The organism is Paenibacillus sp. 22594 (assembly GCF_052044425.1).
In the GTDB taxonomy this organism is placed as follows: Bacteria; Bacillota; Bacilli; order Paenibacillales; family Paenibacillaceae; genus Paenibacillus_AQ.
Genome location: NZ_JBQENA010000003.1, coordinates 488,468 through 719,153, shown reverse-complemented (window position 1 = coordinate 719,153; position 230,686 = coordinate 488,468). Strand labels below are relative to the sequence as shown.

The 230,686-nt window shown below is 48.5% G+C and carries 203 protein-coding genes, 1 rRNA gene and 2 pseudogenes (2 of these 206 cut by a window edge); 131 read left to right on the top strand and 75 right to left on the bottom strand.

What is annotated here, in order from left to right; genetic code table 11:
* The 12 genes from ACTJKB_RS13915 to ACTJKB_RS13860 all read left to right on the top strand — a co-directional run.
* On the top strand, window positions 1-632 hold the 3' portion of the coding sequence (locus ACTJKB_RS13915) for a DUF2232 domain-containing protein (protein ID WP_440834701.1). 286 nt of this gene lie to the left of the window's left edge; the window shows 632 of its 918 coding nt (coding positions 287-918); its start codon lies off the left edge, out of view; the stop codon is at window positions 630-632.
* A gap of 11 nt (window positions 633-643) precedes the next feature.
* The gene (locus ACTJKB_RS13910) at window positions 644-2,650 is read left to right on the top strand and encodes a DHH family phosphoesterase (RefSeq protein WP_440834700.1); all 2,007 of its coding nucleotides are present in this window, start codon (window positions 644-646) and stop codon (window positions 2,648-2,650) included.
* Window positions 2,647-3,093: a 50S ribosomal protein L9 gene (gene rplI, locus ACTJKB_RS13905; protein ID WP_074086465.1), complete on the top strand. Its 447-nt coding sequence runs from the start codon at window positions 2,647-2,649 to the stop codon at window positions 3,091-3,093. Before ACTJKB_RS13910 ends, rplI begins: the two co-directional genes overlap by 4 nt.
* Window position 3,094: 1 nt before the next feature.
* A complete protein-coding gene (gene dnaB, locus ACTJKB_RS13900; RefSeq protein WP_074086464.1) occupies window positions 3,095-4,456 on the top strand; it encodes a replicative DNA helicase in 1,362 nt (453 codons plus the stop codon).
* Between the two features lie 307 nt (window positions 4,457-4,763).
* A complete protein-coding gene (locus ACTJKB_RS13895; RefSeq protein WP_074100724.1) occupies window positions 4,764-6,050 on the top strand; it encodes an adenylosuccinate synthase in 1,287 nt (428 codons plus the stop codon).
* Window positions 6,051-6,217: 167 nt separating this feature from the next.
* On the top strand, window positions 6,218-6,865 hold the full coding sequence (locus tag ACTJKB_RS13890) for a hypothetical protein (protein WP_440834698.1): 648 nt from the start codon (window positions 6,218-6,220) through the stop codon (window positions 6,863-6,865).
* A gap of 298 nt (window positions 6,866-7,163) precedes the next feature.
* Window positions 7,164-8,744, top strand: coding sequence for a peptidoglycan DD-metalloendopeptidase family protein (locus ACTJKB_RS13885; protein ID WP_440834696.1), 1,581 nt, complete (start codon window positions 7,164-7,166; stop codon window positions 8,742-8,744).
* A 143-nt stretch (window positions 8,745-8,887) separates the two neighbouring features.
* Window positions 8,888-9,619 (top strand): response regulator YycF, encoded by a 732-nt coding sequence (gene yycF / locus ACTJKB_RS13880; RefSeq protein ID WP_440834694.1) that lies wholly within the window; start codon window positions 8,888-8,890, stop codon window positions 9,617-9,619.
* Window positions 9,619-11,451: a cell wall metabolism sensor histidine kinase WalK gene (walK, locus tag ACTJKB_RS13875; protein WP_440834693.1), complete on the top strand. Its 1,833-nt coding sequence runs from the start codon at window positions 9,619-9,621 to the stop codon at window positions 11,449-11,451. Before yycF ends, walK begins: the two co-directional genes overlap by 1 nt.
* Window positions 11,448-12,740 (top strand): YycH family regulatory protein, encoded by a 1,293-nt coding sequence (locus tag ACTJKB_RS13870; RefSeq protein ID WP_440834691.1) that lies wholly within the window; start codon window positions 11,448-11,450, stop codon window positions 12,738-12,740. Before walK ends, ACTJKB_RS13870 begins: the two co-directional genes overlap by 4 nt.
* A 109-nt stretch (window positions 12,741-12,849) precedes the next feature.
* Window positions 12,850-13,590 carry a two-component system regulatory protein YycI gene (gene yycI, locus ACTJKB_RS13865; protein WP_440834690.1) on the top strand — a complete coding sequence of 247 codons (741 nt, stop codon included), beginning with the start codon at window positions 12,850-12,852 and terminating at the stop codon, window positions 13,588-13,590.
* A gap of 17 nt (window positions 13,591-13,607) precedes the next feature.
* Window positions 13,608-14,414 (top strand): MBL fold metallo-hydrolase, encoded by an 807-nt coding sequence (locus ACTJKB_RS13860; RefSeq protein WP_440834689.1) that lies wholly within the window; start codon window positions 13,608-13,610, stop codon window positions 14,412-14,414.
* Here the strand turns inward: ACTJKB_RS13860 and ACTJKB_RS13855 are convergent.
* Window positions 14,383-14,589, bottom strand: coding sequence for a hypothetical protein (locus tag ACTJKB_RS13855; protein ID WP_074086455.1), 207 nt, complete (start codon window positions 14,587-14,589; stop codon window positions 14,383-14,385). The two genes, ACTJKB_RS13860 and ACTJKB_RS13855, sit on opposite strands and share 32 nt — an antisense overlap.
* Window positions 14,590-14,944: 355 nt before the next feature.
* Here ACTJKB_RS13855 and ACTJKB_RS13850 point away from each other — a divergent pair, with 355 nt between their 5' ends.
* The 9 genes from ACTJKB_RS13850 (at window position 14,945) to ACTJKB_RS13810 (ending at window position 25,651) form a co-directional block, all read left to right on the top strand.
* Complete coding sequence (locus ACTJKB_RS13850) at window positions 14,945-16,189, top strand: S1C family serine protease (RefSeq protein WP_440834687.1); 1,245 nt, start codon at window positions 14,945-14,947, stop codon at window positions 16,187-16,189.
* Window positions 16,190-16,581: 392 nt separating this feature from the next.
* A complete protein-coding gene (locus ACTJKB_RS13845; RefSeq protein ID WP_019914582.1) occupies window positions 16,582-16,782 on the top strand; it encodes a cold-shock protein in 201 nt (66 codons plus the stop codon).
* Between the two features lie 195 nt (window positions 16,783-16,977).
* Window positions 16,978-17,208 (top strand): cold-shock protein, encoded by a 231-nt coding sequence (locus ACTJKB_RS13840; RefSeq protein WP_020425962.1) that lies wholly within the window; start codon window positions 16,978-16,980, stop codon window positions 17,206-17,208.
* A 222-nt stretch (window positions 17,209-17,430) separates the two neighbouring features.
* Window positions 17,431-18,834, top strand: coding sequence for a cytochrome ubiquinol oxidase subunit I (locus ACTJKB_RS13835; RefSeq protein WP_440834686.1), 1,404 nt, complete (start codon window positions 17,431-17,433; stop codon window positions 18,832-18,834).
* Window positions 18,821-19,837 carry a cytochrome d ubiquinol oxidase subunit II gene (cydB, locus tag ACTJKB_RS13830; protein ID WP_440834684.1) on the top strand — a complete coding sequence of 339 codons (1,017 nt, stop codon included), beginning with the start codon at window positions 18,821-18,823 and terminating at the stop codon, window positions 19,835-19,837. The genes ACTJKB_RS13835 and cydB overlap by 14 nt, the downstream gene beginning before the upstream one ends.
* On the top strand, window positions 19,837-21,657 hold the full coding sequence (gene cydD / locus ACTJKB_RS13825; RefSeq protein WP_440834682.1) for a thiol reductant ABC exporter subunit CydD: 1,821 nt from the start codon (window positions 19,837-19,839) through the stop codon (window positions 21,655-21,657). The genes cydB and cydD overlap by 1 nt, the downstream gene beginning before the upstream one ends.
* Window positions 21,654-23,450 carry a thiol reductant ABC exporter subunit CydC gene (gene cydC / locus ACTJKB_RS13820; RefSeq protein WP_440834680.1) on the top strand — a complete coding sequence of 599 codons (1,797 nt, stop codon included), beginning with the start codon at window positions 21,654-21,656 and terminating at the stop codon, window positions 23,448-23,450. Before cydD ends, cydC begins: the two co-directional genes overlap by 4 nt.
* A gap of 155 nt (window positions 23,451-23,605) precedes the next feature.
* The gene (locus ACTJKB_RS13815; protein WP_440834678.1) at window positions 23,606-25,390 is read left to right on the top strand and encodes a M3 family oligoendopeptidase; all 1,785 of its coding nucleotides are present in this window, start codon (window positions 23,606-23,608) and stop codon (window positions 25,388-25,390) included.
* A 93-nt stretch (window positions 25,391-25,483) separates the two neighbouring features.
* The gene (locus ACTJKB_RS13810) at window positions 25,484-25,651 is read left to right on the top strand and encodes a CxxH/CxxC protein (protein WP_074086447.1); all 168 of its coding nucleotides are present in this window, start codon (window positions 25,484-25,486) and stop codon (window positions 25,649-25,651) included.
* Between the two features lie 161 nt (window positions 25,652-25,812).
* On the opposite strand, the gene ACTJKB_RS13805 is transcribed toward ACTJKB_RS13810, so the two are convergent.
* Window positions 25,813-27,213, bottom strand: a complete 1,401-nt coding sequence (locus tag ACTJKB_RS13805; RefSeq protein ID WP_440834676.1) for an MFS transporter — start codon at window positions 27,211-27,213, stop codon at window positions 25,813-25,815.
* A 137-nt stretch (window positions 27,214-27,350) separates the two neighbouring features.
* Between ACTJKB_RS13805 and ACTJKB_RS13800 the strand changes: the two genes are divergently transcribed.
* A complete protein-coding gene (locus ACTJKB_RS13800) occupies window positions 27,351-27,701 on the top strand; it encodes an ArsR/SmtB family transcription factor (protein WP_440834674.1) in 351 nt (116 codons plus the stop codon).
* Between the two features lie 398 nt (window positions 27,702-28,099).
* Here the strand turns inward: ACTJKB_RS13800 and ACTJKB_RS13795 are convergent, their stop codons facing one another.
* Window positions 28,100-28,765: a phosphatase PAP2 family protein gene (locus tag ACTJKB_RS13795; protein WP_440834673.1), complete on the bottom strand. Its 666-nt coding sequence runs from the start codon at window positions 28,763-28,765 to the stop codon at window positions 28,100-28,102.
* Window positions 28,766-28,854: 89 nt separating this feature from the next.
* On the opposite strand from ACTJKB_RS13795, the pseudogene ACTJKB_RS13790 reads away from it, so the two are divergent.
* Window positions 28,855-29,163, top strand: a pseudogene (locus ACTJKB_RS13790) (group II intron maturase-specific domain-containing protein); the annotation flags it as partial.
* A gap of 102 nt (window positions 29,164-29,265) precedes the next feature.
* On the opposite strand, the gene infC reads toward ACTJKB_RS13790, so the two are convergent.
* Window positions 29,266-29,784, bottom strand: a complete 519-nt coding sequence (gene infC / locus ACTJKB_RS13785) for a translation initiation factor IF-3 (protein WP_440834672.1) — start codon at window positions 29,782-29,784, stop codon at window positions 29,266-29,268.
* Between the two features lie 172 nt (window positions 29,785-29,956).
* Here infC and ACTJKB_RS13780 point away from each other — a divergent pair, with 172 nt between their 5' ends.
* The 5 genes from ACTJKB_RS13780 (at window position 29,957) to ACTJKB_RS13760 (ending at window position 35,585) form a co-directional block, all read left to right on the top strand.
* Window positions 29,957-30,841, top strand: a complete 885-nt coding sequence (locus ACTJKB_RS13780) for an ABC transporter ATP-binding protein (protein WP_440834671.1) — start codon at window positions 29,957-29,959, stop codon at window positions 30,839-30,841.
* Window positions 30,838-32,436 carry a hypothetical protein gene (locus ACTJKB_RS13775; protein WP_440834669.1) on the top strand — a complete coding sequence of 533 codons (1,599 nt, stop codon included), beginning with the start codon at window positions 30,838-30,840 and terminating at the stop codon, window positions 32,434-32,436. The genes ACTJKB_RS13780 and ACTJKB_RS13775 overlap by 4 nt, the downstream gene beginning before the upstream one ends.
* Window positions 32,437-32,649: 213 nt before the next feature.
* Window positions 32,650-33,129: a 23S rRNA (pseudouridine(1915)-N(3))-methyltransferase RlmH gene (rlmH, locus tag ACTJKB_RS13770; RefSeq protein ID WP_440834667.1), complete on the top strand. Its 480-nt coding sequence runs from the start codon at window positions 32,650-32,652 to the stop codon at window positions 33,127-33,129.
* 208 nt (window positions 33,130-33,337) lie between these two features.
* Window positions 33,338-33,571 (top strand): hypothetical protein, encoded by a 234-nt coding sequence (locus ACTJKB_RS13765; RefSeq protein WP_440834666.1) that lies wholly within the window; start codon window positions 33,338-33,340, stop codon window positions 33,569-33,571.
* A gap of 511 nt (window positions 33,572-34,082) precedes the next feature.
* Complete coding sequence (locus tag ACTJKB_RS13760; protein ID WP_440834664.1) at window positions 34,083-35,585, top strand: hypothetical protein; 1,503 nt, start codon at window positions 34,083-34,085, stop codon at window positions 35,583-35,585.
* Window positions 35,586-35,986: 401 nt separating this feature from the next.
* On the opposite strand, the gene ACTJKB_RS13755 is transcribed toward ACTJKB_RS13760, so the two are convergent.
* Genes ACTJKB_RS13755 through ACTJKB_RS13745 form a run of 3 tightly spaced genes read right to left on the bottom strand, consistent with a single transcriptional unit; the run spans window position 35,987 to window position 36,551 of the window.
* Window positions 35,987-36,226 carry a hypothetical protein gene (locus ACTJKB_RS13755; protein ID WP_440834663.1) on the bottom strand — a complete coding sequence of 80 codons (240 nt, stop codon included), beginning with the start codon at window positions 36,224-36,226 and terminating at the stop codon, window positions 35,987-35,989.
* Window positions 36,227-36,427 carry a hypothetical protein gene (locus ACTJKB_RS13750; RefSeq protein WP_440834661.1) on the bottom strand — a complete coding sequence of 67 codons (201 nt, stop codon included), beginning with the start codon at window positions 36,425-36,427 and terminating at the stop codon, window positions 36,227-36,229.
* Window positions 36,384-36,551 (bottom strand): hypothetical protein, encoded by a 168-nt coding sequence (locus ACTJKB_RS13745; protein ID WP_440834659.1) that lies wholly within the window; start codon window positions 36,549-36,551, stop codon window positions 36,384-36,386. Before ACTJKB_RS13745 ends, ACTJKB_RS13750 begins: the two co-directional genes overlap by 44 nt.
* A gap of 66 nt (window positions 36,552-36,617) precedes the next feature.
* Between ACTJKB_RS13745 and ACTJKB_RS13740 the strand changes: the two genes are divergently transcribed.
* The 8 genes from ACTJKB_RS13740 to ACTJKB_RS13705 all read left to right on the top strand — a co-directional run bounded on the left by ACTJKB_RS13740 (window position 36,618) and on the right by ACTJKB_RS13705 (window position 46,466).
* On the top strand, window positions 36,618-38,861 hold the full coding sequence (locus ACTJKB_RS13740) for a DUF3656 domain-containing U32 family peptidase (protein WP_440834657.1): 2,244 nt from the start codon (window positions 36,618-36,620) through the stop codon (window positions 38,859-38,861).
* Between the two features lie 50 nt (window positions 38,862-38,911).
* Window positions 38,912-39,595 (top strand): response regulator transcription factor, encoded by a 684-nt coding sequence (locus tag ACTJKB_RS13735; protein WP_440834656.1) that lies wholly within the window; start codon window positions 38,912-38,914, stop codon window positions 39,593-39,595.
* On the top strand, window positions 39,596-40,597 hold the full coding sequence (locus ACTJKB_RS13730) for a sensor histidine kinase (RefSeq protein WP_440834655.1): 1,002 nt from the start codon (window positions 39,596-39,598) through the stop codon (window positions 40,595-40,597). It begins immediately after the preceding gene.
* Between the two features lie 101 nt (window positions 40,598-40,698).
* Entirely contained in the window at window positions 40,699-41,637 is a 939-nt protein-coding gene (locus ACTJKB_RS13725) for a VanZ family protein (RefSeq protein ID WP_440834653.1), read from the top strand.
* Between the two features lie 24 nt (window positions 41,638-41,661).
* Window positions 41,662-42,345, top strand: coding sequence for an ABC transporter ATP-binding protein (locus ACTJKB_RS13720; protein WP_440834651.1), 684 nt, complete (start codon window positions 41,662-41,664; stop codon window positions 42,343-42,345).
* Window positions 42,342-44,933 carry an ABC transporter permease gene (locus ACTJKB_RS13715; RefSeq protein WP_440834649.1) on the top strand — a complete coding sequence of 864 codons (2,592 nt, stop codon included), beginning with the start codon at window positions 42,342-42,344 and terminating at the stop codon, window positions 44,931-44,933. The genes ACTJKB_RS13720 and ACTJKB_RS13715 overlap by 4 nt, the downstream gene beginning before the upstream one ends.
* Window positions 44,934-44,984: 51 nt before the next feature.
* On the top strand, window positions 44,985-45,980 hold the full coding sequence (locus ACTJKB_RS13710; RefSeq protein ID WP_440834647.1) for a helix-turn-helix transcriptional regulator: 996 nt from the start codon (window positions 44,985-44,987) through the stop codon (window positions 45,978-45,980).
* 249 nt (window positions 45,981-46,229) lie between these two features.
* Window positions 46,230-46,466, top strand: a complete 237-nt coding sequence (locus ACTJKB_RS13705) for a hypothetical protein (RefSeq protein WP_440834646.1) — start codon at window positions 46,230-46,232, stop codon at window positions 46,464-46,466.
* On the opposite strand, the gene ACTJKB_RS13700 is transcribed toward ACTJKB_RS13705, so the two are convergent.
* From ACTJKB_RS13700 to ACTJKB_RS13680, 5 genes are all read right to left on the bottom strand, one after another.
* On the bottom strand, window positions 46,463-47,485 hold the full coding sequence (locus tag ACTJKB_RS13700) for a protein-glutamate methylesterase/protein-glutamine glutaminase (protein ID WP_440834644.1): 1,023 nt from the start codon (window positions 47,483-47,485) through the stop codon (window positions 46,463-46,465). The two genes, ACTJKB_RS13705 and ACTJKB_RS13700, sit on opposite strands and share 4 nt — an antisense overlap.
* Before the next feature lie 7 nt (window positions 47,486-47,492).
* Window positions 47,493-48,308, bottom strand: a complete 816-nt coding sequence (locus ACTJKB_RS13695) for a CheR family methyltransferase (protein WP_440834643.1) — start codon at window positions 48,306-48,308, stop codon at window positions 47,493-47,495.
* Window positions 48,309-48,372: 64 nt separating this feature from the next.
* On the bottom strand, window positions 48,373-51,282 hold the full coding sequence (locus tag ACTJKB_RS13690; protein ID WP_440834642.1) for a methyl-accepting chemotaxis protein: 2,910 nt from the start codon (window positions 51,280-51,282) through the stop codon (window positions 48,373-48,375).
* Window positions 51,283-51,309: 27 nt separating this feature from the next.
* Window positions 51,310-51,846 (bottom strand): chemotaxis protein CheW, encoded by a 537-nt coding sequence (locus ACTJKB_RS13685; protein ID WP_440834640.1) that lies wholly within the window; start codon window positions 51,844-51,846, stop codon window positions 51,310-51,312.
* The gene (locus ACTJKB_RS13680) at window positions 51,843-53,891 is read right to left on the bottom strand and encodes a chemotaxis protein CheW (protein WP_440834638.1); all 2,049 of its coding nucleotides are present in this window, start codon (window positions 53,889-53,891) and stop codon (window positions 51,843-51,845) included. Before ACTJKB_RS13680 ends, ACTJKB_RS13685 begins: the two co-directional genes overlap by 4 nt.
* 184 nt (window positions 53,892-54,075) lie before the next feature.
* On the opposite strand from ACTJKB_RS13680, the gene ACTJKB_RS13675 reads away from it, so the two are divergent.
* From ACTJKB_RS13675 to ACTJKB_RS13660, 4 genes and pseudogenes are all read left to right on the top strand, one after another.
* Window positions 54,076-54,348: a hypothetical protein gene (locus ACTJKB_RS13675; RefSeq protein ID WP_440834636.1), complete on the top strand. Its 273-nt coding sequence runs from the start codon at window positions 54,076-54,078 to the stop codon at window positions 54,346-54,348.
* Window positions 54,349-54,409: 61 nt separating this feature from the next.
* The gene (locus tag ACTJKB_RS13670; protein WP_440834635.1) at window positions 54,410-55,438 is read left to right on the top strand and encodes a polysaccharide pyruvyl transferase family protein; all 1,029 of its coding nucleotides are present in this window, start codon (window positions 54,410-54,412) and stop codon (window positions 55,436-55,438) included.
* A gap of 545 nt (window positions 55,439-55,983) precedes the next feature.
* A pseudogene (locus ACTJKB_RS13665) lies at window positions 55,984-56,175 on the top strand (GyrI-like domain-containing protein); the annotation flags it as partial.
* 321 nt (window positions 56,176-56,496) lie between these two features.
* Window positions 56,497-57,684 carry an MGDG synthase family glycosyltransferase gene (locus ACTJKB_RS13660; protein WP_440834767.1) on the top strand — a complete coding sequence of 396 codons (1,188 nt, stop codon included), beginning with the start codon at window positions 56,497-56,499 and terminating at the stop codon, window positions 57,682-57,684.
* A gap of 765 nt (window positions 57,685-58,449) precedes the next feature.
* Here the strand turns inward: ACTJKB_RS13660 and ACTJKB_RS13655 are convergent.
* Window positions 58,450-58,863, bottom strand: a complete 414-nt coding sequence (locus tag ACTJKB_RS13655) for a MerR family transcriptional regulator (protein ID WP_039310460.1) — start codon at window positions 58,861-58,863, stop codon at window positions 58,450-58,452.
* A 171-nt stretch (window positions 58,864-59,034) separates the two neighbouring features.
* Here ACTJKB_RS13655 and ACTJKB_RS13650 point away from each other — a divergent pair, with 171 nt between their 5' ends.
* The 3 genes from ACTJKB_RS13650 to ACTJKB_RS13640 all read left to right on the top strand — a co-directional run bounded on the left by ACTJKB_RS13650 (window position 59,035) and on the right by ACTJKB_RS13640 (window position 61,018).
* A complete protein-coding gene (locus tag ACTJKB_RS13650) occupies window positions 59,035-59,979 on the top strand; it encodes an MBL fold metallo-hydrolase (RefSeq protein WP_440834633.1) in 945 nt (314 codons plus the stop codon).
* 43 nt (window positions 59,980-60,022) lie between these two features.
* Entirely contained in the window at window positions 60,023-60,604 is a 582-nt protein-coding gene (locus tag ACTJKB_RS13645; RefSeq protein WP_440834631.1) for a Crp/Fnr family transcriptional regulator, read from the top strand.
* Between the two features lie 72 nt (window positions 60,605-60,676).
* Window positions 60,677-61,018 (top strand): darcynin family protein, encoded by a 342-nt coding sequence (locus ACTJKB_RS13640; RefSeq protein ID WP_440834629.1) that lies wholly within the window; start codon window positions 60,677-60,679, stop codon window positions 61,016-61,018.
* 61 nt (window positions 61,019-61,079) lie between these two features.
* On the opposite strand, the gene ACTJKB_RS13635 is transcribed toward ACTJKB_RS13640, so the two are convergent.
* A complete protein-coding gene (locus ACTJKB_RS13635; protein ID WP_440834627.1) occupies window positions 61,080-61,496 on the bottom strand; it encodes a hypothetical protein in 417 nt (138 codons plus the stop codon).
* Window positions 61,497-61,581: 85 nt separating this feature from the next.
* Window positions 61,582-61,698: ribosomal RNA gene (gene rrf, locus ACTJKB_RS13630) — 5S ribosomal RNA — on the bottom strand.
* A gap of 116 nt (window positions 61,699-61,814) precedes the next feature.
* Here rrf and ACTJKB_RS13625 point away from each other — a divergent pair.
* From ACTJKB_RS13625 to ACTJKB_RS13590, 8 genes are all read left to right on the top strand, one after another.
* Window positions 61,815-62,444 (top strand): TetR/AcrR family transcriptional regulator, encoded by a 630-nt coding sequence (locus ACTJKB_RS13625; protein WP_440834625.1) that lies wholly within the window; start codon window positions 61,815-61,817, stop codon window positions 62,442-62,444.
* A 252-nt stretch (window positions 62,445-62,696) separates the two neighbouring features.
* On the top strand, window positions 62,697-63,101 hold the full coding sequence (locus ACTJKB_RS13620; protein WP_440834623.1) for a VOC family protein: 405 nt from the start codon (window positions 62,697-62,699) through the stop codon (window positions 63,099-63,101).
* A 231-nt stretch (window positions 63,102-63,332) separates the two neighbouring features.
* On the top strand, window positions 63,333-64,055 hold the full coding sequence (locus ACTJKB_RS13615) for a response regulator transcription factor (protein ID WP_440834621.1): 723 nt from the start codon (window positions 63,333-63,335) through the stop codon (window positions 64,053-64,055).
* On the top strand, window positions 64,045-64,965 hold the full coding sequence (locus tag ACTJKB_RS13610) for a sensor histidine kinase (RefSeq protein WP_440834619.1): 921 nt from the start codon (window positions 64,045-64,047) through the stop codon (window positions 64,963-64,965). The genes ACTJKB_RS13615 and ACTJKB_RS13610 overlap by 11 nt, the downstream gene beginning before the upstream one ends.
* A 132-nt stretch (window positions 64,966-65,097) precedes the next feature.
* The gene (locus ACTJKB_RS13605; RefSeq protein WP_440834617.1) at window positions 65,098-67,575 is read left to right on the top strand and encodes an ABC transporter permease; all 2,478 of its coding nucleotides are present in this window, start codon (window positions 65,098-65,100) and stop codon (window positions 67,573-67,575) included.
* Between the two features lie 17 nt (window positions 67,576-67,592).
* Entirely contained in the window at window positions 67,593-68,312 is a 720-nt protein-coding gene (locus tag ACTJKB_RS13600) for an ABC transporter ATP-binding protein (RefSeq protein ID WP_440834615.1), read from the top strand.
* A complete protein-coding gene (locus ACTJKB_RS13595) occupies window positions 68,312-69,214 on the top strand; it encodes an ABC transporter ATP-binding protein (RefSeq protein WP_440834766.1) in 903 nt (300 codons plus the stop codon). Before ACTJKB_RS13600 ends, ACTJKB_RS13595 begins: the two co-directional genes overlap by 1 nt.
* A 6-nt stretch (window positions 69,215-69,220) precedes the next feature.
* Window positions 69,221-69,946: an ABC transporter permease gene (locus ACTJKB_RS13590; RefSeq protein WP_440834613.1), complete on the top strand. Its 726-nt coding sequence runs from the start codon at window positions 69,221-69,223 to the stop codon at window positions 69,944-69,946.
* Window positions 69,947-70,031: 85 nt separating this feature from the next.
* Here ACTJKB_RS13590 and ACTJKB_RS13585 read toward each other — a convergent pair whose 3' ends face one another.
* The 3 genes from ACTJKB_RS13585 to ACTJKB_RS13575 form a co-directional block, all read right to left on the bottom strand.
* The gene (locus ACTJKB_RS13585; RefSeq protein ID WP_440834612.1) at window positions 70,032-70,502 is read right to left on the bottom strand and encodes a pyridoxamine 5'-phosphate oxidase family protein; all 471 of its coding nucleotides are present in this window, start codon (window positions 70,500-70,502) and stop codon (window positions 70,032-70,034) included.
* A gap of 143 nt (window positions 70,503-70,645) precedes the next feature.
* Window positions 70,646-71,464 carry an SDR family oxidoreductase gene (locus ACTJKB_RS13580; protein WP_440834610.1) on the bottom strand — a complete coding sequence of 273 codons (819 nt, stop codon included), beginning with the start codon at window positions 71,462-71,464 and terminating at the stop codon, window positions 70,646-70,648.
* A gap of 41 nt (window positions 71,465-71,505) precedes the next feature.
* A complete protein-coding gene (locus ACTJKB_RS13575; protein ID WP_440834609.1) occupies window positions 71,506-72,036 on the bottom strand; it encodes a PadR family transcriptional regulator in 531 nt (176 codons plus the stop codon).
* 311 nt (window positions 72,037-72,347) lie between these two features.
* Between ACTJKB_RS13575 and ACTJKB_RS13570 the strand changes: the two genes are divergently transcribed.
* Both ACTJKB_RS13570 and ACTJKB_RS13565 read left to right on the top strand, forming a co-directional pair.
* Entirely contained in the window at window positions 72,348-73,613 is a 1,266-nt protein-coding gene (locus ACTJKB_RS13570; RefSeq protein WP_440834607.1) for an acyltransferase family protein, read from the top strand.
* Window positions 73,614-73,778: 165 nt separating this feature from the next.
* On the top strand, window positions 73,779-74,903 hold the full coding sequence (locus tag ACTJKB_RS13565) for a phosphotransferase enzyme family protein (protein WP_440834606.1): 1,125 nt from the start codon (window positions 73,779-73,781) through the stop codon (window positions 74,901-74,903).
* A 146-nt stretch (window positions 74,904-75,049) separates the two neighbouring features.
* Here the strand turns inward: ACTJKB_RS13565 and ACTJKB_RS13560 are convergent, their stop codons facing one another.
* Window positions 75,050-76,981 carry an ATP-binding protein gene (locus ACTJKB_RS13560; protein ID WP_440834605.1) on the bottom strand — a complete coding sequence of 644 codons (1,932 nt, stop codon included), beginning with the start codon at window positions 76,979-76,981 and terminating at the stop codon, window positions 75,050-75,052.
* Complete coding sequence (locus tag ACTJKB_RS13555; RefSeq protein ID WP_440834604.1) at window positions 76,974-77,687, bottom strand: response regulator transcription factor; 714 nt, start codon at window positions 77,685-77,687, stop codon at window positions 76,974-76,976. Before ACTJKB_RS13555 ends, ACTJKB_RS13560 begins: the two co-directional genes overlap by 8 nt.
* 205 nt (window positions 77,688-77,892) lie before the next feature.
* Here ACTJKB_RS13555 and ACTJKB_RS13550 point away from each other — a divergent pair, with 205 nt between their 5' ends.
* Window positions 77,893-79,251 (top strand): ABC transporter substrate-binding protein, encoded by a 1,359-nt coding sequence (locus tag ACTJKB_RS13550; protein WP_440834603.1) that lies wholly within the window; start codon window positions 77,893-77,895, stop codon window positions 79,249-79,251.
* A gap of 129 nt (window positions 79,252-79,380) precedes the next feature.
* Here the strand turns inward: ACTJKB_RS13550 and ACTJKB_RS13545 are convergent, their stop codons facing one another.
* Window positions 79,381-81,045: a DUF6138 family protein gene (locus ACTJKB_RS13545; RefSeq protein ID WP_440834602.1), complete on the bottom strand. Its 1,665-nt coding sequence runs from the start codon at window positions 81,043-81,045 to the stop codon at window positions 79,381-79,383.
* 387 nt (window positions 81,046-81,432) lie between these two features.
* Here ACTJKB_RS13545 and ACTJKB_RS13540 point away from each other — a divergent pair, with 387 nt between their 5' ends.
* Window positions 81,433-81,813: a hypothetical protein gene (locus tag ACTJKB_RS13540; protein ID WP_440834601.1), complete on the top strand. Its 381-nt coding sequence runs from the start codon at window positions 81,433-81,435 to the stop codon at window positions 81,811-81,813.
* Window positions 81,814-81,927: 114 nt separating this feature from the next.
* Here ACTJKB_RS13540 and ACTJKB_RS13535 read toward each other — a convergent pair whose 3' ends face one another.
* Window positions 81,928-83,280 carry an MATE family efflux transporter gene (locus tag ACTJKB_RS13535; protein WP_440834600.1) on the bottom strand — a complete coding sequence of 451 codons (1,353 nt, stop codon included), beginning with the start codon at window positions 83,278-83,280 and terminating at the stop codon, window positions 81,928-81,930.
* Window positions 83,281-83,412: 132 nt separating this feature from the next.
* Here ACTJKB_RS13535 and ACTJKB_RS13530 point away from each other — a divergent pair, with 132 nt between their 5' ends.
* Window positions 83,413-84,093 (top strand): TetR/AcrR family transcriptional regulator, encoded by a 681-nt coding sequence (locus tag ACTJKB_RS13530; RefSeq protein ID WP_440834598.1) that lies wholly within the window; start codon window positions 83,413-83,415, stop codon window positions 84,091-84,093.
* A gap of 126 nt (window positions 84,094-84,219) precedes the next feature.
* Window positions 84,220-85,362, top strand: coding sequence for a phosphotransferase (locus ACTJKB_RS13525; RefSeq protein ID WP_440834597.1), 1,143 nt, complete (start codon window positions 84,220-84,222; stop codon window positions 85,360-85,362).
* Here ACTJKB_RS13525 and ACTJKB_RS13520 read toward each other — a convergent pair.
* Window positions 85,316-86,119 carry a hypothetical protein gene (locus ACTJKB_RS13520; protein WP_440834596.1) on the bottom strand — a complete coding sequence of 268 codons (804 nt, stop codon included), beginning with the start codon at window positions 86,117-86,119 and terminating at the stop codon, window positions 85,316-85,318. The genes ACTJKB_RS13525 and ACTJKB_RS13520 overlap by 47 nt on opposite strands.
* Before the next feature lie 234 nt (window positions 86,120-86,353).
* Here ACTJKB_RS13520 and ACTJKB_RS13515 point away from each other — a divergent pair, with 234 nt between their 5' ends.
* Both ACTJKB_RS13515 and ACTJKB_RS13510 read left to right on the top strand, forming a co-directional pair.
* Complete coding sequence (locus ACTJKB_RS13515) at window positions 86,354-87,001, top strand: response regulator transcription factor (RefSeq protein ID WP_440834594.1); 648 nt, start codon at window positions 86,354-86,356, stop codon at window positions 86,999-87,001.
* Between the two features lies 1 nt (window position 87,002).
* Entirely contained in the window at window positions 87,003-88,394 is a 1,392-nt protein-coding gene (locus ACTJKB_RS13510) for an ATP-binding protein (RefSeq protein WP_440834593.1), read from the top strand.
* 119 nt (window positions 88,395-88,513) lie between these two features.
* Here ACTJKB_RS13510 and ACTJKB_RS13505 read toward each other — a convergent pair whose 3' ends face one another.
* A complete protein-coding gene (locus ACTJKB_RS13505) occupies window positions 88,514-90,007 on the bottom strand; it encodes a peptide MFS transporter (RefSeq protein WP_440834591.1) in 1,494 nt (497 codons plus the stop codon).
* 246 nt (window positions 90,008-90,253) lie between these two features.
* Here ACTJKB_RS13505 and ACTJKB_RS13500 point away from each other — a divergent pair, with 246 nt between their 5' ends.
* The 5 genes from ACTJKB_RS13500 (at window position 90,254) to ACTJKB_RS13480 (ending at window position 95,659) form a co-directional block, all read left to right on the top strand.
* A complete protein-coding gene (locus ACTJKB_RS13500) occupies window positions 90,254-91,225 on the top strand; it encodes a helix-turn-helix transcriptional regulator (protein WP_440834590.1) in 972 nt (323 codons plus the stop codon).
* Window positions 91,226-91,586: 361 nt separating this feature from the next.
* Complete coding sequence (gene pnuC / locus ACTJKB_RS13495) at window positions 91,587-92,264, top strand: nicotinamide riboside transporter PnuC (protein ID WP_440834588.1); 678 nt, start codon at window positions 91,587-91,589, stop codon at window positions 92,262-92,264.
* Window positions 92,261-93,271: an AAA family ATPase gene (locus ACTJKB_RS13490; RefSeq protein ID WP_440834586.1), complete on the top strand. Its 1,011-nt coding sequence runs from the start codon at window positions 92,261-92,263 to the stop codon at window positions 93,269-93,271. Before pnuC ends, ACTJKB_RS13490 begins: the two co-directional genes overlap by 4 nt.
* A gap of 27 nt (window positions 93,272-93,298) precedes the next feature.
* Window positions 93,299-94,189: an NUDIX hydrolase gene (locus ACTJKB_RS13485; protein ID WP_440834585.1), complete on the top strand. Its 891-nt coding sequence runs from the start codon at window positions 93,299-93,301 to the stop codon at window positions 94,187-94,189.
* Between the two features lie 201 nt (window positions 94,190-94,390).
* Window positions 94,391-95,659 (top strand): amidohydrolase family protein, encoded by a 1,269-nt coding sequence (locus ACTJKB_RS13480; RefSeq protein WP_440834584.1) that lies wholly within the window; start codon window positions 94,391-94,393, stop codon window positions 95,657-95,659.
* 57 nt (window positions 95,660-95,716) lie between these two features.
* Here the strand turns inward: ACTJKB_RS13480 and ACTJKB_RS13475 are convergent, their stop codons facing one another.
* Window positions 95,717-96,799 carry a GntR family transcriptional regulator gene (locus tag ACTJKB_RS13475; RefSeq protein WP_440834583.1) on the bottom strand — a complete coding sequence of 361 codons (1,083 nt, stop codon included), beginning with the start codon at window positions 96,797-96,799 and terminating at the stop codon, window positions 95,717-95,719.
* A gap of 291 nt (window positions 96,800-97,090) precedes the next feature.
* On the opposite strand from ACTJKB_RS13475, the gene ACTJKB_RS13470 reads away from it, so the two are divergent.
* From ACTJKB_RS13470 to helD, 4 genes are all read left to right on the top strand, one after another.
* The gene (locus ACTJKB_RS13470) at window positions 97,091-98,704 is read left to right on the top strand and encodes a xylulokinase (RefSeq protein ID WP_440834582.1); all 1,614 of its coding nucleotides are present in this window, start codon (window positions 97,091-97,093) and stop codon (window positions 98,702-98,704) included.
* A 1-nt stretch (window position 98,705) separates the two neighbouring features.
* A complete protein-coding gene (locus ACTJKB_RS13465) occupies window positions 98,706-99,401 on the top strand; it encodes an L-ribulose-5-phosphate 4-epimerase (protein ID WP_440834581.1) in 696 nt (231 codons plus the stop codon).
* Window positions 99,402-99,435: 34 nt separating this feature from the next.
* Entirely contained in the window at window positions 99,436-100,860 is a 1,425-nt protein-coding gene (gene araA, locus ACTJKB_RS13460; RefSeq protein ID WP_074088267.1) for an L-arabinose isomerase, read from the top strand.
* A gap of 432 nt (window positions 100,861-101,292) precedes the next feature.
* A complete protein-coding gene (gene helD, locus ACTJKB_RS13455) occupies window positions 101,293-103,704 on the top strand; it encodes an RNA polymerase recycling motor HelD (protein WP_440834764.1) in 2,412 nt (803 codons plus the stop codon).
* A 9-nt stretch (window positions 103,705-103,713) separates the two neighbouring features.
* On the opposite strand, the gene ACTJKB_RS13450 is transcribed toward helD, so the two are convergent.
* A complete protein-coding gene (locus ACTJKB_RS13450; RefSeq protein ID WP_440834579.1) occupies window positions 103,714-104,640 on the bottom strand; it encodes a helix-turn-helix transcriptional regulator in 927 nt (308 codons plus the stop codon).
* A 78-nt stretch (window positions 104,641-104,718) separates the two neighbouring features.
* Between ACTJKB_RS13450 and ACTJKB_RS13445 the strand changes: the two genes are divergently transcribed.
* The 5 genes from ACTJKB_RS13445 (at window position 104,719) to ACTJKB_RS13425 (ending at window position 111,291) form a co-directional block, all read left to right on the top strand.
* A complete protein-coding gene (locus tag ACTJKB_RS13445; RefSeq protein WP_440834577.1) occupies window positions 104,719-105,249 on the top strand; it encodes a dihydrofolate reductase family protein in 531 nt (176 codons plus the stop codon).
* Between the two features lie 141 nt (window positions 105,250-105,390).
* Window positions 105,391-105,930, top strand: a complete 540-nt coding sequence (locus ACTJKB_RS13440) for a DinB family protein (RefSeq protein ID WP_440834575.1) — start codon at window positions 105,391-105,393, stop codon at window positions 105,928-105,930.
* Window positions 105,918-106,358 carry an EVE domain-containing protein gene (locus tag ACTJKB_RS13435; RefSeq protein WP_440834573.1) on the top strand — a complete coding sequence of 147 codons (441 nt, stop codon included), beginning with the start codon at window positions 105,918-105,920 and terminating at the stop codon, window positions 106,356-106,358. Before ACTJKB_RS13440 ends, ACTJKB_RS13435 begins: the two co-directional genes overlap by 13 nt.
* Window positions 106,359-106,496: 138 nt before the next feature.
* Window positions 106,497-109,373, top strand: a complete 2,877-nt coding sequence (locus tag ACTJKB_RS13430) for an S-layer homology domain-containing protein (protein WP_440834571.1) — start codon at window positions 106,497-106,499, stop codon at window positions 109,371-109,373.
* 394 nt (window positions 109,374-109,767) lie between these two features.
* Window positions 109,768-111,291, top strand: a complete 1,524-nt coding sequence (locus ACTJKB_RS13425; RefSeq protein ID WP_440834569.1) for a malate:quinone oxidoreductase — start codon at window positions 109,768-109,770, stop codon at window positions 111,289-111,291.
* Between the two features lie 33 nt (window positions 111,292-111,324).
* Here the strand turns inward: ACTJKB_RS13425 and ACTJKB_RS13420 are convergent, their stop codons facing one another.
* The 5 genes from ACTJKB_RS13420 to ACTJKB_RS13400 all read right to left on the bottom strand — a co-directional run bounded on the left by ACTJKB_RS13420 (window position 111,325) and on the right by ACTJKB_RS13400 (window position 118,395).
* Window positions 111,325-112,878 carry a glycoside hydrolase family 32 protein gene (locus ACTJKB_RS13420; protein ID WP_440834762.1) on the bottom strand — a complete coding sequence of 518 codons (1,554 nt, stop codon included), beginning with the start codon at window positions 112,876-112,878 and terminating at the stop codon, window positions 111,325-111,327.
* A gap of 67 nt (window positions 112,879-112,945) precedes the next feature.
* On the bottom strand, window positions 112,946-114,403 hold the full coding sequence (locus ACTJKB_RS13415) for a glycoside hydrolase family 68 protein (protein WP_440834567.1): 1,458 nt from the start codon (window positions 114,401-114,403) through the stop codon (window positions 112,946-112,948).
* Between the two features lie 260 nt (window positions 114,404-114,663).
* Window positions 114,664-115,536, bottom strand: a complete 873-nt coding sequence (locus ACTJKB_RS13410; RefSeq protein WP_440834566.1) for a PRD domain-containing protein — start codon at window positions 115,534-115,536, stop codon at window positions 114,664-114,666.
* Between the two features lie 9 nt (window positions 115,537-115,545).
* On the bottom strand, window positions 115,546-117,057 hold the full coding sequence (locus ACTJKB_RS13405; RefSeq protein WP_440834565.1) for a PTS transporter subunit EIIC: 1,512 nt from the start codon (window positions 117,055-117,057) through the stop codon (window positions 115,546-115,548).
* A 432-nt stretch (window positions 117,058-117,489) separates the two neighbouring features.
* Window positions 117,490-118,395 (bottom strand): peptidoglycan DD-metalloendopeptidase family protein, encoded by a 906-nt coding sequence (locus ACTJKB_RS13400; protein WP_440834563.1) that lies wholly within the window; start codon window positions 118,393-118,395, stop codon window positions 117,490-117,492.
* A 173-nt stretch (window positions 118,396-118,568) separates the two neighbouring features.
* Here ACTJKB_RS13400 and hprK point away from each other — a divergent pair, with 173 nt between their 5' ends.
* Both hprK and ACTJKB_RS13390 read left to right on the top strand, forming a co-directional pair.
* A complete protein-coding gene (gene hprK, locus ACTJKB_RS13395; RefSeq protein WP_440834562.1) occupies window positions 118,569-119,486 on the top strand; it encodes an HPr(Ser) kinase/phosphatase in 918 nt (305 codons plus the stop codon).
* Window positions 119,487-119,760: 274 nt separating this feature from the next.
* The gene (locus ACTJKB_RS13390; protein ID WP_440834560.1) at window positions 119,761-123,783 is read left to right on the top strand and encodes a glycosyl hydrolase 53 family protein; all 4,023 of its coding nucleotides are present in this window, start codon (window positions 119,761-119,763) and stop codon (window positions 123,781-123,783) included.
* 531 nt (window positions 123,784-124,314) lie between these two features.
* Here the strand turns inward: ACTJKB_RS13390 and ACTJKB_RS13385 are convergent.
* Entirely contained in the window at window positions 124,315-125,682 is a 1,368-nt protein-coding gene (locus tag ACTJKB_RS13385; RefSeq protein ID WP_440834559.1) for an erythromycin esterase family protein, read from the bottom strand.
* A gap of 252 nt (window positions 125,683-125,934) precedes the next feature.
* On the opposite strand from ACTJKB_RS13385, the gene ACTJKB_RS13380 reads away from it, so the two are divergent.
* The 3 genes from ACTJKB_RS13380 (at window position 125,935) to ACTJKB_RS13370 (ending at window position 128,088) form a co-directional block, all read left to right on the top strand.
* Window positions 125,935-126,192, top strand: coding sequence for a hypothetical protein (locus ACTJKB_RS13380; RefSeq protein ID WP_440834557.1), 258 nt, complete (start codon window positions 125,935-125,937; stop codon window positions 126,190-126,192).
* A gap of 62 nt (window positions 126,193-126,254) precedes the next feature.
* A complete protein-coding gene (locus ACTJKB_RS13375) occupies window positions 126,255-126,947 on the top strand; it encodes a response regulator transcription factor (protein ID WP_440834555.1) in 693 nt (230 codons plus the stop codon).
* A complete protein-coding gene (locus tag ACTJKB_RS13370) occupies window positions 126,931-128,088 on the top strand; it encodes a sensor histidine kinase (RefSeq protein ID WP_440834554.1) in 1,158 nt (385 codons plus the stop codon). Before ACTJKB_RS13375 ends, ACTJKB_RS13370 begins: the two co-directional genes overlap by 17 nt.
* A 102-nt stretch (window positions 128,089-128,190) precedes the next feature.
* On the opposite strand, the gene ACTJKB_RS13365 is transcribed toward ACTJKB_RS13370, so the two are convergent.
* The 11 genes from ACTJKB_RS13365 to ACTJKB_RS13315 all read right to left on the bottom strand — a co-directional run bounded on the left by ACTJKB_RS13365 (window position 128,191) and on the right by ACTJKB_RS13315 (window position 142,879).
* Window positions 128,191-129,036 carry a carbohydrate ABC transporter permease gene (locus tag ACTJKB_RS13365; RefSeq protein WP_083607032.1) on the bottom strand — a complete coding sequence of 282 codons (846 nt, stop codon included), beginning with the start codon at window positions 129,034-129,036 and terminating at the stop codon, window positions 128,191-128,193.
* A 15-nt stretch (window positions 129,037-129,051) separates the two neighbouring features.
* Entirely contained in the window at window positions 129,052-129,933 is an 882-nt protein-coding gene (locus ACTJKB_RS13360; RefSeq protein ID WP_440834551.1) for a carbohydrate ABC transporter permease, read from the bottom strand.
* Window positions 129,934-130,036: 103 nt separating this feature from the next.
* Window positions 130,037-131,383 (bottom strand): ABC transporter substrate-binding protein, encoded by a 1,347-nt coding sequence (locus ACTJKB_RS13355; protein ID WP_440834550.1) that lies wholly within the window; start codon window positions 131,381-131,383, stop codon window positions 130,037-130,039.
* Window positions 131,384-131,492: 109 nt separating this feature from the next.
* A complete protein-coding gene (locus tag ACTJKB_RS13350; protein WP_440834548.1) occupies window positions 131,493-133,082 on the bottom strand; it encodes a response regulator in 1,590 nt (529 codons plus the stop codon).
* A 5-nt stretch (window positions 133,083-133,087) separates the two neighbouring features.
* Complete coding sequence (locus ACTJKB_RS13345) at window positions 133,088-134,890, bottom strand: sensor histidine kinase (RefSeq protein ID WP_440834547.1); 1,803 nt, start codon at window positions 134,888-134,890, stop codon at window positions 133,088-133,090.
* 177 nt (window positions 134,891-135,067) lie between these two features.
* The gene (locus tag ACTJKB_RS13340) at window positions 135,068-135,763 is read right to left on the bottom strand and encodes a response regulator transcription factor (protein WP_440834546.1); all 696 of its coding nucleotides are present in this window, start codon (window positions 135,761-135,763) and stop codon (window positions 135,068-135,070) included.
* Window positions 135,760-137,256: an ATP-binding protein gene (locus ACTJKB_RS13335; protein ID WP_440834545.1), complete on the bottom strand. Its 1,497-nt coding sequence runs from the start codon at window positions 137,254-137,256 to the stop codon at window positions 135,760-135,762. The genes ACTJKB_RS13340 and ACTJKB_RS13335 overlap by 4 nt, the downstream gene beginning before the upstream one ends.
* A 19-nt stretch (window positions 137,257-137,275) precedes the next feature.
* A complete protein-coding gene (locus tag ACTJKB_RS13330; RefSeq protein ID WP_440834544.1) occupies window positions 137,276-138,448 on the bottom strand; it encodes an ABC transporter permease in 1,173 nt (390 codons plus the stop codon).
* Window positions 138,445-139,140 (bottom strand): ABC transporter ATP-binding protein, encoded by a 696-nt coding sequence (locus ACTJKB_RS13325; protein WP_440834543.1) that lies wholly within the window; start codon window positions 139,138-139,140, stop codon window positions 138,445-138,447. Before ACTJKB_RS13325 ends, ACTJKB_RS13330 begins: the two co-directional genes overlap by 4 nt.
* A complete protein-coding gene (locus ACTJKB_RS13320; RefSeq protein ID WP_440834542.1) occupies window positions 139,137-140,318 on the bottom strand; it encodes an efflux RND transporter periplasmic adaptor subunit in 1,182 nt (393 codons plus the stop codon). Before ACTJKB_RS13320 ends, ACTJKB_RS13325 begins: the two co-directional genes overlap by 4 nt.
* Window positions 140,315-142,879, bottom strand: coding sequence for a hypothetical protein (locus ACTJKB_RS13315; RefSeq protein ID WP_440834541.1), 2,565 nt, complete (start codon window positions 142,877-142,879; stop codon window positions 140,315-140,317). Before ACTJKB_RS13315 ends, ACTJKB_RS13320 begins: the two co-directional genes overlap by 4 nt.
* A gap of 207 nt (window positions 142,880-143,086) precedes the next feature.
* Between ACTJKB_RS13315 and ACTJKB_RS13310 the strand changes: the two genes are divergently transcribed.
* Together ACTJKB_RS13310 and ACTJKB_RS13305 are read left to right on the top strand one after the other, a co-directional pair.
* Entirely contained in the window at window positions 143,087-143,665 is a 579-nt protein-coding gene (locus tag ACTJKB_RS13310) for a sigma-70 family RNA polymerase sigma factor (RefSeq protein ID WP_440834540.1), read from the top strand.
* Between the two features lie 115 nt (window positions 143,666-143,780).
* Window positions 143,781-144,626: a hypothetical protein gene (locus ACTJKB_RS13305; protein WP_440834538.1), complete on the top strand. Its 846-nt coding sequence runs from the start codon at window positions 143,781-143,783 to the stop codon at window positions 144,624-144,626.
* Between the two features lie 79 nt (window positions 144,627-144,705).
* On the opposite strand, the gene ACTJKB_RS13300 is transcribed toward ACTJKB_RS13305, so the two are convergent.
* The 3 genes from ACTJKB_RS13300 to ACTJKB_RS13290 form a co-directional block, all read right to left on the bottom strand.
* Window positions 144,706-145,245 carry a MerR family transcriptional regulator gene (locus tag ACTJKB_RS13300; protein WP_440834537.1) on the bottom strand — a complete coding sequence of 180 codons (540 nt, stop codon included), beginning with the start codon at window positions 145,243-145,245 and terminating at the stop codon, window positions 144,706-144,708.
* A 120-nt stretch (window positions 145,246-145,365) separates the two neighbouring features.
* Entirely contained in the window at window positions 145,366-146,160 is a 795-nt protein-coding gene (locus ACTJKB_RS13295) for an AIM24 family protein (RefSeq protein WP_440834535.1), read from the bottom strand.
* Window positions 146,161-146,257: 97 nt separating this feature from the next.
* A complete protein-coding gene (locus ACTJKB_RS13290) occupies window positions 146,258-147,127 on the bottom strand; it encodes a helix-turn-helix domain-containing protein (protein ID WP_440834534.1) in 870 nt (289 codons plus the stop codon).
* A gap of 127 nt (window positions 147,128-147,254) precedes the next feature.
* On the opposite strand from ACTJKB_RS13290, the gene ACTJKB_RS13285 reads away from it, so the two are divergent.
* The 4 genes from ACTJKB_RS13285 (at window position 147,255) to ACTJKB_RS13270 (ending at window position 151,401) form a co-directional block, all read left to right on the top strand.
* The gene (locus tag ACTJKB_RS13285; protein WP_440834533.1) at window positions 147,255-148,307 is read left to right on the top strand and encodes a Gfo/Idh/MocA family protein; all 1,053 of its coding nucleotides are present in this window, start codon (window positions 147,255-147,257) and stop codon (window positions 148,305-148,307) included.
* A complete protein-coding gene (locus tag ACTJKB_RS13280) occupies window positions 148,304-149,161 on the top strand; it encodes a sugar phosphate isomerase/epimerase family protein (protein WP_440834532.1) in 858 nt (285 codons plus the stop codon). Before ACTJKB_RS13285 ends, ACTJKB_RS13280 begins: the two co-directional genes overlap by 4 nt.
* 33 nt (window positions 149,162-149,194) lie before the next feature.
* On the top strand, window positions 149,195-150,088 hold the full coding sequence (locus ACTJKB_RS13275) for a sugar phosphate isomerase/epimerase family protein (RefSeq protein WP_440834531.1): 894 nt from the start codon (window positions 149,195-149,197) through the stop codon (window positions 150,086-150,088).
* Between the two features lie 185 nt (window positions 150,089-150,273).
* The gene (locus ACTJKB_RS13270) at window positions 150,274-151,401 is read left to right on the top strand and encodes a GDSL-type esterase/lipase family protein (protein WP_440834529.1); all 1,128 of its coding nucleotides are present in this window, start codon (window positions 150,274-150,276) and stop codon (window positions 151,399-151,401) included.
* A gap of 26 nt (window positions 151,402-151,427) precedes the next feature.
* Here the strand turns inward: ACTJKB_RS13270 and ACTJKB_RS13265 are convergent, their stop codons facing one another.
* From ACTJKB_RS13265 to ACTJKB_RS13255, 3 genes are all read right to left on the bottom strand, one after another.
* The gene (locus tag ACTJKB_RS13265) at window positions 151,428-151,907 is read right to left on the bottom strand and encodes a hypothetical protein (protein WP_440834528.1); all 480 of its coding nucleotides are present in this window, start codon (window positions 151,905-151,907) and stop codon (window positions 151,428-151,430) included.
* 104 nt (window positions 151,908-152,011) lie between these two features.
* Window positions 152,012-154,387 carry a putative bifunctional diguanylate cyclase/phosphodiesterase gene (locus tag ACTJKB_RS13260; protein ID WP_440834527.1) on the bottom strand — a complete coding sequence of 792 codons (2,376 nt, stop codon included), beginning with the start codon at window positions 154,385-154,387 and terminating at the stop codon, window positions 152,012-152,014.
* A gap of 257 nt (window positions 154,388-154,644) precedes the next feature.
* Complete coding sequence (locus ACTJKB_RS13255; protein ID WP_440834526.1) at window positions 154,645-155,412, bottom strand: DODA-type extradiol aromatic ring-opening family dioxygenase; 768 nt, start codon at window positions 155,410-155,412, stop codon at window positions 154,645-154,647.
* A gap of 313 nt (window positions 155,413-155,725) precedes the next feature.
* On the opposite strand from ACTJKB_RS13255, the gene ACTJKB_RS13250 reads away from it, so the two are divergent.
* On the top strand, window positions 155,726-156,937 hold the full coding sequence (locus ACTJKB_RS13250; protein ID WP_440834524.1) for an ATP-binding protein: 1,212 nt from the start codon (window positions 155,726-155,728) through the stop codon (window positions 156,935-156,937).
* Window positions 156,938-157,026: 89 nt separating this feature from the next.
* The gene (locus ACTJKB_RS13245; protein WP_440834523.1) at window positions 157,027-157,419 is read left to right on the top strand and encodes a tetratricopeptide repeat protein; all 393 of its coding nucleotides are present in this window, start codon (window positions 157,027-157,029) and stop codon (window positions 157,417-157,419) included.
* A 227-nt stretch (window positions 157,420-157,646) separates the two neighbouring features.
* Here the strand turns inward: ACTJKB_RS13245 and ACTJKB_RS13240 are convergent, their stop codons facing one another.
* Together ACTJKB_RS13240 and ACTJKB_RS13235 are read right to left on the bottom strand one after the other, a co-directional pair.
* Window positions 157,647-158,852, bottom strand: a complete 1,206-nt coding sequence (locus ACTJKB_RS13240) for an MFS transporter (RefSeq protein WP_440834521.1) — start codon at window positions 158,850-158,852, stop codon at window positions 157,647-157,649.
* Window positions 158,853-158,867: 15 nt separating this feature from the next.
* Window positions 158,868-160,043, bottom strand: coding sequence for a serine hydrolase domain-containing protein (locus tag ACTJKB_RS13235; protein WP_440834520.1), 1,176 nt, complete (start codon window positions 160,041-160,043; stop codon window positions 158,868-158,870).
* 172 nt (window positions 160,044-160,215) lie between these two features.
* Here ACTJKB_RS13235 and ACTJKB_RS13230 point away from each other — a divergent pair, with 172 nt between their 5' ends.
* Together ACTJKB_RS13230 and ACTJKB_RS13225 are read left to right on the top strand one after the other, a co-directional pair.
* A complete protein-coding gene (locus ACTJKB_RS13230; RefSeq protein ID WP_440834518.1) occupies window positions 160,216-160,659 on the top strand; it encodes an Lrp/AsnC family transcriptional regulator in 444 nt (147 codons plus the stop codon).
* A gap of 53 nt (window positions 160,660-160,712) precedes the next feature.
* A complete protein-coding gene (locus ACTJKB_RS13225) occupies window positions 160,713-162,428 on the top strand; it encodes an Imm51 family immunity protein (RefSeq protein WP_440834517.1) in 1,716 nt (571 codons plus the stop codon).
* Here the strand turns inward: ACTJKB_RS13225 and ACTJKB_RS13220 are convergent, their stop codons facing one another.
* Together ACTJKB_RS13220 and ACTJKB_RS13215 are read right to left on the bottom strand one after the other, a co-directional pair.
* Window positions 162,429-163,778, bottom strand: coding sequence for a DUF2252 domain-containing protein (locus ACTJKB_RS13220; RefSeq protein ID WP_440834515.1), 1,350 nt, complete (start codon window positions 163,776-163,778; stop codon window positions 162,429-162,431).
* 23 nt (window positions 163,779-163,801) lie between these two features.
* The gene (locus tag ACTJKB_RS13215; RefSeq protein ID WP_440834513.1) at window positions 163,802-164,380 is read right to left on the bottom strand and encodes a class I SAM-dependent methyltransferase; all 579 of its coding nucleotides are present in this window, start codon (window positions 164,378-164,380) and stop codon (window positions 163,802-163,804) included.
* Between the two features lie 174 nt (window positions 164,381-164,554).
* On the opposite strand from ACTJKB_RS13215, the gene ACTJKB_RS13210 reads away from it, so the two are divergent.
* The 9 genes from ACTJKB_RS13210 to ltrA all read left to right on the top strand — a co-directional run bounded on the left by ACTJKB_RS13210 (window position 164,555) and on the right by ltrA (window position 173,807).
* On the top strand, window positions 164,555-165,733 hold the full coding sequence (locus ACTJKB_RS13210; protein ID WP_440834511.1) for a DUF4097 family beta strand repeat-containing protein: 1,179 nt from the start codon (window positions 164,555-164,557) through the stop codon (window positions 165,731-165,733).
* A 23-nt stretch (window positions 165,734-165,756) separates the two neighbouring features.
* Window positions 165,757-166,434: a response regulator gene (locus ACTJKB_RS13205; protein ID WP_083607039.1), complete on the top strand. Its 678-nt coding sequence runs from the start codon at window positions 165,757-165,759 to the stop codon at window positions 166,432-166,434.
* Window positions 166,435-166,443: 9 nt separating this feature from the next.
* A complete protein-coding gene (locus ACTJKB_RS13200) occupies window positions 166,444-167,817 on the top strand; it encodes a HAMP domain-containing sensor histidine kinase (RefSeq protein WP_440834509.1) in 1,374 nt (457 codons plus the stop codon).
* A 72-nt stretch (window positions 167,818-167,889) separates the two neighbouring features.
* Window positions 167,890-168,480 carry a hypothetical protein gene (locus ACTJKB_RS13195; protein WP_440834507.1) on the top strand — a complete coding sequence of 197 codons (591 nt, stop codon included), beginning with the start codon at window positions 167,890-167,892 and terminating at the stop codon, window positions 168,478-168,480.
* A gap of 85 nt (window positions 168,481-168,565) precedes the next feature.
* Complete coding sequence (locus ACTJKB_RS13190; RefSeq protein ID WP_440834505.1) at window positions 168,566-168,895, top strand: ArsR/SmtB family transcription factor; 330 nt, start codon at window positions 168,566-168,568, stop codon at window positions 168,893-168,895.
* A gap of 25 nt (window positions 168,896-168,920) precedes the next feature.
* Complete coding sequence (locus tag ACTJKB_RS13185) at window positions 168,921-169,430, top strand: SRPBCC domain-containing protein (RefSeq protein ID WP_074088311.1); 510 nt, start codon at window positions 168,921-168,923, stop codon at window positions 169,428-169,430.
* Between the two features lie 202 nt (window positions 169,431-169,632).
* Window positions 169,633-170,343 (top strand): DUF421 domain-containing protein, encoded by a 711-nt coding sequence (locus ACTJKB_RS13180; protein ID WP_440834502.1) that lies wholly within the window; start codon window positions 169,633-169,635, stop codon window positions 170,341-170,343.
* Between the two features lie 174 nt (window positions 170,344-170,517).
* Complete coding sequence (locus ACTJKB_RS13175; protein ID WP_440834500.1) at window positions 170,518-171,927, top strand: alanine/glycine:cation symporter family protein; 1,410 nt, start codon at window positions 170,518-170,520, stop codon at window positions 171,925-171,927.
* A gap of 587 nt (window positions 171,928-172,514) precedes the next feature.
* Entirely contained in the window at window positions 172,515-173,807 is a 1,293-nt protein-coding gene (gene ltrA / locus ACTJKB_RS13170) for a group II intron reverse transcriptase/maturase (protein WP_440834499.1), read from the top strand.
* A 156-nt stretch (window positions 173,808-173,963) separates the two neighbouring features.
* Here ltrA and ACTJKB_RS13165 read toward each other — a convergent pair whose 3' ends face one another.
* Window positions 173,964-174,518, bottom strand: coding sequence for an RNA polymerase sigma factor (locus ACTJKB_RS13165; RefSeq protein WP_440834498.1), 555 nt, complete (start codon window positions 174,516-174,518; stop codon window positions 173,964-173,966).
* A 457-nt stretch (window positions 174,519-174,975) separates the two neighbouring features.
* On the opposite strand from ACTJKB_RS13165, the gene ACTJKB_RS13160 reads away from it, so the two are divergent.
* The gene (locus ACTJKB_RS13160; protein ID WP_440834496.1) at window positions 174,976-175,740 is read left to right on the top strand and encodes a hypothetical protein; all 765 of its coding nucleotides are present in this window, start codon (window positions 174,976-174,978) and stop codon (window positions 175,738-175,740) included.
* Window positions 175,741-175,903: 163 nt separating this feature from the next.
* Window positions 175,904-176,350 carry a hypothetical protein gene (locus ACTJKB_RS13155; RefSeq protein WP_440834495.1) on the top strand — a complete coding sequence of 149 codons (447 nt, stop codon included), beginning with the start codon at window positions 175,904-175,906 and terminating at the stop codon, window positions 176,348-176,350.
* 105 nt (window positions 176,351-176,455) lie between these two features.
* On the opposite strand, the gene ACTJKB_RS13150 is transcribed toward ACTJKB_RS13155, so the two are convergent.
* Window positions 176,456-177,166, bottom strand: coding sequence for an SDR family NAD(P)-dependent oxidoreductase (locus tag ACTJKB_RS13150; RefSeq protein ID WP_440834494.1), 711 nt, complete (start codon window positions 177,164-177,166; stop codon window positions 176,456-176,458).
* Window positions 177,167-177,256: 90 nt separating this feature from the next.
* Between ACTJKB_RS13150 and ACTJKB_RS13145 the strand changes: the two genes are divergently transcribed.
* Both ACTJKB_RS13145 and ACTJKB_RS13140 read left to right on the top strand, forming a co-directional pair.
* Window positions 177,257-177,625, top strand: coding sequence for a MerR family transcriptional regulator (locus ACTJKB_RS13145; protein ID WP_440834493.1), 369 nt, complete (start codon window positions 177,257-177,259; stop codon window positions 177,623-177,625).
* A 304-nt stretch (window positions 177,626-177,929) separates the two neighbouring features.
* Entirely contained in the window at window positions 177,930-178,853 is a 924-nt protein-coding gene (locus ACTJKB_RS13140) for a hypothetical protein (RefSeq protein ID WP_440834492.1), read from the top strand.
* A 188-nt stretch (window positions 178,854-179,041) separates the two neighbouring features.
* Here ACTJKB_RS13140 and ACTJKB_RS13135 read toward each other — a convergent pair whose 3' ends face one another.
* Window positions 179,042-179,428, bottom strand: coding sequence for a histidine phosphatase family protein (locus ACTJKB_RS13135; protein WP_440834760.1), 387 nt, complete (start codon window positions 179,426-179,428; stop codon window positions 179,042-179,044).
* Window positions 179,429-179,727: 299 nt separating this feature from the next.
* Between ACTJKB_RS13135 and ACTJKB_RS13130 the strand changes: the two genes are divergently transcribed.
* Complete coding sequence (locus tag ACTJKB_RS13130) at window positions 179,728-180,123, top strand: RidA family protein (protein ID WP_440834491.1); 396 nt, start codon at window positions 179,728-179,730, stop codon at window positions 180,121-180,123.
* A 123-nt stretch (window positions 180,124-180,246) separates the two neighbouring features.
* Here the strand turns inward: ACTJKB_RS13130 and ACTJKB_RS13125 are convergent, their stop codons facing one another.
* Together ACTJKB_RS13125 and ACTJKB_RS13120 are read right to left on the bottom strand one after the other, a co-directional pair.
* A complete protein-coding gene (locus ACTJKB_RS13125; RefSeq protein WP_440834490.1) occupies window positions 180,247-181,380 on the bottom strand; it encodes an SMP-30/gluconolactonase/LRE family protein in 1,134 nt (377 codons plus the stop codon).
* 12 nt (window positions 181,381-181,392) lie between these two features.
* Entirely contained in the window at window positions 181,393-182,178 is a 786-nt protein-coding gene (locus ACTJKB_RS13120) for an SDR family NAD(P)-dependent oxidoreductase (protein ID WP_440834489.1), read from the bottom strand.
* A gap of 204 nt (window positions 182,179-182,382) precedes the next feature.
* Between ACTJKB_RS13120 and ACTJKB_RS13115 the strand changes: the two genes are divergently transcribed.
* A complete protein-coding gene (locus tag ACTJKB_RS13115; protein ID WP_440834759.1) occupies window positions 182,383-183,063 on the top strand; it encodes a TetR/AcrR family transcriptional regulator in 681 nt (226 codons plus the stop codon).
* Window positions 183,060-183,806 (top strand): nucleotidyltransferase family protein, encoded by a 747-nt coding sequence (locus tag ACTJKB_RS13110; protein ID WP_440834488.1) that lies wholly within the window; start codon window positions 183,060-183,062, stop codon window positions 183,804-183,806. The genes ACTJKB_RS13115 and ACTJKB_RS13110 overlap by 4 nt, the downstream gene beginning before the upstream one ends.
* Window positions 183,807-183,958: 152 nt before the next feature.
* On the opposite strand, the gene ACTJKB_RS13105 is transcribed toward ACTJKB_RS13110, so the two are convergent.
* Complete coding sequence (locus ACTJKB_RS13105) at window positions 183,959-184,858, bottom strand: SDR family oxidoreductase (RefSeq protein ID WP_440834487.1); 900 nt, start codon at window positions 184,856-184,858, stop codon at window positions 183,959-183,961.
* Between the two features lie 102 nt (window positions 184,859-184,960).
* On the opposite strand from ACTJKB_RS13105, the gene ACTJKB_RS13100 reads away from it, so the two are divergent.
* The 3 genes from ACTJKB_RS13100 to ACTJKB_RS13090 all read left to right on the top strand — a co-directional run bounded on the left by ACTJKB_RS13100 (window position 184,961) and on the right by ACTJKB_RS13090 (window position 187,679).
* Entirely contained in the window at window positions 184,961-185,347 is a 387-nt protein-coding gene (locus ACTJKB_RS13100; RefSeq protein WP_440834486.1) for a MerR family transcriptional regulator, read from the top strand.
* Between the two features lie 476 nt (window positions 185,348-185,823).
* The gene (locus ACTJKB_RS13095) at window positions 185,824-186,423 is read left to right on the top strand and encodes a hypothetical protein (RefSeq protein ID WP_440834485.1); all 600 of its coding nucleotides are present in this window, start codon (window positions 185,824-185,826) and stop codon (window positions 186,421-186,423) included.
* Between the two features lie 224 nt (window positions 186,424-186,647).
* Window positions 186,648-187,679, top strand: coding sequence for a zinc-binding alcohol dehydrogenase family protein (locus tag ACTJKB_RS13090; protein ID WP_440834484.1), 1,032 nt, complete (start codon window positions 186,648-186,650; stop codon window positions 187,677-187,679).
* 215 nt (window positions 187,680-187,894) lie between these two features.
* Here ACTJKB_RS13090 and ACTJKB_RS13085 read toward each other — a convergent pair whose 3' ends face one another.
* The gene (locus ACTJKB_RS13085; RefSeq protein WP_440834482.1) at window positions 187,895-188,542 is read right to left on the bottom strand and encodes a Vat family streptogramin A O-acetyltransferase; all 648 of its coding nucleotides are present in this window, start codon (window positions 188,540-188,542) and stop codon (window positions 187,895-187,897) included.
* Between the two features lie 139 nt (window positions 188,543-188,681).
* Between ACTJKB_RS13085 and ACTJKB_RS13080 the strand changes: the two genes are divergently transcribed.
* Together ACTJKB_RS13080 and ACTJKB_RS13075 are read left to right on the top strand one after the other, a co-directional pair.
* Window positions 188,682-189,947, top strand: a complete 1,266-nt coding sequence (locus tag ACTJKB_RS13080) for a YVTN family beta-propeller repeat-containing protein (protein ID WP_440834481.1) — start codon at window positions 188,682-188,684, stop codon at window positions 189,945-189,947.
* A gap of 95 nt (window positions 189,948-190,042) precedes the next feature.
* Window positions 190,043-190,231, top strand: a complete 189-nt coding sequence (locus ACTJKB_RS13075; RefSeq protein WP_440834480.1) for a hypothetical protein — start codon at window positions 190,043-190,045, stop codon at window positions 190,229-190,231.
* A gap of 79 nt (window positions 190,232-190,310) precedes the next feature.
* Here ACTJKB_RS13075 and tlp read toward each other — a convergent pair whose 3' ends face one another.
* From tlp to ACTJKB_RS13050, 5 genes are all read right to left on the bottom strand, one after another.
* Window positions 190,311-190,535 (bottom strand): small acid-soluble spore protein Tlp, encoded by a 225-nt coding sequence (gene tlp / locus ACTJKB_RS13070; RefSeq protein WP_074088328.1) that lies wholly within the window; start codon window positions 190,533-190,535, stop codon window positions 190,311-190,313.
* A gap of 135 nt (window positions 190,536-190,670) precedes the next feature.
* Entirely contained in the window at window positions 190,671-194,906 is a 4,236-nt protein-coding gene (locus tag ACTJKB_RS13065; RefSeq protein ID WP_440834479.1) for a sulfite reductase subunit alpha, read from the bottom strand.
* 37 nt (window positions 194,907-194,943) lie between these two features.
* Window positions 194,944-196,176, bottom strand: a complete 1,233-nt coding sequence (locus ACTJKB_RS13060; RefSeq protein WP_440834478.1) for an MFS transporter — start codon at window positions 196,174-196,176, stop codon at window positions 194,944-194,946.
* Between the two features lie 386 nt (window positions 196,177-196,562).
* Window positions 196,563-197,828: a sensor histidine kinase gene (locus tag ACTJKB_RS13055; protein WP_440834476.1), complete on the bottom strand. Its 1,266-nt coding sequence runs from the start codon at window positions 197,826-197,828 to the stop codon at window positions 196,563-196,565.
* Window positions 197,828-198,505: a response regulator transcription factor gene (locus tag ACTJKB_RS13050; protein ID WP_074110201.1), complete on the bottom strand. Its 678-nt coding sequence runs from the start codon at window positions 198,503-198,505 to the stop codon at window positions 197,828-197,830. The genes ACTJKB_RS13055 and ACTJKB_RS13050 overlap by 1 nt, the downstream gene beginning before the upstream one ends.
* Before the next feature lie 300 nt (window positions 198,506-198,805).
* On the opposite strand from ACTJKB_RS13050, the gene ACTJKB_RS13045 reads away from it, so the two are divergent.
* The 4 genes from ACTJKB_RS13045 (at window position 198,806) to ACTJKB_RS13030 (ending at window position 204,534) form a co-directional block, all read left to right on the top strand.
* Window positions 198,806-199,549, top strand: a complete 744-nt coding sequence (locus ACTJKB_RS13045) for a polyphosphate polymerase domain-containing protein (protein ID WP_440834474.1) — start codon at window positions 198,806-198,808, stop codon at window positions 199,547-199,549.
* Window positions 199,542-200,225 (top strand): DUF4956 domain-containing protein, encoded by a 684-nt coding sequence (locus tag ACTJKB_RS13040; RefSeq protein ID WP_440834473.1) that lies wholly within the window; start codon window positions 199,542-199,544, stop codon window positions 200,223-200,225. The genes ACTJKB_RS13045 and ACTJKB_RS13040 overlap by 8 nt, the downstream gene beginning before the upstream one ends.
* A gap of 20 nt (window positions 200,226-200,245) precedes the next feature.
* Window positions 200,246-202,438, top strand: coding sequence for a carbohydrate-binding domain-containing protein (locus tag ACTJKB_RS13035; RefSeq protein WP_440834471.1), 2,193 nt, complete (start codon window positions 200,246-200,248; stop codon window positions 202,436-202,438).
* 1,394 nt (window positions 202,439-203,832) lie between these two features.
* A complete protein-coding gene (locus ACTJKB_RS13030) occupies window positions 203,833-204,534 on the top strand; it encodes a hypothetical protein (protein ID WP_440834469.1) in 702 nt (233 codons plus the stop codon).
* 108 nt (window positions 204,535-204,642) lie between these two features.
* On the opposite strand, the gene ACTJKB_RS13025 is transcribed toward ACTJKB_RS13030, so the two are convergent.
* Window positions 204,643-205,569, bottom strand: a complete 927-nt coding sequence (locus ACTJKB_RS13025) for a copper amine oxidase N-terminal domain-containing protein (RefSeq protein WP_440834467.1) — start codon at window positions 205,567-205,569, stop codon at window positions 204,643-204,645.
* A gap of 156 nt (window positions 205,570-205,725) precedes the next feature.
* The gene (locus ACTJKB_RS13020; protein WP_440834466.1) at window positions 205,726-205,902 is read right to left on the bottom strand and encodes a hypothetical protein; all 177 of its coding nucleotides are present in this window, start codon (window positions 205,900-205,902) and stop codon (window positions 205,726-205,728) included.
* Window positions 205,903-206,455: 553 nt separating this feature from the next.
* Between ACTJKB_RS13020 and ACTJKB_RS13015 the strand changes: the two genes are divergently transcribed.
* The 3 genes from ACTJKB_RS13015 to ACTJKB_RS13005 all read left to right on the top strand — a co-directional run bounded on the left by ACTJKB_RS13015 (window position 206,456) and on the right by ACTJKB_RS13005 (window position 207,296).
* Window positions 206,456-206,797, top strand: a complete 342-nt coding sequence (locus tag ACTJKB_RS13015) for a sigma-70 family RNA polymerase sigma factor (protein WP_440834465.1) — start codon at window positions 206,456-206,458, stop codon at window positions 206,795-206,797.
* Window positions 206,740-206,958 (top strand): helix-turn-helix domain-containing protein, encoded by a 219-nt coding sequence (locus tag ACTJKB_RS13010; protein ID WP_440834463.1) that lies wholly within the window; start codon window positions 206,740-206,742, stop codon window positions 206,956-206,958. The genes ACTJKB_RS13015 and ACTJKB_RS13010 overlap by 58 nt, the downstream gene beginning before the upstream one ends.
* 155 nt (window positions 206,959-207,113) lie before the next feature.
* On the top strand, window positions 207,114-207,296 hold the full coding sequence (locus ACTJKB_RS13005) for a hypothetical protein (protein WP_440834462.1): 183 nt from the start codon (window positions 207,114-207,116) through the stop codon (window positions 207,294-207,296).
* Between the two features lie 260 nt (window positions 207,297-207,556).
* Here the strand turns inward: ACTJKB_RS13005 and ACTJKB_RS13000 are convergent, their stop codons facing one another.
* On the bottom strand, window positions 207,557-208,471 hold the full coding sequence (locus ACTJKB_RS13000; RefSeq protein ID WP_440834460.1) for a phosphatidate cytidylyltransferase: 915 nt from the start codon (window positions 208,469-208,471) through the stop codon (window positions 207,557-207,559).
* A 113-nt stretch (window positions 208,472-208,584) separates the two neighbouring features.
* Between ACTJKB_RS13000 and ACTJKB_RS12995 the strand changes: the two genes are divergently transcribed.
* Window positions 208,585-209,133 (top strand): hypothetical protein, encoded by a 549-nt coding sequence (locus ACTJKB_RS12995; protein WP_440834459.1) that lies wholly within the window; start codon window positions 208,585-208,587, stop codon window positions 209,131-209,133.
* A 4-nt stretch (window positions 209,134-209,137) separates the two neighbouring features.
* Here ACTJKB_RS12995 and ACTJKB_RS12990 read toward each other — a convergent pair whose 3' ends face one another.
* Window positions 209,138-209,941, bottom strand: a complete 804-nt coding sequence (locus ACTJKB_RS12990) for an aminoglycoside N(3)-acetyltransferase (RefSeq protein WP_440834458.1) — start codon at window positions 209,939-209,941, stop codon at window positions 209,138-209,140.
* Window positions 209,942-210,195: 254 nt separating this feature from the next.
* Here ACTJKB_RS12990 and ACTJKB_RS12985 point away from each other — a divergent pair, with 254 nt between their 5' ends.
* Window positions 210,196-211,170: a glycosyl hydrolase gene (locus ACTJKB_RS12985; RefSeq protein ID WP_440834457.1), complete on the top strand. Its 975-nt coding sequence runs from the start codon at window positions 210,196-210,198 to the stop codon at window positions 211,168-211,170.
* 84 nt (window positions 211,171-211,254) lie between these two features.
* On the opposite strand, the gene ACTJKB_RS12980 is transcribed toward ACTJKB_RS12985, so the two are convergent.
* Together ACTJKB_RS12980 and ACTJKB_RS12975 are read right to left on the bottom strand one after the other, a co-directional pair.
* Window positions 211,255-212,145: a diacylglycerol/lipid kinase family protein gene (locus ACTJKB_RS12980; protein WP_440834455.1), complete on the bottom strand. Its 891-nt coding sequence runs from the start codon at window positions 212,143-212,145 to the stop codon at window positions 211,255-211,257.
* An 83-nt stretch (window positions 212,146-212,228) separates the two neighbouring features.
* Window positions 212,229-213,851, bottom strand: a complete 1,623-nt coding sequence (locus tag ACTJKB_RS12975; RefSeq protein ID WP_440834758.1) for a histidine kinase N-terminal 7TM domain-containing diguanylate cyclase — start codon at window positions 213,849-213,851, stop codon at window positions 212,229-212,231.
* A 262-nt stretch (window positions 213,852-214,113) separates the two neighbouring features.
* On the opposite strand from ACTJKB_RS12975, the gene ACTJKB_RS12970 reads away from it, so the two are divergent.
* Window positions 214,114-215,328, top strand: a complete 1,215-nt coding sequence (locus tag ACTJKB_RS12970; RefSeq protein WP_440834453.1) for a chromate transporter — start codon at window positions 214,114-214,116, stop codon at window positions 215,326-215,328.
* 6 nt (window positions 215,329-215,334) lie between these two features.
* Here the strand turns inward: ACTJKB_RS12970 and ACTJKB_RS12965 are convergent, their stop codons facing one another.
* Window positions 215,335-215,820 (bottom strand): GNAT family N-acetyltransferase, encoded by a 486-nt coding sequence (locus ACTJKB_RS12965; RefSeq protein ID WP_440834452.1) that lies wholly within the window; start codon window positions 215,818-215,820, stop codon window positions 215,335-215,337.
* Between the two features lie 133 nt (window positions 215,821-215,953).
* On the opposite strand from ACTJKB_RS12965, the gene ACTJKB_RS12960 reads away from it, so the two are divergent.
* From ACTJKB_RS12960 to ACTJKB_RS12940, 5 genes are all read left to right on the top strand, one after another.
* Entirely contained in the window at window positions 215,954-216,295 is a 342-nt protein-coding gene (locus ACTJKB_RS12960; RefSeq protein ID WP_440834450.1) for a zinc ribbon domain-containing protein YjdM, read from the top strand.
* 218 nt (window positions 216,296-216,513) lie between these two features.
* Entirely contained in the window at window positions 216,514-217,200 is a 687-nt protein-coding gene (locus ACTJKB_RS12955; RefSeq protein ID WP_440834448.1) for a TetR/AcrR family transcriptional regulator, read from the top strand.
* Window positions 217,201-217,270: 70 nt separating this feature from the next.
* Window positions 217,271-218,197 (top strand): ABC transporter ATP-binding protein, encoded by a 927-nt coding sequence (locus ACTJKB_RS12950; RefSeq protein WP_440834446.1) that lies wholly within the window; start codon window positions 217,271-217,273, stop codon window positions 218,195-218,197.
* Window positions 218,194-218,943: an ABC transporter permease gene (locus tag ACTJKB_RS12945; protein WP_440834445.1), complete on the top strand. Its 750-nt coding sequence runs from the start codon at window positions 218,194-218,196 to the stop codon at window positions 218,941-218,943. Before ACTJKB_RS12950 ends, ACTJKB_RS12945 begins: the two co-directional genes overlap by 4 nt.
* A 41-nt stretch (window positions 218,944-218,984) precedes the next feature.
* On the top strand, window positions 218,985-220,403 hold the full coding sequence (locus ACTJKB_RS12940; protein ID WP_440834444.1) for a DHA2 family efflux MFS transporter permease subunit: 1,419 nt from the start codon (window positions 218,985-218,987) through the stop codon (window positions 220,401-220,403).
* Between the two features lie 24 nt (window positions 220,404-220,427).
* On the opposite strand, the gene ACTJKB_RS12935 is transcribed toward ACTJKB_RS12940, so the two are convergent.
* Window positions 220,428-220,856 carry a MarR family winged helix-turn-helix transcriptional regulator gene (locus tag ACTJKB_RS12935; RefSeq protein WP_440834442.1) on the bottom strand — a complete coding sequence of 143 codons (429 nt, stop codon included), beginning with the start codon at window positions 220,854-220,856 and terminating at the stop codon, window positions 220,428-220,430.
* A gap of 120 nt (window positions 220,857-220,976) precedes the next feature.
* Here ACTJKB_RS12935 and ACTJKB_RS12930 point away from each other — a divergent pair, with 120 nt between their 5' ends.
* Window positions 220,977-221,561 carry an NAD(P)H-dependent oxidoreductase gene (locus ACTJKB_RS12930; RefSeq protein WP_440834440.1) on the top strand — a complete coding sequence of 195 codons (585 nt, stop codon included), beginning with the start codon at window positions 220,977-220,979 and terminating at the stop codon, window positions 221,559-221,561.
* Window positions 221,562-221,623: 62 nt separating this feature from the next.
* Here the strand turns inward: ACTJKB_RS12930 and nudC are convergent, their stop codons facing one another.
* A complete protein-coding gene (nudC, locus tag ACTJKB_RS12925) occupies window positions 221,624-222,466 on the bottom strand; it encodes an NAD(+) diphosphatase (protein ID WP_440834439.1) in 843 nt (280 codons plus the stop codon).
* Between the two features lie 266 nt (window positions 222,467-222,732).
* Between nudC and ACTJKB_RS12920 the strand changes: the two genes are divergently transcribed.
* Window positions 222,733-223,596 (top strand): SDR family oxidoreductase, encoded by an 864-nt coding sequence (locus ACTJKB_RS12920; protein ID WP_440834437.1) that lies wholly within the window; start codon window positions 222,733-222,735, stop codon window positions 223,594-223,596.
* A gap of 144 nt (window positions 223,597-223,740) precedes the next feature.
* On the opposite strand, the gene ACTJKB_RS12915 is transcribed toward ACTJKB_RS12920, so the two are convergent.
* Window positions 223,741-224,838, bottom strand: coding sequence for a UvrB/UvrC motif-containing protein (locus tag ACTJKB_RS12915; RefSeq protein ID WP_440834435.1), 1,098 nt, complete (start codon window positions 224,836-224,838; stop codon window positions 223,741-223,743).
* A 138-nt stretch (window positions 224,839-224,976) separates the two neighbouring features.
* Between ACTJKB_RS12915 and ACTJKB_RS12910 the strand changes: the two genes are divergently transcribed.
* The 5 genes from ACTJKB_RS12910 to ACTJKB_RS12890 form a co-directional block, all read left to right on the top strand.
* Window positions 224,977-225,426, top strand: a complete 450-nt coding sequence (locus ACTJKB_RS12910) for a YdeI/OmpD-associated family protein (protein WP_440834434.1) — start codon at window positions 224,977-224,979, stop codon at window positions 225,424-225,426.
* Between the two features lie 127 nt (window positions 225,427-225,553).
* The gene (locus tag ACTJKB_RS12905; RefSeq protein WP_440834432.1) at window positions 225,554-226,375 is read left to right on the top strand and encodes a MerR family transcriptional regulator; all 822 of its coding nucleotides are present in this window, start codon (window positions 225,554-225,556) and stop codon (window positions 226,373-226,375) included.
* 104 nt (window positions 226,376-226,479) lie between these two features.
* Window positions 226,480-228,471, top strand: a complete 1,992-nt coding sequence (locus ACTJKB_RS12900) for an FAD-binding protein (RefSeq protein WP_440834431.1) — start codon at window positions 226,480-226,482, stop codon at window positions 228,469-228,471.
* 130 nt (window positions 228,472-228,601) lie between these two features.
* Window positions 228,602-229,306: a DUF6033 family protein gene (locus ACTJKB_RS12895; protein ID WP_440834430.1), complete on the top strand. Its 705-nt coding sequence runs from the start codon at window positions 228,602-228,604 to the stop codon at window positions 229,304-229,306.
* A gap of 82 nt (window positions 229,307-229,388) precedes the next feature.
* A protein-coding gene (locus ACTJKB_RS12890; protein ID WP_440834428.1) for a hypothetical protein crosses the window boundary here: on the top strand, window positions 229,389-230,686 show its 5' portion. The gene runs 124 nt beyond the window's last position; the window shows 1,298 of its 1,422 coding nt (coding positions 1-1,298); its start codon is at window positions 229,389-229,391; its stop codon lies beyond the right edge, outside the window.

The following is a 230,686-nucleotide window of genomic DNA, read 5'->3' as shown; positions in this document are numbered from 1 at the left end:
TCGCCGGAATGATCACCATACTTGGTGAATTTCTGTTGCTGCTGCTGTTAGGAACCGCATTATTCAATTTCGACCTTACCACCTATGTGAATGATGTGCTGCAGATGGTGAATTCACCGCTGTCGGAGCTGGGGGCCAGCAATCCTCTGATTTCGGAATTGAAGCTCTCTTCCGAGGATGTTAGTACGATTAGCCATATGACCGTCCAGATTATCCCAATGACATTGATCATCAGCTCGTTCATGATAGCCGTGATCACACATTCCATTGTCCGTCCGATTCTGAATAGCATGGAATATGCAGTTCCGCGAATGAAGCCAGCCCGTGACTGGAGACTGCCAAGATCGTTCATCTGGTATTATCTGCTGGGTGTAGTGCTTAGCCTTATGTTTGGGGGATCAGACAGCGGATTCATGCCGATGATTTCGGACAATCTGCTGCCGCTATTGCGGATAGGTTTTATCATTCAGACCATCGGCTTCCTTTTCTTCCTGGTCTATGAGCGGAAATGGAGCAAGGTTGTGGCACTCCTGCTGGCGATTCCCGTTATTTTTATGCCGGGGCTGTGGATCATCGGTATAGTCGACCTGGCGTTCCCGCTGCGCGAGCTTGTGACGAAATCGAAACGATAGGGTGAGAGCTCATGCCAAAATTTCTGCAAAGACGCTGGCACGGCTATCATACCGTATGGGCGTTTATGCTGCTGCTGCTGCTGATTATAGTAGTCAGTGTCTATAATTGGGTTATTGGTGTCGCCAGTCTGTTTCTGGCAGGGACCCTCTGCTTCTCTATGCTGCAGGCAGAACTCTCGTTCCGCCGGAATCTGGTGGAATATATCAATGGGCTATCCTTTCGCATCAAGCGCGTGGAGGGGGAAGCGGTCGGTATGCTTCCGCTCGGCATTATTCTGTACAGTGAGGACCGGAAGGTAGAGTGGAACAACCGCAGTGCCGGTGATATTTTCTCCCGCAAGTCTTTGGTTGGGGATGAAATGGAGGAATTGCTGCCCGACATCATACCTTCCCTTGCCAGCCATGTGCCGGTTAAGAGGGAAGTCTCCAAAGATAACAGTCTGAAGGATATCCGTCAGGAGATTGCCGTCGATGAACATTATTATCAGGTAGTCGTGATCCCTAGTGAGCGAATGCTGTATTTGTATGACATCACTGAGCTTGTGGTGCTGCGCGAACGTTACGAAGAAGAGAAGCTCGCGATCGGCATCGTGATGATGGATAATCTGGATGAAGCAGCCCAGGGCATGGACGATCAGCAGCGTACCTCGCTTATCGCCAAGGTAGCGAGTGAGATTACGGAGTGGAGCAAGCAGTTTGAAGTATACCTGCGCCGGTTGTCATCGGAGCGGTACCTCATGTTGCTTAATCACCGCAGCTTGCAGGCGCTCGAAGAGAGCCGGTTCGTGATTCTGGACGAGGTGCGGGAAATGACCGCTGATCTCAAGGTGCCGATGACGCTTAGTATCGGACTTGCCTACGGTTCCGAATCGGCCAGCGAGCTGGGAGCACTGGCGCAATCCAGTCTTGATATGGCGCTTGGCCGGGGCGGCGATCAGGCGGCCGTGAAGGCGGGCCAGCGGCTGTCTTTCTATGGCGGCAAGAGTAATGCAGCAGAGAAGCGTACGAGAGTGCGGGCCCGTGTTATTGCCCACGCCCTGCGTGATCTGATGCAGGAAAGCGACCGGGTGCTGATCATGGGCCACCGGACCCCCGACATCGATGCGGTAGGGGCTGCGATTGGTCTGCTCAAAGCAGCGCAAATGTACAATGTAGAAGCAAATATTGTGATGGAGACGCCGAATCCTTCGATTACCCGGATGATGGAGCAAATCCGCCGGGATGAGGATTTGAACAAATCCTTTATCTCTACAGAACAAGCGCTGCAGATCATGACAGAGCATACACTGCTGATCGTGGTGGATACCCATAAGGCCTCGATGACCATGGAACCCCGCCTGGTGCAGTATGCCAGCCGGATAGTGGTCGTTGACCATCACCGCAGAGGTGAAGAGTTCATCAATGATGCTGTGCTGGTCTATCTGGAGCCGTATGCCTCATCTACGTGCGAGCTGGTTACAGAACTTCTGCAGTATATTCATGATAAGATCAAGCTCAGCCCGCTGGAAGCTACAATGCTCCTGGCCGGAATTACGGTGGACACCAAGCATTTTGCGCTGCACACCGGCTCTCGTACCTTTGAAGCGGCAGGATTTCTGCGGCGGGTCGGCGCAGACACGATTCTGATTCAGCGTATGCTGAAGGAGGATCTGCAGGAGTACATTTCAAAAGCGGAAATTATCAAACATGCCCGGATGGTGTATGATCATATAGCACTGGTTGTTACGGCTCCGGGAATGAAGATTCCGCAGCTGCTGATTGCCCAGACGGCGGATACGCTGCTGGGCATGACGAACGTGGTGGCTTCATTCGTCATCAGCGAACGGCCTGACGGCCTCATTGGCATCAGCGCGCGGTCACTCGGGCGGATGAACGTGCAGGTCGTTATGGAAAAGCTGGGGGGTGGCGGACACTTGTCCAATGCTGCCGTTCAGCTAGAAGGAACAAGCAAGGAAGCAGAAGCCAGGCTGCTTGCAGTACTGGCTGAAATTGAAGCGAAAGAGGGGCTGTTCGAATGAAGGTCATTTTCATAAAAGATGTTAAGGGTCAGGGCAAGAAGGGGCAAGTCAAAGAGGTATCAGAGGGTTATGCAGCCAACTTCCTGCTGCCGCGTGGACTGGTTCGCCCGGCTACTGAAGGCAATGTGAAAACTCTGGAGAATCAGGCGGCTGCTGAGCAGCGCCGCAAGGATCAGGAGAAAGAGGAAGCAGTTCAGCTGGGCAAGAAGCTGGACGAGCTGACATTGACCCTTAAAGCCAAAGCTGGCGAAGGTGGCCGGCTGTTCGGTGCCATTACAAGTAAGCAAATTGGTGAAACCCTCGCAGCTACCCAGGGGATTTCAATTGATAAGCGCAAAATTGAACTGAATGATCCGATCCGCCATGTGGGTACATTTCAGGTGACGGTGAAGCTGCATACTGAAGTAAAGGCTAACCTCACGGTTCAGGTAACGGAGGAGTAAGATGGGTGGAGATCTCTTTTTCGATCGGATTCCCCCGCAGAACCTGGAGGCAGAGCAGGCTGTAATCGGTGCTGTGCTCCTGCAGGATGAAGCGCTGATTACCGCGATGGAGCGGGTGAATACCGAAGACTTCTACGATAAACCGCATCAGATGATATTTGAAGCGATGGTGCAGCTCGGAGAAGAGAGCCAGCCGATTGACCTGGTTACACTGACGTCCAGACTGCAGGACAAGGGACAGCTTGAGGATATCGGCGGTGTCAGCTATCTGGCGAAGCTGGCGCATGCGGTGCCGACTGCAGCCAACGTCGAATACTATGCCCAAATTATTGAAGAGAAGGCGATGCTGCGGCGCTTGATCCGTACCGCGACGCAGATTGTCAGTGAAGGGTACACTGGCGGAGAAGATGTAGGTGGTATGCTCAGTGATGCCGAGCGGCGGATTCTTGAAATCTCTAACCGACGTAGCGGCAGCGGATTTATTGCCATTCGTGATGTACTCATGCAGGTATTCGACCGGGTAGAGCTGCTTCATCAGAACAAGGGGGGTACATCTGGGATTCCTACCGGCTTCGTGGACCTCGACCATATGACCAACGGCTTTCAGCGCAATGACCTGATCATTGTGGCCGCCCGTCCTTCTGTAGGGAAAACAGCGTTCGCCCTGAACATTGCCCAGAATGTGGCGGTTCGGGCCAAAGAGACCGTCGCTATTTTCAGTCTGGAAATGTCGGCGCCGCAGCTGGTTCAACGTATGATTTGTGCTGAAGCGAATCTGGACGCCAATATTATGCGTACCGGTGACTTCAAAAGTGATGATGACTGGTCTAAGCTGACGATGGGGATTCAATCTTTGTCCGAAGCGGAAATCTATATTGATGATACTCCCGGCATTACGGTTACGGATATCCGTGCAAAATGCCGAAGACTGAAGAAGGAAAAGGGTCTGGGCATGATTGTCATTGACTATTTGCAGCTCATTCAGGGGCGGGGCAAGGGTGGCGAGAACCGTCAGCAGGAAGTCTCGGAGATCTCACGTACTTTGAAGCAGATTGCCCGTGAGCTGGATGTACCGGTGATTGCTTTGTCCCAGCTCAGCCGTGGTGTTGAGCAGCGCCAGGATAAACGTCCGATGATGAGTGACCTTCGTGAATCGGGTTCGATTGAGCAGGATGCCGATATCGTGGCCTTCCTGTATCGTGATGATTACTATAATCAGGATACTGAAAAGAAGAATATCATCGAAATTATTATTGCCAAACAGCGTAATGGTCCTGTAGGTACCGTAGAGCTGGTGTTCCTGAAAAATTTCAACAAATTCGTCAACTACGAGCGTGCCCATAACGAACCGTTTGCGGGTTAGGCATTTTTCGTACAATATCCGAACGATCACACATTTCTTTGTGTGATCGTTCGTTTTTGTTTGACTTTAAAAAGTACCGCTGTTACACTGGTTATTGTGCTTTAGCGGGTTAAACCGCCGGGCGTCCGGAGGGCTGCGTACATAAGAAGCGCGTACAGAGCCCATATTACAAGTGGAAACGGCTTCGCTGTCCTAAAGGGACGGCGGGTTTCAGCGGGAAATAGAAGGATAATTTATAGCTTAATCATATAGATTCTTCTATTTTGAAAAATAATGGTGCTAAGCGAGCACCTACGGAGGAATGAACATGTCAACGGTAGTCGTCGTGGGAACACAATGGGGAGACGAAGGCAAAGGCAAGATCACGGATTTTCTGGCAGAGAGCGCAGATGTGGTCGCCCGGTATCAAGGGGGTAACAATGCCGGTCACACGATTCTGATTGACGGGAAGAAGTTCAAGCTGAGCTTGATTCCATCAGGAGTATTTTATAAAGAGAAAACTTGTGTCATCGGTAACGGAATGGTTATCAACCCTGAAGCGCTGATTCAAGAGATTAATTATATTCATGAGAACGGCTTCGACACCAAGAATCTGGTGATCAGTGACCGCGCCCATGTCATCATGCCATATCATATGCTGCTGGATGCGCTGGAAGAGGACCGTAAAGGCCCGAACAAAATCGGCACTACCCGCAAAGGGATTGGCCCGGCTTACATGGATAAGGCTGCCCGCAACGGTATCCGCATTGCTGATCTAATGGATGCAGAAGAGTTCGAGCTGAGACTGCGCCACCTAATGGAAGAAAAGAACCAGGTAATCACTCAGGTCTACGGAGCAGAAGCGCTGGATGTAGAAGAAATTCTGACCCAATATCTGGAGTATGCAGAAGTGCTCCGAGGCTATGTAACGGATACCTCTGTAGTGCTGAACGAGGCCATTGATGCCGATTCCCGTGTGCTGTTCGAAGGCGCGCAGGGTGTTATGCTTGATATTGACCAAGGCACGTATCCATTCGTTACTTCTTCCAATCCGTCGGCGGGCGGGGTCTGCATCGGTTCAGGTGTAGGTCCGTCCAAGATTAAGCAGGTTATCGGTGTAGCCAAGTCTTATACTACCCGTGTAGGCGATGGACCGTTCCCAACCGAGTTGAACGATTCGATTGGCGACTACATCCGTGAAACTGGTCATGAGTATGGTACGGTAACGGGACGTGCACGCCGCGTAGGCTGGTTCGACAGTGTAGTGGTGCGTCATGCCCGACGCGTCAGCGGAATAACCGGTCTGTCCTTGAACTCGCTTGACGTTCTTAGTGGTCTGGAAACCGTAAAGATCTGCACAGGTTATAAATACCGTGGAGAAGTGATTACCCACTATCCGGCTTCACTGAAAATGCTGGCAGAATGCGAAGCCGTCTATGAGGAGCTACCAGGCTGGAGCGAGGATATCACTTCGGCGAAGACGCTGGAAGACCTGCCGGTAAATACACGGAAATATGTTGAACGGGTGTCGGAACTTACAGGCATTCCGATCTCGATCTTCTCCGTAGGCCGTAACCGCGAGCAGACCAATCAAGTACTTCCAATCTATATCTAATCGAATATAAACTTTATCCTTTGAGGGGTCTCTATTGAGGCTCCTTTTTATTTGTTACTGGCGATAATCTAGGAGTCTCCGTATCTGTTCAGACGTTTCTCTTGCAGCGTTCTAGTCAATACTGAAAGGATAGAAGGACCCGAGGCCTGATATTCCTGAGTTTGGCCATGAACAGAAGCAAGGGAGAGATGAAGATGAAAATGGTAAAGCGTACACTAGCTGTCTGCCTGATTGTGGTGCTGGCCAGTGCACTGTCTATTCTGACTACAGCCTATGTGGTGAATACGTATATCCAGTCAGTGCTCGCAAGCTTCGACATTAAGCTGGATGGGCCAGAGCCGGGGATCGGCGGATTTATGAAGAGTCTGACCGGTATAGACACAAAACCTGCGGCATCAGATACAGCTGAAGATAAAGAAACTGGAACGTCAAACAGTAATAAAACGGAAGAAGGTAAACCGAATACGACTGGCGGTAAAAGTGGAGAGAAAACGGTGGAGGAAGATGCCCCTAAGGATGCCCTGCCTGTGATGGGCGAAGCTTCCAGTGAACAGGAATTGGTAATGACACCGGAAGCCATGCTGAATTTGAAGGAAAATCTGCCTGCTGATGAAAAAACCAATATTTTCAATATTTTAATGGCTAAGCTGCCTCAGGAGGAAATGCAAAAAATATCCAAGGCCATGGAAGATGGGCTAACAGAGAGTGAAGTCCAGGAACTGCAGCAGGTCATAGCGAAATATGTAGATCAAGAGGAATATGAGACCTTAATGAAAATGCTTACACCAAGCAGCAAGGACAGTCCGCAAAATTAAAAAATGTCACTTTTTGGACACTGGATGGCTGTTTATGCGTCATAATTCTGGAATAAACCCGCGATTTTCGCGGGTTTTGTTGTGTACGGAAAGTTGAAATTTTTCTCCCGGCTGTGGTACAGTAAAAAAGGACTATAAGGGGTTAATTTTTTGTAACCTTTTTCAGGTACCTCACAACATGATCATTCGTACTCATGCAAATAGATAAATAGATGCTGCAGCATATATAAAAGGGGACGTATAACAAAGCTTGGCCGCTCTGTGCGGTAGGAATGGGCGGACTGAAAGGGAGAGTTTCATGAAGGGATTTAAGTTCATGCGCCAGGCGGGGAAGCTGCGGAACGATGACGGGTATTCCGCAGAGCTCGGTGCAGCAAGTCAACAGGGCAGTGATGCCGATAGCGATAATGTCTTTCATCAGGAGACCAAACCCCGTAGATTACGGCGCTCCTGGATCGCGGCTTCGGCCGGTCTGGTGCTGCTTGGTGCGTTTCTGGTGGGAGCCGAGAAAAGGTATGTGACCGCTAATACGGTAACTTACTATAAGGTTCTGGTGAAGGGCAAAGAAATCGGAAAGCTCAGCCAAAAGGCTGAACTGGAGCAGCTGTTCGAACAGAAAAGTCAGGAGTATCAGCTGAAGTATCCTGAGTCCGTGATGGTGCTGCAGACAGAGGGTATTTCGACCGAGGCCGAAAAGGCCTTTAAGCCTGAGGTTGACAGCGGTGCGACATTGGACAAATTGGATGGCATGCTGAAGGCCTACGCGGTAGGTGTGCAATTAACGGTAGACGGCGAGGTGCTTGGCATCGTCAAGGATCAGGCGACGGCAGCAGCCGTGCTGAAAGGTGTCAAGGAGCATTACATGCCGCAGACCGAAGTGTCTACAGGAGCCCAGCTCAAGAAGACGGCTGCTTTAAGTTCAGCCAAAGGGTCAACCGGCGCCAAGGATACCGTAGAGTCGGCTGATATCCGTGAGCAGGTGTCTATTGTACCGGTCAAAGCTGATCCGAACAAAGTCTTAAGTGTGGATGAAGCCGTAAGTGCACTTACCGAAGGCAAAGAGGAGCCGCTGACGTATACGGTACAGGAAGGTGATACGATTTCTGGAATCGCCAAACTGTACGAGACTACGCAGGCTGAGATCTTCAAGAACAATCCTACGGTCAAAGAATTGACGCTGCAAATTGGTGACACTCTGCAATTGACGGTTCCCCAGCCCGCGCTTACGGTGGTTACCGTAGAACAGGTGGCGGAACAGGTCGTTACCGAGCCTGATGTGATTGTGCGTACGAGCGATCTGCTCCCGGCAGGCAAGAGCAAAGTGGTCCGTCCGGGACAGACGGGCCTCAAAACGATGCAGTACCGCTTAACCAAAGAAAATGGTCTGGTCGTTAAGGAAGAATGGCTAGGGCAGACGGTGGTGCATGCTTCGCTGCCGGAAGTAGTGTACCGGGGAACCAAGGTGGCCGGAGCAGGAACGTACAAGGAAACCAATTCTGCCGGAGAAGGAACGGGGATGTTTGCCTGGCCGGTGATGGGTGCATCGATTTCCAGCAGCTACGGCGAGCGTTGGGGCCGGGTACATAAAGGTGTTGACCTGGTATCCGGTAACCGTACGATCAAAGCAGCCGATGCCGGAACAGTCAGCTTTGCAGGTGTACAGAACGGATATGGCAACGTAGTGATTGTGGATCATCATAACGGGTATGTTACGTACTACGGTCATTTGAGCAGAATTTCAGTCTCTCTGGGACAAAGACTTGAACAAGGTACGCAAATCGGAGTCATGGGCAACACTGGACGTTCAACCGGCACACATCTGCATTTTGAAATCCGCAAAAACGGGATCGCGATCAACCCCATGAAGTATTTGCAATAATTCATATCTTAAGCCAGCCGTCCGAGTGATTCCGGGCGGCTTTTAAATTACAAGAAAGCGTATCGTAGGATGTGACGCCAGGACAGGTATGCTAAAATAAGAGAATCAATGATAAGTATGGTTAGAAAGGTGAAGCGGAGCATATGCAGATGGGGACGATTCTGGTAGTAGACGATGAACAGCCTATTGCTGATATATTGAAATTCAATTTGGAAAAAGAGGGCTATGAGGTGATCTGCGCCTTTGACGGAAACAGTGCAGTAGAGCTTGCCTTGTCCAAACGGCCCGACCTGATGCTGCTCGACCTCATGCTTCCCGGCAAAGATGGTATGGATGTCTGTCGTGAGGTGCGTTCAGCTCATCTGGATATCCCGATTATTATGCTTACCGCCAAAGACGGGGAGATCGACAAGGTGTTGGGTCTGGAGCTTGGCGCAGACGATTATGTAACCAAGCCGTTCAGTACGCGGGAACTGCTGGCGAGAGTCAAGGCACAAATGCGGCGCCAGCATAAGCCGGCACCTTCGGAAGCTCAGAATGAACAATTGGACAGCAAGCAGGGGGTACAGCATTTTGGCCTGTTTGTGGATACGGACATGTACATGGTCTATAAGGAAGGCGAACCGCTTGATCTGACGCACCGTGAGTACGAACTGCTATATTATATGATTCGACACGCCGGCAAGGTGATGACCCGGGAGCATTTGCTGCAGGCCGTATGGGGCTTCGAGTATTTCGGGGATGTGCGGACCGTTGATGTAACGATTCGCCGTCTGAGAGAGAAAATTGAGGAGAATCCCAGCAAACCGGAATATATTTTTACCCGGCGCGGACTTGGTTATTTGATGCATAGCCCCAAAAGCGGAGGGTTGTGATGAAGGGACTGTCCTTTTTCCGGACGATACAGGCCAGGCTTATAATAATCTATGTACTGCTGATTCTGATCGCGATGCAACTGATTGGCGTATATTTTGTCAGCTCGATGAAGAATTCACTGACTGATAATTTCACCAAGGACCTGAAGGCACGCGCGGAGATGCTCTCGATTCTGACCGCCGATAAATTCGGCAGTGAGGCCGGAACAGCAGATGAAGAGACTGCAGTAGAAAGTCTGCGCGGTATGGTTAACAATCTGTATATCAATGGTGCCGAAATTCAGGTGCTGGATGCAAGCGGTAAGATCATCACCACTTCGGTCCCTTCGCAGAATGACTATGTCGGCCAGCGCAACACCCAGACAGTGGTCAGCCGCGCTCTTCAGGGAATCAGCGACAACGAGGAGTATATTATAGCGGATGATAATGTGCGCAAGAAGGTAGTTGCCAAGCCCGTGCTTTCCGGGGACAAAGTGGTAGGGGCGATCTATATTGCTGCTGATATGAAGGATCTGTATGCCACCATGAGCCGGATCAACAGCGTATTCCTCTCTGGACTGCTGCTGGCACTGGCGCTGACGGCCGTTCTGGGCGTCATTCTGGCGCATACGATCACACATCCGATTAAGGAAATGACCCGGCACGCCACAGCGGTGGCAGAAGGGCGCTTCAACCGCAAGATGCCGGTTTTCGGCAACGATGAGATAGGCCAGCTAAGCCAGGCTTTTAATTATATGACTGGAAGATTACGGGAAGCTCTATCTCAGAATGAAGAGGAGAAAGAGAAGCTGGCTTCCATTTTGGCGAATATGAGTGACGGTGTTGTCGCCACCGATGAGAGTGGCGGGGTTATTCTGATGAATACCCGGGCCGCAGATATGCTGGGTTCAGAAGGTCCGCTCCCGGAGTGCGCTCCCTTGGACGAGCTGCTCGGCCTGGATCATGAGCAGTCAGGCTCCCTTGCCCAGGGCAATGCCCAGTCTGCAATGCTCCATCTGTCGCCAATGGGCGGAGGAGATCCCAACATTGTGCGTGTTACCTTCACGCCTATACATCGGCGGGAGGGCAGAGGGATCGCGGGTACGATAGCGGTCCTGCAGGATGTTACCGAGCAGGAGAATCTGGAAGAATCACGCCGTGAATTTGTAGCGAATGTGTCGCATGAGCTGCGGACGCCGCTAACAACCATCAAAAGCTATGTCGAGGCACTGGATGACGGCGCACTTGAAGATCCTCAGCTTGCCGTGCGGTTCGTTGGGGTCATCCGCAATGAGACTGAGCGGATGATCCGCCTGGTTACGGATCTGCTGCATCTCTCACGTCTGGATTCGAAGGAATCCAGCCTGCGCATTCAGCAGACCGACATTTCCGAGATGCTGGAGGATGTGGCGGACCGATTCTCTTTTCAAATCCGCCAGAAAAGGATTCATATCAGCACCAGAGTCCGCAAAGAGGTCGAGAGTGCTTGGCTTGACCGTGATCAAATCGATCAGGTGCTGGGCAATCTGGTCTCCAATGCGCTGAAATATACGCCGGAAGGCGGGACAATTCAGCTGGAGGCCCTGAAGAATGAAGAGGGGATGCTGGCTGTTTCTGTCCGGGATTCCGGAATCGGCATCCCGAAGAAGGATATTGAGCGCATCTTTGAGCGTTTCTATAGAGTGGATAAGGCCCGTTCCCGTAACATGGGAGGCACAGGCCTGGGACTGTCCATTGCCCGGGAAATTGTCAAAGCACATGGCGGCTCGATTTCCCTTCAATCGGAGCTGAATGAGGGCTCACTGGTCACCTTTACACTGCCATTGAAGCAGGAGAGGGGGAGTGAGTCATGAAGGAAAAGGTGAAATCCTGGGTTCTAGCGCTGCTTGTATTTGGGAGTCTTGTAGAGAGCTATTATCTGATTTACCGGTTGCCAGGCAGCGATTCAGCGGTCATGTCGGAGAATTTATATGTGAAGACAGACAATATGGGACCGGAGGAGAAGGTGGAGAACCTGCTCTATCCCGATAAAATGATTATTCATATGGGGGAGAGCAAGCATACGCTTTTTTATCCCAATACGACTTTCTATAATCTCATCCTTAACCGACTAAAGGGCCGGAGCTTTGAGAGCTTTCAGCGGCGGTCCGTGCAAGACTTCGACTGGGATAAGATCCGGAATGAAAATCCGGGGATTGAGCTGTCCTTTGGTGCAGGCATTCCCGTAACCCTGCTGCAGCGGGTCATGCAGTTGTCACCCGATTCCCTGTTTGAAGGGGAGAGTATTGACAGGATTTGGATTTATAATATGAAGAATGATTCCAAAGCACATGCGGTCTTCTTCAGTACCCGGGGCGACATTGTCTATGAAGCGGCCAAGGCCGATCTCACCGTACAGGATGTGCAGCAGCATGTCGACTTTGGTAACAACCTCACCAATTACAAGGCAGTGAACGGCGATTATTATGTGCCGGTTGCCAAAGTATCGATGGTTGAAGTCGAAATGCCCTCCGGCATGTATACGATTCAGCAGATGCAGAGCAATCTCTTTTTTGATGCAGGCAGTACCAGATATATTCCGGAAAAAGACGGCTCCGAAATTTATACAGACAGCAAACGCAGTCTTCAGGTCGATCAGGAACAGAACTGGATGAGCTATAGTGATCCGGCTGCGCTTCCCGCTGGAGACAGCACTCCGGCTAAGGATGCCCTGGAGGCCGTTGATTTTGTGAATGAGCACGGGGGCTGGAATGGAACTTACCGGCTGGCGGCAACAGAAGAAGGCAGGCAGGAACGTAAGGTGTCTTTTCAACAGTTCTATGGTTCTTCTCCCTATGGCTCCTATCCGATTATCAGCCAGCCGAAGCTGCAATACGGAGTGATTAATCTGGAGCTTCAGCAAGGAACCGTATCTTCCTATGAACGTTCCCTGTTGTTTGTGGAGGAGGACAAGGCGGTCAAGCGGATTGTAGATTTATCGTTCGGGGAAAGGCTGGAGGGCCAGTTGGCACAAATTAGCCAGGCTTCTGCGGTGAAGGATTTGACTCCGGTGTATGTACCTGCTGTCAAAGGGGAGAAGCTTCAGCTGATTCCGGTATGGCGGGTTACGCTTATGGACGGTACCGTGCTTACGCTGAATTAGGAATTCGGAACTGGAGGAGCGAACACGTTTCCCTGTAGTTACGACCGGACCTACTATGAGAATCTATAGTTCAACCAATATAGTTATAAAAACATTTAGGAGGAAAGGTATGGACTGGGGAAGAGCAAAAAATGTGCTGATATACGCCTTTCTGGTATTGAATCTGTTGCTGTGCTATCAGCTTTGGATGGATCTGCGTGATCAGGCCAGCGCCAACCTTGATTTCACCTCCTTGTCGAAGGCAACGCAGGCTGTCATGGAAGAGAAGAACATTCGTATTCTATGTCCAATTCCGGCTGCAACCCCCCAGTTGCCGGATCTTACGTATCACTATTCCGGTGAGGAGCAGAACGAACCTCCTGTAGAGCTTAAGGAGCCGATAGACAGCAAGCTGATCTATTCCTCGTTTACTGAGCTTAGTACGGCGCTGGAGGGACAGATCCCGGATATTTCCAATTACCGTTTTGATGCCCAGGAAAGTGAGGTAGGCAAGTTCGTGCTGCACCCGCTGGTAGATAAGAAATGGTCGCTGTTCAGGGTTAGACTGGAGCTGATTAACAGTGATCAGAAAATAGTAGCTTTCCGGTGGCCGAAGATTGAGATGGTAACTACAAGTAGTGATACTGATCAGAAGGTGCTTCCGGCATCGCAAGCCCTCAGCAGCCTGATCGAGAAGTATTTTCCGGCGAATTCGGTGGTTAAAGAGATTGAGCTGGGATATTACGGCGAGCTATTCAACTCCGAAAGCCAGGTGGCTTCGCCAATGTGGCGGTTCATGCTGGAGAATGGCAATGCCTATTATGTAGATGCCATTAGTGCGGACATAATCAGTCCTAAGACAACAGAGTAGAAGGAGCAGGAGAGAGAATGGGAATATCATTTACAGTGCTGTCCAGCGGTTCTACCGGTAATGTGACGGTGGTGCGCAACGGGGAAACGACACTGATGATTGACGCCGGCCTTAGCGCGAAGCGGATTGATGAGCTGCTGGCTATGCGCGAGCTGACTGGACAGGATATCGATGGAATTCTAGTTACGCATGAGCATTCCGATCACATTAAAGGACTCGGGGCGATGGCGCGCAAATATGATCTTCCGATCTATGCCAACATGAGTACCTGGGGAGCGATTGAGAAGGGCATCGGCACGATTACCGAGCAGAACCGGGTCGTTCTGGAGACGGGGCAGCATAGGGATTTCGGCAGTCTGCGGGTGGAGTCATTTGCGATCTCGCATGATGCGGCTGAGCCGGTGGGGTATAACTTTTACGATGGCAAAGAGAAGCTGTGTGTGGCGACAGATCTGGGTTATGTGAGTGATAAAGTGCGCACGGCGATCTCGGATGCCGATGTGCTTGTGCTGGAAGCCAATCATGATATTGAAATGCTGAGAATGGGACGTTACCCCTGGAACACGAAGCGGCGGATACTAGGTGACCTGGGCCATTTATCTAATGAGGCGGCAGGCGCGGCGCTGAGTGAAATTCTTACCGGGCGTACCAAACGCACGTATCTGGCGCATCTGAGCCGGGATCACAATATGATGGACTTGGCTAAAATGTCTGTGCGTGTTGCAATGGAGGACCGGGGCTGTTTTTTCAAGGACAGTGAATTCAGACTCTGTGACACCTACTATGACCGGCCTACGCCATGGGATAAGGTGAGCCAGTCATAAGCTGGTCCATTTCCGTAATCTTGCGCTCCAGCTCTTGGCGTGAGAAGAAGCCCTTATCAATTAGAAGTTCGATCAAGGCGCTCTGAACCAGAACCAAATGATAGTGCTCATCCTTAAGATCACCCAATTTACCGATAAATTGCACGAGATCCATACTGGCCGAAAAAGATTCCAAGATATACCCCTCCTTACATGTAATAATTTTACATGGTTTTTACGGCAGAAAAAACACGGTGTAACATCTGCGTGTGATACAATCAAATAGTAAGAGCAAGACAGACTTCGGCTCTATGGTTTCTATTATTGTAGTCTTTTAAGCTGCAAAATATTCCTGAAAAATGACAGATAACGCTAGCTTTCAAGAATTCTAGACGTCCTATGTGCTTTGCCCCCGTACTTATAGGGTGAAATAATTAAATGAAACCTTTTAGTGCTTCCTGGAGTCTAAGAGAAGATAAGGTAAACTCGGGCGTGGTTGCTTGGCGTTCAGGTATTGAATGCAGTAGCAATAGAGGGGAGAGGATGTAACGGTGGGACTGTTTGACGATGATTTCTATTCAACGAAAGTGTCACGGCGCAGAAGCAGAAAGATTGACGCCTCAAGCGGATCAGGCGGGCACAAATGGCCCCGCAGATCGCGGAGGAACCTGGCTACATGGCAGGTAGCCATGATCTGCTCCGTAGTCAGTGCTGTGACGGCGGTGCTTCTGTTCAGTCTGGTGACCGGACAACTGACCCATGAGAGAGCCGAATCGCCGGCAGCAATTGACAAGGTTGCTGCAAGCAGTCGTGATCCCTATGACCGTATTGTTCAGGCTGCCGCCCTTGTACGCCCGGCAGTAGTGAGCATCATTAATCATAAGGAAGATAACAAGGAGCTTAATATTCTCGACGAGTCGGCACTTGGATCGGGAGTTATTTATAAGAAAGACGACGGCAAGGCATTTATCATTACGAACAATCATGTGATCGAAGGTGCAGGCAAGCTGGAGGTTGTTACGGTTGATGGGGAGACCCGCAAAGCAACACTTGTTGGCGCGGATAAAGTAAGCGATATAGCAGTGCTCTCCATTGATGGGGCGGGGATTAATACGATCGCCCAGATCGGCGATTCCTCCAAGCTCCGGCTGGGAGAAACCGTCATTGCTATCGGCAATCCCCTGGGACTTGGAGATACGCTAACCTCTGGGATTGTCAGCTATACGGAGCGGACCATTCCTGTATCGCTAAATCAGGATGGTGTGTATGACTGGGAGCAGGAAGTCATTCAGACGGACGCTGCTATCAACGAGGGCAACAGCGGTGGGGCCCTGGTGGATTTGGATGGCAAGGTGATCGGCATTAATACGATGAAGATCTCCGACACAGGCGTGGAAGGACTCGGTTTTGCGATTCCGGCCAATCATGTAATGGAAACGGCGGATGAACTGGCAGCCAAGGGTAAAATCGCCCGTGCATACTTAGGTGTATATTCAGTGGATCTTAATAATCCTTATGTGCCACTGGCGGAGGACCAGCGTAAGGAGCTGAACCTGCCTACCAGTGTGAAGGATGGGGTTGTTGTTCTGGATGCAGTTGGACCTGCTAAGGATGCGGGCCTGCAGTTCAATGATGTGATTACGAAGTTCGATGATCAATCCATTACGTCTACACTGGCACTGCGCAAGTATCTGTACGATCATACCAAGATCGGTGATGACCTTAAAATCACCTTTTACCGCAATGGAGCCGTGAAGCAGGTTACAGTAAAACTTCTGGAGAAGCCAGAGGAATAAAAGCCTGTGAGGCAGTATATAATATAGAGGCAGTCACATGAGGGAGCGGTGCCGCCCCATAAATGATGTATAATTTATGGGCGGCAGCCGTTTCTAAGCTGTGAAAATGGGGTAAAAGATAATGTCGGGAGTGATAATTGTACAATTTAGGCCGACTGGCAGCCCTTACATTGGAAAGTTACCCTTAATAGTGAAAAAACGGAGAAATTCGGATGGGACAGCTTGCCTTTGTTATTGAGGTGTGGTAACATGAAATTATTCATACAATTGATACCTAATTCTCGCATTGAAAAGGGCTGTCAAATGGATTACAACCTTTCTCAATGTGTGAATTTTTTCTTTGTTTGAAGATAAAAAGAACATATTAATTTAAATTTGTGGAGGTAACACACATGCAAACAGGTACAGTTAAATGGTTCAACGCAGAAAAAGGATTCGGTTTCATCGAAGTTGAAGGCGGAAGCGACGTATTCGTTCACTTCAGCGCAATTACTGGCGACGGCTTCAAAACTTTGGACGAAGGCCAACGCGTTGAATTCAACGTTGTTCAAGGCAACCGCGGACCACAAGCCGAAAACGTTGTAAAACTGTAATAATAGAAGGTACCGTCCCCGCTTGTGAAAGTTGGGACGGTCTTTTTTTCAAATATAAGGAATTATATGCTTCATGCAATATCGGTCCCTTATATTACTCGTGAAACGGTTGCCGTCCTTAACATCAAGGACGGCAATGTCGTTTCTACTTGTCTGGATTCTCAACTTGTGACATAAAGGAAGGGAGGAACGGCAATGAACTACCGGAAGAAGCCTTTGGAGGAAGTACCGGAAGAAAATACCGCAATTTGGGCCTGTACCAACGATGGATGTAATGGATGGATGAGGGATAATTTCGCATTTGAACATGCGCCTTCGTGCCGTCTCTGTCACTCCCCTATGGAGCGCAGTATGAAGATGCTGCCGCAGCTGCTCAATTCCAATGGCGATTTGAAATCGCTGAAGAAGGGTATTTCCATTACCTAACCAATGCCTTTATGAGTCAAGCTTCTATATAATAATGAACACATTCAAGACGGTGAAACCGTCTTATTTTTTTTGTTTTCAGGACGTAATATTGTGATATTTGTCACAAATTTATTGAATTTTAAGCCTGAATAGGGTGTATAATGTGATAAATATCACACTTAACCCTTTGAATTTTTGACAAAATAGACATATCGAATGGGGAGAAGGAAGGGGAGAAATATGGATACAGTGATGCTGTCGCGATTACAATTTGCGTCGACGACAATTTTTCATTATTTCTTTGTACCGGTATCAATTGGACTCGCGCTCTTGATTGCAATCATGGAGACGATGTATGTCAGAAAAGGCAATGATGAGTACAAAAGAATGGCGCAGTTCTGGGGAAAGCTTTTCCTGATTAACTTCGCTGTGGGCGTAGTAACAGGGATTCTACAGGAATTTCAGTTCGGTATGAACTGGTCTGACTACTCGCGTTTTGTCGGCGATGTATTTGGAGCTCCACTAGCGATTGAAGCGCTGCTTGCTTTCTTTCTGGAATCTACGTTTATTGGAATTTGGATTTTCGGCTGGGATAAGGTATCCAAACGTGTTCACCTGCTCTCGATCTGGCTGGTAGCGCTTGGAACCATGCTGTCGGCTTTCTGGATTCTGCTGGCCAACTCGTTCATGCAGCATCCGGTAGGTTTTGCTATCAATAATGGACGGGCTGAAATGAATGATATATGGGCATTGATTACCAATGGACAATTGCTGGTCGAATTCCCGCATACGGTTCTTGCCGCGTACGCTACAGGCGCCTTCCTGGTCACGGGAATTAGTGCATATAAATTGCTGAAGAAGCAGGATATTTCCTTTTTCCGCAAATCATTTGAGATAGCTGCGATTGTCGGCATTATTTCATCGTTCGGTGTAGCCATTGCGGGTCATGCCCAGGCGCAGTATCTGGTTGGGACTCAACCGATGAAGATGGCCGCTTCCGAAGGACTGTGGGAGGACAGTGAAGACCCTGCTGGGTGGACGGTTTTTGCGACGATTGATCCAGATAATAAAATTAGCACCCATGAAGTGAAAATTCCATATATGCTGAGCTTTCTCTCCTATAGTAAGTTCTCGGGATCTGTCAAAGGGATGAATACGCTGCAGGCTGAATATGAACAGGCTTATGGTCCTGGTGATTATATTCCACCGGTGCGCACGACCTTCTGGAGCTTCCGGATCATGGTTGCTGCAGGCTCGCTTATGATTCTGCTGGGAGTGTACGCCATCTACCTGATGTGGCGTAAGAAAATGGAACGCCCGAACACCTGGTTCATGCGTTTTATGTTCTGGGGACTGTTGCTTCCGCCGATTGCCAATACATCGGGCTGGATTATGACCGAGATGGGGCGTCAGCCATGGACGGTATTCGGGTTAATGACTACAGAGGATAGTGTATCGCCTAATATTACGAGCGGACAGGTGTTGTTCTCGGTCATTTCTTTTACAGCAATCTACGCCATTCTTGGTCTGGTGCTGGTTGGTTTGTTCATCAAGGTTATCAAAAAAGGTCCTTACGCTATGGATAACGATCACGGCGAATCCCATGATCCATATAACAAGGAGGGATCTCATGCTTTCTCTTAATGAATTGTGGTTTGTGCTAATTGCTGTGCTGTTTGTCGGCTTCTTCTTCCTGGAGGGCTTTGACTTCGGCGTAGGGATGGAAACTCAGATTCTGGCAAAGAATGATACGGAGCGCCGGGTGCTGATCAACTCGATCGGGCCATTCTGGGATGCGAATGAAGTATGGCTGATTACAGGCGCAGGTGCAATGTTCGCCGCCTTCCCGCACTGGTATGCAACGCTTTTCAGCGGATTCTACATTCCTTTCGTGTTTGCGCTGCTGGCGCTGATTGCCCGTGGTGTCGCCTTCGAATTCAGAGGCAAACGGGACTCGCTGGCTTGGAAAAGAACCTGGGATGTCTGCATCTTTTTCGGAAGCTTCCTGCCGCCGTTCCTGCTTGCCGTAGTGTTCGCCAGCTTCATCAAGGGGCTGCCGATCGACGGGGATATGCAGATGTATGCCGGATTCTTCGATATTGTAAATGGTTATACTGTAGTGGCTGGAATTACTGTAGTGCTGCTCTGCCTGGTGCACGGATTGATGTTCACTACGCTTCGTACGGTAGGGGATCTGCAGGAACGTGCCCGCAAGATGGCACAGAAGCTGCTGTTCCCGCTAGCCGCGCTGCTGCTCGCTTTTGTGGTAATGACCTATTACATGACAGATGTATTTGAGAAACGCGGAGCACTGCTGCTCGTAATTGTAATCCTGGGTATTGCTGCTTATGTGCTGTCCGGCTATTTCATGAGTAAGAAGAAGGACGGGCTCGCCTTCGGGATGACGGGTGCGGTGATGGCTTTGTCGGTAATCTCTATCTTTGTCGGACTCTTCCCGCGGGTGATGATCAGTTCGCTGGATCAAGCCTTCAATCTGACGATTACGAATGCAGCTTCCGGCCATTATTCCCTGAAGGTCATGACGATTGTGGCGCTGTCGCTGCTGCCGTTCGTGCTGGGCTATCAGATCTGGAGCTACTTCGTCTTCCATAAACGGGTTCACGAGAAGGAGCATCTTGAATACTAATGGATAAAAATTTGCTTGGGTATAAAGGAGTTAGGCCGGTCTTTCTGATCGTGGGCTTCCTTACCCTGGTGCAAAGCCTGTCCATTCTTCTGCTGGCGAAGTCGCTGGCAGAAGTTGTCTCTGCGCTGTTTGCGGGAGAACCGCTGAAGGAACAAGGGGCGAAATCGCTCTTGTTCCTTCTTGCGTTTCTGGTGCGCCATGCCAGTGCCCTGCTGATGAGCCGTGTGTCTTACCGCTTCGCGGAAGCTACCGGGAGCAGCATGCGGAGACAGATGATGGACAAGCTGTTCCAGCTGGGACCAAGGCTGGCAGGCGACCGGGGGACCGGAGATCTGGTTACACTTGTGCTTGAAGGAGTCACGAAGTTCCGGACGTACCTGGAACTTATTATTCCGCGGATGGTGGGGATGGCGGTGACACCGGCCCTGCTGCTGGTGTACGTCTACACTCAGGACACCTCAAGCGGTGTTATTCTTACGTTGACGATGCCGATCATTATTGTCTTTATGATTCTGATCGGGATGACGGCCCGCAAGCAGATGGACCGTCAATTGAAATCGTACCGCACCCTATCCAATCATTTCGTAGATTCGCTGCGTGGACTGGAAACGCTGAAGTTTCTCGGGCGCAGCCGCAGTCATAGCGAGAGTATAACGGCGGTTAGTGACCGCTACCGTTCGGCAACCATGCGTACGCTTCGCGTAGCTTTTCTGTCTTCGTTCGCCATGGACTTCTTCACAATGCTGTCTGTAGCTTCAGTAGCGGTAAGCCTCGGCCTCCGTCTGGTGAATGAACAGATGACGCTGGTCACTGGACTAACCATTCTGATCCTGGCACCGGAATATTTCCTGCCGGTCCGGCTGGTTGGAGCGGACTTCCATGCTACTCTTGACGGTAAGGAAGCGGGAGAAGCGATGAAGAGTATTATAGACCGGGAGGCAGTGAAGGCCAAACTGCTGAATTCGGCTGGTGTCATAGCTAAAGCTGGAACTGGAGACAAAGCAGCAACAGTAACAGGTGGCTTTGCAGGTACTTCGGCTTCCGGAGCTGTACCATTCAGGGATGTATTCGCTTGGCAGAAGGACAGTGTTCTTGCACTACATCAGGTGGGCGTGAAATATGAAGCCGATGGTATTGCTTCGCTCTCCAGTGTGGATCTGGCGTTCAGAGGGAATGCCAAAATCGGCATTATTGGCGAAAGTGGTGCAGGTAAATCCACCCTGGTGGATATCCTGGGTGGCTTCCTGCATCCTACATCCGGCACGATTGAAGTGAATGGTAACCAAGTGAGTGCGTTAACCGATGAGGAATGGCGCAAGCAGACCGCCTACATTCCGCAGCGGCCGTATATTTTCAGCGGAACACTCTCGGATAATGTACGGTTTTATTACCCTGAAGCTACGAATGAAGCGGTGGCCGGAGTAATTGCCGCTGCTGGATTATCGAAGCTGGCTGCGTCACTCCCGAATGGACTGGATGAAATGATTGGCGGCGGAGGGCGTTCACTAAGCGGCGGCCAGGAGCAGCGTGTAGCATTGGCCCGCGCACTGCTAAGCAGCCGGCCGGTCATGCTGCTGGATGAGCCGACCGCTCATTTGGATATTGAGACGGAGTATGAGCTGAAGGAAACGATGCTCCCGCTTTTTGAGGGGAAGCTGGTGTTCCTGGCCACCCACCGGCTGCACTGGATGATTGATATGGATCTCATTGTCGTTATGCAGCAGGGACAAGTGGCCGAGGTTGGCACACACCAAGAGCTTGTAGCCCGCAGGGGTGCCTATTACGAGCTTATTCAAAGTCAATTGGAGGGAATCCATTGAAACGTGAAGGATGGTTTGCTCCCTATTTCAATTCCTATTTCTGGCGGTTTCTGCTGATTATCATCCTGGGTGCGCTGACTATTTTCTCAGCTTCCTCCCTGATGTATACCTCCGGGTTCCTGATCTCCAAGGCATCTATTCCACCGGAAAATATTCTGATGATCTACGTGCCGATTGTCGGCGTGCGTACCTTCGGGACAAGCCGGGCGGTAATTCACTATGTGGAGCGCCTGGTCTCGCATGATACGATATTGCGGATTCTCTCTAAGATGCGTATCCGGCTGTACAACATTCTGGAGCCGCAGGCTCTGTTCCTGTCTTCGCGCTTCCGTACCGGAGATATTCTCGGTATGCTCGCTGATGATATTGAATATTTGCAAAATGTGTACTTGCGTACCGTATTTCCAAGTATTATCGCACTCTTGATCTATGCGGCTGCGATTATCTCGCTGGGTACATTTGATGTAGCCTTTGCACTGCTGATGGGGCTATATATGCTGGTGATTGTCATTGTCCTCCCGCTGATCTCGCTGCTGCTCACGCAGTCGCGGCAACGGATGGTGAAGCAGGAACGCAACCGGCTCTATCAGAAGCTGACCGATGCCGTGCTGGGAATGGGGGATTGGGTGATCAGCGGACGGCAGAGCCAGTTCGTTGCCACTTATGAGGCAGACGAGAAACGGGTTGCCCATACCGACGGAGCACTCCGCAGATGGGCGCGTATCCGGATGTTCCTCGGACAGGCCGTTGTCGGGATCGCCGTCGTATCCGTAATCTACTGGGCTGCCGGAGAGTATCAGAGCGGCGCCATCGCCGGAACACTGATTGCGGCGTTCGTACTGGTAGTGTTCCCGGTGGCTGATGCTTTCCTGCCGGTCTCCGATGCAGTAGAGAAGATTCCGCAGTACCGTAATTCTCTGGAACGTCTGAATCAAGTAGAGTCAGCAGGTGGGAATCCCTCCGTGGCTGATGAAGCAAGCAGCGCGGAGGCAGGAGCACTTGCAGAAGCTGCCACTAAGGCGATCAAGGAAACCCGGCAGGCACATATTCAGTTGAAGAATGCAGGATACCGTTATGCTTCAGGAGACGACTGGTCGATTCAGGATCTGACTCTCGCCATTCCGCAGGGACGCAAGGTTGCTATTATCGGCCGCAGCGGCGCGGGCAAATCCACGCTGCTGAAAGTGATTCAAGGTGTGATCAGACCTTCTATCGGGTCTGCCGTAATCAATGGCATCGATGCTTCCGCCTACGGGGAGAACATCCCGAAGCTGATAGCTGTCCTTAATCAGAGCCCGCATTTGTTCGACACAACGGTGGCGAACAACATCCGGCTGGGCAACCCGGAGGCTTCAGACGCAGAGGTCAAGCGTGCCGGGGAACTGGCCCAACTGGACAACCTGATCTCTTCACTACCAGAGGGTTATGATACTCCGGTGCGGGAAGCCGGCCAGCGTTTCTCCGGCGGGGAACGTCAGCGGATTGCCCTCGCCCGTATTCTGCTGCAGAATACTCCGGTTGTCGTGCTTGATGAGCCGACGGTCGGGCTTGATCCGCGTACGGAGCGTGAACTGCTGGCAACGATGTTTGGTGCGATGGCGGATAAGACGCTGGTCTGGGTAACCCACCATCTGGTGGGTGCAGAGCAGATGGATGAAGTGATTTTCATGGAGAATGGGGTTGTGGAGATACGCGGCACCCATGCAGAGCTGATGGCCCGTGAAGCCCGTTACCGCAGACTGTACGAGCTGGACCGTCCGGCTGAGTTTCTTGCGAAGCTGGCAGGGGATTAAGTCATATAGATCTTACAAGGCTTCTTTCGCCCGGTTTTGGGCGGAGGGAGCTTTTTTTTGAAAATATATGGTAGCATGATACTATTGGATGGATTAACCGAATTATCGATATCAAAATATATTTTCGCGCTTCTCAAATAAGGAGAGATTAAATGATGGATTTATCGTGGGAGCTGGAAAGCCTATACCCTTCTTTTGAGTCGGAGAAGTTCAATCAGGACCGTGAGCTTTTGGCAGAGTCTGCTGAGAGATTGAAGAAATGGTCTGCTGAACATCTGCATAACCGTATACATAACGATAGAGAAACAGCGCAAGCCATCGAGCAATTTCTGAAGGAATATAATGCTTACAAAAGTGTCTACCTCTGTCTATTCAGCTATGCGGAGTTAAGATTCAGCGTAGACAGCAGCAATATGGATGCAGTGAACCGAATGGATGAGCTTGAGGACACGGCACTGGCTGCGGGGGAGATTCATGCAGACTTCAGCAAATGGCTAAGCACAATCACAGATCTGAGTTCCATCATAGCATCGTCCGCTTTTCTTGCCGAGCATGAGTTCTATCTGTACGGGCTGCAGCAGCAATCTGCTCATTTGCTCGGTGAAGAGGCGGAAGCGGTCATTGCGAGGATGCAGCGTACCGGTTCCAAAGCCTGGGAGCGGCTGTATATGCAGACCTTATCCACGCTGCGTACGGACATCAGGATTGGTGGAGAAGCTCAGAGCTTGTCCCTTGCGGAATTGCGGAATCTGGTCTATGACAGAGACGCATGGGTGAGAAAAGCAGCTTATGAAGCTGAGCACAAAGCGTGCCGGAGTGTGGCGGAACAGAGTGCGGCTTGTCTGAATTCGGTTAGCGGAGAAGCGGCTGCAGTCTATAAGCTGAGAGGGTATGACTCACCGCTGCATAAAGTACTGACCGCATCGAGAATGGACCAGAAGACACTAACCGTGATGCTGAATGCCATTAAGGAGAGTCTTCCAGTCTTCCATCAGTACTATTTGAAAAAAGCAGAGATGCTCGGCCATTCTGGTCAGCTGCCGTTTTATGACGTTTTTGCTCCGGTAGCCGGGGAGAGTTCAGCCAAAGTAACCTACCGGGAAGCGAGAGATGTGATCGTCTCCGGCTTCAGTGCATTCAGCGCAGAACTGGGCGAATTCGCCGGCAAGGTGTTTCGGCAGCGCTGGATTGATGCTGAGCCGAGAACGGGCAAGGGCAATTTTGGCTTGTGCGTCGATATTTTTCCGATCGGAGAGAGCCGGATCATTACCAGCTTTACGGGGAATTATATCGATATCAGTATACTGGCGCACGAAATCGGGCATGCCTACCATAGCAGCTGTCTTACCGGTGAAACTATGGTGAATACAGACTATCCGGTGCCGATTGCCGAGACAGCGTCGATTTTTTGCGAAAGTCTCATTCACCAGGAGCTCCGGAAGGTGGCACCTGAAAGCGAGACCCTCTCCATTCTGGAACGGAGCTTGTCCGATGCCGGATATTACATTGTGGATTTCTATGCCCGCTACTTATTCGAGAGCCGGCTGTATGAACGAAGACGGTCCGGTGTTCTGTCCGTCCAAGAACTGAATGACCTGATGCATGAATCGATGGTAGCTGCATATGGGGATAGTGTGGATCCTGACACGATTCATCCTTACCAATGGATCAGCAAAGCCGGATATTATATGGCAGGCAACGAATTTTTGAATTTCCCTTATTCCTTCGGACTGCTGTTCTCCAAGGGACTGTACGCGCAGTATAAGAAGCAGGGCGAAGCATTCGTAGAGCGGTACCGCTCTTTCCTGGCAGCAACGGGTAAAAATACCATCACAGATGCCGCGAGACTGATGGATATTGATGTGAATTCACCAGAGTTCTGGCGGGATGCATTGACACTGATCGCGGATGATATTCAGAAGTTTGTGGAGAGTGTGTAAACTCTGCGGAGGGAGTTCCTTTTTGCGGAGAAGTGTGGTAGAACAGTAGAAGGAGTATATGCCGCAGCGGCACAGAAAGGGATGCTTGATCGAATGTATGTAGTGTGTAAGGAACATGTAGAGCTGGCCATCGACAAATTTGTGGACGAGTTCGAGGATGCACCGGATATTGTGGATCTGAAGGAAACCGAGTTCTCTGACTGGGATCCCCCGGCGAAATGTGCGGAGTGCGATAAGAATGCAGAGGTTCTGGTAGTTTAGAGCTGGAGTGCTTCAGGACAATTCAATCAACTATTCAAAAGAGGGCCATGAGCCGGATGTTCACTCATCCGGGGTATCCGGTCACTCTTAATCAGGCTTGCCCTGCAGCTGTGAATGTGAGCTGCAGGGTATTTTTGCATATATATTGTATGATGATCCGCTTACGCCTCCATCATTCCCTCCATCCCGTTACCGCTGTTCCGGCGGTACGCAAAGGCAGAGGCAATGGCGATAAGTGCGGCAATGGATAGTCCCCAGTAAATATTGGAGTAAGCCGTAGACAGGGAGAGTCCACGCTGCCATTCCAGCGCACTGGCGGCCATCGCTACACCGAAGGCGCCACTGAAGAACTGCAGTAGCTGGAACAATCCCATCCCGGAGCCAATCTGGGAGGAAGGCAAAATACGGGAGATTTCATTGGACACACTGCTGGATAGCGTTGTGAAGGCCAGACTCATAATCATATATACGAGCATCACCGCCACCCATGATTGTCCGGCGAACAGGGCAAATAGAATGGTTGCCGTCAGTACAAGCAGCGGCACAAAGCGCAGAATACCCCCGTTGCCGAAACGGTCAATGATCCGGCCTACCGCTCGGGATACAACAATGGCCAGCAGGGAGCCGGGGAAAATCACAAATCCGGCATGGCTTGCGCTGAAGCCAAATCGGTGAACCAGAATCTGTGGCAGCAGGAATAGTGTTGCAAAGCTGCACAGGTATGAGGCAATCCCGACCAGAGAGAGCACCAGGTAGGAACGGTTCTTGAAAAGAGCTGGCATGACAAACGGATCAGGAGTGGTGCGGATCCGGCTGACGAATAAGAAAATGGCGGCAATGCCGGCAACCAGAGCCATCCACAGCCCACTGGTCAGGAACAGCAGAAGCCCGGTGGTGCCGATTCCGAGGAAGATCCCTCCGACGGCGTCAAAAGAGCCGCGGCTCGGCAGTTCCTTCGGCAGCAGTACCAGAAACAGCGGTACAAGCAGCAGAATAAATGCGGTAACGGTAAACAGCCAGTTCCAGCCGAAGTACTGGGTAATGGCTCCGCCCGCAACGGGACCGAGTCCCAGACCAAGCGAAACTGCAGACATTATGGTAGCCATCGCCTTACCGCGGCGGTCCAGCGGAACATACCGGGTGAACAGCACCAGAGACAACGACATGACGGCCCCGGCCCCGGAAGCCTGCACGATCCGGACAATCAAGAGGAAGATGAAGTTCGTGCTGAGGAATCCGGCAACCGCCGCGAAACCTAGTGTCAGCAGGCCAATCGTCAGCAGCCTGCGGATCGGCAGGAAGTCGGAGAGTCTGCTGTAGGTAATTGAAGCAATGGAGAACATAATGGAATATCCGGTCACGATCCAGGAGGCGGCGGAGGCTGAGATGCCAAATGACTCCGTCACATCAGGCAGTGCCAGATTGAACATCGCCGTATTCATAATGACGAGAACAACCGCAACACTGAACAGAAGCGTCAACAGCCCTTCTCTGGGAAGAGTGGCTTCCACTGATGAATCCTTCTCTTCCGCTGTAGCGGAGGTATTAGTTAATGAGTCCATGTGATGGCCACTCCTTTTTGTGTTTTGTATTTCGATTATCATCGAACATTTGAAATATAGCATGGGTTGATATAAAATGCAATTAGGAGCACAATTATTTGTGGCATCTATCTGTACTCTAAAGGGGATATTGATCCATGAAGATACTTTTTCATCCGGACCGCAAAGACATTCAGCTTGCCTCCGTACTGTATGCGCTCAGTGACCCCATTCGCTTATCCATCATTTCAGATATCCATCACCATGGCGAACAGGCCTGCAACTGCTTCAACGTGCCTGTCGCCAAATCGACGCTGTCCCACCATGCCCGGACGCTGCGCGAGGCAGGGGTTGTCCATACCCGTGTTCAAGGTACTCAGCGCATGTTGTCTTTGCGCACCGAGGACTTGAATGCACGTTTTCCGGGACTATTGGATTCTGTGCTCAGTGCCTACGAGGCTGCAGAACAACCTGTGCCGGTCATGAAGGCAGAGGAGAGTAGTAACTGAGGTGTCTGTTGAGTAACTGAGCTCGAAAGTGGCAAAAACCAGAAGGCTAATGGGTCAGCGGCGCATATATATTTTTATCAAAAAAGACAAAGCCACTGTCGGCTTTGTCTTTAGCTGTTTCTATGACTATCTGTGTTGCCTCAGCGCGGATTCACCTTCACCTGAGAGCCTTTGCCGCCATACTGGATGCCGGTGTCTTTCATAAAGCTGATGAGAAAAGCTTATGTCATGAGCAGGGGTGGTGTAATGTATATGGCACAAAAGTTGAAAAAGAAAAGCGCACCTGGTGAATAATTCATTTGTAAAGCAGAAAGACCACCCGTTTTATACGCATGGATGTAGCCTTTCACGGTTTTGACACTTCGGTTAGCCCCCTTCGCTTATCTGCGGAAGGAGCTTCAGGTGCTTCGAGGACTATCTTCGAAAGAACGCTCTTGGGGAGTGCTGCTGCTGCGGGTGAAGAAGTGCTCCACCAGCAGAACGGCGGCCAATACAATTTCAACTAGCATAATGCCGGCAAGGCCGTCGAGAATCGCATGCTGCTTGATGAACAGCGTGGATAATATAATCATCCCGGACATCCCCCCGATCAGGAGCATGTTCCATTTGTTCCGGAAGCCGCTGCTGGCGGTTAGGCGAAACACCATGTAGCTGGAGAACACATGGATACTGGGGAAACAATTGAACGGCTGGTCCCGGTGGTACACAAAACGCACGATCAAGGTAAAGACGTCATGGCCCACCAACTCGGGGCGTGGCACCGTTGTTTGAACTATAGAGTAAATCCCGTAACAAATGCATGCGCATACGGTATAAATCAACAAAGCACGGTAATACACACGCAAATCGTTCTTGAAGAAATAGTAAAGACATAGATAAATATAAAAGATCCAAACGGAATAAGGCAGTGCAAAATATTTGACGAAAGGGATGGCGTTATCCCATGAGGTCATCAAATGATAGACTTTGCCTCTCGGCTTGTTGACCCATGCATACATCTTGCCGAGCACCGGGAAAATCAGCATCAACAGCAGCGGTGTATATTTCCAATTGCGTAGCGACACTTCTCAACCTTCTCCCAACGAATGATAAAGCTATCCCCCATTATAGTTGATTTAAGCAGGAATAAAAATAACAATCTCGTCTCCGCACTCTCGCCTTCTATCTAATGGGTTGGATCGGCTATTTCCGTCTAGCTTCGGCAAAGTCCCACTTCCAAACGTTAGACCAATGGATTCGGAGGCGACTCCGAATGTGCCTGTGGAAGCAAAGGAAACGAGTGCGCACACGAATACGCGAACTTAGAGCGCTAGGTGTTCCAGAATGGGCTTGTTTTACAATGGCCAATTCAAGGCGAGGCGCATGGGAAATGTCCCGGAACACAAATAACGCCCTCCCGACTTCCTATTGGGAAGCGAGAGGGCTGAAAAGTTTGCTTTCACGTTATCTGGAACTTGGTTAACCTTTTGGAACCCCCGTATGCGGACCCGCATGTACGGTGGTGTGAGAGGACGGAGGCTTGCCGCCTCCTCCTACTCGATTTTCTATGACCACCTCCGTTGCCTCAGCGCGGATTCACCTTCACCTGCGAGCCTTTGCCGCCATACTGGATGCCGGTATCTTTCATCCCAACCTCTTTAAGATCAGCGAGCAGCCGTTCAATGACGGCCTTGGATGCAGCGGCCTCCTTCGCGCCTGAGGCCTTGACTACCAGCTGCACCGGCTTCCCGGAGCGCAGATGCTTGTCCGCCTGACGCAGCTTCGTGTCGTAGTCATGCTCCTCAATATGTGCGGTGAAGCGCAATTCTTTCACCTTCTCCTTGCTGTCCGCGCCCGCTGGTGTGCGGCCTGAAGCTGCCTTGCGAGCGGTGTTATCTTTTTGTGCTGCCGCTTTGGCTTTACCCTTGGCCATGAGGCTGCAGGGCGGCGGGCTGCTCATCAGCGAGGTACAGACCAGGTCTGCTCCTGCGGACCGGGCCATAGCCAGCGCTTCTTCTCTGGAAACCACGCCCAGCTTCTCACCCTTCAGTCCGGTAAGGACAACCTCGGACGCTCTAATTTGTTCATTGATTAAGACTTCCATTGTAAGTAAACCTCCCGGGTAAAATAATCTATAGCTATCATATACGGAACTTGCCGGAGGTTCAATTTTGATGGTTAAATTTTGAAATATTTTCATGAATACCTGAGGGTAAAGCATCTTTGGTATCGTCAAACCAATAGACGCAGGTTATCAGATAAATCGGGAGGGTATTATGAAATTAACAATTGACAACGTAAGCAAGAAATACAAGGGCGATTCTTACGGGCTCCGTGACTTATCTCTGCAGATCAATACAGGTGTTTTGGGATTATTAGGTCCGAATGGTGCTGGGAAATCAACCTTGATGCGAATTCTATCAACCATTACTCAACCCACAGCGGGTAAGGTGAGCTGGAATGGCATCGATATCACTAAGGATCCTAATGCGGTTCGGGGCATACTCGGTTATTTACCACAGGATTTTGGCGTATATCCTCATTTAAATGCGGTTGAGTTTCTAGAATATTTAGCAGCAATTCGAGGATTGGATCATACAATCGCTAAAAAAAGAATTGATGAATTGCTTTTTTTGCTCAATCTTCATGAGGTCCGCAAAAAGCCGTTGAACAGCTTTTCAGGCGGGATGAAACAACGTGTAGGCATAGCACAAGCTTTATTGAACGACCCTAAGCTATTAATCGTTGACGAGCCAACGGTTGGACTGGATCCTGAAGAACGTATTCGTTTTCGTAATCTTTTAGCGGAATTGTCAGGGGAGCGGATTGTAATATTATCAACGCATATTGTATCGGACGTCGAAGCGACTGCAACAGATATCGCTATTGTCCATCAAGGACGGCTCGTGATACAGGCAGCTCCTAGCAAGTTGTTGGAAGCGGTGGTGGGGAAAGTGTGGGAGTGGCTGATACCGAATGATACATGGATGGAAGCGCGTAAGCAATTGTTAATCAGCAGCACCATTCAGAGCAGCGAAGGGGTACGTATGAAAGTTATTGCCGATAATCCGCCTTCAGCCGACAGCCGCTTAGTAACACCCACTTTGGAAGACGCCTATTTATATTGCATTTCGGCCAATAAGCAGAAGGTAACCGTATGACGCCGCTTCGAATTCAATTTCAGATGATAAAAGCTGATTATTTAGAAAGGGTCCGGAGGTACAGCTTTTTGATTACAGTACTTGTATCCATTTTTATCGTATATAAATATATTCCCTCCAGTCATGAGAGCTATATAACCTTATCGTTCCACAATATACGCGGCATATATAACTCCGATTGGGTCGGCAGTGCAACAGCTATATTAGCCTCCATGATATTAAGTCTTCCAGCGTTCTTTCTGGTGAAAAATGCGATTGAACGGGATGTGCAGACGGGAGTAGGGCAAATTATAGCAACGACTCCGATTACAAAGTGGATGTACACCATGGGTAAAATGTGGAGTAACTTCGTTTTCTTGATGTCTATTGTGGCTGTTTTAATGGTAACCGCCCTTGCCATGCAACTGATTAGAGGGGAAAGTTATACGGTTGAACTGCTGAAACTTTTGCTTCCATTTTTGTATTCCACTTTGCCAACTATAGCTTTGGTTGCATCCATAGCCATCTTCTTTGAATCGGTACCTTTGTTTCGTAAGGGATTGGGCAATTTAATATACTTTGTGTTATGGATTCTGTCGCTTAGATTGTCTACTACAGCCACTCATTCCAGCCAGGATATACTTGGGATTTCTCCGATCCTTACCAGACTATCAAGTGGGGTTAATGCGAGGCTTCCTCATAGCAATGGGGGGCATATCTCTGGGATGAGTCCGTTGCGGGGGGACTTAGTAACCTACGACTGGACAGGTGTACCTTGGACGATGCAGATGTTTTTGGAACGTTATATTTGGTTAGCTGTGGCAGTAGGGATTGCAGTAGTGGCTTCCATCTTCTTTCATCGCTTTGATCTTACACGATCATCCAACATTAGTACAAATGGTAAACCTCGCGAATTTAGAAATGTAGAGCCGCAAATAAAGCCTGTGCCTATAAATGACAGTGGAATAAAGTTAACTCCCTACACTAATGTAGTACAGGGGCAATCCCGCTACATCAGGATATTAGGTATGGAGCTGCGGCTTATGCTCAAAGGGTTGCGTATTTGGTGGTACTTGATCGCACTGGTCATGATTGTCCTAGGGTTGTTGTTGCCTATGGAGTCTGTATTAAGTTTTGTTGCACCCTTTACCTGGGTATGGCCTATCCTGATCTGGTCAGCAATGGGCACGAATGAAGCGTATCACCGGACTCATCAAATCATGTTTACGGCCATGCATCCGGTTCGGAATCAATTTATTGTACTGTGGCTAGCCGGAATCATCGTTGCGTATTTGACAGGCAGTGGGGCTATGATTCATTGTCTGCTCGCAGGGGAATGGGGCAGTCTGATGGCGCTGGCTGTAGGCGGATTATTTGTTCCCACGCTGGCACTAGCTTTAGGTGTATGGTCGAGAAATGGCAAGCTTTTTCAGGTAATATTTATGTTGATGTGGTATTTGGGTCCTCTAAATAAATTAGCAGTTATGGATTTTATGGGAGCCTCACGGCAATCTCTTGATCAAGGGATATATCTGTATTACCTGCTGGCTACGGCTGTTTTGCTAATGCTGGCTGTTGTGGGGAGATTGCGGCAAGTGAGAATCACAACCTACTAATTCGACCTGTTCGCGCATTATGTTACACTAAAGATAACCCTCAGAATAGGGGATGTTAATTAACTACAAATAAGGATTGTCCACTATAACAGCTATGGAGTATAGATAGGATGAGAACGCTATATCCGAAGCGGAGATTTCAGGTGTGATTAGCGCAGACCGAGGATAAACGGAGTGAATTGTAGCTACAGAAGTTATCAGATGGAGGCATATATGTTGATTCAAATTATTGGCGTAGGCAAATTGAAGGAAAAGTATTTGACCCTCGGCATCGCGGAGTATGCCAAGCGGCTGACGCCATACCTCAAGTTCCAGATCATTGAGGTGGCGGATGAGAAGGCACCTGACAACCTCAGCAGCGCTGAGGTTGTTCAGGTGAAGGAACGCGAGGGCGAGCGTATCCTCGCGCACATCAAGAGCGAGGCGCATGTCATTGCGCTCGCGATCGACGGCAAGCTCTGGAGCTCGGAAGAGCTTGCCGCCGAAATCGACCGGCTCGGCACCTACGGGACGAGCCATGTCGTCTTCGTCATCGGAGGGAGCCACGGGCTCTCCGATGACGTCATGCGCCGCGCCCAGCAGCGTATGAGCTTCGGCCGCATGACGCTGCCCCACCAGCTCATGCGGCTGGTGTTGGTGGAGCAGGTGTACCGGGCGGTGAAGATTAATCGGGGGGAGCCGTACCATAAGTAGGGGCAAGTTTTTGAGGAAAAACTCGCAGCAGGTAGGGTAAGGTGCTTTGCCGGGCATGGGTTCAGGATGGGCTACGCTCTAGAGAAAAGTCGGCGGAAACAGGCTTCTGAGAAGTTTTTGGGGTTGCATAACGATGCGGTATCTGGAGGGGGGACTTATACTTGCGGAAAGCAAAAGCCCCCTCCGCCGTCTACTCTTTAAAGAGCCTATGAAACTGCTAGAGCGCATATCTGACCTGCTGGAGCGGGACGGGGACAGACATGTTGTCCGTCAGTTTCTGCTCGGCCTCGGCCTTGCGCCCTTCTCAAGCTGGTCGCACTTGGCTTTAGAATTCAGCTATCCATCTGTCGCCCAGATTCATAAACAAATGGCCAAGTCTTATGAGCATGATGCTATATGGGAAGATGAAAGAGCAGGGGTCAGTAGACGTTTGCTTGAATGAGATGTAGGAACATGTATCGAATCAACAATCAGGCTGCCCGTGAAGAGGAAGAAGGCAATCCTCAATCAAGTAACATTGATTGAAAAATAGGTCCGACTACTAGGAATAAAGGAACTATTCATAGTGACATTTGGGAAACTACCGCGTCTGAATTAGCAACTAGAATTGATTCGAATTCATCCGATAAGAGGATGGTGGTCAAATCGACCATGGTTAATCCGTTGGAGCAATGAAGTATTCTTTAATAGTTACACTTTCTACCCCAGCAACAAGCATCTATTTATATACACCGATTCAAAGTGTAATCGCAAACAAAGTCGGAAATGTAGTTTCTATAAGGGATATCTAAAATGTAACATCAGTAGGGGCCTCCTATTGGAGCCCTTAAGCTTTTCGCCGTTATATTGATTAACTGAACCTCTACATAAATAGAGTGATACTCGCTTCAAATTTATTGGAAATTTTTACATAGGGAAATGAAAAGGGTGATTTAGTGTTAAATGAATCAATATTGGATCGAGTAATCGAAAATATTTATAAAAATGCAATCAGGTTCTTGGTCTTTACAGTTGATGAAATCTTGAGTTCAAGTAACGAAGCGCAACAAACAACAAACGATAAACTAATTAAAACGTCAATATTTCTACAAACAACAGTTGAGTTGGCATTGAAATTCTCCGTTTCTTTTCATTCTGGATTGCGCAGTATACTCGATAGTCAACGTAATATGAATGATGAACAATTAATTAAAGAATACGAAAACAACAATTTAAAAGTGTCGGCATTTGAAACTCTTAAAAACTTAGTAAAAACAAATAAGAATTATATGTTTGAAAAACATGATGAAATTAAGAGGATGGAGAAATTTCAAACCATAAGAAATAGGGTTTTGCATTCTGATTATTTTTTTTCAGAGAGTGAGTTTTTGGAGATAGAAGGAGAATTTATCTACATAATTATCCACATCATAATTCCACTTTTATACGAACCTTATAATAAAGAATCTATATTCTATGTTTCACCGGTTGATTTCCTTAAAGTGCAACTTGGACAAGAGAGGTTTAACTTACTAACTAACCAAGATCATTATATTAAATCCATAGAGGTCCTTGCAGAAAAATACTCCAAGAATAATGACGATAAGGTAATAAGGTGCGTGTTTTGTAATCAATACACTTGGCTTGCCGGATCTCAACTTTGTTTATTGTGCAATATTAACGAAACATTGTATGATTTATTAGATTGTCCTACTTGTATGAATAAAAAGACAGTTATCTATGATTATCTTAATATTGAAATAAACGAAAATCTTTTGCCAGCCAAGTGTCAATATTGTGGAGATAAGTTATTTGCAAAGAAGTGTGAGGAATGCGGGAATACAGTGGCATATTCGGAGTATTTGTTCCCTGATGAAATGGTATGTGAATGTTCTTTACGAAATAAAATAGATATTTTTCCAAGTATATTTGGATTTATTGCTGGCTCTTTTGTCACATCAGAGAACTTAAAAAAGAGAAAAATAATAATTAAGAATGATCGGAAAAATGTTATTCAGATTGCCGGTGATTTAATAGAAGAGGAGTATAAGAAAAGAATAGGAGAAGTAGATAGATTCGAAAAAGCAGTGTATCGTTCAATAGATGAGTTAGTTAATCAAAAATTAATAGAATTGGATATCGAGAAAGAAGACTTTTTCGAAGAGTGCAAAAAATTCATAAATTGCCACTATTCACACGGTACTGAAGCTGAAGTTCGGTATGCTTTTAAATTATTGAGTTTGTCGGAGCATGGATACGATTCAAGCGAGAAAATTAATTTAATATTTAAAAAAGTAATGAACAACAATTATGACAGCAGCATTCTCTCAATGGATGATAAACAGGTTTTATATAAGATGCAGGACAATTTTTCACTCGATTGGAAATTGTTCTACGGACTCTATGACGATCTAACAAAACCTCTGCAAGTATTAGTAAAGTACAGGAATGAGGGATTGATTAAAACTAAGAATTAAGATTAATAAATTACTTATCACTGATAGAGAGATAAGCTCAAGCGTAACATAAATAGGGTGAAATATTGTGAAGTGACACAGGCAGAAATTCGCTCTATAGATGTTACGGGGAACCGTATCACAAGTAACGGCGAAAAAATTGTAAGTTGGTTGGATATGGGAAAAATACAACCTTTGAAATCAAAGTCTAGCAACTGAAGTGCCTCAGCTTGACCTGGAGCCCCAGGCGAATCTAGAAAAACATGTGAGATGGGCGATGTATCGACACCTGACCATATTCACACACCACCTTACCCCACACTTTAACAAGCCACACAAAGGAGAATGTTCATCGTAGGTGTTCTCTTTTTCATTACGCATGATATTCTATTGTCTCTCTTGCTACTTGCTGTGCATAGGCTTTACCCGAGCCGATAGATTGGTAATACGCCGCGCGTCAAAGTATCAATAAGCTCGATCACTACATCATGCTGTCCAACGCCAACGGTGACGGCTTCCTTAATCGATTCTTTGAAAGCTGCTCCGTTATTACTATGGCTCAACCGCTTCTGTATTCGCCTTACAGTCTGACTCACATACATCTGTTCCATCTTATCTTCACCACCGTTTTTGAAATTGTATTGGTCTATTGGCATGCTCAATCAATTCATGGCCTCCATCTGCCGGTATGCTTCACATAGGCCAATTGAATCATAGTAAGCCCGTGTCATATCCTCCATGCGCTGGGTCACAGCATCATGCTGCTCCATCGGGATAAACTCAAGGATAGCTATGGTGATGGCCTGTTCGCGCGCTGCCTCATGCACCTTGATCTCTTTCCAGGCCGTAGAGCGTATAGCCACCTGTGCCCCCGTTGAATAACTTGTGCTTCATCTCAATCGCCTTGATTGCGGTGACGGGACTGATCACTTCCATCAGTCCAAGCGTCTTGAAGCCCTTCTGGATAATCTCCTCCAGCAGCTCCATGTTACGGAGAACATATCACAAGTAACTACAAATTTTTTTTAATTTATGAGTCACAAGGAGGAAAAAATGACTGAATTACTAGCTCCAGCAGGAAATATGGAGGCTTTAAAAGCTGCAATTTCTAATGGTTGTGATGCAATATACTTAGGAATGCAAAAATTTGGTGCACGTGCATACTCATCTAATTTTGATTTTGAATCGTTAAAAGAGGCTGTTACGTATGCGCACCTGAGGGATGTTAAACTCTATGTTACAATGAATACCATCGTTTTTGAAAACGAAGTTGAAGAGATGAAAGAGCAGATACACGAATTAAATAGAATCGGTGTGGATGGCATTATCGTCCAGGACCTGACTGCTTTCGATTATATCGTTAAAAACTTTATTGATATGGAAGCACATTGTTCAACTCAAATGGGAATCGACGATGTAGACGGAACTTTATTATTTAAAGAACTTGGTGCTAAACGAGTTGTTCTGTCCCGTGAGGTGGAGATTGAAAAAGTAAAAGAGATCAAAAGAAAAGCTGAGATCCCTTTAGAAATTTTCGTTCACGGTGCTTTATGTGTATCTTATTCTGGAAACTGTCTAATGTCAGGATTAATGGGCAATCGAAGTGCAAATCGCGGAAGATGTGTGGGTTCATGCCGTAAGGAATATGAACTCATGGATAAGACAACAGGTACATCTTTAGGGAAAAACCATATTCTATCTACCAAGGACTTAAACACAATCGACTTTATCGAGGATTTAAAAGAAATCGATTCTTTAAAAATCGAAGGCCGAATGAAAGTGCCTACGTATGTTGCTAATGTTGTATCCAAATATCGCATGGCCTTAGATCATAAAATAACCGACGAAGATAAAGAAAATCTGAAAAAAACATTCAATAGAACATTTACTAAAGGATATTTGTTTCACGAAGATAGGAGAAATATTACAAACATTGTAAGACCTAATCACTTTGGTTATGAAATTGGAACAATCAGCAAGATTGTTAAAGACATGTATGAAATAACACTTACACGTCCTTTAAATCAGAACGATACCATTCGAATAAGTCACAACAATGAAGATGTTAATCTGGCTGTTGCCAAACTGTACGATCAAGAGGGTGAATTAATCAACAAAGCAGATGATGTCTGCTATATCAAAATCAAAGAAAAGGTGTCTAAGGGAGATTTAGTATATAAAACGAAGGATTATTTCTATAACAAAGAATTAGAATCATCACTGGAAAAAGAATTTAAGCGGTTTAACCTCGATATTAGAGTATATGCATCTCCAGATTCAAAGCTTGTCATAGATGCGGAGGGCTTAGGCTTTACTTATTCATATGAAAGCGAGGAAATACTAGGCGAAGCCATTAATAATCCAACAACAAAAGACCAGGTAATCAAGCAATTTTCAAGATTAAATGATACGATATTCGAACTTAATCATGTGGAATATGAAGAATGCAATGCATTTATTCCAGCTAAACTGTTAAATGCAGCAAGAAGAGATATTGTACTGGGCTTATATGACATAAAGCTTAACAGCCAAAAGAAAAGAACTAAGGCTTTGGAAGCAAAAGAAAAAATAAGCTTTGCCCCTGAAGAACCATACCTTACGGCCTCTGTAACGACTAAGGAGCAGTACGATGCTTGCGTGAGCTGTGGAATTAAGGAAATCTATTTTAAAAACGTTGTTAGAAGAAATCAGATTGATTATAAGGAAAAAGAAGGGCAGCTACTCATTGGAGGATATGGCGGAATTTATCACTACAGAGGAACGAATCCGTTTGTTACGGACTATTCTCTAAATGTTGTTAACGCTACTAGTTGCTATGAATTATATAGATTAGGGGCAAAACGAGTCACTTTATCTTATGAATTGAATAAGAGCCAAATTGAAGATTTAAGGAATGCCTATATTGAAGAAAATGACGGCTATCCTGCACTGGAAATGATTGTATATGGCAAGGCTCCTTTGATGTTTACAAAATATTGTCCGATGAAAAAAATGAATCAATGCAGAATTTGCAAAACGAAGAGCTATGAGTTAAAAGATGAGCAAGGAACGTTCCCTATCATTTCCCATGATGATTGTACAACGACTCTCCTTCATGGGAGGACGCTTAACCTATTAGATGAGCTACCAAATCTCAAAGGAATCGAGGCACTTAGATTAAACTTCACAGTGGAATCCAAAGAGCAGGTTGTGAAAGTCATTAATATGGCGTCAGATAAATTAAATGGCTCAATGAATGATGCTGTCTTTAATCAGGAAACAGACACAAGAGGACATTTTAATAAAGAGATTGTGTAGTCGTGGAATTCATTAAATGTTCTGAAATCAATCATAAGGATGACCTTCAGATGAAAATATTATTAGTTGAAGATGATAAGACGATCGCGTCGGGACTGGAATATTCGCTGCAGCAAGAGGGTTATTGGACCGTTCTCTGCCATGATGCCGCTTCAGCCCGAAAGGTGCTCGCCGAAGACATCGATCACTTCACTTTGTGCCTGTTCGATTTACAGCTTCCAGACGGAACTGGTTATGAATTATGCAAGATGGTGAAGGAACGACGGGATATTCCGGTCATTTTCTTAACGGTGATTGATGATGAGGTCAATGTCGTGATGGGACTCGATATGGGAGCCGATGATTACATTACCAAACCTTTTCGGGTTCGCGAGCTTCTCTCCAGGATCAAATCCGTCTTGCGGAGATACCAGAAGCTGTCCCACGCCGGAGCGGTCATCGACATTGACAATGTGCGCATCCATACGCTGGAAGGCAAAGTATATAAAAACGGTGCCGAAATTTCGCTAACCGCCTTGGAATACCGCTTATTGCTGATCTTTGGCAACCACGTTGGACAGGTCCTCACCAGGAATCAGCTCTTGGAGCAAATCTGGGACGTGGCCGGCGACTTCGTGAATGACAACACGTTAACGGTCTATATCAAAAGGCTAAGGGAAAAGCTGGAGGATAATCCAGAGCAGCCGGCTCTGATCAAAACGGTACGCGGTTTAGGCTATAAGGTTGGTGATTAGATGCTGCGCAATCGGGAAAATCAAATATTATTACTCGTCATGGGCTCGATCAGCTTATCGGCGATCGTCATTGCTGCTTTCATTTCGTCCGTCGCCGCAGCCCTGGTTATTATTGTATCCGTGCTGCTTACCGGCACAGCTTTATTATTCACAAAACGGAGATATTACGAGCTAGAGAAGCTGTCCGTCTATTTGCGGGAGATTAGCAGCGGCCAGGCCTCCCTTGACCCTCGCGATAATCAAGAAGGTGAGCTTAGCATCTTAAAGAATGATATTTACAAGGTGACACGCATGCTCTCCGAGCATCGTTCGCTATTGCAGCGGGATAAGCTTCAACTGACCGATGCCATCTCCGATATTTCACATCAGCTCAAAACACCGATCACCTCTATGACAGTCATGGCAGATCTGTTAAGCGCCTCTGATCTGCCTCCACTCAAAAGAACGGAGTTCACCCATCATATTCGCATTCAGCTTGAACGGATCGATTGGCTTGTTTCATCCTTGTTAAAGCTAGCGAAAATGGAAGCGGGAACTATCCCGTTCAAAAAAGATCGAATACACATAGAAACCCTAATCCAAAAGGCACTGGAGCCGGTTATGATTCCGATGGATATTAAGGGGCAGACCGTTTCCATCACAGGGGATGACAACGTCTCTTTTGCCGGCGATTTCCATTGGACTGCTGAAGCGGTTATCAATATTTTGAAAAATGGAGTGGAGCATACACCTGAGGGCGGTGCGATTACCATCACATTTTCCGACAACGTGCTATTTACGGAAATCGTTATTGCTGACAATGGAGAGGGCATTCCGAAAGAGGATTTGCCTTATATTTTCAAACGTTTTTATAAAGGAAAAAATGCTAATGAAGGAAGCATCGGTATAGGGCTTGCGATGGCTCACAGCATCATTGCAAGCCAGAACGGTGTGATTGATGTAACGAGCGACAGCGGGACTGGTACAGAGTTTCGGATCAAATTTTATAAGCATGTGATTTAACAGCACTCCGTAAGTGACTGAACTGTCACCTCCAATGTCACTGTAAAGTCATTTTGGACAGATAAAATGATATTTATCAGATGAACGATGGAGGTACAACCATGCAAGTGAAGCAGCAGCGCAAGATTACTTTTATTATCACGATAGGCTACACCCTGATTATTCTTTATTTTATGCTTTTTGCTTTCGGCAGAGCGGATACTGTAGATCAAACCAGTCAGTACACCTTTATTTTTTTGCCGGACGGTTTTTTTAGGGTGCCGGGTCTTTCCGATCTTCTACATCCGACCCTGATGGACTTGGTGGGTATTGGAAACTTTGCAGCCTTCATACCTTTTGGCATACTGTTTCCGTTGTTATACCGCACTAGCTTTGTTCGCTTCATGACAGGGTTTATCCTGTCCATTCTTGTGCTGGAGACCATCCAGGCCCTAACATTCCTCGGCAGCTTTGACACGAACGACGTCATACAGAACTCATTGGGCGCTGCTATTGGATTCGGGGCGTACAAGATTGGCTTCCGTACAAAAAACTACTGGAGAAATATCGCTGCTACGGGAATTGCCAGTGCTGTCTTAATGCTCGGCGTGTGGGGGGTCTTCGGAGTAGTTGATCAAGTGTTCACCAAAGAGCTGGCCCCTTTTGTAGCGATAAACGAATGGGAAGATAGTACCGGAAATCGATTAACGGGAACCAAACAGGACAGCCTTAAGATTGGTGGCCAGGACGTGACACCCCAATATAATGTGTATGGCATCGAAGGTAAAAAGAAGGAAACATATACGTATTCGCTAGACAATAAGGGAGAACTGTATCTTAGCTTGAATTATGGAATTCCTGATCATAAGGATTATCAGGGCAGCCTTAAGGTTACCGTTGACGGGCATGAGCTCCTGTCTGTATCTGCAGAAGATCAGCTCCATGAGCCGGATAATAGGATCCTTCATCTCACCCGGGCTAATGAGCTTAAGATAACCATTGAGGGGAATGAAACCCTTTGGGATGTTGGATATAGAGAGATGGTATATTCCTGGAATTGAGCATCTAAGGAAGTAGGGATAGCAATGGAGATTTTAACCATTAAAAATTTGTCCAAAATATACGGCACAGGCGAATCGGCGGTGAAGGCGCTGGATGATGTTTCCTTTTCGGTCCAAAAAGGTGAATTCGTCGCAATTATTGGACCTTCCGGATCGGGGAAATCGACACTCCTTCATATGCTGGGCGGTGTGGATCGACCGACTGGCGGGAAAGTGTATGTTCAGGATACGGATATGTATACCTTGGACGAAACGCAGCTGGCCATCTTCAGACGCAGACAAATCGGGCTGATCTACCAGTTCTTCAATCTGATTCCCGTCCTGACGGTGGAAGAGAATATTACGCTGCCGCTCTTGCTGGATCAACAAAAGGTAGATCAAAAGCAATTGGCTGATCTTGTGAATAAGCTGAATTTGCAGCATCGATTAAACCATCTGCCGAATCAGCTATCCGGTGGACAGCAGCAGCGTGTCTCGATTGGCAGGGCGATCATCGGCAATCCTGCGATCATGCTGGCCGACGAACCCACCGGGAATCTGGACAGCAGGAATAGCAGCGAGATCGTCGATTTATTGAAAATGCTGAATAAGACCTATCATCAGACACTGATCGTAATCACGCATGACGAGCGGATCGCCCTGCAAGCCGACAGAATCATTTCGATTGAAGATGGGAGGATTGCCAAAGACGAGGTGATAAGGCGATGAATATTGTCAATACATTAACCATCCGGCATCTGAAGCAGAACAAGAGACGAACACTTGTGACTATTTTTGGCGTAATTATTTCGGTATCCATGATGACCGCTGTCATTACGCTTGTTTTTTCCTTTGCGGATTTAATGATCAGACAAACTATCACAGATACAGGGGAGTGGCATATTCAGTATCAAGATATAACCAAGGAACAGCTTGCGGCGATACAGGGCGATGATGCAACCAAAACGGTTGCAATCACAAGAGACCTTGGGTATGCCCCATTAGAAGGGGGACAAAATTCCAATAAGCCGTACTTGTTCATTAAGGAATATGATGTGCAAGGGTTCACACAATTTCAGATTGAAATAAGCAAGGGGCGTCTTCCGCACACGGACAAGGAGGTTGTGATCTCCGAGTCTGTTGCAACAAATGGCAAAGTGAAGTACGAAATCGGCGACCGTCTAACGCTTCGCGTCGGCGACCGATTCGAACAAGGGGGCGATCATCCCCTGGATCAGACGGAACCGCTGCGCAGGGAAGACGGCACATTGACCGAGACATTACAGCATAGCATAATTAGGGATTATACGGTGGTAGGCTTCATTAAACGTCCGGTGTCGGAAACGGCTTGGGCCCCGGGTTATACGATCATTAGCTATGTCGATGATCATATCATCGGGGGGGACGATCGGGTCGATGCGTCGGTGGTCTTGCAACAGGTCAATCCGTTCTTGTTCGCACATGCGGAGAAGCTGGCTGAGAAAAACCAAATTGACACTGTCCAATATAATAACGATTTGCTTCGTTATTATGGCTTGTCCAGCAGCGGAGCCTCATCCAGCATGATGTTCTCATTATCGGCAATCATTATGGGGGCCATTATCATTGGCTCGGTTGGGCTCATTTATAACGCTTTTGCGATATCCGTCTCGGAACGTTCCCGCCATTTAGGGATGCTCGCGAGCGTGGGGGCGACGAAAAGGCAGAAGCGAAATTCCGTATTTTTTGAAGGTATCGTCATTGGTTTGATCAGCATTCCCATTGGCATCCTATGCGGTCTTGCCGGAATCGGAATCACCTTTTCTTTCATGAACACAATGATTGAAGGGGCATTATGGACTAGTGAAAAGCTGAGGCTTATCGTCACGCCGTTATTGCTCTTGATTACTTGTCTTGTTTCGATGCTGACGATTTTCGTTTCGGTGTATCTCCCGGCGGTTAAAGCATCCAGGGTATCTCCCATGGACGCGATTCGCCAAACCACTGACGTAAAGCTTACGGTCAAAGCAGTGAAGACGTCGAAGATCATTCGTAAGCTCTTCGGAATCGAAGCAGAAATCGGGCTGAAAAACTTGAAAAGGAACAAACGAAGATATCATGTTATTCTTTTTTCGCTTGTCATCAGCAACGTTTTGTTTTTGACGATATCGTTTTTCACGACTGGCCTGACACAATCTCTGGCATTGTCGCTGGAAGGCATCAATTACGATATTGAAGTGTCGTCCAGTAATGGCGAAAGACTAGATGACCGGTTGATGCAATCGCTTGTATCTCTGGATGGCGTCACGGAATACAACGTGAGTCATGAGTTAGTCAGGAACGCTTGGGTCGATGCAGCAAGCATCGCCGACGAGTTGCAAGAGAAGGTTAAGCAGGATAAGAGTATGCTGCAAGACGGGAAATACCCTTACGAAATTAAGCTCTATGCACTGAATGATTCGAGCCTGCAAGCCTATGCCAGAGCGGCTCACGCAGATTACGAACAGCTTACGGATCTGGATCATCCCGCCGCAATCGTGATGGATACGATTCATTACAAAGATATAGATACGGGAAAATATATTCAGACGAAGTCCATATATGCGAATATCGGACAACATATCGAGCTAACGAGTTTTATTAAAGCGAGCGGGGAAGAAAAGAAGGCAAATAAAGTGATATTTGCCGCATTGACGGATAAGGCACCGATGGGGATGAGCCCGGTAGGCGTAGGCGGGTTAAATATGATCGTGTCGGAACGCGTCATGAATCGGCTGGCAGACGGCGAGGAGCTGGCTAACGCTTCGATGTACCTACATTTGAAAAGCACGGAACCGGTGAAAACGCAGCAGGAAATTGAAGCGATGAATGAGACCAATCTGAATGTCTACAATGTATATCAATCCAGAATAAGAGAAGAACAACAGATTTTGCTGATGAACGTCTTTTCTTACGGTTTTATCGTATTAATCTCTGCGGTTTCCGTTGCGAACATCTTTAATACGATCTCAACAGGGATGGCTCTTCGCAAACGGGAATTTGCGATGCTGAAATCCGTAGGCGCGACGCCAAAGGGGTTTGCAAAAATGCTGAACTATGAGAGTGTTTTTTATGGGGTCAAGTCGCTTTTGTATGGGCTTCCTGTCAGTTTCGCCGTGATGGTTCTAATCTATAAAGCATTTGCGAACAAATTCAGCTATGGGTTCACCCTGCCCTGGATGAGCATTCTGTCTGTCATTGTGTGTGTATTTGTCATTGTCAGCTCTGCGGTTGTTTATTCCGGAGCTAAAGTAAAAAAGGAGAATATTATTGATGCATTAAAGCAAGAGAATATATGATTCACTTACTTCACCCAGAGGAGGAGACGTTACCCGACGTCACACACAATCATGCGAGTCAATCGATTGCTCTCCATGCTGCTGATCATCTCCGGTAAAGGTACGGTAACGGGCAAGGAGCTTGCTGAGCATTTCGAGGTATCCTTTCGGACGATCTACCGGGATATCGAAAAAATAGGAGAAGCCGGCATACCGGTTGCATCGTCCAGCGGCAAGGGCGGAGGATACTATATTATGGACAGCTATAATATAACCAGCCTCTTTTTAAACCAGGATGAAGCTCATACGTTTGTAGCTGTAATGAAGAATTTACACGGCTTGTTTGGCAGGAACGAAGCTTTTAATGACATCATGCTAAAGGTTGAGCATACCTATAAGCAGGAGCAAGGTAAGCACAAACTGACTCTGGATATGTCCCATTTCAGCATGGAGCAGGAAATTAAAGAGTACATGGGGATCATAAGCAAGGCCATCACGGATAACAGGCTGCTGGTGTTCGACTATATCAACAGGGATATGGAATACCTGGAGCGAACGGTAGAGCCAAGCTGGATTGACTTTCGCCACGGCCATTGGTACGTGATAGGTTTTTGCCGGGTCAGAGAGGACTACCGCAGATTCAAGCTCGTGCGGATCAAGCAACTGAAGCAGGGACCGCCTTTTGCAAAAAGAGAGCTGCCCGATGACCGAATCGCCGAGATCATTGAGCACAGCTATTCGCAGCGGGACATACAGGTTGTGCTCAGATTCACTTCGCGAATTGGCGCGCAGCTTACTGAGTACTTTCAGAAAGAGAAAATTAGCCGGGGTGAAGATGGCTTCTATCTCGTTAACGTTGTTAGAAGAAATCAGATTGATTATAAGGAAAAAGAAGGGCAGCTACTCATCGGAGGATATGGTGGAATTTATCACTACAGAGCTACTAATCCGTTTGTTACGGACTATTCTCTAAATGTTGTTAATGCTACTAGTTGCTATGAATTATATAAATTAGGTGCTACAAAACATCAAAGGAATCGAGGCGCTCAGATTAAACTTCACAGTTGAATCCAAAGAGCAGGTTGTGAAAGTCATTCATATGGCGTCAGGTAAATTAAATGGCTCAATGAATGATGCTGTCTTTAATCAGGAAACAGACACAAGAGGACATTTTAATAAAGAGATTGTGTAGGTAGCCAAAGGGATGGTTCTGGCGATAGGATGGCGGGAGCGAAACCAACAGCGGCAGCGGTCAGATTATGGCGTACATAAATGCCCGGACGGCAGACTCTGCGATTGGGGTATTCCGCGTACAGATTGGTTATTGAACATAAAGAGTATTTGTTCTCTGGTGTTGGACTAATCGATCAGCTTAACATAAAAGAACAAGAAAGAGCCGCCCAGTACTGGGCGGCTCTAAAACTTGCCGCTTCAACCATCGCAGTGAACGTGTCAGAAGTAAGGAAAAGTCTTTTTGAGAGGCCGACTGCTTTTCAGCAGAAATCCCCTTATCTAACTGATGATGTAGTTGTCTTGCTGGGCGTACTTCGCTAGGTCACCTTCAACCCGTTTAGAATCTCGTTAGGAATGTCTCGTAGGGAAACCTGCCGTTCTACAGCCCCGATGGAATATGCAACCCTCGGCATACCGTAGACGACAGAGGACTTCTCATCCTGTCCAATCGTATAGGCTCCCTTGCTCCTCATGGACAGTAATCCCTTCGCCCCGTCATGGCCCATCCCTGTCAGGATGATTCCCATGGCAAACTTGCCGTAATGCTTGGCCACAGAGTCGAACAGCACATCCACTGACGGACAATGGCCGTTAACTCGTTCGCCCTTGAAGACCTCCACCCTGAAGCCGTCCCCCGCTTTCTTGACCCTCATCTGATGATCACCGGGTGCGATCAATACATGCCCCTTCTCGATGGGGTCATTATTCTCCGCCTCCTTCACCCGGAAGGAGGCGGATTGGTTCAGCCTTTCTGCAAACATTCTGGAGAACACAGGGGGAATGTGCTGCACGACCAAGATACACGGAAGGGTGGCAGGAAGCTCCCGAATAATCTTGGAGATCGCTTCGGTTCCGCCTGTCGATGCACCGACAGCAATCAATTTATGTCTGTGAGCCGCACCTTGCTCTTGCAAGGCTCTGGAAGGCTCCTGCTGATACCTCCTTGTCATATTCGCAAAACTAGCCACCCTGATTTTGTCGATCAGCTCCCGGAAGAAACTGGATACATCCTGAGCGGCCTGCATGTCGGGCTTCGTGATGAACTCTACCGCTCCGGCATCCATCGCTTCGAACACGGCTTGACTGATGGTACTGACGACAATTACAGGCACTGGATATTGAGGAAGCAACCGGTGGATAAACTCTATACCGTTCATGCCCGGCATTTCTATATCGCAGGTGATGACGTCCGGTACATGCTCTATGATCTTGTTGACGGCATCGAACGGACCCGATGCTTTCGCAACGACCTCGATAAAGGGTGCACTTTCAATCGCCCTGGCAAGTACCTCGCGAAATAGCAAAGAATCATCCACAATAAGCACCTTAATCTTCTTCATGCTGACCTTATTCCTTTCTGTATACTGCCGGAAGGATGTTACGGAGTGCGGTCCGCCTGCGGTCCAAGGACTCTGCGTGACCGATGAACAAGCAGCCTCCGGGCTCCAATACATGTTCGAATTTGTTGACAAGCTCATGCTTGGTATCTTCATCAAAGTAAATCATCACATTCCTGCAAAATATGGCATGGAACTTGTTTTTGAATGGATAGGTCCTTTCCATCAGGTTGAAATAGCGGAATATCACCTCGTTTCGGATCCTGTCCACCACGACGGATTTCATATCATTGATCGGTTCGAAATATTTCATCCGCCATCCGGCAGGCAGGGCTGCGACCTGCTCCCTGCCATATTCCCCTTTTGCTGCGGCTTCCAATGCTTCCATTGAAATATCCGTCGCCAGTATCTTGGTATCCCACATCATCTTCTCTCTTCCGAGATACTCGTCGATCAGCATTGCCAGGGAATACGGCTCTTGCCCTGTCGAGCAGCCAGCACTCCAGATGCGAAGGTCCCTCCCCTGTATATTGCCGACAAGCTGTGGGAGGAGCCCCTCCCGCATATAATCAAAATGTTGCGTCTCTCTCATGAAGAAGGTATAGTTCGTCGTAATCCGGTTGACCAACGCGATCACGGCTGCTCCCGAGGTATCGGAGGTCAAATGGTCATAATATTCCGTGAAACTGCGGAAATTCGCCTTCAACAGCTCCTGTTGCAGCCTTCCGACCACCAGCATCTGTTTGGAATTACCCAAGTTAACGCCGTAATGAAGCTTTACGTATTCCGCCAATCGGTTATATTCCTTCTCCTTAATATGGATCATATATCACCGAGCCTTCCTACTCTATTAAAAAAAGGAGAGAGGCTAGAGCCTTCTCCCCTCTACATTAATACTTGCCGAAGTCCCGGCCCCCCAAGGTGATGACAGGCCTTGCGGAGGTATCTTGCTTTGGTCTTCTCATGGCTCCTACCGCCGCAAGCTTGCCTCCGTTCATCTCCTGAAGCATCCGTAGCACTTCGGGACTGATGCCCTCTACTACATGCCTGTAATCGGAGTCGGCTTTCTTCAGCTTAAATTTGCTGACCAGCGAGTTCAGTAGTTCCGCTTGGCTGGACAGCTCCTCACTGGCTGCGGCGCTCTCCTCCGAGCTTGCGGAATTGTTCTGCACCACCTGTGAAACCTGTTGGATGCCCTGATTAATCTGTGCGATACCAAGCGCTTGCTCGTTAGAAGCTACGGTGATTTCACCAACCAGATTGGCCGCCTTCGAGACCACCTCAACGATAGTGTTCAAGGCCCCTGCCGTTTCACTGGCGATTTTCGTGCCGTCCTCCGCCTTTTTGATTGAACCCTCGATCAACACGGTTGTTTCCTTCGCGGCATTAGCCGACCGTGCAGCGAGGTTCCTTACTTCTTCAGCCACAACAGCAAAGCCTTTGCCGTGCTGGCCGGCCCGCGCCGCTTCAACGGCTGCATTAAGAGCCAAGATGTTGGTTTGGAAGGCGATTTCATCGATTACCTTGATGATTTTGGCAATATTGCTGGAGGCTTCGTTAATTTCATTCATGGCGTTGAGCATTTCCTTCATCCGGTCGTTGCCGTTGACAGCGTCCTCCTTGGCTATCAGAGCCATTTCGTTAGCTTGATTAGCATTCTGCGCATTCTGGCGGGTCTGCGCCGAGATCTGCTCCAACGAAGACGTCAACTCTTCCACCGCACTGGCTTGCTGAGTGGAGGCGTGGGACAGAGATTGTGCAGAATCGGAGACCAAGGCGGCGCCGGAAGACACTTGGATGGCCGCGGTATTAATATCGTTCAGAGTGTCGTTGAAGGACTGAATGATGTGGTTAAGTGAATGCTTGATTTCTTCGAAGTCCCCGCGGTACTCCGAATGGATCTCCACCATCAGATTGCCACTCGTCATCTCCGTCAAGGTACCGGTGATCTCGCTAACATAGGAGGACAGGATGCTGATCGTATCGTTGAGGGCGAGCTTAATCTTGGCATGGTCTCCCTTGTAGTTGCCCTTGACGCTGACATTCAGATTTCCCTTCGACATCTCCTCCAATACGGCTGCGGATTCCTGAATGGGCTCGATAACGGAATGGAGGGTATGGTTGACTCCTTCTATGATCTTTTTAAACTCCCCGTCATGGTCGCTGCTGTCGATCCGCGTGTCCAGCTTACCTTCGATAGCCGCATCCGACAAGGTCAGAATATCCTTTATCATCCGGCTGATGGCTTCTTTCGCTTTCTCCAAATTCCCGTTGATGGTGTAGAAGTTTTTATGGGTCTCCGCCGTATGCTGATCCGCTTCACCGAGACGGAAGTCCAGATTTAGGTTACCTTTGGCCAGCAGCTCCAGGTTGGTAGCGAGCCGTTTGATCTCATTCCTCATGTATTCATTGTTCCGAAGGATTGGGGTCAGGTCGGTAACCACTTCCACATATCCGATGACCTCTCCTTTTTTGTTGCGAAGGAAGGAGGTATCCTGTTTGCAATTCATTCCGCACCAGTCAAAGTAACTGTTTGACTTGCCTTTCTGCAGCTGATTGATTCCGCAATTGGAGGTATTGCAGATGTTGGCGCCCGCATTGCTGCAGGCCTTGCCGTAGCCCGATTTGCGGTCCTTTACAACGCCTTGCTCGATCATCAGCTTCTCGAAGTCCTTGTTCATATAGGTCCAATTCATGTCGCTGTCGGTAACGTGGATCGGGAGCGGCACCGCATCGATAATGGCTTCGTACCAGGCATTCCTCTCGTGAGCCGTATCCAGTGTCTGATTTACACCCTCCACGATTTTGCTATACTGACCGTCATGATGCGTGGCGTTGGCCCGGATGTCAAGATTGCCTTGGACTGCGGCTTCGGACAGCATGGATACATCGGTAAGCAGACGGCCTACCGCTTCCTTGGTTTTTTCGAGATTCCGGTTGATCTTGACAAAATTATCGTGGGCGCTCCGGGTATACTCATCCGCTTCGCTGACCTCGAGATTCAAGTTGAAATCGCCCCGGGCCAGCTGATCCAGATTGGTGGCCAGCCGATCCACCTCGGACTTGGTATACTCATTGACGCGCAGGATCGAAGTCAGGTCCGTGACCACCTCCACATAACCGATCACCTCACCCTTCCGGTTCCGAAGGAACGACGTATCCTGCTTGCAGTTCATGCCGCACCAGTCGAAGAAGCTTTCATTCCGTCCCTTCTGCAGCTGTTTGATACCGCAATTCGCCGTGTTGCAGATATTGGCATCTGCATTGCTGCAGTCCTTACCGTATCCGTCCTTGCGCTCTTTCAATACGCCCTGCTCGATCATCAGCTTCTCAAACGGCTTGTTCATGAAGGTCCACTTCATATCCTCATCTGTTACATGAATAGGGAACGGCACGGCGTCGGTTATCGCCTCGAGCCAATAGATCTTCTCATGGAACAGTTCGAGGACCCGGTTCATCTGTTCCGCACATGCCCGGATTTCACCATCGTATCGGGAGACGTCCATCCTTGATTCGAGGCTGTCTTGAGCCGCAGACTGGGCTATCTTCTCCAGGTCTGCGGTCAACCCCTGGATCCGGACGGATAACTCCTCCGACTTACTCGTCTGCTCCTGGATCCGCCTTGCCATATATCCTATCATTGCTGCCGCTGCGGCAGCGGCAGCAATGACTGCCGCTTGCGCCTCCGGCCCTGCCTCCCGGAATCCCATCCATGACAGGAACAAGAATATTGCTCCCAATCCTGCCCATCCCAGAACAAGCTTCTTTCGCGAATTGATCAGATATGACTTTTTCTCCATACTGTTTCGGGCCTCCAGTTAGTGTTGTTATTCTTTCAGTAGCGAACCCTTGTCTTCCTCATTCAAAAGCTTGTCACAATCCAGCAGCAGTTTGACCTCGTTCCCCACTTTACCAATGCCCTTAATGAAGCGGTTGCCCGACTTCTGAATCTCCGGTGGTGGAACGATTTCCCCCTCTCCGATGCTCAGAACCTCCGAAACACTGTCCACAATCAAGCCGACCGAAATCTCCTCCATATCAACCACAATGATGCAGGTGCGGTCGTTGTACGCTTTTGAATACTTCTTAAACCGGAGGCGCACATCCATGACCGGAATGATTTTCCCACGTAAGTTGATGATGCCCTTAATATAATCCGGAAGCTCGGGCACTCCTGTAATCGTTTGAATCCCGATTATTTCAGTCACATATTTGATCTCGATCCCGTAATACTCCTTCTCCAGTGAGAAAGTCAGGTATTTCCCCATTTGTGTATCTTCTTCCAGACCGTTATTGTTCAACTCAAAATTATGCGCCATAGAATCTCCTTTCCCCAGCTTTACATCCGGCAGGAACTGTTTCATGACATGAAACCCGCCACATCGAGAATCAAACTGACACTCCCGTCTCCAAGCAGCGTGCAGCCCGTGATCCCCCGTATTTTGTGCCGGTTCTTGATGTAGGGAGGCAACACTTTTACGACTGCCTGCTGCTCTCCGAGCAATTCATCTGCGAAGAGGCATACCGTCTTACTGCCGCTCTCCACCATAATGACGATTCCGTCTTCCATAAGGGTCGAGGCCGGCCGGACTTTGTAAAAATCGCAAATTCTGATTAATGGATAGCATTGCCCCCTGACCATGAGCATCTCATTTCCCGCAGGGTCAGAGAATATGACGTTGGTTCTGGTGCGGAAGGATTCCTTGACTGTGGTGGTCGGGATCGTGTACTGCGAATCACCCACCTTGATGTTAATCCCGTTTACGATTGCGAGGGTCAACGGAATCTTCAGCGTGATTGTCGTGCCTTCTCCAAGCTGGCTGTCCACACTGATGGTTCCTCCTATAGCCTCGATATTACGCGTAACTACATCCATGCCTACGCCCCGTCCAGAGAATTCACTGACGCTATCCTTGGTTGAGAAGCCCGGAAGGAAGATCAAACTGTAAATTTCCCCATCCGTCATTTCCCCTTCCGGCTTATGGATCAGCCCGTTCTGAGAGGCCTTTTCCAGGATCTTGGTCTTGTTCAAACCTCTGCCGTTGTCACGGATGAGGATCAGTACCTCCCCCCCCTCATTGCGGGCCTCCAGCGTGACAGTCGCGGGCTCCGGCTTCCCCTTGGATCTCCGTTCCTCCGGCGGTTCAAGGCCATGGTCCAACGAATTACGTATCAGATGCATTAAGGGGTCGGAGATATGTTCGATAATGTTCTTATCCACCTCGGTCTCCTCACCGATAATAACGAGCTCCACATCCTTCTCCAACTTCCGGCTCATGTCCCTTACGATCCGGTTCATCTTGTGGAAGCTTTGGGCGAGAGGCACCATTCGGATCGACATGACGACATCCTGCAGCTCCCCGGTGATTTTGCGGTGCTGCCGGGCCGCCTTATAGAAGCTCTCAAGCTGAAGCCCCTTCAATTCCGGATTCTGAGTCACCATAGCCTCGGAAATAACCAGCTCCCCAACCAGATCCATGAGCAAATCAAGTTTTTGGATGCTCACGCTGATTATTGTTTGTTGGGAGACAGCGGTTGAAGGCTTATGGTCGGCAGATTTGCTTACGGATGGAACATATGTAGCCTCCTGCAGGACGGGTGCCTCATTGCGTTCAACCTCATGTTCACGGGCTGGAGCCTCACCCGCCAATTGCGAAAAATCCAGCCGCCTTAAGAACAAGGTGCTTTCGAAGAAACCATGGATCTCAGCAGCCTCCCGCTCGGAACGGAGGGTAACGAAAAAACCGTTTTCGCGTATAATGTTTGCGCTTTCATTTTGGGTCAGATCGGCGGGCTCGTGCGAGTATTCATCCGACCATTCCCGGAGCTTATGTATGACGGCGAAGGCACGGATGTTTTCCATTCCATCTTCGTCGAAATAAAGTACCGCCCGGTAGGTGTTCGCCGCAGGGTTGTTAGCCGCTTCAAACGGTTTAAGCTTGGGCACCTCTGCGTGGCTCTTCCGAATCGGAGCAGAGAATGGAACGTCTCCGTTTTGTTCCCCCTTCAGCCGGACCAGGAAATCCGCAAGTTGCCGAATCAGTTCGGCAGCGGTTCCATCCGCCTCTTCTCGATTCTTTATCTTGCCTGTCTCCACCTTGATGAAATCTACACAATTCAGCATCAGGTCGGAGAGGGTGGAGAAATCGACGAACTCCGGCTTATGCTCGCGTAAATAGTAAAACAAGTCTTCAATCTTGTGTGCCAGTGATGATATTTCATTAAAAAGCATCATGGCGGAAGATCCCTTAATGGTATGCATAATTCTAAAGATCTCATTTATGGACGCCGGCTTGAAGGAACGCTCCTTCTCATAGTTGAGTAAGGCGCTTTCAAGTTGCTCCAGCAATTGAGTCGTCTCGAAAATATACATATCCATCATCGGCTCACGATCGAATGGAATAGACAAATCCAACCCTCCTTGCTATAAAGAGATGTAGAACAAAGATAATGTCGTTTTTTGTAGATTGTAGTCGAATTCTAAGTCTCTTTATATGACTTTTGTCACGCAACTTAAGTCCCATACGCGGTTGAAGCTGGAGTCACAAGAATCCGAGAGAATTGAACACTTCAAGCTAGGGCTGACGGATTATATGGAAAGGCATAAGCCTGGTACAATACCGGAGGGTGTTTCGGTTCCAATGCCTCTAAAGGAAATGGTGTTACCCGGCGGTCTTTATGCTATGTTTGAAAGTAGTGAGGATGTAAATTTATCTTGGAAAACTTTTATGGCAAGATTGGCAAAGGATGAAAACTACAAATCTGATCGATCTAGATTATGCCTGGAGGAGCAATTCATAATGAAAAACCAAGTGGGTGTGGGAGCGAGTATTAAGTGGGGTTATCAAATGACTATAGCGGTATGACTTCTCTCTAGTTGTTTAGTTCTGATGTATACAAACTTACATAGTCGGAATGGAGATTATTATGAACAGAGTTGGAATTATTACTCTTTATTACAAAAACTATAATTACGGTGGCCAACTTGGAGCTTATGCACTACAAAAAGCTATAGCTAAGTTAGGATTTCCTTGTGAGCAAATTACATTCAAGTGGCAAAACGAATACACCTTACAAGCATATGAAAGTGCTAAAAGTGCTGAACATTTTAGGACTTTTTCCGAAAGCATTCCCCACAGCGAACGCTTATATACAGTATCTGATATTGCAGAATGTGTTGATGATTACGATATTTTTGTTTGCGGCAGCGACCAAATATGGGGTTTACCATGGGTTATTTCCGATGACATTTTACCCTGTATGGCACTTTCTTTTGTTCCAGCATCAAAAACGAAAATTGCATACGCAGCAAGCATGGGAGGATCAGAAATAGAGCCCGATCGAAAAAATATCCTTGCCCCACACGTTAATTCCTTAGACTTTGTTTCTGTTCGTGAAAAAAGTGCAATCCCTTTTGTGAAAACGATGAAAAATGGAGAGGTTGCTCATGTACTGGATCCTGTAATGCTTCTTGATAAATCCGAATGGGATGATATAGCGGCTACTCCGCCAGAAAAAGCCTATATACTCACTTATGATTTACGAGATATTACAGGGGTTCAGGAATATGCTGAAGCACTTTCAAAAAAGTATGGATACGAGATTATATCTCTTGCAACTGCTGGAGCAGCTACGGTTGGTCCGAAGGAATTTGTAGGGTACATAACACACGCTAAGTATTTTATTACTAGTGCTTTTCATGGGGCTGTTTTTGCCATTTTATATAAGGTTCCATTTTTGGTTTTCCCGGTATCTGATAATCCACAAGACCCCAAATCAATGGATTCCAGACTGATAGCTCTTCTGGATACGTTTGGCTTATCTTCTTGCTATGTTTATGATACATCAAATATTCCAAATATTGATGATGTTACTTTTCATCATATAGACGAATCAAAAACAAGTGCATTTCGCCATCATTCACTTCAATTTCTTAAAGAGGCTTTGGAATCTTAAAATAAACCAAGGTATGTGTGCACTAGGCGAGGGCATTTTACAAATGAGGATGAGGAATATTTGACGAATTTAGACTCTGATATTCAAAAGACAATGGTTAGTGGCCGTGACAGCGGAGCAGAACATGTATAACAAGGATATTAATATCCCTTGGTAAGGAATTCGTTGAGTTATTGAGTTCAGGTGTTGATGTTCATTAGATGTACTAAAAGGGCCATCCCCACAAGGGATGGCCTAAAAACTTGCCGTTACAGACAGCGCGGAGAACCGTATCATAAGTAGCGGCAAGTTTTTTTGTGGATTCATTGCTGGATGGATTTGTATATATGTGTGTAGGTTACTGGGTAAGGAAACGTTAGAAGGGTACATAGGGCATTCATTTTTTGAGTGGAACATCCTCGTCACATCCCACGGAAGGAAGCGGGCATTGTGGAATCGGAGAGCCCTCCAAGGTCGGGAAAGAAAAGTGTCAGAAGTGTCGATGCTGGCAGGGAATTCGCTTCAAGAGGGCAGAACGCTACTTTTCCAAAGGGGACTACGGCTGCGACCACTATATTGGCGTGGCTACAACCAAGCAGTGCCCTGAGCATCTGGCGAAATTAGAGATACCGGCAGTAAGTTGGGCCGTATTCGAAGCAGTAGGACCATTCCCGGATACATTACAAAATGTATGGGGGCGTATTTATTCCGAATGGTTCCCCTGTTCAAATTACGAATTAGCCCCAGAGCCCGAAATGCGGCTTTGCCTCCACGGAAGAAGGCAACCATCTGACAGAAGAGCAGCAGTGGCGCAAGCTTGCTTTTATTAAAGAAATTGCCGGAGAGATCTGGAAATAATCAATAAGCTGGTAGTAGAGTAAAACGATATTAGCCGTACGGATGATCATCTGTACGGCTAAAGGTGCGTTCTGTCCCCCTCCCCGACTTAAGTCCAGCCGCAGGACCAGTCTGCGGACTATTTTGTTTGCACTGAAGAAGGAATAAACTTGTAAAAGAGCAGGTTGACGGAAAATAAGGCTGCCCGATTGGCGGCGGATAATAAGGAGCAGATGATAACGATGCGCAAAACAAGAGTGCTGATTCTCTCGGAAGGATTCGGAAGCGGTCATACTCAGGCTGGTTACGCTCTGGCTGCCGGATTAAAAAAGATGGACCGGAACATTCAAACGAAGGTGATGGAGCTGGGTTCCTTTTTAAATCCTACGGCGGCTCCTTTGATTTTGTCCGCATATCGTGCGACCGTGAATACAAGTCCGACCCTGGTCGGCATGATGTACCGCATGAAATATAAAAAGCCGGTCGGACGCTTCTCCTGGATGGCGCTGCACACAATGCTCTATCATCAAACGGCCCAGGTCATAGAACAGTTGCAGCCCGACCTGATCATCTGTACGCATCCCATTCCTAGCGCGATCATTTCCAGGCTGAAGAGGTCCGGCATGGACATTCCGCTCTACACGGTGATTACCGATTATGATGCGCATAGTTCATGGATTACGCCCGGTGTGGACCGCTACCTCGTATCCGCGCCGGAAGTGCGCGCTTTGCTGATCCAGCGCGGTATTAAGCCGGAGGCCGTTCAGGTGACGGGCATTCCGGTGCACCCCGATTTCTGGAGCGTCCGGGACAAACAGACTGTAAGAAAAGAACTGGCCATCAAGGATATGCCTACCGTGTTTGTGATGGGGGGCGGCTGGGGACTGTTGTTCAAAGAGGATTTCATCTCCAGGCTTGCCGCCTGGAGGGAGCGTGTGCAGATCGTATGCTGTGTGGGAAGCAACGCTAAACTGGCCGCCAAGCTGCGGAACGATCCCCGTTTTGACCATCCCAACATCATCGTGCTCGGGTATACCCGCGAGATCAGCAAATGGATGGATGCATCCGACCTGCTGATTACCAAGCCGGGCGGTATGACCTGTACCGAAGGGCTGGCCAAGGGGCTGCCGATGCTGTTTTTTGAGTCCCTGCCCGGGCAGGAAGCAAAAAATTGCGAATATTTCGTCAAAAGCGGATATGGTGAAGTGCTGGCCTCCGGGGATGCTTTGGACATATGGCTCCGCCGGGTTGCGGGCGAAAGCGCGGGGAGCAGCGGCTACGGGAAAGTGAAAAGACTGAATCCGCAGCCGGTCTACAAGCCGGAACGCTGCGCACAGACGGTAATGCAATTGCTGCAACCAGCATCCGGCTCTGTCCCGGATCGTGAGCGGATGAAGGAGCCGCGACTGGCTGGACAAATGGCGAATTAAGAAATAGAAGTGTAAGATGGCTGAACAGGAGAAATGAACCTTTCCTTCCGTTCGGCCTTTTTGCATTCAACCGTGCAGGCTGCGCCAATACCGCATGAAGCGGTGCATGGAATCATTGGAAATAAAAAAATCAACCGTTTCCGCTCCGTCTTACTTGTGAAAACATATTTTTTTTGGCGACTTCTTCCATAGAGCGATACAAACAAGGAAGAGGGGAGCGGTGAATAGTGGAGAACATAATGAACAAGGCCAATTCAGCGGATCTTGCGCTGATGGATGAAGAGGTATTCTTTTATATTGGAAATCTGTAGGTCTGTCGAGAGATTAGAGGAACGAATTCCCTTTATGTAAAGAGTCAATTCTTATAAAAAATAAGTGTGACTTTCAGGGGGGAATAGAGTCCATAAAATTCAAGGAATTGACACCGAATTCTTTCCATGCGATATTCAGGATATCGTAAGTATGCTTCGTGATTCCAATGAAGAGAAGATACGTGTGGCTAAAAATGTGCTAAAAGAATTATTATGAAGCAAGGCAAACGCACAAGCCATTGGCTTGTGCGTTTTGCTAGTGCTAAGACTTCGACTTTTCCAATCTAGCATAATGAGCAACCCAAAAGCGCCGAAACCGCATCATAAAAAGGGGCAAGTTTTTTGGTTTGAAACGTATATAAGCCTGTTAAAGCATGCAAGAATTAAACTATGATCGATATGCTGACTTTTTCGTGCAGGAAATGCACGGCTTGCATTTTTTCTGCGATAGAATTTATCTAGTATTTACTATGTCTTCTTTCGTAAGTTCTTGGTATAGGGTAAGTTTCTCTTCGGCGAGAGAAATCATGTAATCAATCTCTTGTCGTCTGGATTCCAGTCCCATCAGATGCTTCTCAAGGATTTCAATCCGCTTTTTTAAGGTAGGATTATAATTAGAAGGATTTTCCCCTTGTTGAATTTTATCCATTACACAGCCCTCACGAGTAAATTCCGTAATCTCCTCAAGCGATAAACCCAATTTTTTTAGTTTATTTAGACATTGAATGTAGGAAACCTCGCTTTCTTTGTAGACACGTGCCCCTCCATTACTACGCTTGGGTTCATGTAGTACCCCGATTTTTTCATAATAACGAATCGTATAAGGAGTTAATCCCGTTTTTTCTGACACTTGACTTATTGTAAGCATCCGATTTCTGTCCCTCCTTTTTAATGCTGATATTGAAAAATATTATACAGCTTTCAGTCAACTCAAAGCGAATGTTTACAATTCCCCCTAACTTCACCCTGAAAAATCTCTTGACTTCCAGTTGACTCTAACTTGTAAGTTAACTCTACTAATTGTTAAAGGGGTGCAACAATGAACAACGAATATTTCACCATTCAACAAGCATCGGAAGGTATATGGGGGGTTATTTCGGTTCCAGGCAGCGGTTCTCTGGGGAATGCAGCAATTATTGATCTTGGGGATTTAACCGTTGTAGTGGATACAACCAACCTGCCGCATTCTGGTGCTTTGTTACGTCATACTGCTGAACAATTAACAAACAAACCGGTTAAATATGTAGTGAATACACATTTTCATGGAGATCATATCAACGGCAATCAGGAATTTATGAAAAGTGAATTTATATCTACCGTTTGGACAAGAGATTTGCTTTCTGATATGGGTGAAGTGAATATTGATCTCATGCAGCAAAACATTCAAAAGATAATAACTAGCCTAAATCATGTACGTTCAACGCAAACAGATCCCCACATGCTAACTGAAATCGATTATGATCTTTCCGTACAGCGCGCCCTTTATGATGCCATCCCTTCCCTTAGGAGGGTGATACCCACGATAACTTTTGACGATAAACTCGTTATTCAAGGAACAAAGCGAACCATCGAAGTTCTATCTTACGGAGGCGGTCATTCTTTAAGTGATGCTGTTGTGTACGTTCCAGAAGAGCAAACTTTGATCGCGGGCGATTTAATAACGACTAAGACCATTCCGGTCATACCATACGGTAATCCATACGCTTGGATACGCATCCTTAAACGCATTCAAAAAGACCTCAAGGTCGATACTGTCATTCCTGGACACGGAGAGGTATCTAATTCAGATCGAATCACGGATGTCATACGCTTTTTGGAGAATACGATCACTTATGTTTCTGGAGCTGTAAAAAGCGGGAAATCAGAGTCTTACTGGCTGGAACAAGGGGTATTAAAAGGCTATGAGGATTGGCATCTTCCCCAGTATTTCAGATGGAACTTTCGCTGGCTCTTTAACAGTATGCTTGTTCAAAACAACAGATGAGACAACAACTTGCGACAAGAAAACTAGGGGGGTGTTATTCCTGATGGATATTGACTACAGTGCGATAAGAGATCTTCCTCAAGCAGCGCAGCTATCCGATGAGGATTGGAACCTGTTTGTAGAACGTACACGAACAAAACGAATCCCTAAAGGAGTCACCCTAATTCAGGCGGGACAATTGGTGAAGCATGCTTATTTTTGCACAATGGGCTTATTTCGCCTGTATTATACGCTTCAAGACGGCAGGGAATATAATGTTGCCTTTACGGTGGAAAATGATTTTGCTACTTCTTATGGTGCCATGGTCATGGGGACGCCTTCTTTCTTTACAATCGAGGCTATGGAAGACTCAGCAGTTATCGAAATATCTTATGATGTTCTGAAGGAGTTAATGGATAAAAGCCGTGCATGGGAACGTTTCGTGTATAAGAGTGTTGAAAGATTATATATACGAAAGGAAGAAAGAGAGCGGGAATTGCTTTACCTGACCGCGAAGGAAAGATATGACGTGTTTTTGGTCAAGTACCCTGGATTGGGCCATCGGATTCCACAGTATCACATTGCGTCCTATTTGGGAATTACCCCTGTTTCTCTGAGCCGGATCCTTCATTCGGAAAAAGATTAACCTATGTTAATGCGAAGCCAGCGCTTTGTCGCTAAAATAAAACAAAAATAAGCAAATAAAGGTGGTAAAGAAATGCGGTACATGATGGTTGTGCTGTTGGAGTTTTATCCTTCCTGGCTTGCATTGCCTCGGGAGGAACGGAGAAAATATGCCGATTCATTGCAGGAGATTATACAAAAATACGGTCAGCACGTCAAAGTGCGATTCTTTGACGCAGAAGCGCTGCCTGGAAAAGATTATACGGATTTTGTCCTGTGCGAAACGGTAGACTTAAAGCAGTACCACTATATGTGGGAAGAAATCAGAGACTCGCTCCCGTACACCAAAGGGTATATGAAAATCAAAGATGTTGTGATGGGAATAGAAAACGCGTTTCAATCGTATGAGGAAGAAGTACTGAATATGGGCCCCTAAAAACCGAATGCGAAACGTACCAAAACTACTTAATGGGGAAGGTCCTCAATGAACTGATTCCCTAGCCTTGCGAAAGCGCTCCGCCTAATTGTTCGTTAGTCAATGCTTGACCACCAATGCCCCAGGCTCCATCGACTGCATGAATAACGTTGATCCAGATTTGCTCTTTTGGTAAATTTCCACCTGACATTTCATGAATGATGTCGGTCGCTTCCATGAAATACCCCTGTTGAATTTCTCGGGTATTAAATGCTGTCGACGGCGTTTTCCATTCAATAAAAGCGACAGGCGCTTCTTTCGAGCCAGAGAATGTGTGCTCTTGCGAAATGATATGAATGGAGCCGACAATGTTGGGTGTCATGATCTTGTTACCGCTAAGCCCGTGCCATTTTAACATCAGGTCACTTAGACGTGAGAACGCTAGTTTCTCGGTTCCTTGGGGTAAAACACCTTCTGTAAGAGTAAGAGTTAGAGGCATGCACGTACATCTCCTTTTGGATTATATTATCGGAACTGTTTCGCAATTCGGTTTTCAAGGAACAAAGAGCAGTCCTAGAGGACCCGCATGGCAACGTCCTAATCTCCCAGGACCTTGCGGTCCAAGTACCATTGGCGATGGAGGGCTTAACGGTCGTGTTCGGGATGGGTACGCGTGTGACCCCTCCGCTGTTGCCACCAAACGGATCTGTAGAAAATTTCTCGTTGCTTAATTTTGGAGTGTTCACTCCACTATTTATGAACTCATCATAACGTTGCGATTCTGGATTGTCAACTCCATTTTTGATATACTACAAGTATGGAAAACTTAACTGAAATCAAAAAGCAAGAGCATCGGCTGACGAAAAAGGGAAAAGAGACACGCTCACGTATTGTAGCCGCCGCGGCCAAACTGATGTTTGAGCGGGGTGTTGCGGGTACAAGTGTGGAAGACGTTCAGCGGGAGGCGAAGGTAAGCGCCTCTCAGCTATATCATTATTTCAAGGAAAAGCGAGAGCTCGTTCTGGCGGTCATTGTGTATCAGACCGAGTGTGTACTGGATGCCCAGGAGCCCCTACTGAGCCATCTGGACAGTATGGAGGCGCTGCGGACTTGGAGGGATGCGATCGTACAAGTTCAGATTGAACGGAAATGTCAGGGGGGGTGTGCCATCGGCTCACTTGTCAGTGAGCTGGCCGATACGGAACCGGCGGCTCGTACCGAACTTGTGTCTGCATTTGTGCAGTGGGAGCACTCCATTAGACGAGGACTTCGCGCAATGCATGAGCGCGGTGAGATGAGAGCCGACGGTGATCCGGACAGCCTCGCGCTTGCGCTGCTGACCGCCCTTCAGGGCGGCCTTCTTCTTACTCAGGTCCGCAGGGAGACGAGCCCGCTCGAAGCGGGATTGGACGCCATGATCGCGCACATCCGCTCGTTCATGGTCTGAAGTGCTGCACTTTAGGGATGTAATCTCATTCCAAGGAGGACTATTGCGGAGGTTAGACAAGCGTTTCAGGATTCAGTTGAATATCCCGATAAGGTCCGCCATAGTGTTGGAACCCGAATCATTCGGATTCGTGAGGAAGCCCCAACAATTCTAAAATGCTACTGACATAACGTTGTCAGTAGTGTTTTTTTATAATTGGACATGTAAATGTAAGAGAGATAGATAATTAAAAATTAGGAAGGATGATATCTGGTGAACTTTGCTTCTGTACGCATCATTACGGACGACGTGGATCGTCTCGTCGAGTTCTATGAGAACGTTATGGGGGTTTCGGCGGAGCGACCCGCGCCTGTATTTGCCGAACTCGTTGTGCCATCATGCACCCTTGCCATCGGCCACTCCCAAACGGCGCAGTTATTCGGCGCCGATTCCGTAGTGGGGGCTAATAATCGTACTGTCATTATTGAGTTCCGCGTCGACGATGTCGAGGCCGAATATGTACGCTTGAAGCCATTTGTCGATAATTGGGTCAAGGAACCGACCACGATGCCGTGGGGGAACCGTTCTATGCTGTTCCGCGATCCCGACGGCAACCTTATTAACCTCTTCGAGCCGGTGACCGAGGATGCGATTAAACGGTTTAGAGGTAGAATCTGAAAAGAATAATAATAAAAAAATACGTGTGGCGAAAAATGTACTAAAAGGATTATTATGAGGCAGGCAAAGCCCTATAGGGCCAATGAAGTCGTAAGAAGCAAAACGCACAAGCCATTGGCTTGTGCGTTTTGCTGTAGCGTATGTGTAGCACTTATTTTATGATTAATGGCAATAATCAGAGGCGAGCTCTTTGAATTACAGCTAAATGAATTACTAAAATTGAGGTGCACAATGAACATTGTGAAAAGAGTGATCATCGTTGATGATGATATAGAATTATGTACGGTATTGAAAAAATGCCTTGAAAGTGAGGGTTATTCCGTAGACGTGGCTCATTCCGGGCTCGCAGGAATAAATATGGTGAGAAATAATCACTATGAACTGGTTGTGTTAGATGTGATGTTACCGGAAGTAGGCGGTTTAGAGGTTCTAGCTGAACTGCGCACAACCTGTAATATGCCGGTTCTTATGCTATCAGCGAAAGATCAAGAAATGGATAAAGTATTAGGTCTGAAAGCAGGTGCAGACGATTATCTGACCAAGCCATTCAGTCTTTCTGAATTGAATGCCCGTGTGAACAGTTTGATTCGAAGGTTTACAGTATTCGGGGGTCGAGAGGACGATAAGGAAAGTAACCACGTTCTTACTTTTGGGAAGTTGACAATAGATCGTAATAGACATCTTGTTTCCAAGAATGAAACGGAAATATTATTAACTGCAAAAGAGTTCGAACTGCTGAACTTTTTGGCCAGCCATCCTGAACAAGTATTTAGTAAAAGGCAAATTTATCAGAATGTTTGGAATGAGGAATATGTGTATGACGATAACAATATCATGGCGCTAATCCGTCGTACACGTAAAAAAGTCGAAGATAATTCGGACAATCCTCAGTATATTCAAACCGTGTGGGGCGTCGGATACCGCTTCCATTACGAGGCAGCTTATGACAAATAAATTCATACTTATCTTTGTTATTATTTTATTGGTTATTTCAGTGGGATTAATAGTTCGCCAGTGGCAAACTCGTAAACGTATTAAAGAAATGGAATCTATTTTAGAAAAAGTATTGGATGGCAATAATAAATTATATTTATTTACCATGCCCGGAACAGAAACGGCGAACTTATCCTTGCAAATTAATCAACTCATGGAATCCTATCAAAAGGAACGTATTCTAGTGAACCGGGAACAACAAGCGAGAAAACAATTACTGGCAAATCTTTCACATGATGTTCGCACGCCTTTGGCTTCTGTTATTGGTTATTTGGAAGCTGTTATTGGGGAACTGGTTCATGGTCATGAGCGGGAACTCTATCTTCAAACAGCGCTGCAAAAATCATACGACCTAAAACGCCGCATTGACCAGTTGTTTGAGCTTGTGCGGCTTGATGCCAATGAAATTCAACTGAAAGAGGAAAATCTGGATATTTGTGAACTGGTTCGCGGTGTTGTCATCGATTTCATCCCCCTGCTTGAAAAAAACCGTTTCGATGTGGAAACGCAAATTCCTTATGAAGAATACTTTGTAAAGGTAGATCCATCCGCTCTTAATCGTGTGATCCAAAACTTAATTCGTAATGTACTTATTCATGGGAAATCAGGTTGTTATTTAGGAATCCACGTCTATGCAGAGAATGATCATGTTTGTGTAGATGTCGTCGATCATGGAAACGGTATACCTGCACAAGATATGGAGTTCATTTTTGATCGGTTGTATCAAGGTGACGCCGCTAGAACAGAACAGGGTGGGCTTGGTCTTGCAATTGCTTACGAACTTATGAAGAAAATGGGCGGTAATATTAATGTAAGTAGCCTGCCGAGTTCTCAAACGGTGTTTAAGCTACAATTGCCATTAGCATTATAAGAGGAGGGAATGCGTGGAGCATTTCCTCTTCTTTATATGACTATCAGAAAAAAATCAGAATTATATCAGTGGCGTATAGAATTTACTCCTTACAATGAAATCATGAAGCACAAATGTTAGGAGTGGAATGCTGTGGGATTATTTCTGAAATTTGTTATGACATCAGCGATGGAGAAGAAGGGGAAGTTTATCATGCTTCTATTTGCTATCCTGATGAGTGCTACTTTGTTCATTGCCAGTTTGGGAGTCACGGACGTTATGATGAATAACTACATCGAGTCCTATACTCAGGTGATGGAGAACAAAGAAATTTCAATAAAAAGCAAAGACCCGACCGTTGGAATTCAATTAGATGAGGTGAATTTGAAAGGGGTACAAGATATCGTTCCCCAATTAGAGTTGAAGGGGATTTACCGCCATGACTTGGATAACAGTACAGTGACAGTCCTCGGCAGGAACACACAAGATATCATCACCAAAGACGCTAATGAAAAAAGAGCACTGGACCATTTTCAAGGTGCAACATGCATTATTTCACAGAAAGTGGGACAAGATCTTCATTTGAAAGTGAATGATACCTTACAGCTTAATGTGAATCATCAGGACATAACCGTTCAAGTAGCGGGACTGTTCCTGAATGAAGGGATCTTTTTTGGGGATACCAACGAAGCGTTCCAAATGATTGTACCCTACGATTTTCTAGCGGGACAATTGAATATGCCGGGAATATACAACAACATTATCGCTACAGGAACAGGACCCTCTACTCAAGCGTCCATTGATGAGTTTAACCGTTCCAATAAAAACTATGTAGCAAGAACAAGTTTTACGGATCAACAAGGAATGCTGGGTGCAATTAAAGAAGGAAGAATCATCTGTTTTGCCCTGTTAGCCATCGTAATGTTGCTAAGTGCGGTGATTATCTCCAGTTCTTTCAAACTCATTATTGTAGAAAGAATGTCTGTGATTGGCACCTTTTTTAGTCAAGGGGCTACAAAATCTAATATTATTAACGTTCTACTATTGGAAAGCATCCTTTTTGGCGCAATTGGCGGTGTTCTATCATTTTTAGCTGGTAGTGGAATCACCTATGGAGCAGCGTTCTTTCTGTCCCCGCATAGAGAGTATGGGATATTCAAATTGCCCACCATCCCCATCTATTACTTTGTATTGGCCGTTCTGTTTGGAATCTTGTTGTCTGTGATTTCATCGCTCCTCCCCATTCTGCACATTAATAAACTATCCATTAAGGACGTCATATTGGGAGGAGCTGTAGAGAACAGAGCAGGCAGTAATACAAGAATGCTAATAGGTAGTGGCATTCTTGTCATTTCTCTCTTATTGTTTCTAGTGCAAATGGACGGGATCCTAAGCATTCAGTGTATTCTGCTTATTGCGGGGATTTTATTAGTTCTCCCGAATCTGATTCATGCGGTAACAGCTAGGCTATACGGGATACTCAAGGACAAAGTACCTGTATCCGCGCTAGCCCTTAATAATATCCGGACTTCGAAAGAATTGTTAGGCAACATTACCTTAATGCTGATCGCAGCATTATCGGTAATTACGATCACATCCGTTGGCGATAGTGTTCAAAGAGTTATGACAGATGGGTTTAACAGAAATAACTTTCAGATACAGATTACGGTTCCGTCAGAAGTCGGCAATATTACGGACACTCTAATGAAAAACGAGCTGAACCGCAGTGATATAGAACAAGATACGCTTCAGAAGCTAAAAGTATTTGGAGGCGAGCTTAACGGAACAGCTTTTCAGATTGTGGGAATAGATAAAGATAAGTATTTAAGCTATGACGGGTATGTTGACTGGACAAAACCCAAAAACCTAAAGATATATGAGGCATTCAAGAATGCCAAGGTACCTTCGGTCATTATCTCCGAAAGTATGGCTAAAGCCCTTGATATACATGCTGGAGATAAGCTGCCGCTAACGGTTAGTCAAACTGAAAAGGAATTATATGTTACAGGACTTGTTGATATGAAGGTGCTGTACGGGGGCTATGTCGTGTTAGTAGATAATGAGGTGTTACAGCAACAATTCAATTATGTGGGTACGAATATGATCAATGCTAAGGCAACGGGAGACGATGTTAAATTAAGAGATGACCTGCAGAATCAATTGAGCAATTATAACGTAAAGGTAGTGACATATGAGGAACTAGAAAGAGCCAATATTGCTGAAAATGAAAAGACGATTGCGGCATTTAGCCTGTTCTCATTGATGGCCTTGGTCATTGCGTCGTTCGGGGTGTTAAACAACACCAAAATCAGTTATTTAAACTCAAAGAAGAACATCGCTCTGCTGCACGCAATCGGGTTAAGCAGACAACAGAAGAATAGGTTATTGCTGCTCCAGTCTATTTTTGTAGTATTTTGGGTGACGCTCCTGCTTATCCCTTGTTCCTATGCGATGATATTTCTGACAAAAGACTCACTGAGCCTCATCGGAATGCTATATGATATCAGGCTGAATCTATTATATATACCACTAGTATTAGGATTCCTGCTAGTTTTAATTGTCCTTTCCACACTTCCAGTCCTCTTAAATGGCAAGAGGTTGTCCATAATTAATGAAATGAAATACGAATAGAAGGATAGGTGAAAGTGATGAATAACAGCATCGAAATCATAAATCTAAATAAATCATTCTATATGGGCAAAGAAGAGGTACAAGTATTAAATGATCTGAGCTTTTCGGTAGAACAGGGTAGTTTTCTCTCTATCATGGGACCGTCAGGCTGTGGGAAATCTACATTGCTATATTTGCTTGGCGGCCTGGATGACCCTACTTCCGGACAGATTATAATCAATGGAAAAGACATAGGTACATTAAAGGAAGACGAAAAAGCCAGAATGAAACGCAGGGACGTAGGCTTTGTATTTCAATTTCATAATTTGGTGCCCAATCTGTCAGTTGAGGATAATATCCTCCTCCCCATTTTATTAGATGGTAGGAGTGTAAGAGATTATCGTACGGAATTGAAGAGAATTATCGATTTGATACAACTGTCTCATAAGAGAACAGCAACGCCCAGAGAATTATCAGGTGGGCAGCAACAAAGAGTTGCCGTCGCAAGAGCCTTGCTGTTTCAACCGGAGATTATTCTGGCCGATGAACCTATAGGCAATCTGGATTCCCATAATGGTGCTACTATTATGGAGCTGTTTCAGAGTATTAATAGGGAATTCGGAAAAACAATTATTCAGGTTACTCATTCAGAAGCATCCACGCGATATGGCGACTCCGTTATTCATTTAAAAGATGGCGTAATTGAATCGCAGAAAACGCTAAGACCCTGCGGGAGAGGATTGATTACTACTTTATGATGGTGTTAAAAACCAATGGATTGACCAAAAAATATAATAACCAGCTCGTAGTAAATAATCTCAATATACGTGTGCGGCAAGGGGAGATCTATGCTCTACTTGGCCGTAATGGTGCTGGAAAGACGACAACTTTAAAGATGGTGATGGGTTTGGTAAAACAAACCCATGGGGAGATTACCGTTTTCGGCGAAACGCTGACAACGTCCAATACAGGAGGGTATCGGAGGATCGGGGCACTTATTGAAGCCCCGGCCTTTTATGAAAACTTAACGGCTATTGAGAATTTGAACTTGATTGCTTCTTTGCGGGGAATCCACAACAAAAATGCAGTGAACAACATATTGGAGTTAGTAGGATTGGGGAACGATACAAACAAGAAATCGGGAAAATATTCTTTGGGCATGAAGCAACGCCTTGGAATAGCGTTAGCCTTAATGCATGATCCTGAGTTTATTATTTTGGACGAACCAACGAATAGTCTTGATCCAGCAGGTATTCAACAAATGCGTTCCCTTATTCTCAGGCTAAATAAAGAAGCAGGAACGACCATACTCATTTCTAGCCATATTCTAAGTGAGGTGGAACAGCTTGCTGATACCGTAGGAATTATTCATCAGGGCTGCCTAGTTGAAGAAGTCACCATGAATGAAATAAGACGGCGAAATCGCCATTATATAAAAATGGTAGTATCCAATGCAGCCTTAGCTGTACCCATTTTAGAGAAGAAGTTAGGGATTACCGATTTCGATGTTGAAAGCGACTATATTCTAAAAATTTATGAAATAGAAAGAAACATGGAGGACGTAAACAGGAGTTTTCATGATGCCCATATTGGTGTTAGTGAAATTAGCATGAACAAAGGGAATTTGGAAGAATACTTTATGAAAATGACAGGGGGGTGAACGATATTGCTTAGATTCATTCGGGCTGAATTTATGAAACTCAAAGGATCCAGCATAGTCTGGGTTTGCCTTGCTGCTTGTTGTATTCTCCCGTTAATCGGTTTTGTTGTAAATCTAGAGATATCTGCTCAAACCACATGGGCCTCCTACTCCGCTCAGAATTTATGGTTGGCAATATTACTGTTGTGGCCATCCGTATTTGGACTTATTGGCACTTATATCTTCACAAGGGAATCCATTGAAAATACATACCGGAACCTGTTTATCATCCCTGTTGGCCGTGTACAGTTAGCTATAGCAAAATTAGCCACACTGCTTCTAATTATTTTAGCGATGGCCTCTCTATCCTATATGCTTAACTTTCTTGGCTTATTTATTGGAATCCCTTTTGAAACGGCCTCGTTTTGGGATGGATTGATAACCTATTTGAAGTCTGGCCTACTTATGTTTTTTAGCCTTTTACCCGTCCTATCGGTCGCGGTAATTTGTCGCAAAGGTTATCTTATCGCTATTTGTGCAACGATGATGTACACCGTGTTATCTTTTGTTGGAGTCTGGTCATCTATACTATCTTCTATCTTGCCTATCGTTACTATTCTGAGGGTCGTCCAGGTTACATCCATTAAGATTGAATATGCATTTCCCATGAGTGTTTCATATTCTTGTATGGCGGTTATTGGTGTTGTTTCCGTGGTCAGTATTTTATGGGTACTAAAAAAACAGGATTTATAGGTTGTTATCAAGGGCACTCAATTGAGCACCCTGAAACCCCACCGGCAGCAACCTATTCTGCCAAATATAGAAACTACATAGACCCTTAATTTACCGTCTTATTGACAAAATCAATCTCATTTCTGATCCCTTTATGGGCGTCATTCCACAGGCCCTTTATCAGGCGAATGCGCAGCAGGCATGTGTTAGGGTCTTCGTCGTTATTGGCTTCGTTATACCACCCGGCGAATATAGTGCGAAGCTTTGTCATCATCTCTGCGTTTTTCTCGTCACATACCCAGCCCAGGTTTTCACCGATACCATCGGCTGTAAAGTTTTCGACGATGATACAAACGGCGACTTCGGGGTTTTGGGCGATCTGCTGCATCTTGCCTGAGGTCGCGTAAGTGACGGTGTAGAACGCGCCGTCCTCATAATAGGCGTCCACAATGCGGGCGGCGGGACGGCTTTTGCCATTGGCCCCCGGTTCCAGAGCGATGGTGGACAGAGAGATCAGGCCGTCCTTGTTACCCACCTGTTCTTCCAGCAGCTTCATGGCTTCTTCGTACTTGCTCATTATATTACCTCCTAAAGTGTCATAAGGCATACAATGTTAAGCTTATCATTGTGAAATCTTAGTGCATGTGAGGAATAATACGATAAAATATTAAATCGCTATCATCATTTATTGCAGAACGATCATTTAAAATTCTCCCTTTTTCAAGAAAAATGCTGAGCGATATTAGTTAAATACTCTGCTTCATCCGTATTTTCTTTCATATGAATGAGCATCTTTGCATCTTCTCCGACTACATATCGGAATTGACTTGTACCGTCTGTGGCCGCTTGGTATATGGTTTCGGCAACAATTTCTGGAGGCGAAGCGTATGCCGGGTGTTTTTCCATCTCAGCCAGTTTACCCCGAAACGCAGTAGTAAATGGCATATAGTCTGTTAAAGCATCATCAAAAAAGAATTCCATTGATCTTCCACCAAAGTCCGTATTAATAGCACCTGGTTCAATCAACTTTACTTTGATGTTTTGTGATGCTAATTCATAAGATACTGACTCAGAAAAACCTTCCACTGCAAACTTGGATGAATGATACAGAGACATCGTAGGAAAGGTCACTTTCCCTCCCATAGAAGAGATATTGATCAGCATACCTTTTTGATTAGATCTAAAATGGGGTAGCATGGCTGTAGTCATACTGATAAGACCAAAAACGTTCACTTCAAACTGTCTTCTAATCTGCTCATCTGTAGCTGCTTCTATAAGACCCATTGTTCCATATCCGGCATTATTGAGAAGAACATCAATTTTACCAAACCGCTGGGTCGCTTCCGCTAACGCAGATTGAATCGTATCTTTTTTCTCGACATCAAGCCTTAGTACCAACACATTATCTAGTGAAATGAACTCAGCTTCTTGTTCAGGTGAGCGCATCGTGGCTACAACGTTCCATCCTCTTTCGGCAAAATGTTTTACTGTAGCTCTCCCAATGCCCGATGAAGCACCCGTGATAAAAATTGTTTTCATAAAAATTCCCCCTAAAAGTTTTGGATTCACTACATTCAGTTCTACTCTTGCACTAACTTCTCCAGGCTTACCAATCCCTCGGCAATGGTCGTAAGTTTAGCCTTATATTCTTCTATCCCAATTTGAATGCAGATGATCTGCGCTGGATGCATTTCATCTTTATGAAGCGAATATTGCTCTAATAATTGATCTAATTTTGTGTGTGATTCCTCTTGGGCTTGCTTCAACCAAATAATCACCTTGTCATACCCGACGAATTCACCAAAATATAGCCTCATCATAAAATCAGATTTCCTGATACTGTCTGCTACTAGCGGGGCCAGTAAATAGGCTTTAAAACATTCTCTGCCTTTAGGCGTTATATTTAAAAGATTTTTGTTAGGCTTACCATCCTGGAGCACATTTTCCTTAGTGATCAACCCCTCCTTTTCCATTCGGGCAAGTGTGGGATAGATCGTTCCATAACTAGAACTATAGAAATTAGAGAATACATTTTCTAGTAACTGTTTTATTTGGTATCCAGTCAACGCTTCTTTCATAAGCATGCCTAAAATAACATCCTGACTGTTCAAAATTGGACCTCCTTGTAGTTTGGGGGAATTTGTATACCGCGATCAAAATATATCATAGCGTTATATATCAAGTCAATACATACTGATTCAATATATAAAACACTATTCCCTTCGTGACTTTACGAATCTCTGGCGGTGAATAATACAATCATTGAAGGATTTTCCTGTGTTTTATTGAAAGATAGGAGTACCTGAAATCGATGTACGGCGCTAATTGACAATGGGAGTAGTGGGCACACGGATGTGGTGCTCTAGGCTTCGGGGGCGACCATCCGTTTGGGAATCATTTGGGAAAAGGGGAAATTGAACTGATGTCAAAGATTCGGTTAGGCAGTACCCGATTAACAGGAGCGGATGGTATTCGTGCGATCGCTTGCCTGTCCGTCATCCTGCATCATTTGTCACAACGGCTGATGATGCCCGCACAAAAACCCTGGCTTCAGGATGTACAGTCAGTTTTCTTGCTAGGGAACAGCGGGGTTAGCTTGTTTTTCTTGTTAAGCGGATTTTTGCTGTCATTCCCCTTTTGGAGCACTTACTTAGAGAATGAGCCGTATCCTAGTATCCGGACGTATGCATTGCGCCGTGCTGCAAGAATTATGCCCGGCTTCTATGTATCATTCCTGGTTTGTCTGTTGCTTGTATGGAGGCTGGACATTCCTACGGAGTTCATGTGGCGGCGAATTCTAACGGGGTTCACGTTTACGACGGGTTTTCACTATACAACGTTTTTCCCGTCCGACTTGAATGGGCCATTCTGGTCGATCAGCTTCGAGGTGTTTTGCTACGTGCTTATGCCTTTGTTAATGGCTGTATTGTTTGTGCTCAGCAAGCGGCGTTCGTTTGGAAAAGCGATCGTATTCTGGGTCATCGCGTTTGGATTAGTGCTTGCTGCAAACGCTCTCATCCATCTATGGTTTACGCCAAGCGAGCAGGACCGGGGCTGGGATTATGGTCTAATTGGCGGTGCGAAATTCTGGATGCCGAATTACAATCCCGTCGGATTCTTCGGCCACTTCTCGATCGGCATCCTGGCCGCAGGCGTAACGACCGCGATCATGCAGCACGGCACTGCAGTAGAACGGCTCCGCAAGCTCGGGGTGTTCGACGCAGTTGGAGCAGCCGCTTTGGGGCTTGCCGGTTTGTTGATCTGGCGTATGCGCCACCAGGGCGAATTTGACTTCAGCCTCCAGCAGCAGCCATACTACTTCCCGGCTTACGCCATTTTGTTCGGAGTCGTGCTGCTGTCGGCACCGTTCAGCGTGATCGTAGGGCGCTTGCTTGATAACCGCTTTTTCCGGTTTACTGCAAAAATTTCGTTCGGTCTGTATATTTGGCACTATTTGTTCATTACGTTAATCGAAAAGTACGGCATCCAGGATTATCACTATTCCGGGATTAGGGATGTGTGGCGATGGCTTGGCATCAGTATATCCGTTGTCGCAATCTCGTATGCGGCGGCTACGATATCATATTATTTCATAGAGCAGCCGTTCATCAATTGGTCAAAGGGTAAGCCGTTCTTTCGGCACAAGCGGGCGGATACACACTCTCTTATTTATGAAAAAGCCGAATGACAAACAATTACTTGGATGGGCACCACGCTCGGCTGAAGAAGCCATTATAGCAACGGGTAGGAGCATGGTGAATATCATCAAAGGGCAGATGAAGTAATCGAGAGTACGAAAAGAAGCTTGGCTCTAGGTCAATTTAATTATACTGAAAGTTTACCTAGAATTCGCATGGTACGGCAGGTAAAATATGTTAAAAGGCTTTTTACTGGAGGAGATATTATAAATTATAACGAGGTTGTTGAAATCAGTGATGCATATTTACTTCCATTTGTATCAGAGTTGTACGGATTGGAAGGTTACGAAATGAAGCCGGTTAAGGAACATAAGAGAGGGCGTAATGTCGTTTATACCTGTGTGAAGGAGGGCACTGATGCAAAAATACTCAGAATCTCCTTCATAAATGACAGAAGCCGGGAAGATTTTCTAGGTGAACTTGAGTATGTCAGGTATTTATTCGACCATGGCGGTAGTGTCTCGAATGTAGTCAGCTCCCAGAAGGGGTATCTGCTGGAAGAGATAAGTCATAATAATCACACCTTTTTTGTCTGCCTGTTTGAAAAGGCTAGAGGAAAAACGCTTGCGGAAAACTATTATCGGTATCGGGAAGGCGTTCCTCTTTCTGAATACTATTATAACTGCGGTAAAGTTCTGGGGAAGCTGCACCAATTGTCGAAAGGGTATGCTCCAGTCCATCCCCGGTACAGTTTTTTTGACAAATACAATGCCGAATATATCGATAAACTGATACCCAGCTCGTTATCTTTGCTTAAGGAGAAGTTGTTAGGGCTCCTTAAAACCTTGGAAGGGTTGGACAGGAACCATGAGTCGTTTGGTATGATTCATTTTGATTATAACGATGGGAATTATTTTATTGATTTTGATACCGGGCAAATAACCGTTTATGATTTCGATAATTCTTGTTTCGGTTGGTATATGTTTGACTTGGCCAGTATCTGGGGAAATGGAATGGGCTGGATACAATCTGAACCAGACGCCGGTAAACGTAAAAAATTTATGGAGGATTATTTTGAAAGAGTCCTCGCGGGATACAGATCCGAAACTAGGCTCGATCATTCGACGTTGAGTAGTTTGCCCTTGCTTATTCAAGCAAACCTCATGGAGGGTATTATAGATGCATTCGAGGTCATGCGAAACAACGGCGAAGAGCCGGAGTGTGATGAGGAGCTGTCCTATTATATTAAATGCTTGGAAGACGATATCCCGTATTTCGGTTTTTTCCATGAGGTTTATTCGTGTGAAGAACCCTTTGAGTATGAGAAACGAAATATGTAGATTTCAAAGCGAGATCAAAGAAAGGGCCATCCCACAAAGGATGGCCCTAAAACTTGCCGTTACAGACAACGCGGTGAACTGTATCTTAAATAGGGGCAAGCGAAAAAGAGGCTATGTATGATGTCCACTACAGTGTAGGCAGAATTCTACAAGGGCTCGCTTTGGCCGTTGGCTTTTCGACTATAATTTTTTTCTACAGGAATTTGGAAACTCCAGTCTCCGGTGAGCATATGCTCCTCAGCCGGGTCATCGAACAGGACTATGCTGTTTACGTTGACTTTCAACATGAACTGATCTGGAGGTGGGGTCCCGGTAAAAGAATAATTGATGGTGCCGTTTTTGGCCAACATTACACCTAAATCCGTGGTGATGCCGGGAACCGCTTGTTTCGTTGAAGAGTCCAATTGAAATGCCGGCTTCACCGATTGTTTCACCCATTGCGACTCCGGTATTCCGCCAGAATATTTCATTGAGTATTGGAGAATTAGGCGCTGGCCGTCGAAAAGGTAATTATGAATAAGAAGGGTATAGCCTTTGTCAGTTTTACCGGTGATTAGAGCCATCTCATCATTTCCGCTTGTTGGCATCAGCAGTGGATCATCAGATTCAAAGAAGATGGAATGCAGATTTACCAGCAGCGCGGAGGTAAATGAATTCTTAACGCTGAATAGTACCAGCGCACAGACGAGCAACACGATCATGGATACCGCGGCTGCATTGGATTGGAATAAGCTCTTTTGCTGGGGAGATCTTTTTTGTTGCGGCGCCAGCGCTTGTTCAGGAAGTGCAGTTGGTATCTGCTTGATTTCGTTATCAGCTTCTTCGGGAACAGCTGCATACGCTTGATGGAGGGCGGAAACCGAGAAACGTGTCTCAAATACGGTTGCCTTCTTGCTGCTGCGTGCAGTAATGCTCCCTCCGTGTACCTCGACAATGCTTTTTGTGATGGCCAGACCGAGACCAGTACCCCCGGTCTGCTTCGACCTAGATCTCTCCATCCGGTAAAAACGGTCGAAAATAAAGGGCAAATCCCTTTCCGGAATAGGGTCTCCATAATTTTGGACACGCACGGCCAGCACATCTCCATCCTGTGCGATATCAATATCGATGTATTTGCCCGCCTGCCCGTACTGGATGGCATTGGCGATGATATTCTCGTACGCCCGTACCAACAATCCTCCGTCCGCCTGGATCTTGAATTCTCCTTCATGCATGTTCAGCCTGATTTCCATGCCTGCGTTCTCCGTAGCCGGCACGAATTCCTCGGCAAGCTGACAGATTAACCCGGCGATATCGAGCTCGCTCAGTTCCAGAGGCATGCCGTTGTTGATTCGCGTATATTCGAACAATTCATCGATCAGTCGCCGAAGCGCCAAGGATTTCTCATACGCGATGTTGACGTAATAACGCATCTCCACTTCATCCTGATACCGATCCTCCTCGATCACTTCGAGAAAGCCGAGAATCGAGGTCAGAGGAGTGCGCAGGTCATGCGATACACCGGTAATTAAATCGTTTTTGGTCTTTTCCGCTCTGCGCTCCTCCGCTATCGAATGCTTCAACTGCTTACTCATCTGGTTGATGCTGAGCGCGATCTCTCCCATTTGATTACCGGCAATTTCCGGAATTTGATGGTCGAACTGCCCGCTCGCAATCTTCTCCAAACCGCTCGTAATCTCTGCCAGATAATGATCCCATTCGCTGCTGAGCTGATTCATACTCTCTGCGACAACGCTTAACTCATCCTTGCCCTTGACCGCTACCACACGCCCGAACCGACCTGCTGATATCTCCTGCAGCCCTGTGTTGATTTCGCGCAAATCCTGAACCAGACGGAGGCTGGCAAGGAAGAAATTGATGGGAAAGAGAATGATACCAGCTATGATCATCACGCGAACGGATCCAGCATGCTCAATACTCCAATTGATCGGGGCAGCCACATATTTGACTTTTTGCAGAGATCCGGCCATGAAATATCCGAAAAATATAGCTGCGCCTGTTAGAGCCAGGCTTGCAACCATAATCAGCATTAATCTCCAGCGGATTGTATACAGCCACTGTTGTTGGATCCTACTCACCCCTTGCTTTTAGATCGCTTTCGATTTTGTATCCAATCCCCCACACGGTTTTGATGATCCGCGGTTCTCGCGGATTAGATTCTATCTTCTCACGGAGCTTTCGGATATGTACCATTACGCTATTCTTCGACTCCATAAAGGGCTCGTTCCAGACCTCTTCGTAGATGCGGTCCATGCTCAGCACCATCCCCCTATGGACTGCCAGCATATGGAGGAGCGAGAACTCGCGGGGAGTCAACTTGATTTCCTGCTGATCGACCGTTACCGTGTGGGACGCAATATTAATAACGACGTTTTCGATATAAATTTCGTTCGCGCTAGCCGAAACGGAGTTGAACTGGTTCATCCTTCTAAGCTGCGACTTGATACGTGCGATCAGCTCAAGCGGGTTGAATGGTTTGGTTACGTAGTCGTCTGCGCCGATGCTGAGGCCTGATATTTTATCGATATCTTGGCCTTTAGCCGAGAGCATGATGATGGGAATAGAATTTGTTTCCCGTATTTTCATACAAGCTTGCAATCCGTCCATCTTAGGCATCATAAGATCAAGTACAATTAAATCGACTTGATGGGACTGCAGAATTTCCAGCGCCTCCAGGCCGTTCGATGCTTGCAGAAGCTTGTAGCCCTCGTTATTGAAATAAATACTCATCAATTGGATAATTTCCGCTTCGTCATCCACCATCAAAATCGTGCTTCCCGCCATAGATCCTCCCTTAATTCCTGTATCTTTCTTAAATTGAAGAGCAGCACGATCATTATAAGCGATATTTCTTATGCAATGAATAACGTCAGCATTATTTAAGAAAATGATAAGAATTTCGGTAGCAAGCTGTTAAGCTTCCTCTTCTATACTTGGTTCAATACAAGCGAATAATCGTTTGAACAACAAATGAGTGGAGGTTTTATTTTTGAAGCACAATGTAGTACAGAAGTTCATGCTTGTTAGTCTCAGTGTGATGTTCATCGGTATTTCAACGGGGATTAGCACAGGTGACCAAGTTTCCGCAAGTTCCGGCAGCCAGGCAGATACAGGAAATACTTTAAAAGTACTGTACTGGAATTCGGACGATTTCAACAGGACGTATGGGGATTTGTTTCGTAAGAAGTACCCGAATACAAACATCGAAGTCGTTGCGCCTGGAGGAATGAGTGCGATTACGGATTACAACGCAGCTATCCAAAAGTATTCACCGGATCTGGTCATGCTGCCCCCATACCAGTACAAACAAATGTCTAACGATAAAAAGCTGGTAGATTTAGAAACGTTAATTCAGCGGGATAAATATGACACGACAACGTTATACCCTGGCTTGCTGGATGAGCTGAAGAAACAAGGCGGCGGCACGCTTTACGGGTTAAGTCCAAAAGCCGATTCGTACGCTCTTCTGTATAATGCTGATTTATTTAAAAAGTACAATGTTAAAGCACCAAGTGACGGAATGACGTGGGAAGAGATCTTGAATCTTGCCAAGAAATTCCCTACTAAGGGAGATAAGAACTCCCGGATTTGGGGCCTAAGCTCCTTTGGATCCAGTAATTTGGTTATGGATATCGCTAGAACAGAAGGGTTAACGTACATTGATCCAACTACTCTAAAGGCTACTGCGAATACAACGGCGTGGAAAAACGCCTATCGTATAGCAAGCGAGGCCACGAAGTCGGGGGTCCTTGACGAAAAGGTCAGTCTGTCCGGCAAAAGTTACTTGGAAAGCAGCTCATTCAATATGGGACGATCAGCTATGATAGTAGCCTCTATTAGTCAGTTGCAGTCCTTGCAGGCAGCAAAAAGTGGTGTGAAGAATTATAAACCTTTTACGCTTGGTATTGCAGCCGGCCCTGCGGATTCTAAGGATCGAAAGTCAACCGGAAACGTTTTTATCACTGAGATATTTGCGATTCCGGCAGACGCATCCCACGTGGATGCCGCTTGGGATTTCATCCAATATTTCAATGGAGATGACTACGCTAACGAATACTATAAACTCCCATCCATCAGTGCCCCCCTATCGCGCACGATTAAGGAGTACTCTGGTTACAAGCTGGATGCGTTCTATAAATTAAAACCAAATCTGGATTCATCTATAGCAGGTTATGTTCTTATGAACAAGTCACCAAATTTTGAATTAGATTTCCGGTCCGTTCTAGGTAAAGAACTGACAAAGGTAGTAAACGGGAAGAAAACATTAGACAAAGCAACCGCTGCTATTCAAACACAAACTCAAGCTGTTGCTAATAAACTGACAGGGGCGCAGACCGCAAAGAAATAGAATATTAAGACACAGATCATTGAGGTCCATTTTATGGATTAGGAGCGAGTAGGGGGTGTCCCACTAAAACGCAAAGCAGCGATTCTCCCGTTATTGGAGAATCGCTGCTTCCATAAGGAGCGGCTTACCTTATCCTAATAGAGACAACAATTGTTTCAATCCTTCCATAAGCGGAGGGTGTGCTTGCCGGACGGCCTTCTCAAGCTTGTCTACGCTGCCGAAGATTCGGCACAGAACCAACTCTCGCTCATGATTCTTTTTGTTCTTCAGCACTTGAACAAGAGCTTCGGCTAGCTCGGGATGGTCGATGGTTATGTTTTGAACCGGTCTCGCTTCCTCATTACCACCCAGGAGAATGGATACAATTACTGGCATATGCTCAGTCTTCACGCCATGAGCAGCAATAAATACTTTTGCATAGCTGTCCTGCGCCATCTGATGCTCCGTATCCACCAGATCCATATAGCGGCAGACTAACGGGAAATACGATTCACTGTATAATCCGAGTCCTAACACGGCATAGGTGCCCGGCATGACCGATTTTTCGCCTGGTTCTACATCCCGGTACCACGCAAACTCTTCCATAACCGTATCCGCATATTCGGCAAGTTTAGGGAAAAGGGCCGGGTAGCTGAGCGCATTGGCAAAAAACTGATGCAGCTTGGACTTTGCCAGACTGCGTATCGGCAGAAAATGCTTTTGGACAGACTTCAGTTTCAGCTGGTAGCCTTTAGGGAATCCTTGCCGAAACAGGTTGATCATGTATTCTAACGCTTCCCCGTAGGCCAGCTCCTCTTCAGAAAGGATCCGGATTTCGATCGTCTGCGTTACGTCATTGTTGCTGCCTTCGACCCGCTCCCCCCGATACGTACTCCTGAATTTACCGCTGCCGGCTTTCAGATACTGCAGAGCCTGCTTAGAACCCAGCTGTCCTGCGAGTTCAAGGTACTTCTGGCGGATATCCGGTTTGGTGATCCCGATCTGCAAGGCGGTATATAAGAAGAAATCCGTTTCCCCGGTATCTGCAACGGGACGAATAGACGCTTCCTTTAGCCTCCAATCGTATCCATAATCATTGGGACGAACAAAATACTGTGGAAGAAAATGATCCTGAGCCCAATGATCGAAGGCCGAGGTATAGTAACCGATCCATTCCTGTTTGCGCTTTTGGTTTTGCTGGAGCTTATCGGATAGACGCCGTATCAACGGTTCAATCACCTCCTCCTGCTGTCTCATGAGGTCGGGATTAATGAGATGATAAGCGAAGAAGAACATATCATCTGACTTGGGCAGCACGGGCAGATCTGAGTGAACTTTGGTCTGGATGAAATTCCCCAGCGACTTTTGAAGCCCTGCCAGCTTGTGTTCGTTCAACAGGCGGCGGCAAATCCTTAATTCGGAATGCTCCCCCTCCAATTCAAACACTACTTCAAACTGGTAATCAAAAAAGTGGGGTCCGAGATCGTCAGAGCGAAACAGGTTATCGACAAGCCCGCATAAAGCGGGGAAAAACTCCTGGGATAGCTGTTCATCAGTTAACTCCGCCATGTAAGGGCCAGCTGCCATTGTATAGGAGCTGTCGCTCCAGGAGAGCGGCTCGTCAATATCGATATGGATGTTGTCCTGCTCCACGTAAGAATGGCTTCTTCTCCACGCCACGCGAAGATAATCCCTGATTCCTGCCTGCAAGGAACTGAAGTTCTTTATTCCGTCTATCCTTTGATGTTCCTTAGCATAAATCGAAGTGATTTCCTTCCATATATCATTTAGAAAAGCTTCTACAGCCTGGTTCACCGATTTACCTCCTGCCTTCAAGTAGATTCTGTCTTCATTCGTTAATCGCCAGGGGGCGGATGCCCATGGTAGCGCAGTGATTTTTCAAAGAAACGGCTAAAGGGTCATATAGAATCCAGCATTTTACCCATAAAGTAAACTGTTATATGTTGTATGTCAAGGTACGGCAAATTTTTCGAGGGAATAATGATTTACCTTGAAGGACTTTACTGTCCCCGGTGGGTCTTAGGTATGGTCGAAACAAGCGGAGACTGGGACTATGCGACGATTATTGTTTGATATGGGGATGAAATGTTGTCATGGCGGGGGCTGCTGGGTAATAGACATAATTAGAACTTTCGAATTGGCTGAATTTGGATTGAGAGCCACGGAAATGGGGGGGAGATCATGGCGGCACAGACAGTGTCAGGCATCAGCCCGGTACGGGCCATTGCAGCTTACGGTGACACACAAAGCGATGTCAGTTCCATGGAGAAACAGCGGAACCGATTGCTGATGGAACTGGACAAGGTGAATGAAGCACAGGGCGGAGAGATGCAGACGCCTTATCGCCGGGAGCAGCTGCAGCGGCAAATTCGACTGCTGGAGGCCCAACTGGTACAGAAAAGCGGAAGCAGCACTTCGGTCCATTTTGTACCGGCTCCTCCGCTTCAGGACCATCTCCCGGTCTGGCAAACGGAACGAATGGGAGGCCTCAAGGGCATCGTGCTGACCGATCCACGGACGGCGACGGTCAACGCAGAGGGGCATTTCAATGCTTTGATTTAGACAAAAAGGCGAAGGTGCAAAAAGTATCCGGTGATGAACCGGCTTTTTGCACCTTCTTTTTTATAAAGAGGTCGCAGAACTCCAGGATTGGCTGATCTGCCTGTGAGATGATTTCTACTGTACCAAATGATCTAATTCCGGCTGTAATTTGTTCCGCAGAATATACAGCATGAAGGCACCGACAAGGAATGCGGCGGCATCCGAAATGACAAGCGACCAGACCACCCCGTGAAAGCCGTTCATTTCATTGGCGATATATAGCACAGGAATCAGCGTAACGCCTTGAATGATTGACATAATAAATGCGGCCGTTCCCTGCGCTGTAGCCTGGAAGACCCCGGTAAACAAAGTGGTCATTCCTGTAATGAACAAGGATAAGAACGTCACATGCAGAATGTAGCTGCCCATTTCAATTAAATGCGGGTCATTTGTAAATAGCCCAATTAAATGGTCGGAAACGAAATAGACGATGATACCGAATACGGCTGCTAACCCCACAATTGCTTTGATCGTAAATCCAATGGTATTCTTCATGCGCAATTTATCCGCTGTAAAAGAGAAGGCAATGAGCGGCACGACCCCCTCGCATAAGCCCATCAGAATAAACTCAGGAAACTGCAATAAACGTGATGAAATTCCGTAAGCCGCTATGGCTGCATCCCCGTATTCGACAAGAAAATGGTTGAAGATCAGCGACATTGCCCCCAAAAAGATGCTCATAATAAAGACGGGAACCCCGATTTTGAATACATTGCCCAGAATATCTTTGGTAGCCTTAAACCATTTTACGGAGATCGTTAAAAATCGGCTTTTATTTCTCATATAGAGGGCAAAGTATACACTCGCAACCATGTTGGAGATGACCGTAGCTGACGCAACACCGATCACGTCCCAATGGAACACGAAAATGACGAGCGCATCGAGAATGATATTTACAACAACACTTATAATCATCCCGGTCATCGATGTGATGGCTGCACCCTCCGAACGCACGATATTCTCCAGCGTGAAGAATAATACAACGAATGGTGAACCTATAAGCATAATAGTGACATAGTCCTTCGTGAATCCGAAGGAGTCAGGTGTTGCCCCCAGGCCATGAACGATGTGATTGATGAGCGGGAGGCCCACAGCCATCACGATAAGACCGAGAACTAAGCTGCTGTAAAAAGCGAATGAAGACACATGCTTTACGTCATCATACTTTTTCTCCCCTAGCATACGGGAGATGTAGGTACCGCTGCCTATGCCAATCAAATTGCCCAGCGCCATAATGATTGCAAATAACGGTAAAATTAGCGCGAGAGCCGTTAACATAGCAGTATTATGGAGTGTACCAAGGAAGTAGGCATTCAAGAGGGAGTATATGACATTCATTGATGTGCCTAACATCATCGGTACGGCGAAGTGAGCTACGGCCTTTGCAACCGGTGCTTTCTCAAAGTAATAGAGGTTTTCTGAATCCATGTTGAATCACCACTTTCTTTTATTTTCACAGTCTAACGGTGTTAGATTGAACCTTACAGTGTTAGATGATATCATGAACCTATAGACCTGTAAAGCATAAACTTACACTGTTAGATAAAAGGGCGGATAATGATGAAAAAGAAGCAGCCTCAAATTTCGGAGGACAGGATTCTGGAAGTCTCGTGGGAGCTTCTTGGGGAGGAGGACATCGAGAAATTTAGCATGAGACGACTGGCCGACAGGCTGGGAATTCAGGCTCCCTCCCTGTATTGGTACTTTAAGAGCAAACAGAATCTTTACCAGCGCCTGGCCAATCAGGTATCGAAGGTGATCCTGGAGGAGTTCCAATCCGAGGGGGATTGGAAGGAGCAACTGACAGGGCTTGCGGTAACCGTAAGGAATGTGCTTAGCCGATATCCCTGCTCTACGCAACTCATGATGATGACGCTGCCCCACGAACCGGACATCATCCGGTTCACCAACCGTATGCTGCTCTGCGTGGAATCGACACCGCTTGACCAAGCGCAGAAAATGCAGGTGGTTACTACGCTTGTGAACTATGTCTTCTACTTCGTTCTAGACAATTATCAGCATGAGCGCAATGTCGCCGCGATCCTTAAAGACCAGGGAGCGCCTCCGGGTGAGGAGCTGATTCGGCTCATGGATTCCATGGGCGAGGCGGATGCAGGACTGTTCCGGAGAATGTTCACGAACGGGCTGTTCGAGATAATGGGGACCGACGGGGCGTTTGAGTTCGGCCTGAAGCTGATTCTGCTCGGGATTGAGCAGGTGATTAAGGAGCAGGAGAAGTAGAATGTCATCTGGAGAGTTCGACATCATAACAGATTGCCAAGAAACTTCATAACTCTGCTACGTTCTCTACGCAGTTTCGCTGTTCGGGGCGGAGGGATTTGGAAAGGTTGGTTTTAAATGCTGTTGATGAATGAGGACCAAATAGTCAACGAAATCGCGGTCTGGCTGAAAAAGCATTTTTCGGCTGAGATGTTGTCCGCCGAGCGTGTTAGGCGTGGGCTATTGAACGAGAAGTGGATTGTCGAGACGAACAAGGGGTGGCTGTTCGCCAAAAGCTATCACCCTGAGCGGTTTAAGATGGGTGATCCGGAATTTCGGGGCAAGATTGAAAATGCACTGCAACTGCAGCTTCTTTTTTATCAGTCGGGTGGACCGTGTCCTGAGCCGCTGACACTGGAAGGGGGCTGCATACACATCCTGCCGTGCGGAAGGTACATGACCGTCATGACGTGCTGTCCAGGCGCTATGGTACCTGCTGGCATGGTCGGTGAGCATAGGATGCACGCACTCGGACGGGCTGCCGCGGATATGCATACCGTCTGGGATTCCGCGGCGGCATTGGGGTTCGGAGCAGCAATGCCGCCGGAGGAACCGGTTTGGCGGTTGTCTCGCGAGGAGATGGAGCGCACCTGGGAGGTAAGTTGGGATGCGGCTCGTGACTCGTCTGAGCGTGTCCGGAATGCATTGCAACTACAGAAGGAGATTGCTGATTCACTTGGAGATGATGACTTTACGCCTCTGACTGCAGGCTGGGCCCACCTTGATCTGTGGGCAGACAACCTGCTTTTCGAAGGAGACGCTCTGGCAGCCATCGTTGACTTCGACCGGGCACGCCACTCGTTTCCAGCTCTGGACCTCGGGCGGGCTGTCCTTTCCGGCACGCTCAGCGAGCGCGGATTCTGCAAGGATGCAGTGGTCGCTTTCACTGAAGGCTACCGTAGTGTGCGGCGGCTACCGCCGGGCTCGCTTTTGAGGGCAATCAAGTACGTCTGGTGTATCGAATCGCTTTGGTGGATCCAGCCGTCATTCGAATCGTCCAGTGCAGTACCTAATATTGAATGTACAAAGAAACCTCTCCTTTTGAAATGGTTGGTCGCACTTCCATTTACCAAAAGAAAGGTTTCTTTTTTGCGGTTCTTTAAAGACGGTAGATCCATTTCCCCCTTAAACAACGGTCCGTTCGCGGAGTGTCCTCACCAAGTTCCCATTTGGAGTTGTAAAATTATTTATTTTCCGTCTTTAAAACACTATAGTCTCTCAGTTGAGTAAGATCTTGAGAGAGTGCAATACGATAGAGTTTATTAGAAGCAGTTGTGACATCAAAGGTATGTGAAATTACTCCGAATGCATCAGAAGATATCCACTGATAGGTTATAGATTTAATAGGTTCAGCTAAATAGCCTTTTTTGGTGATAAGATTTTCTACTTTTGCATACGAGCCATCAAGAGTAAATTGTTTAGTACCAGCATCGAGTCGTTCAGATATGAGTTTATCGGCTGAAGGTGTATCCATATCAAACTCTTTGTATATATTAGGACCACCAGTGTATTTGCTGCGAATTAGTTCACCTGTACCTCCATCCATCTCAACTAAAAAACTATAGGAGGGTGTAATGCTTACCTGAGCCCACCACGTAGAACTAGATTGACCAGCTTGAGGGGAATAGGACATTTGAAGCGTTTGATTATCAAGTTTTACGTCAGAAAATTTAAATATCTCCTGAGCAGCTATTTCAGCAGCTTCTTCTAAAGATAAATCTTTAGGACTAGGTGTTTTACTTTGAGTGTAGGGGGCGTAGATAGTCTTATAATTAGCCTTTACATAGCCAGCAGGAATTTGTCTATCCACTAAGTAGGAAAGCTTAGAGACATTGTAAGCAGTAGGAACCTTGTCTACAGTTTTTAGTTCACCAGCTACTGCAACTTGTGTGAGCAGCAGGGAAGAGACACCTATAAAGGTAATGATTTTAATGCTTTTAAAACCGTTTTTTACGAAATTTCTTGGATCTGATGATTTTCGAGACATTTTATTGTCCTCCTTGTTATTGTTTTTTAATACAAAATAAAAATAACAAGAGAATACATGGGTACTATTATAAAGTTGTTTCAGAGTTGTAAAAAAAAGAAATATCATTAATATTGAAGTTTTAATATGAGATAATAAGTGAAAAATTTATACATTTCCACATAGAATAGTACATCTATGTACAGATTTCAAGTGTAAAAGGATAGTAGTTGTTTAATATGATGGGGTGAAAGCATGGCAGATATTCTGGTAGTAGAAGATGAAGAGGGAATTAATGAATTAATAAGGAGAAACTTAAGTTTGGTAGGGCATACCTGTTATTTGGCTATGGATGGTGAGACAGCCGTAGAAATGATAAAAAATAAAAGTTTTGATTTAATTGTATTAGATATTATGCTGCCTGAAATGGATGGGTTTGAGGTATTGGAACAAGTAAACGGGATTCCTACTATTCTTTTAACGGCCAAAAGAAGCGTAGAGGATCGGGTAAAGGGGCTTGTCATGGGAGCAGATGATTATCTGACAAAACCCTTTGAAATGTTAGAACTTTTTGCAAGAGTAGAAGCTATATTAAGACGAACCAAGAAGGAAGAAGATACATTTGTAATAGATAATGTTAGGGTTGAATTTCAGAGTAGAAAGCTTTTTTTGAAGGATGAAGCAGTTGAATATACACCTAAGGAATTTGAGCTATTGGAGGTACTCATAAGGAATCGAAATATTGCTTTATCAAGAGAGAAGCTTTTAGAGTTAGTCTGGGGATATGAATACATAGGAGAATCAAGAACGGTAGATGTTCATATTCAGAAGCTTAGAAAAAAGTTGGGATTGGAGAAAAGGATTGTAACGGTGTATAAACTAGGGTACCGGTTAGAGGTGTAGTATGAAAAATAAAACCTACATATGGACTTTGGTATTATTCCTGTTGTTTATTAATGTTGGGATTATGATATTTAGTATTGTTAATACAAAACATAACCTTACAGGTATTAAGGAGAGTTATTTAAGAGAGTATGCTTTTTTAGTGAATGGTATGACTAAAGACATAATGGCTATGAAGAATAAAGGTTATGAAATAGACGCTGCTATTGCCCGTTCTTATGATTCTTATAATATGCAATATGAAGTTCAAAAAATTTATTTACAGATTTATAAAGATAAAGTGAGAAGATATTCCAGTTTGCCTATGGAAGCAACATTAAGTGATAAGGAAATAAATGAAGAAAAAGATATAACGGAGATAACTGTTGTAACACTAGATGGAAGGAAATACATACAGGTATGTGGGTACTTACCAGAGCCGTATAGCCAATATGCATTAGTCTATTATGCAGATATAACAGATACAGTAAACGAGTGGGAAAAGATGAATAACTCCTTATTTATTGCAGGTATAATATTTTCAGGAGTTTTAAGTATATGCTTGTTTATTTTATTAGAATATCTTTTTAAACCACTAGAAAGAATTTCATGTATTTCAAATAAGATTGCCAATGGTGAATACAAAGAAAAGCTAGAAATAAGGGGTGGCGAAGAAATTGCAGAGGTTGTACAAAGTTTTAATATGATGGCGGATAAAATTCAATATCAGATGGAAGAGCTTGAGAACCATGCGATAGAAAAGCAGAGATTGATAGATGATTTGGCACATGAATTAAGAACTCCATTAACTGCAATCTACGGATATGCTGAATATATGCAGAAGACGCATTTAAGTGAGGAAGATAAGTATGCTGCAACCAATTATATTTTATCAGAGAGTAAAAGGTTAAAAAATATTTCCGAAAGTTTATTGGAACTGGTAATCATACGGGAAGAAAAAGAAATAGAAATGGTATCAATTGACATAGAACAGTTGTTTAAAAAAATTCATCAAACCGAAAATATTAAGCTCAAAGAAAAAGGAATAGAATTAGTATATTACAATGAGTTGAAAGAAATAAAAGGAAATGAAGATTTAATAGAAAGTATGGTTGTGAACTTAGTAGACAATGCAATAAAGGCATGTAGCAGAAACGGTAAAATTACGATGAGAGCTTATTTTGAAAAAGAGAAAAAAATTATTGAAATAGAAGATAACGGAAAGGGAATGACAGAGGCGCAGCTCCTTTTGGTGACAGAAGCATTTTATAGAGTAGATAGGGCAAGAAGCAGAAAAGAAGGGGGAACCGGACTGGGACTAACATTGTGTGCGCAGATTGCTAAGAAGCATCATGCAGAGTTATCTTTTTCTTCAAAACCTAATGAGAAAACAATTGTAAAGGTGATTTTTTAGGAATGTTAACTTAAAAGATGCTAAGTCGCCTGGAAAATTGTATCAGGCGGTCAACAATAAATAATAGAAGAGGAGCACCACAGTAAACGGGTGCTCCTCACTAATCTGGACATGTGCTTTTACTGTATCCCTTTCATATACCCCTGAATTTTCGAGGAGAACGAGTAGAGCAGAATACTGAGGAGGATTGCCGCTCCTCCAATGACACCAAAGTATACCATCTCAGTCTCAGGCGAATAAAATCTCACAATCTGAGCATTAATCGCTTGGGCAGCCGCATTGGATAAGAACCATAAGCTCATGGTCTGAGCGGAGAAGGCGGAGGGTGCTAGTTTGGTCGTTGCCGATAATCCTACAGGAGACAAGCATAGTTCCCCCACCACAACGATGAAATAGCTAAGCACGAGCCATAAAGGATTAACCAGGGAATTCTCACCCCCAAAGTAAGCCGGCAAGAGGATCACAAGGAAGGACAATCCTGCAAACAATAGACCCAAGGCGAATTTCTTCGGTATCGTGGGCTGCCGTTTTCCAAGCTTCACCCATAACCAGGCGAACAGGGGGGCTAACGTGATAACAAACAAAGGATTTAAAGACTGAAACCAGGCTGGCGAAATATGCAGTCCGGCAAAATGGAGCTCTGTACGTTTATCTGCATAACTGGCAAGGATGGTTGACCCTTGCTCTTGAATAGCCCAGAACATAATCGCTGCAATAAACAGCGGAATATAAGCAATGAGTCTTGAGCGTTCCACGCTGGTTGTTCTTGGACTACGGAACATGACAATGAAATATAGGGTTGGAATCAGAATCCCCAGAATCCCTATAATCACTATAAATGATTTAAACGTTAACAGACCTAATGGAATCGTAACCGCAACGATAACAGCGAGAAGTACTGCCCCGGTACCGAATAAAAGGGACACTTTTTTGCGTTCCGCACTTGATAACGGACTTGCAACCAGAGTGCCTGCAAGACCGAGGTTTTTTTTCTTGGTAGAGGTAAACATGATTAATCCCAGAAACATCCCGACGGCTGCAATACTGAAGCCCAGGTGGAAATTGTAATCCATCCCGATGGTTCCTACAATTAGCGGAGCGATGAATGCCCCCAGATTGATGCCCATGTAGAAAATACTGAATCCTGCATCCCGGCGCCCATCATCCTCGCTGTACAGTTGACCTACAATACTGGATACATTAGGCTTCAGCAAGCCCGTACCCAGTACGATTAAAACCATGGAAACAAAAAATAATGAAACACTTCCCGGGATGGCCAAGGTGATATGCCCCAGCATGATTAAGATACCGCCGTAGAATACAGCCTTCGACGCTCCGAATACCCGATCCGCTAACCATCCGCCAATAATCCCGGACATATAGACAAGCGAACCATAAATTGACATAATGGCGAGAGCGGTGCTCTCCTCCATGCCGAGTCCGCCTTGACTCAGTTCGTAATACATATAATAAACAAGGATAGCTTTCATTCCATAGTAGGAAAAGCGCTCCCAAAACTCTGTGAAGAACAGAGTAAACAACCCTTTGGGATGTCCAAAAAATCCCCGTTGCGGAACACTCTCCACGATTCTTTGTTTGTTAAAATCAGCCATGCTGATACTTCCTCCCTTGGTGGTAACAAAATTGTGTGTTCAAAGTATCATCCCTTAGTAAGAATACCCATTATGAGACATTTTCAACTTTCAGAGGCCCATATTAGATCCCACAGCGGATGCAAAAAAATTAGTATACAACATTGGGTGTGAGGTTGGATGTGACATAACTCCAAGAATGGAATCGTAGTAGAATTACACCATACTCAAATCAGTTTCATGTACTCGAGGAAAGGGGGGCTCCCGGTGGCGAAATGGGACAACATGCTGTCCATGCTGTGGATGCTACGATCTGGAAGGAAGCTCACCGCTGCGCAGATCGCGGACAATTTGGAGATCAGCGTCCGCACCGTGTACCGGTATATAGACGCATTATGCGCCAGCGGTGTGCCAGTTGTTGCGGAGTCAGGTCATGAAGGCGGTATTCGCATTTTGGGAAATTTCAAGGAGACGCCATTGTTCTTCAACTCTGTGGAACTGAAGGCACTTATGGACGCATTTAAATTTGCGCAAGGCGCGGGCTATCCCTATACAGAGGAGCTGGAAAGCGCATTGAAGAAGGTGGAGAACGGACTACACGAGGAGCAACGCCACGATCTGTCCCTTCAGACGAGCGGCTTGGATGTAATCTCTCCGGTGCGTCCGCCTTCCGCCGTTCTGTTGCTTAAGGACCTGGAGCAGGCGGCCAAGGACGGGCGAACGGTCCACATCACCTATAGAAAAGTAAATGAGGAGCTGGCGAGCGTACGTGACATCGATCCGTACGGATTGGCGTACAACCGAAACGAATGGTACGCTGTCGCGTTCTGCCATCGGTCGCAGGCAGTGCGGACATTCCGTGTGGACCGCATTGCACGGCTGGAGCCGACCGAAGAACGGTTCGAAAAGCCGGAGCGTTTCTCTGCGTCCGTCTATTTCCGGGACCAAACCGAGCGGAGACGAGAGGCGGATGGACCGCTGACAGTTATCCGCATCGAAGGAGAGCCTGACACGTTGAACGCGGTTTGCGGCCACTGGCATCTGCGTCACTATTTAACGGAACGGACCGATCGGGAGGCACGGTTTCTACTCGACGTTCCGACGATGAACAAGTACCTTCCGATGTATCTGATGACGTTCGGCACAGCCATTCGCATTCGGGAACCGCTGGAGCTGAAGAGCCGGATCCGGGAAATGGCATATGGAGTTGCAAAATATTATGAAGACGGTCCGGATTGAACTACGCTGACATTGATTGTCAGTGAATCCGGTATGCGATAGAAGGAAAGGTGGATTCATCCATGGTTCAGCACCCGCATCCATTGTACGAATACTTGCCGTCACAGCCAGTGCAGACCCTTTATAACTTGGGATGAATGCTGCCTTAGTTTTACATATTCACCCGCCTGTTTAAGCGGCCTTGGTCTGGTTTCATGGGCCTGAGGCCGTTTTGTTCTGCGCTGAAGGGGGATTTGACTTGAATAATGCCGGATTCTCTGTTATGTTGATAGTAACAAATAGAAAATATCAAATTGTTACTAAGTGTTTGGATTAAGTTATTTTCAGCAAGAATAAACAGGGAAGCGGAGGGGGATGCAATATGAAAAGGGCCGTGGGCGGATGGAAGTTGTTCGAAGTGGTCTGGCTGGTGTTGTTTACTTTAATTGCTGTCAGTTTTACGTTTCTTTCCAAGGATTCTTTTCTCGGATTCACGGTCTTTATCACCGGAGTGCTATGTGTGGTGCTTACGGCGAAGGGGAAGCTAATGAGTTATGTTTTTGGCATGTATAATACCTTCGGCTACGCCTATTTGGCTTATGTCAACGGATTATTTGGCGAGGTGATGCTGAATTTGATGTTCTTTGTTCCGATGAATGTCGCCGGCTTCTACATGTGGAAGAAGAATTTTCAGAGTGGTAAGCTGTCTATGCGCCAGATGGAGCTTAAAGGGATGTTCCTCGCTTTGGCGGTCTGTATTGCGGGTTCCCTGCTGCTGGGGTTCAGTTTATCGTTCATTTCGGGGCAGAACTCGCCTTACATCGATGCCATAACGACAGTGTTATCCATAGTGGCCACGGTTTTGATGGTAAGAAGATTCAAGGAACAATGGCTGGTCTATATTGTGCTGAATATGTTCACGGTGCTGCTATGGGTGATCCGGACGCTGGAAGGCAGCAGTGAGGGCCTGCTAATGGTCGTCATGTGGAGCGCCTACCTGATTAACGCGGCATACGGCTATTATAACTGGAATAAAGGGGCTAAGGAGGCACTCGCATGAAGACTCTTGGATTAACGCTCGGGAAGTTCGCTCCGCTGCATAAAGGACACCAGTACATGATCGAGACGGCGCTGCAGGAGGTAGATGAATTGATCGTGGTCATTTACGAGACGATGGTTACGCCGATTCCGTTGCATATCCGGGCGGGCTGGATCCGTAAGCTCTATCCGCTGGTTCGGGTAATCGAAGCCTGGGATGGCCCGGATGGGTACTCGGACGACAGGGAGCATGAGATCCGGGAAGAGCTGTATATTCTGGGGCTGCTTCAGGGCGAGCAAGTGACCCACTTTTATTCGAGCGAGTTCTATGGCGGGCATATGAGCATCGCATTAGGTGCAGCGGACCGGCGGGTGGATGAAGCTCGCCAGCATGTACCGGTATCGGCTACAATGATCCGTTCCGATCCTCATAAATACCGGGATTATGTAAGTGATATCGTGTACCGGGATTTAATCACGAAAGTGGTTTTTGTGGGAGCGATGTCAACCGGTAAGTCAACCCTCACCGAAGCATTAGCCCGGCGGTACCAGACAACCTTTGCCAGTGAGTACGGACGGGATTATTGGACTGAGCATCAGGTGGACCGCCGGATCGGCCTCAGTGCCTTTGATGAAATCGCCGTGGGCCATATGAAGCGGGAAGAGCAGGCGTTGCTGGAAGCAGACCGGTATCTCTTTGTCGATACGAATGCGATTACCACTTATATGTATGCCTTGGATTACCACGGACGGGCTCCGGAGCTTCTGACCCGGATCGCTCTGGAGAACGCGCAGCGGTATGATTTGTTTTTCCTGTGCGACGACGATATTCCTTACGACGACACGTGGGATCGCAGCGGCGATCAGAAGCGCCATGTTTTTCATAAGCAAATCCTAGCGGATTTGAAGGAGCGGCGGATTCCCTTTGTTACGTTAAGAGGAACGCTGGAGGAACGTATGCGTAAGGTAGACGAAGTGTTAGCGAAGTTTGAGCCTTATTGCAATTATTTCGGAGAACTGCAAAACTAAAAGAAAAGAACCAGGGAGGCGGAGACGTTGGAATTGGTGGATCGTGATGGACTTACAGAGCGTGAATTTTTGGAGCAGTATCGGGCAGGGGATTTCGAGCGGCCTTCGATGGCGGCGGATATGGTCATTTTCACGGTGACGAATACGGAGGCGGACAACTACCGCAAGCTTCCGGAAAAAGAGCTGCGTATCCTGCTCATTCGCCGGGGAGGGCATCCCTTCTTGGGGAAATGGGCACTGCCCGGCGGTTTCATCCGGCCGGACGAGAACGCCGATCAGGCTGCCGCGCGGGAACTGAGCGAGGAAACCGGCGTTGATGACGTATACTTGGAACAGCTCCATACTTTTACCGATGTCGGGCGTGATCCCCGCACCTGGGTGATGAGCTGCAGCTATATGGCTTTAATCGATAGCAGCCGGTTTCAGTTAAAAGCGGGTGACGATGCCGAAGATGCTGCCTGGTTCAAGGCGAGCTACCGGCTGCTGCGGGAGCAAAAGGAATTGCTGGACGAAGGATACGTCAAAACCTTGACCTATGAGCTTAAGCTTAGTGCCGAAGGAGAAGAGCTGACGGCGGTTGTCAACCGGACCGTAACGGCAAAGCCCACCTCTAAGTCAGTCGTTTACTCTATCATGTCGAATGACGGATTGGCTTTTGATCATGGGAAAATCATTGCTTGCGCTATCGAACGACTGCGAAACCAAACAAATGACACCGATATTGCCCTGCACCTGATGCCGAAGCTGTTTACCCTGACGGAATTGCAGCAGGTGTATGAGGTGATTTTGGACAAGGAACTGCTGAAGGCTGCCTTCCGGCGTAAGGTGGCTAATCTCGTGTCCGAAACCGATCACTACACGGAAAATGGGGGACACCGTCCTTCCCGCTTGTATCGGAGGAATTGGGAGCAAGCCTGAGGATAAATGTATGGAGACAGACCGCCGTAAGAGATCCCTTTCTTCTAGAGAGAGGGTCTTTTTTTTATTTTTACGATTACGCGGATTGTCAGATAGACCATTAAACTTAGACTTCAATTAATTATAAAGTTGACAGTTAGTATTCTAAGTGTTATATTTCAAACATCAATAAACCATATTCCATAATAGGAGGGTAATACGATGATTACTGCAATCACCAACGCGCGTATATTTGATGGCGAGAAAGTGATCCGAGCCACGACGGTCCTGATTGAAGGCGGACAGATTCTATCGGTGGGCGGGGAAATACCAGAGCATGCCGTCATTATCGATGCAGAAGGAGCGACTTTGCTGCCGGGTCTGATTGATGCGCACGTTCACACTTCCGTAGAGGGCTTGCGCGACGCATTGAAATTCGGAGTTACAACTGAATTGGAGATGATGGGCGGGTTCACCAAAAGCGGCCGCGAGACACAACTAAAAGGGCTCGATGATATTGCAGACGTACGATCTGCCGGGATGGCGGTCACACCTCCTGGGGGACATCCCGATGAGCTCATGCCGGGGGATGGAGAAATTCCGGATTTTGTGCTGAAGGAATTGGAGAAGATGAGCGAAGAAGACCGTAACGCTATGCTGGCTGCCCACTCGCATGATCATGGGGAGGCGCCTACGGTAACCAGCCGGGACGAAGCGCTGGCATTCGTGGGCGAACAAGTTAGTGCGGGAGCCGACTATATCAAGATTATGATTGAGGAAGGCACGGTATTGGCTGCGCCCGGACTGCCTGTTTTAAGCCAGGATATTCTGAGAACGGCTGTAGAGGAAGCGCATCGTCATCACAAGATTGCGATTGCCCATGTATTGACTGCCGAATCTGCCCGGCAAGCTATAGAGGTTGGGGTTGAGGGACTGGCTCACTTATTCATTGACCGCCCTGAAACTACTCCAGATCTGGTGAAATTGATTGCTGAGGCTGGCGCGTTCGTTACACCATGTCTTGTCCTGAACTCCTCGATTATCGGTCACCCCGCATCGGAATTGGCGAAGGATCCGCGTGTGAGCTCCAAGCTCAGTCCGGAATGGATCGATACTCTGAATGCCAGCTTCAATACTTACCCGCAAGGCAGCATGGAAGACAACTACCGGAATGTAATGGACCTTCATCATGCAGGCGTAGACATCCTGGTGGGTACGGATGTATCCGTACCCGTTCCATCGCTGGGCGGACTTGCCCATGGAGTCAGTGTGCACCACGAGATGCAGCTATTGGTGGAGGCAGGATTCACGCCTGTAGAAGCACTTCAGTCAGCTACCTCGAAAACAGCCCGCCGTTTCGGCCTGAATGATCGCGGGCATATCGTTGCGGGGGCGAGGGCAGACCTGGTCTTGGTTGACGGGGACCCAACAGTAAATATCTCGGATACGTTATCGATTCGCGAAGTATGGCAGCGCGGTGTCCGGAAATAGGAACTTAAGAATCCAACTTGCTCCATAGGCGAAATCCTTGATCCACAAGGGTTTCGCCTATCTCTTCCTTACCGTCTCCCCTTCAATTAACACAGGCTGATAATAGGTGCTGTTTCTTAAATCCTTCTTCCCTTGCAGTTTCTTAATCACCCAATCGGCGGCATCACGTCCCATTTGTTCCTGCGGGTGAGTCAATGTCGTCAGTTTGATGTTCGCATTTTTGGCAATATAGGAATTATCCTGACCTATAATAGATAAGTCCTCGGGAACAGATATATCAAGTTGTCTGCACACATGTACGACTTCCAGGCCTACCTCGTCGTTATAGCAGACAATTGCTGTTAATCCGCCTCGATTTTCGGTTAGGAATGTCTTCAAGTTGGTGGACAGGTCCTGCTTGGTTTCTGTATAAAATGAAAGTACCTGCTCTGGGTGAAAGCGTAGTTTGGCTTCTCCGAGAGCTTTGATATAGCCCTTCATCCGATACTTTCCTTGTAAATCATCCATTTTGGCAATGATCCCAATTTGTGTATGTCCGTTAGAGATCAACTCTTTGGTGGCCAGATAGCTGGACTGTACGTCATCGAGACAAAAGAATGGGACTTCGAGTTCTTCATAATAAGCATTAATCATGATGAATGGAACATCCTGTTCCTTGAACGACAGGTAGTAAGCGATATTGGGATTGTATAAATTGCTCTTCGTAGGTTCAATAATAAGACCATCCACACCAAAGGACAGCATCATCTCCAGAGCTTTCTTTTCCTGCTCGACATCATTATTGGTACTGGCTAATAGTAATGAATAATTATCTTCATTTAATCTGGATTCAATCCCGCGAATAATAGAAGGGAAGATGTAATCAGAGATGTAGGTCGTGATGACTCCGATTGTTTTATTATTTGGATTCCCACCGGTTTTTGACCGGAATTGGTTGCTGACATAAGTCCCCGAGCCTTTTTCACTTCTTAAGAAACCCTCATTGGATAGTTCCAGAATAGCTTTTCGAACGGTCTGCCGACTAACATTATACATATCCTGCAAGGCAGATTCCGTTGGAATCTGGTTTCCTATGCTGTATGTTCCTGAAAGAATATTGCTTTTGATATCCTCAAGAATAACCTGATACTTTGGTTTCACTGTACTCCTTCTTTCCTGGTTGTTCTAATACCAATTTGTCCATCCGTAATATTTGTATGTACATATTTTAGCATAATTATAAGCTGATTAGATACTATCGTCTTACATGTACTAATACTTCAGCTGAAATATGATGAAAATCCCTTGATATTCGCGATATTTGTAAGTATAACTATGAATGTCTGTTGACAAATGTACGAACAAAAAATATACTGAAACTGTAAATAAGGGAAAGCGCCTTCTTTCTATTATGGCGGTTAAAACAGTTGTTCAGAGAGGAGTAACGTGTGCATGGATCAAGACATCAAACAAGCGATACTCAAGGGAGAAACTTCACTTGGGATCGAATTTGGATCCACACGTATCAAGGCAGTGCTGATTGATCATCGTTTTGAAACAATCGCATCTGGAAGTTATGAGTGGGAGAACCTTCTGTTAGACGGGTATTGGACGTACAACTTAGAGAGTATTATCGCAGGTCTGCAAGAGGCTTATAGTGGAATGAAGCAAGAGGTTGAACGGAAATATGGAATCACCATTCGAACAGTGGGTTCTATAGGATTCTCTGGAATGATGCACGGGTATATGGCTTTTGACAGCGCGGGTAAGCTGCTAGTTCCGTTCCGGACTTGGCGGAATGCGACAACCGGTGCTGCAGCAAAAGAGTTAACTGATAAATTTCAATTCAACATTCCTGAGCGCTGGAGTATTGCTCACCTGTATCAAGCGATATTGAACGAAGAAGAACATGTTCCTCGTATTAATTTTATTACGACGCTCTCCGGATACATTCACTGGCTGCTGACTGGAAATAAGGCTATTGGTGTCGGAGACGCTTCGGGCATGTTCCCGATAGATGAAACTACACATGATTATAACGAATCCATGGTTAAGCAGTTTGATGAACTCATTGCGGCCAAAGGCTACTCATGGAAGCTGAAAGATATCCTTCCGGAGGTCCATATTTCAGGTCAGCAGGCAGGTGCATTAACCGCAGCGGGAGCCAAAATCCTAGATAAATCCGAAAATCTGCAGCCAGGTATTTCGCTCTGTCCTCCGGAAGGTGATGCGGGAACAGGCATGGTTGCTACGAATAGTGTGAGAAAACGGACAGGCAACGTCTCCGTGGGAACTTCGGTTTTTGCTATGCTTGTATTAGAGAAGGAGCTTACGGCGGTATACCCGGAAATTGATCTGGTGACAACACCGGGCGGCAATCCGGTCGGAATGGTTCATGCCAACAACTGTTCAAGTGATATCAACGCCTGGCTGGGCTTGTTCCGTGAATTCTACGAGGCCATGGGACAGAAGGCGGACACGAATCATTTATTCGGTGTGATGTTCAATAAGGCTCTGGAAGCAGACCCGGATGGCGGCGGATTGCTTAGCTATGGTTACTTCTCAGGCGAGAATATCACCGGAATGGAAAAAGGCCGGCCATTGTTTGTACGCTCCCCTGAGAGCCGTTTCAATCTGGCTAATTTCATGCGCACTCATCTGTTCACTGCTTTTGGTGCATTGAAAATCGGGATGGATATTCTGACAAAGAAGGAAAATGTCGAAATTGACAGCATTCTGGCACACGGCGGTTTATTTAAAACCCCTATCGTCGGACAAAAAATTGTTGCAGCTGCCTTAAATGTCCCGGTATCCGTGATGGCTACAGCCGGAGAAGGCGGAGCATGGGGAATGGCTATTCTGGCTTCTTACATGATTAACAAGGATCAGCAAGAAAGCCTGGAAGACTTCCTCGACCAGAAAGTATTTAAAGATACCGAAGGACAGGAGATTTATCCTGACGGCTCCGACGTTAAGGGATTTGAAGCATTTATGGAGCGCTACACTCAAGGTCTGGCGATTGAGCAGGCTGCTGTAGATAATCTAGTGGAAAACTGGAGGGGTTGACGTGTTAGAGCAACTGAAAGAAGAAGTATTTCAAGCGAATCTGGATTTGCCTAAACATGGGCTTGTAAAATACACCTGGGGGAACGTAAGCGCTGTTGATCGGGAGAGCCGCTTATTCGTTATTAAGCCTAGTGGTGTTAGCTATGACACGATGAAACCCAGCGATATGGTAGTTGTTGACTTTGACGGCAATGTGGTTGAAGGAGAGATGAGACCTTCTTCAGATACACCAACTCATGCCGTACTGTATAAGCATTACGCAGAGATCGGCGGTATTGTGCATACCCATTCGACTTGGGCGACCATTTGGGCTCAAGCGGGTCTGGATGTACCTGTTATGGGGACTACTCATGCAGATACCTTCTATGGTTCTGTACCTTGTGCCCGTTTCTTAACGCAAGAGGAGATTGACCGTGGTTATGAAGCGGAAACCGGCCGTGTCATCATCGAGACGTTTGAGCAGCGCGGGCTTGATATTTTAGCAGTGCCTGGTGTCCTGCTTAAGGGTCATGCTCCGTTCACCTGGGGCAAAGATGCCAAATCCGCAGTCATGAACAGTGTCGTGCTCGAAGAGGTTTCGAAAATGAATTTATTCGCACGGCAATTGAACAGTTTTGCTGAAGAATTGCCACAGCGCATTCTGGATAAGCATTACTTACGCAAACACGGGAAAGATGCCTACTACGGGCAGAAGTAATACCAACTAATAATTTATGAAAAGAGGATGAATGATGTCAACAGTAGGTGCAAAAGAATTCTGGTTTGTCGTAGGTTCACAACATCTGTATGGTGAAGAAGCGTTAGCAGAAGTTAAAGCAAATGCACAAGTAATGACCGATGCCTTGAATAAGAGCGGCGTTCTGCCTTATCCGCTTGTATTGCAGGATCTGGCAGTCACTGCAGACAAAATCACTGCCCTCATGAAAGAAGTCAACTATCGTGACGAGGTTGCCGGTGTCATCACCTGGATGCATACCTTCTCACCTGCAAAAATGTGGATCCGTGGTACTAAAATGCTGCAGAAGCCGCTGCTTCATCTGGCTACACAGTACAATGAAAGTATTCCTTGGGCAACCATTGACATGGACTTCATGAACCTCAACCAGGCAGCACATGGTGACCGTGAATATGGATTTATCAACGCCCGTCTGAAAAAACAGAATAAAGTAGTGGTAGGATACTGGGGACGCGCGGAAGTTCAGAAGCAAATTGCAGAGTGGATGGACGTAGCGGTTGCCTACAATGAAAGCTTCAATATCAAAGTTGCCCGCTTTGGCGATAACATGCGTAACGTTGGCGTTACTGAAGGCGATAAGGTCGAAGCTCAAATTCAATTTGGCTGGACCGTGGACTACTTCGGAATTGGCGACCTTGTTGGGTACGTGAATGCTGTGAAGGAAGAAGAAATTGATGCTTTGTTCGCGGAGTATTCCAAAGCTTATGAATTTGACTATGGTACTTACAGCAAGGAAGCTTGGGAAGCCAGTGTAAAAGTGCAGGCAAGCTATGAAATTGCCCTCAAGCGCTTCCTGGATCATGGCGGCTACACGGCCTTCACGACGAACTTCGAAGACCTCTACGGTATGAAACAGCTTCCGGGTCTGGCCGTTCAGCGTCTGATGGCACAAGGATACGGATTTGCCGGTGAAGGGGACTGGAAGACCGCTGCCCTTGATCGTCTGCTGAAAGTAATGAGCCACAACCAAAACACTGGTTTCATGGAAGATTACACCTATGAAATGGCAGCAGGTCAGGAATCAATCCTTCAATCCCATATGCTTGAGGTTGACCCGACGCTGGCAAGCAATAAGCCCAAAGTCCTCGTGTCTCCGCTCGGTATTGGCGATCGTGAAGATCCGGCCCGTCTGGTGTTTGACGGCAAGGCAGGAGACGGCGTGGTTGTGTCCATGGCTGACTTTGGCACTCATTACAAACTGCTGATCAATGAAGTTACTGCATTTGAACCAACAGTTCCTGCTCCCAATCTTCCAGTAGCCCGTGTACTATGGAACGTGAAGCCGAACTTCCAGGACGGGGTTAAGGCATGGATTGAGAACGGCGGCGGCCACCATACCGTGGTTTCCTTGAATCTAACCACAGACCAGATTGTTACTTATGCAAAACTGGTTAACCTGGAATACGTAATTATTAAGTAATCAGAAGATAGTTATCTATAAAAGCATTGGGTCCGTTCACAGGACCCAATGCTTTTTTGATTGATGAATGAGGTTGTCTTGGCAAGCTGACCTAGAGGGAGAAGCGGGGTTATGAAATAGAAAAAGCCTGGCAGACGCGCCAGGCTCAGACCTATATAATCATTGCATACAAAGAAGCAATATGTTAAAGTTGAAGGACTGTCGATATTCATCATATAAAGACAGACTTATTGATTATCTTTATACTTTGATTATAGCAAAAGAATTTACGTTTTGTCAACCGTCCTTTTTTCAAAATATAAGAATTAATATGCTTCGCGCTATAAATTATCCTTCTATTTCTCGCTGAAACGGTGCCGTCCTTAAAAAAGGACGGTGAAGCCGTTTCTACTTGTTTCTAACTTAGTTTGAGAAGGAGTGTATTCAGGAATGATGGACTCAAATGAATGGCGGCAGGAGCAGCAGCAGCTCAATCTGGTAATGGATAAGCTGGAGGAGAGAATTGTTGAACTGGAGCCCAAGATAAGTCAATTAAGGGAGCAGGCAGCGGATATCCGTAAAAGATTTTGGGATGAGGTTACGGTCAACACGAGTACGGATGAGGATTTTGAAGAGACATTCTTCACAATCAATCAGCAAACTGCAGTGTTATCTGAACGGGAACGGAGCCACGGACGGTTGTTGCAGCAATGGAAAAATATGAACCGGCTACTGCCTTCTCCGTATTTTGGACGTGTTGATTTTCAAGAAGAGGGCCAGGGTATCACTGAGCAAGTGTATATCGGGGTGTCGTCCTTCGTCGATGCAGATGGCCTGAGCTTTCTGGTGTACGACTGGCGTACCCCTATGGCGAGTCTATACTATGACTATCCTCCAGGAGCAGCAGCCTTTGAAACGCCGGGAGGGCGCATCACCGGGACCATGAAGCTGAAGCGGCAGTATCAGATCCGTGACGGTCATCTCGATAATGTATTCGATTCGAGTATAACTATCGGTGACCAGTTACTGCAGCAGGTGCTCGGTCAGGGGGCCGATGCACAAATGAAAAGCATCGTGGGGACAATTCAAAAAGAACAGAACGCGATCATCCGCAACGATAACAGTCAAATGCTTATTGTGCAGGGAGCGGCCGGCAGCGGGAAAACTTCTGCGGCGCTGCAGCGTGTGGCTTACTTGCTGTATAAACACCGTGAAAGACTCACCGCGGATCAGATCGTTCTTTTTTCACCTAACCCCATGTTCAACAGCTACGTATCCACTGTTCTTCCTGAACTCGGAGAGGAAAACATGCAGCAGACCACCTTCCAGGAATATCTGGACAATTGGCTTGCCTCAACGTTTCGTTTGGAGGACCCGTTTGATCAGATCGAATATGTGCTGACCGAGCAGCAGACTCTGGGTTATGAGGCTCGTATGAATGGAATTCAGTATAAGGCGTCTGAAGCTTACCTTCAGGCACTCCGCGGTTATTCGTTGTGGCTGGTGAAGGAGGGAATGAGGTTTGACGGCATCCGTTTCCGGGATCGCGTGTTAATTCCGGGCGAGCAAATAAAAGAAAAGTTTTACAGCTATGACTCCTCCATTCGCCTCACGAACCGCATCGCACTGGTACAAAAATGGCTGCTGCAGGAGCTGACCCGGCTGGAGAAGAAGGAGCAGGAAGCGCCTTGGGTACAGGAGGAGCTGAACTATCTCGATGGAGAGCAGTACGCTGAAGTGTTCAGTATGCTGCATAAAGAGCAGGGGGTCTTTGACTTTGCCGAAAAGTACGCCCGAATATACGAAATGCTGCACAACAAACGCCGTCCGGACGAGAGTGATTTCGATTTTGCCGAGCGGGAGGAAGAGCTGCTCAGCCGAATGATTGTGAAGGAGGAATTCAAACCACTCAGACGGAGCGTAAAACAGTTCTCGTTCATAGACATGGTTGGACTGTACAGCCAGTTGTTCAGAGACGAGGCGGCATACAGGGAGATGACGAATGAAGCTGAGGTACCGGAGCTTTGGCCGGAAATCTGTATGCAGACCCAAGAAAAGCTGGGCCGAAACGAACTCTATTATGAAGATGCTACACCGTATCTATATCTGAAAGAACTTGTCGAAGGTGCCCGGACCAACACGCAGGTGCGGCATATCTTCATCGATGAAGGTCAGGATTATTCAATGTTTCAGTATGAGTTCCTCAAAAGACTCTTTCCCCGTGCCCGCATGACGGTACTCGGTGATTTCGGTCAGGCCATCTTTACGCAGGCAACGAATTTGCACGGGATGGACTCTCCATTGATTCAGCTGTATGGCGAAGCGGCAACAAGTCAGTTTCTTCTTATCCGCAGTTATCGCTCCACCCGTGCAATTGTGGAGTTTACGAAGTCGCTTTTGCCGGGCGGAGATGCAATTGTACCGTTTGACAGAAGTGGCAGGAAGCCGTCCCTCCTGAAGATGGGGGGCAGCGAAAAAAGAGCGGAACGAATAGCGGCAGATCTGGCGGCGCTTCAGGCTGAAGGTTTTACATCCATCGCTGTTATAACGAAGACTGCCGCCGAGAGCAGAGAGGCTTACGAGACTTTGACAGCCGGGGGCTCCAAAGAGCTGCGGCTGATCACAAAGAACACACCCACTTTTGAAAAGGGTACGCTAGTTATTCCTGCCTATCTCGCTAAAGGTGTTGAATTTGATGCAGTGCTGATCTATGACGCTTCCTTGCAGTCCTATCACCAGGAGAGCGAGCGCAAGCTCTTTTATACAGCATGCACACGGGCAATGCACCGGCTTTTACTGTACACAACAGGGGAATGGACGCCTTTCGTTCAGGGCGTAGATAGGTCTTTGTATGAGCTAGTATAAGTTTAAGACTTACCGGTACGGGTTCAAGCTGAGCTCCAGCAATTGGATGACGATTTCCTGTAACTGGGGCGGCTCCCCGACCTTCACTTCGGGTCCGAACTTCAGCAGCCCCCGCGCCGTATAAGGGAACTCTTCCACAGGGACGCTGCCCTTCCAGAGATAGGCATACTCAGAAGGGAGCTCTGCCTGCTGCAGAGAGTGAAACATCGGATCGGATTCAGCCAGCCGGGCTCCAAAGGCGGTAAACCACAGCGTAACCTCCAATCGGGGCCGCTCATCAGCAGCTCCCAGCCACTCCTGCAGATCTGGAGCGGAGGGGTCCTCTTGTTCCAGCACCTCCAACTCCAGGATGCGATCGGCGCGGTACAGGATCACACGGTCGCCTTTCTTGGCAGGCATATACCAGTAGCCGTTCTCCAGGTAGATGCCGACAGGAGTTGCTTGTGCGTCCTTCGTTCCGCTCCGCGAGCGATAGGTGAACGCAATCTGCCTCTTGGCGATTGCCGCTTGGAGAATAGCTGTTGTAAACGGCGCAGGCTGTGCAGGCTGCTGCTGGAGGACGGCGATGTGGCTGCGCATCCGGTCGATCGAGTCCTTCACGTCAGGCGGCAGACTGGCATAGTACTGCTCGGCCAGGTGCGTCCGGAACGACTCATAGGGGAAGCTCTGGATTTGCTCCATGACCTGAATCATCAGGAAGAGACCCAGAGCTTCGTTAGGCGTAAGCCGCAGCGGCGGCAGAATCCGGTTAGGCAGCGCCCGGTAACCGCCATGGGCACCTACTTCGGCATATAACGGGAAGCCGATCTGCTGCAGGTAGTCGAGATCGCGCTGAATCGTCCGCAAGGACACCCCGAAGCGTTCGGCCAACTCACGGGCAGTGAATTTTTTGCGGGAGTCGATGATTTGCATCATGGCTAGCCGTCGGTCGTTCATTTTTTGCACCTCATTTTATTACGACGTATGTTGTCATAGTTCCAGTTTATCATGAAAGCATGAGAGGAGCGATGAACAATGAAGCGGAGTAAAGTTGTGCTGTATGTTGCCATGAGTCTGGACGGGTATATTGCCAAGCCAGATGGTTCAGTGGATTGGCTCTATGATGTTCAAGGAGATGGTGGCGACAACGGCTACGGTGATTTTTACAAGGGCGTTGGCGTAGTGGTTATGGGAAGGCTTACTTATGATGAGGTGCTGAAGATTTCGGATGAATTTCCTTATGCCGGCAAGCCTTGTTACGTTCTGACCAGAAGAGAGCAAGCCCCAGACAAGTATGTACATTTTACCGACGAGGCACTGGACAGCTTGATCCCGCGGCTGCAGGTCATGACCGATGGGGATGTCTGGCTGGTGGGAGGCGGCCAACTGGTGCAGGCGTTCCTGGAGCATGAACTGATCGATGAGGTGCAGCTAACCCTGATTCCGAAGCTGCTTGGCGAGGGGATTCCGTTATTTCCTGCAGGAACGGTTCCTGGCAATCTGAAGCTGACAGGGCTGGAGCGTATGGGTCAGATGGTATCGATCTGTTATGAAGTCATCAAGTAAGAAGCCTGGCGGCGGGAGGGGCTTTCCGGAATCGGGTTCACGACGAAGCTGAAAAAGAATTAAAACGCTACTGACATAACGTTGTCAGTAGCGTTTTTGTATAGTCAGATTAGATCATGATAAAGGAGCTGTTTGAAAAGTATGAATACTACCGAAGCGTTGCAGCGGTTTGAAGAAACGGCAAATTACTATCTCCATCAACTGGATGATTTCAGTATGGAGCAGTTGAAGCGTCAGCCAAGTGAGGACGAGTGGTCGCTTGGGCAAATGTATCTGCATCTGATTAACTCGGCTCTGTATATGCAGCTTCGCAATGTTGAACAATGCCTGGCTCCAGGTGAGGATTCTGTTGCCCCTATCGCGGAAAAGACAAGAGCGGGTGCAGAGATCTTTGATCAAGGAAGCTTCCCGCCTATTCGTGTCCATGTCCCGCCTTCTCCACAATATACCCCGGTGCAGCCGGAGAGCAAAGAACAGTTAATTCAGGGATTGAATACTGTGATCGGCCGAATGAAAGAAACCTTGCCGAAGCTTGAACAGGCATCTCTGCAGAATACGGTACCCCATCCGCGATTCGGTCCACTCAACTCCGTAGAATGGTTTTTGCTTATTGAAATGCACTATCGTCATCATCTTCTGCAGATGGATCGGTTGAGGGCATTTCTAGAATGCAACGTATAAGCGAGCAAAGCCGCTGCTGGATTGGGGTTGTCTCCGCTTCTCATGTGAAGCGGGGGGTGCTCGGTGGATTCGCCCAGCTCAACCATGGCAAGTCAGCACCTTTGCGGCGGATGAAACGTGGCGATTGGCTGATATACTATTCTCCACGGACGGATTTGGCGAAGGGGGAGGTACTCCAGGCATTCACTGCCATTGGTCAGATTGAAGATGACAGCATCTACCCCTATAAAATGTCCGAAACCTTTGTGCCCTACCGCCGGAATATCCGCTATTTTCCTTGCCAGGAAGTGAAGATTGCGGATCTATTGAACCAGCTTAGCTTCACACGCGGGAATCGAAACTGGGGGTATAGCTTCCGTTATGGTCATTTCGAGATCAGCCGGGAGGATGGGCAGGCGATTGCGGCCGCCATGAAGTTATGGAAATAAATACCGATAAAGATTGAAAACTTCCCGGGCCCTATTGTAAAATCAAGAAGTTGTCGAATTATGGTCCAAAATACCATCCTTGGGACCTATTAGGACGACAATGCTTATTGAGATTTTAGAGTAGAAGGGGAGAAGACAATGCTATTCCATGCAGTGCGCCGTAAAGTTAATCTGATGATGGTGTTTGCCCTGTTATTGAGCACCCTTATGCCAAGTATGGCATTTGGAAAGTCTACGCAGTTCAAAGACACCGCTGATTCTTACGCGCAAAAGGAGATTCAATCACTAGTAGAAGCAGGTATAATCTCTGGGTATGAAGATGATACGTTTAAACCGAATAAGGCTATGACACGCGCTGAACTGGCGAAGATCATCGTTCTGTCCCTCGGCCTGAAGGTGAATGCAGATCAAGCAGCTTCGTTCAAAGACGTTGCCCCGAACAGTTGGTACCGCGGTTACATAGGTGCATTGGTAGAGACCGGTATCACACAAGGTACATCGGCTACCACATACAGTCCTAATTCGAATGTCACCCGCGAAGAGTTGGTCGTATTTTTCATTCGAGCCTTTAAATTGGAAGAAACGGCGAAGAAGCTTCCGGTTGACAGCGAGCTGTCAGATCTATCAGAAGTGTCCGAATGGGCAAAGGCGCAAGTGTCCCTGGCCTTTAAGACCGGCTTCATCAACGGGACCCAAGGCAGTGATGGGACTCTGAAATTCAAGCCAAAAGACCACGCCGAGCGGCAAGCGCTGGCTCGTCTAGCTTATGAATTCACAATCAATAAATCTGTGTATGTCGATAAATCCATGAAGCTCCTTGCTGAAGAGGATAATAAGGGTAAGGCTCCCGTGGCAACCCCGACGGCAACCTCGGTGACAACCGATCGCGGGTCTTCTCCTGTAGCACCAGCACCTGTGCCGACTGCTCCAGCACCGGTATCACCAGCACCTGTGCCGACTGCTCCAGCACCGGTATCACCAACACCTGTGCCGACTGCTTCAGCACCGGCAGTACCAGCACCGGTAAATGGTCTCCAGGTTACGATAAATGGAGAGAACATGGATTCCATTTATGCCGAGGAGCAAACAAAAGTCATATTCCGTGCAACGCTTAATGCAGCCAAAACGGTTAATGCGAGTGTCTATAAAATGGACGACAGCGGCAAAGTGATTTCCCAAATCACCACACTGTTTGATGATGGTTTGCAAGAACATGGAGACAGTCTTAAGGCAGACGGGATCTACAGTGGCAAAGCTGAATTGACTGAAAGTACAGAAGGCTACATCAATCTGCAGGCTTATACGGAAGATGTACCAAGCAGCGCAGTCCTGAAATTATCAGTAGTTAAGCATCTTACGAATGAGCAGCTCGCACAATCAGAAATCATTGAAAATAATACGCAGGTTAAGCTTGATCAGTTAGTCACTGAATATGGCGATTTGCAAAAAGCGAAGGAAGCAACTGTGACTTGGCTGCAAACACAAGCTGATGTTGAGAATGCCGGTATTTCCGGTGAGGGCGGAAGCATCTGGTATTTACTGGACACTGGGATTCTGGGGGGCATTTCTGCAGCTCCAGAGAATACGAAAGGTTTAAGCAGTACCGTTGAAGAGGCTGCGTCCAGTAATGCATTCAAAGCGAATGCGTTAATGCAAAGTATGGAACAAACCGTCGCAACCATAGGAAGTAAGCGGGTTGCTGTGATTTCTCCGTTTTCCAGCAAGCTTTCGTCATCGAATGTTTATGACGCAGTGTATAATAACTTCGTTCAGTCGAATTATCCGTTCCTTGCGGAAAGAGTAAAAGATACTGCAGCGGATGTTAACTTCTTTAAAGGACTAAATCAGTATGGAGTCATAGTTTTAGATACCCACGGAGATACTTTCTATGATGAAAACGTGCTCCAAAAACTCCATAAGAAGTACGGCATGGATTTCAAGTATGCTGGACCACAAGTGATGTTCCTGACAGGGGAAAAGGCAACAGCAGAGAGTAAAAAAGCATATGAAATGGATCTGAAAAAAGGAAGGTTGGCTATAATCTCTGGCTATTATGCGATTACACCGTCCTTTATTACACGCTATAACGATATGCTACCGGATACGATTGTATTTAACGGCAGCTGCCGAAGCTTGTACAATAATTCCATGGCAGATGCATTCATCAACAATGGTGCAGGCACTTATTATGGATATACCGATTATGTAAAACTTGCCTATGATCAAGCAATTATTCAATCCGTATTCACAGCTTTGGTTGATGAGAACAAGACCACCGAAGAAGCCTTCCAGGCAGCAGTGGCTGCCCATGGCGCAAACGATGGTGTGGCGGCTTTTGCTATGAAGGGAAGCAGCATTGGCGCTAAGACAGAGGGTGTAATTAACGGGACATTTGAAAGCGGAAATTGGGTCGGATGGAATGGAAATGGCGATGTCCGGGTGATTTCAATGCTGGGGCCCCTTAAGCCGACTGAGGGTAACTACATGGCTATTATCAGTACCGGCCTGGGGTTTGAAAACAACAATAACGGAGGCAACGACTACAATTCGGATAGTTATATTGAGCAAAGCTTCATTATTCCAGCAGGGACAACTACTCTTTCGTTCGACTATAATTTCATTTCTGAGGAACCAAAGGAATATGTTGGAACGAAATTTAACGACACTTTTAAAGCAACGGTAACTTCCAGTGTATACATCAATACAGCCTCTGTTGTTACCTCTCATGTGAATGGGGGGGACACGGTGACATCCAATGTCTACGGTGATGAGTCTGTTACTGTTGGGACTGAATCGATTAATGGCTCCACGGCATATTGGATTGATGAGAACAAAGTGGCAATTGATTTCTACGGTGGCGACTCTACGGCATACATGACGAATTGGAAGCACGTACAGTTCGATGTAAGTCAATTTGCCGGCAAGGCTTCCATTGTCCTCCGCTTCCACGCCTGGGATCAGGGAGACAGTGTATTTGATACAGCAGTGCTGATCGACAATGTGATACTCAAATAACACAAAGAAACGGCTGGCTCAGGGGGAACCTGAACCAGCCGTTTTTTATATTCTAGCGGAGTTAAGGAGGTAATACTGATACTCAGAGGTAACCTCAAAGCCAACGTTGCGATATAGATGTAAGGCCCGCTCATTTCCGTGAGAGCACGGGAATGATTTTGTTCTTGGACATGTAGCAACTATAACACAACGCATTCCTCAGCTTAAGGGATTCACTATGTTATATAAAAAACTAGATAAATATTAAAATTTATATGTAATAGTGATACACTAAGATCAGGTCATCATTGATCCAGAAAAGGTGTGTGACGAAGTCGCACCCTAGCTTGTTATAGCGCCTAAGCAGGAGCGCCTGAATCTTCCTGCAAATCGTAGGGTAGAAGGACGGGTAAACATGAGCAACCAACAAACAAAAACAGACGTTATTTTAATTGGTGCCGGAATCATGAGTGCGACGTTAGGTTCTATGCTGAAGGAATTAGTCCCGGACTGGAACATCACCGTGTTTGAGCGGCGGGCGGGCGCAGGCGAGGAGAGCTCTAATGAATGGAATAATGCAGGAACGGGGCACTCTTCACTGTGCGAGCTGAATTACACCGTAGAAGAGCCGGATGGATCCATCGATATTAGCAAGGCTGTAAAAGTAAATGAAGAATATCAGTTCTCCAAGCAATTCTGGTCTTACCTGGTAAATAGCAAACGGATACAAAACCCGCGGGACTTTATTGTGGCCGTGCCCCATATGAGCTTTGTCCAAGGGGAAACAGATGTTGCTTTTTTGAAAAAAAGATATGAAGCGCTTTCGAAAAATCCGCTGTTCCAAGGGATGAAATTTTCCGATGACCCGGAACAGCTGATGAAATGGATTCCGCTAATGATGAAAGACAGAAGAATAGAACAGCCTATAGCGGCAACCCGAATCGAATCAGGTACAGATGTGAACTTTGGTGCTTTAACACGCATGTTGTTTGACCACCTAAAGAGTAATACGGCGGATATCCGATACAAACATCAAGTGGATGATATTACCCGCGCCCGGGACGGCTCTTGGAATTTGAAGGTGCAGAACCTTGATAATGGTACCACTTCGCATCATTCTGCAAAGTTCGTCTTTATCGGCGGCGGGGGAGGAAGCCTGCATTTGCTGCAGAAATCCGGTATTCCTGAAGGGAAAGGAATTGGGGGATTTCCGGTAAGCGGACTGTTCATGGTGTGCCAGAAGCCGGATATTGTAGCAAAGCATCATGCCAAAGTATACGGAAAAGCTGCGGTCGGAGCTCCTCCAATGTCTGTTCCGCATCTGGACACGAGAGTGATCGACCAGAAGGAATCGCTGTTCTTTGGACCGTTTGCCGGCTTCTCGCCAAAGTTCCTCAAATTCGGTTCGATGTTTGATTTGATCACTTCTGTAAAGCCGGGCAATCTGACAACGATGCTGGCAGCGGGGGCAAAAAACCTTCAATTGACCAAGTACCTGATTGGACAGGTGATGTTATCCAAAGAACAGCGCATAGAAGCCTTACGGGAGTTTGTCCCGGATGCCAAGAGTGAGGATTGGGATTTGGTGGTGGCAGGCCAGCGTGTGCAGATTATCAAAGATACGGCAGCCGGCAAAGGAACACTGCAATTTGGCACAGAAGTGATCAGCAGTGCCGACGGGTCGATAGCGGCGCTATTGGGGGCCTCTCCCGGTGCTTCTACCGCTGTTTCTGTCATGTTGGAAGTCATCATCAAATGCTTCCCGCAGCAGATCAAAGCATGGGAATCGAAAATCAAAGAGATGATCCCTTCCTATGGCGCCACCTTATTGGATAACCCCAAACTAATACAAGACATTCACACCTTAACGGATCGCTCCCTTGGTCTAACGAATGAAGCGGGAGAGTATGAGACACAGAAACATGCATTTACTTCATAGACTTCCCGGTAATCTGCATAGTTCTTGAATGGATCAGCAAACACCCGATTCCAAATGTACGCGGAATCGGGTGTTTGCCATGGAAACATATCGGAACTGCTTGATCACTATATTACTAAAAATTGCTGAGCCGCCGTCCGAAAACAGAGTGATTCCCTGATCATATAATTCGGGGAAAATGAGACTGGAATAAACAACGGCCCCCTCATCAATAAAAACTTCCACGCTCGTTTTATCGACAAAAATCCTCAGGTGAACCTTCTTTTTGCTTACATCGAAGAAAGCCTTGCTCTCCAGGTAATTACCGCTCTTGTCGGGATTCCCTGTGTAAGCCCGATTGACATAGGTATAGCGGTCTTCCACAGAAACTCCGACATCCACATGATGGATTGTATCGGCAGACTCCCTAAGTCTCAAACCCGCATTTTTGACCTCAGACCAATTGATATCGGCGTTAAGCTCGTACGAATTTCCTGTGAAAGGGAGTGTTTCAGAACCATCCACAACGATTGGCCCATAGGCTGCCGCCGCTTGTGATGTTTGACTTAAGGCTTCCAGAGGCTCCGAAACAAGATGATAGCGGCCTTCGCCTGCCTGTTTCAGCTCAATTCGACGAACCAACGAATCCATTCCGTTGAACCCTTCCTGCAGCGTCGGAGTAGTATGGGGATACTCCCAATTATTCATCCAGGCAAAAGCATAACGGTGACGGGTTGTGTCGTTGCTGGTACCCTCTTCAAAGGTTACGGCACCATACCAGTCAGAACCGTAATCCAGCCACTGGGGTTCCTTCTGATCGGAGAAAAACGCCTTTCCGTCAAAGTCTCCAGTCCAATAGGCATAGGTGTTAGGTTTCCCCGATGATGTCCCATTGGCGCTGACGCCGAGCACCCATTTATAGGTCCCGTCGTCCGCATGCATCACGTAAAGATCGGGACATTCCACTATTCCGATGTTCTCCGTTACAAAGCCGCTTATATAGTGCCAGGCTTTTAAGTTCTGGGACTCATAAAAGCCTACTTTTGTGCCTTCCGCCAAGACCATGATCCATTTGCCGGATAAGTCATCCCAAATGATTTTCGGATCTCTAAAATCGGTTGTCCCAGGATTCCGCAGAACGGGAGCACTACCGTAAGCGCTAAACGTGTATCCACGGTCGGTGCTGTACCATAAATATTGCTCCTGCTGCCCGCTTCCGGCGGAGGGCTCAGTTACAATCGCGATTATAGCCCCTTTTCCGAAACCAGCTGTACCTGCTCCATCTACAACCACCGACCCTGACCAGGGATCGCCATTTGGATTCGTGTACTTAGGGATGGCGATCCCCTCATCTGTCCAGTGCACCAGATCTGTGGAGGTCGCATGCCGCCATTCAGTCCCATTTCCGGTGGGGTAATCACGGTTATACAGATAATAATAATGGTAGGCTCCATCCAGATAAATCGGCCTTTGCGGATCATTTTTCCACTTATCGGGTGTTGTGAAATGGTAGGCTGCCCGATAGGACAGCGGTGAATGAGAAGGGGCGGCCTCCTCCGGAATATTGTTCCTTCCCGAATCGTATGCCGCTACCCCTATAGCAATCATTAGGCCCAAACGAATCGTACATAGGAGGAAGTACCGTTGCAGCCTATTCTTATTTTTGCTCAAGAGCTCAGTTAACCGTCAATTGTCCTTGTGCAAGGATGCTGTCTTTGACAACCGAGGTTTTCGGGCCCTTAATGTTCACCAGGAAGCTTGGCGCAAACGTCGATTTCTGATCGGCATATAAGCCTCTGTTCGTCATGTAGCTGGTGATGACCACATTATTTCCTTCCGCCTGCGGGATCGCGAAGTGGGAGTAAGTCCAGGTAAGGTCATTTGGATTAAGGTCCATGTGCAGCACAAGTCCACTGCCGTTTAGTGGTTTGTAAGGACCGGTTAATGAATCCGCTACATAGCCAAGCATGTATACATCATTGCCGCCGATTCCATCAATGGTCATTTTGGAGCCCCGGGAATCTGTGAACAAATACCATTTTCCATCCATTTCAAAAACATTCGCCCGTTCGATTTCATCGGTTACGGTATTGGAGGCAATGAGCGGCTTCATTACGGTTTTCAGCGTGTAGTCATCATTCAATTCAATGATACCCAGGGAGCCGTTCGCTAGAGTTGCGAGAGATTTCTTGGGGCTGAACAACAGCTTGTTTTTCTCAGCCTCGAAGAAGACGTTGCTTCCTCCATAGTAAGATCTATTGTACAGCGATGCTTCCCCTTGGTAGCCCGTTTCCGTCCCGGTATTGGATTCGAACACAAGGTATTTATGACCGTTGTCTTCAACATAGTGGGGGTCCCTTAAGGTATGGTTATCCGCATAATCGCCTCCACCGAAGGCTTGATCCACATTTTGATAGAATTTGCCGTCTCCGTCAAAGATTGATTTGAAGTCCTCCACGCCATCTATCTTCAGCGTCTCCCTATCCGGCTTCGATACATTCACCTGAGCGGTCGTTAAGGTCTGCTTGCCAAAAAATCCGTGTGCCGGATCCCAGCCTTGGCGGTTGGTATAGAACAGGCGGACTTGACCATCCTTCGTCAAGGTCGCGGAACCGGACCATTCTTCGGCTTGTTTGTTCAGAATCGGGTCATTTGGAACATTTTTATCGCTGTCCCTGAATACTCTGCCGGCATTTTTCCAGCTATCAATCGAGGTGTCGCCTACTTTTTGATAGAACATGTAAATGAAAGTGTCCCAGCCTCTTTTCGGATCTCCCGCCAAAGCAAAAGTGATATGGTAGCCATTATACTCCGCGGCTGTTCCGTCCGCATTTTGGAGCGGCCAGCTGTCCCAGACATCAAGATCGATGGCGTTACCCCACGGGTCCACACCCTTTGCAGAAGAAATATTTTTGATTGTGGAAGCATTGAACGCAGGAACCTGGAACTGTTCACTCTGTTGTTGTTCCGGTATTTTCAGCATGTCAGAGCGGGTAATGTGGGAGAAGCCGTAGCTTTCTTTGAAGTCTTTGCTGTCATTCCCATTTGCAAAAGCTGAAGCCCCGCCACCTGCTAGTAAAGCTGTTGTAAAGGTTACTGCTGCTGCTTGTCTGGCCATCTTTCTGATATTCATATTCTCTGTCTCCTTTTCTGTTTCGGATATGTCGTCTTAAACAGAAAAAAGACCTAAAAATACCATTGGGGGACACTTAAAAAAGTATCCATTCCCAAATGGATTTTTAGGTCTTGCCTGCTTAACAGTAACAATCCCGACAATATTTTGCTGTCGCGTTAATTCTAATGTTTAATAACAGATACTGGCTATAGCCTAAAACTCCTGTTTTTCTTAGGACTAAAAAGGTTTTTTCGTTATTTTATTGCATCATCAAGGGTCTAAAGACCCGTAATATCGGGTTGGTATATATTACCATCCTTCGATCGGGTGTTGAGCCGGTTGATTTCCATGGCGATAAATACCAGCTGACTGTCGATGAGCACATAGTCATAATCTTCTTCCACCTGATGCCCAACCTCTTTGGCTTGGGTGTATTCCCGGGCATAGCGCTCCTTGGCAATTCGTATAATTTCCGGGTTCAACTCGCTCAGCAGCTTGCCGGTTTCATCGGATCGCAGGATATTTTCAAGCTGGGTCACCAGGCGCTCATAGTTGGCAGAACCGCGTTCCAGCAGAATGCCGGTGGCCTGTTCCAATCCTTCAGCAATATCCCGAATCATCGCTGCCATTTCGGCAGCCGTCCCGCGGGCACCGGCATTTTTCCAGGCAGTATGGATATGCATGGCGATGTATCCTACCTCATCTTCAGGGATATCGACCTGCAATGCTTCGCGGATGAGGCTCTTGGCGTGCAGCCCAATCTGGAACTCTCTCGGATATAAAATGCGGATTTCATCCAGCAGCGTGTTCTGGATCATCGTTCCTTTACGGATCCGCTCCAAGGCAAAGGAGAGGTGATCGGTGAGCGCAATATGCACGTGCTCATTAAACGTCACTTCCAGTTCGTGCTCCGCGTACGAAATAATTTGCTCAGATGCCGCAATCTCCTCTTCGGGCAATGATCCCAGCATTTCCTGCAAATGGCCGTATTGCTCCGGGTCGTCCATAATGAACATTTTCTCGATCAGAGAGGGATCAATAATATCATTTTTCCTTTTTTGAAAAGCAATCCCGGAGCCCATGACAATCTTTTCCTCTCCGAGGTCGTTCACCACAACCGCGTTGTTGTTCAGAATTTTTTTGATTTTCATGTTGTTCTCCTATGCTTTTTTGTTCCTTATGCCAGATGGTTCGTCAACACCAAGGATCCAAGTCACCATAAAGGCGGTTATGGCTGCCAGCAGAAAACCGATCAAATAATGGATAAGATTCATCTGTCCGAGCTGGACAATAAAGGCGATCATCGGAATGCCGGTCAAACCGAACGAATCAGCTGCCACCTGATGAAAAGCTACATATGCTCCGCCTGCGGCTCCTCCTGCCGCAGCGCCCAAGAAAGGGCGGCCAAGCTTCAGATTGACGCCGAAGGTAACCGGTTCGGTGATACCGAAAAAGGCGGTGATCGAGGCGGGCAGCGCTATTTTTCGTAAAGCCTTGTCCCGGGTTCTGGTATACACGGCCAGTCCGGCCGCACCCTGTGCGATATTGGCCATAGACCAGATGGGGAGCAGGAAATTGACGCTGATGTCCGGATTGGTAATCAGTCCGATCTCAACGGCCTGAATTCCGTGATGCAGCCCGCTAACGACGATAGTGCTGTAGATTCCGCCAAGCAACAGCCCGAATATCGTACCGCCTTGTCTGAACACAAGTTCCAGCATGCTGCTAAGAGAGCCGCTAAGCTGAGAAGTGAGCGGTCCAATGACCAGGATGGCAAGGGTGCCTCCAGTGGCAAGACTTAGGAAGGGGATCAGCATCACTGAAGTCGACGACGGAAGAATCCGGCGCAGCGCCTTCTCGATTAGGGTCATCAGCAATACCGCAAGAATAGTGGGAATCACCGCGCCTTGATACCCGAACTGTGGTGCGAGTAATAGATCCGCAGAGCTTATGTGTGAACCTCCGAATCCGGTAACCCGCAGCAGATCGGGTTGGGTCATGACAATGCCGATTGCCGCGCCGAGCGGCGGGGTGCCTCCGAACCGTTTGGCGGTGTGGTAGCCGAACATTACAGCCATCAGCTGAAATGCCGACCTTGTCAACAAGGACAAGGTCCGGAACCAGATACTATCCTGCGGCGCCCAGCCGAAAACCTCCATCATACTGAACAAACCGAGCAGCAGGCCAACCCCGACAAAGAGCGGAATCATGGGTACAACAATATCGGAGAAAAAGCTGACTGCATCGACCGCCTGTCTCAATATCCCCTGTTTTACAAGGCCTTTGTCCTTGGACGTGCTTTCCTGGTTTGGCGGTTCCAACGAGACCGGCGGGGATTCCGCTTCCTGCTGTGTAACAGTCGAAGTATCTTGAAGGATACGGAGAACCTGCCGGTGTACCTTAAAGACGTTAGCCGATCCGAGTATAATTTGCAGCTGTTCGGTCCGGAAGAATACACCCTGAACCTCCGGCAAGCCAGACAGCCCGGCTTCATCTACCCGGGAGCTGTCCCGCAGTCTAAGGCGAAGCCGGGTTGTGCAGTGAATAGCTTCTGATATATTGCCGGCGCCACCTGCCAGCTGAATCAGACGGACAGCCAATGCTTTCGCTGACCCGCGGACCTCCTTTTCAGTCTGTTCATTTTGTTCCGGGCGGATATATTCCCGCGGCATTGCAGCTCCTCCCAACCATGGTGCCAGAGCGGCTAACATTTCGCCGCGGCACTTATTCAATCTGCAGGCATACCGCCAAACATATAAAAAAGACCTTTAGAGAATCAAACATCGTCCCTTAGTTCAGGAACGGGCTGAATGACTCTTCTCAGGTCTTTGCCTGCCTCAAAAAGTAACAACTCCGTAATATCTGGCTATTACCCTATTGTGACAATGATCGTTTCCAAAATCAATGGTCAGGAATTACCACCTTATCGCCCAATAAAGCAGGTATTTAGTCTTATTTGGGGTGATCTCTTCCTGACAGGATCATAGAGTGCAATGTCCCTCAGGGGTAGAAATATATCAGATAAAAGAGCTTGGCAGTAAAACTATGGCTCAGTCTGCTAGTGAGCAATTGTTCAGCAATAATACCGATTACCTTTTAGTTTTTCAAGATGTGGACAATGGTGAATTTTTGCCTAATGTAGTAATAATGGGTGAGTACACGTTGCTGCTGGTCATGGTCTGGCCCTTTAACGGCTGGAGATTGTCCTTCCACTGGATCCGCAGGGAGCGGGAAGCGAATAGATCGGCCCCGTCTGATACATGGAAATGCAGATGCGGTTCACTGGAGTTACCGGAGTTGCCAAGCTTGCCGATTACATCGCCTGCTCGGACCTGATCGCCTGTTTTGACAGTGACAGATCCTTGTTTCAGATGCGCAAGGAAGCTGTATTCGCCGCCATGGTCAATGACTACCACATTACCAGCGGGCGCTTCTTCATTCATGACGCCAACTGGCGAATTATCGGGCACATCATTTGCGAACGAGACCACTATTCCGTCAGCGGGTGCGGTAACATTCTTTCCAAATGCATAGTAGCTTTCATTAATGAGCGGGTCGCCTTGATAAGAATATCCGTTTACCTCCTGCACGAAATCATAGGCATAACGCTGGCTCTCCACCTCATAATGGTAATTGTCCAGCACGTTAATTCCACCCCAGAATACAAACCCATCTTCCTGTAAGGGCGAGATTATTACCGTTTGGGTGAATGCGTTATCTGTTTCGGGATAGGCACTCAGGCCGGTGATGCTCAGTCCTAAGATGGTACCCGATTCATCGAAAACGGCCAGGATCCCCTTATCTCCCGCATCGCTCGTCCATACTCGCTGCTCCATCCCGTTAAGCTGCATCACTGTAGAAGAATCAAAACGGCCCACGCCCTGAATGAAGTCTTTCCCCATCTCCGTGAACTCGGCTTCGCTGACCTCTTGCTTGAACTCAGGACTGAAGCGCTTATAGATCTCACTATATTCTCCGTTAAAAAAAGCCTCCGCCAAACGCTCATTCATTGTATACGCTCCTATTCATATGGATAATAAGGAAAACAATTACATATGTAATATAACACCGAATTTACTTCAATGCAGGAATACTCCCTTGGATCGTGGAATATTAACCGGGAGTAAAGGATCGAAATACAGGCGTATTCTGGATACGTCTTAACCGCAGGAGGAGAACAACAATGAAGTCTATCACTGTTCAAGGTCTTACGGAGAAGTTCCACTTGGAAGTGCTGGCGGGCTCCAGCCGGATGGACCGTGAAATCACCCGTCCACGGACGCATAGACCGGGGCTGGAGTTTGTCGGCTATTTTGATTTTTTTCCCATGGAGCGGGTGCAGGTGCTCGGCCGTAAGGAAATTAACTACTTATTGACACTAAGCGTAGAAGAACGCATGCTCCATATTGGGAATATCGTCAAATATCATCCACCGTGTTTTATCGTGACCTCAGGGCAGCAGGAGATCCCCTACCTGACTCTATTCTGCGACCAGGAGGGGATTCCGCTGCTGCGGACAGGAGATATAACAACGGAGTTCATTGCCAAGCTAGACAGCTATCTGTTGAAGACACTGGCGCCGGAGCTGTCGATCCACGGAGTATGTGTGAATGTGTCAGGCATCGGTGTTCTGCTGAGGGGTAAGTCCGGGATTGGCAAAAGCGAGACCGCACACACGCTTATCGGCAGAGGCCACCGGTTCGTGGCAGACGACATTGTGGTGCTCAAGAAGCTGGGTCCGTCCACGCTTCTCGGGACACATAATGAGACCACACGTGAATTCCTTGCACTGCGCAGTATTGGCCTGATCAACGTTGTGCGGCAATACGGACGCAAAGCCTTTCAGGACGAGACGCGCATTGTGCTCGATATTGAGCTATCCCCATGGCGGGAGAATTCACTGAACAACGACCTGGAGCTGGTGCCCCAGTTCACGGATTATCTCGGTGTCCAGATTCCGCATATCGAAGTCCAGCTTCAGCCGGGGCGCGATGTAGCGGGGTTAATCGAAGCGGCAGCCAACAACTGGTACCTGAAGCAGCTTGGCTACAGCGCTGCTGAAGAGTTCATGCAGCGGATTGAGAATGGAATGGAGTCTTAGGAAAGTCTGAGGAGTAAGCTTAGAGACCCAGGATGAACGATAGAACAGCCGTTTCCCGTCATAACCGGGGAACGGCTTTTTGCCGTGTGCGCCCGGGGATGGTACCTGATGCAAAAGTGTGCCAACGTACAAAATGCTTGCTTAAGCATACAAAATGTTTTCTTTTCATACGTTACCTAATATTTTAACGATTGATATATTTATATGTAAGTGCTTACGTGCAACAGGAGTACTCATTGGCATCGAAAGACGGGCATAGAAAGGTGATCAGAACATGAGAAATAGAGTAAAGGGTATATCTGTAGTATTAGCCGTATTGTTGATGTTCAGTTCATTTTCATTCCAGCTGGGGACGGCGAAGGCTGCAGCTTCGAGTGGTCCGCAGATTGTGAACGGCGGTTTTGAGACGGATTTCTGGGCCGATCATTCATGGAGTGTGGAAACGGCAGACTGGAATCAGGTAGAGATTAGCCGTTTTGCATATGCCACTGATAAATGGCTCACACCGGATCAAGGGACTTATGCATTTAAATATTGGATTAAAGATGCGGCGACTGGAAATCAGGCCATCACGGTGAAGCAGACCCTGAATTCTCTTCCGGCAGGGAGCTATGAATTGTCGGTCAAGTCCATGGGCGGCGCTGGAGCAGCAGCGGGTAAGGTTGAGCTGTTTGCGGGAGACGGCAAATCATCCGTTACTGCCACCACCGGTTACAATGCCTGGGGAACGGTCAGTCTGAAATTTGTATTGGCGCAGAATACCCCGAGCCTTGTCATCGGGGCGAATATCAGCGGTGCTCCGGCAGCGTGGGGATATTTGGACAGCTTTGAGCTGAAGCAGACAGGCGTAGAAGCTGCTCCACCGGTAGCGGCAGATATTTTTGTGAAGAAGGTTGAAGGGCTCTCACCTGACTTTATTAAGGGTGTGGATATTTCCAGCATCATCGCCTTGGAGAATAGCGGAGTCAAGTTTTATAATGAGGGCGGCGCAGTGCAGGATATTTTTACAACGGTACATGAAGCCGGGGTGAACTATGTCCGGGTACGGTTATGGAATGACCCTTTTGATACAGCGGGCAGGGGTTATGGAGGCGGCAATAATGATCTGGCCACCGCAATTGAAATCGGCAAAAGAGCCACCGCCAATGGAATGAAGCTGCTGGTGGACTTCCATTATTCCGATTTTTGGGCCGATCCGGGCAAGCAGCACACGCCCAAGGCGTGGGCAAATCTAAGTTTTGAAGATAAGAAGACCGCGCTGTATACCTATACCAAAGAAAGTCTGCAAGCCCTGCTTGATGAAGGTATTAATGTCGGCATGGTACAGGTAGGCAATGAAACCAACGGACAGTTCGTCGGGGAATCCGATTGGACGAAGATGAGCGCATTGTTTAGCGAGGGAAGCAGAGCGATTCGGGAAGTCAACTCTAATATCCTGATCGCACTGCATTTTACGAATCCGGAGTCATCGGGCAGATATGTTTCCTATGCACAGAAGCTGAAGGATAACCAAGTAGACTATGATGTGTTCGCGAGTTCCTATTATCCGTTCTGGCATGGCACATTAAGCAATTTGACATCTGTTTTGAAGCAGGTAACCGATACTTTTGGCAAAAAGGTAATGGTAGCCGAAACCTCTTACGCGTATACCGCTGAAGATGGGGATGGACACGGAAATACAGCGCCGCAAAGCTCTGGCCAAACCTTGGATTATCCCATCAGCGTTCAAGGCCAGGCCAATTCAGTCAGAAATGTGATTGAGGCGGTTGCAAATGTTGGTGAAGCGGGAATTGGCGTGTTTTATTGGGAGCCGGCATGGCTTCCGGTAGGTCCGAAAGAAAACCTGGAGCAGAATAAACTCCTGTGGGAAAAATACGGTTCAGGTTGGGCCGCGAGCTATGCGAAGGAATATGACCCTAAAGATGCAGGGGTGTGGTATGGCGGAAGTGCGGTCGACAACCAGGCATTGTTTGACTTTGGTGGTCATCCGCTTCCTTCGCTGAATGTATTCAAATATGTAGATACTGGGGCGGTTGCTCCACTAGCCATTGATGAAATCGGGGCTGTCTCGGTGACTGCGATGGCCGGGGAGCCGGTTGAATTACCGACGGTTGTAAGTGTTACTTACAACGATGGAAGTACCGGAAAGATACCGGTGGTATGGGATCAAGCCGCACTTGATCAGGCGACCAGCCAAGGGACGGGCAGCTATGTCATTAGCGGAACCGTAGAAGGCGGTCATGCGGTGAAGGCTTTTCTTGTCATTAAAAAAGAGAACTTCATCGTTAACGCAGGTTTTGAGAACAGCGACAGAAGCATGTGGAAGCTCACGTACGGAGAGGGAAGTGCACCTCATACGGATTACCAGAACAAGGTTTCTGATGCCAAGACAGGTAATTATTCGCTTCATTTTTACTCCGCAAACAAAGTCAACTTTAGTGTAGTGCAGACCGTTTACGGGCTGAAGCCGGGATACTACAATCTCTCCATGTTCATTCAGGGGGGAGATGCTGTTCATCCCGAGATGAACCTCTTCGCCGTAACGGGTGGACAAGAAGTGAAAGTGGACACCGGGGTTAACGGGTGGGGGCAATGGAATAACCCTGAAATCGGGAATATCCTCGTTACCGATGGGAAGCTGACAATCGGAGCCAATATTAAGGCCGATGGCGGCGCATGGGGAACATTGGATGATTTCTACTTAAGCTTTGCCAAAGATATGGAGCAGGAACCTGATCCAGGAACGGGAACCCCGGGAAACCCTGGGGGAGAAGTACCTCAACCGGGGAATCCTGGTGGAGAGGTGCCACAGCCAGGGAATCCTGGAGGAGAAGTACCTCAGCCAGGGAAACCTGGAGGGGAGCAGCCTCAACCGGAGACTCCGGTTACTCCGCAGCCTCAGCCAGAGACGCCAGTTACCCCGCAGCCATCTGCCGGAGGAACACAACCTGTGACCGAGACGATCACAGTTAACGTGGATGGCGGGAATGCAGGAGGGCAGCCGGTATCCAATGTGGTCATTAACCGGACGACCCAACCGGATGGAACACAAAAAGACAAGGCTGATTATACAACGGCCAAGGCACTTGAAGCCGTAGGTAAAGTTACTGCAGCGGGGCTTGATACAGTCCGGTTAGTCCTTCCGGATAAGGAAGACAAGGTCTCTGAGCTGGATCTTGGATTGTCCCAGGATACCTTGAAGACACTTGCTTCCGGCAAGGTCAATCTGGAAATGTTCACGAATAATGCAAGATTGATCCTGCCACAGCAGACTCTAACTCTGCTAAACGGAGATTATCGGTTCAAGTTCATCCCTGTGAAGAATACGGCTGCAGTTAATTCTGTAGAGGAACGGGCGAAGAAGGAAGCTGTCGTCCAAGCGGCTGCAGGTACCGGAAGTGTAGAAGTTATAGGGCGTCCAGTGACCATTGAGACCCGTCTGAAGGATCAGCCGGTCGACTTGATTCTCCCGCTTCCAAGCCACGCGGTTCCAACCAGTGCGGCTGAGCGGGCGGCATTCTTAGCGAAGCTGGTGATCTACATTGAACACAGCGACGGCGAGAAAGTGCTGGTACAGCCAGAAGTGGTGCAGTATTCAACCGAGCAGCTTGGACTGAAGTTCCGCGTGACCAAATTCAGCACATTTACTGTTCTGAGCATGGATAACTGGGCAGCAGCCCAGCAGAAACCGTCCATGCATCAACCCTATATGAAGGGGTATCCGGATGGCGCCTTCAGACCAGGTCAAGCGATGACCCGAGCTGAAATGGCAGCGGTTCTGTCCCGGATTGGAGCAGGTCAGAATACAAAGGCCCAGACTATAAGCTATAAGGATATGAGTGATTTTGGGTGGGCGGCAAACGATATTGGTACAGTAACATCGACAGGATTAATGACAGGATACAAGGACGGAACCTTCGGACCCAATGTGTTCATCACCCGGGCTGAAATGGCAGCCATTGTGGTGCGCTGGATGAATCTGAGCGGAGAGCCCACATCTTCATTCACGGATACTCAGGGTCACTGGTCAGAACACAATATTGCCCTGGTTCAGCAGGCAGGGTATATGAAAGGGATGCCGGACGGAAGCTTCGGACCGGATAAGCTGCTCAGCCGGGTAGAAGCGGTGACGTTAATCAATAGAGTACTTAAGAGAGGACCTTTATACGGTTCCCTGACTCCGGCGTGGTCGGATGTGCTCCCTGGCTATTGGGCCTTTCATGACATTGAGGAAGCCTCCGTCAGTCATAGCTTCACCCTTCGGGAAGCTGGTGGGGAAGAGATCAAGGGAGAGTAAGAGGGAAAACAAGGGCAAGAGCAAGTAAGGGAATTCTTTCGAACCTTCAACAATTCCATTACGGATGAGCCTGAATTTAATGGCGGCACCGGGATAACTTCCCCGGTGCCGCCATTTTTTTGTTATTTTGAAAATTATGACGGCCTTCTGTTATGGACAAGATGTGTATAGCTGCCGGAAGTGGAATTAGTCCACTTAAATAGACGAAAAAGCGTTCTGCGGAGGCAATAGTGGGAAAGAGTAGACTTAATTTAAGCGAATTTACCCGAAAGGGAGGGAAACGGCCGGATTAGATCTACTTTTTCCAACATGAGCTTGCGGAGAAGTGGGTGAAGAAGATTTAAGTTCACTTTTTCCAACATGCTTGCCGCCGAGCCTAATGAGGCCATCCAGTCAATTTAAACCAGAAATCCACAACGGCTAAGCTGTCCAGCGAAGGACGGTGTAGCCGTTGTGTACCATGGGAATAGTCGGGGCAGCCTTCCCGTGGGCTATCCAGACAGCTGGTGCAGATTCTGGGATTTCGTTCTTTTAATACGCAGGAGTCGGAGTGTTGATCTTGTCGACGACCATCAGGCCGTCGAACTGCTCCTTCGGAACAAACTTCATCGACATCGGAGCAATGACCTCGCTTGTCATCCCGTCTTCAGCGGCATAGATTGGCTTAAACATCCAGCTGTTGGCGGCCTTTGCCTTGGTGTGGCCGGACAGGTCGACAAAAGTATTGGCGTAGCCAGACTTCATAATGGTTTGCTCCAGGCTGCCCTTTGGCATAGGGTTGATTGAAAATGGCTTCATAGTTGTAATTGAAATGGTCTTGCCTCTGTTCATAAAGAAACCGACTACGTACATTTTATCCTTGAGCTTTTGGTGCAGGAGTTCTCCCATGCTCTTGAAGCTGCCCACCCATTTGCCGCCCTCCAGTACCCGGATGTCCGAGGTGTTTTTGGCAAGGTGGTCATTATGTGCCCACAAAATGATTTTTTTACCCGGATATCGGACTTTCATCAACCATTCTACATGCTCGGCCATAGCCCGGTCGCGTGCCTCGTAGGATTCCTGCACATTTGTAATCAAGCCACTTTGCAAAAATTGCACACGATCCTCCAGCGATTTCAGGACAACATCAACGATAAAAGGATTTTTTGGATAGGCCGCCGCAAACTGCTCCCGCCGGTCTTTGATGAACTGGATATACTTTTCATATTCCGGTACATTGCGCTGGTTGACTTGTTCCATCCCTTGCTTATACTCTTTACGCTCAGGATGCAAACCATATTCATTCGCTACGTCATAGAATTCGGTGATCGCTTGCAGATCAAAATGTTCAAAGGCCTTCCCGTACTCCTTGTCTTGAGTGGAGATGAAGTCTCTCACGCCGTAGGTCAGCAGAGGGTTAGTGAACTGGTTATCAAAACCGGCCAATTCCAGTGGCTTGTCTGTCTTACGCGACTTCTTAATATAGTTGAACAGCTCAAGCGTCTCTTTGGAATGCCAGACCGGCAGGACGGAATACATCATCATCTGGGTGGCAGTCAACTGATCGGCCTGTTTGTTGATAAATTCGGCATCCCCCAGGCCAGATTCAAAGGCAATGACATCAAATCCAAGCTCTTCGTGCAAATATTTAATCATTTTCGTCTTCATACTTGCATATTCGGCTACCCGGTGAAAGTTCTCACCCAGACTGACTACCGTTTTACCTGCAAGCAGCGGTTTTAGAAAAGCCAGATCGCTGTAATCCTCTCCGCGGAGTGACTTGATCTCATGCGCATAGGCCAGCGGCTTCGAAGCAGACTGTGGTACAGCCCCCGCTACAACGCTCTGGCCGGGCAACAGCACCAGCAGTGCAGACAATAGAGTGATTACCCTCCGGTTCCATTTTAATTTCATAGACATTGGTGTTCCTCCTCAAATGGGTTATGTATACCTTTTGCCCTCATTATAGGAGACGTTTATAAAGATTTGATAAAGGTAGATTAATAGGTATTGTGCTAGATACCGTTCTATAAAGCGGCATATGATATTATGAAGGAAAAATGTTCAGTCTGAGCCGATAAACTAACCAGCTCCTAACTTTTGTTTTGCTATAGTGGGCACATAGAGGTTGCAACCCTATAACCAAACCTAAAAAAATAGGAGGATTTCACAATGATTCTAACCAAAAAAGCTAAAACGATCGGGGCTTCAGCAGTGGCGGTAATGATTCTGGCATCGGTGTCAACGGCAGCATTTGCATCAAGCAATGAGAAAAGCGATGTTGTAAAAAAAGCAGCAATCAGACCGCAGGTGGAGAAAATCCAAGTCTACGACATGCAAAAAAACACGTTGGTTGATTTCGATCCGAATGAAACCCCGGGGTCTGCAGATAGTGTTCCATCAACCGCTGCAGTCCCACCAATCAAATAGTCTGATGCAGCAGCTATGGTTGTAGCTGCTGCTATTTTTTCTTACAAGGGATGTGTATCACAATGAAGCTGCTGCTGGTTGAGGATGAAGAAGAGCTGGCCTCCATTATAGCCAAAGGGTTGAGGAAAAGCGGCTATGCCATAGATCATGCCTATGATGGCGAAGAAGCGCTGTATCTCTATGAGGTAAATGAATATGATCTCATTATTTTAGATGTGAATCTGCCCAAGTTTGATGGACTTGAGGTCTTGAACAGAATAAGAAACCAGGACAGCTTCGTTAAGGTGCTTATTTTATCTGCCCGAAGTGATGTGGACGACCGGGTGACTGGGCTGGATTCAGGGGCGAATGATTATCTGGTCAAACCCTTTGATTTTAAGGAGCTGGAGGCGCGGATACGCATGCTGTTAAGAAGATCCTTTATACAGACGGCAACCGTGTTGGCATGTGGGGATCTTACACTACATACGGTTTCTAAAACGGTATATTACCATGAGTCATTGCTGCCATTAACCAAGAAAGAATATGCTGTTCTGGAGTATCTATTCCATAATAAAAACACCGTTGTCAGCTCAGAGCAGATTATAGAGCATGTCTGGGACAGCGAAGTGGACTTGTTCTCCAACTCTTTGAAATATCATATTCATTCCATCAAAAAGAAAATGTATGATTCAGGATATGATGTCGAATATATCAAAAATATTAGAGGGCAAGGATATATTTTGATGGAGGATGATCATGGGACTGCTGAATAAGGTTTCGATTCGAATGAGAGTGACCCTGCTTACAGGTGGAATTCTATTGGCAGCATCCATGCTCTTAACATGGTCTAGCATATATAATGCGCAAGATAAATTTATGGATCTAAATAAAGCAGCTGAGGAACCGCGGGTACCAACAGGAGGCACTAGTATCGGCAGCGCGCAGTCTGAAGCAGATGATGTCTTGGAGGAAGGTGTCGCCTCTGTTCCGGCAATTGCTGCAGTTCAAGCCAAACAGAGTTTTGACAGTTGGAGTTATATCTATTTAGTAGTTATCTCTGGGGCAGGCATGATCGTTACCTATATCGTGGCAGGCAAAGCATTGAAGCCTTTGCAGGACTTAAATTATTCAATTGTTAATATTACAGAGCATAACCTTAAAGAACGAGTCCCTGCTTCTGCCTCAAATGATGAAATTGGAAGTTTGGCCAATTCTTTTAATGCGATGTTGGAAAGACTGAACGAATCCTTTCTGCGGCAGAAACGTTTTAGTGCCAATGTATCACACGAGCTTAAGACCCCCTTGTCTATTATGAATGCAGGAATACAGGTTCTGCGTCTGGATGAGACCCCTACGGCTGAGGACTATAAGGAAACCGTGGAAATGGCAGAACGCAATATAAAGCGGCTAATGAGTATTGTGGATGATTTGCTAGTGCTCACCAATGACAGCAACGTAGAATATATGGATGAGATTAACTTGAACCAGTTGTTTTTACAGGTAGAAGCGGAACTGCTGCCCCTTTATAATGACAAAAATATTCATGTTACGCATGAATTTGAGCTGGATACCATTCTGGGGCATGCGCCGATAGTGTACAGAGCGTTTTATAATTTGCTTGAGAATGCGGCTAAATATAATATCATGAATGGAACCATTGAGATCAGGACCTGGACAGAAGATCGTATGGGCAAAATCAGTATTTCGGATTCGGGAATGGGGATTCCCTCAGAGGAGCTGGATAGAATATTTGAGCCCTTTTACAGAGTGGATTCATCCAGGTCACGCAAGATCGGTGGAGCAGGTTTAGGGCTGTCCATCGTGAAAGCAATCATTGAGAAGCATGGTTGGAGCATAGAAGGGGAAAGTACGGTAAATGTGGGAACGTGTTTTGTGATTTCAGTGATTTGCTGATAACAAAAGAGGGCATCCCGCGCGAAGGATGTCCTCTTTGTTTCTGTTTATTGTATAGTTATGCACTTGAGTTTCCCGCCGCCGGTTTGTTCATCTACAACACTAGCCCTTAACCGCTGACCCAACGGTAAGCGCATTTTCGACTTGCTCGCTGAACAGCATGTAGATCAGGACGGTAGGCAAGCTGGCAATGGTCATGGCCGCTCCCATCGCACCCCAGTCGGTTGTGAATTGACCTTGGAAGAATAGCAGACCCAGCGGCAGCGTCTTCAGGCTTTCTTTGGTAATCAGGATGACGGCCATCGTGAATTCGTTCCAGGAGTTCAGGAAGATAAAGATGACCATAGTGGCGAGCGCCGGCTTGATAATTGGCAGCATGATGCTGAAGAATGTCCGGTAGATCGAAGCTCCGTCAATACATGCCGACTCCTCCAGCTCGTTAGGAATGCTGCGGAAGAAGCCATAGAATACAATAGAGGTAAAGGACAGATTAAAGGCGATATACGGCACAATCAGCGCGCCATACGTATTGGCAAGATGAAAGTCTCTGACCAGAATAGCCAGCGGAATCATAATGACCTGAATGGGGATGAACATGCCTATCATAATATAGGTGTGGGCGATGCCGCGCAGCCGCCATTGCAACCTTGCCGCCGCATAGGAGAACATGACGGACAGAACGATTGCTCCAATAACGGTTGCCCCCGCAACAATTACACTATTCATGAAGTATACCGGCACATTGTATTTGGACCAGGCATTCGAATAATTTTCAAATCTTAGATGAGTCGGGAACCCAAAGGGATTGGTTACGAAGATCTCGTCATTATTTTTTAGCGAGTAAAAAATCATCCAGATCAACGGATACACCGACAAGATTGCATACAGCCACATAAAGCCTGTGACGGGCAGGTTGTTTTGGCGCACCTTCTTAATAAGCCAGGCCATATTTGGACACTTCCTTTAATAAGTGATTCGTTCTCTGGCAACCAGACGGTTGATGATTAGTGTTGCAAGCAGGCATTCAATGACCAGCATAGCCGCCGCCGCACTCCCATAACCGAACTCTCCCACACGGAAAGCGGAACGATACATCAAATAGGTAAGTGTATAGGTTGAAGTTCCTGGTCCACCACCGGTCATAATATACATATTTGCAAAAGCATTTAGTCCTCCCGTAACTGCGAAGACCAGACAGAACTTATACGTTTCAGCCATCATGGGAATCATGATTTTGCGGATCGCCTGCAGTTTGGTTGCACCGTCAATACGGGCCGCTTCCATATATTGCTCGGGTACCGATCTTACTCCCGCAAGGATCAGAGCAAAGTGATAGCCCATATACTGCCAGGCATTGACGAAGGCCACGGCGATGATCGCCGATTTGCTGCTCGACAGCCAGTCTTGCTGATAGTGAATGCCCAGAATCTCGAACAGCTTGTTCATGAGACCATATTGCCCGTTATAAATGGACAGCCATAATTGGCAGACCACTGTAATCGACAGCACAACGGGGATGAAATAGCTGATTCTCAGCAGACGGCGGCCCTTAACGACTCCATCGGCGATGACAAAAGCCAGAATAGAGGCAATACCGATCTGTGTCACGGTAATGATGGTTGCAAAGATCAGCCCATTATAGAGGGAGGTATAGAACACACTGTCGTCAAACAAATTCTTATAGTTGTCAAACCAAATGAAGGTTCCGGCTGTTAGACCATCCCATTCATATAAACTGCGAAAGAAAGTCTGCATGATCGGGTAGAACACCATAATTGTATACAAAAGGAGCGCAGGCAGCGTGAATATGGCAATCGCTGTCTTGTTCCCTAAAAATTTCTTCATCTCTTCACATCCCTTGCTGGTAGCTGCACAATCCATAGCTTTGAAGAAAAGGATAGGACCCGCCCGTACCCAAGGTCTAGGCGGGTCCTATTCGGTGTTGCATTTATTTACCGTTTGGTATTGCTTTGGTTACATCTTTAATGAATTCATCTACGCTGTAACCGCCGGTCATCAAGACTTGTGTGGCATCTTCAATGGCAGCTTTGAATTTAGCATCAGAGAGGCCCCAGTCGAAGGCAGTGGTGCTGGTGATCTTGGAAATATCCTCGGACAGCTGCTTCATCATTGGAGGGTATTCTTTCACAATAGGCTTATCCACTTTGGTGGCTACCAGCGGATTGCCGCGCTCGGTGTATTTGAATTCGGCATATTTCAAGGAGATGAAGGCCGCTACTTTGGCTGCCAGCTCAGGATCCTTAGTATCCGGATTTACTGCATATCCGCCTGGATTTCCTCCACCGACAAAAGCATATTTGTTCTTCTCATAGGAGGCTGCGTCTGCGGCCGGGAAGTACATCCAGCCCACTTTGTCGCCAAGCTTCTCCGTGGAAGTTGCGATTTCCCATTGTCCGTTCAGGAACATGGCGGCTTTACCTTCATAGAACAGGGAGGCTGCCTGGTCGAAATTCAGGTTGGTTGCGCCCTTAGGCAGCAGGCCGGCCTGGATCAGTTTATATAATTCATCTGTGGCTTGCTTGTACGCCGGATCGCTTGGAGAAGCCTCGCCGCTTTGAAGCTTCAGGATACCCTGCGGCTCTGTGCGTGTTGCGAACACATCATAGAGTGCAACGGTTGGCCATTTCTCTTTGGCGAACAGGGACAATGGAGTAATTCCCGCTTTGTTAAAGGTTTGAACAGCTGTCATCAGCTCGTCATAGGTGGTAGGAACTTTAACATTATTTTTCTCGAACAGCTCCTTGTTGTAGTAGAGGAGCATGAATTCGTTGCCGGCATATGGATAAGCATAGATATGACCGTCTTCACTGATTAGCGTATTCATCGTACTTGGGTACATTTTGCTTTTGAAATCATATAGATCGGCGAATTTGTCCAGCTCCAGAATATTGCCGGATTTCTTGAAGGTATTAATAATGTCTGTGCCCGCCTGGTAGATATCCGGCAGGTTCCCGGTTGCGGCGTAGGTTTTGAGCTTCTGCCCGTCATCCTGAGCCTGTACCTCCAGCTCCAGCTCGACATTTGGCATCTCTTTCTTCAGTTCCGCGACAGCATAGTCATAAGGGAGCTTCGTGTCATCATCGGAATATTGGGCATAAATACGCAGCTTGACTGCTTTTTCCGGTGCTGCCGTTGTTGCCGCTGCTGCTTCCGTCACTGCAGGTGATCCGGCGTTTGCTTCTTTTGCTGCTGTATCTGTGTTGTTGCCTGCTGATCCGCATGCGCTTACAAACACTAGGCTTAAGCCCGCTAGAGCTGTGGCTACTTTCTTCATTCGGGTGACCCCCTTCAATGTTGTTTTCTGACTTAAGTATAGTAAGAGCGGGCCATGGTGATAAGGCAAAAACTGCGTGCTTCTGGTAAAATCCGCGCAGAAAGAATCCTCAACTCCGGTTCTTCTCATACTCGCTGGGGGAGTAGCCGTAGAATTTCTTGAAGCTTTTGCTAAAATATCCTGCGTCGCTGTAACCGACACTCTCGGCGATGTCCGATAAGCGCAGACCGCCTTGCCCCAGCTGTTCTTTCGCTTTTTTCATCCGGTATTGTGTAATGTAATCGCTCAGTGTCATGCCGAACTCCTTCTTGAATACAGCCCGCAGATAGCTGGCATTAATGAATACATGCTGGGCGACCTGCTCCAGTTGAAGCTCAGGATCGGGATAACATTGCTCTATATAGGCTTTGGCCGACTGTGCAATTTTCGCGGCCCTTGTATTTTTATATTGGCCCGTGTACCGGATGGCCTTATGAAACAATTCCTTGATCCATTCAAAGGTCATTTCCAGCGACTCAAACTTGCGGATTTCGTTGTAGGGGAAGAAGTTTTCTCCGAAGCACTCTTCAACCGGATGGCCTGATTCTGTGATATAGGCGAGATTCACAGCAATCAGACCAATGCAAATGACATACACATGTTCAATCGACAGCCGTCTTTCGAGAATGGAGTCAAATACACCGTCCAAGATGTGCTGCACCCCTTCCGAATTCCGCATCCGAAGCTGGATAAGCAGCTTCTCGTTAACCTCTACGGGGTAAAATGCCTGTTTTCCAATCTCAGCGGCAACCGATTCATAAGTGATCACACGGTCATGGCCGAGGACAAACTTATTCTGCAAGGCGATAAGCGCTTCCTGGTAGGAATCGTGGATATCCTTGAATCCTTGTTTACTGCGGCCGATACCGATCGTAATCGTGAAATTCAGGTATTTCTTGATTAATTCGCCGAGCCTTCTGTATCCGTCCAAAAAAGACGCCATAGGGTTGTGATGGTCCACATGCTCAATCAGTCCGATAATCCGCCCTTCCGGTCCATTGAAGATATGATGTTTCCAGCTGTCATCCAGGGTTTCGTTGAGGATGTTCGTAACGGCGTATTTCATGAGCAGCCGTTCGCTTATTTTCTCCCATTTGCGGTCAATATGGTCAATTTCGATGCATGCGACAACAAAAACCGGGCTCTGAATGTGGATGTTGTACTGCCCAAGGCGTGTCATAATTTCTTCATGGGTCAGCATGCAGTCGCCGCTAATGAGCTGATTAAGGAAGCTTTCCTTGACGAGCTGCTGGTTCTCCTTATACGTTAAATTCTCCTTTTGAACCTTCTGGTGCTCCTGCTGCAGCTTGAGCAGGGTCAGCATCAGCTCGTCCTTGGAAAAGGGCTTCAGAATATAATCCTCTACCCCCAGCTTGAGTGCTGTCCGCGCATACTCAAATTCATTATGTCCCGTAATCAGCACGATGCTCATTTCGGGGTATTGCGCCTTCAGCTTCCGCGTAAGCTCCAAACCGTCCATGAAAGGCATGGTGATATCAATCAGCGCGATATCTACCGGATTTGCCGTACAAAGCTCCAGCGCCTCCACTCCATTCCTCGCTTCCACTGAAATCTCAAAACCCAGCGTGTCCCAATCCAGCACTCCGCGCAGATATTCACGGAAAATACTCTCGTCGTCTACAATCATTACTGTCTGCATGTATATTATTCTCCTGACCGGCCCGGATAAGGGAGATTCACAGCGATCTCTGTTCCTTGTCCAAGCTTGCTTGTAATCTGCAATCCGTATTCAGAGCCAAAATACAGCCTGATTCGTTCGTGAACACTACTTATTCCATAGCCGACGGGCTTTTCCTGACCCTTCATGGCGGTTTCCAGTGCGTACAGCCGTTCTTCGGACATCCCTACCCCGTCATCTGTGATCTTCAAGATCACCTTGCTTTCTTCTCTGTATCCGCTGATTATGAGTTCACCGAAGGAGCCCTTGGTCTTAAGCCCGTGATAAATCGCATTTTCTACAAGCGGCTGCAGGGTAAGCTTAGGAATAATGCAGGGGAGAATATCCGGTTCGATCTCAATCAGGAAATTGAATACATCCGAATACCGGATCTGTTGAATAGACAAATAATCCCGGACGCTGTTCAGTTCTTCCTGTAACGTGATCTGGTCCCGTCCATTACTTAAGACCACCCTATAGAAGTCGGCCAGCGCCTTCGTGGTCCGCTGTACGTCACGTGGTCTTCCCATGTCCGACAGCGTATAAATGACATCCAGCGTATTATATAAAAAATGAGGTTTGATCTGCGCCTGAATCAATGCAAGCTCATATTCTCTCTTTTCCCGCTGCTCCTTGCCGATGTTGCTCAGCAGCTCTTCGACCCGGTTCATCATCATATTAAACCCGGAGGCGAGGATTCCGATTTCGTCCCTGGACTTGACCTCCAGGTAGGGGTCCAGATGGCCTTCATTCACATGCTTCATATGACGGGAGAGGTTGATAATAGGCTTGGCAATAAGATTGGATAACATGCCTGCGCCAAGAATCGCAAAGAACAGGCAGATGAAACCTATGAGGATGATCAACTGGGTAATGGTTTTGGTGTCCTCGTTCAAACGATTATAGGGGACCATGGAGATCAGCTGCCAGCCCAGTTTAGTAATATCTGCACGGATCAGAAGCATCCTTCCTGAGGGAGAGGGCTGCAGCAGATTTTGTTCGGCGGACCCCATCACCCAGTCTCTTAGAGCACCTCCGGGCAGCGGGTGTAATACCTGGCTTGGCTCCAGTGCAGAGACCACCAGTCCGCTGGGGTCAACAATCATGAAGGATTCATCCTGGATCGAGCCGATATTGCGGTAGATGGCTGACAAGGCATCCTCCCGTACATTCAGAATGACGTAGCCCAGCGTCTCTCCGGTATTGATGTTGACGATTCGTTTGCCAAGGGAGAGCACCGGCTGTTCCGGGCTTGAGACCAGATAGCTGCGGCGCTCCATAGGAAACCAGATATTAGAGCCGCGGGAATGCTCCAGTGTGCTCAGCATATCGCTTCCCTGGAGCTTCTCGGCGTTCCTCTCCATCTCCAGATTTGAGCCATAGACCACACCGCTTCGGCTGATATAAGCTGCTGAATCCACGTCCGGGAAGATCAGCAGCGCGTAGCTTAGCTGATTGGTGATTTGAGTGTAGAGCTGCAGATCTGATACCTGCCCGCCGTCTTCCGAATATTTCTCGACGATCACTTTATTCAAGTTTAAGGTTAATATATTGGCAGCGCTTTCCGTATTGGTCAGCATGCTGTTCATGAGTGTAGTAATCAAAGTTGAATTGTCGGAGACACTGTTCACTGTTTTCTTGACAATAGCATCGGTATAGACCCGGTACGAGACAAAGCCTAGAATAAACAAGGGTAAGATAATCAGCGGAATGTAGACATACATAATCTTTTTGCGTATCAATAGCCTGTCGAACCATTTACCCGGATATAAGCGTCCCCTGAATTGCATATTGCTCCTCCATTTCAGCCTGTTGACCTTGTGTTCTCGTACAACTGACAACGCGAATGTTAACACGTTTCATTGATATTTTGCAAAAGCAAAAATTGTAACCGTGGGGCTGGGAAATGAAAAAAAATAAGAAAGCTCCTGTGGTGAAGGAGGCTTCCTTATTGCTTCAGGATTGCTTTAGGGTTTGAACCGGTATCCTGCTCCCCATACCGTCTGAATATACTTCGGATTGCCCGGGTCCTCCTCGATCTTGTCACGGAGCCTATTGATATGCACCGCCACCGTAGCATTATCACCTACAGCGTCATAACCCCAAATTCGCTCGTACAAAGAATCTTTGCTGAACACGATGTCCGCATTGACTACAAGAAAATATAAAAGATCAAATTCCTTTTTCTTCAAATCCAGCTCCCGGCCTTTAAGATAAGCTCTATGCGACTGGGTATTGATTACGAATGGACCCATTTCGATACTGCTGCTCTGAGCCATTGTTACATTTCCGCCTTTGAGGCGTTCATATTGCGCCAGGTTGGATTTGACCCGGGCCACCAGCTCACTTGGGGAAAAAGGCTTGATGATATAATCATCGGCTCCGAGTCCCAGACCGCGGATTTTATCAATGTCCTCCTGCTTGGCTGTAACCATCAGGATCGGGATATCGAGCTTGCCTCTAAGCTTGCGGCACACGGAAAAACCATCTTCGCCAGGCAGCATCAAATCGAGCAGAATGAGTTGAAATTGTCCCGAAAGCGCCTTTTCTACCCCGGTTATCCCGTCTCCCGCGATCTCAACCGCAAACTGGTTAATCTCCAAATAATCACGCTCTATCGAAGCGATGGCGCTGTCGTCTTCAATAATTAATATTTTCTTCATGCTATAGCCCCTTTGCTTAGAACTGGCAGCTTGATAACCATACATAAACCGTCTGCCGAAGAGGGTTCAGCGTGAATACTTCCGCCCATCCGGTCCACTGCCTTTGCCGTTATCGCAAGTCCTAATCCGCTGCCCTTATTGGGATTATTGCGGGAAGGATCGCTGCGGTAGAACACGTCAAACAATTTCTCCAGGGCTTCCACCGGCACACCGGGTCCATCATCGGCTAGATAGATAAAAACTTCGTTACCCTTGACTTCAGTACGTATATTTACATGGACATGTTCTTTATTTTTGTACTTCAAGCTATTCTCCAGAATATTAGAAAAGACGCTGTTAAACTGAACCGGATCGGCAAAGATGAGCACATTTTCGGCTAAAGCCGTAATATTCACTTCCAGCCCATTTTCTCTATATTCCTCTGCTGTGGCTTTAACCAAGGATAATATCTCCTGATTAATTTCCAGCGGTTCAGGATCGTAGGGGTAATCGCCCAAGTCCATTTTGGAAAATAAAAAGATTTTGGCCACCATCCGGTCAATATCCTCAGCTTTGGTTTTAATCATGCGGATATAGTTTTGCTGGGATTCCGGTGTCTGGGCCACACCATCCAATAAGCCTTCTGAATAGGCCCGGACAGAGGTTAATGGAGAGCGGAGATCATGCGATATTCCGGCAAGAAGCTCTTTTCGGTTCTCATCCTGTTTCTGTATAAGCTGAAGGGATTCTTTGAGGCGTACGGCCATATCATTAAAATCCTCGCAGACAGAGGCAAATTCATCCTTGTTCTCATAACGGATTCTAACATCCAAATTGCCGTCCCTGAGCTGATGAACGCCATCAACCAAAGTATCCAAGGGCAGCTTAATTCGTTTGAACACAAACCGGGTAAGAAAACGGTTGGTTAAGATAATCGCGATGATGATGCCGAGGAAAAATAAAATAACGAAAATAATGATCTCAGGCGGGAAATCCTCATAATAGTAATCAGAGATGATGTTGAAAATGATCACTGTATACGTTTTGCCGTTAACGTTCATCTTCTCTGCGTATACTTCTTCGTTATTGAGAGAGGCGGAGCCTTCTCCTTTCAATGCCCAAATTGCCCCGGTGAGCTCCTCGGTATACCGAATGTTAAGAGTACCGAAGCTAAACCTATTCTTTTCGGAAGAGTAAATATTCAGACTCAGCTCATTTTTTTGCAATACCTGTTCCAGCGCAGTTTTGGCTTTTGCCCGTTCTTGCTGGTTTCCGTTCTCAAGGAATTGCTTAGCTTTCTGAATCAGATCATCGCGCGAGTCATAGAACTGATCATCTTTTTGAACCCCATCTTGCGAGGCTTGAAAAATAATTTTGCCACCGACAAAGATGATAAGCAGGGAAATGAGCACAGGGATTACAATCATCAGGATATTTGAAATGAACAAGCGCCGCTTAATGGTCATACTGCGTTCCCAGCCCCTTCTTGTAGCCGTTTCTACTTGTTCAATCATATCATAGTACCCCGGTTCGTTAATCCGTGCGCAGTGCATAAATCGGCCGGAGTCTTGCTGCTTTGTTGGCCGGCAACAGTCCGAAGAACACACCGATAAAGAGAGAGAACAGGAACGAAATCACAACCATGTTCCAGGCGTAGCCTACCTGTAATGAAGTGAACTTGCCGACTAACCAAGTGAGCCCTAGTCCAACGCCAATTCCCATCACTCCGCCAAGGGTGCTTAAGAAGATGGACTCTATCATAAACTGCAGCAATACATCCCGCTTTTTAGCACCAATGGCCTTTCGGATGCCGATTTCCCGTGTTCGTTCGTTGACCGAGACAATCATGATATTCATGATCCCGATTCCGCCCACAATCAAGGAAATTCCGGCAATTCCTGCGAGTCCGATCGAAAGGGTGTTGGTGGTTTTTTTTACAGTATCCATGATCTCCTTGGAGTCGTAAACAAAGTAAGAATCTTTGGCTTTTAGGAACTTCTTGTCCAGGATACTTCCGATCCTGCTCTTGACAGGCTTAACGTCTTTATCGGCCAGTACCTTGACGGTAAAATTTTGAATGCCTTTACTCTGAAGCAGCCGTTCAGCTGAAGATACGGGGATGAGGATTTTGTCATCATTTGATCCAGCCATTGTCGTCCCTTTCGCTTGCAACAAACCAACGATTGTAAAGGTATTTCCATTAAGCTGTATTTCTTTCCCAACCGGATTCTCAGTGCCGTACAGCTTTTTTGCAGTGCCCGCACCAATCAGAGCTACCTTTTGGCGGTACTGGATGTCTATATCGAGCAGGAATCGGCCGGACTGGACATGGAAATCCTTCACCATCTCGTAGCTTGGCGTTATCCCTTCAAGCGGGACGCTTTTATTCTTGGTACGGTATTTGGCGGTAATGTTGCTGCTGATGCTGGGGGATACGAGATCTACACCCGGGAGCTTGGAATAGGCCATCACCTCGTCATATTCCAGTGAGTTGACCGCTCCCCGTCCTGTGATCATTACCGCCATCTGGTTGGTGCCGAGATCATTGAGCTGACTTGAAATCTGCCCGGTAACGCCCTGTCCGACGGATACAAGCAGAATAACGGATGACACTCCGATGATGATTCCCAGCATGGTAAGGAACGAACGAACCTTGTTGCCGATGATGCTCATGAGCGCCATACGTATGCTTTGAAAAAAGATCATTCGTCATTTCTCCGATCTTCTACCAGATTTCCATCCTGAATCCGAATGACCCGTTTTGCCTGCTTGGCAATCTCCAGATCATGGGTGATCAGAATAATCGTATGCCCCTGTGCATTCAGCATCTTGATCATCTGCATCACCTCTTGCCCGGTCCTGGTATCCAGCGCTCCGGTCGGTTCGTCCGCAAGAAGCATGGGAGGATTGCCCGCGAGTGCTCTTGCGATGGCTACCCGCTGCTGCTGCCCTCCGGATAGCTCGCTGGGACGGTGATGCATCCGATCGTGAAGCCCTACCTTCTCCAGCGCCACCTCGGCCAATTTTCTTCTTTCCCGGTGAGCCATGCCCCGATAAATCAGGGGCAGCTCTACATTTTCTACAGCGGAGAGCTTCGGCAATAAGTTAAAGCTCTGGAAGATAAATCCGATTTTCTCGTTGCGGATTTGCGCCATGCGGTTGTCTGACAGCTTTCTGACATCCTGTCCGTCAAGAGAATAGCTCCCTTCATTGGAGAGGTCCAGGCAGCCGATCATATTCATGAGCGTTGATTTTCCTGAACCCGAAGGGCCGATAATTGCCACGAATTCCCCGTGGCTGATCGTAAACGAGAGTCCTTTTAGCACCGTCATCCGTTCTCCTGCCATCGTATAGCCGTGGACCATATTTTCAATCCGAATCAAGGGTTCACTGCTCATAGCCCACCCCCTGCGGGAGACATTTCTCCACCTCCGCTGTTTCCACCGTCTCCGCCATCTCCACCGAAGAAGCCCTGATCCTGGGAACTCGAGCTTACGCTGCTTGGCGCGATAACGGTTGGAATAACCACCTGATCCCCGAGCTTCAGCCCGCCGGTGATCTCAATCTGACTCTCATCGTGAACGCCGACGGTAACGGCCTTTTCTTCAGGTACAGGGGCTATGTCCGTTTTCGCCGTTTTCGCCGTATTGTTCAACACCTGAACGAAATATGTATCACCCTTCTGAGTCACGGATTCAATAGGAAGCACCAGAATCCCCTTCTTCTCTTCAATTTGAATTCGCCCCTGCGCTGACATTCCGGCCTTTACATCACCGGGATCGGATAGACGGATCGTGACATCAAATAAGGATACGCCGTTTGTAATCTTGCCTTCATTTGCAATTGCGACCACTGTGCCGGGGTAAATCTTATTTGCCAAAGCATCCAGTTTAACCGTTGCGGTCATTCCCAGCTCGATCTTGGGGATATCCAGCTCATCCACCCGGATGGTTGCGCTCAGATTCTGGTAATCGGTAATCTTGAAGGCCTCCGCGCCGTTAACGACTGCTCCGCCTGAAGATACGCTAATCTTGGTAATCGTTCCCTCCATCGGCGAGGTCAATGGGGCACGAGGGGTCTGGTCCTTGTGCAGTGCAGCAATTTCAGCCTCAGTGGCGGCGATATCTTCCTTGGATCTTTCAATAGCCAGCTTTGCCGTGTCCACTTCGCCCTGCACCGCACCGTCCATTACAAGCTTCTTATACTGGTCCTGTTTGTCCTGCAGCGCGTTTTGGTTCTGCCTTAGCATGTTAAGCTGCTGCCTCAGGCTGCTGTCCACATTTGTTGCTTTATACGTCATCAAGAGCTGGCCTTTCTTAACCCGAGTGTTTGCGCTGACAAATACCCGGGCCACGTTTCCCTGATCCTTGGCGAAGACTGTTTCTGAGTGTGTAGCTTTGACAGAGCCAGAGCCTTTGACAATGACAGAGATGTCTCCCTTTTGCACTGCGGTTGTTTTGACGGTTACTTCAGTCCCTTGCTTGTTTTTGTCTTGCGACAAGGTAACTACTGCAGTGCCTGTTGCCACAAGCGCAAGGATTACAGCCGATATCCAGACCCCTTTTTTTATCTTCATAATGATCCTCCACCGTTCGTGTTAGTGCTGTCCTTAGGGGCAGGGGTACTTGTGGGCTCGGGAGCCTTTGGTGTCGGGACGTAGGTCAAATTATAGGATTGGCTTCCCAGCTTGATTCGCTCGCCCTGGAACTCGTCGTACAGATTAAGAATGAAATTCCCGCCTTTCAGCGTCTTATATAAGCTGCTTATGAAGGTTGTGGAATAGGTCATGAATTGTCCCGGTGTAAGATCTGTACCGGGTGTCAGTGTTCTTTCCTGGCTTTGGCCGTAGGGGTCCATTAGCTGTACAACCAGCTTATGTCCATAGGTTCCCATATCATAGATGCTGCTCTTGCCCAGGCTGTAGGTCAGGTTGGTTGAGAGTGTTTCCTGGCCCTCCGTCAATGTCCCTGTAGCTCCGGTTATCGTGAGACTATAAGGGAATAATTCCACACCGCCGCTAAGTGCGGTTAGAGGAGCAGGCGTTTGCTTGTTCAGTGCGAGCGCTACAGTGTTGATGTAAGCCGTCGGCGTTCCGCCCGGCAGCGTAAGCTTGCCTTCACTCACGCCTTCCCCGACATAGAGAGTCAGCTTGGAGGTGTCTACTGACACAGGCAGCTTACTCCACACGGTTACCAGATTTTTGCCCTTAGGTCCGGTCGCCAGCTCCGATTGGCTGATTTCCGCTTCGTAATAATCATCGCCTGACGTCTTATAGTAGGCTACGAGCTTGGCCTGATCCGATTTACGGGTTTCTTCGCTGTTCATTTCCAGCTCTGTGTACACGATGTTCTTGCTTGTTCCGGGATATACAGTGGTCCGGCGTTCCTTGATCTCCGCCCGTTTACCCGGCGTTTCAATGTGGAACGATTTGCCCTGGTCTACCGTAAGGGCCGTAGCAGCCACCTGTCTTGTGTTCAAGGAGAGGAAGGATTCCGCAGTATCGCCAGAACCGCTGGTGAGCTCGATTTTGATGTGCTCGAAGCTCAGCTCATAAGGGACCTTGCCGATCACATAATAACTAGCGCTTTCCCCTGAAGCTAGCGTAGGGTCTGAATCGGCTGCAACAACCTGAATCGAACTGCCCAGATCGTGGGTTCCGGCTTTCATCGCGCCGGTGAGCGAAGGCATTGTAACCGTGGAAGCTTTGGTGTTGCGGATGCGAATTTTGGCTACAACCACATCTTCAGCGGACCAGGGCATACGCTCTACGGACTCGAGATTGATGCCGAAGGTTCCGTAGCTGTTATCCAGTACATATTCAGAGTTCACGTAACGGTCCTGCTCCAGCGCATAAGGAATCTGGTAAAAGGCCGTAGGGAAGATGATTTTGCCTTCAGCTGCGGGCTCTACTAACTGGAGCTGAAGCGTACCCTGACTCAGTTCAATCGGCACTTCTGCAGAGAACTGGAGAATTCGCTCCTCAAGCGGCTTCAGTGTAAGACTGCTGAAAGCTTTGGTATTTACCGGTAAGGTATAACCCTCTGCGGCTTTGACAGATAAATCATAGCTCGGCAGGGTTACTGCTTTGTTGCCGGCATTTTTTACCCGGAACTGCAGATTCCATAGTGCTTTGTCACCCTTAGCCGTAACGGAGGCTTTTGTCAGCTGTGTCTCTACGGTATTACTACTGATGCTGAGCTTCTTCGTCGCATACGCAGCTACGCTGAGGCTCGGGGAGGTAGAAGCAGGCAGCAGGAAGGAAGCCACGGGCAGGTCGGCCTTAAGCTCGGCACTTTCCCGGGTGATGGACAGTGACATGTTGCCTGTATTGGTGTAGGAAGGGATTTCAGTCAGATAGTAGACTGTCTTCTTCTCCCCGGATTGCACTTTATAGTCGCGGCTGGTATCGCTTAACGTAAGCTCGAACATGGAGCCGCCGGAGGACTCCAGATATACCCGGTAGCTGGGAGCGCTCAACACCTTGGAGCCCAGATTCGTTAGGCTTAAGGCGATTTTGGCGTAGACCTTGCTGTTGAAATGGTAGATTTGCAGATTCTCTGGCTTCAAGGATACCGGAAGGCTGTTCATGGTGATCTTTTTACTCTGACCCTGCTGGACGGATGAGGAATATGGTGTCGGGATGGCAAAGGTGCCCAGCTTCTTCTGGTAGTCGGAACTGCTGAAGTCCCAACCGAACATTGAAACTTTGATCCCGTTGAGCTTGGTGGTCTTACGGACATTTACGTAATATGTAACAGATAATTGTTCCTTAGGGGGAACTTCCACTTTGTTTTTATCTTCTGGTACAGGGTTGCTTTTGATCTCTATGCCTTCAGGAGTGGTTACTTTTGAGAATCCATTAAAAAGCTTATAGGGACTGCCGCTCGTATTGGTATAAGTAAGTGTATAAATGAGGCTGTTTCCGGTTTCCTCCTTAGCCAGCTGCAAATCGGTCAATCTGACGCTAACGCCAGCCTGAACGGAGATAGAGGCCAGCTTAGTCAGAGCATCGACACTCTGCGGAATGGCTTGGTTTATAGGAATGCTGCCCGGTGCCGCAAATGCCGGTAAGGCCGGCTGCTGACTAATGGCAATCGCTCCTGCCAGCAGAGCGGCATAGGCACGGTAATTCTTCATATTCTTCCCTCCTAAATATTCATAGCCCTATCATAAAAGGCAGTTTTAAAATAGGGATAAATAAAGAGGCGAAGAGTTCGCCGCAAACTTAAACAGATGTTAAACTTTTTATAAATTGAGCCTTTGCTAGTTTTTCATGGACCGTTTGAACCTTTTAGGCAAAAGGAGCCAATATCTGTTGTAAGACCCGAATGGAGGCCGGCCCTTATGAAGGACTTAGACTTGAACCCGTGGCTTATCCGGATGAGCCAGGGGGATGAAGAAGCATTCCAAGTCGTTTACGAAGCAACACGCGAGCATGCTTACCGGTTAATCGGTTACCTCGCTCCAAGCAGGAAAGATATTGCAGATATTATGAGTGAAGTCTATTTCGAGCTATACAAAAGTGTGAGCAGGTATGATCCGGAATTACAATTCAACTCATGGTTCAACGGATTGATTGTCAGGCAAGTGCGCAACTGGAAGCGGAAGGAGTGGCGGCTGTTTCGGATCACGGAAAAACTGAAGCTGAGCACCGCCAAATCATCCGATGCTGCTGCAGAGCTGCGGCTAACGGAGCTGGATGATCAGCTTGAGCTGCTTCCGGTTCTCCAGACACTATCGCTCAAATTCAAAGAGGTTATTGTCCTCCGCTATTATCAGGATTGCTCGCTGGAGGAAATCGCCGTATTGCTGAAGATTCCATTAGGTACCGTAAAATCGAGGCATCATCATGCGCTTAAGCAGCTGCGCCAGCGGTTCGACGAACTGGGATTGCGAAAGGAGGGGGATGGCTTTGTCTATTGAGCGGCAGCTGGTAGAGGAGTTCAAACGAGATTCCCGGAGGTGTCCTTCTGATCTGGATACCCGAATAGCGGCAGAATACAGGCAGCGGGTGATGCAACAAAGGGGAATACCATCCATGTTCAAAACTAAAAAAACGCCGAAATTTGTCCTGATCGCCGCTATTTTCATTGTACTATGCGGGTTCGGCTATGCAGGCAGCAAGCTCCTGTTTGATGACCATACCGATAAGCTCTCCTCTAACTATAAAATCGAGCAGAAGCTGCAGCTCATTCCAGAGGACGTAGCGGAGATCCGCGGTTCGCTTGCGGAAGTGAGAGCACAGCTAAACCCTGGAGAAACGGCGGTCGTATATTTTAAAGACCATGACCTTGAGGTTCAGGGAACCCCGGTTGTCTACGGCATCAATAAACCGGTTGTGCTTCCTTTAGAGGGGTGGAAAGCGGCCTTGCAGGAGCATCATGTCGGGGAGAAGTTTCCTGAATCGATCCTTGGAACCTACCATTTCGTAGAAGGCATGGAGACTTCGCCCTTCCAATTCACGTTCGGGGCGGATGCCTACACACTTCTGGATGAAATGAAGGCTGAGAGCAAGAAGACGGGAAGTGAGATGCTGTGGCGTAAGACGGATGTGTCTGAAGGTATTACTAAAACCTACACTTCTGTATACCGCAATGCGGCGGGCGACTCGATCTATCTGACCTGGCAAATTGCAGACGGCGCTCCCGGCGCTAAGGTATTCCAACTCGTTCCGCCCGGTACCGTGTATGAGAAACTTCAAATCGGCGGCCTAACGGCACATTATCTGAAGGACAGTCAGTCGTTGTTCGGACAGAGCAGTGTTCATCAGGATGTAACATGGCTGAGTGAAGGCGAAGGTAAGAGTACTGCCTATCATGTGCAGACCGATTCCCAGACGGTGACCAAAGAGCAATTGATTGAAGCGGCTAAAAGCCTGTTCTAGGCAGCTACAACAAAGAACGGTTGATCCATGGATCCATGGAATCAACCGTTCTTTGTTTGGCCTGCATGCGAATTTGGAGCTACAGGAATGAGAAAAAAGTGCGCAGCAGCCCGCGCTTCCGCGGCGGACTCTGGATCCTCCCGGCTGCAGCGTTAGGCCCGTACGGGGAGAGGGATGGGTCGGTCCGCTCCTGAATCGTTTCCAGAGATACTGCCAATTGCTTGATCATTTGACGCAGGTCCTCAAGCTCTCCGCGCTGCTGGAGCAGCTGTACCGAGACTACCTCGTCAGCTTTATGTTCTAGTGAGCGTTCAATGTAATCGATTCGCGACAGCATGTCTTCCATAGGCCCATCCGGTGTGCGGAGGAGCGGGCTCTCCTGCTGTGACACGGGCTGCCCGGTGCCAGTAGCAAGATCCAGGTCGATGCACTCCAGTGCTTCCCCGCGATTGATGCGGTCTTTAATCGATTGTAGCAGGCTGATTGCCTGCTCTGAGAAAATATAATGTCCAAACCGGTCCTTTGGAAAGAAATCAGGGAACATGGCAGCCCAGCGTTTGATAGTGGTCTGGCTAACGGACAGCAGCTCTGCAGCATCCTTTGTTTTCAGCATTTCCATTTCAGTTCCTCCAGTTCAGGTAGTCTTGCTATGAACAATTCGCCCTTCATAAGCGGCTCCCTGCACGGGTGACAAAGGAAGTGCTGATTCGATAAACAAAGTGCTATTCTGAGAAATTATTTAAGGAGTGCTCGGCTGAAACAGGCTATTTCTGTACTGGGTAAGCGGAGCCAGCCAGACGGTGCCTGTCCCCCGGTACACATTGACGAGCCCCTCGCCGGAGGCAGCGGAGCCGAGACGGGTTTTGCCTGATTTTTCTACAGTGAAATCCAGGGTGTTGGACCACATTAATGCAAAGTTACCATCGACCTTCAGTACATCATTCTGCAGCTCAACGACAACGGCCTCCTCGGAGGGAATGGGTGCTTCCAGAGCCAGGATGCCTTTGCCTTTGGCGCTCAGATTGAACAGCCCCTCTCCGCCCAGTGCGGCAGAGGACAGATTCTTACGCGCGGTGACGGCCAGCTGCAGGGAAGACTCACAGGCCAGGAACAGGCCGTCATCAATGACGATATGATCGTTGTCGACATCAATCAGCCACAGATATTTATAAGTGGTTTCCAGCAGAATCGTACCCGTGCCTTTGTAGAGAGGTTTGATGGCGCTGGTTCCGGTTGCGGCGCTGGACACGATATTTCGCATCAGTCCGCCGACCCCTTTTACCCCTGAGGTCATTTCAATATTTCCGACCATATACTGCATGGCCCCGGCACTCAGCGTAACCTCGCTGTTGTTCAGCTCAATCATGAGCTGCTTGTTGCGCATGTTGCTTTTGCTCATGAAGAAGTTGGACTGTGCTTCCGCAAAGGAGGTGCTGCTCAAATCCTCTTTGTACTCGATAACCGAAAATCCGCCAAGCTGTTCCTTGATCACAACGTTGCTGTTATCTTTCAGATTATTGATGGTATAGGCCAAATGAATCCTCTCCTCTGCTGGGCAGTGTTGTCGTAAGCAGAAGCAGTTCTGCTTCGAAATGTAGGTATTCGACACAAAGGGTGTATCTCCTTGTACCCTAGAAGCCTCTCACACTAGAGGGGGTTCTTTGCTTGTGTTTTTTGAAGGTGCGGCTGAAATAGTAAATATCATTGAATCCGGTGGCTGCGGCGATTTCGGAAACGGTCAGCTGCGTATGGCGCAGCATGGAGTCGGCCCGGTCCAGCCGGACGGCGTTGACATATTCGGATACCGTGTGTCCGGTCAGCTCCTTGAAGAGGCGGCTGAAATGGAAGCGGCTGAGCCCGGCCAGCGCCGCAAGATGGTCCACAAAGATAGGCTCGCTATATTGGGTGTCAATATAACGCAGCACCGGAGCGAACCGCTCAATGGTCTGAATGCGCCGGGTCTGTTCGGCCTGCGACAGTACGGTTACAACATGTCCGCGCAGCAGCAGTGTAAGCAGGCGGTACAGCTCGGACTTGACTGCCAGCTCATAGCCGAATTCGCGGCGTTCGAGTTCGCGGATAATGGTCAGGGCACAGTCTGTAATATGCTGATCCCCGGAGATATGGTTGCGGAGCAGCAGACGGTTCTGCTGGATCGGTGCGATGAATTTGGTCTCTGCAGCGTCACTTACGGCGCTGTGCAGTAACGAGGTGTCCGCGATAATCGCATAATAGAGCAGATCGGCAGAGGCGCTTATACCATAATGCAGCTCATTGCTGTTCACGGCGATCAGATCGCCGGCACGGACATGGATTGGTGTCCGTCCGCACTCGAACACCGCCTCCCCGCGCTCAATGAACAGAAACTCCAGATGCTCATGCCAGTGATGGGGGAACAGCACGACGCCCGCCCTGTCAAAGCGCTGGGTATGTACTTTGATCGGAAACTCGGGGTCCGGCATATCCATGGGCTCCCGCAGTTCCATGTCATAGTTCAGCATTGTTGGATCACACCTCCACCGCACAATTGTACAAATAAGACCGCAAGGCGCTGCATGGTCTTCATGATTGAAATCATTATAATACGAATCAGAACGTATGCAAATAATGGAGAGAAGGTTCGTAGATATGATCAGGGTTGGCGTAATTGGAACAGGCTCCATCTCAGGTATGCATCTGAATGCCTACCGGAAGAATCCGCAGACCGCTGTGTATGCGGTGTGCGACCTGAATGAAGAGCGTGCAAGGGCGGCTGCTGCTGAGTATGGTGCGGAGAAGGTGTACACGGATTACCGCGCGCTGCTGGCTGATCCCGGCGTCGATGCGGTCAGTATCTGTACTTGGAACAACTCCCATGCCGAGATCAGCATTGCGGCGCTGCAAGCCGGCAAGCATGTGCTGGTGGAGAAGCCGCTCTGCCGTACGCTGGAAGAAGCGGTACAGGTTCAGCAGGCAGTGGAAGAAAGCGGCAAGATTTTGCAAGTGGGCTTCGTGCGGCGTTACGATGCCAACGTCCAGCTGCTTCAGAAGCTGGTGGAAGCAGGGGAGTTCGGTGAGATCTACTATGCGAAGGCGACGACGTTACGGCGGCTTGGCAATCCCGGCGGCTGGTTCGCTGACATCGAACGCTCCGGCGGTGGACCGCTGATCGATATCGGGGTCCATGTCATCGATCTGTGCTGGTACTTGATGGGCCGTCCGAAACCAGTATCAGTCAGTGCCAATACCTACAGGAAGCTGGGTAACCGCGCCCACGTGGAACATCTCTCTTTCTATAAAGCTGCCGACTACGATGCGGCGAATAATACGGTGGAGGATCTGGCGAATGCGTTGATCCGGTTTGAGAACGGAGCCTCGCTGTTAGTGGATGTCAGCTTCACACTGCATGCCAAGGAAGATGAACGGTCTGTGCGCCTGTATGGGGAGAATGGCGGCTTTGAAATCGATCCCGAAACGGTGATTGTCCGTGAAGAGGCCAATACCATCGTCAATATCTATCCGCAGACGGATCATGCAGGATTCGATTTTAACAGTGCGTTCCAGTATGAAATTGATCATTTCACCAACTGTGTAGGCAGCGGCTCGGAGCCGCTGAGCCCTGTGCAGGACGGGGTGGAAATCATGAAGATACTTGGCGGGATCTACGAATCCGCAGCCAAAGGCGAAGAGGTGAAATTATGAAGCTAGGAATCAGCACCTACAGTCTGCACGCGGCGTTTGCCGCCGGAGAGCTGACACTGAAGGGCGTCCTGGAGACGATCGCCGACCTGGGGGCCGAACATGCAGAGATTGTACCCTTAGGCTTCAATCTGATCGACAATCCGGAGCTTAAGGATGTGATTCTGAAGACTGCAGCGGACCGTGGCCTTGAGTTGTCCAATTATGCGATCGGTGCGAATTTTGCCGGACTGGAGACAGAGATGCGGCGGAAGGAAATGGAGCGGGTAAAGCGGGAAGTGGAGGTGTGTGCGGCACTTGGCATTCAGCGGATGCGGCATGATGTGGCCTCGTCACCTGATCTGTCCATTGTCCATTTTCTGGAGGAGCTGCCGCAGCTGGCTGACGCATGCCGTGAAATTGCCGATTATGCATCCGGCTTCGGCATCACAACGAGTGTAGAGAATCACGGATACTTCATTCAGCACAGTGACCGGGTACAGGCATTGGTAAGCGCTGTGGACCGGGAGAACTTCCGCACGACACTGGACGTTGGCAACTTCCTGTGCGTCGATGAGAACCCGCTTACCGCTGTGGCCGGCAACCTCAAGATTGCCTCCATGGTTCACCTCAAGGATTTCTATGTCCGTCCGCAGGACCGGCATCCCGGAGAAGAGTGGTTCCAGTCTTCCGGCGGGAATTGGCTCAGGGGCGCGATCGTGGGCCAGGGCGACATCGACATGCCGCGTGTGCTCAGGCTGGTGAAGGAGAGTGGTTATGCCGGCTATATTTCCATTGAATTCGAGGGTTCGGAAGAATGCCGCAAGGGAACAAGGCTGGGCCTGGAATACGTCAAGCGGACATGGAATGCGATCTAATCAAATCACTTGAATATGAGGAGGATTACCGCCATGGCTACACCTGTCATAAGCAATAAAATCGGCGTGATCGTAGACAGCTTTCAGGTTGGGGTGAAGGAGGGCTTGCGCAAGGCAAAGGAAGCAGGCGCTGACGGGGTGCAGATCTATGCGGTACAGGGTGAATTCGATCCTGCTAATCTGTCTCCGGCTGCCCGCCGTGAATGGAAGGAATATATCGCTTCGCTCGGGCTCGAAATCTCGGCTCTTGTCGGCGATCTGGGAGGGCACGGCTTCCAGGACCCTGCACAGAACCGCGCCAAAATCGACAAGTCGAAGCGTATCATGGAGCTGGCCAAGGAACTGGGCACAGACATCGTGACCACGCATATCGGGATCGTTCCTCCGAACAAGGACAGTCAAATCTATGAGACGATGCACACAGCCTGTGAGGAGCTAAGCCGGTATGCGCATGAGATGAATGCGTACTTCGCGATCGAAACCGGGCCGGAGACTGCCACTCATCTGAAAATGTTCCTGGACGGGCTGGGTTCCAAAGGGGTGTCGGTCAACTTTGACCCTGCCAATATGGTGATGGTGACCGGAGATGATCCGGTGCAGGGCGTTCATACCCTGAAAGACTACATTGTGCACACCCATGCGAAGGATGGCGTCAAGCTGACTAATATCGATCCGCGCGATGTATACGGAGAGTACGGCTATGAAGCACCGGAGCTGGACCATGAGAAAATCGCGGAGATGGCAGAGTCCGGTTCGGCGTTCCGCGAAGTGCCGCTGGGAGCGGGAAGTGTCAACTGGAACGGTTATCTTCAGGCGCTGAACGATATCGGCTACCAAGGGTATCTGACGATTGAGCGCGAAGTCGGCAGCAATCCGGAGGCGGATATCCGACTGGCTGTTGAGTTTTTGAAGAGGTTCCGGGCATAGGCGCGGGCAAAGCGGCGGACTAGGCTGATTTACTGTATTGGAAATCTTGAAGTCCGGGTGAACATAGAAACGGCTGCCCTTTCTTGTGAAGGAGGCGCAGCCGTTTTTGTTTGGAAATAATCTTCATGATATCCGAATGAAATTGCTATAATCCAAGAGAGAAGGAATTTTTGGGAGGACAACCAATGACCACACAAGAACGTTTAAAGACACAGCCGCTGTCTGCTGTAGCGCATGTCAAAGTCCATGGAAGAACCACTGGAGCACTTGCTCCGTTAACCCTGTTTTGGACGGGGAGTGCTGTTGAATTCAATGTACAGGGCTCAGAGCTGTGGATTGAGGTTGAGGCAGATTATGAGGTGTATGAGCCGTGGATCAGCATTCTGATCAATTCGGTCCCTGTAAGCAGACAAATGCTGACCGCAGGCCGGTACTGGATTTGTGTATTTAGAGGTATGAATGAGAACGCTATCAAAAATGTGCGGGTGGTCAAAGAGGTCCAGGCGATGAGCGAAGATCCCGCGTGCCTGCTGCAGTTCCATGCGGTGAAGGGGGATGGGGAATTTCTGCCGGTTGCAGACAAGCCCTATAAGATGGAGTTTATCGGTGACAGTATTACTTCTGGAGAAGGGACGGTAGGCGCCAAGGCGGAGGAAGACTGGATTCCTGCCTGGTTCAGCGCCACCTACAACTACACGGCAATGACAGCAGAAGCGCTGAATGCCGATTACCGGGTGATATCCCAGAGTGGTTGGGGTGTGTTCACAAGCTGGGATAACAATCCGTATTGCAATATTCCCCGGTATTATGAGCAGGTATGCGGTATGCTGACGGGTGAGAGGAATGAAGCTTTAGGGGTACATACAGCGAACACTTTTGAGGACTGGCAGCCGGACGTGGTGGTGGTGAATCTGGGCACCAATGATGGCGGCGCATTCCAATCTCCGGCATGGAGGGATGAGGCGACCGGGGAAACGCATAAGCAACGGCTCCATGAAGACGGAACGTATAACGAAGAGGACCTGGCGGCCTTTGAGGCGGCGGTTGAACGTTTTCTGGGTACACTTCGGAAGAATAATAAAAAGGCCCACATCGTATGGGCCTACGGCATGCTGGGCATACCGATGATGCCGTCGATCCACCGTGCGGTCAGCAGCTATATGAGGAAGACAGGCGACAGACGGGTGTCGGTATTCCAGCTTCCGAATACAACAGCTGAAAGTGTAGGGGCCAGAACCCATCCCGGTGTATTGGCCCATGAACGGGCAGCCCAAGCGTTGACTGGATATCTGAATGAGATTTTGCCGGGATAGGTCCCGCTAAATGGAGCCTCTAAGGCTTAGACGATGTTGAACACCAGACCGGACTGCTGCCGCGCCGCTTCTTCAAACAGATCGAACAAAGACTGCAAATGCGGCAGCAGATACCCGTCGACGAGCTCTTCATAGGTCTCATCATCTCTCATTGGAAAGGCCAGCAGGATCAGCGCCTGTTCATCAAGGGAATCCAGATCCATGTTGTGGATACGGGTCCACTTCTCGAAATCAATCCGTTCGTCCACCCGTTTAGGCTGCCTAAGCCCGGGTATCTGTAATGCGATTTGGGCAACCTTCCCCGCAGGCAAATAGAAAGAGCCATACTCCGTAACGTTGCTGTCAACCTTGTACTGTTCCTGGATAGGAACGAGTGGAACATCCGGGAACATGCCTGCAATCAGGCTCCAGGTTTTGTCAATATCGAGTGCGGCTTCCTGCACATGGCCTGCCAGGATATCCTCCAAATTACCTTTTTCCATGTAGTACACACCGGTAATGCCCATCTGCATCTCTCCTTAATAACGAGTGCAGCCATTATTCAGCGCAGCCCGGGAGCAGGCTGCGCTCACAGGCTCTCTTATAAGTGATTACCCGTAATCAAGGGAAATTACCCCAGGTATTGGCCCTCAATCTCATCCGCACTCACCGGCTTGCTGTAGTAGAAGCCTTGTGCGTTGTAACACTGGATCTCCTTGAGCAGTGCGACTTGCTCTACCGTTTCTACGCCTTCAGCGACGATGGTCAGTCCGAGCTGCTTGGCCATGGAGATAATCATCTCGGCGATGGCCCGGCTGTCGGTGTCAGTCGTGATTTTGCGGACAAAGGAACGGTCAATCTTCAGGCAGCCAATAGGAAGGCTCTGCAAATAGCTGAGCGAGCTGTAGCCTGTCCCAAAATCATCCATGGACACAGAAATTCCGGCTCCCTGCAGATCATTCAGGATACTGATTACATGCTCTTCGTTGTGCATCATCGCACTTTCTGTAATCTCAAGCTCCAGCAGCTGGGTGTCGAAATCAAGTTCACGGATGGTACTCATAATTGTCTGAAAAATATCCGGCTTCATCAGATGAATCTGCGAGACATTGACGGCAACGGGAACGACCTGGCGGCCCTCACGCTCCCACTTTTTCACCTGGGTACAGGCCGTTCTTAGCACCCATTGCTCCAGCGGAATAATGAAGCCGGATTTCTCTGCCAGCGGAATGAAGTCCAGAGGAGGAATCATGCCCAGAATGGGGTGCTCCCAGCGAACTAATGCTTCAAGGCCGACGATTTCGCCGCTGCGGATATCAATTTTGGGCTGATAGAACAGCCGGATCTGATCATTGTCCAGCGACTGCTCCAGATCATTCTCCAGAATAATCCGTTCCAGACTGGTCTGGTCGCGTTCCGCATCGTAGAACTGATACTGGGAGCTGCCATTCTCTTTGGCATTATACATCGCAGTATCGGCGTGCTTCACCAGGGAGTCAGCATCAAGCCCATCCTCCGGAAAGCAGGCGATCCCTACAGAAGCGGACAATTTCACAGTATGGTTACCCACTTCAAACGGATGTGCAAATTCACCCACGATGGTGGCTGCCAGGGCTTCCATCTCCGGACGCGTACGCAGATGGGGAACCAGCACTATGAATTCGTCCCCGCCCATCCGTGCAATGCTGCAGGAGGAGGGAACACAGTTCTTCAGCTTGCCTGCAGCCTGCTGGATGACCTTGTCACCGAAGGAATGACCGAATAAATCGTTGATCCGTTTGAAGCGGTCCAGATCAATAAAGAACAGTGTGAACGGGTAAGCAGGGAGGCCGGTCTGCTCTGTATGCTCAAGCAGCAGATTGTGAAAAGAACGGCGGTTGGCAAGCCCGGTCAGCTCATCTTGATAGGCCAGATGGCGGATGGTTTCCTGATCTTTCTTATTCTTGGTGATGTCCTTAATAATGCTGTAAATGCCCACGGGGACGTCTTCGACCACAATCGGAAGCGAAGTGAGCCAGAAGGCCAGCATAGTACCACCGGAGTTCCGCAGCTGCAGCTCGATGGTACTGGATTTGCCGCGTAGAACATGCCGGTAATGGTGCTGGGCCAGTGAATGGTACGCTCCCTCAAAAAGATCCGAGAAGTGCCGTCCGACCAGCTCCTGGTCTAGCTGCTGGGCGAGCAGCTCAGCCTGACGGTTCAGACCGGTGACAATACCCTGGGCATCGAACGCCAGCACACTGTCCGGATTGTATTCAAAGAGTGACATATAATGTTGTTCTGTCTCCATAATTCTGCGGTTCTGATATTCCTGGCGGGTGTCTCTATAGGCGTCCGGGATGATATACAGGCCTGTACAGATAAACAGCGTCAAGATATAAGGCAGCAGATGCAAATAGCTTCCCGGATCGGCATCCTCGACCGGCATCACCGAGAAGGCGCAGAGCAGCGGAATCATCAGCAGCCCTATTGCACTAAGGAAGATGCCTGGAACCGTAGCCTTGGAATATAGTTGATGCTCTCGGTTGCGGTTCGAGATCACCAGGACCCGCAGAATGGCGAGGCACAGACTGAGGGCGGAAGCTGCCGTCATGAAGACAAGTGCGGGCTTCCAGACCAGAAACTCACGGAACAGAAAGATGATATTCAGGTAATCGAACACCAGAATGGTGCCGGCGGTCACCAGACTGATTCTGAAGTGACGTCCTGTATGGCTGCGGGGCATGCTGGAATACCGGATGCCAAAATAAGTAGCAGCCCAGCAGCCGCCGAGAGTGAACAAGAGATGCAGTATGTAATATTTCGGAGCCGGGGGAAGGTTAAGCGACAAAGGCACCAGGATGTGGGAGACACTAAAAGCAGTGGTGCCCAGGATCATCACCTTCATTCGTGTGAAACGTTTCCCCCGGCCTTGGCCGTCAGCATGGAAGGGGGCTGTTCCGAAGACAATGAGAGTGCAGGACGCAAGGCTTGCCAGCAGGGCCAGAGCCAATTGCAGCCAGTTCATATTCAAGGGTTGCAAGTATAACATCGTGTACCTCTTTCGTTATGTAGATAATATATAAAAGGTAAAATATGTAGGCCTTTTTTCATAGGACATTTATCGTATATAAACAATAAATTAGACGATTAAACTCCTTTTATGATAAAAATACGAAAAAATCATGACAAAAAACCTCCAATCCACAGTAAATGTAGGATCGGAGGTCTTTTTATATGCGTGTACGTATGGGTTAGCCTTACGGTCTGAGCAGTGAGTAAGGGTTAAAAAGTAACCGAGAGGTAGCTGAGCGACCCCATTTCGTAGCTTCGGTGGACTTCTTGAGGCGTCCGGGCGGGATTGCCGCTTCCCATAGTGATGTACAGCGGAATGAAGTGCTCGGGCCGGGGTACAGCCAGCTTGGCATACGGTGCCTGCGCTTCGTAGCTGAATAGAGCATTCAAGTCATGCTTGAGCATATGTTCAATCAGCCAATCGTCGAAGGCAACAGCCTTAGGGTCAGGAGCCATGGCGTCCGGGTTCATGGTACGGAAATTATGAACCGTAGCCCCGCTGCCCATAATCAGGATGTCTTCCTCATCCAGACCGCGCAGCGCTTCACCAATCCTGTACTGCTCCGCCGGTGGCAAATACGGATTGACGGAGATTTGAATGACCGGACAGACAGGAACCGGGAACATCCGCAGGAGAGGGACCCAGGACCCGTGATCGAGCCCACGCTTCGTATCGAACTGAACAGGAATATCCTTGGCTCTGAAGCGGTCCGCCAGGGATGCTGCCAGCGCAGAGGAGCCTTTGGCGGGATATTTGATTTGGTACATCTGGGCGGGAAAGCCGCCAAAATCATAAACCATGTCATACACATCATCCGTGGAGGAGACGGTCAGCACCTCGGTTTCCCAGTGAGCTGTAAAGATGACAATAGCCTTAGGCTTAAGCTGCTGTCCGTAGGAGAGCAGGAAATCTGTACATGGGGTATTCTGTATCGCCATCAAGGGAGATCCGTGACCAACAAAGAGGGGGGCAATCATCGTAAACGCTCCTTTTATTATCAAATAGGTTCATATAATACTTACAATATGTTATTAAGTATATATTGTATATTAGATTTCGTAAAGTTATTTATTGGGATGAGTGCTGAAGCGGTCAAAAAATGGCAACTTATTAAGAAAGTGTCCATCTTTTGTTTTTTTTTCTGTATATAATCATATTACATAGGGATAGATGGATTGCGCGAGAATTGTATAGGGAATTCCCTAAAGTTTCCTTATAATAGAAATAAGCACACTAGAACCACTAGCTGAGAGGAAGTTAGCCTTGTTCGAAACCTTACTTTTAAATTTCTTGTTTTTATTGTTTCCGGTCTTGATCGTAGTGATTTTCTTTGAAAATAGAGTGTACCCCTATAATAATAAGCTGCTTGTTCTGATGTCCGCCGTGACGATGGTTCTGTGTATTGCCAAGCCTATTCGGCTTGAAATGGGGTATATTTATGATCTCAGATATATCTCGTTTATACTTGTGGCGCTTTTTGGAGGATACCGGAACGTCATTCCGTTATATGTAATCATGAATATTTACCGTTTCTATGTAGGAGGTGCGGGCACGCTCCCCTCCTTCCTGTTCTCAACGGCGGTGCTGCTGCTGGTGCCTTACTTTAGCAAACGCTTCATCAAGCGCTCTTCCAACCGCCGCATCTTCTGGGCAGCAGCTATTGCTACGTTAACCATGGGAATCTACCTGATGATTCTGGGGACGATGACGGGGAAGTTGGACAAGCAATTTTGGACGCTCACGGTCTATGCCTTGACGACACATGCCGTAGTGATGAGCATCATCATGATTTTGATCGAGCAGATTATCACCAATATCAAGAACCGTGACCGGATTCTCCAGTCGGAGCGCCTGAATGTAGTCAGTGAGCTGGCGGCCAGTGTATCCCATGAAATCCGAAATCCGCTCACGGTGACCAGCGGTTTTTTGCAGCTGCTCAATAAATCAACTTCCATTACGCCCGAGGAAAAAGAATATGTACAATTGTCGTTGCTGGAGCTGAACCGTGCAGAGAAGATCGTTAGCGATTATCTCTCTTTTGCCAAGCCGCAATCCGATAATATGGTGTTCTCCAATATGCAGGCGGAAGCAGAGTACACCAAGAACATCATTATGCCCTTTGCGTCCATCCACAAGGTGGAGGTCAAGTTCAGCTTCGACAACACGCTCAATAAAAGCTATGACAAGAACCAAATCCAGCAATGCCTGATCAACCTCTACAAAAACGGGATTGAAGCAATGAGAGATAAGGACGGGGGCATCCTCACCATCGATATCTCGGAGAAAAAGCAAAACATTCTGATCACGATCCGGGACACCGGCATCGGCATGACGAAGGAAGAAATCTCACGCCTGGGCAAGCCGTATTACTCCACCAAAGAAGAAGGAACCGGACTCGGGATGCTGATGGCCTACAGCACGATCAATAAGGTTAAGGGGAACATTGAGGTGGAAAGTGAAAAGGGCAGGGGTACAACCTTCCTCATCACCATCCCTACCTAAAAGGCTCTGTGGCAGACCCCTGTTCAAAAATGATAAAGTATTTATTGAAGATAGAATTCTCAGGAAATCGTAACCAGGAGGCAGAAGGAATGAGACAAGAATTGATCGCACAATTAAATAAGTGGCATGAGGAGGACAAATACCAGGAAATCGTAGACCGGATCAAAGAAACGCCGACGATACTTATTGATGATGAGCTGGCTACCCATTTGGGGAGAGCGCTGAACAATCTGGGGCGGTATAAAGAAGCGCTGAAATGGTTCATGAAGACGGCCGACCAGGGCAAGAAGGACCCGTTGTGGCATTTCCGTGTGGGGTACGCCCACTATTATCTGGACCAGCTGAAGGATGCGATCCGGGAATTTGAGGTTGCGCACAAGCTGGACCCTGAAGATGAAGATACGGTTCAGTTCCTGGAATGGAGCCGTAAGGAAGCGGCTGAAGCCCCGGCGGATAAGGATTCTGACGAAGATGATGAATGAAGACTTGAGAGGAAGTCATTAGGCCTAAGATGAATGCCCGAGGTTGCCGACTTGGTGGAATGAGAGGTATAAGTACCTCTGAGTTTGCCAGATTTGAGCTATTTGGTGGAATGAGAGGTAAAAGTACTTCTCATTCTGCACCTTTGCGCCCCGGCGGGCTTAAGACCGGCCATGCTAGGAAACCAACAAGGGGCTGTCCTCGATGGGACGCCCCTTTGCTGTATCTTTCACCTTCCAGCAGGAAATCCGCGTGCTTTGTTGCGCCAGACTGTCACAAACGCAAAGGCCAGCAGGACGCACAACGCCCACGGGAAAGAAACAACACCCGTTGTTTCGAGAAGAATCCCGCCGGCCACACCCCCGCCGCCGATGGCGAGATTCCATGCGGTCACCAGCATCGATTGGGCTACATCTGCGCTCTCTCCGCCTGCTACGGCAATTGCTGTCTGCAGCAGCGTCGCCGCTCCCCCGAACGTTAAACCCCACATGGTAGCCGCCAGATAGATCACAAAAGGCTGGCTGCTGCCTATGCCCAGCAGGATAGCTGCCAAGGCGAATGCAGCGAGGCTGATCAGAACAAGCAGTCTCAGGTGTCGGTCAATCCAGACTCCGGTCAGCCAGATGCCAAGCAGTGCTGTAACACCGAAGATGAGAAGCACCACGTCCACGCGCCCGGCAAGCCCGGTCTGAGTAAGGTACGGTGCAATGTAGGTATACAGGATGTTGTGGGCCAGTACCCAGGCTAGTACGACAAACAATATGGGGCGCACTCCGGGAGTAGTGAAGACCTTGTGGAGAGGGAGCCGCTTGTCTGCGGACTCTCCCGGAGAGTCCGGCAGCTTCCAGAGCACCCAAATGGTCAGCAGCAGCGCGAGCAGCGACAGGATGCCGAAGACATTGCGCCAGCCCGCAAGGTCCCCGAGCAAGGTTCCGGCAGGGACACCGAGCGCAAGAGCAAGTGGCGTTCCTGCCATGGCAACGGCCATAGCCCTTCCCTTAAGCGGCTCCGGTACCATGCGCCGGGCATAGCCTGCGATCATGCCCCATAGGACACCGGCTGATACACCCGCGAGGAACCGGGCCGCAAGCGTTAGGGGATAGCTTGAAGAGAAAGCAGTGATGGTGTTAAATACAAGAAAACCAAGAATGCATATCAGCAGCAAGGGACGCCGTCTCCACCCGCGTGTTGCGGTGGTCAAAGGAATTGCGGCAAGTAGCGAACCTAGGGCATACAGGGTAACGAGCTGACCCGCCATGGCCTCTGTCACTCCAAGTCCCTTACTGATCTGGAGCAGTAATCCGGCGGGAATTGTCTCGGTAAGGATACAGATAAACCCGGTCATAGCCAGGGCAAGCAATCCGGCCCAGGGAAGGCGTCCGGAAGCAGAAGCGCTGGAGATTTGCTGTGAAGAATAAGCTGTGCTGCTGCTCATTTCGAACCTCCTTCCTTATGATTCATGATTCAATCTGCCGTAGACGGCATTGCACAGGTCTACCGTAAACGGACCCGACATGCCCTCCAGTGCGGTATTGGTGAAAGCAGCCACGCTTAGCCGCTGCTTGGGATCAACGAACCACGAATGACCATAGGTACCGCCCATGCGCCATGTACCAGGGGATTCCGCAGTGTCTGCGGCAAGAGGATCTTTAAGCACCGTGATGCCCAGGCCAAAGCCCCGCCCTGGCCAGAAGGGCATGTGCAGATCACCAATCTGATTGGTGGTCATTTCCCGAACCAGGGATTCCGGCAGCAGAGGTGCTCCCCCTTTGCGCAGGGTTTCCAGCAGCTGCAGAAAGTCTCCGGTGCTGCCGACCATGCCAGCTCCTCCGGAAGGATAAGCGGCAGGGTCGAGCGCCCGTTCAGGGGCGAGGCGGAAGCCTGCCGTACCTTCCACAAAAGCAAGGCTGTCGGGATTGTGCAAAGGACGCAGCCCGGGAACATCATCGGCGTAAGCAGCGGCCAGCCGCTGCGGGTCGGCTGCAACGAACCCGGTGTCCTTCATACCTAGCGGATGGGTCACAAGTGAATCTATGGCTTCGCTGAGTGTGGTGTCTGTGACTTTTTCAATCACGGCCCCTAGCACATCTGTTGCGATAGAATATCTCCACATGGTGCCTGGGGGATAGAGGAGCGGGACAGAGGCAATACGCCGTAGGTTCTCTTCGAGCGTAATGGTAGTCTGATCCATGCCATCAGATACACCAGCCTGCTCATAGGAACCGCCCTCTTCCTGAAAGAAGCGGTAGGTCAATCCAGCGGTGTGCGTCATTAAGTGCCTTACTGTTATTGCTGCGGGCTTACCGTTCTCCAGTCGTGGCTGAAAATACGGAAGCCAGCGGTCCACGCGGTCATCCAGTTTCAGGCGGCCTTGCGCCACCAGAACCAGAGCAGCCGCAGAAGTGATAGGCTTGGAAACCGATGCGAGCCGGAACAAGGCGTCCTCCCGCATAGGCTGGTTCAGCTCGCGGTTCGCAAAACCGGCAGCACGGCTATATATGAGCCTCCCATCTAACGCTACCTTGATGACAGCCCCCGCCAGACGCTTGTCGGCTAATGTCTGGTCTAGTACGTTATCGATGCGCTCCGGTAGATGCTCCGGGTTCATGAGATTTGAATCCTGCATACTTAGTCATCCTTTCGCTATAGTTAAAGCTAAAATCGCTTTACTATTGTAAGTATATTATATAAAATTAGTTGACCTGCTAACATAAGGCAACTAAGCTATAACAGCCGTTCAGCAGTTAAAAACAAGGCAGTTTCCACATGTATCCTTAAAATTAAAGGAGCTGAATGAGATGGACCATACAGACAAGCAGATTCTGTTTCATCTTCAAAACCAGGCGAGAATGTCCATGACAGAACTCGGGAAATGTGTGGGTCTATCACAACCGGCAGTGACGGAAAGAGTTAAACGTATGGAGGAAAACGGGGTGATCCAGGAGTACCGGACTATTATTTCACCTGAAAAAATTGGGAAACAGGCTACTGCTTACATTCTGTTTCACTCCAGGGATTGCCATGCCTTCGTTGATTTCTGCCGCTCCTCCCCTGAGGTCCTTGAGTGTTACAGGATCAGTGGCGAGCACAACTATCTGCTAAAAGTAATGACCGAATCCACGCAAGCCTTGGAGCAGTTCGGCAATGAATGCGATAGATACGGGACTTATACAATTCTAATCGTAATGTCATCGCCCGTTGATCATAAGTACCTTATTCCTTTGCTGGAAGGAACTGTTTAGGACCTGCCCATACTGGGGAATGAAGAGTAGATTCGAGAGGAGGCATATACATAGTGGAAGAGACGTTGCTGGCGCAACTGGTACAGTGGCATGAAGATGATGAATTTGCCAAAATTGTAGACCGCATCATGGAGATTCCCGAACCGGACAGAGACTATACCTTAATTGGTCAACTGGGCAGGGCGCTGAACAATCTGGACCGTTACCCTGAAGCGCTGGAACAGCTGCTGAGTGTTGCCGGGCAAGGAGAGAAGGACCCGATCTGGCACTACCGGGCGGGATATGCCTACTACTATCTGAAGCAGTACGATCAAGCGGTTCGTGAATTCGAGCTGGCAGATCAGCTGGAGCCTGGAGATGAGGCGGTTCAGCAGCTGCTTGGCTGGAGCCGCCGTGCGGCGGAGCGGGAGGTACGGGAGCAGCAGCGTTTTGCAGCTGCACAGGCCGGCGGGGGTACTGCGGAAGGTAGCACTGTTGAACCTTTTGACTTCGACGGCTTCTGGGAGGACAGCGATTATGCCCGAGAATCTTATGTATCCGATCCGCCTACAGACGAGCTGATTGCCTCGGTGGAGCAGGAACTGGGGTACAAGCTGCCCGCCTTTTATATCGAGATGATGAAGCGGCAGAATGGGGGGATTCCCCGGGATACCTGCTTCCCTACAGAGGAAGCGACCTCTTGGGCGGAAGATCATGTGGCGATTACAGGCATTATGGGCATTGGACGGGAGAAGACCTATTCCCTGTGCGGGGAACTCGGCAGCCGCTTCATGATTGAAGAGTGGGGTTACCCCGATATTGGTGTGGTATTCGGCGATTGCCCGTCCGCAGGACATGATGTGATCATGCTGGATTACCGGGCCTCTGGTCCGGAAGGTGAACCGGCTGTGATCCATGTGGATCAGGAAGCGGATTATGAAATTACTTTTCTGGCCAAAGACTTTGAGAGCTTTGTACGCGGGCTGGTGAATGAGGAGGTCTTCGATACGTCCGAGGAGGATAAGGCAGAGGATCTGCGGAAGGTGGCTCATGGGGCCTTTTCACCCCTGCTTGCGGAGCTGTGCGGCAATGTCACGGAGATCGATAATGTAGAGGGTATAATCCGTTCAATCTGTACGGAGATTGTAGAAGACAAAGGGCATTTCTCTCTCCATGCGGATGAGCGTTCTATCTTGATGTACGACTTGCAGTTCTGGCTGTATACCAAGTCGTACCCGCAAACGAACCAGGCTGAATACCTGGAGGTCTATTCCAAAATGATCGCCTTTGGCGGCGAATTCGGAACCGGCGGTTACGCGCCGTCCTTCATTACGGATTGGCTGGACGATCGGGTCCGGCAGGGGAGTATTGTTGAGCGTGGTGGTGTGCTCAGCTTCACGGAAGAAGCCCGGGAGGCCCTGCTGCACAGGCTGAACGGTGTCACCATGCCTGCAACCGGCAGTGTAGCTCCGTTCATCCTGGTAGAGCAGGAAAATGGCGGCATGTCTGTTATTCTGAGCGTAGGTACCTATTTGGCCGATCTGTTTGATACACGGGCAGGCGAGGGCTTTGAAGGTAACGGCTACGATTGGGCCTCCCTTGCGGCGGTTTTCCTGGAGGAACAAATGCCGGAGCTGGCAGGCATTGTGCATTTTGACCCGGAGGCCGACATGTTCTGCGCCTACTCCGGCAATAGGGAAGCTATTCTTGGTTTTGCTGCCGGATTCAAGAAGGCCTGCGAGAATGAGGCACTGATCCGGGACCTGTTCTCCCGCGCCGAGCTGGACTGATTACTCCACTACGGCTGCCCGGAATCGTTCTTTTACCCACTCTGTGAATATCCCATAGTCTTTCTCCACCTGATCGGCATATCCGTAAGCCCACCGGGAGAGATAGCGCGCAAAAGCATCCGGGTCCTGCCCCATGGCCTTGGCAATTTCCTCCTCGCTATGATAAGGAAGAATGCCCTGGTCCACATCGGCATCGGCCCGGGCATGCATTTTGGCGGTCAGGCAACCCATTACCTCAAGTACCCGGGTCATATCTTCCGTAGTTGCGATATCGGTCAGCTTCAGTCTTTTTTTATACGGCGACCGTTCTCTTACATAGAAGTGTCTTCCTGCAAGCGTTAGAAAGCCCAGATACGGATCTGCCTTATGGTGCATGGCCTGCTGTGTCGCCGTTACCCGTTTTCCCTGATGCCCAAAGGACTGCCAAAAAGACTCGGAATACGGCATGAAATAAGCCGGAACCGGCACACGCACTTCTTTTACCTCAAGCACGGTGTCGTCCGTATCCTCCTGCTCATGTCCACCCTCGATTAATACATAATAGCGATCCAGCCCGATGGAGGCGGTGCCTGAACCATGCTTGACGGCAATGTCTTTTATCCGGTAGTGATCCTCATTCAGGTTTCGGGTAACAACGGTCTGTGTATAGAACGCCCAGGCGCTCTCCAGGAGGGTCTGTTCGGCTTGTCCGGGTACAGCCAGCTCGGAGTTCTCCAGAAACACTCTGCCCGTCTGCATTTGAGCTGTAACCTTTTCCAGAAAATGCGCCTGTCTGCGTTTCTCCAGCTTGCGGAGGAGCTTCTTCACCGGACCTTTGGCGGTATCCTCATCCATAATATAAGTGGCGGGGTTATCCTTGCCCTGTGCGAACCGCCGGATCTGTCTGGCATACGCCTTAACAAAGCTCTCAATATGGCTGAGCTGTTCAGCTTCACCATGTCCCAGCTGTCTGCCCACCAGAGCGATGCTGCCAGCCATACGCAGGAGATCGTAGAGATACGAGCCGACATACCCCTCATCGAAATCATTAACGTCATAGACCATATTTCCGTCTCCGCTGCGGATGGCGCCAAAGTTCTCGAAGTGCAGGTCTCCCTGAATCCAGGTTGGCCGGTCCTCAGGGGTGTGGAAAGGGAAGTATTGGCGGGTTGTATCGAAATAGAATAAGTACGCGCTGCCCCGGTAAAAGGAGAAAGCGTTCTGCGACATTTTCAGATATTTCTCCGCTCTTTTCTCCGGACTGAGCCCCATCATGCTGCCGTCAAATTCATCAAAGATGGAGATCAGCAGATCCTTACGGAGCTTGGTTCGTGTGCGGATGACGCCTTCGGTAATAGATTTGTCGATCACGGGAAGCCTCCTTGGCTATATTTCTAAAAAGTATACACATACACCTTGGTCCGCAGCGGATCTCTGCAGGTCACTGTGCGGGCTGGCTGCCTGCCCGGCAGGGCGAAGAAAATGCTGATCACCACTGCGCCGGGCGGCAGCTCCTGAATGAACTTGTCCGCCAGCCGCTCCATAGCGCCGGGAAATAAATAGCAGAGAACCATATCGGCATCGGCGTAGGAGCTGCGGTAGATATCGCCCCGGATGAAGTGGAGTCTGCCAGGGAGCGGTTCCGGGCCGTTCCCTGAGTGAGGGAGCCGCGCGAATATCAGCGCCAGCAGCTGCGAGCACCATAACGGGAGGCTTGAATTCTCAATCCCGATGAGTCTTTTGCCTGGACAATGACGGACGATATCGAGTCCCAATGTGCCCCATCCGGACCCTGCCTCCACAACCGTGCTGTAGCCGGGAATCCGGTTCAACTCCCCGGCAACCGCCAGCCGCACAGCCTTCGAGGTGGGCATCGGTGAGATTCCGTTCCTCCAAGTGTCCATGACGATCCACATCACAGACAGGAGAACGGCGAGCGCGAGAACCCACGTGATAGTTTGGAGGATGAGCATGCAATCCTCTCCTCTCTCCATGAACAGGTTTCTAATGTTTCTGTTATTATAAATCCCATTTGGCGGCATAACCAGCTTAAATACTCTCATCAAACTCTAATCTTCCTGCAAAGTCTTTCTCATTCAGTCTGTTGTAACCTAAGGGTAATCACAAGGAATAGGGAGGAAATGAGTATGAAGTTTAATTGGAAGTGGCTGCTGTTGGGTGCCGCTCTGGCGGTAGTATTCTTTTACATAGGGAAAGGATATGGCGGCCCAGTCCAAGCCCGCCAACTGTCTGGGGCAGATTCCGCATCTAAGCCTGTGGGGGTCTCTGCCTCTGCTACGGATGTTGTATCCGAAGCCACCTCTGCAGCCACTGAGTCTGCTCCGGATGCTGTGTCCGAAGCTACCACAGACTCTGAGTCCGTTCCGGGGGTTATTTCTGACGTCATCTCTGCAGCCTCTACGGTTATCGGGTCGTGGCAGACAGGTGCGGAGGGTGTGTCTGCAGGGAATGCACGGTACTCTTTTGACAAAGGCATCACCCGCGTCGATGTACCAGAAGGTACGGAAAGCATCTCTATTGCAAATACCAACGGAAAGATTGAGATGAAGCAGGGCAACGGGAAGGATATTGAAATCCATACGACAGTGGTCGTGAATCAAGCCACAGCCGAAGAGGCCCGGATCATAGCGGACAAGGCAGGGGTGAGGGTAAGCGGGGGAGCTCAACTGGAGATTAAGACCTACAGCGAGCCTTACGGCAATATTCATTATCCGGGTCTTGAGCTGACGATTACACTGCCGAAGGGAATGAAGGCCGATCTGCAGGCGAAGACCAAGAACGGAAATCTCTCTTTGTCAGATGTTTCTAGTACAGGTAAAATTAAATTATCGTCTGTGAACGGCAACGTTACGGCATCCGGCCCCCCGAAAGACATCTCTCTGCACACGGTGAATGGGAATGTTGAAGTATCCGAAGCGAAGGCAAATGTGGATATTTCGCTTACCAATGGCAATGTGAAGGCAGAGCAAATTGCGGGAACTCTGGTAGCTGAAACGACAAACGGCAATCTGACGGTGAAGGATGCGCTCGCTGCTATAGAAGCATTTACGGTAGCTGGTAATATTCATGTGGAGAGCAGGAAGGTCGGCGGAGACTGGAGGGTGACCTCGACGGTAGGGGATGTTGAACTGGCCTGGCCGGAAAATGCCGGAGTGGTGGTGGACGCAAAGTCGGCTTTGGGGGAGATGGATACCGACTTCCCGCTGACGGTGAAGAATCACAAGGTTAGCGGGAAGATTGGCGAAGGGACGTATCAGATCCATGCGCAATCCATGGCCGGTTTATCGCTAATGAAGAAGAAATGATCTGTGAAGAGGTGGACGAGGGGTTGAAGGAACGCGTATTGATTATTGAGGATGAAATCGCCATGATTCGCCTGCTGGAGCTGGAGCTCTCTTATGAAGGCTACGACATCACGGTTGCATACGATGGCCTTGAGGGCGCAGACAGAGCGCTTAATGAGCATTTTGACCTGATTTTGCTTGATTTGAATCTGCCGGGAATGGGCGGGTTTGAGGTATGTAAGCGGGTGAGGGCGGTGAAGCAGACCCCGATTATTATGCTGACGGCCAGGGATACGGTCAGCGACCGGGTGCGGGGGCTGGATACCGGGGCAGATGATTATGTGCCAAAGCCATTCGCCATTGAGGAGCTTCTTGCCCGCATGCGTTCCCTCCAGCGCAGGCTTCACTTGGCGGAGACGGGGGACGAAGTGCTGTGTGCCAAGGATCTGACACTCGACAAGGCCTCGCACCGGGTGAGCCGTGCCGGGCGCGAGATTGAATGCTCGCAGCGCGAATTTGAGCTGCTGCATTGTCTGCTGGCCCATAAGAACCGGCTCATGAACCGTGAAGCCCTGCTCAATCTTGTCTGGGGGTATTCCTATGAAGGCGAGACGAATGTGGTAGATGTCTATATCCGTTACGTGCGCATGAAGGTGGATGAGGGGTTTGAACACAAGTTGATACATACTGTCCGTGGCAGCGGCTATATTCTGAGGGACTGAGGTGAGCGAATGAAGCCATGGACGTTCTCACGCAAAGTAAGCGCATCTATTGCGCTGACAGTGCTGCTCGTCGCAGCCGTTGTCAGCGGATTTGTCTACATCACCTTCAAGCACTGGACAGAGCGCCAGGAGACTGAGCTGCTGGATGCCAAGCTCAGGCAGTTCGAGCTTCAGGTCGGGGAGGTGGAGTTCCTGCCTTCCCTGCTTAAGCCGGGCCTGGGTAAAGGAAGCGGAGCGGCGGCGGTACTGAAGCCGGACTTGTCGGCGTTCGCCCCGGATCTGAGCGAGGGACAATTACTGCAGATGCTCGATTCCAAAGGACGGGTGCTGGCAGAGGTGGGTTCAGGCGGAACAACAGACACTGCTGTCACCTACAAGGCAGAGAGGGAGCTCTCACTTCTTGTATACGGTCCAGTCCGGCTGAGGCTCACTGAAAGTGGGCACTCGGGCAGCGCAACCGCGGAGAAGGAGGTCGGCAGGCTGCTGCTGCTGGGCCTCCTGCTTGCTGCAGGGATGGCTATAGCAGCAGGGTGGCTCGTCGCCCGTTCAACGCTGAAGCCGATCCGCAGTATGATCGGTGAGGTGCATAGCATCGGGACGAACAGCTTGTCCCGGCGGCTGCATGTGCCCGCGGCCCAGGATGAGCTTCATCAGCTCGGGGAGACCTTTAATAGTCTTCTGAACAGGCTGGAGGGGTCCTTTGACCAGCAACGGCGATTCATCGCCGATGCTTCCCATGAGCTCAAGACACCGCTTGCCATTATTGAGGGACATACGCATATGATTCAGCGGTGGGGCAAGCAATCGCCGGAGGTACTGGACGAGTCACTGTCGTTCATGATGAATGAGACCCGGAGGATGAAGGAGTTGATTGCCCAGCTGCTCCTGCTTGCAGAAGCGGAGTCCCCGGTGGCCGACGGCGGGGAAGAAACCTGCAATCTTAAAAATACCCTCAACGAGCTGCTGCCCCAGACCGTTCATGTTAATCCCGAGGTACAGCTTGATTATGACGGCCATCCGGAGGGTCAAGTGATACTGATCCGCATGCCCGGAAGCGCCAGCTATCAGGTGCTGCGCAATATCGTGGAGAATGCACTGAAGTATACGCCCGAAGGCGGATCGGTAACGATCAGTCATTCCTTTGCGGATGGGCAGGTGATCTTGACGGTAGCCGACACGGGGATCGGGATATCCTCTGAACAGCTGCCGCATATCTTCGACCGCTTCTACCGCACGGAGGACTCGCGGAGCCGCACCCGGGGCGGTTCGGGCCTTGGCCTTGCCATTGCCAAAGCCATTATGGAGCGGTACGGCGGTTCTATTGCCATCGATAGCACACCGGGGCTAGGAACGACTGTGACGCTGCGGTTTATGGGCGGATAGGTGAGAGAGAGTCCATGGAAGGAGCATTATTCCTGCCAGGGGCTTTTTTCGCTGCTTGGATCATGAAACTGGATGGCAGGTAAGCACAGATTACCTGTGACTGCTGGAACGAGAGGTAGAAGTACCTTTGAATTCAGCATAGGTGGCCTAACTGGTGGAATCAGAGGTAAAAGTGCCTTTGAATTCGGTGTAGGCAGGCCAATTGGTGAAATCAGAGGCAAAAGTGCCTTTGAATTCGGTGTAGGCAGGCTAATGTGTGGAATCAGAGGTAAAAGTGCCTTTGAATTCGGTGTAGGCGGGCTAATTGCTGGAATCAGAGGTAATAGTACCTTTGAATTCAGCATAGGTGGCCTAACTGGTGGAATCAGAGGTAAAAGTGCCTTTGAATTCGGTGTAGGCGGGCCAATGTGTGGAATCAGAGGTAGAAGTGCCTTTGAACTCGGCTTAGGCGGGCTAATTGCTGGAATCAGAGGTAGAAGTACCTTTGAACTCGGCTTAGGCGAGCTAATGAGTGAAGTCAGAGGTAAAAGTGCCTTAGAATTCGGCTTGGGCGAGCTAATTGCTGGAATCAGAGGTAGAAGTACCTTTGAATTCCGTCGTGTGTCTGGGGGCAACCCATGTTCGCCCATTGGAGCGAATGTGGTAATTAGAAAAAAATCATAATATTCCTTGACGGGAATATTCCTTATAAGGTATATTACATATGCAAGGTGATAAAAAACTGATTCACTGAAGGAACATCGGTATTATGGAAACGACGATATTTAGCGCACTAGCCGAACCCACCCGCTTGCGGATGGTAGAGATGCTGAAGGACGGACCTCTGAGTGTAGGCGAGATCGCCGAACAACTTGGGCTCCGCCAGCCCCAGGCCTCGAAGCATCTGCGGGTGCTGCTGGAGGCCGGGCTGGTCGAGGTAGAGGCGCAAGCCAACCGCCGCAACTATAAGCTGCGGACGGAGCCGCTGGAAGCATTGGATGCTTGGCTTGAGGCCTACCGGAAGATTTGGAGTGAACGCTTCGACAACCTAGACGACTATCTGCGGCAACTGCAATCCAAAGACAACGAACGACCATGAACTTTACTTTCAGGAGGGATTTGGAATGACCAACAAAATGATTTCCCGAGTAGAAGGCCTTGAGCTTGTTCTTGAACGTGTGTTCGATGCACCGCGTGAGCTTGTATTCAAAGTATTCTCCGAGGCAGAGCATCTGAAGCAGTGGTGGGGCCCGCGCGGCTGGATCGTTCCCTTCTGCAGTGTTGATTTTCGTCCGGGCGGGGTTTGGCATTACTGTATGAAGTGTGTCGATGAGCAGCAGGGTGATTTCTTCGGAATGGAATCCTGGGGCAAAGGCGTCTACCATGAAATCATGGATGGAGAGAAAATCGTCTACACCGATTACTTCTCGGATGCCGAAGGCAACGAAACCGAAGGCATGCCGTCCACGCTGGTTACGATGCTCTTTGAAGAATATGACGGTAAAACGAAGCTTGTAAGCCGATCGAAATATGACTCCGCGGAAGCGCTCAAAACCGTTCTGGATATGGGGATGGAACAAGGCATTACCGAAACCTGGGACCGCCTCGAAGAGCATTTGCAGTCGGTTCAATGATCTCTATGAAACCTCTGGATGTTGTTGCCCGAATTGAACAGATGGAGCTGAAGCTTACCGAGTGGAATTCGATACCTTTTGGATAAAAAAGTGAAGACAGAGAACAACAGTCTCCTCCTCGGCCTGCCTCCGGCAGGCTCTATTTGTGTTCCCGTTTCTTTTGTGTCCGTTTGGAAATAATGGGGGGAGAGGAGGCTTGAAAATGAACTATATAGAGATTCTGATGCGGACGGTTCTATCGGTGGGCCTGCTGCTGCTCATCCCCAGAATACTGGGCAAGCAGACCCTTTCCAATATGACGTCCAACGATTTCGTGATCAGCATTACCCTCGGCTCCCTGGCGGCGAATCTGGCGTTCAATGTCAGTCTGAAGTCAACATATCTTGTCCTGTCCATTGTTGTGATTACGGCTATGTCATTCCTGCTCTCCTTCATTGCCCTCAAAAGCCGCCGACTGCGCAGTTGGATCGCCGGTTCCCCCACGGTCCTGATCGAGGATGGAAAGATCATGGAAGCCAACATGAGGAAGATCCATTATACGCTGGATTCGCTGGATCAGGCGCTGAGAGAGAAGGAGATTTTTAATCTCGAAGAGGTCGAATATGCGGTGCTTGAGGACAACGGACAGGTCTCTGTTCTGAAAAAGGAAGCGTACCAGTTCGTTACGAGGCAGGATTTGGGGCTGGCACTGCATGCGCAGGCCTTCCCCGTAGAGCTGATTATGGATGGTGTGCTGGTGGGGGACAACCTGAAACGGAATGGTCTGACCCGCGAGTGGCTGGAACATGAGCTGCGGAAGAAGCATAAAGGAAAGACGCTGGCAGATGTGTTCTATGCGGTAAAAGGCACGCAGCAGCAGCTCGTGTTCGATTTCTATGAGGATGGAGTGCAGCAGCCGCTGGATCAGGAATAATCTCCTTCAGGGAAGCCATCCGCTTGTTCCATTCATCAGAGTGTGCTCATGTGGAAGTATTTTGCATAACTTTTTTATTGGCTTTTGAAATTAGGACTGCTATATTTGAAAATACTATGTTAGAGAGGGTAAGCAGCAGAGGTGTCGGCATAAAAGGATGAGAGGCGGATTTACATGCAACAAGTATTAGAGGGTATCGGTCTAACAAACGATTTTCTTTGGTCTAAGCTTCTGATTGTTCTTCTGATCGGTTGTGGTTTATATTTCACCATTCGATCGAGATTTGTACAATTTGGCATGTTCAAGGAAATGTTCGTTGTGCTAAAAGAGTCCAATGCGAAGTCTACCAACAGCATCTCATCATTCCAGGCATTCTGTATCAGCATGGCAGCCAGGGTGGGGACAGGCAATATAACAGGAATTGCGATTGCCATTGCCTTAGGCGGGCCGGGCGCGGTCTTCTGGATGTGGGTGATTGCGATTATTGGTTCCGCATCCAGCTTTATTGAGAGTACTTTAGCACAGGTGTATAAAGTAAGAGACAAGACGGGATTTCGTGGGGGTCCTGCTTATTATATGGAACAAGGCTTGAAGAAACGTTGGATGGGATCTTTATTTGCCGTGCTGATCACGTTGTCTTTCGGCCTCGTCTTTAACGCGGTCCAGTCCAATACGATTACCGTTGCTTTTGAAAATTCATTCGGCACCAATCGTTTGATGGTTGGCCTTCTAATGGCTGTTGCATTTGCAAGCATTATCTTTGGCGGCATCAAACGTATTGCCAAATTGTCTGAATATATTGTAGTCTTCATGGCCGTGATTTATATCGCCGTTGCCTTATGCATTGTGCTGATTAACATTACCAAAATGCCCGAAGTTCTGGCGCTTATTGTGAAGGGTGCATTCGGATTTGAGCAAGTTATAGGAGGGTCTCTTGGGGCGGTGATTCTACAAGGTGTGAAGCGTGGTTTGTTCTCGAACGAAGCAGGAATGGGGAGTGCGCCGAATGCTGCAGCAACGGCAACGACAAGTCATCCTGTAAAACAAGGGCTTATGCAAGCATTTGGTGTGCTTACAGATACGTTGTTGATTTGTTCGAGTACCGCCTTCATTATTTTGCTATCCGATGCGTATAAGCAGCCTGGGCTGGATGGCATCAAGCTTACGCAAGCTGCACTAAGCGAGCACATCGGTTCTTGGGCCTCTGGTTCTCTGGCTATCATGGTGTTCCTGTTTGCGTTCAGTACATTAATTGGAAACTATTATTACGGAGAAACGAATATAGAGTTCTTAAACTCAAAGAAATCAGTAGTTATATTCTACAGATACAGTGTGCTCGCGATGATTCTATTCGGTTCGGTTGCCAAGGTTCAATTGGTATGGGATTTGGCTGACTTATTTATGGGGCTCATGGTAGTAGTTAACTTGATTGCCATCCTTCTTTTATCCAAAGTAGCCTTTGCAGCCCTTCAGGATTACAAGCGACAGAAACAGGCTGGAAAAGACCCGGTCTTTGTTAAAGATAGTATTAAAGGTCTGGATCACATTGAATGTTGGGAGAACGCATCAGGTATGAAAGAGTAATTAGATTGTTAAAGCCCAGGGCTCCGGTAACGGAGCCTTTTTTGTTGATTGGCGTGCCCAGAAGCACGCATTATCTAGTTGGTGAAAGTCCAACCAAGGGAGGGGCCAAGCCACCTTTGTAGCTAGGATGCTTGCATATGGCGAAATCTGTATGTAAAAGCGCATCGACAAAAGTACCGGTCAGAGACCGGGCGAGCGACAATCCAGGCCGCAACATGAAGTGAATCCTGCCGCGTCGTCAAAAGGGCCCAGCGAAGGGGAGAAGAGGATGCCGAGTCTCGCAATTATAGACGAAGGCCAAGGAAGCTGTGCAGAACTTGGAACAACAGTGAAGAATCCTCCGGTGTAAAGGGAACGGCATGGATTGAAAGATAATGCAGTGAACTGGGGAGACCCTCCCCCACACGGGTGAAAATTTTTTTTTTTTTTTACCGTAAAGAGATGCTCAATAAGTCCAGAAGACGAAATGAACCGTCTGTGGGAAGGGAGTCCGAGGGGCTCATAGTACCGAAGAACCTAAGGACAACATAACCTTAGGAAGGGAAGGAGCCCTGCTTTGTTTATGCTTTTGGAGGAGGTACGAGTGAGTGAATGCCAAAGGGCTAACGACACCAAAGGAAAAAGTTCAAGAACTCCAAGAAAAGCTAGGTCATGCGGCCAAGGAGAACAAGAAGCGTAAATTCCATGCCCTATACGACAAAGTCTACCGCTGGGATGTACTGTGCGAAGCCTGGAAACGGGTGAAAGCAAACAAAGGAGCTGCAGGAGTAGATGCCGTGACGCTCGCAGATATCGAGAAACAAGGAGAAACGCGATTTCTCAAGGACTGCGAGCGAGACCTGAAAGAAGGTAACTACCATCCGCAGCCCGTACGACGGCACTATATCCCAAAGAAAGACGGGAAGCCAAGACCGCTGGGCATACCCACTGTGCGCGACCGAGTCATACAGATGGCAACTAAGCTGGTAATTGAACCCATCTTCGAAGCAGACTTCGAAGAAGTCTCTTACGGATTTCGTCCGAAACGAAGTGCGAAAGGAGCGTTGGAACGAATTCGGAAAGCCTGCAACCGCAAAGGGAATTGGGTAGTCGACGTCGATATCCAAGGTTACTTCGACAATATTAATCAAGAGAAGCTTATGAAATTGATACAGATGCGTATCAATGACAGGCGGATCCTGAAATTAATACAGAAGTGGCTACAGGCGGGAGTCATGGAAGAAGGAAACGTAAAGCGATCTGATTTAGGCACTCCGCAAGGTGGCGTCATTTCACCGCTGCTGGCGAATATCTACCTGAACTACTTTGACCGATTGTGGGAGAAACACGGAAGTGGATTGGGAGAACTGACAAGGTATGCAGACGACTTTGTAGTGGTCTGCAAAACCAAAAAGGACGCCGAACATGCGTATGAACTCATACGCAGAATCATGGAACGTCTGGAACTCACCCTACACCCGACGAAAACCCGAATTGTAGGCTGGTGGACAGGAGACGAAGGGTTCGACTTTTTAGGAATGCACCACCGAAAAACGAAAGCAGAAACTTCTCAAGGGAAGGTATATTATACCACGCAACAGTGGCTAACGAAGAAGGCAGAGGAACGGATCCGAGGCGTGGTCAAAAACAGATTAGCACCGCCGAGCATGCGCTCAAGATCGTTCGCGGAACAGGTGGAATGGCTCAATCCAAAAATTCAAGGATGGAGAAATTACTACTACACGAACTATAGCCAAAAGAGGTTAGCTAAGCTGGATTGGTATATTTTGCAGAGATTAACCCGGTGGTATGCGAAGAAGAGACAACGTAGGAGATGGATGAGTTCATTATCTGAGGTTAAGTATATTGCCAACATGTATGGACTAAAAACGCTATTGTGATCTGCATGCCCATGAATGACAAACATCGGAAAGCCGTATGAGGGAAAACCTCACGTACGGTTTGATGAGGAGGGGCTGGTTTAAATCCAGCCCTTTACTCTAGTGGGCCTATGGAGAATGGAATCCGCTTATGGACTTCCGCCTTTCCGTTCTGAATTATTCATCGATATCGGCCCATCTTCTCGAAAATTCCTGAAGCAGCTTTTTGCGCGCCCTTGCCAAACGCTGCGTCACAACCGTTTCGGTCAGCTTGAGTTCTTGGGAAATTTCTTTGTATGATCTGTCCTCCATATAGTACAACAACAGCAGTATCCGGTACTCCGGTTTTAACTCATTAATAATTTGATGCAGCAGATCATTCCGCAGCTTGTCTTCAACCTCATGGGCTATACTTGACGATGCAGCCACTGTATTAACAAGTTCCGTATTGAAAATATACCGATAACTTTTATTTTTACGCAAATAATCGATGGCCATGTTGCGGCTTACTCGCCTAATCCAACTTGGAATGTTGGCTGTGTGGGCTTTCGGTGCAAGTTGGACAAGCTTAATGAAGGTTTCTTGAATAATGTCCTGTGTGGATGAATGATCGCGGACCAGAAAGTAAATATCTTTGTATATAAAGTGATAGAAGGAACGATAGGTAAGTTCTTGTAGGCTGGGGTCCAAATCCTTTATATTCGTCCTTAGAAGGCCAATCCATTGATCCATCTCAATACCCCATTCGAAACAGGATAGTTTGGGTTATCACGCACTTTTTACTTAATACCGCAGGTGCCAATTACTGTTGTGAAAAAATTTACTTAGTATGGGAAAATAACCCCCTTAAGTATACAACAAGCGTTAAGCTTAAGCTTGCGTTTTTCGTAATTTCTTACATTTTTTCGGAGAATGCGTTAGATTTTGCTGTTTCAATTCGTTATGTAGATAGACAGTGGAATAGTACCTCAGGTTTTAGTTGTTCGAATCGTCATAGGTGCAACTAGAGTGACATACGCAACAAAGCTCAACGCCCCTTAGTTTAGTAAAAGGGACGATCATAAGAAAAGGAGGTTTATGTTCTCTAGCTCCGCTTTTTCTTCAATGGCTTCAGATCAAAATGTAAAAAATAGATTTGAAGCTTTATGTACAAGCTATTTATCATAAGAAACCTAAAAGGAGAATCGTTATGAAGAGAATAGCAAGTTTGGTAATGGTGCTGGTTTTGTGTATTTCCATGCAATCAGCAGTTATGGCTTCTTCGTCAAATGTTAATATACAGGATATTGATCAAATACTAAGAGATAGTGGGACGCCAGACAATGTTATTAAGGGAATGGATGAGGATTTAAAAAGATTGATTTACGAAAATTCCGGTTCGTCTCCAGAACTCAAATATGTGGAAGTTGAAAAAGAGGCTCCCAAAGGGATTGGACTGTTTTCTTCCGGATACTCAATACCTTCAAGTGATTTAAAGATTGAAGTCTTTGCGTTTAAAGTTGGTAGTACTCAAGTTGATATATACCCAACGTATGAATGGCTAACACCTACAAAACCTAAAGGCAAAGATTATTTTGGATATTCTACCCACAGTGATTATAGCGTTGTTCCTGGTAATAGAAGTAATGGAATCTGGTCTAAACTAAATGCGGGTGATAGTTGGCAAAATTCGGGATCAGCTACGTATACAAGCAGCAGCTTAACGGGCTACGAACATACTGGAAGTAGTTTGGGAACTCCTGATTTCCCCATCTATATTAAAGGTAGTTTCCACTTTAGATCAGATATTGATACAACAAGTCCAGTAAATAAAATAGCTATATCTTATGTACATGATACTTCATCGGGCGGTACTTTTGGCTATAGCATTGGATATGGGCCTGCCTATATATCAATAACCCCATCATCAAGCAATGTGGGTTATAGCTCCAACGTCTATTATCTAAATTATTAGTATCTAGACCAAGATAGATATGATTTTAAATGTATAGAACGATCACTGCCAATATCGTATTACTTGCGATCAAGGTTATTTCTAATTTAGGAATAACCTTGATCTTTGAAATATACACTAAACAAGTAGCAGTTATGTAAATGATGAGTAGGGGGGATGAGTCATGACGAAGAAAAGAATATTTGTATTTACTGGCATAGCGCTAGTTATCATCATCGGCCTACTCTCACCAAAAATCTACAACTATATGGATAACAAACTTTATTATTCAAATCATATTGTAACCTATGTCTCACTTGCTGAATTTACCGTTTTAGATAAGTATACAGAAGAAGATAGCTACTTTCTTAAAATTAGCCTTGATAGCGAATATTTTATAGAAAAATATAAAATTAAAGATAAGGTAAGAACCTATAAAGTCGATAGTAAAGAACTGTATGATAAGGTGAATCTGAGTCGTTCCGAGGATCTTCTGGGCTTACAAATAGAATCAGTGATTCCTACTAATGATATCTTAAAAGAAGAGATAAGAACGTTTCGGCGTGATCCAATTCGCGTCATTTCGAAACCAGAATACAGTAAATTTATAAAAATAATTGATGTTTATTAAGCTGAAAAGCGTAATAGATGGTTAAAGCCCAGGGCTCCGGTAACGGAGCCTTTGTGTTGTTGGGCATTAATAGCTGAGCAGGTTACAGCACGTTCATTACCAGCATTACCACGCGTAAACCCCATTCACATCCAAAAACTCCCCGTTATGGCGCTTGCCATCCGTGGCATAGCCTACAATAATGGCCGCCCCGGCTTCTTTGGATTTCCCGCCTTCTGCATTGCCGTTCAGATCCGTCTTCGTGAAGCCGGGGGTTACTGCAAATACCTGGGCTTTGCTGTTTTTGAGCTCTATGGCCATGGCTACAGTCATCGCATTGTTTGCGGTTTTGGAGGAATTGTAGTCGAACGCATTCAGCGCATACTCCGAACTCTGCATGAAGTGAAGGGACGCCATATCGGTGGAGACATTCACAATGGTTCCTTCATTCTCTTTTATTAAGGGAAAAAGATGTTGATTCAAGCGGAAGGTTCCGAAGAAATTCACCTCAAAAGCGTTCCGCAAATGCTCCTCCCGGGTATCGCTGAATGAACTGGAGAAGGCTCCCGGCATGCCGGCATTGTTAATGATAAGCGTCACATCAGAATAGTTGTTGCGAAGGGTAACGGCTGCCTGCTCAATACTTTCCAGATTCGTCATATCGATTTGCAGAAACTCCACGTCCAGCCCTTGGCTGGTTAATTCAGAAACTGCGTCCTTCCCCCGTTCGAGGCTGCGTGCGCCAAGCAATACCTTCCATCCGGCTTCACCAAGCTGTCTTGCAATTTCAAAGCCGATCCCTTTATTAGCACCTGTTACAAAAGCGGTTCTTGTCATCTTCATCCTTCTTTCTGCAAGTTATGATCTATCCACAATTCGCAGCTTACTATGCTACACTAAGTGTAGGTCAACACTAAAAGTCAGGCGGTGAGCAAAATTTTCACTATTGGACAGGTTGCCAAAAAAGTAGGGATAAATATTGGCGCGATTCGCTTTTATGAACGAAAGGGTCTTCTGGAGCCAGTAGTCCGCAACGAGCAAAACAATCGCCTGTATACCGACGACGAGATTGGCTGGCTGATCTTTCTGAAATGTCTGCGGGAAACGGGAATGAGTATCGAGGAGATCAAGAAGTACCACGACATGGTCAAAGCCGGAACCTCTACCCTGCCGGAGAGAACCAAGCTCATTGAGGAGCAGAAGCAAGCCCTTTTGGACGAAATTGAACAGAAAAAAGCTCAGCTCGTTCACCTGGAGCATAAGCTGGAGCGGTATTATCGCGGGGAGAATTATTAGTGAGAATTGAAAAGGATATACAAGTATTGTTCAGCGAAGTTCCTATGGCAGATCAGCTTCGATCTATCGGCCTAGGTAGGATCTGTATTCCAGCCATTCTATCAGGTGCTGGTGACCTTAGAACGTATAATCACACGCTTCTTCTGTTCCCGCATACCCAAGATTGAGACAACGGTGTCTAATGAGCTTACAACGAGGGACGGGCAGTTATGCATAATAAATTCTTTGTAGTTAAATATTCCCTATCGAGAAAACAGTCCATGCCGTATCATTTTATAGCAGTGATGTGGGAAGGGGATATTGTATGAAGGAAGTATATAAGAATGAGTTTTGTTGTATCCATGATTTCGAACGTGTTAATGCATTTATTAGTAAGACATTTGGGTGTGAAGGAACTTACAATTGGGACAATGCCAGATGGTCGTTTAATCGATATTGTATTCATAATAAAGAAGAGCAAAGTAAAAAAAGAATTTGGGAAGATTCAGTTCAACTTTGGGTAGATAATGAGGGCAAGATTATTGGCGTGGCACATATTGAGGAACCAGGAGATTATTTTTTTCAAGTGCATCCTTTCTATAAATATATGGAAGAAGAGATGCTGATATGGGCGATAGAAAATTGCAAAAGAAATTTCCCGGACTTACGAAAGATAGTCGTTTCAAGCTCATACCATGACGTTGAACGAAAAAAATTATTCCAAAAATACAATGCTAAAAAACTCAGTTTTGTTGATGAACATCGAGTCATTGAATTGAAGAGGGAATACCCCACACCTGAACTGCCCACTGGCTATCGGATCATTCGATTAGAAAGAGACAACTTTGAAGCATGTCAGAAAATCAGTGATTTATATACTCGAGTTTGGCCTAATAGTTCATATATCCCAAATGGTGAGACAGTTGCTTCAATGTCATCGTCAATCGCTTTTAAGAAGGAGATGTCATTTGTTATAACCGATATTGAAGAACGGTATGTTGCATTCACATTTGCTTGGGTAGATGGTTTGAACAGAGCGGCACATTTTTACCCTATTGCAGTAGACCCTAGTTATGTGGGAACAAATTTGTTAGAGATAGTGATACTAGATGCATTGAATACTTTATTTGTCCATGGTTATGAAAAGGCGACTATTTCCGCTTGGTATACTAAAGAGGAAAATGAAGTATTTGAAAAGTTAGGATTTGTGCAGACACCCTTCGATGAAATGTATGAGATTAATATTTAAGCACGACCCAATGGACTTATTTAGGTGCATTGTCATAGTGAACTGCATAGACCGAGGGTAACTTAGAAATTAAAACAGCGACAGCCAAGGACGAGAGATAAAGTCCTAGACTGTCGCTGGTATTCGTCGGAGGCATTAAGCTATCCTGTCCGTCCGTTGAGGTTCCATTTTATTGAACTAGCATTCCTTTAGCGTAGTGCGACATGCCTTTTTATATAATACTCGATAATTGAAGCATGTGGAATTTCGCCTATATCTCCTACCAGGGTACGAAAAGCCATGCCGTGTCCAGTAATGATCACCTTTTGAAATTCGAGATATTTGTTCATTACCTTCTCCATACGGTTCCTCAGTAGTTCCTTAGTCTCCCAAGGCTTGTTTACCCCAGGAGGATAGACTCCATGATTAGCATCATAATCGTCCCCCAGTTCTTTAAGCCTCTCCAATGAATCATATTCAAATGTTAAGTCGGGTCGCCATTCCCTTAAATCGAATTCAACCATTATTTCTAAACCAAGTTCCTTTGATAGAATATCGGCCGTTTGAAGTGCTCTTGGGTAAGAAGAAGAGACAATAATTTCGGCTTTTTTTTAACGTTGATCTTTAGCGGTCGAATATACTTGGTTAACTCCTTTATTCGTAAGAGGAACCAGGTCCCGGCCATGTCCCTTTAATTTGTAATGTTTATTTATGTCCCACTGAGGTTCACCATGGCGAATGAGATAATATCGCGTCATTAAATCCCCCATACATTCATTTTTTGTATTAATCTATACGAGATAAAGTAAGTCTCTGTACAATATTACTATAATTATCCTCCCAAACTACGACACACAGCTGTCCGATTTCCCCTCCTATAATGAATATATCTTATATGGATAAGGAGACGAGCACAGGCATGGGCGAGATCATCAGACATGATGTGAATGAGGAGTATGCGTATTCCGGATTTGTGGAGGCGGGGGATTTTATTTTTCTCAGCTTCTGTGTGGGCAATGTGGGGGGAACGGTGGAAGAGCAGGTGGAAGGTGCGCTGGATCATATGAGCGAACGCTTGCAGCAGGTGGGACTGACGCTTGCGGCTGTGGTGAAGCTGGATATTTTACTGCGGGATGTGTGGGATATTCCGGTGATGGAGCAGGTGTTCAAGCGCAGATTCCAGGGAAAGTACCCCGCCCGGAAAACGATCTCCACCGAGTTCGCGCATGTCGGCGGGCCGGATGGACTTAAGGTTCAGATCGATGGTGTGGCATATCGTCCACGCGCGTAGCGCTTGGCGGGAGGGGGGAAGTGGACCCCAATCACAACAGCAGCTCCTCCTATACGGAGTGAGCTGCTGTTTGGCCTGCCTTGAAGTTACGGCGGGGTGGATGAATATAACATTGACACTAACTTACGGATTCATAAGCACCCGATGAATGCCCTGGCTTCCTCCCGGTGCGGTTCCGAGATATAAATATCCGCCCTGGCTTACGGCAGTGGTGATGCCATACAATGTACCTTCAGGATCATGCCAGCTATTCACAAGTTCCCCTTCGGGTCCATATTCCGCGACCAGTCCATGCTTCACCGGCGCACTGGCTCCATTTAACATGGATTGTGGAACTTTGGACATTGTAGCTGCTAACCAGGGATGACTGTGCATGTAGTCGGCAAAAGACAAACGGGTTGTGAATACCCCTACCCAGAAATGTCCCTGCGCATCACGTGTGATGTTGTCTGGGAATCCAGCAATATTATCGGCAAAAATATCCGAGGTGCCCTGCTTGGCCCCCTTCAGCCAGTATCGGGTCAGCTGATAATGATACGATTCGGCCACGAGCACAAAATCTTCTTCGGCAGACAAGGCTACCCCATTGGCAAAATATAAGTCCTCAAGTAAAACAGTCGTCTGCTTGGTCTGCGGATCATATTTCAGCAAGCGTCCATGCGGCTTGTTCTCGGCAATTTCTTTGAACATGACCTTCCCATAGTTTGAAGTATCGGAGAAATAGATCGAACCGTCCTGCGCAATGTCCAGCTCGTTCGCCAGATAGATCGGTCCTCCATCTACTTCAGTGGTCAGTACTTCAACTTTTCCCTCCGGATCAATCGACAGCAGCCCTTTCTGAATATCTGCTACAATCAGATTCCCCGCTGCGTCGAATTTCAGTCCGTTAGGGGTTCCATGGGTATCGGCGAACACTTCAGCCGGCTGCGCTTTACCTGCCGTATCAAAGGCTACTCTATAAATTTTGCCGTCGGAGTCCCCCGTATATAGCCGTCCTTGTGCATCAAAAGTAATGAATTCCGGGAACTTGGCGCGGTCCGTAACCAGCTCTGCCGAGCTGAGTTTGCTGTTTTCTTTCCAGGGACCGTCTTTCTCAAAAGAAGGGGCGGCGGGTGCAGACCATACAGCAGGATCTACCGGAGCAGGTATCAGCAGAAAAACAGCGATTCCCAGCACAATTACCCCGAGCAGGGCCAAGCTCCATCTGCCGACCCTTTGACGTGTTGAACGTTTGCGTTGCTTTGGTTCTGTGGACATTATTAATCCTCCTTATTGTTTCTTGGGGCGAAGCATGCCCCCAACCAGCTGTAGACTTTGTCTGCGGGTCATGAAGCGGGAAATCTGGGCGCCCAGATAATTCTGGAATCCCGGAACAACGTACTGTTTTCCTTTTTTCATAGCGCGGAGGGTGACTGCTACTACACGCTCCGGCGTGTCCTTCGCACCGACAGAAGCATCCTCCGAGCCAACGACATTGAAGAAATTCGTATCCGTCGATCCAGGGCACAGAGCAAAGAATTGAACGCCACGGTCACGATTCTCCCACCACAGGGCATCGGTAAAGGACAAGACAAAAGCTTTGGTCGCCCCGTAGACGGCCATATAAGGCAGCGGCTGAAAGCCTGCGGTAGACGATACATTGATAACAGCCCCCGCACCCCTGTGCAGCATCCCCGGAAGGAACAAATGAGTCATATCCACTACAGCGGCGACATTAAGCATCACTTCTTCATGCTGGCGCTCGCCGGAGACTTGCTCGAACAGACCGTGGGTGGCAAACCCCGCATTGTTGACCAACAGATCAATTACCAGGTTAAGTTGCTGGCACTTCTGATACAATTCTCCGGCAGCACCTTCGACAGATAGATCCAGGGGAATAACCTGGGTCTGAACCCCATAGCTTCGGGTCAATTCAACTGCAAGCGTATCAAGTTTGCGTTTGGATCTGGCTACAAGCACCAGATGACTTCCTTCCTTGGCAAGTTGTCTGGCGAACTGTTCTCCGATGCCCGAAGAGGCCCCGGTGATCAGTGACCACTTTCCTTTAATATTCATAAGTTTCGCTCCTCTAATTACGATGTTTTGTTGTGGTAACACTGTTACCGATGTGAATCATCGTAACCCAAGGGATCGTCTGTGTCAAATTTTTTTTAAACTTATGGATCAATTGACAACCCTCTTGCAAATGGTTAGAATGCCGTTAGAACGCAGTAACTATGTTTCCGGTCAACAACATGACATCCGAATGAGGTGATATTCATCCATAACGAAGATAAGCCCTCATCATCCACAGGGCGGGTACGAAAAACATATCAGGAGGCTCGTCTGCAAAATACAGAGAATCTCCGTAAGCTTGTGGTGGATGCCGCTGCGGACATTTTGCAGGAAGAAGGGCCTGAAGCTGTCACTGTGCGTAAAGTGTCGGAAAGAATGGGCTGCTCCACCAAGATCATTTACAGTTTGTTCGTCAATAAAGAAGGACTGGCCCAGCAACTGTATCTGGAGGGCTGTAAATTGCTGGCCCAGGGTTTTGAAGAAGTGCCGCTGTCCTCTGACCTTTTGCAGCATTTGCTGGATTTGGGCGAAGCCTTCTGGCAGTTCGGGCAGGATCATACCAGCTACTACAAGCTGATGTTTGGAGGGGCTTTTGCCGAATTCAAGCCGGATGCAGAGAGTATGCAAGGGACGATTACAGCCATGAGCCGCTTGTTGAACCTAATCAGCACCGCCCAGCAGCAAGGACAGATTTCGGACCAGGAAGAGACAGGGACCCTTGTCAGCATCATATGGGCTTCGCTGCATGGCGTAATCCACCTGTATATTGGCGGGTTCCTTGGCGATGCGGAGGCGGCCCATGCCGTATACAAGCAAACCATGGTGTTGCTGTCCCAATCCCTGTTTGCAGCACAATTGGTCCAGCAGAGGAGCGAACAGGAATGATCGCATTGATCTTGGCTGCGGGGTATGCGACCCGTCTCTACCCGTTAACGAAAGATACGCCGAAGCCGCTGCTGCCGGTTCAAGGAAGCCGGACGATTCTAGATTTGCTGATGGACCGTCTGGAGATTCTGGAGGAAATCACGGAGATTCTGATTGTGACGAATGAGCGCTTCTTCCGTGCTTTTGAACAGTGGCATCTGCAGTATAGGGGGACGAAGCCGATTCGTGTTCTGAATGACGGCACTTCTTCACCAGAAGGACGGTTAGGAGCGATTGGCGATATCCAGTTTGTGATCGAGCGGGAACATTTGTCGGAGGATCTGTTGGTGCTGGCGGGCGATAATGTGCTGGGATTTGGCCTTGAGGGGTATCTGAATTATTTTCATCAGGTGGACAAAGACTGTATTCTGGTCCGGACGGTGGACGATATCCGGGAGCTTCGCAGTGTTGGCGTGGCTGAGCTGGATGCAGAGATGCGGGTCCTTTCTTTGGAAGAAAAGCCGCAATCGCCCCGGACGAACATTGGCGTATTTGCACTCTATATCTATAAGCGGTCTACGCTGCCGCTATTCTCCCGTTATCTCGCCGAAGGCGGCAACCCGGATGCGCCGAGTTATTTTCCCGAGTGGCTGCACTCCCGCCAGGAGATCCGGGCTTACTATACGGAGGGTACGATTGACGATGTCGGCACCCCGGAAGCTTATGCGGAGATGCGGGATAGGCTGGGTGACGGTGAAACCTAGACGGCAGGTGCGCAGAAGGATAAGAGTAAAGGGCTGAAGATAAGGGGTTTAATGAGTCTTAATAGCAGGAACAGCGGCAGTCCAGGAGGCGAAAGATAGCTCCCAGACTGCCGCTGTTTTATTTAAATAATCTATCCGTTTAAGTAAACTGTTCAGTTGTTGAAATAGTGGCCTTCTTCGAGATCTGCGATCAGTCCGTGATGTTCTGGCCGCCAGTTCAGGCGTTCTTGGGTCAGTGCGCTCGATGTCGGGTTATCGCGCCCGGCAAAAGCGCCGAGAAATCCGAAGTGTGCGTCTGCCTCCTCACGCGGAATACTGACCACAGGCAGGTTCAGGTGGCGGCCGATGACACCGGCGATGTCACGGAATGGGATCCCTTCCTCTCCGGCCCCGTGCAGGCGTGATCCTGCCGGGGCGTGTTCCAGCGCCAGCCGGAAGAGCCGCGTCGCATCCAGCCGGTGTACCGCTGGCCAGCGGTTTGTGCCGTCTCCGATGTAAGCGGACACCCCCTTGTCACGGGCAATGGCAATCAGTGCATGGACGAAGCCCTTGTCTCCCTCTCCATGTACGGATGGTGAGAGACGGACGACTGAAGTCCGCACTCCGCGCTCAGCCAGTGCCATGGCCAAGCATTCTGATCCGCCCCGGGGCAATTCGGCGCGGGCCACAGTTTCTTCTGTTCCGGTTTGTCCCGGCGGGAGCAGCATGGAGAGGATCATTGTTCCTGAGGTGATGACAAACGGCTTGCCGGAGCCCTCAAGAGCTGCTCCAATCGTCTCGACGGCACGAAGATCGGTAGCGACGGCACCGGCATAGTCCGAGAAGTCGTGCTTGTAAGCAAGATGAATAACGCCGTCTGCTGTGGCGGCGCCGCTGCGCAGACTCTCGAGGTCGTCGAGCCCGCCGTGATGCACTTCCGCGCCAGCCGCCGACAATGCAGCGGCAGCCTTGTCCGTCCGGGCAAGTCCGACGACCTGATGTCCGGCGCCGATGAGTTCAGGGATGACTGCAGAACCGATGAAACCTGTTGCTCCGGTCACAAAAACACGCATAGAGAATTCCTCCTAAATGAAAATAAATACTTGCAATTGAAATGGTAAAGTATAGAGTGCACTCGATAGCAATAGGGCTAAAACCCATGCTACAATAAAAGTATGGAGAATAAATTTTCGAGCAAACAAGTTGCTGAAGAGACGGGACTAAGCATCCACACCCTGCGATATTATGAACAAATCGGATTAATTGACGGGATAGAAAGGGATGACAATGGATATCGCCTGTATTCCCAAGCCGATATTGTATGGTTTAAGGCTTTACATTACTTTCGGTCCATGGGAATGCCTGTACGGGAGATTCAGAAGTTAATGGCTGTAAAAAAGAGCGGGGTCTCAACCATAACGGCAAGACGTGAATTTATAGAAAATTACCGCGGGACAGTTATCGAGCAAAGGAAGGAACTGGATCTGAGGTTAGAAAAAGTCGATCAAAAAATCGATTTTTTCAAAAGACTAGAGTGCGCACAGCTGGAACTGGAGAGATAATGGAGACAAAGGTTACAGGTTCCTACATATGAAGTTTCAAGAAAAGCCCACCTTCGGGTTTTTCTTTTTTTTTGTTGGCTTACCCGGATTGCGGTATACATGAGCGTCTTAACAATCATCCTGGAAATTTTTCGACTTCCATATCAGTACAGTGACGAAGCAGTCCCTCCATCATGAGCGACAGGCTGGTTTCTCAAAATTTTTCAACAAAAAATGACTTGGGTAGGTTTTATTTAGGCGTATTGTTGTTTGTGATTTAGATAACATAAAGTTAACCTTATTCATAAATAATGTTAATTTTATGTCATTCATCGCTTAAATGGCTCTGATATAATTTCTGCTAGCTAGATGAAAGTAACAACTCAACCGGAACAAAATACTGAGGCAAAACTGATTTTCATTCCATAACGAGGATTAATTCAGTTAGCAAGCGAGTAAACATGCGAAAGCATCGCTTTATAGTAGGAGTGTGAGATATGAAAAAAGCATTATTGGCTTGTATTCTGATCATGTTGATGCTAGCATCGGCTTGTGGAAATGTTGAAACGACATCAAATCCAAATACTTCTAATGAGCCTACACCTGAAACGGAAGAGTCTATTATTCCAATAAACAAATCTGAATATTGTACTGTAGACCGTATAAGCTTGGATAGTGAAACTGAAAAATATCTCTATGGAACTTGGAAAGTTAAGAAGCTTTTAGGATTTGCCAATTCATATAATGATGCGTCTGAATATCCCACAGGGCAAAAATTTATTGGAGATGAAATTATAATCAAAAAAGACTTTTTTTCATCAAAAGGTCTTAAAAAATATAGTAAATATCAATATGAACTAAAAAATCCATTATATCAGAATATAGCGACGTGCTATAACTCCACCTCTTTTTATAGATTGTATAAAATAGATATCCCAGACTTAAATATAAATGATGAGGTAAAGGCAATAGATATAAGTGACCCTTCTACAAAAATGAGCATACCTGTAAGTGTAAGTTTTTTTGTTGTTAATAACGATAGGCTTATCTTGTTATCAGAGGCAACTATTTTTGAGCTTAAAAAAATTACTGATTAAACCAAGAAAGGTCAGCCTAAAGAGGCTGACCTTTTTTGGTTATGCCGTAAAACGATTAAACTACAGTGTATATACTGGATATTTGTGAGTATACTTCCTGCCGCTACAGTATACGTTTTGATACTAGATCACAATAATGTGCGTACTTCCAGAAATGTAGTGTATACATTAAACTGCCAGCATAAGCCATTTAGTACGCAACCCATTCAAAGGAGAGAATGACAATGACGAAGGAAACCATGAAAGCCGTAGGCCTGTATAAATATTTGCCCATTGAGAATCCGGAGAGTCTGATTGACGTGGAGTTGGAAAAGCCGAGCCCGACGGGCCGGGATCTGTTGGTGAGGGTACAGGCGATCTCTGTGAATCCTGTGGACTATAAAGTCCGTTCACCCAAAGATCGTGTGGAAAGTGTACCGAAAGTGCTGGGCTGGGATGTTGCGGGTGTGGTTGAACAGGTTGGCCCGGAATCCACTTTGTTCCGTGCTGGTGACGAAGTGTACTATGCCGGAAGCATTATACGTCCTGGTGGGAACAGCGAGTTTCATCTGGTGGATGAACGGATTGTTGGAGTGAAGCCGTCCACGCTGGACTTTGCGCAGGCTGCGGCTTTGCCGTTAACCTCGATTACCGCCTGGGAAAGCTTGTACGACCGGCTGGGCGTTTCCCTGAACAAGGCTGACAATGCAGACAAGACGCTTTTGATTATCGGAGCAGCGGGTGGTGTGGGATCGATTGCCATACAATTGGCGAAGAACTCTGGTCTGACGGTCGTTGGCACCGCATCCCGGCCTGAATCCGTGAGCTGGGCGAAGACACTTGGAGCGGATCACATCATCAATCATTTCGAGGCGTTCGTTCCGCAATTGAAGGCTGCCGGATTCGACCAAGTGGACTACGTGCTCTGCTTGAACAGCACCGGGAAGCACTGGGTGAATATGGCCGAGGCGATCGCACCGCAAGGCAAAATATGCTCGATTGTGGAGACGGATGAATTACTGAACCTGACCCTGCTGAAGAATAAAAGTGTCACGTTCGCCTGGGAATTGATGTTCACCCGCTCCACCTACCAAACGCCGGACATGATAGAGCAGCACAAGCTGCTGAATGAAGTGGCACGTCTCGTGGACGAAGGTGTGATCCGGACGACGACGAATGAAACGCTGAGGCCCATCAATGCAGAGAATCTGCGTAAGGCGCATGCCATGCTGGAAACGGAAAGAACGGTCGGTAAAGTGGTTTTGGAGGGATTCTGATGAGCGGCAGTATAGAAAAAATTCGATGCGCCAGTAACGGATCCTTTGATTGGGGCAAACTCGACCAGCTAACGGCGGAGAGTTGAACCGCATTTATGAAAAGGACGTGCATGATGCACGTCCTTTTGTCTGCAGATTGAGCCTCATGAACTGACTAGCGGGTAACGCCGTGGACGGAAGTTGCCAAGGTTAACCGGGAAGCCACCGTCAAGATTTCAACTGCCATCGACCAGCCCCTTAATCCGGCCCAGATCATTGCTGCACAGCACTTCGAGGCTGGCGGTGATCTTCTCCTTGCTCCAGTCCCACCATTTCAGCTCCAGCAGCAGGGTGATCAGTTCATCGTCGAAGCGTTTCCTGAGAATGCGTGCCGGATTCCCGCCAGCAATATGGTAGGGTGGCACATCCTTGGTTACGGTGGCGTTGGCTGCGATAATGGCTCCGTCGCCGATGGTTACCCCCGGCATAATCGTGGCGTTCTGGCCGATCCACACATCGTTGCCGATGACAGTATCCCCCTTATAGGGCAGGTCCGCCAGCTCTGGCGTAGCCTTCTCCCAGCCGCCGCCCATAATATTAAAGGGATAGGTCGTCACAGAATTCATACGGTGGTTGGCCCCGTTCATGATGAATTCGGTGCCACAGCCGATGGCGCAGAATTTGCCGATGATCAGCTGATCCCCGATGAATTCATAGTGGTGTGTTACCCGACTCTCGAAAGATACCGACTCGTTAGGATCATCGTAGTAAGAGTAATCTCCGGCGATGATGTCCGGGCGGGTGATGATATTTTTGATGAAACGGATTTGCTTAATCTTCGGGTTCGGGTGGATCGCATTCGGGTTCGGTCCTGTAGGAAGCATAAGCACACACCTTTCTTGAATTCATAGATATGCAGGATTAAGATCCAATCCATACTGTAATTCTTACATACATTAACAATAGATTGGTAGCTCCAAAGAAAAATTCGCTCCAGTTCTAATAAAGGGGGGATTAAATGTAATGGCCGTTCTATCAACTGGACCCATTGAGAATACTGCGGCTAGCGGTGTAAGACCAACACAGCAGGTGACAGTCAAGATCGATAACCGGGACTCTGTTGACGTATCGTCTATATTAATCCAAGGGTATAATTTGACCGTAACCCGGATGTTATATGTGAGCGAGCTGCTCACTGTTGCACCTGGCGAAGTGCTGACAAGAAACTATTATGCCGATCTGGATGCCTTTGAATTTGTCTTCACAACCGATGGTATTGCGGCAGAGCAGACGGAAGTTTCTGTATGGGGTAAAAATGCCGCCGGGCAGCTGGTTACCGCCCATAGGCTCGTCTTTGCCGAGCTTCTTGGCGACGAGGACGGGGTTGTCGCTGGTTCCGTCAATCGCATCTATGTTGCCAATTTCAACAGCAATAGTGTTACAGTGATCAATGGTGCAACGGGAGGGGTAGTTGATACTATTCCTGTTGGGGTTAATCCTGCGGGAGTAGCTGTGAATCCATTAACCAACCGGATCTATGTGGCGAATTTGAACAGTAACAACGTATCTGTCATTGAAGGGGCGACCCATACGGTAATTGCCACTGTTCCTGCCGGGAGTGGAGCGGGTGCGGCCGCGGTCAATACCTCCACCAATGCCATCTATGTGGCAAATTTTAATGATAATACTATTACTGTTATTGATGGATTGACCAACACGGTGATAACTACTATTATTCCTGCCGGTGGTTCGCCTTTTCCAACGGGGATCGGAGTGAATTCCTTAACTAATACTATTTATGTAGCTGAATTCAACTCGGATATCGTTACGGTCATTGACGGTGCTACGAATACGGTAATTACACAGATTCCCGTTCAGGTTAACCCTTTCAGGGTAGGGGTTAATCCTTTAACGAACCGGATTTATGTCTCGAACTTCACCAGCAACACGGTTTCCGTGATTGATGGGGCAACCAATACAGTCATTACTAACGTGCCCGTTGGCACGACTCCGGCTGAACTGGGAGTGAACTTATCTACAAATGCGATCTACGTTCCAAACCGGGATAGTGACAATGTGTCGGTGATTGGCGGATTAACGAATACGGTGATTACCACCACTCCGGTCGGGAATAACCCCAATGGAGCAGGGGCCAATCCATTGACGAACCGGATCTATATCACCAACCAGGACGATAATACGGTGTCAGTCATTGATGGGGTCACCCAAGCCGTGATTAGCATCATTCCGGTAGGCGCACGTCCGTTCTCGGTAGGCGTCAATCCGTAGCAGACGAGGGCAAGAAGCAACCAGCCTGAAGCCGGTACATGTTTTTACAATGGGCGGTGAGTGATATGGGAGAGGTTCATGCAGCAGAAGAAATCATGGAATTATTGTTAAACATGGACACGGGAAATTCAACACGCAGAATCCGTATTCCCGGCAAAGGCGAATTCACGATTGTCCTGCAAAAGGAAGACGATAGCTCCAATACAGCTATTATCCACAGCAGGGAAGCGGCGAGTGGAGCGCGTGCGCAGCCGGTTGATGTACCAAGGAATCCTTATCTGTAAAAAAATACAGTGAAACGGCGGTTCTGCCCGGAATGATCCGGGTGAACCGCCGTTTTCGCTTGAACTGGTATTTACTATACTACTCTTCGGAATGCGCGGCTTCGTCCTTAACTTCCTCGCGGAAGCCCTTAATGCTTTCTTTACGGCGTTCGTTCTTGGCTTCGATCTGTTCACGTTCTTTGCTGCTGATTTCAGAAGAAAATTCGTTCAAATAGTCTTCAGCTTCATGCAGGTTCTGCATGGTGTGCTGAATGCTTTGCTGTAAATGCTCAACATTGTCTGCCCGGTTATCCGGCTTTGCCATTGGTGGATCGCCTCCTGTGATTAGCGCGCCGCAAGGACGCTAACCTGTAGGTTGATCGTTGCCGGACGATTTTATGCATTATTTTTCCTTGGAATCCAACATTCTTATTCGTGCACCCGTTGATCCATAGTCTGCTTAATAAACATCCCGCGCATACCGCTTGGTTAACGACATTTCTTGTACATAATGATTCGCCGCGTCCACAGTCATGCCGCCGTGCTGCCGGATTACTGTCTTCAGTGCGGCATCTACCTCTTTGGCCATTTGCTGGGCATCTCCGCATACGTAGACATGTGCGCCTTCCTGAAGCCAGGCCCAGAGTTCGGCTCCATGCTCAAGGATGCGGTGCTGCACATAGATTTTGTCCGCCTGATCACGCGAAAAGGCGGTGTCCAGCCGATGCAGAAAGCCATCCTTCTGGAGAACTTCAAGCTCATCGCGGAAATAAAAATCACTGTCTTCCCGCTGTTCCCCGAAGATCAGCCAATTCTTGCCCTTGGCCCCGGATGCCTTGCGATCCTGCAGGAAGCCGCGGAACGGAGCGATGCCTGTACCCGGCCCGATCATAATCATCGGGGCATCGGGATTAGCCGGCGGGCGGAAATGGGCATTCTTTTGAATAAAAATGGGAATGTCCGTATCCTCTGTAACGAGGTCCGCGAGAAATGTGGAGCATACTCCCTTGCGGGTGTTGCCGTTGTTCTCGTAGCGAACGGTGGACACTGTAATATGGACCTCGTTCGGATTGGCTTTTGGGCTGGAAGAAATCGAATAGAGGCGGGGCTGCAAAGGCTTGAGCTGTTCCACAAGCTCCTGTGCGCTGAGGGAAACCGGATATTCCTGCAGCACATCGATCAGCTGACGGCCCCACAGCCATTGCTTGAGGTCCGCCTGGTTCTCATTGTCTAGCAGCCTGCTTAAGCAGCCATCCTGAGAGCGGTCCCGGATGAACCGGAGCATATCCGGTGTCACCCGGGCAATCTCGAAATGACGGAGTAGTGCTTCGGTTACCGGCATTTCTCCCTGGCCTTTGACCCTTACCGGGGTAGAGGGCTCAATGCCCAGCGTATGCAGTAGACTGCGGGCCAGATCTGGGCAATTGGCAGGCCACACGCCCAGCGCATCGCCGGCTTCGAACTGCACTCCGGCAGGCGTAAGGTCGAAGGCGTAGTGGCGGGTTTCTTTTTCAGATCCAGCCTTGTTCAGGTTCTGCTTGAACAGCAGCCGTGAAGGTACCGGGTGGTTCCGGTGATATCCGCGTGGTTCCGAACTTGGGGCAACCTGAGCGGATACGGCAAGCTGAGGGGACGAGTTACCGCTTGCTTCGGCAGGTATACTGGGCTTCGGGTTGCCTGCAAATCCGCTCAACAGTGCTGAGATGTCATTCGTCCATGCATCCACCTGTTCCTGAAAGTCTGTATCGCAATGGGCACAGTCAAGCAGCCGCTGCGCGCCAAGCTCCGTGAGACGGGTATCCAGATTCCGCCCGAAGCCGCAAAAGAGATCGTAATTGGAATCCCCGAAAGCGAGCACTGCATAATGCAGATCCTGAAGCTGTGGGGCATTCTCTGCCTTGAGCGATTGGAAGAAGCTTTCCCCATTGTCCGGAGGATCTCCGGCTCCGAAGGTACTGGCGATGAACAGGACAAACCGGTTCGCTGCCAGATCACTCACGGTATAATGATTCATATTTACGAGCCGCACATCATAACCGGCTTGCTGTAGCTTCTTGGCGCAGTCAATGGCTGCACCCTCCGCATTTCCGGTCTGTGAGGCCCATAGGATGGTTACGGGAAGCTTGGTTGTAGCGGTACTCTCCGGGAACGGGGCAGCCTCTAAAGGGGCCAAAGCCGATATCGATTCGGTCTGGGAGTAACCTTCTGCTCCGGGTACCGAAGTGCGGGAGAACATGCCCGCGAGCAGGCCATCCACAAAGAAGCGGGTGGGTGCTTCAAAAGGCGCGGTGGGCGGCAGAACCGGAATACCGGAAGCAGAGCGGCCAGCCTCGGTGCGCAGGCTTGTGATGAAGCCGGACAGATAAGCCTGTTCATGGCGATCCAGAGTCAGGGCTGCAGGGGCTTCAATCCCAAGCATGCCAGCGAGTGCGTCGAGCTGCTTCATCGTTATGGCCTCCTTCGGGCGGGCGGTCTCAGCGCTGGCTGGGGTTGAAGCCGGATTGCTGTCCATAACCGGCGTATGCGGTTCCCCGGCGGGCTGGCCAGCCGCCTTGACGAGTGACACAGCGCAGAATTTCAACTCGGGCTGTAAGGACATAGGGTCAACGGCATCATTGGTAACGTCATTGACCGCCAGCTGTGATCCAAAGACATCATTCCAGTGAAAAGGGGCAAAGCAGTTGCCGGGGCGCACACGGTCTGAAAGGACCGCCGGGAGAATGGCCAGCCCCCGCCGCGAACGCAGCTCCACCGGCTCCCGGTCTTTAATTCCCAGCACCTCTGCGTCTTGCGGGTGAATTTCCACAAAGGGTCCCGGGTTCAATTTATTGAGCTTCGGAACCTTGCCTGTTTTGGTCAGCGTATGCCACTGGTGCTGCAAGCGGCCGGAATTCAGCACAAAGGAATACTCGCTGTCCGGCATCTCTGCAGGCGGCATATACGGACGTGCCCAGAATACGGCTTTCCCGTTTTCTGTCGGGAACACGATATCCGGAGAACTGTCATTTGGACGCTCACTTCCTGCAATGCTGCCCTGAAGGTTCAAATACCGTATTGGGTTCCGGTCGTTCGGCTGATCCGGCGCACTAGGCCATTGTACTGGTGTCTCCCGAAGCCGTGCGTAGGTCGCCCCGCGCAGGTCATATCCTGTTTTCGGATTCCAGGCTTGCTGGATTTCCGCATAGACCTCTGCCGAAGAAGAGTAGGAAAAAGCCTCCGCATAGCCCATTTCAGCGGCGACCCGGGCGATAAGCTGCCAGTCCGGCATGGCCTCTCCGGGCGGCTCGACGGCTTGCTGCATCAGGGTCAGGTTGCGCTCCGAATTAATCATCACCCCTTCGCCTTCAGCCCATAAGGCTCCGGGCAGGAGGATATCCGCATACCGGTTGGTCTCGGTATCCAGGAAGCTGTCCTGGGTAATGACCAGCTCAGCCGCTTCGAGGGCAGCGATGACCTTCTTGCGGTTGGGGACGGTAGCCACCGGATTGGTACAGATGATCCAGCAGGCTTTGATCTTGCCTGTGATCATGCTTTCGAACATGGAGATGGTGCCGCCGCTAACATCCGTTCGAAGAGTGCCTTGGGGAATTTCCCACAGCTTCTCTATGAAACTGCGGTCAGCCTCAGACACCAGAGAACGCTGCCCGGGCAAGCCAGGCCCCATGTAGCCCATCTCCCGCCCGCCCATGGCATTGGGCTGGCCGGTGAGTGAGAAGGGGCCGCTCCCCGGACGGCAGATGGCTCCTGTAGCCAGATGCAGGTTGCAGATGGCATTGGTGTGCCAGGTGCCGTGAATGCTCTGGTTGAGACCCATAGTCCAGCAAGACATCCACTCCGGCGCCTCACCGATCCAATCGGCCGCCTGCCGGATATCCGCTTCCGGGATGCCGGTAATTTCGGAGACTTTATCCGGCGGATAGTCCTCCAGGAATGCCTCCATACTCTCAAAACCCGAGGTGAACCGGGCGATAAAGTCCGGATCTGTATGTCCGTTCTTTACAAGTAAATGCAGTAGCCCGTTCAGCAGGGCGAGATCCGTTCCGGGTCTGATCTGCATGAACAGGTCTGCTTTCTCCGCAGTAGCCGTTCGCCGGGGGTCCACGACAATCAGCTTGGCTCCGCTCTTGACCCGGTCCATCATCCGCAGGAACAGAATCGGATGACAATCGGCCATATTGGCGCCGATAACGAAGAACAGATCCGTTTGATCCATATCCTGATAAGAACCCGGAGGCCCATCCGCTCCCAGGGAGAGCTTGTAGCCGTTGCCGGCACCTGCCATACACAGACGTGAATTGGACTCAATATTCGGTGTCCGGATGAAGCCCTTGGCCAGCTTGTTAATCAGGTACTGGGCTTCCAGCGACATTTGACCCGATACATAGACGGAGAGGGCATCCGGGCCGTGTTCCTCCAGAATGCTGCGCAGCCGCTGCGCGGTATCGCGGATGGCTGCATTGATTTCCGTTTTTACAGGTTCATTCCCCCGGGAAGGGCGGCTGTAGGCATACTCCATCCGGCCGGATTCGGTGATCGCGGCTGCTGCCGTACTGCCTTTGGTGCACAGCCGGCCGAAGTTGGCCGGATGCTCCTTGTCTCCGGTGATTTTGACCACCCGGTTATCCGATACTTCGAGTACGATCCCGCAGCCAACCCCGCAGTATGGACAGACGCTTTTGATTAAGCCAGTTGTCATGTGAGTTCACCGCCTCGAAGTTTTCTGTACAAGCGGATTAGAAATTAACCCCTGATTCCGCCTTCGCCCAGGATTTTCTCCAGGATCTGGTGACCGCGAAAAAGATAAGGGTGGTAAGGAGCACAATGGAGCCGACCACCAGAAATCCGGTGACCTGTGAGCCTGTGGACTGCTTCAGCGGGCCCAGGACATACGTCGGCAGCAAATATCCGCCAAGACCTCCGGCAGCACCGACAATTCCGGTAATGACTCCGATCTCGCTGGAGAAGCGCTGAGGGATGATCTGAAAGACCGAGCCGTTCCCCATCCCGAGGCAGGCCATCATCACGCTGGTATAGAGCAGCATCACCAGGAATGAGCCGGGCATGGATGCAATGGCAAACGCACATACCGAAATGACACTGTACAGAACAAGAAGCAGCCGCATGCCGCCAATCCGGTCCGCGATCCAGCCGCCTAAAGGCCGGAAGAAGCTGCCCGCAATAACGGTGATGGTGACCAGGTATCCCACCTGAATTTTGGTCAGGCCCCCGGAGTGTACACCGTCGCCGTACACATCATAGAAGAAGATGCTCGCATAGTTGGCGAATCCGACAAATCCGCCAAAGGTAATGGCATAGAACATCGAGAACCACCAGGTATCCGCATGTCTGAAGACGCTGAGGTAGTTTTTAAGCGGCTTGGGTGCAGGGGCATTCGGGGCGTCTTTAGCCAATATGGCAAAGAGAATCATAACGATTGCCAGAGGAATCAGCGCGATCCCGAATACACTATGCCATCCGTAAGCCTGGGCGATCTGCGGTCCGAAAAAGGTAGCCAGCGCGGTTCCGCTGTTCCCTGCACCCGCAATGCCCATCGCCAGCCCCTGATATTGCGGTGGGTACCAGCGGCTTGCAAGAGACAGCGATACGGCAAAGCTTGCACCTGCAAAACCGAGCAGGAATCCGATCATATGAATCTGCAGCAGGCTGGTACCGCCCAGCCAGCCCCACAGAAGAGGGATAATGGTGAGGAACATCCCGAGCAGGCCTGCTTTTTTACTGCCAATGCGGTCAGCCAGGATACCCATTGGAATCCGGAATATCGAGCCGCCGAGGATCGGAATGGCGACCATGGCCGCCTTTTGGGTATCCGATAATCCGAAGTCCTTGGTAATGTAGAGCGATAGAGCTCCGCACAGCACCCAAATCATAAAGCTTACGTCAAAGTACAAAAAAGCTGAGAACAAACTCGGGGCATGACCCGCCTTGCGAAAACTCTTTGCTTCCATTGCTGACATCCTCCTTTAAATGAACCCCAAGTAAGTGAATCGACAAAAAAGGGCCGACTGACAGAACCCGCAGACTCGCGGATCTTGTTAATCGGCCCCGTTGCCAATTGCAGCCACGTCATCGTGACTGACTGTATAAGTGATGTAAGAATACCGGTGCAACAAGCTATCCCCCACAGCATTGTGGGCAGAAACCGCCTGCGTCCTTCGTTGACACAATGTTGTGTCGTTGAAATCTTATATTGTCAATATAATTAGCTCGATAAGAAATGTCAACAACTATAACATAAAAATTTAAAAATATTAATTTTTATGCTTATAATAGCCTAATTAATGGATTTTGTGTTATATAATCTAACATAAACTATGCAGGTCTTTGCTGCCTCTCAAGAGAGCTGCACATAAAATGAAGTAGACTCCCCGGCCACACTTTTGGCATATATCTTCCCCTTGTGCTGATCCACGATCGACTTCGCAATAGCAAGGCCCAGGCCGTAGCCGCCCTGCTTGCGCGCTCTGGAAGTATCTGTACGGTAGAAGCGGTCGAAGATGCGGGTCAAATGCTCGGCGGCAATGCCATCCCCCGTGTTCGAGACGCACAGCAGCACATCGGTATTCTGTTTTTTTAACGTGACCGCTACCGAGCCCTTGGGGTTGGTGTATTTCACGGCGTTATCGAGAAGAATCATGACCACCTGCATGAGCTGCTCGCTGTTGCCCTGCACGGTCAGGTCCGGTTCGATGTCATAGTCGAAAGAGATGTGCTTCTCAAAAATGACGGCCTCCATGGTCAAAATGATATTTTCTACGGCATCGCTCATATTGAACCTGCTGTGGATCATGCTTGTCCGGGTATCGTCCATTTCCGTCAGATACAGCAGGTCATTGGTCAGCCGGGTCATCCGCTCTGTCTCCGATTTGATATACTGCAGCCACTTCGCCTGATTGCGGATTATATCGTCACTGTTCGACAGCAGCACGTCGGCATTGGTATTGATGATCGTCAGCGGTGTCTTCAGCTCATGGGAGGCATCGGCGATGAACTGCTTCTGCTTGTCAAAGGCTTCCCGGACCGGTGCAATCGAGCGGTTAGCGAAGAAGCGGCTGGTGAAGTAGAGAATGATCAGCATCAGAAGGCCGACAGCAGTGAAGGTATAGATTAGGTTGGTAAGGATTTTCTGCTGGGCGGTGATATCCAGGAAGACAATGATTTCCCCGCCGCCAACATGCTTGACCGTGAAGATCCACCGGCTGTCATCCAGGGTGAAGCGTCCGATGTCCTTGCCTATGCTAAGGGCCTCCTTCAGCGCAGCCGTATAGAATTCCTCGTCCATTGTAAATTTGGATTCCTTATCGATCAGCTTCCCGGTTGAGTCGGTAGTCACCGTGAAGGAAATGGAGCGCTCCGGCGGCTGATTGTCGCCCTCCATCGGCCCGTTGTCTTTGAGCGGAATTCCGTCAGCGAAGCCTGGATGCCCTGCATCGCCCGGGCCCTTCTGCTGGTAGTCCGCAATCCGGTGCAGATCCATATTAATGTCGTTTTTCACATTCAGGTACATGATCACATAGATCGTGGCGAAGGCAATCAGCATCATCACAGAGATGGTGGTCAGATTAAGAATTAAGAACCGGTTTCTGAGCTTTGTGAACATCAGCGGGTCACCTCTAATACATAGCCGACGTTTCGGATCGTGTTAATGCGTACCTCCGAGTTCAGGAAGGTCAGTTTTTTTCGCAAAAAAGAGATGTATACCTCCACATTATTATGCTCTGCCTCGGAGTCGAAGCCCCACAGTTTCTCGATGATCTGCTCCTTCGAGGTTACAGCCTGCTTCCTCAGGATCAGCAGCTCCAGCAGCTCGTTCTCCTTCAGATTCAGCTTGATCTCCTTACCCTTTACAGAGAGCCGCAGGTTCGCCGTATTCAGCTCCATATCCCCCAGCTTCAGGGCATCATCCGGGATGACCTCTCCTTTGCGCCGCAGCGCCGCACGTATTCTGGCCATCAGCTCCTCCGACGAGAAGGGCTTGGCGATATAATCATCGGCTCCATAATCAAGCCCTGTCACCATATCGGTAATCTCACCTTTGGCGGTCAGCATGATAACAGGCGTGGATACGCCTTCGCCGCGGAGCTTCTTCAGCACAGTGATTCCATCCATTTCCGGCAACATAATATCCAGCAGCAGCAGGTCATAGATCCCGCTCTGTGCATAGTCCAGCCCCGATCTTCCGTCATGGACCGCGTCCACGGAATAATTCTGTTTCTTCAATATTTGAGTCAAGGCTTCCGCCAGATGCACTTCGTCTTCCACTATTAATATCCTCATGGGTATGCCCATCCTCTGCATCGAAAGTTTGCTGATTACTCAAGTCATTATAACAAGATTACCTTTAACCAACCTTAACCGGATTTTCTGTGCAGGTAGCGCTATAGATGAAAGAATCCTGGGAGCACAGCCCATTTGTTAAGCCAATGTAAAAAGATCAAAGGGGTGTAAACTCATTTAAGATTCATTAAAGGTTCCGGGACTAAGATACATTCATAAGCAAGCGGGACACATGGAACACACACATACAGCACGCATAAGCACTTATGGAGCACTCCACTACGAAAGGATCTGAGCCCTATGGCGATTGAGGTATTCAACCGATACGAGAACAAATATCTGCTCGATCATACCGCTTATCTGAAACTCTACTATGATCTGCTGGAATATATGGAGCCGGACGATTACAACAAGCAGCATGAATTCTACCCGATTACGAATCTTTATTATGACACCGCTCATGATTCCCTGATCCGCAGCAGCCTGGCCAAGCCGAAATACAAGGAAAAGCTCCGCATAAGAGCTTACGGCACTCCGAACCAGGACACCAAGGTGTATCTGGAAATTAAGAAAAAGGTGTTCGGCCTGGTCAATAAAAGAAGAACCTCGCTTAAGCTGCAGGAGGCCTACGATTTCGTCGCCACAGGCGTGGAGCCGGGATTCAAGGATTACATGAACAAGCAGGTGATCGGGGAGATCAAGTACATGCTAACCCGGTACGATCTGCAGCCCAAGCTGTATCTGTCCTATGACCGCAAAGCGCTTTTCTGCAAAAATAACCGTGATTTGCGGATTACCTTCGATACGAATATCCGAAGCCGGCGGTACGATGTGAAGCTGGAGCGCGGTCCATATGGCGAACTTCTGCTGGAACCGGGGCGATGGCTAATGGAAGTGAAGGCCGAGAAGACGATTCCGGTCTGGCTGGCGAAAATGCTCTCGGAGCACCAAATGTACCGCACCAGCTTTTCCAAATACGGCAATGAATATAAAAAAATGCTCAAGAACAGCAAAATAGAAACGGAGAGTGCCCTTTATGCTTGACTCTATTTTCTCAGCCACTACAGCGACTACAGAATTAACCTTTATCCACGCGATTCTAACCATACTTATAGCGATTGCACTCGGCGGAATAATCAGCTTCACCTATATGAAGACCAATCCGGGGGGATATTCGCAAAGCTTCACGCTGACGATGGTCCTGCTGCCGGTGATTGTGGCAATCATTATTCTGCTGATTGGCAGCAACGTAGCCCGCGCCTTCAGCCTTGCCGGTGCCTTCTCGATTATCCGCTTCCGCAGCGCGCCTGGCGATCCGAAGGACATCACATTTGTTCTGTTCACCATGGCTTCGGGCCTGGCCTGCGGGGTCGGTTCCTTCGGCTACGCGATACTGTTCACCCTCATTCTCTGCGTGCTGATGTTCATCCTGAACCGCACCGGCTTCGGTGTAAGAAAGTCGCAGCAGAAGACGCTGAAGGTGACCATTCCCGAGGATTTGGGGTATGAAGAGGCTTTTGCCGAAGTGTTCGAGAAATTCAATGTCCGCTATGAGCTGAAAAAGATTAGAACCACCGAGCTGGGCAGCTTATACGAGCTGGTCTACGACGTTACGATTGATGAGTACACGAGCCAGAAGGAACTCCTGGATGCGGTCCGCACCCGGAACGGCAATCTCGATCTGTCGCTGACCATGAGTCCAACCACCACGGAGTACTAAATCGAAGGGAACGATGATATATGAAGAATTTCATTACAGGAAGCAAGATAGGGATGGTGCTGCTGAGCGCGGTACTTATGACGGCGTGCAGCACAACTTCTGGAGCGAATACCAATACCACGAACAGTGCGGCAACAGGTACAGCTGTTACAACCAGTGCACAGAGCGGAACCACTGCTGCTGTAGCTCTGGCAAACGTCAAGACGACCGACCTGGTAGAGTATGACGAAGACGATACCACTACAGACTGGACGGCAGATGCTTCAACCGATATTACCCTCGCAGGGACGACAGCGGAGATCGAAGGTGCTGGCGCTACAGCCAAGGATGGATCGGTAACGATCACCGAAGCGGGAACTTATATCCTCACCGGGTCACTAAGTGACGGGCAGATTATTGTGGATGAGCAGGCCAAAGGAACCGTTCGGCTGGTGCTGAACGGTGTGAACCTGAAGGATAGCGACAGTGCTCCTGTCAACATTAAGGAAGCGGGCAAGGTTGTGATCACTCTGCAAGAAGGTACGGAGAACAGCGTCTCAGACGGGGCGACCTATGTGTTCGCCGATAGTACCACGGATGAACCCGGTGCGGCTGTCTTCAGCAAAGCTGATCTGACGATTAACGGAACCGGCAAGCTGACGGTTACCGGAAGTTACAAGGACGGTATTTCCAGCAAGGATGACCTGAAAATTGTGGGCGGCACCCTGAATATTACGGCAGCAGATGACGGAATCGTGGGCAAGGATCTGGTAGCGGTGAAGGACGGAAATATTACCGTCAAGGCAGAAGGCGACGGTATCAAGTCCACCAATGACGAGGATACAGCCAAAGGCTTCGTGGCGATTGCAGCCGGAACCTTCGATATTACGGCAGGCAACGATGGAATTCAGTCGGAGACGGCGGAAGTGATTGACGGCGGAACATTTAACATCGTGACGAATGGTGGTTATGAGAACGCAGCGGCGAAGACGGGTGAGCAAGGTCCGGGCGGTATGGGCATGGGCGGAGGTAAGGATGGCTTCGGCGATCAGGGTGCGGTAGACGGAACCTCAGCAGCATCATCCGATGCTACTCCGGCGAAAACTGCGGCTGCAGCTGCGACGGATACAGCATCGGTGAGTACAGCGTCAGTGACTACAGCATCAGTGACTACAGCAGTGGCAACCACCACAACGGCTGAAACGGAATCTACGAGCGCCAAAGGATTGAAATCCGGCGGAGACCTTACTGTGAATGGCGGCAGCTTCACACTTAACTCTGCAGATGATGCTCTGCACAGCAACGGCAATGTCTCCGTTACGGACGGCGAATTCAAGATAACTGCGGGAGATGACGGCATCCATGCAGACAGCCTGACCTCCTTGTCCGGCGGCACCATCGATATTACCAAGAGTTATGAAGGTATTGAAGGCGGCAATATCACGATTGCCGGCGGAGAAATCCACGTAGTCGCTTCCGAGGACGGTGTGAACGTTTCTGGCGGAAATGACGCGAATGCTGCACAGGGAACCGCGCAGCAGGATCAGTTCACCAGCTCCGGCAGCAACATGCTTACGATCAGCGGGGGAACGATAACCGTTGATTCCACCGGTGACGGCCTGGATTCCAACGGATCATTCACCATGACAGGCGGAACCGCCATTGTTAATGGTCCTACCAATGACGGCAACGGCCCGCTGGATTATGACGGTACCTTCGATATGACCGGCGGCTTCCTGGTCGCTGCGGGCAGCGCCGGCATGGCCCAGGCACCAAGCGAGGATTCCAGCCAGTACTCGGTCAGCATGAGCTTCACGGCAGATCAGCAGGCAGGCACTCTGGTTCATCTGGAGGACAGCGACGGCAACACCATCCTGACCTTCGCACCCTCCAAGAATTTCCGCTCAGTCGTTGTCAGCTCCCCCGATCTGAAGAAGGGCGGATCGTATACCCTCTCAACAGGCGGCACCTCAACAGGCACCGCAGTGAACGGATTGTACACAGACGGCGAGTACAGCGGAGGCACTCAGGTAGTAGCATTCGACATCTCCAGCAGCGTAACCTGGCTTAACGAATCAGGTGTCACAACGGCTAACACCGGCCGTGGCCCTGGTGGTGGTGGCTTTAGTGGCGGCGGTGGCGCCAGAGCGGATCGCGGCGACGCTGGCGGTACACCACCTCAAGGCGGAACAGGCGGCACCCCGCCAGACGCTCCGAGTGAAGCTACAAATTAAATAACAGCTAACAATAATAAGCGGCCCATCTCCAGGTTAAAGGAGGTGGGCCGCTTTCTTTGCTGCTCAACTGAGCAATGAACAGCTATTGGAAAGCGCGAAGGCTGAAGATATTCCCTTTCGTAGCCTGATTAACCATAGTTAGGGTATTGAATAAATGGAAAATAAATCTGATAAGTATTAGGTATTTATTCATTATCACTTCTGTGGTTTCGTTAACGCAGTAGAAAAGTACATAAAGATTTATCGTTTGACTGCAGGATATCGTATCGTGAGCTTATCGGAGCTGAAAAGTCGGAGGGAATAGATGTCATCAAAAAACTGGTATTCAAAGAGGATGAAGTCGAGCGCCTGCGAACAAAAATAGGACAGGTGAGCCATTGATACCGTAGCCTGTTCACTTTTAATGTTCCCGTAGTGCGCTGCCTGTATGTGAAAAGCGATTGGAATGCTGTTAATCATGCCATATGTATGGGATTTAAACATTTAACTCCTACGAAATGATTTAGTTTTCTCACGCAGGCTCATGAATTCGTAGGATTTCACCTTTATTTAAGTGTGAGATAAGAAGTAAACAGAGGAGGAGGCGGCTTGGGACAACTGTAAGGGCATGCAACAATAAAGGTGAGATTGGATCACCCAATTTGTTCCATACTCTGCACATCTTCATGTCGCCCCTAGCGATTTCCGCTCCCATGTCTCGACGGATTTAACGGGAAACGTTAGTGAAACAACAGCGGCAGAATAGGACTTTATTTATCAAGTCTTGTTCTGCCGCTGCTTCATTTAATGGATCAGTCTAAAACTTATTTTTTTAACTGACGATTCTTCAGTTCAAACAGTTACAACTATACAAAGATTGCGTAAAAGGCGGGTAGAGTGGCTATGAGTTGCTGTATCGTCCCTTCCCCTACGTCTAGAATAATATCCTCTGCAAACGGTATTTGTAGTTCAAGATACTGCAGGCTGCACTCGATGTTGTGCCGTTTACCACTTTGTCGGTTCTCAGAGCCCGCAAATGGGTTCAAAACAATAAATATTAACGGTTGTTGTAAAAAATGCTTTTTACACTCCTTAAATATGAAGGCGATAAGGCGCCAAGGCAATAATCGCTAGGGAATAGCGTGCTGAGGTGATTCCCCCAGTATTGTTCTTCAAATAAATCAATCTGGCAGTTACAAATACTTTGTGCACTGCAAATCAGTTCCGAAGCGCTATCAAAGAAAAGATCGGTTATGGCACACTGGTAAACGGCATCTTTCGGATGGGTCTGGCTCTGCTCAGCTTAAGACTGGTACAAACGTTGCCACGGGGGATGGACGAAAGGTTTACTCTATGGTCGCATTGCGGTAATCTAATATATTTTCTTTAAATACTAAGAGGAGTGATTAATAATGGCATTATATGAATATGCAAAGTTTGTAAAGGTTCTTGCAAGTAATAGCGGACGCGGATTCCAGGCTACGGTACAGTTGCCAAGTGCCAAGACCATGCCTTCGATTGGATCGTATTTTACGGCTTATGTGGGTCTCGGGCCACTTGAAGCAGGGGTGTCTGTTCAGAACGATCCTAAATTTAAGGATTCTTCCGGTGCGTATAAATGGCATTGGACCGTTGCTTCGGAGACTGCAAGTGAGACAAGTGCCTCTGGCCCTATGCTACAGTTCGGTGACGGGGAAATCATCAACCTGAAAGTTACTATTGACGAAACCGTAAGCAGCCCTACCTACAAAAAAATGATTTTCCAGGTGAATAATCAAACAGTCTACAAGACTGCTAATGACTACCTGAATCAGAGCTTTACAAATGCCCGGATCATTTTGGCGACGGACCAGCAGAACTATACTTCCTTGCCGACAAGTTTGCCTGCATGGAATACCTTTCATAATCAATTCACCGTCTCCAATATGAGCTATAAAAACACCGCAAACACTTGGGTAGCTATCAATTCTACAAATACCGCAGGAGGAGCTCCGGAACTGTTCCACACTCCGCGGGCAAGTCAAGGATATACGGGTACAACTCCTTCACCAGCCGACTATACCGTCACTTCTGATTTGGCTAACTCCCGAATCTACGCATCGCTTAAAGCTTAAGCTAGGACACAGCAAAACTCAAGATACAAACGAACTGGCACCGATATTTTATCGGTGCCAGTTTTTTGAGATATGAGAAATTTTAATTTTGACTGTACAGGATTTTTCTTACGGTCTAATCGGTTGTTCCTCATCAATCTCTCTAACAAAGTTCTTATTCTGGATCACCTGAGAGCTGCTCTGCTGCGATCCTAGGACCGACATCTGTCCATCAGAATTGGCTAATCCATATTGGATCATATAGGTAAACAGGTCTACATTAAAAAAGACATATCTCTTGGACAACTGGGGCACCGAACCGTACTGTTTATCGATTTGATAGCCGAACAGCTGAGTGATATCTTTGGATGCAGATTTCTTAGTGGTATCCAGATTGGCTTCCCACATCAGCTTGGCCTGACCGCTCTTGATCTCATAATAATAAACAAGATCAGCTGTTTGAATAAAATAACTATCCGATTTTCCTTCCAGGAAATAATAGGTTGAATTCAATCCTTCGTCATCTGCCGTCAACATAGGCAATCCGGAATTATTAATAGGAAACTGTAAGGCGGCAATCCGGGATATGGCCAAGTTATCACTCTTATAATTCTCATTCAAGACAGAATTGGCACGGTCGGAAATGGTGATCCGCTTGGTCGATGGATTTAATTCAACATTGTAATTCAATGCGTCCGAGACAAACCGGATTGGAACAAGGGTTCTTCCGTTTATTATCGTAACAGGTACATCTAAGCTAACGGATTTATTATTAACTAGAGCAACACTTTTACCTGCGGTGAGCAGAACAGTGGATTCCCCTTTTTGCAACTTAAGCTGTTTGGTCGTAGAATTCCAGTTCATCTTGACCCCATTGAAGCTTTGAATGGCCTTCACAGGTATAAGCACCCGGCCTGAAACCACCTGTCCATCATAAGAAGTACTTGAGCCGCTTATAGACACTTTATAGGAAGGACTACTAGCGAATGAAGAACCGAGCAATGTAGACGACAAGGCTAAAGTAAGCAGTATGCTGGCTGCCACTTTCTTTTTCATTTTATTTTCCTCCTTTATTTGGGAACCATCTGGTATGACGCACTCCCAATATCCTGAACATGCAGATGTTATACTGACGCTGTAAAGCCAAAAAAGTTGCAATATATGGATTATTTTATGATATATAGATTAATAAAGCACTACTTCCTCATTTATTCATTGCCTCATCGAATCTATTTCGTCCTTGATCATCCAGCCATCGATCCGGTGATCTTGTTTAAAATGATTTTTCTTGGATACTTTTATGGTGTTGGTGTCTGGAACCTTGTCCGTCAGCCCCAGCCCTGAAAACCAGCGGCAGGATTGTTGTTTTTCTCGGTTGGGACGCAACATTCAATACACCATCCGTTCTATAAATAGTTACCCGTATTATACAACATTAACGCGGTGTCGTCTTAAATTAATTACACATAAATAAGGCTGGCGAGACTTTCTCGACAGCCTGAAGACGCTCGAATTAGAGCGTCTTTCTTTTTTCTTAATCTTTTTTTCTGGACGTTTCTGACGGGGATTTTTTTAACTCAACATTAAGGTTCTGAACAGCTCGAGTCAATTCCCTTACTGTTTTATCCAGTTGCTTAAATTGTGATTCTATATTCTGTAAAACGTACTTCAGTAAGATAAGGGATATTGCCGCCGGGAATCCTACATTCGTGACCAAGTTGATGATACTCTCTGGGTCCACTTTTCCTCTCATCTCCTTTCAAACTAAGGCTTTTTGAATTCACTTATAAGGAGAAATTTAATCATTTTTTACAACATAACCTGATAAAAGAGCCTAAATATGGTACAATAAATGGGAACAAGTGTTTGCGTTTTGGTTGTAAAAGTGCTCAGAATTACTCCTTATAAATAGAGAAGCTAAACCATACAAGGAGGAGTTATTATGGCGCTACTGGAGTATTATCGTACCGAGCTTAAACGAATGGCTTGGCGGATACATTATCATGTAAAGAAAGAGCAAAACGGCGAACTACTGTCTAACTTTGAGTCTATTTTGGCTTTTCCTGGTTTTAGCCAAGATAGTGATAATAGACTTATAGTGGGACAGCTCCTAAATTCGTTATCTTCAGAAATTGGTAAAGAAATTATCTACCAGTTATATACACTGGGCAAAAAAGAAAAGGACGTTGCATTTGAACTCCAAATGACTCAACAGGCGGTGAACCGATGGAAGAACAAGATGCTCAAAGAAATGAAGCAGAAGATAGAGAAATCGAACAGTTGATCGAACGAATTGTGGTAGATCACGATGAACAAGCGATGCTTGCTTTCCTAACTTTTTTTGAAGAGGATATGAATGTTTTATCAAAATACATGCGGATGTCAAAAGAAGATGCAATGCAAAGTTTAAAACTGGGGATGCTGGAGATGATTCTAAATAATTAGATAATCAAAAGGAGAAAGGTTCAAAGTAAATAAACACGTACTCACGTCCGTCCGCGTTCTCGAGTCGGTCTTCAGGTTTCCGAACAACGGCTATGTTGATTTAGGAAAATTAAAGAAAGTTCAGTCAACTAAATTGAAATAAAGGAGGAGATATTTTGATTACTCAAATGAATGAGGAAATTTTTTCAACAAATTTATCTAAAGCGGTTGATAAGATAAAAGAAGCTAGGGGAATTTCAAGCGATATAGTTAAATTTGTTATAGAGCCTGTCGAGGAACATGGGAAAATATTAGATGACTACCCAGCCACAAGATTGAACCTATCATTTAACCAATAACATAAATAACCCATGTAATACCTGTATGAAAAATATCGTAAGTTCGTCTGTACGCACAATTAATGCTCGAAAAGTATAACTTAATTACGCTAAAGCGTTACATCGAACAGGTCGATTATGGTCAGATACACCATGCTAGACCTGTTTTTTGTTATCTTCGTTTCTTACGGTTTTTTCAAATTTACTCGAAACTGCACAATACTGGTTATATAAAGCAAAAAGCGGCACTTCTCCAAGTTAAGGAGAGTTGCCGCTTTTGCTTACATAAAATCAAAAAAGTACCGGATCACATGGAAGAACACCGGTGAGGTGTAGGCCAGGCTGTCGACGCGGCTTAGGTAGCTTGACTGCAGGGCAGCGAATTTATCATCATCGCCGATGAGCAAATCGCGCTTCAGCACAGACACCGTTAAGCTGCCGAAGAATCCGGCCAGACTGATCAGCACCCCGGAGAACAGCCCGAAGATCGGGGTCAGCGGTGTGAAGTAAGGGTAGATCAGGTACGATACCCCTGTAGTAGCCACAAATGCACAGGCGAAGCCCTCCCAGGTCAGATTCGGGTTGGCGGTCGGAACGACCTTACGCTTGCCGAAATAGATTGAAGCTAGATAATGTACGGCATCATTCAGCTGCGTGAGCACTACCAGGAACAGCACCAGCCCCGCGCCATACTCCGGTGTGGCAAATTGGAAGTAGGCCAGGTGGCTGAGACCGAACACCATGAGCATCAGTCCCCACTGGGTGGCGCTTACGCTGCGCAGGAATCCGAGCGTGCCTTTGTTGATGAGCCGGGGCAGCGGCAGGAGCAGGAAGACATATACCGGGATGAAAACGATGAACATGCCATACCACTCTATGTAGATCCAGTAGAACTGCAGCGGAATGGACAGGTAGGCCCACAGGAACAGCCGGCGGTCCGCTTTTCGGGTACGGATCATGGAGAAATATTCTTTCAGTGCAAAGAAGGAAAGTGCCATCAGGGACAGCAGGGATACGACCGGATTAATCAATGTGGCCAGGCAGAAGATGAAGAGCATGCCCCACCAGGTTTTGATCCGGAAGCCAATTCCCGTGTAATCCTTGTCCTTCTGCAGTCTGCTTACCAGTATGTAGAGCAAATGAATGGCGGATAAAGCGGTGAAGATAAGCACGAATGTAACGAGTGAACTGTTCAAGCCATCACCAACTTGTCGCAGGATAGGATTCCAACAAAGGAATCATATGTTAATATATAAAAAAGTACAAGTTGCATGTGATTTTGACACTTCGATAAGGGGACTTTCTGTATATGGAAGATGATCATTCGGTCTATATCCTGCTCACGAATACGGGGACACTGTTCACGAAGCTTATTCAAGGCTATACCAAAGCGCCTTACAACCACGCCTCCATCTCGTTTGACCGTGAGCTTACAGAGCTGTACAGCTTCGGCCGGAAGAATCCGAGTAATCCCCTGAATGGCGGCTTTGTACATGAAGATCTGCGGACAGGCACCTTCAGCAAATATCCGAATACCACCTGTGTGATCTACGAGCTGCATGTTTCTGGACGCGAGGTCGAGAAAATGCGGCGGGTCCTGCACATCTTCATCCGCAGCCGCCAAAAGTACCTCTACAACATGCTGGGCGTCATTGGCATTGCCCTCAAGGAACCTGTTGAATTCAGCAACTCTTATTTCTGCTCGCAGTTTGTTGCGGAAATTCTGGACCGGTCCGGCATCAAGCTGTGGAACAAGCTGCCTGCGCTCGTTACGCCGGATGATTTCCGGCAGAGTGACCGGCTGGAGCTGATCTATCAAGGGAAGTTGAGTGAGTACGTGCCGGAGGAGGGCGAGTGAGCGTCTACAGCCTGTTTTTCTCCATCCATGCAATAGCCCAATCCACTAGAGGACGTTGTTCCAGAAACCGGATATTGGCCTGACCGACTGTATGAACCTTAACATTCATTTCTTGGTCATACGCTTCTCCTAACCGGACAAAATCCTCATCTTCTACAGCCTGGGTTTCGTAAGTCACCCACTTGCGCTTACCTTCCACCATGATGGCACTGCTCTCACAGACCCATTTCTTGGCGGGGAAGTCTGCCCTGGTTTCTGCCAGATGCAAAGATGTGTTTTTATCATAGCCGACGCCTGCCAAGAGTACATAACCATGTAACTGATACAACTTATCCAGCGGTGAGCCTGAGCCGAAAATATTGCTTAAGTCATGGCCTTGCGTAAGATATTCTGCATGCTTGCCTACTGCGGCGACGGATCGGGCCGGATGATCTGACCGCGCAGCCCCCGGCCATTTACGGAACATTTCAGCCACAGCGCCCATTCCTATAGCCGGTGTGATTTCTTTATTATAGGCTGGCCAGTGTTCCCGGATTAGGGGCCACCCTTCGGTGGGCGCGTCCCAGTGGACACCTGTGGATGGATCGAGATTCTTCCAGGTCTGAGAAGGCATCATCAGAGTGCCTTCTTCACCCACAATTTCAAGGAGTGAACGGATGAAGGTTTCGGGTCCTCCTACAACATAACCCAGTTGGCTTAAGGAAGTATGCACGAAGATATGCTGTCCTTTGGTGAGTCCGCAGTTTGTGAATTGGGTGACTAGATCCTCTTTTGTTAAAATCATGCGGTTCTCCTTGCCGGTTGTCATGTAAACCTCCACCTTTCATCAACATAAAATAACCCCGCTGCAAAAGCAGCGGGGTTGTCTCTAGCGTAGCCAGGGAAGCAGTGCCCTTTGGTTATATATTCCATACTATATCAGCCAGTGTCATTTGCAGCAATAGCGGATCAGCCAATCTTATGGATTGACCTGTAAGCGTCTACAGATTAAAATTATGGTGAATTAATAACAATGAAATAACAAAAAAATAACAAACGAAATAAAAGGAGAGGTACACTACAATGGCTATGATAAAGCATTATACCCCCTGCAATCCAAACGCCTCGGAAGAGGTCCGGAACGTCTTGAAGTATCTCAGCGATATTTCCGGTAAGGGAATTCTTACGGGGCAGCATACCCAGACCACTGTGCAGAAGGAGCTGCGTTATATCGAAGAGGTGACCGGCAAGCTGCCAGCTCTTTGCGGATTTGAGCTGCTGGCATATTCGCCTAATATCAATGTCGAGAAGACCACCCCGGAATGCATGCTGGAAGTGGAAGAGAACAAAAATACACTGGATAATGCATGGGATTGGGCACTGGGCCGCAGAGGATTAGTTACATTTACGTGGCACTGGTTTTCACCTTTTGGTAGCTGGGCTAAGGGTTTTTATGCGGAGAACACCACCTTTGACGCCTCCAAGGCTGTCATAGAAGGCACGGAAGAATACAAAGCACTGCTGTCAGATATGGATGTGATGGCGGGGATTTTGAAAGAATTTTGCGATAAACAGATCCCTATCCTGTGGCGCCCGTTCCATGAGTCCGAAGGTACGTGGTTCTGGTGGGGAGCCAAGGGGCCTGAGGTTGCAGCGAAGCTGTACCGGATTATGTACGACAGATACACCAATCATCACCAGCTGAACAACCTGATCTGGGTGTGGAACTCGCCGCTCGTGGAGGGCTATCCGGGTGATGATGTAGCCGACGTGATCTCCAGAGACCTGTACCCGCCGAAGCATGTCCACACAGATCTGCGTCCGGAATATGAGGAACTGGTTCAGATCACACCGTCCCCCAAAATCACGGCACTTGGCGAAATAGGCGTAATTCCGAGTATGGCCCAGCTGTCCGAAACAAGAATTCCGTGGACATGGTATATGACCTGGTCTAATGAATACGGTGCATCTGAGGAATGGAATACACAAGAGGAGCTGCGCCGGGCGTATCACCATGAATACGCGATCACCCTGGACAAGCTGCCTAAGCTGTATTAAGAGAACGGTAATTGAGAAGGGGAGGCCGGGAGGCCGGCTGAGCTCATATCGCGCGGCATGGTCAGAGCCCGGTGGTGGCCGGGTTTACCCCTCCTCCGGCACTACTACCTGAATATGGCGGGGGAGTACACTCAGCCGGATCGGCAGAGCCGGGCCTTCTTCGCCGTCCACATTGGTCCGTATGACATCTGCCGAGCTTACGGTTACTTCTCTTGCAGTGAAATAATCCACGTCCTTGTGGTTCTTGAGTGTACCGAGCAATAAAGAGATACTGACCGTAAGCGTGTTGAGGAAATGCAGATCCTTAATGATGTAGCAGTGGAGCAGTCCGTCATCAACAGCGGCATCCGGGGCCAGTTTCTCGAAACCTCCTACGGAATTAGTCAGTGCAGCAAGGAACAGCGGAGTCTCACCTACCCAGGTCTTGCCATCATGCTGTATGGTGAGCGGATGGGCGGCGTTGCCTGCCAGCTCTTTGATGCCCTCTTTGAAATAGGCCAGAGCGCCGAGTCTGGATTTATCATCCGAAGATACGGAGGACAGGGATTCAGCCAGCGGACCGGCAGCGACCACGTTGACGAATAACCGGCCGTTTAGCCTGCCTGCGTCTACCCGTTGCACCCTAGAGGAGGCCAGTGTATGAATGGCTTCTTCCGGAGTCAGCGGAATCTGCAGCGCGCGGGCAAAGTCATTCACCGTCCCGAGGGGAATAATCCCCAGCTTCGGCTGGTGTGCCTGGCCGGACAGGCCGTTGATCGTTTCATGAAGCGTTCCATCCCCTCCGATAGATACCACCAGATCCACTTTCGCTTCACAAGCAGCTACGCAAAATTCGGTGGCATCCCCTTCTTTTTGCGTCTCCTTGACCGTAACCTCATACCCCTGGCTCCTCAGCAGTTCTTCGGTGCTACTGACATAATCCGGTGCCTCCTCCTTGCCGGATGAGGGGTTCACAATGATCATGGCCTGCGTCATACACAACTTCCTCTCTGTTTGCAGATAAGTGTTGTACTTACATTACCCTCAAAGGAAGCCGTTGAATGAAAACTTGAGCAGTATCAGTGTGCAATATGGACAATCCGGTTGCGTCCTTTATTTTTGGCCTGGTATAGCGCTTGGTCTACTTCTTCGAACAGGTTGCTGCCCGGAGAGAAGCTGCTGATGCTCAGAAGTCCCATGCTAACAGTAACCGACACGGGTTCGGCAACGTTTGCGATCGTAATTTGATTCACTTCAACCCGTGCTTTGACCCGCTCGGCTACACGCTGGGCTTCAGAATGAGCGATATCCGGCAAATACACCATAAATTCCTCTCCGCCATAACGTGCTAAAACGTCAGATGGGCGAAGTTCCTCTTTTAGCACCTCCACCGTGTGGCAGAGGACCTCATCACCGGCTAAATGTCCGTAAGTGTCATTCACCGACTTGAAGAAATCGATATCCAGCAAAATAAGTGCGAAGGGAATATGCTCTTTCCTGTTTCGGCTTACTTGATCCTCCAGATGCTGCGTCAGATAATGGCGGTTATAGCAGCCGGTGAGACTGTCTGTGAGGGCCATTTGCTGCAGCTGCCGGTTCTTCTCGAACAGCTCCCTTTGCACCTCAATCAATGAATGGTTGCGTTCCTGTAGGGCCATGTTTTGGTGATTGGTCTCATGAATCAGCTGTTGCAGCTCCGTCATGTCTTGAAACGTGATGATCCGTCCCACCTGTGATTCGCTGATCATAATGGGCGCAGCCTGAATGTTTAGATAACGCTGGATACCCGAATGGAAAATTTCAATTTCGATTCGCTCCAGCGGATGCTCGCAGTAGGTCTGAATGAATGCTTCGATGGCTGGCGACAGCTCCGGAAAAATAAAATGGACGCTGAACCGTTCGCCCCGCTGCAGGTGCAGATGAGGATGCAGGGAACGGTTAATTTCAACCACGTTGTCATATTCATCAAGCACGAGAATCCCATGTCCAATCGTGTCCATTACATCCTGATGGGCTATGGTTACGATATCAAATACTTTGTCACGGTTGATGGAAATGACAAAAAAAGTAGCCGACAATAAAATTCCAAGTGAGGTCAATCCCGGGATGACCGGCAGATACGGGTCCAGAACCACATTAAGCAGGATATCCAGCACAATAAATAAGGTTATGGACAGAAGGCCTTTGAGTACCAGCATGACTTGCTTGCGCACACGCGGGGTCATATCCTGGACCAGTGCGGCAGAGATCACATACAGTGAAGCAGTCACCTGGATGAAGACCACGGCAATGAAGAGCCAGAAAAGAGGCCCGTAGGTTCTTTGAATATAACCGCCATTTACCGGCTGCACAAACCAGCTGTGGGGATTGATGATGATGCCGGCAGCGGTCAATATCACCGGAATCGACAGCAGCAGTATGATTTTGCGGTGCAGAAACCGGGTTTGTCCGGTCAACAGAATGGTGAAAAAGATCCAGCCCGTGCTCAGCAGCGCCGAATCCACAAATGCGGCCTTGACATAAAATAATTGATAGATAGGATGATCCGTAGTTTTAATGGCAAACTGGCAAAAGGGCCATATCATCATAGTGAAGTGGAAGGCTAAGTAAACTTTATGCAGATTCGTGATGCTAACCGTAACGAAAATATAGACGAATAGTGCAAACAGTATGAAGAATAAAATGAGATCAATCCATACCACAAAACCCAATAAGTTACACCTTCCTGCTATTGTTAGTCATTATGAATGTATTTTGGGTCTTAAGTCTTACATCTTGCTTCTAATATATAATCAGCATGCTAAGAATACAACCACTTTGGAAGTGTCATAGACTGAATTGGAGAGTGCAGCGCAGATATGGACGAAATTGACCTCCAGCCAATAGTACGTTAACAATTCAGTGCTATGATGAAAAGACATGCCTTAAATGAGGTTAAGAGGAAGGAAAGAGGGGGTCTTGGATATGGATACAAAAGGGCAGAAGTCAGCGGAAGCTGGCAGGACCCGGGGAAAAGGGGCTGACCTGCTGGAGGTTCTGGGCGTTTCCCTGAAGCTCGGACTAACCTCCTTTGGAGGGCCGATTGCCCACCTGGGCTATTTCCATAATGAATATATCCGCCGCCGGAAATGGATGGACGAGCGAAGTTATGCCGATCTGGTGGCATTGTGCCAGTTCCTCCCCGGTCCAGCGAGCAGCCAGGTCGGGATTGGCATCGGTGTGGTCAGGGCTGGCTTGCTTGGAGGAATCATAGCCTGGCTGGGATTCACTTTGCCTTCAGTGGTCGCTCTGGTTGCCTTTGCCTTTCTGCTGCAGGGCTTCGACATCTCTGGTGCGGGCTGGATTCATGGACTGAAGATTGTGGCTGTAGCGATTGTGGCACAAGCGGTGCTGGGGATGGGGCAAAAGCTCACGCCAGACAGGGGAAGAGTCACCATTGCGGTGGTGGCGGCGGTAATCGCACTGTCTTGGCATGCCGCATATGGTCAGATCCTGATCCTCGCTGCTGCCGGAGTGATCGGCCTTGCAATATATCGGACAAAACCGGCTAAAGGGCCGGATCTGCCGATTGCCATCGGCCGCCCTGTGGCCGTCTTTTGTCTGGCGCTATTCCTTCTCCTGCTTATCCTGTTGCCGGTTCTTAGAACGTCCGTGGAGGCTAGTGGTTTTGCGATATTCGACAGCTTTTACCGTTCCGGTTCCTTGGTATTCGGTGGCGGGCATGTCATTCTTCCGCTTTTGGAACGCGAGGTTGTACCTACCGGATGGGTCAGCCGGGAGGACTTTCTGGCCGGCTATGGAGCGACGCAAGCCGTTCCGGGACCGCTGTTTACTTTTGCCGGCTACCTTGGGGCGATGACCTCAGGAATCTGGGGAGCTGTGATTGCCACAGCGGGGATCTTCCTGCCTGCCTTTCTGCTGGTCATCGGCGCACTGCCGTTCTGGAATGGCTGGAGGAATAATCCGAAGGTTCAAGGAGCGCTGACAGGAATTAATGCGGCTGTGGTGGGGATTTTGCTGGCTGCTCTGTATGATCCGCTCTGGACCACGGCCATCCTGAAGCCGCTGGATTTCGCGCTGGCCGCCATTTTGTTTGTGATGCTCTTCTTCTGGAAGCTTCCGCCCTGGGTGATTGTTCTGGCCGGTGCTGCAGGAGGGATGTTTATGGAGTTCTTGTAGTTACATTTAAACGAGCAGCTTCTCGTATACATCGACGTGGTTTCCATGCTGATCCTTGGCAGTTTTGATGAAGGCATAACCATTCTTATTCCAAAAAGATGCTCCAATCCGGTTCTCCAGTTGAACAGCCAGTCTGACTTGCGTTACATCCTCCTGTAATAATCTCCGCTCCAGAGCATCCAACGCGATTGAACCTATCCCTTGCCCGGCATAGCCGTGATGAACGATAAAAAGACCGATCCAGGAATGTTTGTCACTAGGATTGCTGGGCAGATAGGTAATAATGCCAATGTAGTGCCCATTCTCCTTAATGAGCAGCATCTTTTCGCCCATCTCGAGATTCTGCCTGTTCTCTTCACGGATATCCTCCGGGGTGAGAAGCTCCTGGTGCAGCACCATAAGGTTGAACGCTGGCTGCGAGTTGAGAATGGCTGCCTGAAGCTCCACACTATCTGCGGATATGGGGTCCGGTACGGCTTCTAGAATGATCAATGGATACATCTCCTTTAAGATATTTATCTAATTAGATGCTAATGTAATTTGTGCATGAGTTCAAGGGGTATGCTACAATAAGAAGAATTTATTTCAAGACCAAGCTGTCGATAAGAAATGGAGAAATGAGATCATGAATGAATTGCCAAACTGCCCGCAGTGCAGCTCGGAGTATACATACGAGGACGGGTCGCTGCTGGTTTGTCCGGAATGCGCACATGAGTGGGCACCGGGGTCAGAGAACGCAAATAGCGTGGAAGACAAAGTTGTTAGGGATGCTAACGGGAATATTTTGAACGACGGGGACTCGGTTACAGTCATTAAGGACCTGAAGGTCAAGGGCAGCTCCTCGGTGCTGAAGATCGGTACCAAAGTGAAGAACATCAGACTGGTCGAGGGTGATCATGATATTGATTGCAAAATTGACGGCTTTGGAGCAATGAAACTCAAATCCGAATTTGTCAGAAAAGCATAATGAATCTGATCCACTCACTGAAGAATCATAAGGGGACCACGCAGTCCCCTAGAGGAATTTGTTAAAATATAAGGATTTATAGGTTTCATGCTATAAATCATCCTTCTATTTCTCGTTGAAACGGATTCCGTCCCTTAAAAGGACGGCGAAGCCGGTTCCACTTATTTGCGCTTGACTTCTGTCCGGTTTCACCATAAAATCTAACTAGTTAGTTATAAATGGAGGTGGCAATCATATCACCAACAGAGGGCAAACGAAGTTCGAAAATTTACGATGCCGCCCGAACCAGAGGGATCATCCTTGATGCTGCCGAGGAGATTTTTGCAGAGCTGGGCTATTCGGCGGCCCGGATTGATGTGATCGCGAAGGAGTCCGGGTACAATAAAAGCCTGATCTATCAGTACTTTGGTGACAAATTGGGCCTTTATACAGAAGTGGTCAAACGAGCCGATCAGATTGGCGAACAGATTACAGGCTCGTTCATCGCCGGGTTGTTAAAGAACAAACAGCTTGTAACGGATCCCGCGGCCTTTCGGGAGTTCCTGGAAGCGATGACCCGGGAAACGGTATCCTTCCTTCTGGAGCATCGGAGCTACCTGAGAATTCTATTCTGGGAAGCGGCTGAAGATTGGAAGACCTGGAATCAAATCACCTATCGTCCGGATGATGCCACTCAAATGCATGAATTGGCCTTAGCCGCCCAGAAGAATGGAATCCTCCGTCAGGATTTGGATCCGGCGCTCTTTCCCATTCTGATTATGAATGTGACTACAGCTACTCTGCAGTCGTCTTCGCGGTTTGAACAGCTGCTCGGTAAGCTTGATTCCCCGCAGATGAGAGAGCAGACCACCCAGCAGATTGCGAAGTTTATCATCCATGGCGTGATGGAGCCGTCTTTGTTGTAAGAGGCGGCTGTTTTTTTAGACAAAATATAAACAACTAGTTAGTTTTAAATTGAAGGCAGGAGTGAGGACAATGGCCGCAATGATTCAGACAAAAGAGTTAACCAAGCATTTCGGGAGCAACCATGCTGTGAATGGGCTGTCGCTAGAGGTGGACCAAGGAGAAATCTACGGATTTCTGGGGCTGAATGGTGCGGGAAAAACGACAACCATCCGTATGCTGCTGGGCATGATCCGGCCCGATTCCGGTTCCGCCTATGTGTTCGGGCAGCGGGTGGATGCGGGCAGCCACAAACTATGGGCCAGTGTGGGCTACATGGTGGAAACGCCGTACTCCTATCCTGAACTTACCGTCCGCGAGAATCTGGAGATTATCCGCAGGCTGCGGGGCATCCCTGACCGTAAGGCGATTGATGCCATTATCGACAAGCTTCAGCTTACCGCTTACCGGGACCGCAAGGCCGGAACGCTCTCTCTCGGCAACGGGCAGCGGCTCGGTCTGGCCAAGGCCATGCTGCATCATCCCCAGGTGCTGATTCTGGATGAGCCGACGAACGGGCTGGATCCGGCCGGAATTGTTGAGGTGCGTGAACTGCTCCGTGACCTGGCACTCAACCACGGTGTAACGATTTTTATCTCCAGCCATATTCTCGGTGAGGTCTCCAGGCTGACGACGAGGATCGGAATTGTACATCAGGGCCGGCTCCTGCAGGAGACGGATGTTAAGGAGCTACAGCACCTGCTCCGCAAACGTCTGCTTGTGCAGACCCGCAACTCCGCAAGTGCCAGGAACCGGCTGCTTAAGGCAGGCTATGATGTGCAGCAATCCGGGAATGGAACACTGCTGCTGCTGGACAAACATGCCATAGCACACCCGGACCAGATCTCCAAATTGCTTGCGTACGCAGATATGCCGCCCACGCTGATTCAGGTGGAGGAAGAGGATTTAGAGGCTTATTTTCTTAGAATGATCGAGGCTGAGGGAGGAATGAAAGGATGAATCAATGGCTATCGGCCCTATGGGTGGAAATCTTGAAGCTTCGCCGCTCCAGATTGTTTTGGATTTCACTCACCGCCAGCATACTGCTGCCAGTGATGATTGGGCTGGTTTTCTCCGGGTGGCTTGGCTCCCAGGACGCCTTCGAGGGAGAAATCAATATGCAGGGATTCATGAAGGAGCTTGGCATCGTGATATCCATGGGGGGCCTCATCGGATTCGGATTTGTGTTCAGCTGGATGTTCGGACGGGAGTATACCGACCGTACGGTCAAGGATTTGCTGGCATTGCCGTTGTCCCGGTACGGAGTAGCCGCAGCCAAATTGATCGTTGCCGCTGCACTGTGTGCAGTCCTGGCAGTGCTTATGTTCATTGCCGGCTGCATAACCGCATGGTTTGTCCGGTTAGAAGGCTGGAGCCTTGGAGCCATCGCTCATGGCTTCAGAGGATACGCACTGCTCAGTCTTATGATTATCTGCCTGAGTATTCCGGTAGCCTGGATGGCCAGTGCAGGGCGCGGATATCTATCTCCCTTAGGTTTTGTTCTGCTTACGATTGTGATTGCCCAGTTTGGCGGTGGCTTGGGGATTGCGGAATATATTCCATGGGCAATTCCCGGTTTACTCAGTGGTGCTTCAGGAGATGAGAGTTCACATGTAGAGCTTCTAAGCTGGCTGCTTCCTTATCTCACTGGCGGCATTGGCATAGCAGGTACGCTCGCCTGGTGGCGGTATGCCGATCAAACGTAAGGCAGGCGGATTTTTATTATTTAATAATGGAGGGGAAGAGCATGGAGAAGATACCAAAGGGAACTATTCTAATCATGGCTATTCTAATCATCGGGGCAATGGTGGGGCTGCTGAATCAATCCTCGCTTAATACAGCACTCCCGAATATTATGGGGGATTTCCAGCTATCCACAAGCACCGCGCAATGGCTTACGACAGCATTCGCACTGGTTACGGGCATTGTGGTTCCGATCACGGCTTTTCTTATTCAGAGATTTACAACCAAACAAGTTTTTGTCTTCGCCATGGGCATGCTTACTGCGGGAACGCTCCTGTGTGCGGTCTCACCGAACTTCGGCCTGCTGCTCACCGGAAGAATGGTGCAGGCGGTCGGAGTGGGGATCATGCTTCCCTTGGTGCAGACGCTGACCTTTATTCTGATCCCAGTTGCCAAACGGGGGTTCACGATGGGAATGATCGGGCTTGCGGTTAATTTCGCTCCGGCCATCGGACCTGTGCTGAACGGCTGGCTTGTCGAGGATCATTCCTGGCGCTTATTGTTCTATATTCTGTTTCCTTGCTCACTGCTGCTCACCTTCGTTGGATTATTTCTCGTTAAGAATGTTACTCCGCAGGTGAAGAGCAAAGTAGATGCGTTATCCATGACGCTGTCATCTCTTGGATTCGGCGGTGTATTATATGGATTCAGCGTTTCCGGCAGCAAAGGCTGGGGGAGCACTGAGGTTCTGATCTCCCTTGTGATCGGCTTCATCGCACTTGGCCTGTTCGTATGGCGGCAGTTGACCATGAAGAATCCGCTGCTGGAATTAAGAGTATTCACAAGTCCCGCTTTCACTATGGCTACAGTAATCAGTATGATCTTGATGATTATTATGCTGAGCGCCCAGCTTCTGCTGCCTATCTATATGCAGACCATGCTTGGCTATTCCGCGCTCAAATCAGGGCTGATGCTGCTGCCTGGTGCGATTCTCATCTGCATTCTGTCACCTATAGCCGGGAAGCTTTTCGATAAAATGGGTGCCCGAATGCTGGTCATCATAGGGCTTGGCTTAACGGTAGTCTCCACCCTGATGTTCTCTAATTTAACGGAGCACACCACCTATGCCTTATTAATGATCGGCTATTCCCTGCGTATGATTGGAGTCAGCCTGACTCTGCTTCCTGTTATAACCAGCGGTATGAATTCACTGGCGCCTGATCTGATCCGGCATGGGATTCCCGTTAACACCACGCTGCGGACAGTAGCCGGTTCGATCGGAACAGCGCTGCTTGTGACTATAATGACCTATAGCGGTGGCGGACTGGGGCAAACGAGTGATGTCCACAGCTTAATACATGGGATGAATGTAGCTTCAATGGTAACCGCCGGGAGTGCAGTGCTCGCGCTGATCCTGGCCTTCTTTATCAAACGCAAGGAAGCTCCGGTTGAGCGTCCGGCGAAGAGTATTCCGGTAAAATAATTGTTGGTTCTATGCGGAACCGCCTCAATAAAATACCTTCTGCTGCAAGAGATCGAGCGCCCGCTCGATCTCTTTGCGTTCCTCGTCCGTAACGCTTCCCATCCGTTCTGCGAACCGGACTGCAATATGCTGAAAGGCTTCATTCATCATCGCTTCTCCGGCAGCAGAGAGGGTAATACCCTGCTTGCGGCGGTCGGCGGGGTCGGTGATTTTGTCGCACAGCTGCTTCTCGCCAAGCTTCTTCAGCTCACGGCTCGTGTTCGGCATCGACATATGCATGCAATCGCTGATCTCGCTAAGGGTAACCGGTTGGCTGACGGCAATGTATTCAAGGATTTTATATTGCAAGGGAGTCAGTGACTCCGATTTCACATCTTTACTAATATCACTGGTTATTTGGTGGACGGAAGTCGTAAAGGCTACGAATTTCTGAAATAGACTGTTGTTGTCCATGAAGATCACCTCTACATGACACCTTAGCAAAAAAGTTATCATAAAACAATTATCATTTGACAACTAAATTACGGCTATGTTACCCTTTGATTATCAAATGATAACTAAAGAGGTGGCAGCATGAACACATTGGTAATTTATACACATCCCAATCATCAGAGTCTGAGCTATGCGTTTCTACAGGAGGTGCTCCGGGGAAGCCGGGAGAATGCACAGGTGGCAGAGATTCAGGTGCTTGATTTGTATGAGGAGGGGTTTGATCCTGTACTGGTCTTTGGTGAACATAAGCGCAGGAGGGATATGCACACGGACCCCGCACTGGCTAAATACAGGGAGCAGCTGCTGTGGGCGGATCAAATCGTGTTCGTCTATCCGATCTGGTGGGGCCGGCCTCCAGCGATGCTGCTGGGCTATATTGATAAGATGTTCGCTTCGGGGTTCGCCTATCAGGATAAGGGAGGACTGGTACCGGAGGGCCTGCTGAAGGGGAAGTCGGCAGTGTGCATCTCCACGATGCAGGGGCCGACCCATTACCCGCTGTTGTGGCTACATAACGCGCACAAGGTGTTAATGCGCAAGGCATTGTTAAATTACGTAGGCATTCGCAGGGTGAAGTTCTTTGAGTTCGGAAGCATGGAGAGTAAGCGGGGCAAGCATGCCCGCAAGCTGGAACGGATCTATCAGTTTTTCAAGACAGCCCGTTAGTAAAAAGTTGAAGGAGAAATGGATACCCCCTAATACAGGAAGGTATCCGTTTCTGCATGGTCTCAGGAATGATTCTCGACCACCCAGTCAATCAGTTTACGGGCAATGCTGATAGGGGGCGGAATGACGGGCAGCTGATCAAGTGAGAACCAGTCGGCGTGATCCAGCTCTTCGCCGTCCACCGATATGTCTCCACTCTCATAATCGGCCAGAAAGCCAACCATCAGAGAATGGGGAAAAGGCCACTGCTGGCTGGCGAAGTAGCGGATGTTCTTGACCTTGATGCCGACCTCCTCCATGGTCTCTCGCTGTACACAATCCTCCAGCGTCTCGCCGGGCTCGACGAATCCGGCAATCAGCCCGTACATATTGTTCACAAAATGAGGTGAGTGTGCGAGCAGAATCCGGTTGTCCTTAAGAATCGCGGTAATGACCGCTGGGGCAATCCGGGGATAGCTGACCATTCCGCAGGCCGGACAGCTGCGGGAATGCTCTGCCTGCGACAGCTCGGTAGCAGTGCCGCATCTGCCGCAGAACTGGTGGGTTTCATCCCAGGCCAGCATTTGAATGCCCCTGCCTGCGAGATGGAACAGATCCTCATCCAGCGGCTCATACAGGGAGCGCAGCGGACGGAAGGCCATGCCTTCGGGTTCAAGTGACTCTGCCGGGACCTCTGCGGTAAAGCAGGGGAGATCTTCCCAGGTTCCGAGATACAGGGTCCTTACAGGAGCCATGGACAGCTGTTCAAGGGATGGAACAAGCGGAATGCCAGTGCCCTCTTCCGTTTCGGTAACCAGCAGCTTACCGGAATGGAAGATCAGCCAGTAGGCAGAGCCGCTGAACTCAGGCGGGGGAGTGACGGCAGGAATATATCGCTGATAAATGCTTGCTCTTAGTTTTGACATGGCGCAGAACCTTTCTGATAACAGATCATTTCTATTTTCATTAAGAATAGCAAAAACCGGCAATGCTAACAAATATCCGGGCGTGCTCCGCTCCGCAGGACATCAAGTTGAAACAGAAAAGGGAAGCGGCTCTAAGCGGGCTGTTTTTTTTGTTTGACATTTTCTTAACATGTAACTATATTAGTTACAGGAAGAAAAATCTGCTGCACTGCATCGGCATACAGCAGGTTCTACGATACAACTCAATTACTTAGGAGGAATAGACAATGAAGATTGCATTAACAGGAGCAACAGGACATTTCGGTTCCATCGTGGCAGAAACGTTATTGAAGTCGGTAGCGGCAGGAAACCTGGTGGTCAGCGTCAGAAACCCGGAGAAAGCAGAACATCTCCGCGCGCTTGGAGTAGATGTACGTCATGGTGATTTTGACCAGCCTGAGACTCTGGATAAGGCCTTTGCCGGTGTGGACCGGCTGCTGATCGTATCCGCGGATGGCGACAACGACACACGGATTCGCCAGCACAAGGCAGCCGTTGATGCCGCTGTACGTGCGGGTGTCGGCTTCATCGTCTACACCAGTGTGGGCCATGCAGACAGCAGCACGCTGTTCCTGGCACCTGTACACAAAGCTACGGAACAATTCATCCGTGAGTCCGGGATTTCATACTCCTTCCTGCGGAATAACTGGTATCTGGAGAATGAGATTGGCACGATCCAGGCAGTTCAAGCCGGAGCGCCATGGCTGACCTCTGCTGGTGAAGGCAAGGTGGGCTGGGCTACGCGCCGCGACTATGCAGAAGCAGCAGCTGCTGTACTGGCAGGCGAAGGCCATGCGAATTCCGTGTATGAATTGTCCGGTCAACCTGCAACACAGGCTGAACTGGCAGTGGTTGTCGGCGGGGTGCTGGGCAAGGAAGTTCAAGTACAGCAGGTGGATGATGCCACTTATGCTGACATTATGGCAAAAGCCGGAGTGCCAGAAGGCGCGCTTCCGATTGTAGTCGGTATTCAACGTGCGATCCGCGAAGGCGCACTCGATATTGCCAGCAGCGATTTCGTGAAGTTGCTGGAGCGCCCGCTTACACCGCTAAGTGAAGGTGTAAGTGATTTGCTCGGCGTTAAGGCATAAGACAGAGTCTGGCGGATTTACTCCTCCGGAAGCCGGGCCGGGTAAGTATACAAGGCTCGTCCTGTCATGAGAAAGAGGCTTCCGCTTAACGGTCGATGGACCGTAAGCGGAAGCCTCTTTTTGTGCGGAATTCCTGACAGCGGTTTAGCTGGGGGCATCCTTAAAATATCCTTTGACCAGTTGCCTGACCGCCTCAGTAAGAGCCACGCGATCTGGAGTCTCCAGCCATTCCTGAGGAATAATAGAATAGTTGCCGGAGCTTCCCGCCAGATAGCTGTAGATAATCTGGGCTTCGTCCAGCTTATGCCGGCTGATTGCATCCGGCTTCCCGCTCGCCGGTTTGCTGAAGCTGCTGCTGATGGCGGACTGGATGACCGTATGCAGCAACTCTTCGCTCATCTGACCAGTGTTCAGCCGGGTCCGGTCAAGAATCTCACTGCCCCGGATCAGGATTAGCTTGAGCTCCTGCTCATGTATGGGCTCAAGCACTACAATATTCTTATTCTGCTCGGTAAAGCCAATTACTTTCTCTTTCTGGAGCAGTGAGCTGACCGCTGTACAATAATCGCGGTATTTGGCGGCCGTCTCGAATTCAAAATTCCCGGCTGCCTGATTCATCCGCCGCTGCATGTCCTCCAGAATTCGCTGGTCGTCCCCGTTCAGCAACCCGATCACACTGTGCATAATCTCCTCGTACCGGGCCATTGCCTCCCCGCCCCCGCACATCCCGATGCATAACCCCAGCGAGTGATTAAGGCAGAGTGTGTTTTTGGCATGGGGTGTGCTGCAGAGGATCTTCTGACTTTCCTTGATCCCCTGTATTGCCCGTTCGACGGTGCTTCTGCTGGTAAAGGGGCCGAAATACAGGCTGTCCCCGTATTCTGCAGGATCATAGGTCACCGCCAGCTGCCGGTAGGCCGTGTCCGTGCGGATGGCAATATAGCTGTAGGCGAGCGGATTTTTCATCTTTTTATTGTACATGGGCTTGATTTCCTTAATCAGCTGGCACTCCAGCATAAAGGCTTCAAATTCCGTATCGGTCAGCTTGTAATCGAGATCCCGGATGTTCCGGACCAGTTGTTTCACTTTCGGAGAATGGCCCTTGGCATTGTAAAAGTAGGATTGGACCCGTTTCTTCAGCTGCTTGGCTTTGCCGACATAGATGATATGGCCCAGACTGTCCTTCATCAGGTAGACCCCTGGAGATAAAGGGAGGCTTGCTACTTTCTCCGCCAGATTCATGAGGTTCCCTCCCCAATCCCGTTTTCTAGTATCCTTTAGTATAAACGATCCTGGTGTGCGGAGCGACTGGAAAAGCGCCGGATCTCACACTACAATGATGGTATACAGAGCTTGGCTCTCTGACAGGAGGTAATCATGATGAAATTTCAGGCAATTGTTCAACTGAGCGGTAAAACAGCGACAGGCATTCCGGTTCCCGAAGAGGTGGTGGCGGGACTCGGGACCAGCAAGAAGCCTGCCGTTAAGGTGAAGATTGGAGAATACACTTACGCCAGCACGATTGCCGTGATGGGCGGCCAGTTTTTGATTCCGCTAAGTGCAGAACACCGTCAAGGCGCGGGAGTTAGCAGCGGAGATGAAATTGAAGTGGAGCTGGTGCTGGATACAGAGCCGCGTGAGCTTACGGTGCCGGCCGATTTCCGTGATGCGATAGACCGTGAGCCGGCGGCAAAACTCTTTTTTGACGGATTATCCTACAGCAACAGGCGGAGACTGGTCCTCTCCATTGAGAGTGCCAAAACCGCAGAGACCCGCCAGCGGCGTATAGAGAAAGCCGTTGGTCTGCTGAATGAGGGACGGGTACAGTAGCGGATACGCTGACTGCATGAATGCTGGCTGAACCATTGATGTGACAAACACCACAAAGCCCTCCAATAAAACCCTCTATCATAAATGACAGGGAAAGATAGATATATTGAAGCTGGGGGGCTTTTTTATGAAATATTCTATCGGAGAATTTGCCTCGATCCTGGGTGTGACGGCGGATACCTTGCGGCTCTATGAGAAGCATGATATCGTACACCCGATGAAAGATGAGCACAACAACTACCGTTATTTCAGTGATTTGGATGCCAGGAACTTACTGTCGAGCCGGTGGTACCGGAGTATGCAGATTCCGTTGCAGGACGTAGCCGGGCTAATCAATGACGCGCCTGCGGAGCAGGTCATCCAATCTATTGCCGCAGCGCAGCAGCAGCTGGAAGAGGATATCAGGCGCAGCGTTATGCTGCTGGAGAAGATCAACGAGATTCATGCAGACTTGAGCCGGATTGGAGACTCTTTTTATACCTGCCGGATCAAAGAGGTGCCGGGCATGTACCGCATCCAGCAGACGGACAAGAATCAGCTGTTGCAGAAGGAGTGCCTGAAACGGATGGTGCAGGCTTGGATGGAGCTGCTCCCCTTTACCTTTTATGCCTTCAGAATTGAAAATTCGGAGAATATCATGGGGACAGCAGAGCTGGAATATAGCTGGGGGCTTGCCTTGCTGGAGGAGGATCAGCGGAAGCTGGAAGTGTGCATGAATGAGACCATTGAGTATATCGAGCCGTCCACCTGTATCTCCGCAGTCATTGCCAGCTCTTATGAGGAGGATCTGGGACGGGAGACCTTTCAATTCATGCTGGATTATATCAGGGCAGAGGGCTACCATATCACCGGTGATATCCACGGCAAAATCCTGTTCACGGAACGAATGGGCAGAGGAACAAAAACCTATCTGGAGATCAATATTCCATTTGAGAAAAATTTCACATAATATTCATTGACCTTGGTGCCGCACCAAGGTTTACACTCTGTGTGTATTCGGTGGCCCTTCCAGAGAGAAAGGGGCCTCCAACCAACCACATAGGGGGAGAACCAATGCGCAAGCAAGCACAGAGCAAAATGTTCATGTTATCCGTGTGTCTCGTCCTCATTCTGTCGCTGATCAGCGGCTGCAGCGGCAATAATGCTGCCGAGCCGGCAGCTTCCGTGAAGCCGTCTGCGTCACCCGAGGCGACTCAGCAGGCAGCGAATGATAACGAGGTGCCGGCTTCTTTTAAAGCAGGAACCTATAAGGCGGAGGCTGATGGCAAAGACGGAAAAATCCAGGTAGAGGTTACCCTGGATTCACAGTCTAAAATTACCGATATTCAGGTGCTCAGTCAGAAGGAAACTGCAGGAATTGGCGTTGAAGCCATCAACAAGATCAAGGATGAGATCATCGCAGGCCAGACGCTCGCGATCGATGCTGTCAGCGGGGCTTCTGAATCCAGCACAGCCATTCTGACCGCTGTAGAAGACGCAGTAAAGCAGGCAGGCGGCAATGTAGAGGCGTTCAAATCCAGAACCGTAGCCAAAGCCGGTGAAGGCAAAACCGAGCAGCTGTCGGCCGATGTTGTCGTTGTAGGCGCCGGAGCATCCGGTGTCTCGGCAGCGGTATCCGCAGCAGATAAAGGTGCAAAGGTCATTATTATTGAGAAAACAGCCACCATTGGCGGAGCAAGCAACCTGTCCTGGGCGGGCAAGTTCTACAACTCTTCGGCGGCTGTAAGCAGCGGATTAAAGGTCAATGTGGAGAAGGAAATCGCTGGCTGGATCGTTAATAACCACTGGAGAGTTGATGCGGCGGCGATCCGCCAGTATGTGACCAAGTCCGGCGAAACCTATGATTGGCTGAACAAGAAGGGCTACAAAACGACCTTCATCAACTTCGCGGGAGAACAGCTGCATATGCTTCCGGCCTACGAAACACGCCAGCCCACACTGCGGGCCATGCTGGCTGCTTCGGTAGAGAAGGGCGGCGGACAGGTGATTACCGAAACGACCGCCAAGAAGCTGATTACGGGCGCTAACGGTGAGGTGACCGGTGTAGTCGCTGAGAAAGCTGACGGCACAACGCTTGAGATTACCGGGAAAAGCATCATCATGGCAACCGGCGGCTATGCCGGCAACAAAGAGATGGTTAAGGAAGCGTTTGGCTTCGAAGGCGTCAACGGGGGGTTGGGCCAGAATATCGGTGAAGGGCTACAGATGTCCTGGGATGCCGGAGCTAAGGTTCCCGATAATTTCGGCGGTCAAATGCTGCATCAGACCTTGGCCAGAGCAACTGAGAAGCTGAAGACGGAGTATAAGCCGTTTGAAGCCAGCTACCCGCTGATGCTCTCTTACCTGCCTACTTTGATGAATGTCGGTCCTTCCGGAGCAAGATTCAGAGACGAGGCAGCTACGCTCACCGCTGTAGCGGCTGCCAACACAAGTGCTTTTAACGGAGCGTATCATTTGGTTATTGTCTCGCAAGCGCAGATCGATGCCTTGAAGGCTAAAGGGATGAGTGGTGTAAAAGCGCCAGCTCTGCCGGGAATGCCACCGGAATTCTATGCTTCTTTTGCAGATCAGTTCAAGCTGGACACGCCATGGAAGGACGCGGATAAAGTATTCGAATCCATGGTCGCAAACGGCGACGGTTACAAAGGCAGCACCATTGAAGAACTGGCCAAAAATGCCGGGCTGGATGCAGAAGTCTTTGCCAATGATTTCAAACAGTATCAGGAAGCAACGAAAACCGGTGTGGATACTGAGTTTGGTAAATTGAAGGAATACCTGGTGCCTATGGGAGACAGCGGTCCGTACTATGCAATCATCGCCGAGGTCAACAATCTGGGTTCAGTTGGCGGACTGCTGGTCAATACCAAGTTCCAGGTACTGAATGACAAACGTGTGCCGATCAAGGGACTATATGCGGTTGGCCTCGAATCCGAAGGTGTATTGTTCAATGACACTTATGTCGGCAATGGCGTGGGTCTTGGCTATTCCTTCACCTCCGGCCGTTTGGGCGGAGAGGATGCCGCAGCAGGTGCGGTGGCTAAATAAGAAATAACGTTCAAGAGAAGGGGGAGCCGATGGCTCCCTCTTTTGCGTCTGCAGACCTTTGTAAGAAATCGTTCCGTTCCAGCCGATAAATAGGATAACTTGAACTTTATGAACCAAGGAGGAAGGCAATATGTATATTCCTATTACGGGAATCCAGGGCGTTTCTTTGACCCGGCCTCCACAGCAGCAGGAGTTCCACCCGTCCACCCCTGTTCCTGCACTCAGTTTTAACGAAACCCTGGCAGCGGTCAATGCGGCAACGCAGGATCAAGCAGAGCGGATTAAGCGGAAATATGGGATTAAAGTGCGTATTCAGACCGTTTCCACAGACGATAAAGAGCCGGAGCATTCCGGTATAAGCAGCGGGCAGGAAGTTATCATTGCGCCAAACATCCTTCAGCAGATGGCCAAAGACCCTGCCATGCGGAATAGAGTGTATGGAACCATCGATCAGCACATTCATACGGATAAGAGGAGCCCGAACCCACTGCAGCAGCTGAGTGGAGGGAAAAACTTGAGCCATAACCTGATTATTCATAAGGATGGTACGGTTACCGTAGGGTCCCTATGGGCCAACCCGAAGGAAGTGGGAATAAGCAAACTTAAGGATGCGGAAAACCTGAAAGAACAGACAGAGGAGACAAGCGCGGCGGCGGAGAGGCGGCATGCCTGGGAGTCGGCACTCCCTATTTTATCGAGAAAGCTACTGTCTGCTTCGGAAGCCTCGCTTCAGGGGGCAGAATCCGCACCGAACCCGGTAGACGGGGTAGCAGCACAGGACTTCTTGCACCAGATTCAGCTGATGAGGGCCAGAAGATCCAACAAATTGCTGTAAAAGGCTCAAGCGAACAACCGCCTATTCTCCTGCATAGCATATAGCACCAACCTGGCAGGGTGAAGAGAGGGCGTATGCAATAATGGGCATTCAGCTTACGGCGATACACTGGGTTTATCTGGCTTTTATTGTGTTCATTATTGTGCTGCTGATCCGGCGGCGTGATACGACGATGATCTGTGTGGTCGGGATTTTTGCTTTGGGTTTGTTTGCTACAGAGACGCTCAGCGGCTCTGTATCAGGAATCTTCAACTCTTTTGTCTATGCGACCAAAGAGCTGTTAGGGACCATTATGATTATATCCATTATTGTAGCGATGAGCCGGATTCTAATGATTACAGGCATTAACGAGACCATGGTTGCTCCGCTTACCCGGTTTATGCGCACACCAGCGATGGCTTATTGGGGCATTGGACTCATTATGATGGTAACCTCTTTCTTCTTCTGGCCTTCGCCTGCCGTTGCGCTGGTGGGGGCGGTGCTGTTGCCGGTGGCTCTGCGGGTAGGATTGCCTGCACTTGGGGCCGCTGTAGCCATGAACCTGTTCGGTCACGGCATCGCGTTGTCCGGAGATTATATTATTCAAGGCGCTCCGAAGCTCACCGCAGATGCTGCGGGGCTTCCGGTATCCAGCGTGATGGAAGCGAGCATCCCGCTGGTTATTGTGATGGGGCTGGTAACCACCGTTGCGGCGTTCTGGATGATGCGCCGCGACCAGAAGAACGGCACCTGGAGAGATGGCCTGGTTACCCTTAAGGGCAGCACGGGCAAGCTGAGAGGGCCGGAGAGTGAAGGCGGGGAGGAACGGCCGGCTCTGCTGGACACCCGGCTCCGGCAAGCGCTGGCTATCGCCATCCCGCTACTCTTCCTGCTCGACGTGGCGGCGATGTTCGCGCTGGGCCTGCAAGGCGGGGATGCCACAGCACTGGTGGGCGGCACTGCCGTACTGATTCTGATCTCGGTCACACTGCTGGCCCACCGTAATCAGGGGCTGGAGAAAATCACCTCTTACCTGATTGAAGGCTTCACCTTCGGTTTCAGGGTGTTTGGACCGGTAATTCCCATCGCTGCTTTCTTCTATCTTGGCGATTCGGCGTTCACCGAGCTGTTCGGCAAGGTACTGCCGGACGGTTCACACGGCATCGTGAACGATCTGGGCGTGGCCCTCGCGGATCACGTGCCGCTTAACGGCGCAGTGGGAGCCGTGACGATGACGGCGATCGGTGCGATCACCGGCCTCGACGGCTCCGGCTTCTCCGGCATCTCGCTGGCCGGCTCGATTGCCCAGCTGTTCGCCGCCGCCATCCATTCCGGCGCGGCGACGCTGACCGCCCTGGGACAGGTGGCCGCCATCTGGGTCGGCGGCGGCACCCTGATTCC

Excerpts from the sequence above, each read along its gene's own strand:
- ACTJKB_RS13910 (WP_440834700.1), top strand. The coding sequence starts at position 644 with ATGCCAAAATTTCTGCAAAGACGCTGGCACGGCTATCATACCGTATGG.
- rplI (WP_074086465.1), top strand. The coding sequence starts at position 2,647 with ATGAAGGTCATTTTCATAAAAGATGTTAAGGGTCAGGGCAAGAAGGGG.
- dnaB (WP_074086464.1), top strand. The coding sequence starts at position 3,095 with ATGGGTGGAGATCTCTTTTTCGATCGGATTCCCCCGCAGAACCTGGAG.
- ACTJKB_RS13895 (WP_074100724.1), top strand. The coding sequence starts at position 4,764 with ATGTCAACGGTAGTCGTCGTGGGAACACAATGGGGAGACGAAGGCAAA.
- ACTJKB_RS13890 (WP_440834698.1), top strand. The coding sequence starts at position 6,218 with ATGAACAGAAGCAAGGGAGAGATGAAGATGAAAATGGTAAAGCGTACA.
- ACTJKB_RS13885 (WP_440834696.1), top strand. The coding sequence starts at position 7,164 with ATGAAGGGATTTAAGTTCATGCGCCAGGCGGGGAAGCTGCGGAACGAT.
- yycF (WP_440834694.1), top strand. The coding sequence starts at position 8,888 with ATGCAGATGGGGACGATTCTGGTAGTAGACGATGAACAGCCTATTGCT.
- walK (WP_440834693.1), top strand. The coding sequence starts at position 9,619 with ATGAAGGGACTGTCCTTTTTCCGGACGATACAGGCCAGGCTTATAATA.
- ACTJKB_RS13870 (WP_440834691.1), top strand. The coding sequence starts at position 11,448 with ATGAAGGAAAAGGTGAAATCCTGGGTTCTAGCGCTGCTTGTATTTGGG.
- yycI (WP_440834690.1), top strand. The coding sequence starts at position 12,850 with ATGGACTGGGGAAGAGCAAAAAATGTGCTGATATACGCCTTTCTGGTA.
- ACTJKB_RS13860 (WP_440834689.1), top strand. The coding sequence starts at position 13,608 with ATGGGAATATCATTTACAGTGCTGTCCAGCGGTTCTACCGGTAATGTG.
- ACTJKB_RS13845 (WP_019914582.1), top strand. The coding sequence starts at position 16,582 with ATGCAAACAGGTACAGTTAAATGGTTCAACGCAGAAAAAGGATTCGGT.
- ACTJKB_RS13840 (WP_020425962.1), top strand. The coding sequence starts at position 16,978 with ATGAACTACCGGAAGAAGCCTTTGGAGGAAGTACCGGAAGAAAATACC.
- ACTJKB_RS13835 (WP_440834686.1), top strand. The coding sequence starts at position 17,431 with ATGGATACAGTGATGCTGTCGCGATTACAATTTGCGTCGACGACAATT.
- cydB (WP_440834684.1), top strand. The coding sequence starts at position 18,821 with ATGCTTTCTCTTAATGAATTGTGGTTTGTGCTAATTGCTGTGCTGTTT.
- cydD (WP_440834682.1), top strand. The coding sequence starts at position 19,837 with ATGGATAAAAATTTGCTTGGGTATAAAGGAGTTAGGCCGGTCTTTCTG.
- ACTJKB_RS13815 (WP_440834678.1), top strand. The coding sequence starts at position 23,606 with ATGGATTTATCGTGGGAGCTGGAAAGCCTATACCCTTCTTTTGAGTCG.
- ACTJKB_RS13810 (WP_074086447.1), top strand. The coding sequence starts at position 25,484 with ATGTATGTAGTGTGTAAGGAACATGTAGAGCTGGCCATCGACAAATTT.
- ACTJKB_RS13805 (WP_440834676.1), bottom strand. The coding sequence starts at position 27,213 with ATGGACTCATTAACTAATACCTCCGCTACAGCGGAAGAGAAGGATTCA.
- ACTJKB_RS13800 (WP_440834674.1), top strand. The coding sequence starts at position 27,351 with ATGAAGATACTTTTTCATCCGGACCGCAAAGACATTCAGCTTGCCTCC.
- infC (WP_440834672.1), bottom strand. The coding sequence starts at position 29,784 with ATGGAAGTCTTAATCAATGAACAAATTAGAGCGTCCGAGGTTGTCCTT.
- ACTJKB_RS13780 (WP_440834671.1), top strand. The coding sequence starts at position 29,957 with ATGAAATTAACAATTGACAACGTAAGCAAGAAATACAAGGGCGATTCT.
- ACTJKB_RS13775 (WP_440834669.1), top strand. The coding sequence starts at position 30,838 with ATGACGCCGCTTCGAATTCAATTTCAGATGATAAAAGCTGATTATTTA.
- rlmH (WP_440834667.1), top strand. The coding sequence starts at position 32,650 with ATGTTGATTCAAATTATTGGCGTAGGCAAATTGAAGGAAAAGTATTTG.
- ACTJKB_RS13765 (WP_440834666.1), top strand. The coding sequence starts at position 33,338 with ATGAAACTGCTAGAGCGCATATCTGACCTGCTGGAGCGGGACGGGGAC.
- ACTJKB_RS13745 (WP_440834659.1), bottom strand. The coding sequence starts at position 36,551 with ATGGAGCTGCTGGAGGAGATTATCCAGAAGGGCTTCAAGACGCTTGGA.
- ACTJKB_RS13740 (WP_440834657.1), top strand. The coding sequence starts at position 36,618 with ATGACTGAATTACTAGCTCCAGCAGGAAATATGGAGGCTTTAAAAGCT.
- ACTJKB_RS13735 (WP_440834656.1), top strand. The coding sequence starts at position 38,912 with ATGAAAATATTATTAGTTGAAGATGATAAGACGATCGCGTCGGGACTG.
- ACTJKB_RS13730 (WP_440834655.1), top strand. The coding sequence starts at position 39,596 with ATGCTGCGCAATCGGGAAAATCAAATATTATTACTCGTCATGGGCTCG.
- ACTJKB_RS13725 (WP_440834653.1), top strand. The coding sequence starts at position 40,699 with ATGCAAGTGAAGCAGCAGCGCAAGATTACTTTTATTATCACGATAGGC.
- ACTJKB_RS13720 (WP_440834651.1), top strand. The coding sequence starts at position 41,662 with ATGGAGATTTTAACCATTAAAAATTTGTCCAAAATATACGGCACAGGC.
- ACTJKB_RS13715 (WP_440834649.1), top strand. The coding sequence starts at position 42,342 with ATGAATATTGTCAATACATTAACCATCCGGCATCTGAAGCAGAACAAG.
- ACTJKB_RS13710 (WP_440834647.1), top strand. The coding sequence starts at position 44,985 with ATGCGAGTCAATCGATTGCTCTCCATGCTGCTGATCATCTCCGGTAAA.
- ACTJKB_RS13700 (WP_440834644.1), bottom strand. The coding sequence starts at position 47,485 with ATGAAGAAGATTAAGGTGCTTATTGTGGATGATTCTTTGCTATTTCGC.
- ACTJKB_RS13695 (WP_440834643.1), bottom strand. The coding sequence starts at position 48,308 with ATGATCCATATTAAGGAGAAGGAATATAACCGATTGGCGGAATACGTA.
- ACTJKB_RS13690 (WP_440834642.1), bottom strand. The coding sequence starts at position 51,282 with ATGGAGAAAAAGTCATATCTGATCAATTCGCGAAAGAAGCTTGTTCTG.
- ACTJKB_RS13685 (WP_440834640.1), bottom strand. The coding sequence starts at position 51,846 with ATGAAACAGTTCCTGCCGGATGTAAAGCTGGGGAAAGGAGATTCTATG.
- ACTJKB_RS13675 (WP_440834636.1), top strand. The coding sequence starts at position 54,076 with ATGGAAAGGCATAAGCCTGGTACAATACCGGAGGGTGTTTCGGTTCCA.
- ACTJKB_RS13670 (WP_440834635.1), top strand. The coding sequence starts at position 54,410 with ATGAACAGAGTTGGAATTATTACTCTTTATTACAAAAACTATAATTAC.
- ACTJKB_RS13660 (WP_440834767.1), top strand. The coding sequence starts at position 56,497 with ATGCGCAAAACAAGAGTGCTGATTCTCTCGGAAGGATTCGGAAGCGGT.
- ACTJKB_RS13655 (WP_039310460.1), bottom strand. The coding sequence starts at position 58,863 with ATGCTTACAATAAGTCAAGTGTCAGAAAAAACGGGATTAACTCCTTAT.
- ACTJKB_RS13650 (WP_440834633.1), top strand. The coding sequence starts at position 59,035 with ATGAACAACGAATATTTCACCATTCAACAAGCATCGGAAGGTATATGG.
- ACTJKB_RS13645 (WP_440834631.1), top strand. The coding sequence starts at position 60,023 with ATGGATATTGACTACAGTGCGATAAGAGATCTTCCTCAAGCAGCGCAG.
- ACTJKB_RS13640 (WP_440834629.1), top strand. The coding sequence starts at position 60,677 with ATGCGGTACATGATGGTTGTGCTGTTGGAGTTTTATCCTTCCTGGCTT.
- ACTJKB_RS13635 (WP_440834627.1), bottom strand. The coding sequence starts at position 61,496 with ATGCCTCTAACTCTTACTCTTACAGAAGGTGTTTTACCCCAAGGAACC.
- ACTJKB_RS13625 (WP_440834625.1), top strand. The coding sequence starts at position 61,815 with ATGGAAAACTTAACTGAAATCAAAAAGCAAGAGCATCGGCTGACGAAA.
- ACTJKB_RS13615 (WP_440834621.1), top strand. The coding sequence starts at position 63,333 with ATGAACATTGTGAAAAGAGTGATCATCGTTGATGATGATATAGAATTA.
- ACTJKB_RS13610 (WP_440834619.1), top strand. The coding sequence starts at position 64,045 with ATGACAAATAAATTCATACTTATCTTTGTTATTATTTTATTGGTTATT.
- ACTJKB_RS13600 (WP_440834615.1), top strand. The coding sequence starts at position 67,593 with ATGAATAACAGCATCGAAATCATAAATCTAAATAAATCATTCTATATG.
- ACTJKB_RS13595 (WP_440834766.1), top strand. The coding sequence starts at position 68,312 with ATGGTGTTAAAAACCAATGGATTGACCAAAAAATATAATAACCAGCTC.
- ACTJKB_RS13585 (WP_440834612.1), bottom strand. The coding sequence starts at position 70,502 with ATGAGCAAGTACGAAGAAGCCATGAAGCTGCTGGAAGAACAGGTGGGT.
- ACTJKB_RS13580 (WP_440834610.1), bottom strand. The coding sequence starts at position 71,464 with ATGAAAACAATTTTTATCACGGGTGCTTCATCGGGCATTGGGAGAGCT.
- ACTJKB_RS13570 (WP_440834607.1), top strand. The coding sequence starts at position 72,348 with ATGTCAAAGATTCGGTTAGGCAGTACCCGATTAACAGGAGCGGATGGT.
- ACTJKB_RS13565 (WP_440834606.1), top strand. The coding sequence starts at position 73,779 with ATGGTACGGCAGGTAAAATATGTTAAAAGGCTTTTTACTGGAGGAGAT.
- ACTJKB_RS13555 (WP_440834604.1), bottom strand. The coding sequence starts at position 77,687 with ATGGCGGGAAGCACGATTTTGATGGTGGATGACGAAGCGGAAATTATC.
- ACTJKB_RS13540 (WP_440834601.1), top strand. The coding sequence starts at position 81,433 with ATGGCGGCACAGACAGTGTCAGGCATCAGCCCGGTACGGGCCATTGCA.
- ACTJKB_RS13535 (WP_440834600.1), bottom strand. The coding sequence starts at position 83,280 with ATGGATTCAGAAAACCTCTATTACTTTGAGAAAGCACCGGTTGCAAAG.
- ACTJKB_RS13530 (WP_440834598.1), top strand. The coding sequence starts at position 83,413 with ATGAAAAAGAAGCAGCCTCAAATTTCGGAGGACAGGATTCTGGAAGTC.
- ACTJKB_RS13525 (WP_440834597.1), top strand. The coding sequence starts at position 84,220 with ATGAATGAGGACCAAATAGTCAACGAAATCGCGGTCTGGCTGAAAAAG.
- ACTJKB_RS13520 (WP_440834596.1), bottom strand. The coding sequence starts at position 86,119 with ATGTCTCGAAAATCATCAGATCCAAGAAATTTCGTAAAAAACGGTTTT.
- ACTJKB_RS13515 (WP_440834594.1), top strand. The coding sequence starts at position 86,354 with ATGGCAGATATTCTGGTAGTAGAAGATGAAGAGGGAATTAATGAATTA.
- ACTJKB_RS13510 (WP_440834593.1), top strand. The coding sequence starts at position 87,003 with ATGAAAAATAAAACCTACATATGGACTTTGGTATTATTCCTGTTGTTT.
- ACTJKB_RS13505 (WP_440834591.1), bottom strand. The coding sequence starts at position 90,007 with ATGGCTGATTTTAACAAACAAAGAATCGTGGAGAGTGTTCCGCAACGG.
- pnuC (WP_440834588.1), top strand. The coding sequence starts at position 91,587 with ATGAAAAGGGCCGTGGGCGGATGGAAGTTGTTCGAAGTGGTCTGGCTG.
- ACTJKB_RS13490 (WP_440834586.1), top strand. The coding sequence starts at position 92,261 with ATGAAGACTCTTGGATTAACGCTCGGGAAGTTCGCTCCGCTGCATAAA.
- ACTJKB_RS13480 (WP_440834584.1), top strand. The coding sequence starts at position 94,391 with ATGATTACTGCAATCACCAACGCGCGTATATTTGATGGCGAGAAAGTG.
- ACTJKB_RS13470 (WP_440834582.1), top strand. The coding sequence starts at position 97,091 with ATGGATCAAGACATCAAACAAGCGATACTCAAGGGAGAAACTTCACTT.
- araA (WP_074088267.1), top strand. The coding sequence starts at position 99,436 with ATGTCAACAGTAGGTGCAAAAGAATTCTGGTTTGTCGTAGGTTCACAA.
- helD (WP_440834764.1), top strand. The coding sequence starts at position 101,293 with ATGGACTCAAATGAATGGCGGCAGGAGCAGCAGCAGCTCAATCTGGTA.
- ACTJKB_RS13450 (WP_440834579.1), bottom strand. The coding sequence starts at position 104,640 with ATGAACGACCGACGGCTAGCCATGATGCAAATCATCGACTCCCGCAAA.
- ACTJKB_RS13445 (WP_440834577.1), top strand. The coding sequence starts at position 104,719 with ATGAAGCGGAGTAAAGTTGTGCTGTATGTTGCCATGAGTCTGGACGGG.
- ACTJKB_RS13440 (WP_440834575.1), top strand. The coding sequence starts at position 105,391 with ATGAATACTACCGAAGCGTTGCAGCGGTTTGAAGAAACGGCAAATTAC.
- ACTJKB_RS13435 (WP_440834573.1), top strand. The coding sequence starts at position 105,918 with ATGCAACGTATAAGCGAGCAAAGCCGCTGCTGGATTGGGGTTGTCTCC.
- ACTJKB_RS13430 (WP_440834571.1), top strand. The coding sequence starts at position 106,497 with ATGCTATTCCATGCAGTGCGCCGTAAAGTTAATCTGATGATGGTGTTT.
- ACTJKB_RS13425 (WP_440834569.1), top strand. The coding sequence starts at position 109,768 with ATGAGCAACCAACAAACAAAAACAGACGTTATTTTAATTGGTGCCGGA.
- ACTJKB_RS13420 (WP_440834762.1), bottom strand. The coding sequence starts at position 112,878 with ATGATTGCTATAGGGGTAGCGGCATACGATTCGGGAAGGAACAATATT.
- ACTJKB_RS13415 (WP_440834567.1), bottom strand. The coding sequence starts at position 114,403 with ATGAATATCAGAAAGATGGCCAGACAAGCAGCAGCAGTAACCTTTACA.
- ACTJKB_RS13410 (WP_440834566.1), bottom strand. The coding sequence starts at position 115,536 with ATGAAAATCAAAAAAATTCTGAACAACAACGCGGTTGTGGTGAACGAC.
- ACTJKB_RS13405 (WP_440834565.1), bottom strand. The coding sequence starts at position 117,057 with ATGCCGCGGGAATATATCCGCCCGGAACAAAATGAACAGACTGAAAAG.
- ACTJKB_RS13400 (WP_440834563.1), bottom strand. The coding sequence starts at position 118,395 with ATGAATGAGCGTTTGGCGGAGGCTTTTTTTAACGGAGAATATAGTGAG.
- hprK (WP_440834562.1), top strand. The coding sequence starts at position 118,569 with ATGAAGTCTATCACTGTTCAAGGTCTTACGGAGAAGTTCCACTTGGAA.
- ACTJKB_RS13390 (WP_440834560.1), top strand. The coding sequence starts at position 119,761 with ATGAGAAATAGAGTAAAGGGTATATCTGTAGTATTAGCCGTATTGTTG.
- ACTJKB_RS13385 (WP_440834559.1), bottom strand. The coding sequence starts at position 125,682 with ATGTCTATGAAATTAAAATGGAACCGGAGGGTAATCACTCTATTGTCT.
- ACTJKB_RS13380 (WP_440834557.1), top strand. The coding sequence starts at position 125,935 with ATGATTCTAACCAAAAAAGCTAAAACGATCGGGGCTTCAGCAGTGGCG.
- ACTJKB_RS13375 (WP_440834555.1), top strand. The coding sequence starts at position 126,255 with ATGAAGCTGCTGCTGGTTGAGGATGAAGAAGAGCTGGCCTCCATTATA.
- ACTJKB_RS13370 (WP_440834554.1), top strand. The coding sequence starts at position 126,931 with ATGGGACTGCTGAATAAGGTTTCGATTCGAATGAGAGTGACCCTGCTT.
- ACTJKB_RS13365 (WP_083607032.1), bottom strand. The coding sequence starts at position 129,036 with ATGGCCTGGCTTATTAAGAAGGTGCGCCAAAACAACCTGCCCGTCACA.
- ACTJKB_RS13360 (WP_440834551.1), bottom strand. The coding sequence starts at position 129,933 with ATGAAGAAATTTTTAGGGAACAAGACAGCGATTGCCATATTCACGCTG.
- ACTJKB_RS13355 (WP_440834550.1), bottom strand. The coding sequence starts at position 131,383 with ATGAAGAAAGTAGCCACAGCTCTAGCGGGCTTAAGCCTAGTGTTTGTA.
- ACTJKB_RS13350 (WP_440834548.1), bottom strand. The coding sequence starts at position 133,082 with ATGCAGACAGTAATGATTGTAGACGACGAGAGTATTTTCCGTGAATAT.
- ACTJKB_RS13345 (WP_440834547.1), bottom strand. The coding sequence starts at position 134,890 with ATGCAATTCAGGGGACGCTTATATCCGGGTAAATGGTTCGACAGGCTA.
- ACTJKB_RS13340 (WP_440834546.1), bottom strand. The coding sequence starts at position 135,763 with ATGAAGAAAATATTAATTATTGAAGACGACAGCGCCATCGCTTCGATA.
- ACTJKB_RS13335 (WP_440834545.1), bottom strand. The coding sequence starts at position 137,256 with ATGATTGAACAAGTAGAAACGGCTACAAGAAGGGGCTGGGAACGCAGT.
- ACTJKB_RS13330 (WP_440834544.1), bottom strand. The coding sequence starts at position 138,448 with ATGATCTTTTTTCAAAGCATACGTATGGCGCTCATGAGCATCATCGGC.
- ACTJKB_RS13325 (WP_440834543.1), bottom strand. The coding sequence starts at position 139,140 with ATGAGCAGTGAACCCTTGATTCGGATTGAAAATATGGTCCACGGCTAT.
- ACTJKB_RS13320 (WP_440834542.1), bottom strand. The coding sequence starts at position 140,318 with ATGAAGATAAAAAAAGGGGTCTGGATATCGGCTGTAATCCTTGCGCTT.
- ACTJKB_RS13315 (WP_440834541.1), bottom strand. The coding sequence starts at position 142,879 with ATGAAGAATTACCGTGCCTATGCCGCTCTGCTGGCAGGAGCGATTGCC.
- ACTJKB_RS13310 (WP_440834540.1), top strand. The coding sequence starts at position 143,087 with ATGAAGGACTTAGACTTGAACCCGTGGCTTATCCGGATGAGCCAGGGG.
- ACTJKB_RS13305 (WP_440834538.1), top strand. The coding sequence starts at position 143,781 with ATGTTCAAAACTAAAAAAACGCCGAAATTTGTCCTGATCGCCGCTATT.
- ACTJKB_RS13300 (WP_440834537.1), bottom strand. The coding sequence starts at position 145,245 with ATGGAAATGCTGAAAACAAAGGATGCTGCAGAGCTGCTGTCCGTTAGC.
- ACTJKB_RS13290 (WP_440834534.1), bottom strand. The coding sequence starts at position 147,127 with ATGCTGAACTATGACATGGAACTGCGGGAGCCCATGGATATGCCGGAC.
- ACTJKB_RS13285 (WP_440834533.1), top strand. The coding sequence starts at position 147,255 with ATGATCAGGGTTGGCGTAATTGGAACAGGCTCCATCTCAGGTATGCAT.
- ACTJKB_RS13280 (WP_440834532.1), top strand. The coding sequence starts at position 148,304 with ATGAAGCTAGGAATCAGCACCTACAGTCTGCACGCGGCGTTTGCCGCC.
- ACTJKB_RS13275 (WP_440834531.1), top strand. The coding sequence starts at position 149,195 with ATGGCTACACCTGTCATAAGCAATAAAATCGGCGTGATCGTAGACAGC.
- ACTJKB_RS13270 (WP_440834529.1), top strand. The coding sequence starts at position 150,274 with ATGACCACACAAGAACGTTTAAAGACACAGCCGCTGTCTGCTGTAGCG.
- ACTJKB_RS13265 (WP_440834528.1), bottom strand. The coding sequence starts at position 151,907 with ATGGGCATTACCGGTGTGTACTACATGGAAAAAGGTAATTTGGAGGAT.
- ACTJKB_RS13260 (WP_440834527.1), bottom strand. The coding sequence starts at position 154,387 with ATGAACTGGCTGCAATTGGCTCTGGCCCTGCTGGCAAGCCTTGCGTCC.
- ACTJKB_RS13255 (WP_440834526.1), bottom strand. The coding sequence starts at position 155,412 with ATGATTGCCCCCCTCTTTGTTGGTCACGGATCTCCCTTGATGGCGATA.
- ACTJKB_RS13245 (WP_440834523.1), top strand. The coding sequence starts at position 157,027 with ATGAGACAAGAATTGATCGCACAATTAAATAAGTGGCATGAGGAGGAC.
- ACTJKB_RS13240 (WP_440834521.1), bottom strand. The coding sequence starts at position 158,852 with ATGAGCAGCAGCACAGCTTATTCTTCACAGCAAATCTCCAGCGCTTCT.
- ACTJKB_RS13235 (WP_440834520.1), bottom strand. The coding sequence starts at position 160,043 with ATGCAGGATTCAAATCTCATGAACCCGGAGCATCTACCGGAGCGCATC.
- ACTJKB_RS13230 (WP_440834518.1), top strand. The coding sequence starts at position 160,216 with ATGGACCATACAGACAAGCAGATTCTGTTTCATCTTCAAAACCAGGCG.
- ACTJKB_RS13215 (WP_440834513.1), bottom strand. The coding sequence starts at position 164,380 with ATGCTCATCCTCCAAACTATCACGTGGGTTCTCGCGCTCGCCGTTCTC.
- ACTJKB_RS13210 (WP_440834511.1), top strand. The coding sequence starts at position 164,555 with ATGAAGTTTAATTGGAAGTGGCTGCTGTTGGGTGCCGCTCTGGCGGTA.
- ACTJKB_RS13200 (WP_440834509.1), top strand. The coding sequence starts at position 166,444 with ATGAAGCCATGGACGTTCTCACGCAAAGTAAGCGCATCTATTGCGCTG.
- ACTJKB_RS13195 (WP_440834507.1), top strand. The coding sequence starts at position 167,890 with ATGGCAGGTAAGCACAGATTACCTGTGACTGCTGGAACGAGAGGTAGA.
- ACTJKB_RS13190 (WP_440834505.1), top strand. The coding sequence starts at position 168,566 with ATGGAAACGACGATATTTAGCGCACTAGCCGAACCCACCCGCTTGCGG.
- ACTJKB_RS13185 (WP_074088311.1), top strand. The coding sequence starts at position 168,921 with ATGACCAACAAAATGATTTCCCGAGTAGAAGGCCTTGAGCTTGTTCTT.
- ACTJKB_RS13180 (WP_440834502.1), top strand. The coding sequence starts at position 169,633 with ATGAACTATATAGAGATTCTGATGCGGACGGTTCTATCGGTGGGCCTG.
- ACTJKB_RS13175 (WP_440834500.1), top strand. The coding sequence starts at position 170,518 with ATGCAACAAGTATTAGAGGGTATCGGTCTAACAAACGATTTTCTTTGG.
- ACTJKB_RS13165 (WP_440834498.1), bottom strand. The coding sequence starts at position 174,518 with ATGGATCAATGGATTGGCCTTCTAAGGACGAATATAAAGGATTTGGAC.
- ACTJKB_RS13160 (WP_440834496.1), top strand. The coding sequence starts at position 174,976 with ATGAAGAGAATAGCAAGTTTGGTAATGGTGCTGGTTTTGTGTATTTCC.
- ACTJKB_RS13155 (WP_440834495.1), top strand. The coding sequence starts at position 175,904 with ATGACGAAGAAAAGAATATTTGTATTTACTGGCATAGCGCTAGTTATC.
- ACTJKB_RS13150 (WP_440834494.1), bottom strand. The coding sequence starts at position 177,166 with ATGACAAGAACCGCTTTTGTAACAGGTGCTAATAAAGGGATCGGCTTT.
- ACTJKB_RS13140 (WP_440834492.1), top strand. The coding sequence starts at position 177,930 with ATGAAGGAAGTATATAAGAATGAGTTTTGTTGTATCCATGATTTCGAA.
- ACTJKB_RS13130 (WP_440834491.1), top strand. The coding sequence starts at position 179,728 with ATGGATAAGGAGACGAGCACAGGCATGGGCGAGATCATCAGACATGAT.
- ACTJKB_RS13125 (WP_440834490.1), bottom strand. The coding sequence starts at position 181,380 with ATGTCCACAGAACCAAAGCAACGCAAACGTTCAACACGTCAAAGGGTC.
- ACTJKB_RS13120 (WP_440834489.1), bottom strand. The coding sequence starts at position 182,178 with ATGAATATTAAAGGAAAGTGGTCACTGATCACCGGGGCCTCTTCGGGC.
- ACTJKB_RS13110 (WP_440834488.1), top strand. The coding sequence starts at position 183,060 with ATGATCGCATTGATCTTGGCTGCGGGGTATGCGACCCGTCTCTACCCG.
- ACTJKB_RS13105 (WP_440834487.1), bottom strand. The coding sequence starts at position 184,858 with ATGCGTGTTTTTGTGACCGGAGCAACAGGTTTCATCGGTTCTGCAGTC.
- ACTJKB_RS13100 (WP_440834486.1), top strand. The coding sequence starts at position 184,961 with ATGGAGAATAAATTTTCGAGCAAACAAGTTGCTGAAGAGACGGGACTA.
- ACTJKB_RS13095 (WP_440834485.1), top strand. The coding sequence starts at position 185,824 with ATGAAAAAAGCATTATTGGCTTGTATTCTGATCATGTTGATGCTAGCA.
- ACTJKB_RS13090 (WP_440834484.1), top strand. The coding sequence starts at position 186,648 with ATGACGAAGGAAACCATGAAAGCCGTAGGCCTGTATAAATATTTGCCC.
- ACTJKB_RS13085 (WP_440834482.1), bottom strand. The coding sequence starts at position 188,542 with ATGCTTCCTACAGGACCGAACCCGAATGCGATCCACCCGAACCCGAAG.
- ACTJKB_RS13080 (WP_440834481.1), top strand. The coding sequence starts at position 188,682 with ATGGCCGTTCTATCAACTGGACCCATTGAGAATACTGCGGCTAGCGGT.
- ACTJKB_RS13075 (WP_440834480.1), top strand. The coding sequence starts at position 190,043 with ATGGAATTATTGTTAAACATGGACACGGGAAATTCAACACGCAGAATC.
- tlp (WP_074088328.1), bottom strand. The coding sequence starts at position 190,535 with ATGGCAAAGCCGGATAACCGGGCAGACAATGTTGAGCATTTACAGCAA.
- ACTJKB_RS13065 (WP_440834479.1), bottom strand. The coding sequence starts at position 194,906 with ATGACAACTGGCTTAATCAAAAGCGTCTGTCCATACTGCGGGGTTGGC.
- ACTJKB_RS13060 (WP_440834478.1), bottom strand. The coding sequence starts at position 196,176 with ATGGAAGCAAAGAGTTTTCGCAAGGCGGGTCATGCCCCGAGTTTGTTC.
- ACTJKB_RS13055 (WP_440834476.1), bottom strand. The coding sequence starts at position 197,828 with ATGTTCACAAAGCTCAGAAACCGGTTCTTAATTCTTAATCTGACCACC.
- ACTJKB_RS13050 (WP_074110201.1), bottom strand. The coding sequence starts at position 198,505 with ATGAGGATATTAATAGTGGAAGACGAAGTGCATCTGGCGGAAGCCTTG.
- ACTJKB_RS13045 (WP_440834474.1), top strand. The coding sequence starts at position 198,806 with ATGGCGATTGAGGTATTCAACCGATACGAGAACAAATATCTGCTCGAT.
- ACTJKB_RS13040 (WP_440834473.1), top strand. The coding sequence starts at position 199,542 with ATGCTTGACTCTATTTTCTCAGCCACTACAGCGACTACAGAATTAACC.
- ACTJKB_RS13035 (WP_440834471.1), top strand. The coding sequence starts at position 200,246 with ATGAAGAATTTCATTACAGGAAGCAAGATAGGGATGGTGCTGCTGAGC.
- ACTJKB_RS13030 (WP_440834469.1), top strand. The coding sequence starts at position 203,833 with ATGGCATTATATGAATATGCAAAGTTTGTAAAGGTTCTTGCAAGTAAT.
- ACTJKB_RS13025 (WP_440834467.1), bottom strand. The coding sequence starts at position 205,569 with ATGAAAAAGAAAGTGGCAGCCAGCATACTGCTTACTTTAGCCTTGTCG.
- ACTJKB_RS13020 (WP_440834466.1), bottom strand. The coding sequence starts at position 205,902 with ATGTTGCGTCCCAACCGAGAAAAACAACAATCCTGCCGCTGGTTTTCA.
- ACTJKB_RS13015 (WP_440834465.1), top strand. The coding sequence starts at position 206,456 with ATGGCGCTACTGGAGTATTATCGTACCGAGCTTAAACGAATGGCTTGG.
- ACTJKB_RS13010 (WP_440834463.1), top strand. The coding sequence starts at position 206,740 with ATGGAAGAACAAGATGCTCAAAGAAATGAAGCAGAAGATAGAGAAATC.
- ACTJKB_RS12995 (WP_440834459.1), top strand. The coding sequence starts at position 208,585 with ATGGAAGATGATCATTCGGTCTATATCCTGCTCACGAATACGGGGACA.
- ACTJKB_RS12990 (WP_440834458.1), bottom strand. The coding sequence starts at position 209,941 with ATGACAACCGGCAAGGAGAACCGCATGATTTTAACAAAAGAGGATCTA.
- ACTJKB_RS12985 (WP_440834457.1), top strand. The coding sequence starts at position 210,196 with ATGGCTATGATAAAGCATTATACCCCCTGCAATCCAAACGCCTCGGAA.
- ACTJKB_RS12980 (WP_440834455.1), bottom strand. The coding sequence starts at position 212,145 with ATGACGCAGGCCATGATCATTGTGAACCCCTCATCCGGCAAGGAGGAG.
- ACTJKB_RS12970 (WP_440834453.1), top strand. The coding sequence starts at position 214,114 with ATGGATACAAAAGGGCAGAAGTCAGCGGAAGCTGGCAGGACCCGGGGA.
- ACTJKB_RS12960 (WP_440834450.1), top strand. The coding sequence starts at position 215,954 with ATGAATGAATTGCCAAACTGCCCGCAGTGCAGCTCGGAGTATACATAC.
- ACTJKB_RS12955 (WP_440834448.1), top strand. The coding sequence starts at position 216,514 with ATGGAGGTGGCAATCATATCACCAACAGAGGGCAAACGAAGTTCGAAA.
- ACTJKB_RS12950 (WP_440834446.1), top strand. The coding sequence starts at position 217,271 with ATGGCCGCAATGATTCAGACAAAAGAGTTAACCAAGCATTTCGGGAGC.
- ACTJKB_RS12945 (WP_440834445.1), top strand. The coding sequence starts at position 218,194 with ATGAATCAATGGCTATCGGCCCTATGGGTGGAAATCTTGAAGCTTCGC.
- ACTJKB_RS12940 (WP_440834444.1), top strand. The coding sequence starts at position 218,985 with ATGGAGAAGATACCAAAGGGAACTATTCTAATCATGGCTATTCTAATC.
- ACTJKB_RS12935 (WP_440834442.1), bottom strand. The coding sequence starts at position 220,856 with ATGGACAACAACAGTCTATTTCAGAAATTCGTAGCCTTTACGACTTCC.
- ACTJKB_RS12930 (WP_440834440.1), top strand. The coding sequence starts at position 220,977 with ATGAACACATTGGTAATTTATACACATCCCAATCATCAGAGTCTGAGC.
- nudC (WP_440834439.1), bottom strand. The coding sequence starts at position 222,466 with ATGTCAAAACTAAGAGCAAGCATTTATCAGCGATATATTCCTGCCGTC.
- ACTJKB_RS12920 (WP_440834437.1), top strand. The coding sequence starts at position 222,733 with ATGAAGATTGCATTAACAGGAGCAACAGGACATTTCGGTTCCATCGTG.
- ACTJKB_RS12915 (WP_440834435.1), bottom strand. The coding sequence starts at position 224,838 with ATGAATCTGGCGGAGAAAGTAGCAAGCCTCCCTTTATCTCCAGGGGTC.
- ACTJKB_RS12910 (WP_440834434.1), top strand. The coding sequence starts at position 224,977 with ATGAAATTTCAGGCAATTGTTCAACTGAGCGGTAAAACAGCGACAGGC.
- ACTJKB_RS12905 (WP_440834432.1), top strand. The coding sequence starts at position 225,554 with ATGAAATATTCTATCGGAGAATTTGCCTCGATCCTGGGTGTGACGGCG.
- ACTJKB_RS12900 (WP_440834431.1), top strand. The coding sequence starts at position 226,480 with ATGCGCAAGCAAGCACAGAGCAAAATGTTCATGTTATCCGTGTGTCTC.
- ACTJKB_RS12895 (WP_440834430.1), top strand. The coding sequence starts at position 228,602 with ATGTATATTCCTATTACGGGAATCCAGGGCGTTTCTTTGACCCGGCCT.